Annotated in this window: 202 protein-coding genes, 4 tRNA genes and 8 pseudogenes (2 of these 214 only partly in view); 135 read left to right on the forward strand and 79 right to left on the reverse strand. The window is 62.6% G+C overall.

Going from position 1 to position 230,686, the window contains the following annotated elements; translation table 11 throughout:
- From uxaC to sphantq_RS16250, 4 genes are all read left to right on the forward strand, one after another.
- Positions 1-186, forward strand: partial view of a glucuronate isomerase gene (uxaC, locus tag sphantq_RS16235; RefSeq protein WP_066601303.1) — the 3' end only. 1,230 nt of this gene lie to the left of the window's left edge; 186 of the gene's 1,416 nt are visible here — the last part of the coding sequence; its start codon lies off the left edge, out of view; the stop codon is at positions 184-186.
- Entirely contained in the window at positions 183-1,658 is a 1,476-nt protein-coding gene (locus sphantq_RS16240; protein ID WP_272798994.1) for a mannitol dehydrogenase family protein, read from the forward strand. The genes uxaC and sphantq_RS16240 overlap by 4 nt, the downstream gene beginning before the upstream one ends.
- 138 nt (positions 1,659-1,796) lie before the next feature.
- Positions 1,797-4,706 (forward strand): TonB-dependent receptor, encoded by a 2,910-nt coding sequence (locus tag sphantq_RS16245; RefSeq protein ID WP_272798995.1) that lies wholly within the window; start codon positions 1,797-1,799, stop codon positions 4,704-4,706.
- A 385-nt stretch (positions 4,707-5,091) separates the two neighbouring features.
- Positions 5,092-6,321 carry an SGNH/GDSL hydrolase family protein gene (locus tag sphantq_RS16250; protein ID WP_443021496.1) on the forward strand — a complete coding sequence of 410 codons (1,230 nt, stop codon included), beginning with the start codon at positions 5,092-5,094 and terminating at the stop codon, positions 6,319-6,321.
- Here the strand turns inward: sphantq_RS16250 and sphantq_RS16255 are convergent.
- Positions 6,305-6,796 (reverse strand): Lrp/AsnC family transcriptional regulator, encoded by a 492-nt coding sequence (locus tag sphantq_RS16255; RefSeq protein WP_129926562.1) that lies wholly within the window; start codon positions 6,794-6,796, stop codon positions 6,305-6,307. The two genes, sphantq_RS16250 and sphantq_RS16255, sit on opposite strands and share 17 nt — an antisense overlap.
- 98 nt (positions 6,797-6,894) lie before the next feature.
- Between sphantq_RS16255 and putA the strand changes: the two genes are divergently transcribed.
- The 3 genes from putA (at position 6,895) to sphantq_RS16270 (ending at position 12,636) form a co-directional block, all read left to right on the forward strand.
- Positions 6,895-10,494: a trifunctional transcriptional regulator/proline dehydrogenase/L-glutamate gamma-semialdehyde dehydrogenase gene (putA, locus tag sphantq_RS16260; protein WP_272798996.1), complete on the forward strand. Its 3,600-nt coding sequence runs from the start codon at positions 6,895-6,897 to the stop codon at positions 10,492-10,494.
- Between the two features lie 85 nt (positions 10,495-10,579).
- Positions 10,580-11,314: a FadR/GntR family transcriptional regulator gene (locus sphantq_RS16265; protein WP_272798997.1), complete on the forward strand. Its 735-nt coding sequence runs from the start codon at positions 10,580-10,582 to the stop codon at positions 11,312-11,314.
- 134 nt (positions 11,315-11,448) lie between these two features.
- Entirely contained in the window at positions 11,449-12,636 is a 1,188-nt protein-coding gene (locus sphantq_RS16270) for a CaiB/BaiF CoA transferase family protein (RefSeq protein WP_272798998.1), read from the forward strand.
- A gap of 5 nt (positions 12,637-12,641) precedes the next feature.
- Here sphantq_RS16270 and sphantq_RS16275 read toward each other — a convergent pair whose 3' ends face one another.
- Both sphantq_RS16275 and sphantq_RS16280 read right to left on the reverse strand, forming a co-directional pair.
- Positions 12,642-13,001 (reverse strand): YciI family protein, encoded by a 360-nt coding sequence (locus tag sphantq_RS16275; protein WP_066601317.1) that lies wholly within the window; start codon positions 12,999-13,001, stop codon positions 12,642-12,644.
- A 121-nt stretch (positions 13,002-13,122) separates the two neighbouring features.
- Positions 13,123-14,262 (reverse strand): acyl-CoA dehydrogenase family protein, encoded by a 1,140-nt coding sequence (locus sphantq_RS16280; RefSeq protein WP_272798999.1) that lies wholly within the window; start codon positions 14,260-14,262, stop codon positions 13,123-13,125.
- A 204-nt stretch (positions 14,263-14,466) separates the two neighbouring features.
- On the opposite strand from sphantq_RS16280, the gene sphantq_RS16285 reads away from it, so the two are divergent.
- On the forward strand, positions 14,467-15,714 hold the full coding sequence (locus sphantq_RS16285; RefSeq protein ID WP_066601322.1) for a LysR family transcriptional regulator: 1,248 nt from the start codon (positions 14,467-14,469) through the stop codon (positions 15,712-15,714).
- Positions 15,715-15,724: 10 nt separating this feature from the next.
- Here sphantq_RS16285 and sphantq_RS16290 read toward each other — a convergent pair whose 3' ends face one another.
- The 6 genes from sphantq_RS16290 to sphantq_RS16315 all read right to left on the reverse strand — a co-directional run bounded on the left by sphantq_RS16290 (position 15,725) and on the right by sphantq_RS16315 (position 22,919).
- Positions 15,725-15,946, reverse strand: coding sequence for a DDE transposase family protein (locus sphantq_RS16290; RefSeq protein WP_066601324.1), 222 nt, complete (start codon positions 15,944-15,946; stop codon positions 15,725-15,727).
- Between the two features lie 10 nt (positions 15,947-15,956).
- The gene (locus sphantq_RS16295; RefSeq protein ID WP_272799000.1) at positions 15,957-17,444 is read right to left on the reverse strand and encodes an aldehyde dehydrogenase family protein; all 1,488 of its coding nucleotides are present in this window, start codon (positions 17,442-17,444) and stop codon (positions 15,957-15,959) included.
- 20 nt (positions 17,445-17,464) lie between these two features.
- The gene (locus sphantq_RS16300) at positions 17,465-19,093 is read right to left on the reverse strand and encodes a GMC family oxidoreductase (protein ID WP_272799001.1); all 1,629 of its coding nucleotides are present in this window, start codon (positions 19,091-19,093) and stop codon (positions 17,465-17,467) included.
- Positions 19,090-20,445 carry an MFS transporter gene (locus sphantq_RS16305; protein ID WP_242496018.1) on the reverse strand — a complete coding sequence of 452 codons (1,356 nt, stop codon included), beginning with the start codon at positions 20,443-20,445 and terminating at the stop codon, positions 19,090-19,092. Before sphantq_RS16305 ends, sphantq_RS16300 begins: the two co-directional genes overlap by 4 nt.
- 80 nt (positions 20,446-20,525) lie before the next feature.
- Positions 20,526-21,458 (reverse strand): PDR/VanB family oxidoreductase, encoded by a 933-nt coding sequence (locus sphantq_RS16310; RefSeq protein ID WP_066601330.1) that lies wholly within the window; start codon positions 21,456-21,458, stop codon positions 20,526-20,528.
- 147 nt (positions 21,459-21,605) lie between these two features.
- Positions 21,606-22,919, reverse strand: a complete 1,314-nt coding sequence (locus sphantq_RS16315; protein ID WP_242496017.1) for a Rieske 2Fe-2S domain-containing protein — start codon at positions 22,917-22,919, stop codon at positions 21,606-21,608.
- Positions 22,920-23,140: 221 nt separating this feature from the next.
- On the opposite strand from sphantq_RS16315, the gene sphantq_RS16320 reads away from it, so the two are divergent.
- From sphantq_RS16320 to sphantq_RS16390, 15 genes are all read left to right on the forward strand, one after another.
- The gene (locus sphantq_RS16320; protein WP_272799002.1) at positions 23,141-25,393 is read left to right on the forward strand and encodes a TonB-dependent receptor; all 2,253 of its coding nucleotides are present in this window, start codon (positions 23,141-23,143) and stop codon (positions 25,391-25,393) included.
- A gap of 64 nt (positions 25,394-25,457) precedes the next feature.
- On the forward strand, positions 25,458-26,237 hold the full coding sequence (locus tag sphantq_RS16325; protein ID WP_129926557.1) for an SDR family NAD(P)-dependent oxidoreductase: 780 nt from the start codon (positions 25,458-25,460) through the stop codon (positions 26,235-26,237).
- A 145-nt stretch (positions 26,238-26,382) separates the two neighbouring features.
- Positions 26,383-27,426, forward strand: coding sequence for an aromatic ring-hydroxylating dioxygenase subunit alpha (locus sphantq_RS16330; RefSeq protein ID WP_066601337.1), 1,044 nt, complete (start codon positions 26,383-26,385; stop codon positions 27,424-27,426).
- 115 nt (positions 27,427-27,541) lie between these two features.
- Positions 27,542-28,285, forward strand: a complete 744-nt coding sequence (locus tag sphantq_RS16335; RefSeq protein WP_066601339.1) for a MerR family transcriptional regulator — start codon at positions 27,542-27,544, stop codon at positions 28,283-28,285.
- Positions 28,286-28,589: 304 nt separating this feature from the next.
- Entirely contained in the window at positions 28,590-29,891 is a 1,302-nt protein-coding gene (locus sphantq_RS16340; RefSeq protein ID WP_066601341.1) for a cytochrome P450, read from the forward strand.
- A gap of 147 nt (positions 29,892-30,038) precedes the next feature.
- A complete protein-coding gene (locus sphantq_RS16345) occupies positions 30,039-31,472 on the forward strand; it encodes an aldehyde dehydrogenase family protein (protein WP_443021561.1) in 1,434 nt (477 codons plus the stop codon).
- 62 nt (positions 31,473-31,534) lie between these two features.
- Complete coding sequence (locus sphantq_RS16350; protein WP_272799004.1) at positions 31,535-33,919, forward strand: TonB-dependent receptor; 2,385 nt, start codon at positions 31,535-31,537, stop codon at positions 33,917-33,919.
- 63 nt (positions 33,920-33,982) lie between these two features.
- Positions 33,983-34,906: a DUF7064 domain-containing protein gene (locus tag sphantq_RS16355; protein ID WP_066601345.1), complete on the forward strand. Its 924-nt coding sequence runs from the start codon at positions 33,983-33,985 to the stop codon at positions 34,904-34,906.
- A gap of 1 nt (position 34,907) precedes the next feature.
- Positions 34,908-36,089 carry a phosphotransferase family protein gene (locus tag sphantq_RS16360; RefSeq protein WP_242496015.1) on the forward strand — a complete coding sequence of 394 codons (1,182 nt, stop codon included), beginning with the start codon at positions 34,908-34,910 and terminating at the stop codon, positions 36,087-36,089.
- Between the two features lie 3 nt (positions 36,090-36,092).
- Positions 36,093-36,605 carry a hypothetical protein gene (locus sphantq_RS16365; protein ID WP_066601348.1) on the forward strand — a complete coding sequence of 171 codons (513 nt, stop codon included), beginning with the start codon at positions 36,093-36,095 and terminating at the stop codon, positions 36,603-36,605.
- Between the two features lie 41 nt (positions 36,606-36,646).
- On the forward strand, positions 36,647-37,576 hold the full coding sequence (locus tag sphantq_RS16370) for a DUF7064 domain-containing protein (RefSeq protein ID WP_066601349.1): 930 nt from the start codon (positions 36,647-36,649) through the stop codon (positions 37,574-37,576).
- Positions 37,577-37,590: 14 nt separating this feature from the next.
- Complete coding sequence (locus sphantq_RS16375; RefSeq protein WP_272799005.1) at positions 37,591-38,763, forward strand: phosphotransferase family protein; 1,173 nt, start codon at positions 37,591-37,593, stop codon at positions 38,761-38,763.
- A gap of 3 nt (positions 38,764-38,766) precedes the next feature.
- Positions 38,767-39,273, forward strand: coding sequence for a hypothetical protein (locus sphantq_RS16380; RefSeq protein WP_272799006.1), 507 nt, complete (start codon positions 38,767-38,769; stop codon positions 39,271-39,273).
- Complete coding sequence (locus tag sphantq_RS16385) at positions 39,270-40,685, forward strand: MmgE/PrpD family protein (protein ID WP_272799007.1); 1,416 nt, start codon at positions 39,270-39,272, stop codon at positions 40,683-40,685. Before sphantq_RS16380 ends, sphantq_RS16385 begins: the two co-directional genes overlap by 4 nt.
- 33 nt (positions 40,686-40,718) lie before the next feature.
- Positions 40,719-41,813 carry an alcohol dehydrogenase catalytic domain-containing protein gene (locus tag sphantq_RS16390; RefSeq protein WP_066601353.1) on the forward strand — a complete coding sequence of 365 codons (1,095 nt, stop codon included), beginning with the start codon at positions 40,719-40,721 and terminating at the stop codon, positions 41,811-41,813.
- Between the two features lie 304 nt (positions 41,814-42,117).
- On the opposite strand, the gene sphantq_RS16395 is transcribed toward sphantq_RS16390, so the two are convergent.
- Genes sphantq_RS16395 through sphantq_RS16410 form a run of 4 tightly spaced genes read right to left on the reverse strand, consistent with a single transcriptional unit; the run spans position 42,118 to position 46,793 of the window.
- On the reverse strand, positions 42,118-43,320 hold the full coding sequence (locus tag sphantq_RS16395) for an acetyl-CoA C-acyltransferase (protein ID WP_129926553.1): 1,203 nt from the start codon (positions 43,318-43,320) through the stop codon (positions 42,118-42,120).
- Positions 43,321-43,333: 13 nt separating this feature from the next.
- On the reverse strand, positions 43,334-44,206 hold the full coding sequence (locus sphantq_RS16400; RefSeq protein WP_201785478.1) for an alpha/beta fold hydrolase: 873 nt from the start codon (positions 44,204-44,206) through the stop codon (positions 43,334-43,336).
- 3 nt (positions 44,207-44,209) lie between these two features.
- Positions 44,210-45,736, reverse strand: a complete 1,527-nt coding sequence (locus tag sphantq_RS16405; protein ID WP_272799008.1) for a class I adenylate-forming enzyme family protein — start codon at positions 45,734-45,736, stop codon at positions 44,210-44,212.
- Positions 45,729-46,793, reverse strand: a complete 1,065-nt coding sequence (locus sphantq_RS16410; protein ID WP_272799009.1) for an amidohydrolase family protein — start codon at positions 46,791-46,793, stop codon at positions 45,729-45,731. Before sphantq_RS16410 ends, sphantq_RS16405 begins: the two co-directional genes overlap by 8 nt.
- A 240-nt stretch (positions 46,794-47,033) precedes the next feature.
- Here sphantq_RS16410 and sphantq_RS16415 point away from each other — a divergent pair, with 240 nt between their 5' ends.
- From sphantq_RS16415 to sphantq_RS16460, 10 genes are all read left to right on the forward strand, one after another.
- Positions 47,034-48,152 (forward strand): thiolase C-terminal domain-containing protein, encoded by a 1,119-nt coding sequence (locus sphantq_RS16415; RefSeq protein ID WP_272799010.1) that lies wholly within the window; start codon positions 47,034-47,036, stop codon positions 48,150-48,152.
- A 2-nt stretch (positions 48,153-48,154) separates the two neighbouring features.
- A complete protein-coding gene (locus sphantq_RS16420; RefSeq protein WP_272799011.1) occupies positions 48,155-49,306 on the forward strand; it encodes a thiolase C-terminal domain-containing protein in 1,152 nt (383 codons plus the stop codon).
- An 11-nt stretch (positions 49,307-49,317) separates the two neighbouring features.
- Positions 49,318-50,244 carry an OB-fold nucleic acid binding domain-containing protein gene (locus tag sphantq_RS16425; protein WP_066601365.1) on the forward strand — a complete coding sequence of 309 codons (927 nt, stop codon included), beginning with the start codon at positions 49,318-49,320 and terminating at the stop codon, positions 50,242-50,244.
- Positions 50,241-51,074 carry an N-acyl homoserine lactonase family protein gene (locus sphantq_RS16430; RefSeq protein ID WP_129926548.1) on the forward strand — a complete coding sequence of 278 codons (834 nt, stop codon included), beginning with the start codon at positions 50,241-50,243 and terminating at the stop codon, positions 51,072-51,074. Before sphantq_RS16425 ends, sphantq_RS16430 begins: the two co-directional genes overlap by 4 nt.
- Before the next feature lie 9 nt (positions 51,075-51,083).
- Complete coding sequence (locus sphantq_RS16435) at positions 51,084-51,881, forward strand: enoyl-CoA hydratase/isomerase family protein (protein ID WP_272799012.1); 798 nt, start codon at positions 51,084-51,086, stop codon at positions 51,879-51,881.
- Positions 51,882-51,885: 4 nt separating this feature from the next.
- The gene (locus sphantq_RS16440; RefSeq protein ID WP_066601370.1) at positions 51,886-53,076 is read left to right on the forward strand and encodes an acyl-CoA dehydrogenase; all 1,191 of its coding nucleotides are present in this window, start codon (positions 51,886-51,888) and stop codon (positions 53,074-53,076) included.
- A gap of 12 nt (positions 53,077-53,088) precedes the next feature.
- Entirely contained in the window at positions 53,089-54,213 is a 1,125-nt protein-coding gene (locus tag sphantq_RS16445) for an acyl-CoA dehydrogenase family protein (RefSeq protein WP_066601374.1), read from the forward strand.
- A gap of 32 nt (positions 54,214-54,245) precedes the next feature.
- Positions 54,246-54,734, forward strand: coding sequence for an acetyl-CoA carboxylase biotin carboxyl carrier protein (locus sphantq_RS16450; RefSeq protein ID WP_082679104.1), 489 nt, complete (start codon positions 54,246-54,248; stop codon positions 54,732-54,734).
- A gap of 45 nt (positions 54,735-54,779) precedes the next feature.
- Complete coding sequence (locus sphantq_RS16455) at positions 54,780-56,240, forward strand: pyruvate carboxylase (protein ID WP_272799013.1); 1,461 nt, start codon at positions 54,780-54,782, stop codon at positions 56,238-56,240.
- A gap of 64 nt (positions 56,241-56,304) precedes the next feature.
- Positions 56,305-56,823, forward strand: coding sequence for a nitroreductase family deazaflavin-dependent oxidoreductase (locus tag sphantq_RS16460; RefSeq protein WP_165363607.1), 519 nt, complete (start codon positions 56,305-56,307; stop codon positions 56,821-56,823).
- 12 nt (positions 56,824-56,835) lie between these two features.
- Here the strand turns inward: sphantq_RS16460 and sphantq_RS16465 are convergent, their stop codons facing one another.
- The 10 genes from sphantq_RS16465 to sphantq_RS16510 form a co-directional block, all read right to left on the reverse strand.
- Positions 56,836-57,582, reverse strand: a complete 747-nt coding sequence (locus sphantq_RS16465; protein WP_066601382.1) for an SDR family NAD(P)-dependent oxidoreductase — start codon at positions 57,580-57,582, stop codon at positions 56,836-56,838.
- Positions 57,579-58,397, reverse strand: coding sequence for an alpha/beta fold hydrolase (locus sphantq_RS16470; RefSeq protein ID WP_272799014.1), 819 nt, complete (start codon positions 58,395-58,397; stop codon positions 57,579-57,581). The genes sphantq_RS16465 and sphantq_RS16470 overlap by 4 nt, the downstream gene beginning before the upstream one ends.
- 20 nt (positions 58,398-58,417) lie before the next feature.
- Positions 58,418-59,176: an SDR family NAD(P)-dependent oxidoreductase gene (locus sphantq_RS16475; RefSeq protein ID WP_129926544.1), complete on the reverse strand. Its 759-nt coding sequence runs from the start codon at positions 59,174-59,176 to the stop codon at positions 58,418-58,420.
- The gene (locus tag sphantq_RS16480; protein WP_066601387.1) at positions 59,173-60,393 is read right to left on the reverse strand and encodes an NADH:flavin oxidoreductase/NADH oxidase family protein; all 1,221 of its coding nucleotides are present in this window, start codon (positions 60,391-60,393) and stop codon (positions 59,173-59,175) included. The genes sphantq_RS16475 and sphantq_RS16480 overlap by 4 nt, the downstream gene beginning before the upstream one ends.
- Positions 60,394-60,406: 13 nt before the next feature.
- The gene (locus sphantq_RS16485; protein WP_066601389.1) at positions 60,407-60,895 is read right to left on the reverse strand and encodes a 2,4'-dihydroxyacetophenone dioxygenase family protein; all 489 of its coding nucleotides are present in this window, start codon (positions 60,893-60,895) and stop codon (positions 60,407-60,409) included.
- A complete protein-coding gene (locus sphantq_RS16490; protein WP_272799015.1) occupies positions 60,892-63,237 on the reverse strand; it encodes a membrane-bound PQQ-dependent dehydrogenase, glucose/quinate/shikimate family in 2,346 nt (781 codons plus the stop codon). Before sphantq_RS16490 ends, sphantq_RS16485 begins: the two co-directional genes overlap by 4 nt.
- 34 nt (positions 63,238-63,271) lie before the next feature.
- The gene (locus sphantq_RS16495; protein WP_272799016.1) at positions 63,272-64,078 is read right to left on the reverse strand and encodes an SDR family NAD(P)-dependent oxidoreductase; all 807 of its coding nucleotides are present in this window, start codon (positions 64,076-64,078) and stop codon (positions 63,272-63,274) included.
- Between the two features lie 30 nt (positions 64,079-64,108).
- On the reverse strand, positions 64,109-64,432 hold the full coding sequence (locus sphantq_RS16500; protein ID WP_272799017.1) for a hypothetical protein: 324 nt from the start codon (positions 64,430-64,432) through the stop codon (positions 64,109-64,111).
- Positions 64,429-64,878, reverse strand: coding sequence for a nuclear transport factor 2 family protein (locus sphantq_RS16505; protein WP_165363605.1), 450 nt, complete (start codon positions 64,876-64,878; stop codon positions 64,429-64,431). Before sphantq_RS16505 ends, sphantq_RS16500 begins: the two co-directional genes overlap by 4 nt.
- Before the next feature lie 75 nt (positions 64,879-64,953).
- Positions 64,954-66,111, reverse strand: a complete 1,158-nt coding sequence (locus sphantq_RS16510; RefSeq protein WP_129926540.1) for an LLM class flavin-dependent oxidoreductase — start codon at positions 66,109-66,111, stop codon at positions 64,954-64,956.
- 385 nt (positions 66,112-66,496) lie between these two features.
- On the opposite strand from sphantq_RS16510, the gene sphantq_RS16515 reads away from it, so the two are divergent.
- Positions 66,497-67,258 carry an SDR family NAD(P)-dependent oxidoreductase gene (locus sphantq_RS16515; RefSeq protein WP_272799018.1) on the forward strand — a complete coding sequence of 254 codons (762 nt, stop codon included), beginning with the start codon at positions 66,497-66,499 and terminating at the stop codon, positions 67,256-67,258.
- A gap of 18 nt (positions 67,259-67,276) precedes the next feature.
- On the opposite strand, the gene sphantq_RS16520 is transcribed toward sphantq_RS16515, so the two are convergent.
- Both sphantq_RS16520 and sphantq_RS16525 read right to left on the reverse strand, forming a co-directional pair.
- Entirely contained in the window at positions 67,277-69,679 is a 2,403-nt protein-coding gene (locus tag sphantq_RS16520) for a membrane-bound PQQ-dependent dehydrogenase, glucose/quinate/shikimate family (protein WP_272799019.1), read from the reverse strand.
- 135 nt (positions 69,680-69,814) lie between these two features.
- On the reverse strand, positions 69,815-70,015 hold the full coding sequence (locus sphantq_RS16525) for a hypothetical protein (RefSeq protein ID WP_148648328.1): 201 nt from the start codon (positions 70,013-70,015) through the stop codon (positions 69,815-69,817).
- Between the two features lie 196 nt (positions 70,016-70,211).
- Here sphantq_RS16525 and sphantq_RS16530 point away from each other — a divergent pair, with 196 nt between their 5' ends.
- The 3 genes from sphantq_RS16530 (at position 70,212) to sphantq_RS16540 (ending at position 74,835) form a co-directional block, all read left to right on the forward strand.
- Positions 70,212-72,641: a TonB-dependent receptor gene (locus tag sphantq_RS16530; protein ID WP_272799020.1), complete on the forward strand. Its 2,430-nt coding sequence runs from the start codon at positions 70,212-70,214 to the stop codon at positions 72,639-72,641.
- A gap of 176 nt (positions 72,642-72,817) precedes the next feature.
- Positions 72,818-73,915 (forward strand): LLM class flavin-dependent oxidoreductase, encoded by a 1,098-nt coding sequence (locus sphantq_RS16535; RefSeq protein WP_272799021.1) that lies wholly within the window; start codon positions 72,818-72,820, stop codon positions 73,913-73,915.
- An 8-nt stretch (positions 73,916-73,923) separates the two neighbouring features.
- Positions 73,924-74,835, forward strand: coding sequence for an alpha/beta hydrolase (locus tag sphantq_RS16540; RefSeq protein ID WP_066601403.1), 912 nt, complete (start codon positions 73,924-73,926; stop codon positions 74,833-74,835).
- Positions 74,836-74,864: 29 nt separating this feature from the next.
- Here the strand turns inward: sphantq_RS16540 and sphantq_RS16545 are convergent, their stop codons facing one another.
- Complete coding sequence (locus sphantq_RS16545) at positions 74,865-75,578, reverse strand: TetR/AcrR family transcriptional regulator (protein WP_272799022.1); 714 nt, start codon at positions 75,576-75,578, stop codon at positions 74,865-74,867.
- A 411-nt stretch (positions 75,579-75,989) separates the two neighbouring features.
- Positions 75,990-76,700, reverse strand: a complete 711-nt coding sequence (locus sphantq_RS16550) for a TetR/AcrR family transcriptional regulator (protein WP_272799023.1) — start codon at positions 76,698-76,700, stop codon at positions 75,990-75,992.
- Positions 76,701-77,018: 318 nt separating this feature from the next.
- On the opposite strand from sphantq_RS16550, the gene sphantq_RS16555 reads away from it, so the two are divergent.
- The 7 genes from sphantq_RS16555 to bioB (sphantq_RS16585) all read left to right on the forward strand — a co-directional run bounded on the left by sphantq_RS16555 (position 77,019) and on the right by bioB (sphantq_RS16585) (position 82,793).
- Positions 77,019-77,249, forward strand: coding sequence for a hypothetical protein (locus sphantq_RS16555; RefSeq protein ID WP_272799024.1), 231 nt, complete (start codon positions 77,019-77,021; stop codon positions 77,247-77,249).
- Between the two features lie 62 nt (positions 77,250-77,311).
- A complete protein-coding gene (gene accB / locus sphantq_RS16560) occupies positions 77,312-77,797 on the forward strand; it encodes an acetyl-CoA carboxylase biotin carboxyl carrier protein (RefSeq protein ID WP_272799025.1) in 486 nt (161 codons plus the stop codon).
- Positions 77,797-79,164: an acetyl-CoA carboxylase biotin carboxylase subunit gene (locus tag sphantq_RS16565; RefSeq protein ID WP_066601412.1), complete on the forward strand. Its 1,368-nt coding sequence runs from the start codon at positions 77,797-77,799 to the stop codon at positions 79,162-79,164. Before accB ends, sphantq_RS16565 begins: the two co-directional genes overlap by 1 nt.
- Positions 79,161-79,586: a biotin/lipoyl-containing protein gene (locus tag sphantq_RS16570; protein ID WP_129926533.1), complete on the forward strand. Its 426-nt coding sequence runs from the start codon at positions 79,161-79,163 to the stop codon at positions 79,584-79,586. Before sphantq_RS16565 ends, sphantq_RS16570 begins: the two co-directional genes overlap by 4 nt.
- On the forward strand, positions 79,586-81,007 hold the full coding sequence (locus sphantq_RS16575) for a 3-hydroxyacyl-CoA dehydrogenase NAD-binding domain-containing protein (protein WP_272799026.1): 1,422 nt from the start codon (positions 79,586-79,588) through the stop codon (positions 81,005-81,007). The genes sphantq_RS16570 and sphantq_RS16575 overlap by 1 nt, the downstream gene beginning before the upstream one ends.
- Complete coding sequence (locus sphantq_RS16580; RefSeq protein ID WP_272799027.1) at positions 81,004-81,786, forward strand: enoyl-CoA hydratase-related protein; 783 nt, start codon at positions 81,004-81,006, stop codon at positions 81,784-81,786. Before sphantq_RS16575 ends, sphantq_RS16580 begins: the two co-directional genes overlap by 4 nt.
- A complete protein-coding gene (gene bioB / locus sphantq_RS16585; RefSeq protein WP_272799028.1) occupies positions 81,783-82,793 on the forward strand; it encodes a biotin synthase BioB in 1,011 nt (336 codons plus the stop codon). The genes sphantq_RS16580 and bioB (sphantq_RS16585) overlap by 4 nt, the downstream gene beginning before the upstream one ends.
- Before the next feature lie 80 nt (positions 82,794-82,873).
- Here the strand turns inward: bioB (sphantq_RS16585) and sphantq_RS16590 are convergent, their stop codons facing one another.
- The 4 genes from sphantq_RS16590 to sphantq_RS16605 all read right to left on the reverse strand — a co-directional run bounded on the left by sphantq_RS16590 (position 82,874) and on the right by sphantq_RS16605 (position 85,419).
- Positions 82,874-83,665, reverse strand: coding sequence for an enoyl-CoA hydratase/isomerase family protein (locus sphantq_RS16590; protein WP_066601424.1), 792 nt, complete (start codon positions 83,663-83,665; stop codon positions 82,874-82,876).
- Between the two features lie 14 nt (positions 83,666-83,679).
- A complete protein-coding gene (locus sphantq_RS16595) occupies positions 83,680-84,330 on the reverse strand; it encodes a 3-oxoacid CoA-transferase subunit B (protein WP_066605148.1) in 651 nt (216 codons plus the stop codon).
- Positions 84,331-84,344: 14 nt separating this feature from the next.
- Positions 84,345-85,031 carry a 3-oxoacid CoA-transferase subunit A gene (locus sphantq_RS16600; RefSeq protein WP_066601425.1) on the reverse strand — a complete coding sequence of 229 codons (687 nt, stop codon included), beginning with the start codon at positions 85,029-85,031 and terminating at the stop codon, positions 84,345-84,347.
- A gap of 61 nt (positions 85,032-85,092) precedes the next feature.
- Entirely contained in the window at positions 85,093-85,419 is a 327-nt protein-coding gene (locus tag sphantq_RS16605; protein WP_148648329.1) for a flavin reductase family protein, read from the reverse strand.
- Positions 85,420-85,845: 426 nt separating this feature from the next.
- On the opposite strand from sphantq_RS16605, the gene sphantq_RS16610 reads away from it, so the two are divergent.
- The 7 genes from sphantq_RS16610 to sphantq_RS16640 all read left to right on the forward strand — a co-directional run bounded on the left by sphantq_RS16610 (position 85,846) and on the right by sphantq_RS16640 (position 91,624).
- On the forward strand, positions 85,846-86,202 hold the full coding sequence (locus tag sphantq_RS16610; RefSeq protein WP_443021497.1) for an ArsR/SmtB family transcription factor: 357 nt from the start codon (positions 85,846-85,848) through the stop codon (positions 86,200-86,202).
- Positions 86,199-86,720, forward strand: a complete 522-nt coding sequence (locus sphantq_RS16615; RefSeq protein ID WP_066601431.1) for an arsenate reductase ArsC — start codon at positions 86,199-86,201, stop codon at positions 86,718-86,720. Before sphantq_RS16610 ends, sphantq_RS16615 begins: the two co-directional genes overlap by 4 nt.
- Positions 86,717-87,148 carry an arsenate reductase (glutaredoxin) gene (gene arsC / locus sphantq_RS16620; RefSeq protein ID WP_066601432.1) on the forward strand — a complete coding sequence of 144 codons (432 nt, stop codon included), beginning with the start codon at positions 86,717-86,719 and terminating at the stop codon, positions 87,146-87,148. Before sphantq_RS16615 ends, arsC begins: the two co-directional genes overlap by 4 nt.
- Positions 87,145-88,431 (forward strand): arsenic transporter, encoded by a 1,287-nt coding sequence (locus sphantq_RS16625; RefSeq protein ID WP_272799029.1) that lies wholly within the window; start codon positions 87,145-87,147, stop codon positions 88,429-88,431. The genes arsC and sphantq_RS16625 overlap by 4 nt, the downstream gene beginning before the upstream one ends.
- Before the next feature lie 732 nt (positions 88,432-89,163).
- A complete protein-coding gene (locus tag sphantq_RS16630) occupies positions 89,164-90,339 on the forward strand; it encodes a Fic family protein (protein ID WP_272799030.1) in 1,176 nt (391 codons plus the stop codon).
- A gap of 248 nt (positions 90,340-90,587) precedes the next feature.
- Complete coding sequence (locus sphantq_RS16635; RefSeq protein ID WP_272799031.1) at positions 90,588-90,752, forward strand: hypothetical protein; 165 nt, start codon at positions 90,588-90,590, stop codon at positions 90,750-90,752.
- Positions 90,749-91,624 (forward strand): tyrosine-type recombinase/integrase, encoded by an 876-nt coding sequence (locus sphantq_RS16640; protein ID WP_272799032.1) that lies wholly within the window; start codon positions 90,749-90,751, stop codon positions 91,622-91,624. Before sphantq_RS16635 ends, sphantq_RS16640 begins: the two co-directional genes overlap by 4 nt.
- An 83-nt stretch (positions 91,625-91,707) precedes the next feature.
- Here sphantq_RS16640 and istB (sphantq_RS16645) read toward each other — a convergent pair whose 3' ends face one another.
- On the reverse strand, positions 91,708-92,487 hold the full coding sequence (istB, locus tag sphantq_RS16645; RefSeq protein ID WP_017183252.1) for an IS21-like element ISRsp3 family helper ATPase IstB: 780 nt from the start codon (positions 92,485-92,487) through the stop codon (positions 91,708-91,710).
- Positions 92,477-93,748, reverse strand: a pseudogene (gene istA, locus sphantq_RS16650) (IS21 family transposase); the annotation flags it as partial. The pseudogene istA (sphantq_RS16650) and the gene istB (sphantq_RS16645), both read right to left, overlap by 11 nt.
- 83 nt (positions 93,749-93,831) lie before the next feature.
- Here istA (sphantq_RS16650) and istA (sphantq_RS16655) point away from each other — a divergent pair.
- From istA (sphantq_RS16655) to sphantq_RS16665, 3 genes and pseudogenes are all read left to right on the forward strand, one after another.
- On the forward strand, positions 93,832-95,346 hold the full coding sequence (gene istA, locus sphantq_RS16655; protein ID WP_125999130.1) for an IS21 family transposase: 1,515 nt from the start codon (positions 93,832-93,834) through the stop codon (positions 95,344-95,346).
- Positions 95,333-96,061, forward strand: coding sequence for an IS21-like element helper ATPase IstB (istB, locus tag sphantq_RS16660; protein WP_272798407.1), 729 nt, complete (start codon positions 95,333-95,335; stop codon positions 96,059-96,061). The genes istA (sphantq_RS16655) and istB (sphantq_RS16660) overlap by 14 nt, the downstream gene beginning before the upstream one ends.
- A 176-nt stretch (positions 96,062-96,237) precedes the next feature.
- Positions 96,238-96,438 (forward strand): annotated as a pseudogene (locus sphantq_RS16665) (NADH-quinone oxidoreductase subunit D); the annotation flags it as partial.
- Positions 96,439-97,334: 896 nt separating this feature from the next.
- Here sphantq_RS16665 and sphantq_RS16670 read toward each other — a convergent pair.
- The 4 genes and pseudogenes from sphantq_RS16670 to sphantq_RS16685 all read right to left on the reverse strand — a co-directional run.
- Positions 97,335-97,737, reverse strand: a pseudogene (locus sphantq_RS16670) (DDE-type integrase/transposase/recombinase); the annotation flags it as partial.
- A gap of 34 nt (positions 97,738-97,771) precedes the next feature.
- Positions 97,772-98,677 (reverse strand): alpha/beta fold hydrolase, encoded by a 906-nt coding sequence (locus sphantq_RS16675; protein WP_272799033.1) that lies wholly within the window; start codon positions 98,675-98,677, stop codon positions 97,772-97,774.
- Between the two features lie 85 nt (positions 98,678-98,762).
- Positions 98,763-100,799, reverse strand: a complete 2,037-nt coding sequence (locus sphantq_RS16680) for an FAD-binding monooxygenase (RefSeq protein WP_336314434.1) — start codon at positions 100,797-100,799, stop codon at positions 98,763-98,765.
- Positions 100,771-102,099: an MFS transporter gene (locus sphantq_RS16685; RefSeq protein ID WP_272799034.1), complete on the reverse strand. Its 1,329-nt coding sequence runs from the start codon at positions 102,097-102,099 to the stop codon at positions 100,771-100,773. Before sphantq_RS16685 ends, sphantq_RS16680 begins: the two co-directional genes overlap by 29 nt.
- A 280-nt stretch (positions 102,100-102,379) precedes the next feature.
- On the opposite strand from sphantq_RS16685, the gene sphantq_RS16690 reads away from it, so the two are divergent.
- From sphantq_RS16690 to sphantq_RS16725, 8 genes are all read left to right on the forward strand, one after another.
- Positions 102,380-104,722, forward strand: coding sequence for a TonB-dependent receptor (locus sphantq_RS16690; RefSeq protein WP_272799035.1), 2,343 nt, complete (start codon positions 102,380-102,382; stop codon positions 104,720-104,722).
- Positions 104,723-104,811: 89 nt separating this feature from the next.
- Complete coding sequence (locus sphantq_RS16695) at positions 104,812-106,209, forward strand: aldehyde dehydrogenase family protein (RefSeq protein ID WP_244884349.1); 1,398 nt, start codon at positions 104,812-104,814, stop codon at positions 106,207-106,209.
- A 16-nt stretch (positions 106,210-106,225) separates the two neighbouring features.
- Entirely contained in the window at positions 106,226-107,914 is a 1,689-nt protein-coding gene (locus tag sphantq_RS16700; RefSeq protein WP_201785487.1) for a thiamine pyrophosphate-binding protein, read from the forward strand.
- A 40-nt stretch (positions 107,915-107,954) separates the two neighbouring features.
- Positions 107,955-108,509: a VOC family protein gene (locus sphantq_RS16705; protein WP_272799036.1), complete on the forward strand. Its 555-nt coding sequence runs from the start codon at positions 107,955-107,957 to the stop codon at positions 108,507-108,509.
- Positions 108,510-108,514: 5 nt separating this feature from the next.
- A complete protein-coding gene (locus sphantq_RS16710) occupies positions 108,515-109,276 on the forward strand; it encodes an SDR family oxidoreductase (RefSeq protein WP_272800253.1) in 762 nt (253 codons plus the stop codon).
- Positions 109,277-109,289: 13 nt separating this feature from the next.
- Positions 109,290-110,042: a glucose 1-dehydrogenase gene (locus tag sphantq_RS16715; RefSeq protein WP_272799037.1), complete on the forward strand. Its 753-nt coding sequence runs from the start codon at positions 109,290-109,292 to the stop codon at positions 110,040-110,042.
- 25 nt (positions 110,043-110,067) lie between these two features.
- Positions 110,068-111,036, forward strand: coding sequence for a Rieske (2Fe-2S) protein (locus tag sphantq_RS16720; protein ID WP_272799038.1), 969 nt, complete (start codon positions 110,068-110,070; stop codon positions 111,034-111,036).
- A 207-nt stretch (positions 111,037-111,243) separates the two neighbouring features.
- Positions 111,244-112,020, forward strand: coding sequence for an IclR family transcriptional regulator (locus tag sphantq_RS16725; protein WP_272799039.1), 777 nt, complete (start codon positions 111,244-111,246; stop codon positions 112,018-112,020).
- Between the two features lie 35 nt (positions 112,021-112,055).
- Here the strand turns inward: sphantq_RS16725 and sphantq_RS16730 are convergent, their stop codons facing one another.
- The gene (locus sphantq_RS16730) at positions 112,056-112,979 is read right to left on the reverse strand and encodes a LysR family transcriptional regulator (RefSeq protein ID WP_272800254.1); all 924 of its coding nucleotides are present in this window, start codon (positions 112,977-112,979) and stop codon (positions 112,056-112,058) included.
- A gap of 126 nt (positions 112,980-113,105) precedes the next feature.
- On the opposite strand from sphantq_RS16730, the gene sphantq_RS16735 reads away from it, so the two are divergent.
- Genes sphantq_RS16735 through sphantq_RS16790 form a run of 12 tightly spaced genes read left to right on the forward strand, consistent with a single transcriptional unit; the run spans position 113,106 to position 122,629 of the window.
- Positions 113,106-114,263 (forward strand): muconate/chloromuconate family cycloisomerase, encoded by a 1,158-nt coding sequence (locus sphantq_RS16735; RefSeq protein WP_272799040.1) that lies wholly within the window; start codon positions 113,106-113,108, stop codon positions 114,261-114,263.
- A 5-nt stretch (positions 114,264-114,268) separates the two neighbouring features.
- Positions 114,269-114,559, forward strand: coding sequence for a muconolactone Delta-isomerase (gene catC, locus sphantq_RS16740; RefSeq protein ID WP_037511893.1), 291 nt, complete (start codon positions 114,269-114,271; stop codon positions 114,557-114,559).
- Positions 114,560-114,597: 38 nt separating this feature from the next.
- Complete coding sequence (locus tag sphantq_RS16745; protein ID WP_129926988.1) at positions 114,598-115,524, forward strand: dioxygenase family protein; 927 nt, start codon at positions 114,598-114,600, stop codon at positions 115,522-115,524.
- A 26-nt stretch (positions 115,525-115,550) separates the two neighbouring features.
- Entirely contained in the window at positions 115,551-116,903 is a 1,353-nt protein-coding gene (locus tag sphantq_RS16750) for a Rieske 2Fe-2S domain-containing protein (RefSeq protein ID WP_272800255.1), read from the forward strand.
- Positions 116,900-117,415 carry a benzoate 1,2-dioxygenase small subunit gene (gene benB, locus sphantq_RS16755; protein ID WP_272799041.1) on the forward strand — a complete coding sequence of 172 codons (516 nt, stop codon included), beginning with the start codon at positions 116,900-116,902 and terminating at the stop codon, positions 117,413-117,415. Before sphantq_RS16750 ends, benB begins: the two co-directional genes overlap by 4 nt.
- 10 nt (positions 117,416-117,425) lie before the next feature.
- The gene (gene benD / locus sphantq_RS16760) at positions 117,426-118,211 is read left to right on the forward strand and encodes a benzoate diol dehydrogenase BenD (protein ID WP_066602524.1); all 786 of its coding nucleotides are present in this window, start codon (positions 117,426-117,428) and stop codon (positions 118,209-118,211) included.
- A 39-nt stretch (positions 118,212-118,250) separates the two neighbouring features.
- Entirely contained in the window at positions 118,251-118,958 is a 708-nt protein-coding gene (locus sphantq_RS16765; protein ID WP_129926986.1) for a CoA transferase subunit A, read from the forward strand.
- Positions 118,958-119,605 carry a 3-oxoacid CoA-transferase subunit B gene (locus tag sphantq_RS16770; protein ID WP_272799042.1) on the forward strand — a complete coding sequence of 216 codons (648 nt, stop codon included), beginning with the start codon at positions 118,958-118,960 and terminating at the stop codon, positions 119,603-119,605. The genes sphantq_RS16765 and sphantq_RS16770 overlap by 1 nt, the downstream gene beginning before the upstream one ends.
- A gap of 15 nt (positions 119,606-119,620) precedes the next feature.
- Positions 119,621-119,938 carry a 2Fe-2S iron-sulfur cluster-binding protein gene (locus sphantq_RS16775; RefSeq protein WP_066602518.1) on the forward strand — a complete coding sequence of 106 codons (318 nt, stop codon included), beginning with the start codon at positions 119,621-119,623 and terminating at the stop codon, positions 119,936-119,938.
- Positions 119,939-119,940: 2 nt separating this feature from the next.
- Positions 119,941-120,711: a 3-oxoadipate enol-lactonase gene (pcaD, locus tag sphantq_RS16780; protein ID WP_129926984.1), complete on the forward strand. Its 771-nt coding sequence runs from the start codon at positions 119,941-119,943 to the stop codon at positions 120,709-120,711.
- A 5-nt stretch (positions 120,712-120,716) separates the two neighbouring features.
- Positions 120,717-121,922, forward strand: coding sequence for a 3-oxoadipyl-CoA thiolase (gene pcaF / locus sphantq_RS16785; RefSeq protein ID WP_272799043.1), 1,206 nt, complete (start codon positions 120,717-120,719; stop codon positions 121,920-121,922).
- Between the two features lie 5 nt (positions 121,923-121,927).
- The gene (locus sphantq_RS16790) at positions 121,928-122,629 is read left to right on the forward strand and encodes an alpha/beta fold hydrolase (RefSeq protein WP_272799044.1); all 702 of its coding nucleotides are present in this window, start codon (positions 121,928-121,930) and stop codon (positions 122,627-122,629) included.
- Positions 122,630-122,891: 262 nt separating this feature from the next.
- Here sphantq_RS16790 and sphantq_RS16795 read toward each other — a convergent pair whose 3' ends face one another.
- Positions 122,892-124,307: a helix-turn-helix domain-containing protein gene (locus tag sphantq_RS16795; protein ID WP_272799045.1), complete on the reverse strand. Its 1,416-nt coding sequence runs from the start codon at positions 124,305-124,307 to the stop codon at positions 122,892-122,894.
- 125 nt (positions 124,308-124,432) lie between these two features.
- Here sphantq_RS16795 and sphantq_RS16800 point away from each other — a divergent pair, with 125 nt between their 5' ends.
- The 7 genes from sphantq_RS16800 (at position 124,433) to sphantq_RS16830 (ending at position 134,173) form a co-directional block, all read left to right on the forward strand.
- Positions 124,433-125,965, forward strand: a complete 1,533-nt coding sequence (locus tag sphantq_RS16800) for an acyl-CoA carboxylase subunit beta (RefSeq protein ID WP_272799046.1) — start codon at positions 124,433-124,435, stop codon at positions 125,963-125,965.
- 114 nt (positions 125,966-126,079) lie between these two features.
- Positions 126,080-126,517 (forward strand): methylmalonyl-CoA epimerase, encoded by a 438-nt coding sequence (gene mce / locus sphantq_RS16805; RefSeq protein ID WP_066602502.1) that lies wholly within the window; start codon positions 126,080-126,082, stop codon positions 126,515-126,517.
- A gap of 157 nt (positions 126,518-126,674) precedes the next feature.
- A complete protein-coding gene (gene scpA / locus sphantq_RS16810) occupies positions 126,675-128,828 on the forward strand; it encodes a methylmalonyl-CoA mutase (protein WP_272799047.1) in 2,154 nt (717 codons plus the stop codon).
- Positions 128,828-129,841, forward strand: a complete 1,014-nt coding sequence (gene bioB, locus sphantq_RS16815) for a biotin synthase BioB (RefSeq protein WP_066602496.1) — start codon at positions 128,828-128,830, stop codon at positions 129,839-129,841. The genes scpA and bioB (sphantq_RS16815) overlap by 1 nt, the downstream gene beginning before the upstream one ends.
- Positions 129,842-130,034: 193 nt before the next feature.
- Positions 130,035-132,035 (forward strand): acetyl-CoA carboxylase biotin carboxylase subunit, encoded by a 2,001-nt coding sequence (locus sphantq_RS16820; protein WP_272799048.1) that lies wholly within the window; start codon positions 130,035-130,037, stop codon positions 132,033-132,035.
- 96 nt (positions 132,036-132,131) lie between these two features.
- Positions 132,132-132,503, forward strand: coding sequence for a tRNA-binding protein (locus tag sphantq_RS16825; RefSeq protein WP_066602490.1), 372 nt, complete (start codon positions 132,132-132,134; stop codon positions 132,501-132,503).
- An 80-nt stretch (positions 132,504-132,583) separates the two neighbouring features.
- Positions 132,584-134,173 carry an MFS transporter gene (locus tag sphantq_RS16830; RefSeq protein ID WP_272800256.1) on the forward strand — a complete coding sequence of 530 codons (1,590 nt, stop codon included), beginning with the start codon at positions 132,584-132,586 and terminating at the stop codon, positions 134,171-134,173.
- Between the two features lie 16 nt (positions 134,174-134,189).
- Here the strand turns inward: sphantq_RS16830 and sphantq_RS16835 are convergent.
- Positions 134,190-134,342: pseudogene (locus sphantq_RS16835) on the reverse strand (IS5-like element IS711 family transposase); the annotation flags it as partial.
- Between the two features lie 97 nt (positions 134,343-134,439).
- Between sphantq_RS16835 and tnpA the strand changes: the two are divergent.
- Positions 134,440-134,831: pseudogene (tnpA, locus tag sphantq_RS16840) on the forward strand (IS200/IS605 family transposase).
- Positions 134,832-134,854: 23 nt separating this feature from the next.
- Here the strand turns inward: tnpA and sphantq_RS16845 are convergent.
- Positions 134,855-135,067, reverse strand: a pseudogene (locus sphantq_RS16845) (integrase core domain-containing protein); the annotation flags it as partial.
- Here sphantq_RS16845 and sphantq_RS16850 point away from each other — a divergent pair.
- The gene (locus sphantq_RS16850) at positions 134,981-135,451 is read left to right on the forward strand and encodes a hypothetical protein (protein ID WP_443021499.1); all 471 of its coding nucleotides are present in this window, start codon (positions 134,981-134,983) and stop codon (positions 135,449-135,451) included. The pseudogene sphantq_RS16845 and the gene sphantq_RS16850 sit on opposite strands and share 87 nt — an antisense overlap.
- 424 nt (positions 135,452-135,875) lie before the next feature.
- On the opposite strand, the gene sphantq_RS16855 is transcribed toward sphantq_RS16850, so the two are convergent.
- A complete protein-coding gene (locus sphantq_RS16855) occupies positions 135,876-136,919 on the reverse strand; it encodes an IS110 family transposase (RefSeq protein WP_272798613.1) in 1,044 nt (347 codons plus the stop codon).
- A 459-nt stretch (positions 136,920-137,378) separates the two neighbouring features.
- Here sphantq_RS16855 and sphantq_RS16860 point away from each other — a divergent pair, with 459 nt between their 5' ends.
- From sphantq_RS16860 to sphantq_RS16890, 7 genes and pseudogenes are all read left to right on the forward strand, one after another.
- Complete coding sequence (locus sphantq_RS16860) at positions 137,379-138,161, forward strand: SDR family NAD(P)-dependent oxidoreductase (RefSeq protein ID WP_272799051.1); 783 nt, start codon at positions 137,379-137,381, stop codon at positions 138,159-138,161.
- A gap of 12 nt (positions 138,162-138,173) precedes the next feature.
- Positions 138,174-139,376, forward strand: a pseudogene (locus tag sphantq_RS16865) (acetyl-CoA C-acetyltransferase).
- Between the two features lie 13 nt (positions 139,377-139,389).
- The gene (locus sphantq_RS16870; protein ID WP_272799052.1) at positions 139,390-139,812 is read left to right on the forward strand and encodes an enoyl-CoA hydratase-related protein; all 423 of its coding nucleotides are present in this window, start codon (positions 139,390-139,392) and stop codon (positions 139,810-139,812) included.
- A 447-nt stretch (positions 139,813-140,259) separates the two neighbouring features.
- Complete coding sequence (locus tag sphantq_RS16875; RefSeq protein WP_129927418.1) at positions 140,260-141,285, forward strand: AraC family transcriptional regulator; 1,026 nt, start codon at positions 140,260-140,262, stop codon at positions 141,283-141,285.
- 78 nt (positions 141,286-141,363) lie between these two features.
- Positions 141,364-142,215: a hypothetical protein gene (locus sphantq_RS16880; protein WP_066602455.1), complete on the forward strand. Its 852-nt coding sequence runs from the start codon at positions 141,364-141,366 to the stop codon at positions 142,213-142,215.
- Complete coding sequence (locus sphantq_RS16885; RefSeq protein WP_272799053.1) at positions 142,208-142,783, forward strand: cytochrome c oxidase subunit 3; 576 nt, start codon at positions 142,208-142,210, stop codon at positions 142,781-142,783. The genes sphantq_RS16880 and sphantq_RS16885 overlap by 8 nt, the downstream gene beginning before the upstream one ends.
- Positions 142,780-143,028: a cytochrome C oxidase subunit IV family protein gene (locus sphantq_RS16890; protein ID WP_129927415.1), complete on the forward strand. Its 249-nt coding sequence runs from the start codon at positions 142,780-142,782 to the stop codon at positions 143,026-143,028. Before sphantq_RS16885 ends, sphantq_RS16890 begins: the two co-directional genes overlap by 4 nt.
- An 84-nt stretch (positions 143,029-143,112) precedes the next feature.
- Here the strand turns inward: sphantq_RS16890 and sphantq_RS16895 are convergent, their stop codons facing one another.
- The 3 genes from sphantq_RS16895 to sphantq_RS16905 all read right to left on the reverse strand — a co-directional run bounded on the left by sphantq_RS16895 (position 143,113) and on the right by sphantq_RS16905 (position 146,637).
- Entirely contained in the window at positions 143,113-143,880 is a 768-nt protein-coding gene (locus tag sphantq_RS16895; protein ID WP_066602449.1) for an SDR family NAD(P)-dependent oxidoreductase, read from the reverse strand.
- The gene (locus tag sphantq_RS16900; protein WP_272799054.1) at positions 143,880-144,311 is read right to left on the reverse strand and encodes an ester cyclase; all 432 of its coding nucleotides are present in this window, start codon (positions 144,309-144,311) and stop codon (positions 143,880-143,882) included. The genes sphantq_RS16895 and sphantq_RS16900 overlap by 1 nt, the downstream gene beginning before the upstream one ends.
- Before the next feature lie 61 nt (positions 144,312-144,372).
- Positions 144,373-146,637 carry a TonB-dependent receptor gene (locus tag sphantq_RS16905; RefSeq protein ID WP_272799055.1) on the reverse strand — a complete coding sequence of 755 codons (2,265 nt, stop codon included), beginning with the start codon at positions 146,635-146,637 and terminating at the stop codon, positions 144,373-144,375.
- Between the two features lie 356 nt (positions 146,638-146,993).
- Here sphantq_RS16905 and sphantq_RS16910 point away from each other — a divergent pair, with 356 nt between their 5' ends.
- The 10 genes from sphantq_RS16910 (at position 146,994) to msrA (ending at position 158,687) form a co-directional block, all read left to right on the forward strand.
- Positions 146,994-147,428 (forward strand): ester cyclase, encoded by a 435-nt coding sequence (locus sphantq_RS16910; protein ID WP_165363656.1) that lies wholly within the window; start codon positions 146,994-146,996, stop codon positions 147,426-147,428.
- 6 nt (positions 147,429-147,434) lie between these two features.
- On the forward strand, positions 147,435-148,631 hold the full coding sequence (locus sphantq_RS16915; protein WP_129927411.1) for a cytochrome P450: 1,197 nt from the start codon (positions 147,435-147,437) through the stop codon (positions 148,629-148,631).
- Positions 148,628-150,040: an FAD-binding oxidoreductase gene (locus sphantq_RS16920; RefSeq protein ID WP_272799056.1), complete on the forward strand. Its 1,413-nt coding sequence runs from the start codon at positions 148,628-148,630 to the stop codon at positions 150,038-150,040. The genes sphantq_RS16915 and sphantq_RS16920 overlap by 4 nt, the downstream gene beginning before the upstream one ends.
- Positions 150,041-150,179: 139 nt before the next feature.
- Positions 150,180-150,485: a Rieske (2Fe-2S) protein gene (locus sphantq_RS16925; protein WP_082679013.1), complete on the forward strand. Its 306-nt coding sequence runs from the start codon at positions 150,180-150,182 to the stop codon at positions 150,483-150,485.
- Position 150,486: 1 nt separating this feature from the next.
- A complete protein-coding gene (locus tag sphantq_RS16930) occupies positions 150,487-151,212 on the forward strand; it encodes a glutathione S-transferase family protein (protein ID WP_272799057.1) in 726 nt (241 codons plus the stop codon).
- Positions 151,205-154,690, forward strand: coding sequence for an indolepyruvate ferredoxin oxidoreductase family protein (locus sphantq_RS16935; protein WP_272799058.1), 3,486 nt, complete (start codon positions 151,205-151,207; stop codon positions 154,688-154,690). Before sphantq_RS16930 ends, sphantq_RS16935 begins: the two co-directional genes overlap by 8 nt.
- Positions 154,691-154,719: 29 nt before the next feature.
- Positions 154,720-156,132 carry an aldehyde dehydrogenase family protein gene (locus sphantq_RS16940; RefSeq protein WP_272799059.1) on the forward strand — a complete coding sequence of 471 codons (1,413 nt, stop codon included), beginning with the start codon at positions 154,720-154,722 and terminating at the stop codon, positions 156,130-156,132.
- Positions 156,129-156,917: an SDR family oxidoreductase gene (locus sphantq_RS16945; RefSeq protein ID WP_066602423.1), complete on the forward strand. Its 789-nt coding sequence runs from the start codon at positions 156,129-156,131 to the stop codon at positions 156,915-156,917. Before sphantq_RS16940 ends, sphantq_RS16945 begins: the two co-directional genes overlap by 4 nt.
- On the forward strand, positions 156,905-157,678 hold the full coding sequence (locus sphantq_RS16950) for an EthD domain-containing protein (RefSeq protein ID WP_272799060.1): 774 nt from the start codon (positions 156,905-156,907) through the stop codon (positions 157,676-157,678). Before sphantq_RS16945 ends, sphantq_RS16950 begins: the two co-directional genes overlap by 13 nt.
- 340 nt (positions 157,679-158,018) lie before the next feature.
- Positions 158,019-158,687, forward strand: coding sequence for a peptide-methionine (S)-S-oxide reductase MsrA (msrA, locus tag sphantq_RS16955; RefSeq protein ID WP_066602415.1), 669 nt, complete (start codon positions 158,019-158,021; stop codon positions 158,685-158,687).
- Positions 158,688-158,695: 8 nt separating this feature from the next.
- Here msrA and sphantq_RS16960 read toward each other — a convergent pair whose 3' ends face one another.
- Genes sphantq_RS16960 through sphantq_RS16980 form a run of 5 tightly spaced genes read right to left on the reverse strand, consistent with a single transcriptional unit; the run spans position 158,696 to position 163,179 of the window.
- Positions 158,696-159,550, reverse strand: coding sequence for an alpha/beta hydrolase (locus tag sphantq_RS16960; RefSeq protein WP_242496111.1), 855 nt, complete (start codon positions 159,548-159,550; stop codon positions 158,696-158,698).
- 57 nt (positions 159,551-159,607) lie between these two features.
- Positions 159,608-159,817: a hypothetical protein gene (locus tag sphantq_RS16965; protein WP_129927404.1), complete on the reverse strand. Its 210-nt coding sequence runs from the start codon at positions 159,815-159,817 to the stop codon at positions 159,608-159,610.
- Positions 159,818-159,831: 14 nt separating this feature from the next.
- Positions 159,832-161,178 (reverse strand): Nramp family divalent metal transporter, encoded by a 1,347-nt coding sequence (locus tag sphantq_RS16970; RefSeq protein WP_272799061.1) that lies wholly within the window; start codon positions 161,176-161,178, stop codon positions 159,832-159,834.
- 37 nt (positions 161,179-161,215) lie between these two features.
- The gene (locus sphantq_RS16975; RefSeq protein WP_066602401.1) at positions 161,216-162,205 is read right to left on the reverse strand and encodes a ferritin-like domain-containing protein; all 990 of its coding nucleotides are present in this window, start codon (positions 162,203-162,205) and stop codon (positions 161,216-161,218) included.
- A gap of 26 nt (positions 162,206-162,231) precedes the next feature.
- Positions 162,232-163,179 (reverse strand): ferritin-like domain-containing protein, encoded by a 948-nt coding sequence (locus sphantq_RS16980; RefSeq protein ID WP_066602398.1) that lies wholly within the window; start codon positions 163,177-163,179, stop codon positions 162,232-162,234.
- A 312-nt stretch (positions 163,180-163,491) separates the two neighbouring features.
- Here sphantq_RS16980 and sphantq_RS16985 point away from each other — a divergent pair, with 312 nt between their 5' ends.
- On the forward strand, positions 163,492-164,100 hold the full coding sequence (locus tag sphantq_RS16985) for a Crp/Fnr family transcriptional regulator (RefSeq protein ID WP_272799062.1): 609 nt from the start codon (positions 163,492-163,494) through the stop codon (positions 164,098-164,100).
- Positions 164,101-164,190: 90 nt separating this feature from the next.
- Here the strand turns inward: sphantq_RS16985 and sphantq_RS16990 are convergent, their stop codons facing one another.
- From sphantq_RS16990 to amyA, 4 genes are all read right to left on the reverse strand, one after another.
- On the reverse strand, positions 164,191-164,688 hold the full coding sequence (locus tag sphantq_RS16990) for a fasciclin domain-containing protein (RefSeq protein WP_408021508.1): 498 nt from the start codon (positions 164,686-164,688) through the stop codon (positions 164,191-164,193).
- A gap of 154 nt (positions 164,689-164,842) precedes the next feature.
- Positions 164,843-165,550, reverse strand: coding sequence for an anti-sigma factor (locus sphantq_RS16995; protein ID WP_272799063.1), 708 nt, complete (start codon positions 165,548-165,550; stop codon positions 164,843-164,845).
- On the reverse strand, positions 165,543-166,073 hold the full coding sequence (locus sphantq_RS17000) for a sigma-70 family RNA polymerase sigma factor (protein WP_272799064.1): 531 nt from the start codon (positions 166,071-166,073) through the stop codon (positions 165,543-165,545). The genes sphantq_RS16995 and sphantq_RS17000 overlap by 8 nt, the downstream gene beginning before the upstream one ends.
- 106 nt (positions 166,074-166,179) lie before the next feature.
- Complete coding sequence (gene amyA / locus sphantq_RS17005; protein WP_272799065.1) at positions 166,180-167,667, reverse strand: alpha-amylase; 1,488 nt, start codon at positions 167,665-167,667, stop codon at positions 166,180-166,182.
- A gap of 385 nt (positions 167,668-168,052) precedes the next feature.
- Between amyA and rsgA the strand changes: the two genes are divergently transcribed.
- Positions 168,053-169,078, forward strand: a complete 1,026-nt coding sequence (rsgA, locus tag sphantq_RS17010; RefSeq protein ID WP_272799066.1) for a ribosome small subunit-dependent GTPase A — start codon at positions 168,053-168,055, stop codon at positions 169,076-169,078.
- Between the two features lie 31 nt (positions 169,079-169,109).
- Here the strand turns inward: rsgA and sphantq_RS17015 are convergent, their stop codons facing one another.
- Complete coding sequence (locus sphantq_RS17015) at positions 169,110-170,405, reverse strand: PQQ-dependent sugar dehydrogenase (RefSeq protein WP_272799067.1); 1,296 nt, start codon at positions 170,403-170,405, stop codon at positions 169,110-169,112.
- A complete protein-coding gene (locus sphantq_RS17020; protein WP_066602388.1) occupies positions 170,402-170,830 on the reverse strand; it encodes a DUF2231 domain-containing protein in 429 nt (142 codons plus the stop codon). Before sphantq_RS17020 ends, sphantq_RS17015 begins: the two co-directional genes overlap by 4 nt.
- 173 nt (positions 170,831-171,003) lie before the next feature.
- Between sphantq_RS17020 and coxB the strand changes: the two genes are divergently transcribed.
- From coxB to sphantq_RS17045, 5 genes are read left to right on the forward strand one after another with little or no spacing between them, the layout of a single operon-like run.
- Entirely contained in the window at positions 171,004-171,966 is a 963-nt protein-coding gene (gene coxB, locus sphantq_RS17025) for a cytochrome c oxidase subunit II (protein WP_272799068.1), read from the forward strand.
- Positions 171,963-174,485, forward strand: a complete 2,523-nt coding sequence (gene ctaD, locus sphantq_RS17030) for a cytochrome c oxidase subunit I (protein ID WP_272799069.1) — start codon at positions 171,963-171,965, stop codon at positions 174,483-174,485. The genes coxB and ctaD overlap by 4 nt, the downstream gene beginning before the upstream one ends.
- The gene (locus tag sphantq_RS17035; protein ID WP_066602381.1) at positions 174,482-174,859 is read left to right on the forward strand and encodes a hypothetical protein; all 378 of its coding nucleotides are present in this window, start codon (positions 174,482-174,484) and stop codon (positions 174,857-174,859) included. Before ctaD ends, sphantq_RS17035 begins: the two co-directional genes overlap by 4 nt.
- The gene (locus sphantq_RS17040; RefSeq protein ID WP_272799070.1) at positions 174,856-175,458 is read left to right on the forward strand and encodes a cytochrome c oxidase assembly protein; all 603 of its coding nucleotides are present in this window, start codon (positions 174,856-174,858) and stop codon (positions 175,456-175,458) included. Before sphantq_RS17035 ends, sphantq_RS17040 begins: the two co-directional genes overlap by 4 nt.
- Positions 175,455-176,510 (forward strand): c-type cytochrome, encoded by a 1,056-nt coding sequence (locus sphantq_RS17045; protein ID WP_272799071.1) that lies wholly within the window; start codon positions 175,455-175,457, stop codon positions 176,508-176,510. The genes sphantq_RS17040 and sphantq_RS17045 overlap by 4 nt, the downstream gene beginning before the upstream one ends.
- A gap of 51 nt (positions 176,511-176,561) precedes the next feature.
- On the opposite strand, the gene sphantq_RS17050 is transcribed toward sphantq_RS17045, so the two are convergent.
- The 4 genes from sphantq_RS17050 to sphantq_RS17065 form a co-directional block, all read right to left on the reverse strand.
- A complete protein-coding gene (locus sphantq_RS17050) occupies positions 176,562-178,646 on the reverse strand; it encodes a catalase (RefSeq protein WP_272799072.1) in 2,085 nt (694 codons plus the stop codon).
- 68 nt (positions 178,647-178,714) lie between these two features.
- Positions 178,715-179,557 (reverse strand): transglutaminase-like domain-containing protein, encoded by an 843-nt coding sequence (locus tag sphantq_RS17055; protein WP_272799073.1) that lies wholly within the window; start codon positions 179,555-179,557, stop codon positions 178,715-178,717.
- Positions 179,558-179,944: 387 nt separating this feature from the next.
- A complete protein-coding gene (locus sphantq_RS17060; RefSeq protein ID WP_272799074.1) occupies positions 179,945-180,655 on the reverse strand; it encodes a Crp/Fnr family transcriptional regulator in 711 nt (236 codons plus the stop codon).
- A 182-nt stretch (positions 180,656-180,837) separates the two neighbouring features.
- Complete coding sequence (locus sphantq_RS17065) at positions 180,838-181,839, reverse strand: rod shape-determining protein (protein WP_272799075.1); 1,002 nt, start codon at positions 181,837-181,839, stop codon at positions 180,838-180,840.
- Between the two features lie 288 nt (positions 181,840-182,127).
- Here sphantq_RS17065 and sphantq_RS17070 point away from each other — a divergent pair, with 288 nt between their 5' ends.
- The 4 genes from sphantq_RS17070 to sphantq_RS17085 all read left to right on the forward strand — a co-directional run bounded on the left by sphantq_RS17070 (position 182,128) and on the right by sphantq_RS17085 (position 187,237).
- Complete coding sequence (locus sphantq_RS17070) at positions 182,128-183,624, forward strand: ATPase domain-containing protein (RefSeq protein ID WP_129926215.1); 1,497 nt, start codon at positions 182,128-182,130, stop codon at positions 183,622-183,624.
- On the forward strand, positions 183,621-185,633 hold the full coding sequence (locus sphantq_RS17075) for a hybrid sensor histidine kinase/response regulator (protein WP_272799076.1): 2,013 nt from the start codon (positions 183,621-183,623) through the stop codon (positions 185,631-185,633). Before sphantq_RS17070 ends, sphantq_RS17075 begins: the two co-directional genes overlap by 4 nt.
- Before the next feature lie 144 nt (positions 185,634-185,777).
- Positions 185,778-186,530 (forward strand): peroxide stress protein YaaA, encoded by a 753-nt coding sequence (gene yaaA, locus sphantq_RS17080; protein ID WP_272799077.1) that lies wholly within the window; start codon positions 185,778-185,780, stop codon positions 186,528-186,530.
- A complete protein-coding gene (locus sphantq_RS17085; RefSeq protein ID WP_066602353.1) occupies positions 186,527-187,237 on the forward strand; it encodes an SDR family NAD(P)-dependent oxidoreductase in 711 nt (236 codons plus the stop codon). Before yaaA ends, sphantq_RS17085 begins: the two co-directional genes overlap by 4 nt.
- Before the next feature lie 137 nt (positions 187,238-187,374).
- On the opposite strand, the gene sphantq_RS17090 is transcribed toward sphantq_RS17085, so the two are convergent.
- Entirely contained in the window at positions 187,375-190,149 is a 2,775-nt protein-coding gene (locus tag sphantq_RS17090) for a TonB-dependent receptor (RefSeq protein ID WP_272799078.1), read from the reverse strand.
- 367 nt (positions 190,150-190,516) lie between these two features.
- Here sphantq_RS17090 and sphantq_RS17095 point away from each other — a divergent pair, with 367 nt between their 5' ends.
- From sphantq_RS17095 to sphantq_RS17110, 4 genes and pseudogenes are all read left to right on the forward strand, one after another.
- Positions 190,517-191,260, forward strand: a complete 744-nt coding sequence (locus sphantq_RS17095) for an ImuA family protein (RefSeq protein ID WP_129926210.1) — start codon at positions 190,517-190,519, stop codon at positions 191,258-191,260.
- Entirely contained in the window at positions 191,160-192,692 is a 1,533-nt protein-coding gene (locus sphantq_RS17100; protein WP_272799079.1) for a Y-family DNA polymerase, read from the forward strand. The genes sphantq_RS17095 and sphantq_RS17100 overlap by 101 nt, the downstream gene beginning before the upstream one ends.
- Positions 192,689-195,898: an error-prone DNA polymerase gene (locus sphantq_RS17105; RefSeq protein ID WP_272799080.1), complete on the forward strand. Its 3,210-nt coding sequence runs from the start codon at positions 192,689-192,691 to the stop codon at positions 195,896-195,898. Before sphantq_RS17100 ends, sphantq_RS17105 begins: the two co-directional genes overlap by 4 nt.
- Positions 195,899-196,011: 113 nt before the next feature.
- Positions 196,012-196,763: pseudogene (locus tag sphantq_RS17110) on the forward strand (IS5 family transposase).
- 27 nt (positions 196,764-196,790) lie between these two features.
- Here sphantq_RS17110 and sphantq_RS17115 read toward each other — a convergent pair.
- Positions 196,791-197,462 carry a spermidine synthase gene (locus tag sphantq_RS17115; RefSeq protein WP_066605318.1) on the reverse strand — a complete coding sequence of 224 codons (672 nt, stop codon included), beginning with the start codon at positions 197,460-197,462 and terminating at the stop codon, positions 196,791-196,793.
- Between the two features lie 154 nt (positions 197,463-197,616).
- Between sphantq_RS17115 and sphantq_RS17120 the strand changes: the two genes are divergently transcribed.
- Positions 197,617-198,066: a hypothetical protein gene (locus tag sphantq_RS17120; protein WP_066605314.1), complete on the forward strand. Its 450-nt coding sequence runs from the start codon at positions 197,617-197,619 to the stop codon at positions 198,064-198,066.
- A 9-nt stretch (positions 198,067-198,075) separates the two neighbouring features.
- On the opposite strand, the gene sphantq_RS17125 is transcribed toward sphantq_RS17120, so the two are convergent.
- The 10 genes from sphantq_RS17125 to sphantq_RS17170 form a co-directional block, all read right to left on the reverse strand.
- Complete coding sequence (locus tag sphantq_RS17125; protein WP_272799081.1) at positions 198,076-199,887, reverse strand: carboxypeptidase regulatory-like domain-containing protein; 1,812 nt, start codon at positions 199,885-199,887, stop codon at positions 198,076-198,078.
- The gene (locus sphantq_RS17130; protein WP_272799082.1) at positions 199,884-201,992 is read right to left on the reverse strand and encodes a DUF4175 family protein; all 2,109 of its coding nucleotides are present in this window, start codon (positions 201,990-201,992) and stop codon (positions 199,884-199,886) included. The genes sphantq_RS17125 and sphantq_RS17130 overlap by 4 nt, the downstream gene beginning before the upstream one ends.
- A complete protein-coding gene (locus tag sphantq_RS17135; RefSeq protein ID WP_272799083.1) occupies positions 201,989-203,134 on the reverse strand; it encodes a BatA domain-containing protein in 1,146 nt (381 codons plus the stop codon). The genes sphantq_RS17130 and sphantq_RS17135 overlap by 4 nt, the downstream gene beginning before the upstream one ends.
- Positions 203,131-204,024 (reverse strand): DUF58 domain-containing protein, encoded by an 894-nt coding sequence (locus sphantq_RS17140; RefSeq protein WP_066602338.1) that lies wholly within the window; start codon positions 204,022-204,024, stop codon positions 203,131-203,133. The genes sphantq_RS17135 and sphantq_RS17140 overlap by 4 nt, the downstream gene beginning before the upstream one ends.
- 13 nt (positions 204,025-204,037) lie before the next feature.
- The gene (locus sphantq_RS17145) at positions 204,038-205,027 is read right to left on the reverse strand and encodes an AAA family ATPase (RefSeq protein WP_272799084.1); all 990 of its coding nucleotides are present in this window, start codon (positions 205,025-205,027) and stop codon (positions 204,038-204,040) included.
- Positions 205,028-205,075: 48 nt separating this feature from the next.
- Positions 205,076-205,780 (reverse strand): DUF4159 domain-containing protein, encoded by a 705-nt coding sequence (locus sphantq_RS17150; RefSeq protein WP_272799085.1) that lies wholly within the window; start codon positions 205,778-205,780, stop codon positions 205,076-205,078.
- 16 nt (positions 205,781-205,796) lie between these two features.
- Positions 205,797-207,134 carry a TldD/PmbA family protein gene (locus tag sphantq_RS17155; protein ID WP_261934502.1) on the reverse strand — a complete coding sequence of 446 codons (1,338 nt, stop codon included), beginning with the start codon at positions 207,132-207,134 and terminating at the stop codon, positions 205,797-205,799.
- 20 nt (positions 207,135-207,154) lie between these two features.
- Positions 207,155-208,789 (reverse strand): TldD/PmbA family protein, encoded by a 1,635-nt coding sequence (locus tag sphantq_RS17160; protein WP_272799086.1) that lies wholly within the window; start codon positions 208,787-208,789, stop codon positions 207,155-207,157.
- Positions 208,790-209,062: 273 nt separating this feature from the next.
- A tRNA-Pro gene (locus sphantq_RS17165) sits at positions 209,063-209,139 on the reverse strand.
- 117 nt (positions 209,140-209,256) lie between these two features.
- Positions 209,257-209,550 (reverse strand): JAB domain-containing protein, encoded by a 294-nt coding sequence (locus sphantq_RS17170; protein WP_272799087.1) that lies wholly within the window; start codon positions 209,548-209,550, stop codon positions 209,257-209,259.
- 198 nt (positions 209,551-209,748) lie between these two features.
- Between sphantq_RS17170 and thyA the strand changes: the two genes are divergently transcribed.
- The 4 genes from thyA to sphantq_RS17190 all read left to right on the forward strand — a co-directional run bounded on the left by thyA (position 209,749) and on the right by sphantq_RS17190 (position 214,469).
- Positions 209,749-210,639 carry a thymidylate synthase gene (gene thyA / locus sphantq_RS17175; RefSeq protein WP_242495981.1) on the forward strand — a complete coding sequence of 297 codons (891 nt, stop codon included), beginning with the start codon at positions 209,749-209,751 and terminating at the stop codon, positions 210,637-210,639.
- Between the two features lie 120 nt (positions 210,640-210,759).
- Positions 210,760-212,055 (forward strand): 3-methyl-2-oxobutanoate dehydrogenase (2-methylpropanoyl-transferring) subunit alpha, encoded by a 1,296-nt coding sequence (locus tag sphantq_RS17180; RefSeq protein WP_272799088.1) that lies wholly within the window; start codon positions 210,760-210,762, stop codon positions 212,053-212,055.
- A 68-nt stretch (positions 212,056-212,123) separates the two neighbouring features.
- Entirely contained in the window at positions 212,124-213,128 is a 1,005-nt protein-coding gene (locus sphantq_RS17185; RefSeq protein WP_066605310.1) for an alpha-ketoacid dehydrogenase subunit beta, read from the forward strand.
- A 6-nt stretch (positions 213,129-213,134) separates the two neighbouring features.
- Positions 213,135-214,469 (forward strand): dihydrolipoamide acetyltransferase family protein, encoded by a 1,335-nt coding sequence (locus tag sphantq_RS17190; protein ID WP_129926197.1) that lies wholly within the window; start codon positions 213,135-213,137, stop codon positions 214,467-214,469.
- A gap of 36 nt (positions 214,470-214,505) precedes the next feature.
- Here sphantq_RS17190 and sphantq_RS17195 read toward each other — a convergent pair whose 3' ends face one another.
- Complete coding sequence (locus tag sphantq_RS17195) at positions 214,506-215,249, reverse strand: class I SAM-dependent methyltransferase (RefSeq protein WP_066602317.1); 744 nt, start codon at positions 215,247-215,249, stop codon at positions 214,506-214,508.
- 97 nt (positions 215,250-215,346) lie between these two features.
- Positions 215,347-215,832 (reverse strand): hypothetical protein, encoded by a 486-nt coding sequence (locus tag sphantq_RS17200; protein WP_066602311.1) that lies wholly within the window; start codon positions 215,830-215,832, stop codon positions 215,347-215,349.
- A gap of 169 nt (positions 215,833-216,001) precedes the next feature.
- On the opposite strand from sphantq_RS17200, the gene sphantq_RS17205 reads away from it, so the two are divergent.
- The 4 genes from sphantq_RS17205 (at position 216,002) to sphantq_RS17220 (ending at position 217,592) form a co-directional block, all read left to right on the forward strand.
- Entirely contained in the window at positions 216,002-217,156 is a 1,155-nt protein-coding gene (locus tag sphantq_RS17205; protein ID WP_066602308.1) for an AI-2E family transporter, read from the forward strand.
- 42 nt (positions 217,157-217,198) lie between these two features.
- Positions 217,199-217,275: transfer RNA gene (locus sphantq_RS17210), tRNA-Asp, on the forward strand.
- Positions 217,276-217,358: 83 nt separating this feature from the next.
- A tRNA-Asp gene (locus sphantq_RS17215) sits at positions 217,359-217,435 on the forward strand.
- Positions 217,436-217,515: 80 nt separating this feature from the next.
- Positions 217,516-217,592, forward strand: a tRNA-Asp gene (locus tag sphantq_RS17220).
- 91 nt (positions 217,593-217,683) lie between these two features.
- On the opposite strand, the gene sphantq_RS17225 is transcribed toward sphantq_RS17220, so the two are convergent.
- The 4 genes from sphantq_RS17225 to sphantq_RS17240 all read right to left on the reverse strand — a co-directional run bounded on the left by sphantq_RS17225 (position 217,684) and on the right by sphantq_RS17240 (position 219,286).
- Complete coding sequence (locus sphantq_RS17225) at positions 217,684-217,920, reverse strand: DUF2842 domain-containing protein (protein WP_272799089.1); 237 nt, start codon at positions 217,918-217,920, stop codon at positions 217,684-217,686.
- The gene (locus sphantq_RS17230; protein ID WP_272799090.1) at positions 217,917-218,498 is read right to left on the reverse strand and encodes a 5-formyltetrahydrofolate cyclo-ligase; all 582 of its coding nucleotides are present in this window, start codon (positions 218,496-218,498) and stop codon (positions 217,917-217,919) included. Before sphantq_RS17230 ends, sphantq_RS17225 begins: the two co-directional genes overlap by 4 nt.
- A gap of 280 nt (positions 218,499-218,778) precedes the next feature.
- Positions 218,779-219,114 (reverse strand): cell division protein ZapA, encoded by a 336-nt coding sequence (locus sphantq_RS17235; protein ID WP_066605304.1) that lies wholly within the window; start codon positions 219,112-219,114, stop codon positions 218,779-218,781.
- Complete coding sequence (locus sphantq_RS17240; RefSeq protein WP_066605308.1) at positions 219,107-219,286, reverse strand: hypothetical protein; 180 nt, start codon at positions 219,284-219,286, stop codon at positions 219,107-219,109. The genes sphantq_RS17235 and sphantq_RS17240 overlap by 8 nt, the downstream gene beginning before the upstream one ends.
- Before the next feature lie 208 nt (positions 219,287-219,494).
- Between sphantq_RS17240 and tkt the strand changes: the two genes are divergently transcribed.
- From tkt to sphantq_RS17255, 3 genes are all read left to right on the forward strand, one after another.
- Complete coding sequence (gene tkt / locus sphantq_RS17245) at positions 219,495-221,465, forward strand: transketolase (RefSeq protein WP_129926195.1); 1,971 nt, start codon at positions 219,495-219,497, stop codon at positions 221,463-221,465.
- 32 nt (positions 221,466-221,497) lie between these two features.
- Positions 221,498-222,508 (forward strand): type I glyceraldehyde-3-phosphate dehydrogenase, encoded by a 1,011-nt coding sequence (gene gap / locus sphantq_RS17250; RefSeq protein WP_066602296.1) that lies wholly within the window; start codon positions 221,498-221,500, stop codon positions 222,506-222,508.
- Between the two features lie 62 nt (positions 222,509-222,570).
- Positions 222,571-223,773: a phosphoglycerate kinase gene (locus sphantq_RS17255; protein WP_066605300.1), complete on the forward strand. Its 1,203-nt coding sequence runs from the start codon at positions 222,571-222,573 to the stop codon at positions 223,771-223,773.
- Between the two features lie 18 nt (positions 223,774-223,791).
- Here the strand turns inward: sphantq_RS17255 and sphantq_RS17260 are convergent, their stop codons facing one another.
- Positions 223,792-224,991 (reverse strand): MFS transporter, encoded by a 1,200-nt coding sequence (locus tag sphantq_RS17260; protein WP_272799091.1) that lies wholly within the window; start codon positions 224,989-224,991, stop codon positions 223,792-223,794.
- A gap of 103 nt (positions 224,992-225,094) precedes the next feature.
- On the opposite strand from sphantq_RS17260, the gene sphantq_RS17265 reads away from it, so the two are divergent.
- The 8 genes from sphantq_RS17265 to sphantq_RS17300 all read left to right on the forward strand — a co-directional run.
- Entirely contained in the window at positions 225,095-225,280 is a 186-nt protein-coding gene (locus tag sphantq_RS17265) for a hypothetical protein (protein WP_272799092.1), read from the forward strand.
- A gap of 98 nt (positions 225,281-225,378) precedes the next feature.
- Positions 225,379-226,284, forward strand: a complete 906-nt coding sequence (locus sphantq_RS17270) for a fructose bisphosphate aldolase (protein ID WP_066605298.1) — start codon at positions 225,379-225,381, stop codon at positions 226,282-226,284.
- Between the two features lie 200 nt (positions 226,285-226,484).
- Positions 226,485-227,192, forward strand: coding sequence for a thiamine phosphate synthase (gene thiE / locus sphantq_RS17275; protein ID WP_066602289.1), 708 nt, complete (start codon positions 226,485-226,487; stop codon positions 227,190-227,192).
- Between the two features lie 75 nt (positions 227,193-227,267).
- Positions 227,268-228,362, forward strand: a complete 1,095-nt coding sequence (locus sphantq_RS17280; protein WP_066602286.1) for a L,D-transpeptidase family protein — start codon at positions 227,268-227,270, stop codon at positions 228,360-228,362.
- Positions 228,359-228,934, forward strand: a complete 576-nt coding sequence (locus tag sphantq_RS17285) for a M23 family metallopeptidase (RefSeq protein ID WP_066602284.1) — start codon at positions 228,359-228,361, stop codon at positions 228,932-228,934. The genes sphantq_RS17280 and sphantq_RS17285 overlap by 4 nt, the downstream gene beginning before the upstream one ends.
- 220 nt (positions 228,935-229,154) lie before the next feature.
- The gene (gene efp / locus sphantq_RS17290) at positions 229,155-229,721 is read left to right on the forward strand and encodes an elongation factor P (RefSeq protein ID WP_272799093.1); all 567 of its coding nucleotides are present in this window, start codon (positions 229,155-229,157) and stop codon (positions 229,719-229,721) included.
- A complete protein-coding gene (locus tag sphantq_RS17295; RefSeq protein WP_066602280.1) occupies positions 229,721-230,107 on the forward strand; it encodes a hypothetical protein in 387 nt (128 codons plus the stop codon). The genes efp and sphantq_RS17295 overlap by 1 nt, the downstream gene beginning before the upstream one ends.
- Before the next feature lie 39 nt (positions 230,108-230,146).
- On the forward strand, positions 230,147-230,686 hold the 5' portion of the coding sequence (locus sphantq_RS17300) for an inositol monophosphatase family protein (protein ID WP_066602277.1). Its footprint extends 276 nt past the window's final position; 540 of the gene's 816 nt are visible here — the first part of the coding sequence; the start codon lies at positions 230,147-230,149; the stop codon falls past the right edge of the window.

Raw genomic sequence — 230,686 nt, forward strand, 5'->3', positions numbered from 1 at the left:
ATGGTCGGCTTCAACGACGATACCCGCGCCTTCCTTTCGATCCCGGCGCGGCATGACGTCGCCCGCCGCATGGACTGCGCCTGGCTGGCCCAACTGGTCGCCGAACATCGGCTGGAGGAGGATGAGGCGGTCGAAGTCGCCCGTGCGCTCGCCTATGATCTGGTCAAGGCGGCGTACAAGCTGTGAGCCGGCTCTCCTCTCAAACGCTGGCGCAATTGCCCGCCGATGTGATCCGCCCCGCCTATGACCGAGCCGCCGTCAAGTGCGGCGTGGTCCATATCGGCATCGGCGCCTTCCATCGCGCGCATCAGGCGGTCATATTCGACAATGCGCTTAACGCCGGCGACTTGCGCTGGGGGATCGTCGCCGCCTCGCTGCGGTCGCCGGGCGTGCGCGATCAGATGCAGCCGCAGGACGGCCTCTATACCATGCTGGTGCGCGATGGCGCAGCACAGCGGGCGCGGGTGATCGGCGCAGTCCAGCGCATCATCGTCGCGCCGGAGGAGCCGCAGGCTTTGCTCGCCGCGCTGGCTTCTCCCGACACCCATATCGTCACGCTAACCATCACCGAGAAGGGCTATAAGCTCGACCCGGCGACCGGCGCGCTGATCGAAGCCGATCCGCAACTGGCCGTCGACATGGTTTCGCTCGACGCGCCGCAAACCGCGCCCGGCTATCTGGTCGCCGCGCTGGCGCGTCGCCGTGCGGCCGGACTGTCCCCCTTCACCGCGATCAGCTGCGACAATCTGCCGCATAATGGCGCGCGGTTGCGGGGCGCAGTGCTGGAACTGGCGCGCCGCCATGACGCCGCCCTGGCCGACTGGATCGCGCAGCATGGCGCTTTCCCCGAAACCATGGTCGACCGCATCGTGCCGGCGACCACGGCCGAAGACATCGCCGCGCTCGCCACGCGCCTGGGCGTGGAGGATCAGGCGATGGTCAAGACCGAGCCATTCCTGCAATGGGTGATCGAGGATCGTTTCTGCGGCCCGCGACCGAATTTCGGCGCGGGCGTGCAACTGACCGCGGCAGTCGCCCCCTGGGAAGAGGCCAAGCTGCGCCTGCTGAATGGCGCGCATAGCGGAATCGCCTATCTGAGCGGCCTGGCGGGCATCGACCATGTCCATGAAGTGCTGGCCCTGCCCGAAGCACGCCATTTCGTGGAGGCGCTTTGGGACGAGGCGGAGAGGACTTTGTCTCCACCGCCCGAACTGGACGTCGCTGCCTATCGCCGCGACCTGATGGCGCGTTTCGACAATCCGACGCTGCGTCACCGCACGCGCCAGATCGCGATGGACGGATCGCAAAAGCTGCCCCAGCGGCTGCTCGCGCCGATCGCCGCGCGCCTCAAGGCAGGGGATGGGATCGATGCCCTGGCGCTCGCCGTCGCGGCCTGGATACGCTGGCAGGCCGGGCGGGACGATAGTGGCGCACCCCATCATGTGGACGATCCGCTGGCCGAAACGATGGCTGCGGCATTAGCCGACAAACAGGACACGGCCGATCGCGTCGCGGCGATTCTTGCGTTCGATGCCGTTGTGCCGCCGGCGCTGGCGCGCGACGACAGGCTGCGCACGTCGCTGAACCCGTGGCTCGCCATCCTCGAAACAAATGGCGCTCTGGCGGCGCTGGCCGCTTTTCGCGGAGTGATGGAATAGTCGCCTATATCGTTACCAGTCGCGTTGCTTGAGCGTCTTGACAAAGTCGCAGGCAGGTTTATTAAAGTGAAAGTGATAGCGCTACCAGTTTACGCTCACCGGAAGTTCGGGGGCCGCGCTCAGGAGAGGGGTTTGTTCATGTCTTCACGCACCCATATATTTCGTACCGCCCTGTTTGCGGCTTCCGCGGTCGGATCGCTGAGCCTGGCTCAGGCGGCAATAGCGCAGGCGGCCGCGCCGCAGGCCGATCCCGCCGCCGCTGCCGCGCCGCAGGATAGCGAAGTCGCCGACATCGTCGTGACCGGCATCCGCGCTTCGCTGGCGAGCGCTACCAACGCCAAGAGGGACGCCGTCGCCTTCGGCGACTCGATCTTCGCGGAGGATATCGGTAAGCTGCCCGCCACCAACCTGGCCGAAACCCTGAACCGGATGCCGGGCGTCCGCCTCAACCGCGACATTAACGGCGAAGGCACGCAGGTCGCGATCCGCGGCCTTGGTCCCAGCTTCACCCGCGTCCTGCTCAACGGGTCGCAGCTTCAGGTCGCGTCGGACGGCGGCACCAACGGCGGCAGCGCCAACCGCGAAGTCGATCTCGACTTCTTCCCGTCCGAACTGTTCACCCGCCTCGATCTGGCCAAAAGCCCATCGCCCTCCACGCTGGAAGGCGGCATCGCAGGCACCGTCAACCTGCGTAATGCGCGGCCTTTCGACAAGCCGGGTACGCATTTCACGGTTGTCGCGCAGGGCCAATATACCGACAGCAACGACAGGATTTCGCCCCGCGGCGCGATCGTCGCCAGCCACACCACCGATACGTTCGGCATCCTGCTGGGCGTGGCCGGGGTGAAGACCAAGACGCGCGTGGATGGCTTTGAATCGCTGGGCTATAGCGACGGCAATCTGGGCGTTGGCGATCCGGGCGGCAATAATTTTTCCTGGGCGTCGGTCGTTCCTGCCAATGCGGGGCATGGACTGGTCGCTGGCCAGCCGGTCGATGTGGTCGCGACGTCGGGACTGACCCGTGACCAACTCAGCACCGCGCTCATTCCGCGCCTCGGCCGTCAGGCCCTGACGCAGGGCGACCGCTCGCGCATCTCCGCGCTGGCCGCGCTCGAATGGCGCCCCAGCGACGAACTGCATTTCGCCCTTGATGGCCTGTGGGCCAAATCGAAACGCAACTATGATCGCCTGATCATGAACTGGCAGGTGCGTAATTCCGGTCCCGGCACCAGCGCCCAGTCGACCGGCGGCATGATCCCGATCGACTTGACCGTGGACGATAATGGCGTCGTCACCAGCGGCACCTTCGCCAACAGCTCTTTCTTCCTGGAAGCCAGCCAGTTCAAGCAGACGACCAAATTCTGGAACATCAACCCCAGCGTCGAATGGAAGCCGGCGGACAATCTGACCGTCAACCTGTCGGCCAACTGGTCCAAGAGCCGTTTCTTCCGCGAACAGCCGACCTGGGCGTTCCAGACTGCGCCAGGGTCTGGCGTCGATGTCTATTATGATAATACCGGCCAAGGCGATTACCCCGCGATCACCACCAATGTCGATCTGAACGATCCCAATAACGGCCTGTGGGAATGGTATCGCCAGAATATCGCGCTGGTGCGCCGCACCACCGAAACCAAGGGCGCGCATCTGGACCTGAGCTACGGCGACGCGATGTTCAACGTGAAGGTCGGCGCGGCCTATGACCGCGCGCAACGCACCATCCGCGCCTATGACAACAGCCCGGCCTATCAGTTGTCCGTATGCGGCGCCGGCTGCACCGGGGATAGCGGCTCAATCCCGACCAGCGCCATTCCGGGCTATCTCAGTCCCGGATCGACCACCAATTTCGGCCATCTCGCCAACGGCAATATCGGCTTTACCAGATATATCATGCCCGATTTCGATGCCATCAAGCAGGCGACCGATTATGTCAGCTATCGTGACAACGCGCCGGAAACGCGCGGCGCCGTCACCGGCGGCGCGACCGGCGACATGGATGAAGAAGTTTGGGGCGCTTATTTCGAACTGAACGGGGTCACGACGATCGCGGGTCGCGATCTGCATATCAACACCGGTATGCGTTACGCCCGCACCCGGCAGGAGGTGATCGGACCCAGCCAGATCGGATCGCAGATCATCGATATCACATCGCGGTCGACATATGAGAATTTCCTGCCGTCGATCAACCTGACCTATGACGTCATGGATAATGTGAAATTGCGTGCTTCGGCTTCGCGGACCATGACTCGCCCCGACGCCAGTCAGATTCTGCCAGGCATCACTTTCTCCGACCCGTCGGCTTTGGTCGCCAGTGCGGGCAACCCGGATCTCAAGCCCTACACGTCGGACAATTATGACATCGGCGGCGAAATCTACACCGGCGGCATCGGCTATGTCGGCGTGTCGATGTTCATGAAGAATATCACCGGCTTCACCGTCACCCAGTCGCAGGAAGTCAGCTTCGGTTCGCTCAACATTCCGTTCGCCAGTCTGATCGCAACCCAGCAAAATGCGTTGAATGACCGATCGCTCCAGACGGGGGTGCCGGTGTCCGATCTGCCGATCACCGTCAACCGCCCCATCAACCTGTCTGATCTCAAGATCAAGGGGCTGGAAGTCACCTGGGTTCAGCCGCTCGACTTCCTGGTGAAGGGTTTGGGCTTCTCGGCGAACGGCACCTATTTGGACCAGTCTTCCTCGTCCGGTCTGGTGGCGACCGGCGTTTCCAAATATTCATATAATCTCCAGGGCTTCTATGAAAATAACGGCCTGTCGCTCAGCCTGAATTATGTCTGGAACGACGATGCCATTGCGGTGAATCGTCCGCAAAACGGCATCCAGAATGCGTCGCTCCGGTCCGAAGCGCGTGGTCAGCTCGATATGTCGGCGGGCTATCAACTACCCTTCTTCAACAAGGCGCTGCGTCTGACGGTTGATGCGCTCAACATCACCAATGAGCCGATCCGCACCCTGTTCGAATATGATAATGCGCCCTATTCGGTCTATTATCCTGGTCGCACGATCATGGCCGGCATCCGGGCGAATTTCTGATCCTCCCCCAAGGACACCTCATAGGGTCGGTGGCGACGCCGACCCTTTTTCGTGAAGAGGCGGCGCTTCCAATGTTGGATTTTATCTGATCTCTTCTGTCCCATGAAGCCGCATCGCCACCGCCCACTCCGCATCCTGGACCGCCCGCCGCCCGCCGGGGCGTTCACCCTCGTCACGCATCGGACGGGCTGCTGTGACCCAGGTGGCGCGTCGCCGTCGCGTCGCGATGATCCGACGGAAGCGTCGTCGATAAGCGGGCATTGCGGCCGTGTCGCGTCGCAGCCGCTTTGGCAGCGCATCTCCGGCGCAAAAGCGCGCCAATGCGAAACCAGTGACGGTGTGAACTTCGCGGCCGTGACCCGGTCATGACCTTGCAAGGAAGGCGATGATGCGTCTCTCTCTCCTGTTATGCTTTCCGTTCGCCCTCCTTGCGACGCCGGCTCAGGCGAAGACCTGCACCCCCAATTGGGTCGCGGGCTGGGCGTCTTCGCAATTCCGCCCTACCGGCGACGCAGAACTGCCCGCCGGCACGCTGGCGAACCGGACGCTGCGCCAGATCGTCCGACCATCCGTGTCGGGCAACCGGATTCGCGTGCGCATCTCCAACCTTGCCGGGACCAGGCCGCTTATGCTGGCTGGCGCCAGTATCGCCCGCGCGCGCGATTCATCATCCGCTGCGATCGATCCCGCCACGCTGATCGCGCTGCGCTTTGACGGAAAGCCAGATGTCATCGTCCCGGCGGGCGCGGATTATCTATCCGACCCCGTGCCGCTGCCGACCAGGGCGCTCGACAGTATCGCGGTGTCGATCCACTATGCGGGTGATCCTGAACAGACGTCGCACCCCGGATCGCGCGCGACATCCTGGCATTTGCCCGGCGATCATCTGGGCGATAAGGCCATGGCCGGCGCCGACCATTTCGACCATTGGTTCAACCTGGCGGCGCTCGAAGTCGAACGCTGCGCGCCGGCGAAACTGATCGTCGCGCTGGGCGACTCCATCACCGACGGGAAGGGGGCGACGACCAACGGCAATGACCGCTGGACCGATCGGCTGGCGGAGCGGTTGCAAGCCGACCCGAAGCGCCGTCCTATCGCCATCGTCAACCAGGGGATCGGCGGCAACCGGTTGCTCGATGACGGGCTTGGCCCCAATGCGCTGGCGCGGCTGGACCGCGATGTGCTGGCCCAGCCCGGCGTCACCCATATGATACTGCTGGAGGGGATCAACGATCTGGGCACACTGACCCGCGACGCGCCCGTGAGCGTGGCGGCGCACCAGGCGCATGTCGCCCGCATCATCGGCGCCTATCGCCAGATCATCGCCCGCGCCCATGCCAAGGGGATCAAGGTGATCGGCGCGACCGTGATGCCCTTCGTCGGCAATGGCTATTATCATGCCGATGCCCGGAATGAGGCGGATCGGCAGGCGGTGAACGCCTGGATCAGGACGCCGGGCCATTTCGATGCGGTGATCGATTTCGACCGCGTGACCCGCGACCCGGCGCATCCCGACCGCCTGTTGCCCGCCTATGACGAAGGCGACGCGCTGCATCCCTCGCCAAAGGGGTATAAGGCGATGGGGGATGCGATCCCGCTCAGCCTTTTCGATTGATCCGCCTGTGCCCCGCCTCCAGCACCGTCTCCATCGCGACGAAGGTGGATGTGCTGGCGACATGGGGCAGGGCGCTGATCTTCTCGCCCAGCACCATGCGATAACGGCGGATATCGGCGGTGCGCACTTTAAGGAGATAGTCGAAATTGCTCGCCAGCATATGACATTCCTCGACCTCCGGGATGCGCCGCACCGCTGCATTGAATTCGCGCAGCGCCGCTTCCCGCGTGTCGCTCAACTTCACTTCGGTAAAGGCGATATGGTCCATGCCCAATTTCGCCGGATCGACGATCGCCCGAAAGCCGCGAATGACGCCCGCTTCCTGCAAGCGTTTCAGCCGCACCTGGCAGGGCGTCTTGGACAGGCCGACCTGCGCGGCAAGATCGGTGACGGTCATCCTCCCGTCTTCGACCAGGGCGGCGATGATCCGCCGGTCGAAATCGTCCAGATCGACCGCTTTGGGCATATTCTCCATCTTATCTGCCTAGCAAGGCCCTCTTAATAAGTCACTTCGACTTGTGGAGAGCCGTTGATAAGGCGGAACGAAAATTCGACCTGGGTTATTCTGGTTGCATGACAGATCAGCCCTTCGCCAACTTCGCACCCGCCATCCGCCAGCCCACCCCGCTGCGGGAAGCGATCACCGCCGCCTATCGCCGTGACGAGGCGGAGGCGCTGGCGCCGCTCATCGCGTCGGCAACCATGCCGGACGCAACGAAGGCTGCGATTGCCGACACCGCCCGCACTCTCGTCACCGCGCTGCGCGCCAATCACAAGGGCACCGGGGTCGAAGGGCTGGTGCAGGAATATGCGCTGTCCAGTCAGGAGGGCGTGGCGCTGATGTGCCTGGCCGAAGCGTTGCTCCGTATTCCCGACACCGCCACCCGCGACGCGCTGATCCGCGACAAGATCGCCGATGGCGACTGGGGTTCGCATCTGGGCGGGGACAAGTCGCTGTTCGTCAATGCCGCCACCTGGGGCCTGGTCGTCACCGGCAAGCTGGTCGGCAGCGTCGATGATCGCGGGCTGGGCGCAGCGCTGACCCGCCTTGTCGCCCGCGCCGGCGAGCCGGTCATCCGCCGCGGTGTGGACCTGGCGATGCGGATGATGGGCGAACAGTTCGTCACCGGCGAGACGATCAAGGAAGCATTGAAGCGCGCCAAGGAACTGGAGTCAAAGGGCTTCGCCTATAGCTATGACATGCTGGGCGAAGCGGCGACCACCGCTGCCGATGCGAAGCGCTATTATGCCGATTATGAACAGGCGATCCATGCCATCGGCAAGGCATCGGCCGGGCGCGGCATTTATGCCGGGCCGGGCATATCAATAAAGCTGTCGGCGCTGCATCCGCGCTATGTCCGGGCGCAGGCCGATCGCGTAATGGGCGAATTGCTGCCGGCGGTGAAGAAGCTGGCGCTGCTGTCGAAGAGCTACGACATCGGCCTCAACATCGACGCGGAGGAGGCCGATCGGCTCGAACTGTCGCTCGACCTGCTGGAAAGCCTGGCGATCGACCCGGACCTGACCGGCTGGAACGGGCTTGGCTTCGTGGTGCAGGGCTATGGCAAACGCTGCCCGTTCGTCATCGACTGGATCGTCGATCTGGCGCGCAGGGCCGACCGCCGGATCATGGTGCGGCTGGTCAAGGGCGCCTATTGGGATGCGGAGATCAAGCGGGCGCAGGTCGACGGTCTGCCGGACTTTCCGGTCTATACCCGCAAGGTCCATACCGATGTCGCCTATGTCGCCTGCGCGCAGAAGCTGCTGGCCGCGCCCGATGCGGTATTCCCCCAATTCGCGACCCATAATGCCCAGACGCTCGCGACCATCTATCAACTGGCAGGGTCGGACTTTAAGATCGGCCAATATGAGTTCCAGTGTCTTCACGGCATGGGCGAGCCGCTCTACGAACAGGTGGTCGGCGCCGGAAAACTGGACCGCCCCTGCCGCATCTATGCGCCGGTCGGCACGCATGAGACGCTGCTCGCTTATCTCGTCCGCCGTCTGCTGGAAAACGGCGCGAACAGCAGCTTCGTCAATCGCATCGCCGATCCCAACGTCTCGATCGAGGAGATGATCGCCGATCCGGCCGATGTCGTGCGCGCCATGGCGCATCCCGGCCATCATCATGACCAGATCGCATTGCCGGCCGATCTCTATCCCGACCGCCGCAATTCGGATGGGCTGGACCTTAGCAACGAAGCCACGCTCGCCAGCCTGGGCGATGTTCTGCGCCACAGCGCGTCGCTCGGCTGGACGGCTGCGCCCGACGATGCGGCTGGCCCCTCGCGCACGGTGTTCAACCCCGCCGATCATCGCGATGTGGTGGGCCGCGTCACCGAAGCATCGGTAAAAGAGGCGCGCGCCGCCGCCATCTGCGCAGCCGCGTCGCGCTGGTCCGATAGCCCGGTCGCCGATCGCGCCGCTGTGCTGGACCGCGCCGCCGATGCGATGCAGGCGCGGATGCCGATCCTGCTGGGCCTGATCGTGCGGGAGGCGGGCAAGTCTTTGCCCAACGCCATTGCCGAAGTGCGCGAGGCGATCGACTTTTTGCGCTATTATGCCGCGCAGGCGCGCACGACCTTCGGCCCGGCGCAGGCCGCGCTGGGTCCGGTCACCTGCATCAGTCCTTGGAACTTCCCGCTCGCCATCTTCACGGGACAAGTGGCCGCGGCTCTGGTCGCGGGCAATCCGGTGCTGGCAAAGCCAGCCGAGGAAACCCCGCTGATCGCGGCCGAGGCGGTCCGCCTGCTCCATGAGGCGGGCGTGCCTGCCGATGCGCTGCAACTGCTGCCCGGCGACGGCCGCATCGGCGCGGCGCTGGTCGCGGCGCCCGAAACCGCCGCGGTCATTTTCACCGGATCGACCGAGGTCGCCCGCCTGATCCAGCGCCAGCTTTCCACGCGCCTGTCCGCAGATGGCAAGCCCATCCCGCTCATTGCAGAGACCGGCGGCCAGAATGCGATGATTGTGGACAGCAGCGCGCTCGCCGAACAGGTGGTGGCCGATGTTATCGCCTCCGCCTTCGACAGCGCGGGCCAGCGCTGTTCGGCGCTGCGCATCCTGTGCCTGCAGGAAGACGTCGCCGACCGGACGCTGACGATGCTCAAGGGGGCGCTCGCCGAATTGCGGATTGGCCGCACCGACGCGCTGAAGGTTGACATCGGCCCGGTCATCAGCGCGGAGGCGCGTGACGGCATCAACGCCCATATCGACGCGATGCAGGCGCTGGGCCGCAAGGTCGAACAAAGCCCGCTGCCGCCGGAAGCGACCCACGGCACCTTCGTGCCGCCGACGATCATCGAGATCGAGTCCATCGCCGATCTCAACCGCGAAGTCTTCGGCCCCGTTCTGCACGTGCTGCGGTTTCGGCGCGACCGGCTGGACGCGCTGGTCGACCAGATCAACGCCACCGGCTACGGCCTGACCTTTGGCCTGCATACCCGGCTGGACGAGACGGTGGCGCGGGTCACGGCGCGGGTGAAGGTCGGCAATATCTACGTGAACCGCAACGTCATCGGTGCGATCGTGGGCGTGCAGCCCTTTGGCGGTTGCGGCCTGTCGGGCACCGGCCCCAAGGCTGGCGGGCCGCTCTATCTGGGGCGGCTGGTCACGACGCCGCCGGTGTTCGCGGCGCGGGTCAGTCATTTGCGCTCGCCGCTGCACGCCTTCGCCGACTGGCTCGACGCGCAGGGCGATGGCGACGCGGCGACACAGGCGCGCCGCGCCGGCGACGCCTCTGCGCTGGGCGTCGAATTGGCGCTGCCGGGGCCGGTGGGCGAGCGCAACATCTACGCCCTGCATCCGCGCGGTCGCATCCTGATGCGCCCGGCGACGCGGCAGGGGCTGTTCCGCCAGATGGCGGCGGTGCTGGCGACCGGCAATCATGGCGTGGTGCAGGGGATGACGATCCCGGCCGGCCTGCCCGCCGACGTCGCCGCCTGCTTCAGCACCGACGCCACCGGCCATTATGCCGCCGCGCTGGTGGAAGGGGACGCCGCCAAGGTCGCCGCGACCGCCCAGTGCGTCGCCGATCTGCCCGGCCCGATCGTGTCGGTCCATGCCGACGATCATGGTCATGGCTATTGCCTGGACTGGTTGCTGGAAGAGCAGTCAACCTCCATCAACACCACGGCGGCGGGGGGCAATGCCAGCCTGATGATGATCGGATAAAGGGCGCGCGCGTCTTTTCGGTCCGGCCATTGCGCCTTTGGTCGCGGCGGCTATAGATTTGTCGCTCTGTTCCGGAGCGCACCCCATGGCATCTACCTCTTCTGCAAAGCCCAGCTTCGCGCCCATCAAGACGCGGCGGGCGTTCGAGATCATCTGCGAGCAGATCCGCGCGCAATTGGCCGCGGGCACGCTCAAGGCCGGGGACAAGCTGCCGGCCGAGCGCGAGTTGGCGGTCGAGTTCCAGGTCAGCCGCAGCGCGCTGCGCGAGGCGCTGCGCAGCCTGGAGGTCGCCGGGATCATCCGAAATGTGAAGGGGGCGAAGGGCGGGGCATTCGTGCAGACGGCAGAACCCGACCGGATCGTGCAGGCGATGCAGGATTATGTCCACCTGGGCGATATCTCGCTGAATGAACTGACCGAGGCGCGGCTGGCGTTGCAGGACATCATCGTGCGGCTGGCCTGCGAGCGGGCGACCGAGACGGACCTGACCGACCTGGAGGCGATCGCCGAGCGGACGAGGCGGGAAACGAGTGTCGAGGCGCGTTACCAATGCGCCGTCGAATATTATGCCGTGCTGGCGCGGGCGACCAAGAACCGCATCTTCGGCATCTTCGTCGATTCCCTTTCGGCGATCCTGCATGAATTCGTGCAAGGACCGGATTATGAGACGTTGCAGCAGTCATTGATCGAATCCCGATTCCGGCTGGTGCGGCAGTTGCGGGCGAAGGACAGCGAGGCTGCGGTGGCGGAGATGCGCAAGCATCTGGAGCGGGTGCATCGCCATGTCCGCAAGAACAGCAAGGCGGCGGCCAAGGGCTGACCTTCGCGCCTGGCCGGGCGTCTGACAGGGGCGTTTGAAACAGCGAGTTGGACAGTTGTACGCGATTGACGCCCCACGACCGCCGTGCAATAGGTAGGACCATTGAATAATTGGTTCGACAGGCGAGTGAGGCTATGGCGGAAGAGAGCAAGGCGGCGACGGTTGGCGCCCTGGATGGCGTGCGGGTGCTGGATTTCACCAGCGTCATGGCCGGGCCGTTCGCGACGCGGATGCTGGCCGACCTGGGCGCCGAAGTCATCAAGGTGGAATCGCTGGATGGCGACCAGGTCCGCGCGCGGCCGCCCAAGCGGGATGGCTTCAGCGCCTATTTCGGCAATTTGAACGCGGGCAAGCAGAGCATCGCCTGCAACCTTAAATCCCCCGAAATCATCGCCCTCATCAAGGATTTGATTGCGACCTGCGACATATTGGTGGAAAATTTCCGGCCCGGCGTCATGGCGCGGTTCGGGCTGGACTTCGCCGCGCTGCGCGAGGCCAATCCGCGTCTCATCTACTGCTCGATCTCCGGCTATGGCCAGACCGGGCCGAAGGCGCTGTCCCCGGCCTATGCGCCCGTGATCCATGCGGCCAGCGGCTTCGACATGGTCAATCTGCGCTATCAGGACGGGGCTGACCGGCCGGCGACCAGCGGCGTCTTCATCGCCGACGTGCTGGGCGGCACCCATGCCTTTGGCGCAATCCAGGCGGCGCTGTATCAGCGTGAAAAGACGGGCGCAGGCCAGCATATCGACCTGTCGATGCTGGAGGCGATGGTGGGGATGCTGGTGTTCGAAACGCAGGAGGCGCAGTTCCCCGGCGACGCCCGGCGGCCGCTCTACACCCCGCTCAAGACCAATGACGGCTTCATCATGGTCGCGCCGACATCCCCTCGCAATTTCGAGCAATTGACAGACGCGGTCGGCCATCCCGAATGGCGCGACGATCCGCGCTTCCTGACCAATGCCGATCGCAACGCCAATTGGGCGACGCTGCTGGCGCTGACGGAGACGTGGACGCGCGAGCGCAGCGCGGAGGAGGCCGAGGCGATCCTCTCGCGCCATGGCGTGCCGTGCGGGCGCTATCGCGAAATCGATGAATTGCTGGACGATCCGCAACTGGCGTCGCGTGGCGCCTTCGCGGAAATCAGCGACGGGGCCGGCAGCTTCAAGGTGCCCAACCCGCCGTTCCGCATGAGCGGATCGCGGGTCGAGGCGCGCAACCATGTCGCCCGACTGGGTGAAGAGGGCGCGACCATATTGGGCAGGCTGGGCGTGGACGAGGCGGCGGTGGCCGCACTACAGGCGCGAGGCGACCTGCTCTAACACCCTCATTCCAGGTCGTGAAAGGGCCGGATTTCGATCTCGCTCGGTCCTGGCATGGGATTGGGGCAGCGCTTCACCCAGGCGACCGCCTCGTCCATATCCTTGACCTCCCACAGCCAGAAACCCGCGACCAATTCGCGTGGTTGGGAGAATGGGCCGTTAATGACGGTGCGTTCGGCGCCATCGAAGGCGACGCGCTTGCCTTGTGAAGAGGGGGTGAGGCCATCGGCCATCACCAGGATGCCAGCGTCGCGCAGTTCATCGTTGAAGCGGCCCATCGCGGCCATCATCGCGTCCGTTTCGGGCGAGGGCCGATAGCCTTTCTCGCTGTCTTCGGTCGCCTTCACCAGCACCATCACGCGCACCGCCTGTCTCCTTGCCGGGCGTTGGAACGATGGCGCGATTGTTCGGGAATTAGCGTCCCGGCGCAATATATTTCATGAAGATGAGGGGGCGGGATGCCTGCACGCATCCCGCCCGCGCCCTTTATCGCAGCAGTTCGCGCGCGATCGTGTTCTTCTGGATTTCCGACGACCCTTCATAGATGCGGGTGATGCGGATATCGCGATAGAGGCGTTCGATCGCAAAGCCCCGGCAATAGCCCGAACCGCCGAAAATCTGGACCGCCGTGTCGACGGTGCGGCTGCCTGCTTCGGTCGCGAACAGTTTCGCCATGGAGGCGAGTTCGCGGCGCTTTTCGCCCTGGTCATAACGCCAGCAGGCGTCGAGCAGGATCAGGCGGGCAGCGCGCATGTCGGTCGCCATCGTCGCGATATAGTGGCGGATCGCCTGGAAATCGGAGATGACGCCGCCAAAGGCCGGGCGCTGCTTGGATTCCTCGATCGCCAGTTCCAGCGCATATTCGCCCATGCCGACCGCCGTCGCGCCGACATTCATGCGGCCCTCGTTCAGTCCTTCGAGCGCATAATGGAAGCCACGGCCGAGTTCGCCGATCAGCGCGTCGGGGCCGACCTGACATTCGTCGAAGGTCAGTTCATAGACGCCGGGCGTCGCCGTCCCCATCAGTTCGATCGTGCCGGTGACGGCGAAGCCGGGCGTGTCGGCGGGCATCAGGAAGGCGGAAATGCCGCCGCGCGGCCCCGCGGCCTTGTCAGTATAGGCATAGACGATCACATATTTCGCGTTCTTGCCGTTCGAAATATAGGTCTTGCTGCCGGTGATGACCCAGCCGTCGGCGTTGCGGGTCGCGGTGGTGCGCATCGAACCCGGATCGGAACCGCTATTGGGTTCGGTCAGGGCAAAGGCGATGCCGATTTCGCCCGAACACATGCCGGGCAGCAGCGCTTCGCGCTGGGCTTCCGAGGCATGATACATGATGTTCTTGGCGCCCGGCCCCATGAGCGGGCGCAGTTCGGTCCAGAATTGGGGGGGAAGGCGGGCGAGTTCGATCTGCACGGCTGCCTGCGCAAGGGCGCCCAGGCCCAGGCCGCCATATTGTTCGGGCAGCGCCATGCCGAAATAGCCATTGTCGATCAGTGTCTTGCGCACGATCGGCGGCACTTTGCCGGTCGCCTGAAATTCGATTTCATGCGGCAGCAGGTCGCGCACGATATCGCGGGTGACGTCGCAAAATTCCTTGATGTCGTCGGGCAGTTCAAAGTCCACGGGGCAGCCTCCTTATGGTTCGACTCTGATGCGCGGATCACCGCGTTGTTCAATATTGGTCCTACCATTGGAATAATGGTCAGTCCATTAAATTTTCCGGTTTATGGAAGGGCTGCGGCTGTCCTTTGGGACAGTTGTCCTTTAGAGGTGGGGCAGCCCGATGACGCAAAAGCGCGCGGGCGCAGGGTAACAAGAGTAAGCGGCATGGCGACCGATCCGTTCGACCTCAATCTGCGCCACCTGCGCGCGCTGCTGGCGATCCGCGAACATGGCAGCATCACCGCCGCGGCCGACGTGGTGAGCTTGTCGCAACCGGCGTTGACGCAGGGGCTGGCGAAGCTGGAGCGGCAGTTCGGATACACGTTTTTCGAACGGCGGTCGGGTGGCATGGTGCCGACGCCGATGGGCGAGATCGTGATCGAGCGCGCCCGTGCGGCGCTGGATCATCTGTCGCAGGCAGCCAAGGGGCTGTCGGGCGTGTTTCAATATCCCGAACGGCTGATGACGATGACGCAGCTGCGCGCCTTCCTGGCGCTGGCGGAGGCGGGTAGCTTCGCGGCGGCGGCGCATGGCAGCACCTTGTCGCAGACGGCGGTGCATCGCGCGGTCGGCGACCTGGAGCAGATGATCGGCGGCAAGCTGGTCGAGCGGCGGGGGCGGGCGGTGTGGCTCAACCCGGCGGGGAAAAGGCTGGCGCGCGGCACGCGGCTCGCGGTGGCGGAGATCGTCGCGGCGCTGGCCGATATGGGGCTGGACAGCGGCAGCGGCAGCGAGGTCATCGCGTTCGGCGCGCTGCCATTGGCGCGGCCCTATCTGGTGCCGGCCGCGATGGCGCGGATGGCGCGGAGCGATCCGCGTGCGGCGTTCAAGGTGCTGGAGGGAAGCTGGCGCGAATTGGTGGAGCCGTTGCGCGATGGCGTGATCGACATGATCGTCGGCGCGCTGCGGCCCTATGAGATTGCCGACCTGTATCAATTGCCGTTGTCGGAGGATCGGTTGGTGATCGCGGCGGGGAGCCAGCATCCGCTGGCGGCCGAGGCGAGACCGACGATGGCGCAACTGGCGCGCTATCCCTGGATCGTGGCGCCGGCCAATTCGCCGCTGCGCGAACAGTGGGAGAAATTGTTTGGGGAGGGCGTGGCGCCGGCGGTCGCGCCGCCTGCGACCCCGATCGAGTGCGGGTCGGTCATGATCATCGGGCGGCTGCTGACCGAAGGCCATTTCCTGACCCTGTTGTCGCCCGACCAGGTGGCGTTGCAGATCCGCAGCGGGTTGCTGACCCAGATCGGTCCGCCGCTGGAGGACAGCAAGCGGGTGGTGGGGATCACCACGCGGCGCAGCTGGCGGCCGACTGCGACGCAGCGGCGCTTCCTGGAAATGGTGAGCGAGGCGGCCAAGGGCGAGCGGGTCGAAGGCGCGCCGCCCGATTTGCGGGAATCGGGCTGGGTGTGATGCCGCCCGCCTATGGCCGATCGATGGCCTGAAGCGCGGCGATCCGGCCCTTCAGCCGATTGGCGAGCGAGGGCCGGATCGGCTGTCCGGCGAGCAATTTGCGCCATGTATTGTAACTGATGCCGAAGCGGGCGTTGAGCGCTTCGTCGGTGCGGCCGGTGGCCAGCCTCTGCATCTGGAGGATCATCTCCTCCTCCAGATGCACGCCATTGCTGTTGCTGCTCTGCTGCACGGTGCGCGCCTCAGTCCAGATTGATCCAGACCGCCTTCGTCTCCAGATAATCCTCGATATGGTGCGGGCCGGATTCGCGGCCGAAACCGCTCATCTTGTAGCCGCCAAAGGGGACGGCGGGGTCGAGCATCTGGTAGCAATTGACCCAGACGGAGCCTGCGCGGATGCCGCGCGCCATGCGATGGGCGGTGCCAAGGTCGCGGGTCCATACGCCGCTGCCCAGGCCGAATTCGGTGGCGTTCGCGCGGGCCAGAACTTCATCCACCGTATCGAAGGTGAAGGCGGAGAGGACGGGGCCGAAAATCTCTTCCCGCGCGATCGTCATGTCGTCGGCGACATGGGTGAAGATCGTCGGTTCGATGAAATAGCCCGCATCATAGCCCGCGCCGCTCATGCGGCCGCCGCCGGTCAGGGGGCGGGCGCCCTCCGTGTTGGCGCCTGCGATGAAGGCGAGGATCTTGTCCATCTGAGGGGCGGAGACGACCGGTCCCATCTGGGTGGTGGGGTCGAGCGGGTCGCCGACCTTGATCGTCTTTGTGAAGGCGGCCAGCCGCTCCATAAATTCGTCGTGGATCGCGTTTTGCACGAACAGGCGGGTGCCCGCGCTGCAAATCTGGCCGGCATTGGCGAAGACCGCCATGGCGGCGGCCGGCACCGCCTTGTCCAGGTCGGCGTCGGCGAAGACGATGTTGGGCGACTTGCCGCCCAGTTCCACCGTAACGCGCTTCATCGACGCGGCGGCGGCGTGCAGGATCTTCTCGCCAACGCCGGTGGAGCCGGTGAAGGCGATCTTGTCGACGTCGGGATGGCTGGAGAGCGCCGCGCCCGCATCGCCCAGGCCGGTGACGATGTTGATGACGCCTTCGGGGACGCCGGCCTCAAGGCAAAGCTCGCCGAAACGGAGCGCGGAGAGGGGCGTCTGTTCGGCGGGCTTCATGACCAGGGTGCAGCCGGTGGCGAGGACCGGGCCGGCTTTCCAAACCGACATGCCGATCGGGCCGTTCCAGGGATTGATCGCCGCGACGACGCCGATCGGTTCCTTGAGCGTGTGCGAGAGGACGTCGCCGGGGGCGTTATTGTCTATCGTGTTGCCGGTGATGAGCATCGCCTGGCCGGCGTAATAGCGCAGCAGCGCGCCCGCGCGCGCCTTGCCCATGATGGTGCGGCTATAGGGCGCGCCAAGGTCGAGCGTGTCGAGCATCGCCAGTTCTTCGAAATGCGCCTCCACCAGATCGGCGAGGCGGAGCATGATGCGCTGCCGCTCGACCGGCTTCATCCGGCGCCATGGCCCCTCAAACGCGGCGCGGGCGGCCTTGACGGCGCGGTCCACATCTTCGGCGCCGCCCTGCGCGATCGTAGCGAGCAACTCGCCGGTGGCGGGGTTGCGGGTTTCGAAACGCTTGCCGGACAAAGCGGGGACGCGCTGGCCGTCGATCAGCATGTCCTGATCCGGCGTGTCGAGCAGGGCGGGGCGGGGGGGGATGGTCATCATGTTCATGGGGGCTCTCCGGGCCGCGATCAGGCGGCGATATTCGATGTGACGGCGTCTTCCAGGATGAAGCGGGCGGCGCGCTCGGCAATCATCATGGTGGGGGCGGAGGTGTTGCCGCTGATGATGTCCGGCATGACCGAGGCATCGACCACGCGCAGGCCGGACACGCCGCGCACGCGCAGGCGGCCGTCGACCACCGCCATGCGATCGCCATCCGGCCCCATTTTGCAGGTGCCGGTCGGGTGATAGGCGGTGTTGACGATCTTGCGCAGGGCGGCGTCGATCTCCGCGTCGCTCTGATGCTGGGCGCCCGGTTCGATTTCCGCGCCGGTCATGGCGGCCAGCGCGGGCTGGGCGAAGATGTGACGACATGCGCGGAAGCCGGCGATCAAGGTTTTCATGTCATAAGGATCGGCGAAGAAATTGGGGTCGATGACCGGCTTGTCCTCCGGCCGGTTGCTGGCCAGACGCACCGAGCCGGCGCTTTTGGGGCGCAGCAACTGGATCAGGCCCATATAGCCGTGGCGACGGGGGACGGATCGTGCGTCAAGCTTCAGCCCGGCAAGGAAGGTGATCTGAATGTCCGGGCGGCCGGTGCCGTCGGTGCAGAGGAAGCCGCCGGCCTCCGCCACATTGGACGCCAGCATCCCTTCCCGCTTGAACAGATATTTCAATGGGCTGGCGAGGATGCGGGGCAGCACCCTGGCCGAGACGGCGTAGGATTCGGCCGACGGGTTTTCCATCGCGACATGGACGGTCGGATGATCCTGCAAATGCTGGCCGACGCCGGGCAGGTGGTGGACGACATCGATGCCCATATCGTGCAGATGATCCTGCGGCCCAATCCCGGAGAGCATCAGCAATTGCGGCGAGTTGGTCGCCCCGGCGCACAGGATGATTTCACGCCGCGCGGAGATGGTGCTGCGCGCGCCGTCCTTTTCTATCTCCAGGCCGACGGCCTGGCCGCGATCGAACAGGATGCGGCGGACCATGGTTTCATCAAGGACGGTGAGGTTGGCGCGCTTGAGGGCGGGGTGGAGGAAGGCGCGGGCGCTCGACAGGCGGGTGCCGTTGCGCTGGTTAAGGTCATAGCGGCCGAAGCCATCCTGCCGTTCGCCAGCAAAATCGTCATTGCGCTGATGTCCTGCCTCTGCCGCCGCGTCGACGATGGCGGCGCTGACCGGGTTCCAGCTTTTGGGCTTCTGCACATCCAGTTCGCCGCCCTTGCCGTGCCAGCCTTTTTCGGGACCGGCATAATTTTCGACCGCCTTGAACGCGGGGAGGACGTCGTCATAGGCCCAGCCGTCATTGCCCGCCTTCGCCCAGGCGTCATAGTCGGCCTTTTGCCCGCGAATATAGACGCCGCCATTGATGGCGCTGCATCCGCCAAACAGCTTGCCGCGCGGAAAGTTGATTGTGCGGTTGTTGACAGCGGCGTTGCCAGTAAGCGCCTGTTTCCAATTATATTTTTCGTGCGGCAGCAGAAAGATATTGCCGACCGGCATGGCGGTCTTGAGGTTGACCGGCCATTTTTTGTCGGATGGTCCCGCTTCGATCAAGGCGACGCGGTTGGCGGGGTCAGCGGACAGACGATTGGCCATCAGGCTGCCCGCCGAACCCGATCCGATCACGATATAGTCGAAGCTGTCGCTCATGATAGTGCGTCCTTGCGGCCGAGCGCGGGCACATGGCCCCGCACGGCAATGAAACCCAGGGCGTTTACCAGCATCAGGGCGGCGAGCGCGCCGAAGAAGCCGAGATTGCCCCAGTCGATGAGCAGCGCGCCCGCCACCGCGCTGACGATCGCGCCGACCCGGCCGGCCGCGCCCATCAAGCCCAGGCCGCGGGCGCGCAGGCCGGTGGGAAAGGCATGGGCGCCGACCGCAAACATGGCGGACTGGGCGGCGCTGGCGAACAGGCCGAGCGCGCCGAGGCACGCGAGGACGGCGGCTTCGTTACGGCCGCCGCTGATGGGGAGCAGGGCGAGCGTGGCGCAGACGGCGGCGCCGACCAACGCCATCAGGATCAGCACCGGTCGGGAGCCGAAGCGGATGATGGCGAGCGACGCGATCATCGCGCCGATCGTGCCGCCCATGTTGAAGCTGGTGAGGCCCAGGCTGGCGGTCTGGAGGCCGAAGCCTGCGCTGTTGAGCATCGTGGGCGCCCAGTTGAACATCAGATAGATCATGAACATGCCGGAGAACATAGCGACAGAGAGCGCCAGCGTGTCGCGTAGCAGCGCGGCGCCGAACAGGTTGCGCATCGGTTCGAAGCGGGGCGCTTCCCCGGCGGCGAGCGGGACATGGGCGGCGGACGCGGGATTGGGATGGCCGATGCGGCGCAATATGCGGTCCAGTTCGGCGGCGCGATCGGGCCGTTCGGCAAGGTAGCGAGGGGATTCGGGCAGCACGAACCAGAGCCAGGCGACAAAGATCATCGTCACGGTGCCGCCGATATAGAAAAGCCAGCGCCAGCCAAGGCCCGGCAGGATCAGCGCGGCGGCGACCCCGCCCAATATGCCGCCGATGGAGACGCACACCACGCCGAAGGTGACGGCGACGCTGCGCCAGCGAACGGGGGTGAATTCCGCAATCATGGCGCTGGCGGTGCCGGGTACGCCGCCGAGGCCCACGCCTGCCAGCGTCTTCAAGGCTGCGACCTGCCACAGCGCGCCGGAAAAGCCGGTGAGCAGGGTTGCGACGCCAAAGATGGCGACGCCGATGATGAGCGCGCCACGGCGGCCGAAACGATCGCCGACCCAGCCCGACGTCAGCGTGCCGATGGCCATGCCGACGAAGCCGAGCGCGAAAACGGAGCCAAGCGCCGTTCGGTCGATTCCCCATTCCTTGAGCAGCGACGGCGCGGCGAGGCCGAGCATCTGGTTATCGAGGCCGTCGAGAATGACGGTCGCGGCGATCATCAGCACAGACCAGATCTGGTAGGACGACATGGGTATGTCGTCCAGCATCCCTTTTGTGCTGCTGCCTTCTATCGTGGCGACCGCCAAGACCTTCTCCTTACCCTTGGGCCGTTTGCGGCCGCTTCATTCATTTGCCGGTATGAAATTGGAAAACCGGAATATCGCTTTTACAGGTCCAGCACTAGGTTGGCGCTTTTCGATCCCGAACAGCAGACCATGATTGATCTGTTCGCAGCCTTGTCGTCATCGGAGAGGAAATGGTCGCGATGGTCGGGAATGCCGTCCAGAACCTTGACCTCGCAGGTGCCGCAAATCCCTTCGGAACAGGCGAAGCCGACATTGACGCCGGCGCTCAGCAGCGCGTCGAGCATCGTTTCGCCTTCTTCGACCGCGATAGTCTTGCCGCTCTTGGCCAGTTCCAGCGTATAGCCGCCTTCGGTCGCCATCTCGGTTTCGGCTGAGAAATATTCGATATGGGCGTGACCCTTGGGCCGGTCGCAATTGGTGGCCAGGAAGGCGTCAAGCATCCCGCCCGGACCGCAGCAATAGAGATGCGCGTCGGCAGGCGCCGCGGCGCAGATGGCCTTCAGGTCGAGGCGGCGACCGCCGGGAATGCCGTCATAGGCGATCTCGACCTGGTCGTAATCGGACAGGCGATCGACATAGGCGGCGCGTTCCGGGGAGGCGGCGACATAATGCAACTCCCAGCTCTTGCCGAGCTTCTCCAGCCGCGCGATCATCGGCAGCATTGGCGTGATGCCGATGCCGCCGCCGATCATCACGGTGTGGTTGGCATCTTCCACCATCGGGAAGTTGTTTTTCGGTTCGGAGATTTCGAGAATCTGGCCGACCTGCCATTTTTCATGGATGTGGCGCGACCCGCCGCGGCCATCGATCGCATGATGGACGGCGATTTCATAATAGCTCCGGATCGCGGGATCATTGACCAGCGAATAGCTGCGCGCCAGCCCCGGCGAGAGCTGGACGTCGACATGGGCGCCGGGATCAAAGGCCGGCATCAGCCCGCCATCGACGGGTTCGAGGATGTAGCTGTTGATGCCTTCGGCTTCCCAGCGGATATTCTTCAATCGTGCGCGCATCACCCTCTCCGTCCGGTGCGATGCGTCTCTTGGCAGGGCCGGGACGCCATGGATCGGCGAACCGGACAAACCGCAATGCGTTTCGTCACCTTTATCATCCTTGTCTGAGGCGCCGGGGCATGGATCGCCCCGGTCCTTATATATGCCTTATTCAGCCGCTTCGACCTTGTCGGGCCAGCGCACCGCCTTGGCCAGCGCCGATTCATAGGCATTGGCCAGCGTGTCGCTGGGGTCGTGCAGGAACGACCCTGCGCGCGCGCGGTAGAAGATGCTGGGATCCTCGATCCCCGGCGGCAAGGTGCCCTTGTTGGCGAGCGCACGGGCGGCAAGCAGCACGCGGCGGCGGACGCGGGCGATCATCTGGTCGGTGGGGGCCAGATTTTCGAAGCTATGGTCGGTGATCGGTCCCATGCTTTCGGTCACCGCCTGATCCTGCATCGTGATGTTGGGGATGCCGGTGAACTGGGTGCCGTTGCGTTGGGAATCGCGGTCGATCGCCCAGTCGTTCGCCTGACTGTCAGGCGAGCGCCAGCGGCCATACCAGTCGGTGGTGGTCGGCGCATATTCGAGCGGCGCGAACAACGGCGTGCCGTCCTTGAGCGTGGAGGTATAGGCTGGATTGCCCGCATCCACGCCGCAGGTGATGTCGAACAGCATCGAATGTTCGTCGTCCATCGGCACCCAGGCGCGGGCGATGGCGCGGGTCGCGAAACGGTTGTTGGGCGTCTGCGTCCAGAAGGGGAACATATAATGGGCGACGCGCCAGCTCATCTGGCCATCGTCGTTCGGGCGATAGCCGCCATACATGACGCCCCAGTCAGCCTGCGCCACTTCATAGTCGGGCGCGCGGTTGAGGACGGTCGGGCGCATCGGATGATCCTCGTCCAGGTCGTCCGCCTCGATCGAGCCGACATGGAGGAAGCCGACATGGCTGGTGTCGATGTCGCCTTCCAGCGCCTGGAGCCAGTTGCAATCGCGTTGCAGGCACCAGATTTCGGCGTCCGGGTGCATCGTCGCTTCGATTTCGGGCAGCGGCGGCGGGGCGGACTGGTTTTCGCCCATATAGACCCAGATCAGACCATTGGCTTCATGCGTCTTATACGCCTTGGCATGGACTTTCTCCTTGAAGTCCATGCGGGCGGGGACGGACGGCATGTCGACGCATTTGCCGTCCACGTCGAACTTCCAGCCATGATAGACGCAGCGTATGCCGTTTTCTTCATTGCGGCCGATGAACAGCGACGCGCAGCGGTGCGGGCAGCGGTGGTCCATGATGCCGACCCGGCCGCTGCTGTCGCGGAAGGCGATCAGCTTTTCGCACAGGATCATCAGACGCAGCGGATCGCCATCGGCCTTCACTTCGGATGACAGGCAAGCGGGCATCCAATATTGGCGCATCATTGTGCCCATGACCGTGCCCGGTCCAACCCTGGTCATGTCGGCGCTATCAGTGGACTGCATGAGTTTTTCAGCCTCTTCCTTGCTTGTCGTTATTGGCGCGGCCTGAATCAAAGCCGGCGCCATTCCCTGGTCCCTGAATAGAGGGTCGCAGTCACACGCCCCAATCGGAATGTGGTCGGACCATTCAATAATCGGGACGATACTATTGCACCTCTTTCTTTTTTGCTGCTTCACGCTTCCCAGGCGGCGTCAAGCCGTGTCGTTAAGGGAGAGTCCGGGCCATGCCTTTCAGTTTCAAAACATCCTCAGCACTCAGCGCGATCGCCGCTATGATCGTGGCCGCGCCGGCCTTTGCGCAGGCCGATCAGGCCGCGCCTCAGCGGGTTGCGCCGCAGGATAATCTGTTCCCCGAAGATATCGTCGTGACCGCAGAGCGGCGCGAATCGACGGTGCGCGAAGTGCCTTTCTCGATCGCGGCATTCGGCGGCGAGTTGCTGCGTGAGGCGCAGGTATACAGCCCCGCCGCGCTGACGCAGCAGATGCCGGGCATCACCGTCAACACCGCCGACAAGTCGCTGTCGATCGTCGCGATCCGCGGCAATGTGTCGACCTTCCGCACCGCCACGCTGGACACGCCGGTCGCCTATTTCATGGACGACGTCTATTATGTGTTCAACAACGACCTGAACGCCAATTTCTACGACACCGATCGCGTCGAGGTGCTGCGCGGGCCGCAGGGCACGTTGTTCGGGCGCAATGTGGTGGGCGGCGCTATCGCCGTCATCACCAAGAATCCCGACTTCAAGGATGATTATTACGCCCAGATCACCGGCGGCAATGGCGGCTATGTGCGGACCGAGGGCATGGTCAACGGCACGCTGGTCGATGACAAGATCGCCGGCCGCTTCGCGTTCAGCACCGAACATAATGACGGTCTGATCGACACGCCGAACCAGTCGGGCAGCTATGGCAAGTCGGACAGCTATTCGGCCCGCGGCAAATTGCTGTTCCAGCCGACGGACACGCTCAAGATCGTCCTGTCGGGCGATTACAGCTATACCAAAGGCAATGGCGGCGCGATCCAGCTCGGCATCGGCGGCAATCAAGTCATTCCCGATACGTTCGGCGATTTCAGCGACGACAAGTGGACGAATAACGACTTCGTGTCCTCGCCCTATCGCCAGCGTCTGCGCGGCGGCTATTTGCGCGGCGACCTGGACCTGCTGGGCGGCACGCTGACGTCGATCACCGGCTATCGCATGAATGACAGCCGCGCGATCAACGACGACGTGCCGGTTGGCACCGAAGTCCCCGTGTTCGACCGCCGCCAGGTGGTGAAAAACCGCAGCTTCACGCAGGAAGTCCGCTTCGCCTCCGCGCCGGGCCGCTTCTCCTATGTGGTCGGGGCCTATTTCCTGTCGGCCGATGTTTCGACCACCAACATCTTCTTCTACAGCCCGCTGCCCGGTTCGGCGGTCAACGCCAGCGTGCGCCGCAACCCGGAGGTGACCAATATCACCCGCGTTCAGGAAGGCAATGTCCGCAGCCTGGCCGTGTTCGGCGAAGCGACCTTCGAGATCACCGACAAGCTGGCCGTCGTGGCCGGCGGCCGTTACACGTCGGACCGCAAGAAGATCGACTATCACGCCTTCTCGACCACGGACGCGGGCGCCATTCCCGGCTTCGGTTTCCCCGGCGAAGTCTTCGCGTCGGGCGGCAAGACCTGGGACGCCTTCACCCCGCGCTTCACGATCAAGTTCGAACCGATGGACAAGGTCAACATGTATGCGACCTATGCCAAGGGCTTCAAGTCGGGCGGCTTCGTCGACAATGCCTATCGCAACCCGACCATCCCGCTGGAGCCGGAGAAGGCGGAGAATTACGAAATCGGCGCCAAGTCGCGCCTGTTCGACAACAAGCTGGACCTGAACGTCGCGCTGTTCCGCCAGACGACGAAGAATCTCCAGAATTTCTCCGGCGCAGGCGGCATCGCCCATACCTATAATGGTACGCTCAAGATGAAGGGGCTGGAGGTCGAATCCGTGATTCGTCCGGTCGAAGATCTGCGCCTGACCGCCAATTACACGCATCTGGTGGGCAAATATACCGACCTGCGCGATCCGCTGGTGAACCTGGATTATTCGGGCAATCCGGCCAAGTTCGCGCCGCGCGACAGCTTCACTGTGGGTGCGGCCTATACCGGACGCCTGAGCAATGGCGCGACGCTGACGCCGCAGGCCGACTTCAACTTCTCTACCCGCATCTCGACCGATGATGCGAACACGCTGCGCCTCTACGACAATCTGCACGAGGATACCCGCGGGCGGACGCTCAATGCGCGGTTGAATTACGAGACAGCGGACGGGCGGTTCCAGATCGGCTTGTGGGGCAAGAATCTCACCAACAACTATCAGATCGTCAATGCGGACGACATCACCGCCTTCCTGGCTGTGCCCGGTAACGGCACCACCTATTGGAAGATCTTCACCAACACGCCGCGGACCTATGGCCTGACGCTGTCGTTCCGCCACTAATATCCTGGGGCGGGGAAGGTGATGCCTTCCCCGCCTTTTCTTTCGCCAGTTTCAGGACGGACATATGACCGAACAATTCACCCTTCCCGCCAATGGCAGTTTTTCCTTTGCCGGGCGCACCGCGCTGGTGACCGGCGGCGGGCGCGGCGTGGGGGAGGCGGTGGCGCGCGAAATCCATGCAGGTGGCGGGCGCGTGGCGGTGAGCGACGTCGATATCGATGTCGCGCAGGCGGTGGCGGCTTCGCTGGACCCGTCGGGCGAAACGGCGATCGCCCTGACGCTGGACGTGCGGGAAAAGGATCATTTCCTGGCCGCGCGGGACAAGATGGCGGCCCTTTGGGGCAAGGTCGATATTGTGGTGAACAACGCAGGCTTCGCCAAGCGGACGCCGACGCAGGATATTTCACCCGAAGAGTTCGACGCGATCGTCCAGATCAACATGCGCAGCGTGTTCCTGAGCTGCCAGATATTCTCCGAACATATGCGTGAGAATGGCTATGGCCGGATCGTTAACATCACCTCGCTCGCCGGGCAGAATGGCGGGACGGTGGCATCGCCCCATTATGCCGCGTCGAAGGCCGGGGCGATCATGCTGACCAAATATTTCGCGCGCTATCTGGCCGGGACGGGCGTGACCGTAAACGCCATCGCGCCCGGCCCGATCGACACCGCCAAGGCGCGGCTGTCGGCCGAGCAGATCGCGCGGGTCGAGGGCGAAGTGCCGGTCGGCCGCTTCATGGCCGTGGGCGAGATCGCGGCGGCGACGGCGCTGCTGGCGTCGGACCGGGGCGGTTTTTTTGTAGGTGCGACGCTGGATATGAACGGGGGGCTGTATTTGCGGTGATCCCGCTTTGCCATGTTCATTTCCCGCTTTTCTTATGGCTTTATGGGATTGCGATTGGCGCTGGCGCACGGCCCATCCATAATCATGCCCAACAATAGGGTAGCGCCGGAGCAGTGAACCGCCCGGCCGAATACTGGAGAGTAGCATGTTCATTTACAACGCATGGTATGTGGCCGCCTTTGCCGCCGATATCGAACCGGGCAAGACGCTAGGGCGCAAATATCTGAACAAGGCGGTCGTGCTGTTCCGCACCGAAGCTGGTGAGATCGCCGCGCTGGAGGACAGGTGCAGCCACCGCGCCATGCCGCTGTCCGCCGGGCATGTCGACGGCGACGTCCTGCGCTGCTGCTATCATGGCGTCGAGTTCAACGGCAAGGGCGCCTGCACCCGCATCCCTAACCAGGCGCGCATCCCCGCGTCCGCCAACGTTCGCCATTATCCCGTGGTGGAGAAGGATCATCTGATCTGGATCTGGATGGGCGAACCGGCGCTGGCCGATCCCTCGATCATCGTAGATAGCCCCGAACATAATGATCCGGCCTGGACCTGGAGGCCTTATAACTTCCCGGTGAAGGCCAATTGGCAGCTGATCATCGACAATATCATGGACCTGACCCATGTGCCCTATATCCATGCGCGCACGATCGGCGGGAACCCGGAACAACATTATAATGCCGACACCAAGGTCGAGTTTGACGGCCGCAAGGTGACATTGCTGCGCAAGATGCCCAATTCGATCCCGCCCAAATCCTATATCGACGCGGGCGGCTTCAAGGGTCGGGTGGATCGCTGGCAGGAAGTGCGGTTCGAACCGGGCATTGGCATGACCTGCCGCGTCAATGCGGGCGGGTGCGATGTCGGCACCGGCGCCTATGAAGGCAAGCGCGACAATGGCTTCATGCTGGCGAACAATCATTTCATCACGCCAGAAACCGAAACGACCAGCCATTATCTGTGGACCATCTGCACCACAGCGCCCAAGGAAAGCGGCGTGCCCGATGTGCTGTTCGACCAGTTTTTCGACACCATCACGGAAGACGAGGTCACATTGCAGGCGCAGCAGGCCCGGATCGACGACGAACCCGAACGGCCCTTCATCGGTATTGCCAGCGATGGCGCGGTCAACCAGGCACGGCGTCTGTTGAGCGCGATGCAGGAAGCGGAGGAAGGCGGCAAGGTCGCCGCCTGATCCCAGCGCATATGCCCCGTAGCGGCCTGACATCATGCCGAACGTGCGGGGCATATTGCGTATTCCGATAATATAACGGCTTGCCCGGCCCGGCGCGTCATGCTGTAGCGGGCCTATGAAGATGCGCGAACTGGAGGACCGGACCGGAGTCCATCGGGAAACCATCCGCGTCTATCTGCGCGAAGGACTAATCCCGGAACCAGCGCGTCCGCGCAAGACCGTCGCCGACTATGGCGAGGAGCATGTGCAGGCGATTCTCGCCGTGCGGCGACTCCAGCGCGAAAACAGGCTGACGCTGGCGCAGATCAAAGCGATCATCGGCGGCGAGGGGACCGAGGGGCGGGTCGAGGCCAGCGCCTTCGACCAGTTGGAGCAGTTGGTCGCGCATCGCGTCGGCGTGGATGGGCCGCCTGTCATGATCGCTTCGCTGCTGGAGCGCTATCCGCACGCGGCCCAAGACGCCCGGACATTGGCGACGATCGGCATCCTGGACATCATCGAGACGGAGCAGGGCGATGCGCTGAGCATCACTTGCGCGCAACTGGTCCGCATCTGGGGAGACATGCGGCGGGCCGGGTTCGACCAGCGGCTTAATTACACCCCGGAGATTCTGGGCTTTTACCGCCAGGCCGCCGATTTCGTCGGGCGATGGGAAGCGGCCACTTTCCTGGCGCGCGTAGACGGCCATATCGCCGTGGACGATGCCGCGACCATGGTCGAACATGCGCTGCCGTTGATGCTCGATTTTTTCGGCCTGCTGCGTCAGCGCGCTTTCTTTGCCCATGTCGACGCAATCCGCGCTGGTGCGCAAACCGATCGCCCCGACGACATGGCCATGACCTTGCCACCCTTGCCCTGAACATCGTGCCGTGACTGGCGGCCTGGCGGATCGTCCGCCGGGCGGCCGCGGTTTATAGCTGGCGAAAAAAAATCCCGGCGCCGAATAGGCAGCTCTATTCAAACTTTGGGTCATCATTCAGTTTCGAGGATGGCGAACGCGCATTTAGACCCAAAAAAGCCCGAAAATAGGCGGCTTAGGCGAAAAATAACGCTGAATGGTCCGACCGATATTAACGATTGACGAATCTCGTCCCTCAGTTACGTAATGAACCTACGCAATACGTATATCGCCGTAAGGCAGCGTATCAGGAGAGGGTAGTTTCATGGCGACTTCGCTGGATGCCGACGTGCGTCCGATCATCCCCGACGACATAGCCCGGATCGTTATCGCGCCCAAAAGCTATACCGACGACGCGACCATTTATGGCGCGTTCAAGTGGCTGCGCGACAATATGCCGCTGGGGATCGCGCAGGTTCCGGGCTACGACCCGATCTGGGTCGTCACCAAACATGCCGACATCAAGGAAGTGGAGCGCAACGGCAAGCTGTTCCACAATGCCGATCACAACCCGATTCTGGTCGATCAGGCGTCCGACGCCTTCACGCGGGAAATCAACGGCGGGTCGATCCGCATCCTGTCGTCGCTGACCTATATGGACCCGCCCGAACATGCGTCCTACCGCACGTTGACATCCAACTGGTTCCTGCCCGGCCGGATCAGCAAGCTGGAGGAACAGATCCGCGTCCTGGCGCGCAAGTCGGTCGACAATCTGCTGAGTTTCGACGGCGAATGTGATTTCGTCCGCGATTTCGCGCTGCATTATCCGCTGCGCGTCATCATGACGCTATTTGGCGTGCCGCCTGAAGACGAGCCGCGTATGCTCAAGCTGACGCAGGAATTTTTCGGCGTCCATGATCCCGAAGAACAGCGGCCCGAAATGGCGACAGACCCTGTGGTGGCGGCGAAGCAATGGGCTGCCTCGATCGAGGATTTCTACACCTATTTCGACAAGCTGAGTGCTGATCGTCGTGAAAATCCGACCGACGACCTGTTGTCGTTGATCGCCAATTCCCGGATCAACGGCGCGCCGATCCCGCGTAACGAGGCGAACGGCTATTATGTCGCGATCGCTACCGCAGGGCATGACACCACGTCGTCGTCCACCGCAGGCGGGCTGCACGGCATGATGCTCTATCCCGAAAATTGGGCGAAGGTGAAGGCGGACCCGTCGCTGATCCCCGGCCTGGTCGACGAAGCGATCCGCTGGACCAGCCCGGTCAAGCATTTCATGCGCAACGCGACGGCCGACACGCAGGTGCGCGGCATGGACATTCGCGCGATGGAACGACTGATGATCTGCTATCCGTCGGGCAACCGCGACGAGGCGGTCTTTGCCGACGCGGACCGTTTCGACATCACCCGGTCGCCCAACCCGCACATCGCCTTTGGTTTCGGCCCGCATATGTGCCTGGGGCAACATCTGGCCAAGCTGGAGATGCGCATCCTGTTCGAGGAACTGCTGCCGCATCTGGAATCCGTCGAATTGGCGGGCGACCCGCGCATGGTCGAGACCAATTTCGTCGGCGGGTACAAGGCGCTGCCGATCCGCTTCAAGCGAAGCTGAACCCTCTCCCCCTGGGCCGCGCCCTGAAAGGCGGGCGCGGCTCCTTCTTTTTCACGCCCGGAGACTGTTTCCATGAACGCACCAACGACCATCGCCGCCGGACTGCATGGCGAACCGGGATTTGAAGTTCGTCTGCCATCGCAAAAGATGCTGATCGGCGGTGCGTGGGAAGATGCCGGGGACGGCCGCACCATCGCGGTGGAGGATCCCGCCACCGGCCAGGCTTTCGCGACCGTTCCCGCGGGCACGGCGGCCGATGTGGACCGGGCGGTGACGAAGGCGCGGGCTGCGTTCGAATCCGCCGCATGGAGCCGGATGCGCCCGCTCGATCGTGGCAAGATCATCGAGGCGATCGCCCGCAAGATCGAGGATCATGCGCAGGAACTGGCGCTGCTCGAAAGCTATGACAATGGCAAGGCGGTGCATCATGCGCTGGCCGTGGATGTGCCGGCCGCCGTCGACATTTTTCGCTACATGGCGGGCTGGGCGTCCAAAATCTATGGGCAGGTAAACCCGATTTCGGGGGATGGCCGTCAATATCACAGCTATTCCGTGCGCGAACCGATCGGCGTCGTGGGACAGATCGTGCCTTGGAACTATCCGCTCGCCATGGCCGCGTGGAAGATCGCGTCGGCCCTGGCCGCAGGGTGCACCATCGTGCTCAAGCCGTCGGAGGTCACGCCGCTGACTGCGCTGCGTCTGGCCGAACTGGCGCTGGAGGCGGGGCTGCCCGAAGGCGTGCTGAACATCGTCACCGGCTATGGCCATGAAGCGGGGCAGGCGCTGGTCGAGCATCCCGGCATCGACAAGATCGCCTTCACCGGGTCGACCCGCGTAGGCAAGCAGATCGTCCAGACCTGCGCCAAGGATCTCAAGCGCGTCACGCTGGAACTGGGCGGCAAGTCGCCTTCGCTGATCTTCGCCGACGCGGACCTCGACAAGGCGGCGATCGGCGCGGCGCTGGCCATCTTCTTCAACAGCGGGCAGGTCTGCCTTGCCGCATCGCGCCTCTATGTCGAACGGTCGGTGTTCGACAAGGTGGTCGACGGCGTGGCCCAGGTCGCCAAGACGTTCAAGCTGGGCCATGGGCGCGACCCCGACACGATGCTGGGACCGCTGGTGTCCAAAGTGCAGCAGGGCCGGGTGCTCGATTATATCGAACAGGGCAAGGCGAGCGGTGCGGACCTGGTCACCGGCGGCGGCACCGGCGATCGCGAAGGCTATTTCGTGGAGCCGACCATCTTCGCCAATCCCGACGTCGACGCCAGCATCGTGCGGGAGGAAATTTTCGGCCCGGTGCTGGTCGCCACGCCATTCGACGATGTCGAGGAAGTGGTCCGCCAAGCCAACGACACCCGTTATGGCCTGGCCGCGAATATCTGGACCCGCGACCTGTCGCGCGCGCATCTGACAGCGCGCAAATTGCAGGCCGGTACGGTGTGGATCAACACCCACGGCATGAACGATCCGTCGGCGCCCTTTGGCGGCGTGAAGGAATCGGGCTGGGGCCGCGAAGTCGGCGAGGAAGGCGTGCTGCATTATACCGAAACCAAGACGGTCACGGCGCTGCTGGACGACTGAGCCGATATTTACCTGAAAATACGCAAAAATTATCAACGAAAATCACAATTGGAGGGGAAGAAATGAAACGCAATTTTTCACGATTGATGCGTTCGGCGGGCGTGGTCGGGCTGGTGGCGGCCAGCCCTGCCTTCGCGCAGGATCAGGCGGCGCCCCAATCGGCCGCCGCATCGACATCGCAACCATCGCCCGACGGTGAAATCATCGTGACCGCCAACAAGCGGTCGGAAAATATCAACAAGGTCGGCCTGTCCATCACGGCCGTATCGGGCGAAGCGCTCGAAAGCCGCAAGGTCACTTCGCTGGAGGATATCGCCAGCGTCGTGCCGGGTCTTGCCTTTGCATCGAGCACCGCCAACACACCCATCTTCACCCTGCGTGGCGTGGGTTTCAACGAAAGTTCGCTGGGCGTCTATCCGGCGGTCAGCGTCTATCTCGACCAGACCCCGCTGCCTTTCCCGGTGATGGCCAGCCATACCGCATTCGACCTGGAACGGGTGGAAGTGCTCAAGGGACCGCAGGGCACGCTGTTTGGCCAGAATTCGACGGGCGGCGCGATCAATTATATCGCCGCCAAGCCGACATCCGCGTTCGAAGCGGGCGGCGACATCAGCTATGGCCGTTTCAACCAGGTGGACGGCAATGCCTTCATAAGCGGACCGATCACGCAAAATCTGCGCTTTCGTCTCGCGGGGACGGCGTTGCACGCCGACGACTGGCAGAAAAGCTACACCCGCAACGACAAGCTGGGCGAGCAGGAATATTATGCCGGACGCTTCCTGCTGGACTGGACGCCAGCCGATACGGTGCGTTTTGCGCTGAACATCAATGGCTGGCGCGACAAGTCCGATCCGCAGGCGCAGCAGTTGGTGCTCAAATTCGGTCAGATTCCCGCCTTTGCCAAGCCTGAATTGCTGAACTATCCCTTCGCGCCGGACAATGCGCGCGCAGCCGACTGGTCGACCGGCGCGCTTCGTCCGCGTGCGGATCGCAAATTCTTCCAGGCGGCGCTGCGCAGCGACATCGACCTGAGCGACGATCTGACGCTGACGTCACTGACATCCTATGATGATTACAAGCAGGATCAGGTCACCGACGGCGACGGCATGAACCTCATCGTGTTCGATCTGGAACGCAATGACGGCTATATTCATTCCTTCAATCAGGAACTGCGTCTGGCCAACGATCAGTCCGGGACCTTCCGCTGGATATTGGGCGCGAATTACGAAAAGAGCACAACCTTCGAAAATCAGGTTCTGCGCTATATCGACAGCACCAACTATAATCCCAACAACCTGTTCATCAACGCCAGTGGCGTAACCAACAAGCAGAAGATCGAGAATTACGCCTTCTTCGGTAATGCGGAATATAAGCTGACCGAAGAACTGACGCTCAAGGGCGCGGCGCGCTACACCAAGAGCCGCAACAACGCCAATATCTGCGGCTATGCGGCCGGTGACGGCAATGTCGCCGATCTGTTCAACCTGCTCGGAACGCTGCTGGGCAGCGTGCCGTTCACCCCGATCGGCAACACCGACTGTTATTCGCTGAACGAGAATAACGTCCCCGGCGAGCCCTATATCCGCACGCTCAAGGAGGATAATGTCTCATGGCGTGTCGGCCTGGATTATCAGGTGACGCCGCAGACGCTGGTCTATGCCAACGCTTCGCGCGGGTACAAGGCCGGCTCCTATCCCAGCCTGGCCGCCGCGACCTACACCGCGCTTTCGCCCGTGACGCAGGAATCGGTCACGGCCTATGAGGCGGGGGTAAAGACGCAATTGTTCGATCGCATGGTCTCGCTCAACTTCGCGGCCTTCTATTATGATTATCGCGACAAGCAGATCCGCGGCAAGACGCCCGACCCGATCTTCGGTATTCTCGACGTGCTGGTCAACGTGCCCAAATCGCGCATTCAGGGCGCGGAGGCCGATGTCACCTTCCGTCCGGTCGAAGGGCTGACGATCGCTGCGGCGGGCACCTATCTGGACTCCAAGGTGAAGCGCTATACCGGCGTGAACGTGATTGGCGTGAACAATGATTTCAGCGGCGATCCGTTGCCGTTCACGCCTAAATGGTCGGGTTCGCTGAACGTCGATTACAAGGTCGAAATGCCCGATGGCGGCGCCCCCTTCGTTGGCTTCACCATCGCCGGTCGCAGCGCGTCGGATGCGACGCTGGGCGGTCGCCGGATCACCTTCCCGGCATCGCCCGCGACGATCCTCAAGCCCGGTGTCGACTATATCTACAAGATTGACGGCTATACGACGGTCGATGGTCGCATCGGCTATGTCGCGCGCGACGAACGCTGGCGAGTCAGCCTGTGGGCCAAGAATATCTTTAACCGCTATTATTGGACCAACGTCATTCCCGCCAATGACAATTCCGCCCGGTTCGCCGGCCGGCCTGCGACCTATGGCGTGACGGTCGGTTTCAACTTCAGATAACAGCCGACGCGGCCGCTGACCGGCGGCCGCGTCCTTCTCGCGTCCGTGCATTGAGGAAAGATTATGGAACTCACCACCGCCTATATGACCGAAAATTGTGAGCGCCACATTTCCAATCCCGCTATCCCGAAATGGAGCCAGAGCTACTATTTCAACTTTTATGACCGGCAGGCGAAATTGGGCGGGTTCATTCGCTTCGGCTTCATGGAGAATATGGGCGAAACCAACGGCTTCGCGATTTTCTTCATGGACGGAAAGCCGCTCTTCACCCGCGTCAACATGAATCTGCCTTACACCCAGGATCGTCCGGTAGGCGGGGTGACCGTGGCGGGTGTGCGCGTCGAGGCGGTGCGGCCGTCGCAGACCTGCCGGATTACCATCGATACCGAGGATTTCGGCGTCGACCTCTGCTGGGATCAACGCTTTCCGATGGGCGACAGCATCGTGCCGGGCAATGAGGACGACGCGATCGCGCGGGAACTGGCCTATATCCATCTGGAAGGGGCCTGCGACGTCACCGGCACGGTGCGCCTGCGCACTGGACAGACCATCACGATCAAGGATGCGGGCTTTCGCGACGTCAGCTGCGGCCCGCGCAACTGGGCCGGGGTGCAGCATTACCGGCTGGCATGGCCGATCTTCGACAATGGCATGTCCTGCGTCGCGGTCCACGCCATCACCGAGCAGGGTGAGGGCTATCAGAAGATCCTGCACGACGGGCAGCGCTGGCATCATATCGGTCGTGTCGAGGAGGTGATCGAATACGAGCCCGACGAGATGGGCTTCAAACATGTCCACTGGAAGGTGTGGGACGAGGATGACCGCTTGTGGGAGTTTACCGCCAAGCCGTTGTTCCGCTGGCAGTTTCCCTTCGACAGTTTCGTGATGGTCGAACAAATGATGGAATATCGGCTGAGCGACGGGACGGTTGGCTACGGCATGGGCGAAGGCGGCTTCCGCTTTCCCTGGGAAGGCAATGGCAATTGACATGAGCGAGATCATCGACGCGCCGCCGATCGACAGGATCGATATTTGGAACCGCGACGACATGGAGCCGCGCATCCGGGAGATACTCGACCGGACCGTGCGGGACCGGGTGAAAGGCCCCTATGCGGCGAAGACCGATAGCGAGGTCATCGCCATGCTGGAGCGCTATTTCGCCAGGACCGAAGGGCTGGAAGCGATCGGCATTTCCGACGTGGCGCGCATGGCGGGCGGCGCTTCGAAGGAGCAGTTCGCCTTCACCTTGCGGCATAAGGGCGACGGGGTGGGGGAGCGGCTGGTGCTGCGCATGGACCCGCTGGAGGCGATTTCGCAAACCTGTCGCGGTCGCGAGGCGCAGGTGCATGTGGCGTTTGCGGGCATATTGCCGGTCGCATCGGTCCGCAGCGTCGATGCGGACGGCGAGATAATGGGCCAGCCGGCGATCATACTGGGCTTCGTCAATGGCGTGACCGAACCGAGCGAAGGCACGGGGCATGGCGTGTCGGGCATCGGCACGCGCTATGACGATTGGGCCGCCAAGCTGGCGCCGCAATTTATCGACGCGCTGGCGCAGGTGCATCGGTTCGACTGGCGCTCCGCCGACCTGTCCTATTATGCGGCGCCCGAAGCGGGGACGCGACAGGCGGCGATCTGGCAGGTCAACTGGTGGTCGCAGGTCTGGTGGGACGGCGTCGTCCAGCCGGTCGCGATGGTGACCTATGCCGAACGCTGGCTGCGCGAACATGCGCCGATCTGCGACGCGCCCGTCATGTGCCACAGCGATCTGCGGCTGGGCAATTTTATGTTCGAGGAGCCAAGCGGCAAGTTCACCGCCGTACTGGACTGGGAACTGGCGCATATCGGGGATTTCCACGAGGATATCGCTTGGGCTATCCAGCGCCTTTTTGGCACTTGGACGGACGATGGCACCTTCCTGGTGTGCGGGCTGATCGCGCGGGACGAGTTCCTGCGCGCCTATGAAGCCGCGTCCGGCAATCGCATCGATCCGGTGAAGCTGCGCTATTATGAGGTGCTCAACGCCTATAAATGCGCGGTGATCGACCTGGGCCAGGCGATGCGCGCCGCGACGCAGAGCAATAATCACCAGGATATCATCCTCACCTGGCTCGGCTCCGCCGGCGCCGTGTTCCTGGAACAACTCGTCATGCTCATTCGGGAGGCCTGATCCATGCTGCCCAATATCGACCTGCGCATCGCGAACATGATCAAGGCGCTGGAGCAGGTAGTCCTGCCCGCGCTGCCGCGCGACCAGCGCCTGGCCCGCGATCAGGCCATGCTGGTGGCCGGTCACTTGCGCATGATGGGCGAACAATGGAAGTCCGCGCTCCGTTACGAGCAGGTGGCGCTTGACGATTTGCAGGGACTCGCCCGGCAATTGCTGCCCGCTGCGTCGGCCTTGCTGGCGGACGATCTGAAAGCCGCGCTGGCCATGGCGCAGGCGTGCGATCGCGCCAGCGTGACCGCGATCGAACGGGCCAATATCGACCTTGGCCACGCCGTCGATGCGGTCATTCTGGGCGGAACGGATCATGCGCCGCTGCCGCCCGCCTCGATCGACGCGCTGCTCGACTATGCGCTGCGCCATGCCCGGCGGGAGCGAAGCTGGTTCAAGGCTAACCGGCTCGACCCCGACCAGAACGACCTGCCTGACCTGGAGACGATGCTGGCTGACGCTGACTGAAGGCGCAGCCGAAGAACAGAAAATACAAGGAGAAGCCGAAGATGCCTGAAACCACAGAGCCGTTCGCCGACTATCCCGTCAAAAACGCTTATCGCCATAAAATGGCGGACGATGGCCGGGAATCCGCGACCCACCAGTTCGTCTTGCCGCAATATGGCATTGCCGGCTTCTATTATCCCACGGTGCGCGCCAACGGCCATGCCAAGGGACGCCTTCACCTGTTCGGTCCCGGCCTAAGCGCGCCGATCGAGGAGGAAGTCGAGCAGATGGTGTCGGACGACATGGACTTTGACGATTGGCGCTTTGGTCCCTTGCTGATGGCTGTGCGCGAGCCGTTCAAAACGATCGATCTGGGCTGGGTGGGCGATCGCATCCAGTTCGAAGGGCAATGGAGCGCGATTCATCCGCCCTATGCCTTCAGTATGCATCCCAAAGGCAACCCGCCCTATTATGGTGATGATCGCACCGAGCAGCATGGCAGGATCAAGGGCAATCTGCGTATCGACGGAAAGGATTTCGCGCTCAACGATTTCATGATCCGCGATCATAGCTGGGGGCCGCGCGTCTGGGGCCTCAACCAGCATTATAAATGGTTTCACGCCACCACGCCGAGCGTGTCGGTGCATTTCTTCGAGATGATGTCGTTCGGCAAGGTCGAAACGCGCGGATATCTGTTCAAGGACGGCGTCATGCAGCATGTCCAGAACATCGACTATGACATCGATTATGACGACGACATGATGCAGGAGCGCTTCCGCGTCACCGTCACTGACAGCGACGGGCGGTCGGTCTTCGTCGATTGCCGGGCTTTCGCGAAATATCAGCTCGACCTGGACCCGGCCGTACTGTTGAACGAAGCCGTGGTTACGGCCACGGTCGACGGAGAACAGGGCACCGGCTGGTGCGAATTCTGCTGGAACCGCGACTATCTCACATTCGCCAGGCCCTATGTTCGGCGCTTCGCCTGGTGAAGGAGGATATCGCCATGCCGATGACGCTTGCCGGCCGCGAGGACGTGGACGTCTGGGACAGGTCCGAGATGGAACCGCGCATCCGCCACATATTGGAACGAACGGTTCGCTTGCGCGATACCGGTCCTTATCGACCCAAGTCCGACGCCGAGGTGATGGCGATGCTCACCGGATTCTTCGCGGCCAAGGGGCTGGAGGAAATTGCGATCAGCGACGTCGAACGCATGTCGGGCGGCGCATCGAAGGAGCAGTTCGCCTTCACGCTGAACCATCGCGAAGACCCGCAAGGCGAGCGGCTGGTGCTGCGGATGGACCCGCTTGAGGCGATCGCCCAGACCTGTCGCGGCCGGGAAGGGGAAATCCAGGCGATCATGGGCAACCACATGCCGGTCGCGCCGGTTCGGTGGTTCGATGCAGATGGCGATCTGTTGGGGCAGCCGGCCGTCATTCTGGGCTTTGTGCGCGGCGTGACGCAACCCAGCGAGGGCGGAAGCGGCGGTGTGTCCGGCATGGGGGGGCGGCTGGGCAGCCTGATCGACCGGTTGGCGCCGCAATATATCGACGCGCTCGCCACCACCCATCGTTTCGACTGGTCGCGGGCGCGGCTGCGCTTCTTCGACGCGCCGCGCGGTGGTGGCAATCAGGCGGCGATCTGGCAGGTCAACTGGTGGTCGCAGGTCTGGTGGGATTGTCTGGTGGAACCCGTGCCGGTCGTCGCGCTCGCCGAGCGGTGGCTGCGCGAAAATGCCCCGGTGTGCGATCGGCCGATGCTGGTGCATGGCGACCTGCGCATGGGCAATTTCATGTTTGAGGAACCGAGCGGCAAATTCACCGCCGTCCTCGACTGGGAACTCGCCCACATCGGCGATTTTCATGAGGATATCGCCTGGACCATGCAGAAACTGTTCGGCGCTTGGGGCGACGACGGCGTCTTTCTGGTCAGCGGCCTTCTGCCCCGTGACGATTTCGTCACGCAATATGAGGCTGCTTCCGGCAATCGGATCGACCCGGTCAGGTTGCATTATTATGAAGTGCTCAACGCCTATAAATGCGCGGTGATGGATCTGGGGCAGGCCATGCGCGCCTCGATCGCCAGCAACAATCACCAGGAAGTCGTGCTGACTTGGCTTGGCTCCGCTGGCGCCGTTTTCCTGAGCCATATCGTCCAACTCATTCGGAAGGGCTGACCCATGCTGCCGAGTATCGATTTGCGCATCTCGAACATCATCAAGGCGCTGGAACAGGTGGTCCTCCCGGCGCTGACCGGGCGCGAGCGACTCGCCAGGGACCAGGTCAATCTGTGCATCGGTCATTTGCGGATGATCGCGCAGCAATGGCGATGGGCGGCAGCATTCGAAGCCGGTTCCTTTCAAGCCATGATCGCGTTGGCGGAGGAGATGGAGCCTTCCGTCGATAGCAGCTATGCCGAGGAACTGACGCAGGCGATCGCGTCGGCGAAGGCGGTGGACGGGCAGGATCTGGCGGCCGTGGAACATGCCATCGTCGCGCTGGGCGGCCTGATCGACCGCATCATCCTGGGCGAAGATGGCAAGGTGGCGCTGGCCCCCGCCGTCTGGGAAGCCGTGCTGGACTATGGCGAAAAACAGGCGTTGCGCGAACGCACATGGTTCGCCGCCACCGGCCTGGACCCCGACCGGCAGGAATTGCCGAGCATCGCGGGGATGATGGCGGGATGAAGCACGAAAACCCCGTCCTGCCAGAGCATGATCCCGCCGGCGCGCTGGCGCAGATGGTCGCGGATACGCGCTACGCCGACTTGCCGGCTGGCGTGATCGATCTCGCCAAGCGGGCAATCCTGGACACGCTGGCGGTGACGATCGCGGGTTCGGGCTGGGAGGTCAGCCCCGCCATCGCCGATCAGGTGGCGGAATGGGGCGGGGCGCCGCAGGCGACCGTGCTGGTCCACGGGCACAAGGTGCCCGCGCCCATGGCGGCGTTCGCCAACGGGGTGATGGCCCGCGCCATCGACATGGGCGACGTGCATGAGACGGGCGGTCATGTCACCGAATGGAATGTGCCGGCCATGCTGTCCGTGCTGGGCATCGCCGCAGGGCCAGTCAGCGGCCGGGATTTTCTGACCGCTTACATCACCGGCGCGGAAGTGGGCGTGCGCGCCAGCGCGGCGCTGAACCTTGTCCGCTATCATACGACCTGGGGTATGCCGGGCGAATGGAACGGGCCGCTATGCGCCGCCGCATCGGTCGCGCGCATCCTGGGTCTGAACGCCGACGAGACATGGAACGCGATGGGCATGGCCTATACCGTTCATGGCATGTCGGAATATAATAAATATTCCGAAGGCACGCAGATGGCTCGCGTGCAGCACAGCTTCGCCGGCGATACGGCGGTCAAGGCGGCGCTGTTGACGCGGCGCGGCGTGACGGCGCCGCGCGGCATATTTCAGGGCGTGCCGAGCGGCATATTGCGACATGTCGCCTGGGACGACGTGCGGCCCGAATTGCTGACCGACGGTCTGGGCGCCCGCTGGCAGCTGGCCGAAGGGCTGTCGATGAAGCCCTATTCCGCGTGCAAATTCACCCACAGCTTCATCGCCAGCACGGTCGCCATTATGCAGGGCGAGGGGCTGGACTGGCGCGACATCGAGCGGATCGACTGCGTCGGCAGCAACAGCGCGCGCATGACATTCGAGCCAGCGGCGGCGAAATGGAACCCGCGCAGCGTTCCCGAAGCGATGTTCAGCGCGCCCTATACGATCGCGACGGCGGCGATCACCGGCGGCTTTTTCCTGCAGGATCTGCATGTCGACCGGATCATGGACGAGGAGCGGCGCGCATTGATGCAGCGCGTCCACATCATCGCCGACCCCGCCCATGTCGATCAGTTTGAGGGCTTTTCCGTCACGATCGTGCTGACGGACGGCCGCCGTTTCACCCATGTCACCCCCTATGTGAAGGGCCATAGCCGCAATCCCATGGACTGGGACGATCTGGCCGACAAGCTGGGTCGGTGCGCGCCCTTCGCCGCCGTCGCGCTGCCGCAGGCGAAGCTCGACCGGCTGGTCGCGCTTTGCCGCGCCATGGAAGAGGTGGAGGATATGCGCGACGTCCTGACCTTGATGACCGCCTGACATTCCGACCTTTTCGCAACATTGGAGAACATCATGAAGGCCGCCATTCTCAATAGCCTCGACGGCTCATTCCAGATCGAGGAGATCGACATCGATGCGCCGCGCGGCCGCGAGGTGCTGGTGGAGGTGAAGGCGTCGGGGCTGTGCCATTCCGACCTGCATTTTGCCGAGCAGGACTTCGGCGTACCCTTGCCGGCTGTTCTGGGACATGAGCTGGCGGGCGTCGTCCTGGCGATCGGCCCGGAAGTGCGCGAGTTCGTGGTCGGCGATCATGTGGTGGGATCGCTGATCCAGTTTTGTGGTCATTGCCGCGCCTGCATCGGTGGGCGGACCTATCAATGCACCCATCCGGAAGAGACGCTGCGCGACGATCCCGACCATGCGCATCGCCTGACCCGCAATGGCGAGGGGGTCGCGCAGGTGTTCGGCACGGGCGCCTTTGCGGAACGCGCGCTGGTGCATGAAAACCAGCTTGCCAAGGTGCCCAAGGAACTGCCCTTCGCCCAGGCATCGCTGCTGGGTTGCGGGACGATCACCGGCGCCGGCGCGGCGATCAATACGGCGTCGGTCCGGCCGGGCGATACGGTCGCGGTGATCGGCATCGGCGGGGTCGGGCTGAACGTGATTTCCGGCGCGCAACTGGCGGGCGCGGCGCGGATCGTCGCGATCGACATGCAGCCGAAGAAGGAAGAGCTGGCGCGCAAGTTCGGCGCGACCGACTTCATCGATGCATCCGCAGGCGACAGCGTGGCCGCGGTGCAAGCGTTGATCGAGGGCGGCGTCGATCACGCATTCGAGGTGGTGGGCATCAAGGCGACGTCGGAACAGGCGATCAAGATGGTCCGCAAGGGCGGCGGCGCCTATCTGATCGGGGTGCATTCGCCTGCCAATACGATCGACGTCAATGTCACGATCGACCTGCTGACCAATCAGGTCGACCTGCGCGGCGTCTATATGGGGTCGTCCAACATCAAGCATGACATACCGATGTATGCCCAACTATATCTGGAGGGTAAGCTCAATCTGGACGACCTGATTTCGCGCGAGATTAACCTGGCCGACATCAACGACGCCTATAAGGAATTGAAGGGCGGCGCGATCGCGCGCAGCGTCATCACATCCTTTTAAAGCCTGCATGTTGGCGAGGCAAAGCGCGTAAAGTGACAAAGTCGCCGCAAATCGCACCGGACTATGTCACCTTATGTCGCCTTTGACGGCCGCCGCAGCCTTTGGCGTTACGAGAAGGACGTTGGGAATCGTCCTGACGCGAGGCGCAGTGTCGAGGCTGACGATGTCAAAGAAGCCGCGTTGGCTTCATTGCATAAGGGAGAGGCTGTAGGACAGCGGGAATTTGATCCGATTCGATCCCGCTCAAGAGGGACGATGGCGTTGACGACATTCGCATCGCAGCGCTGCTCGTTCATGGGCCGCCTCAGCCCGGAATTTCGAACAGGCCGGCGGACCCCATGCCGCCGGCCACGCACATGGACACGATCGCCCAACGCACGCCGCGCCGCCGCGCCTCGATCAGGGCATGGCCCGCGATGCGGCTGCCGGTCATGCCGAAGGGATGGCCGAGCGCGATGCCGCCGCCATTGACGTTGATCTTTTCTGGATCGATGCCCAGGAAATCGCGGCAATAGAGATATTGGCTGGCGAAAGCCTCGTTGATTTCCCACAGGCCGATATCCTCGACCTTGAGGCAGGCGCGATCCAGCAGCTTGGGTATGGCGAAGATCGGGCCGATGCCCATCTCCTCCGGGGGGCAACCGGCCGACTGGAAGCCGCGATAGAGGCCGAGAATCTCGCGTCCCTCCGCCTTGGCCGTCGCATGGTCCATCACGATCTGGGCGGAGGCGCCGTCGGACAGCTGGCTGGCGTTGCCCGCGGTCACGAACCTGCCTTCCTTCACGATCTGGCCGTCGCGCCAGACCGGCTTCAGCCGGGCCAGCCCTTCCGCCGTGGTGTCGGCGCGGATGCCTTCGTCCACCGACAGCGTCAGCGTTTCGGTGCCCGACATGCTGCCGTCTTTCTCGACGATATTCTTGGTGACGGTGATCGGCGCGATCTCTTCCGTGAAGCGCCCGGCCGCAACGGCGGCGGCGGCGCGCTGATGGCTGATGGCGGCGATCTCGTCCTGCGCCTGGCGGCTGATGCCGTAGCGTTCGGCGACGATCTCCGCCGTTTCGATCATCGCCATATAGGCGTGCGGCTTGTGGTCCAGCACGGCCGCCGGGCGGGCGCGATGGGTGGGCGCATAGTCGCGCGTGTGGGTGATCGATTCGACGCCGCCAGCGACCGCGACATCCATGTCGCCCGCGATGATGCCGCGTGCGGCGAAGGCGAGCGCGGTGAGGCCGCCGGCGCATTTGCGATCGACCGACGCGCCGGGGATCGAATCCGGCAGGCCGGCGGCGAACACGGTGGTGCGGCCGATGTTGAAGCCCTGATCGCCCCATTGCGAGCCCGCGCCGAAGATGACGTCGTCGATCCGGGCGGGGTCGATGCCCGCGCGGGCGATGGCGGCGTTGACCGCATGACCGGCCAGCGCCGGGGCGTCGGTATCGTTGAAAGCGCCGCGCGCCGCCTTGGCGATGGGCGTGCGGGCGGTGGAGACGATGGCAGCTTCGCGCATGGACATTCTCTTTTCAGCGGATGGTTTCGAAGAAATCGGTGAGCGCGGTCAGGAAGGCGGCGCGCGATTGATGGTGCAGCCAGTGACTGGCGCCGGGGAAACGGATCAGCCGGTGATCGGCGATGCGGGCGAGCCGGTCGGCCGAGGGTTCGGGAATCCAACTGTCCCCGCCATAGGCCAGCAAGGTGGGGCAGGCGATGGCCGCCAATATCTCGTCCAGATCGACGCCATGGGCGTCTTCGGGCGCGCGATTGCGGCAGGCGTCGTCATATTTCCAGCGCCAGCCGCCTTCGACGGTCCGGGTGACGCCATGTCGGGCGAGATGGGCGATGGTTTCTGCGTCCACACCCGGATTATGCGCCGCCATGCGCGCCGCCGCCTCTGCGACATCGGCATAGATGCGGGGCGTGCGTCGCCGGTCGCGGCGCTGGCCATCGATCCATTCGCGCAGGCGGACGGGGTAGGGTTTGGGCGCTTTCGCCTGATCGCGGATGATCGGCAATTCGACGCCCTCGATGCTGCAGAGCGATCGTACGTGTTCGGGGAAAGTAGCCGCGAAGCGCAGGGCGATGTGGCCGCCCATCGAATGGCCGACGAGATGGAGACGATCGAGGCCAAGCGCATGGACGCAGTCGGCCAGGTCGATCACATGGTTGGACAGGGCGTAGGAGCCGCGCCCGGTCCAGTCGCTGTCGCCATGGCCGCGCAGGTCGATGGCGACGACATGATGGCGGTCGGTCAAGGCGCTGGCGATCCAGTCCCAATTATATGCGTGGTCCAGCAGGCCATGCACCATGAGCACTGGAGCCGCCGCCGGATCGCCCCATGTCAGGACATGGCGGCGCGATCCGCGGATATCGACGAAGGCGGAACGGGGCGCGATCATGGGTCAGCCCGCGACCGGCTGGGGTCGCAGCGCGCGGCGCAGTATCTTGCCCGTCGGCCCCTTGGGCAGTTCGTCCAGAACGGTGACCGTGGCGGGCACCTTGTAGGCGGCCAGGTGGGTGCGGCAATGGGCGAGCATTTGATCGGGCGTCGGGTGGCGGCCGGGCTGAAACGCGACAAAGGCGACCGGGACTTCGCCCAGCATCGCGTCCTCGCGCGCGATCACCGCCGCTTCCGCGACGCCGGGCACCTGATAGAGTATCTCCTCTATGTCGGCGGGGTAGATATTCTGGCCGCCGCGAATGATGACGTCCTTCTTGCGATCCACGATAAAGGCGTAGCCGTCCGCGTCGAGATGGCCGATGTCGCCGGTTCGCAGCCATCCGTCGCGCAGCGCCATCGCGCTGTCGATCGGCGCCCGATAATAGCCCGCCATCAGGTTCGGCCCGCGCACGATGATTTCGCCGTTGACGCCGGTGGGGCAAGGGGCGCCGCCATCGTCCATGATGACCAGATCCATGCCGTCCAGCACGCGGCCGATGGTGCGTTCCCGCTCCATCGCGCCGTCGGCGCCGAGCCGGACCTCAGTCAGGGTGACGAGCGCGGTCGCTTCGGTGAGGCCATAGCCGGTGAGCAGTCGAGCGTCCGGCGCGACTGCCAGCAGCCGTTGCAGCAGGGCGGACGGCACCGGCGCGCCGCCAGTCATGATCGTGCGGAGCGAACCGAGCGAATCACGGTTGGCGGAGGGATGATCGAGGATTTTCTGCAGCATCGTCGGCACGGCGGGCAGGAAGGTGCAGCGGTGCGCCGCGATGGCGTCGATGCAGGCGGTCGCGTCGAAGCGCGCGTGCAGGACCAGCGTGCAGCCGGTCACCAGCATTGCGTTGATGCACTGGTTAAGGCCAAACGTGTTGTAGAGCGGCAAGGCGCACAGGATGACGCTGTCTCCGTCCAGGCCCAGCCAGCCCGGCGTGCTGTCATAATTGGCGGCGAGATTGGCGGCGGACAGCATGACGCCTTTCGCCTTGCCCGTGGTGGCGCTGGTGAGAAGGAGCATGGCCATCTCCTCCGGCTGGAGCGGAACGGGCGCAGGAAGGGGTGTGGCCTGCTCGATCGCGCGCGGTAGCGACCGGCGGTTCGCGTGGTCCCCCGGCGCGTCCAGCAGGATCAGCGGGCAATCCATGTCGGCGTCCAGCGCGTCGGCGAGGTCGCGGGTGGTGACGATATGGCCGAGCGCGCAGCAAGTTACGGCGTGGCGCACCTCGCCCGCGCGATAGAGGATGTTGATGGGAGTCACCACCGCGCCGAGCGCGAACAGCGCCTGTTGAGCCAGAATGAAGTCGGGCGAGGCGCGCAGCAGTAGCCCGACATGGTCGCCATGGCCAATACCCAGCGCGGCAAGGCCGCCGGCCATCGCCTGCACACCTTGCGCCAGCCTGGCGAAGCTGTGCGTCGCGCCCTCGAACACCAGTGCCGTCCGGTCGGGCGACTCGGCCGCGAGGCGAAAGAGGCGGGTGGCGCGATTAGCCATTGTGCGCATCGGCCAGAGCGGGCAGCGACAGGCCATAGCTGGCGGTCGCCGTGCCGGCGAACAGGGCGTGCTTTTCCGTGGCGCTGGCGCCGGCGGCCAGCCGCTTGAAGGCGTTCCAGAGCGTGGCGTAGGAATACATCGCCTTGTCGACGGGGAAATTGCTTTCGAACATGCAGCGGTCCGCGCCGAACAGGGCGATGCCGCGATCGACATAGGGGCGCCATGCGTCGGCCAGTTCGATCGAAGATGGCGGCGCGTCGCGTTCATGCCAGCGCGCCCCGCAGATGATCATGCCGAAGCCGCCGATCTTGACGCGAACATTGGGGCAGCGGGCAAGATCGGCCATGTCCTGCGACCAGCGCTGGAAATTCTCGTCCGCGCGTCCTTCATAGGGGCCGACGCCGATGATGCAGCCGATATGGTCGAGGATGATGGTCAGGTCGGGCATGGCCCGCGCCAGCGCTATCAGTTCGGGGATCTGCCGGTGATAGAGCATCGCGTCATAGACGAGGCCCGCCGCCTGCACCCGCGCGAGTCCGGCGCGGTAGGCCGGGTCGGCCAGCATCCCTGCGGGAGAGGGGCGCAGCACGATGCCGTCGGGGAAGAGTTCGTCGCGGGACACCGAATGGCGGATGCCGCGCAGTCGGCCGTCGGCGGCGTCCATATGGGCGGCCAGCACCTCCTCCACCGCATCGCCCAGCATCAGGTCGGCATGGGCGACGATGCCCGCGGCGACCGCGGTGGCCGCGCCGCGTCGCGCCGCCTCCGCAGCGATGGCGGCGACCGCTTCGGTCTCGCCCACCGGCGCCAGATGGCGCGGCCCGCCTGCGCGATAGGCATAATGGGCCTGGACGAAGACGGTCGCATCGATCCGGTGGGCTTCGCCCAGATCGGCCAGCAATTGGTCGAGCAAATAGGGGATGCCCGCTTCCACCCACAGATGATGATGCGGGTCGATGATCGGCAGGTCGGGATCGATGGCCTCTTCGCGGGCGTGGGCCAGCCACGCCGGATTCGGCGCCGGATAGCGATAGCGGCCCGTTACGTCCAAACCCATATCCTACCTCTCCATTTTGCTTTGCCCGATAATGTTTCGGATAAAAGTAAAAAGCAATCTCCTTATTCCATCATCATAATCGCCAATTTCGCCGGGGAATAGACCATTTTCATTCCTATCAGTAAAATCCGACTAATCGTCGAATTATCTTGACTAGGGCATGGAGGGCGGCATAACCAGGGCTACAACGCCGTTCACCGCTTCAAGCATGGGAATGGTGCTGGGATGAGGAATGCACTGATGGCGCTAAGCAAGGTGGGGGTCGTGGCGACCGCCCAGACAGAATTTCGACCTGCCTGGAACAATGCCCAGCATATCGATCTGATCTCTTCGGTGGTCACGTCGGTATTCAAGGGTTCAGGCCTGACGATCGATGATGTGGACTTCATCATCGATTCCGGCAGCGACGTGCTCGATGGCCGGTCCATTTCCAACTGCGGTTTTCTCGGCGCGCTCGGCGCGCACCACAAGGAAGAAGCGCGCGTCGAGGAAGACGGTCTTTGGGCGGCGCTCTACGGCGTTAACAAAATCCGCTCCGGCTCGTCCTCGGTCGGTCTGATCGTGGCCTATAGCAAGCCGTCGGAATCCAATGTCGACCTCTATTGGAACGCGCAGGTGGAGCCCTTCTACCAGCGTCCCGTCGGCTTCGGCCAGCGCGCCGCCAACGGCATATTGGCGCAGCGTTATCTGGCAGAAAGCGGGCTTTCGCGCCGCGATCTGGCTGACCTCGTCGCCGAACGCTGGGCCGCTGCCGCAACGTCGGGCAAGGTGGCGATCGACGACCTGCCTGACGCAGATGCGGTGCTCGCCGCCGAGGAAGGCGCCGCCCCGCTCACCGAACTGATGTTCGCCCGGCCCGTAGACGGCGCGGTCGCCGTGCTGATCGCGCGGGAAGATATTGCCCGGCGGGTCAGCCGCAATCCCGCCTTCATCACTGGTATGGGCACGTCGATGGACACGCACAGCCTCGCTGCGCGCGAGGCCGGCCGACTGTCGTCCGCCGCCACGGCCGCCGCCATGGCCTACCGCAATGCCGGCTGGGCGTCGGCGGATGCGGACATTGCCGAAATCAGCGGATCGTCGGTGATCGGCGAATTGCTGGCGATCGAGGCGCTGGGCCTGGCGGAAGCGGGCAAGGGCCTGTCGGCAGCGCGCGACGGCAAGGTCGCGATCAACCGGTCGGGCGGCGCTTTGCCGGCCGATCCGATCATGGCGACCGGCCTCGTCCGACTGGCGGAAGCCAGCCGGCAACTGAGCCAGCCTGAAACGTCCAGCGGCGGCGCTCCGCGCCGCGCCATCGTCCACGGCGCCGGCGGCGTCGGCATGCAGAACAACTGCGTCTTCACTCTCGAGGTTTGATCATGGGCCGTCATGTTGGAATAATAGGGGTCGGACAGACCCATCATGCACGCCGCCGGACCGATGTCAGCCAGGCGGGCCTCGTCCGCGAGGCGGTGGACCGCGCGCTCGCGGACGCCAAGCTGAGCATGGAGGATATCGACACCGTCGTCGTCGCCACCGGTCCGGTGCTGTTCGCCGCGGTCAATCAGCCGGAAAAATGGGTGGTCGATGCGATCGGCGCGCAGGGCAAGTCGGTGGTCCGCCTGACCAGCGGCGGCGGTGCGGGCTTCGCCGGGGCGCTGGCCGGCTATTATCAGGTTGCGGGCGGCTTCTCCGAACGCACTTTGGTGGTCGCCTATGACAAGCTGTCCGAAGGGCAACTGCAATATTCGATCTCCACCCTCTACGATCCCTTCTGGGGCCGGGAGTTCGCAGTCGGCATCATGGGCTTTTCCGCCGCCTACTGGCGCGCCCGCATGGATGTGCTGGGCCATACGGAGGAAGCCGCCGCCATGGTCGCGGCCAAAAACCGCAAAAATGCGATCGCCAACCCCTATGCGCATGTGAAGAAGGAGGTGTCGGTCCAGGACGTCCTCAATTCCAAGCCGCTCTGCTGGCCGATCAAACTGCTCGACGTGCCGCCCATTTCGGATGGCGCCGCTGCGATCGTGCTGTCGTCGGAAAAGATGGCGCATCATTCGACCAGCCGCCCGGCCTGGATCAGGGGCATGGCCTATTGTTGCGAAGCGGATAATGCGCCCGAACGGTCGCTGATGCTGTCGGAGCCGTTGGCGATCGCCAGCCGCCAGGTCTATCGCGCCGCCGGCATCACCAATCCGCGCCGCCAATTCGACGTGGTCGAGGTGCAGGAGCCATATAGCTGCTTCGAACTCAATTATTATGAGAGCCTGGGGCTTTGCCCGCCCGGACAGGCGGCCGAGCTGATGGCGTCCGGCGCGACGCAACTGGACGGCGACATACCCGTGAATCCGTCGGGCGGCTGCATGGGCGCGAACCCCATCGGCGCGGTCGGCGTGATCCGCCTGATCGAGGCGGCGACGCAGGTCATGGGCAAGAATGAAAGCCACCAGATCAAGGACGCCAAGACCGCGCTTGTCCAATCGGGCGGCGGTTGGGCCAATCTGCGCGGTTGCGCCGTTCTGAGCGCATAAGGAGAGACACGATGTTTTCCGCACCGGACAGTTATCCGATCGACCTGCCGACTTTCCACAGCGAGATCAACCTGCCCTATACGCTGACGCCAGGCCGCGCGGCGGGCACTTTCCTGGCGGAGGTCAAGAACCGCAGGATCGTGGCGTCGCGCTTCGCGTCGGGGCAGGTCGTCGCACCCGCGCAGGATTTCTCCTCCACCGGCGGCGAAGAACCCGAAGCCTTTGTCGAAGCGCCCCATACAGGCGTGCTGACCGCCTTTACCCGCGTCGATGGCCAGGTGATCGGCTTCATCCGGCTCGATGGCTGCGACAATGATTTCCCGCACCGCATCCTCGCCGAACTGGACGACCTGTCGATCGGCCAGCGGGTCGAGGCGGCATGGGACGACAGCGTCGAACAGTCGATCCTGGCAGTCAAGGGTTTCAAACCCGCACCCGACGCCCCGCTCGGTACGGTCAAGCCGCTGGAGACGATGGAAGAGCCGCTGGGCGTCATCCCCTATGCTATGAAGCTGGACTATGAACATGCCTATGGTCCCTATTATGGCCGCATGTTCGATGAAATCCGGGAGAATGGCCGCTTCATGGGCGTGCGATCGCCCGGCAGCGACGTCGCTTTGCTGCCCCCGCGCGAGATTGACGATGTCGCGCACAGTCGCACCGGCACCTGGAAGGCGTGTGAGGACACCGGGACAATCCGCGGCTGTTCCATCATCAACATGGAAGTCTATGGCCAGACCCGCAAGGTGCCCTATGTCTATGCGGAGATCGTGCTGGACGGCGCATCGACCCGCATGATCCATGTGATCGAGATCGACAGCCTGGAAGAGGCCAAGGAGAAGATCAAGCCGGGCACCCGTGTCCGCGCCGTGTGGACGCAGGGCGAGCGCAAGGGCCGCGTGTCCGACATCGAACGCTTCGAGGTTATCGAGGAGTGAGCCACTATCGCATCACTTCCCTCCGGCTGGGCGAGCTGTATCTGCCGCATGGCGGATCGGTTATGCGCGATCCGGTGCATTGCTGGCTGGTCCGGGGGGAGGGCCGCACTATCCTGGTGGATAGCGGGATGGCGGACATCCCGACCATCCACAAGCGGTTGCGAGTGCAGGGCACAGGCGGCGGTCATCCGGCGCTGATCGCGGCGCTCGCGGCGGAGGGGCTGACGCCGACCGACATCAGCCATGTCGTCCTGACCCATATGCATTTCGATCATGCCGACAATCTCGACCTGTTCCCCGATGCTTGCGTCGTCGTGCAGCGGGCCGAGTTGCTGGCGGCGGTCGATCCGGTGCCATCGCAGCGGATATTCTATTGGAAATCGACGCTCGACAATCTGATGGCGCGCAAACGCCCGGCGCAATTGATGCTGCTGGACGGCGACCATCAGTTGTTTCCCGGCATCCGCCTGCTGTCCCTGCCCAGCCATACCGAAGGGATGCAGGTCGTCATCGTCGATACGGCGAAGGGCAGGGCGGCGATCGTATCGGACCTTGGCGACCATTATCGCTACTGGTTCCCCGCCGACGCCCGCGCCACCAGCCATCCGCAACGGTCGCTGACCGGCGCCTATCTGACCGGCAACATCCGCAGCGAGAGCGAGCGCGACTGGCAGCGAGCGATGCGCCGCGTGCAGGACAATAGCGACATCGTCATTCCCGCCCATGATTTCCGTATTCCGCGCAACATTCCCGAACAATGGTTCGCGATCCCCGATTCCACCGACGGCGACCTGGCGCATGAACCGCCTGAGCCGGCCGCTTCCGCATGAGGATGCCCCATGGTCTATAATAATCTGCTCTACGACGTCAGCGACCGGATCGCGACGATCACGCTGAACCGGCCCGACGCGATGAATGCGACGACCGACGAACTCTATCAGGAATTGCAGGATTTGCTGGGCAAGGTCGCGGCCGACCGGGACGTTGGCTGCATCATCCTGACCGGCGCGGGGCGCGGTTTCTGCGCCGGCGCGGACCTCAAGGCGCGCAAGGACGACATGACGCCGCTGCAACGGCGGACCCGGCATCGCTGGATATTGAAGGATATATTGGAGCCGCTGTTCCGCATCGAAAAGCCGGTGATCGCGGCGGTCAACGGTGCGGCGGCCGGGGCGGGGTTCAACATCGCGCTCGCCTGCGACTTCATCGTGGCGAGCGAGAATGCGAGCTTCATCCAGGTCTTCGCCCGCGTTGGGCTGGTCCCGGACCTGGGCGGGCTCTACCTGCTGGGCCGGGTGATCGGCATCAACAAGGCCAAGGAGCTTTGCTATACCGCCCGCAAGGTGTCGGCGCAGGAAGCGGCGGCGCTGGGCATCGTCAATCATGTGGTGCCGCATGACGAACTGCTGGAGCGCGCCCGCGCCATCGCGGCCAAGATCACCGCCGGATCGCCGACTGCGATCGGCATGACCAAGACGCTGCTGAACAAGGCCAGCAACGCCACGCTCGATCAGATGCTGGAATATGAAAGCTATGCCCAGACAGTCGCCTATCTGACGCCGGAATATGAGGAAGGCGTGCAGGCGTTCCGTGAAAAGCGCGCGCCCGATTTCGCCGCGGCCGCCTTGAGGGGCTAGAATCATGGATTTCAGCTATAGCCCGCAGGAAGAGGGGTTCCGCGCAGACCTGCGCGCCTGGCTGGCCGATGCGCTGCCGTCGGGCTGGGGCGAGACGGTGTTCGAACCGGAGGATGAGGACGAACGGGCGATGTTCCGCCTCGCCTGGGAGAAAAAGCTCCATGCGGGCGGGTGGAGCGGGATCAACTGGCCAGTGGAATATGGCGGGCGCGGCGCCACGCTGGTCGAGCGCGCGATCTTTGCCGAGGAGATGGCGCGGGTAGGCGCGCCCGAAGGGCTGAACATCATCGGCCATAATCTTGCCGGGTCCACCATCCTGCGGCACGGCACCGAAGCGCAGAAGCAATATTTCCTGCCCCGCATCCTGTCGTCGGACGATGTATGGTGCCAGGGTTTTTCGGAACCCAATGCCGGGTCCGACCTGGCGTCGGTGCGCACGCGGGCCGAGCGGAGGGGCGACAGGTTCATCGTCAACGGCCAGAAAATCTGGACCAGCTTTGCGCAATATTCGCAATGGTGCTTTGCGCTGGTGCGCACGGACCCCGACGCGCCCAAGCATAAGGGGCTGAGCTTCCTGCTGATCGACATGAAAAGCCCTGGCGTCTCGATCCGCCCCTTGCGCCAGATTTCGGGCGAATGCGAATTCAACGAAACCTTTTTCGACGATGTCGAAGTGCCGGTCGCCAATATTGTTGGCGACATCAACGACGGGTGGCGCATCGCGATGACGACGCTGGCCTATGAACGCGGCCCGGAAGATGCGCTGGGGCGTCAAATTCGGTTCAGCCAGGAACTGGACAAGCTGATCGGCACGGTCGCCGCGACGCCAAGGGGCGACGCCATGCTGATCGACGATCCGATCGTGCGGCAGAAACTGGCGCGTGCGGTGACACAGGTCGAAGTCATGCGCCTGAATGCGGTGCGGACATTCAGCAAATATCTGAACGGCGATGATCGCGGGCCGGACGCCTCCGTCATCAAACTCTATTGGAGCCATGCGGCGCAGAATATGTATGAGGCCGCGATGGACATATTGGGACCGACGGCCCCCATCGCCGCGCCCGATCCGCTGAGCGCGGGCGGCGGGCGGTTCCAGCTGAGCTATCTCCAGTCCAAAGCCTTCACCATCTATTCCGGCTCCTCGGAAATCCAGCGTAACATCATCGGCGAGCGTATGCTCGGCCTGCCGCGTTAGGGGGACGGCGCCATGAATTTTGGCTTCAACGAAGAACAGAAGAGCTTGGGCGAAACCGTCGCCGCGCTGCTTGCTGACTTCCCCGCGCTGACCGGGCCTGACCCGGCGCAGGCGCGCGATCCGGCGGTCTGGCGGGCGCTTGCCGACCTTGGCCTGTTCGCGCTGCTGGTGCCCGAAGCGCAGGGCGGCGTAGGGCTGACGCTGGTCGATGTTGCGTTGGCGATCGAGGCGCTGGGCGCGGGGCTTGCGCCACCGATCGCGGCGTCCACGCTGATCGCGACCGACATCATCGCGCGCGAAGGCACGGCGGCGCAGCGCGAAACGCTCTTGCCGCGCATCGCGACCGGAGACGTGCGGATCGCGCTGGCCGTGATGGAGGACGGGCAGGGGTACGACCCGGCGCAGGTGCGCACCATGATGGGCGGCAATGGCGTGACCGGTGTCAAGATATTGGTGCCGGACGCCGACATTGCCGACATGATCCTGGTCGTGGCGCGCGTCGATGACCGTGTCGGGCTGATCATGCTTTCGCGCGATGCGCGGGGAGTGGCCATCCGCCATCATGCTGACATTGATCCGTCCAGCGGCCTGTGCGAAGTGACGCTGAACGGCGCGGCGGTAATGGACGGGGCGTTGATCGGCCATGCTGGGTCGGGCGATGTCATATCCCGACTGATGGACGCCGCCGCGATCGTCTATGCCGGCATGGCGATGGGCATCGCCGCGCGGATGCTGGACGCATCGGTCGACTATGCGAAGACGCGGGTGCAGTTCGGCCAGCCGATCGGCGCGTTCCAGTCGATCAAGCATCGCTGCGCCGACATGGCCGTGGCGGTAGAGGCGGGGCGTTCGGCGGCCTATTACGCTTTCTGGACCGCAGCGGAAAATGATCCCGATCGCAGCCGCGCCGCATCCATGGCCAAGGCCTATTGCGGGGAAATCGCGCGCGACGTCTGCAACGAAACGGTGCAGATCCATGGCGGCATGGGTTTCACATGGGAATTGGGGCTGCACCGCTTCCTGCGCCGGGCCAAGGTGATGGAGCATGGCTTTGGCAACCATGTCTGGCATTATGAGCGCATCATGGCGCAAACGCTGGCCGCGCGTGCCGTCGTTGCGGATGCGCGTGCGGCCTGACGATGGACCTTTCATCAAATGGTGCCGACCCGATGAGCGAACAATTGCTGCGTGACATTGAGATATTGGCCGACCTGTTCAAGGCCGGTGGATGGACCGAATTGCGGGTCGAAAGCGACGCGATCAGCCTGCTGCTGTCGCAGGACAGGGCAGCGCCGTCGCTGGATGGCGCGCAACCGGCGAGCGTGCCCGTCGCCGCCCCGCCGCTTGCCGGCGCACAATCGCAGATCATGACAGATGCGCCTGGCGCGCAAGCCAGCGCAGGCCCGATCGATCCGGCATGGACAGCGGTAAAGGCGCCCAATCTGGGGACTTTCTATCGCGCGCCCAAGCCCGGATCGCCGCCCTTCGTGGAGGTCGGGCAGCGGGTCGAGGCGCACAGCGAACTGTGCCTGATCGAGGTGATGAAGCTCTTTACGTCGGTGAAGGCAGGCATCGCCGGGACGGTTCGGCACGTCGCGGTCGCCGACGCCGATCTGGTCGAGGGTGGACAGCCGCTCTTCTACATCGCGTGCGATTGAACCTTCAGAAAAAAGCGCCTTGTGGCCGCGGGAGAGTATAGGCAAATGGCTCATATCGAATTTCTCGACGAAACGATGCGCGACGGACAGCAAAGCCTGTGGGGTTTGCGGATGCGCGCGGGCATGGCGCTGCCGGTGTCGTCGCTGATCGACAGGACCGGGTTCAAGACCATCGACCTGACCGGCGGCGGGATGCTCGACGTGCTGACGCGCTATTGTCAGGAAAATTACTGGGAAGGGCTGGACCTGCTGGTCGCCTCCATGCCCAATACGCCGCTGCGCGCGGGCCTGCGCGCCAACGCCAACGTCACGTTCAGCGTCAGCCCGCGCGCATTGATGGACCTGTGGGTCCGCCGCCTCTGTGCGCATGGCGTGCGGTCCTTCTGGATATATGACGTGTTGTTCGGCTTCGACAACATGCTGCGCCTGGCCAAGGTCGCCAAGGAAAGCGACGCCTGGGTGGCGGCCGCCGTCATGTTCGCGCTCTCGCCCGTTCACACCGATGCCTATTATGCGGAAAAGGTGCGTGTGCTGGCGGCCAGCCCGGATGTGGACAGCATCCTGCTGTACGACACGGCCGGCGTGCTGGAGAAGGAGCGGCTCCAGACCCTGATGCCTGGCATCGTCGCGGCAGCCAATGGCAAGCCGATCGAATTCCACGCCAACAATCTGCTGGGCCAGACCGCCAAGGCCTATCTGGATGCGGTGGACCTGGGCGTGTCCGTCCTCCACACCGCCAGCAAGCCGATGGCGAACGGCCCGTCCGTGCCCGCGACCGAGACGATGGTGCGCAATATCGAGTTGAAGGGCCATACGCATAATCTGGACACCAGCCTGTTTCAGCCAGTTGCCGATCATTTCCGCGCCGTCGGCAAGGCGGCGGGATTCCTGGTCGACCAATATGCCGAATATGATATTTTCTCGATCGAGCATCAGATCCCCGGCGGGATGATGGGCACGTTCAAGGCGCAACTGGCCATGCACAATATGACCGACCGGATCGGCGATGTGCTGGCGGAGGTCGCGGCGGTGCGCCGGGAACTGGGCTATCCCGGCATGGCGACGCCGTTCAGCCAACTGGTCGGCATCCAGGCAGTGCTCAATATCGTCACCGGCCAGCGTTATGGCACGGTGCCGGACGAAGTCGTGCAATATGCCGCCGGCTTCTATGGCGACACAGTCGCGCCGATCGACGCCAATGTGCTGGACCGGATCATGGGCAGCGCACGGGCGAAGGAAGTGCTCGACAATCCCCCGCCAGATCCCGACCTGGCCGAATTGATGAAACAATATGGCACGCAGGACGAGGATGAACTGATCCTGCGCGCGACCGTGCCGCAGACGGACATCGACAAGATGCGCGCAGCAGGACCAGTACGCCGCGACTATCCTTTGCTGTCGTCGCCGGAGTTGGAACAGATGCGCAAGCTGATGCAGGTCGCCACCATGCCGGTGGTGGAACTGAAGTCTGCGGGGCTGACCCTCAGCCTGCGGAGGGACGGCTGATGCGGCACAGACGTCGCTGACGCGCCTTTTCAATCCCCTTGGCATGTTCGGTAAGGAGCAGGAAATGACCTCCGAAAAAATGGATGACATTCGCGACAGGAACCTGTCCAAGGACGAGTTGAAGGCACTGCCCGATCTCGTGAAAGAGGAACTGGAAAAGCATCGGCAACTCTATTTGTCCGATCCGGTCGCCGCGCATTATTGGGATCCCATCGTCATTGGGACGCCGGGAGGTCCGGTATCCTGTCTCTTGCTGCATCATATGGGGCGCAAAAGCGGGAATTGGCTCAGCACGGCGTTGCAATATTATCGGTTCAACGGCGACATATTGATCGTTGCATCACGCGGCGGGACCGAAGAGCCGCCAAGCTGGTATCTCAACCTGATGGCCAATCCCCAATGTCGCGTGCAAGTCGGCGGAAACGGCGCAACCGCCCACGCCCGCGTGATTACGGGCGAGGGCCGTGGCGCCTATTGGGATCATATCACGCGCGAACAACCTGCCCAGATCGAGTATCAGCAGCGTTGCCGACGGGAAATACCGATCATCGCCCTTGATGTTGCGGCAGGCGTCATTTTGTGAGTTTCTGGCGCTTCATCGCGCCAGATAACCCCCATCGACCGGATGATAGGCGCCGGTCATGAAGCTGGCGAGCGGGGACACCAGAAAGCAGACGGCAGCGGCGATTTCCTCTGGCTGGGCGATGCGGCCCAGCGCGTGCAGGGCGGCAATCTCTCCCATCTTTTCGCGCGTGGCTTGCTGGAGCAGCGGCGTTTCGACATAGCCCGGCCCAACCGCATTGACGCGAATACCCATCGGCGCGCCCTCCAGTGCGGCCGCCTTGGTCAGGCCGACGATGGCGTGCTTGCAGGTCGTATAGGCCGATGCGCCCGGCGCCGCCACGGCGGACATGACCGACCCGATGTTGACGACCGCACCGCCGCCCGCATCGCGCATCGCCGGAATTTCGGCTTTCAGGCTCAGGAACACGCCATCCATGTTCACCGCCGCCACCCGCCGCCATTCGGCAAAGGACAGTTCGCTGATCGGCGTGTGGGTGCTGGTGACGCCGGCATTGTTGATCGCGATGTGGAGTGCGCCGAACTGCGCTTTCGCAAAGGCCACCATGGCGAAGCAGGACGCCTCGTCGGTCGTGTCCGCCGCCGTGCCCGCCGCATTGGGGCCGAGTGTGGCGGCCAGCGCCCGCGCCGCATCGCCGTTCAGGTCAGCGATGACCACCTTGGCGCCGGCGGCCAGCAGCGCTTCGACACAGGCCTTGCCGATGCCCGATGCGCCGCCCGTGACCAGGGCTATCTTGTTCGTCAGGTCGATTGCGGTCATGTCTTTTGCCTTATCGTTGGATCTTCGCTTGCCAGTTCGAGGATGAAGTCCTCGATCGCCCGGTTCACCCGGCGCGGATTGCTGATGTTCACGGCATGGGGACCGCCCGGCACCAATGTCACCACACGCGGATCGGGAACGCCCTGCGCCGTCAACAGCCCCAGTTCGTGCGAGGTGGCGACGTCGGCAAGGCCATGGATGACCGCCACCGGCATCGTGACTTCGTGGAGCCTGTGGAACAGCGGGTCGATCGAGCCAAGCGCGCCGGTAGCGTCGCGCACCTGCGCCTTCGTCACGCGCGCCCAGGCGTCGTGCCAGTGGCGGTGGTCGACACCTGGTCCCAGGATGAAGCTGCTCAAAAACCCCAGCTTTTCCGGGTCAGGGCCGTTGGCGATCCAGTCGCTGATGTGGCGCGCGAAACTGTTATCGTCGCTCTTGGGCGCTTCGCCCGCCTGGGTCGAAAGCTGGACGAGGCCATGAAAACGCTCTGGCGCGAGCAGCGCCGCGCGCATACCGACCAGCCCGCCCTGGCTCATGCCGACATGGATCACTTTGTCGAGGCCCAGCGCGTCCATCATCGCCAGCATGTCGCGCGCCGAATCCCAATAATCGAACGGCCCTTCCCAGACCGTATCGCCATGCGCCCGCGCGTCCCACGCGATGCAGCGCCAGCGGTCGGCGAAATGGGCGATCTGCGGGGCGAACATCGATCGGTTCATCATATAGCCATGGCTGAACAGGATCGCCGTCCCCCCGTCGCCGCCGCTATCGTCCAGCGCGATCGTCGCGCCGGTGGGCAGGGATATGCTCTGCAAGTCGCGTCCTCCCGTTCGCATCATATTGCCGATATGCCGCCATCGACCATGTGGCAGGCTCCGTTGACATAGGCCGACGCATCCGACAGCAGATAGGCCGCCGCCTGCGCCACCTCCGCCATCGCGCCGAAGCGACGGCTGGGGATTGCCGCCATGCGCGCCTTCGCGCGGTCGGACGGTTCGCCGGGGCGGCTGCCCATGATCGCATCGATCATCCGGCCTTCCAGCGGGCCGGGGCACAGCGCATTGACGCGCAGACCCACCGGGCCATAATCAATCGCCGCGCAGCGGGTCAGGCCGATGACCGCATGTTTGCTCGCGACATAGGCGCTCATGCCCGCCGCGCCCTTGACCCCCGCAGTGCTGGCGATGTTGACGATCGATCCGCCGGGCCTGCGCATCCTGGGCACGCCATATTTCATGCCCAGGAACATGCCGGTCACATTGACGTCCATCACCCGGCGAAACAGCGTGGTGTCGAGCGCGTCTAGCAGGGTCGCCGCATTTTCGATCCCCGCGCCGTTGACCAACCCGTCGAGCGGGGCGTCCAGTCCGTCAAAGGCGCGCGCCATCGCCGCTTCGTCCACGACATCGGCGACGATGGCACGCAGCCGCGACGGACCGGCCATGGCGTCCAGCGCGGCTGCATCCCGGTCGATCGCCAGCACATGCGCGCCAAGGTCCAGCAACAGCGCCGTCATGGCCGCGCCCAGTTCACCCGCCGCGCCGACAATCGCGACATGGCGTCCGTCCATGTCGATCAAGGGGCGGGCGCTCATGCGGCAAAGCTCGCCAGATAGCGCCGGGTCAGCGCCGCGTCATAGGCGCTGTGCTGATCCAGTTGCGCCTGCCAGTCTATGTCCATTTCAATCGGTTCTCCAGCCGCCAGATGGCGAATCTGGTTGAAATAATAGGCGATGGTCGCCTGCGCCTGCGTCCCCGGTTGGTCGTCGGGCGATGGCAGTCGGTCGATCCGCCGATCGAGCAGCGCGTCGATCAACCCTGCGTCCAGGCAGAGCGGGCGGGCGATGCCGACGGCGTCGAGCGCGCCCGCTTCCAGCGCCTGCGCCATGGCGGCGCGGCTGCGAAAGCCGCCCGTAACCGCGAGCGGGACGGAAACATGCGGGCGCAGCCGTGCCGCAAAATCCAGGAAATAGGCCTCGCGCGCAACGGTGGAGGCCTTTTTTAACAGCGTGCCATCCTGTTCGCGGCCCACCATGACCTGCGATTCATAGCTGCCGCCGGAAATTTCCAGCAGGTCGATGCCCGCCGCGCAGAGCCAGTGGACGACCTGGATCGATTCCTCCTCGGTCAGGCCACCTTTCTGGAAATCGGCGCTGTTGAGCTTGACGGAAATCGGAAAATCCGCGCCTGTGGCCGAACGGATGGCTCCGACCACGTCCAGCAGCAATCGCGCCCGATTTTCCAGGCTGCCGCCCCAGTCGTCGTCGCGCTTGTTGGTCAGGGGGCTGAGGAACTGGGACAGCAGATAGCCGTGCGCCGCATGGACCTGTACGCCGGTAAAACCGGCGTCGCGCGCGGTAACGGCGACATGGACGAACCGGCGCAGAATATCGTGAATTTCCGCAGCGGTGAGCGCGCGACACATGCCCGCGCCGCCGACCAGCGGCATGGCCGAAGGCGCGACGAAGATTTCGGGTGACGCGCCCGCCTGACGGCCCGGATGATTGATCTGCATCCAGATATGTGCATCATTTTCGCGCCCCGCGGCGGCGTAGGCGGCCAGTTGCTCCAGTCCGCCATTCCCGTCGATCGCGACATTGCCCGGTCGCTCAACGAAGCGGCGATCTATCTGGACATTGCCGGTCAGCAACAGCCCCGCGCCGCCCCGCGCCCAACGGCCATAAAGCGCAGCATGATCGGCGGTCGCGCGATTGTCGGGCGTGGCGATGCCTTCGGTCATCGCGCCTTTGACGATGCGGTTCTTGAGCGTCGCGCCGCACGGCAGCGTCAACGGATCGGTCAGGGCGGTCATTACGGATTGTCCCCTAGCGGATATAGCGACGGACATAGTCGCGGCCCAGGCCGACTTTCTCGAAATGGGCGGCGCTCTGTTCGATACGGGTGAAGACGTTGGACTGGCCGACGGGCCGGTCGTCATCATCCAGTTCGATCAGCGATCCTGCGATCCAGAATAATGTTTCCGATCCGCCGGGCAGGCCGATCAGCGTGTGAGTGTCGCCCGCCGGCTCCAGCAGATACTGGCCGGCGGTGGCGATCCAGTCGCGCTCGCGATAGCGCCACTGGCCCGACAGCACATAGGCCTGGACCGGGCAGGCATGGGCGTGGCGGCTGATCTTGCCTTCGCTACGGATGCGGGTGACATTCACCCAGGCGCCCGACACGGTGTCGAACATCAGCGGGCGCATCCATACGCCCTCCATCGCGGCAGGCACCCATTCGCGTTCGTCATGGCTGCTGGTTTCCAGCAGCAATTCGCTGTGCCGGAACGATCCGGCGGCATGGTCATGCGTCATTTGCCCTCCTGTGGCAGTGCATAGGCGTGGAAGGTGCGGCCCAGCGGAAAGGATTGCGACGTGACATGGCCGGTGGCGGCGATGACCACGAACTGCCGTTCGCTGCGCGGCCCCAAATAGGTCATGGGATTGGCGTTGCCGCTGGCGGGCATCCGCACCGACCAAAGCATCTTGCCCGTATCCGTCGCAAAGGCCCGGAAGGCGCGTTCCTTCACGCCCCCGAAGAAGGTGAGGCCGCTGCGCGTGACCAGCGTGCCGCCGAAACCGGGCATCCCCATGCGGATCGGCAGGCCGACCTTCAGCCCCAACGGGCCGCTGTCGCGCACGGTGCCGACGGGGCGCTGCCAGGCGATTTTGCGCGTCGTCATGTCGATCGCGGTCATACGGCCATAGGGCGGCGCGAGGCAGAGCGTGCCGAGCGGGCTGGTGAAGCCGCGCAGCCGCGCGCCATAGGGAGTGCCCGCCATGGGCAGCGGCGCGGCGAAATCGGTGGCGTTATGGCTCGCCCCCGGCCCCTTGCCGCCGCCTGCGGCAGCGCGCGGGACCAGCTGCATCAGCGTGGGATAAGAGATGCTGTTGACCATCAGCAGCCGTCGTTCGGGATCATAGGACACCCCGCTCCAGTTCATGCCCCCGCCCAGGCTGGGGTAGAGCAGGGATTCGGTGAGTCCCGGCGGCGTGTTCGGACCGTCATAGCGCAGCTTGCGGAACTGGATGCGGCACCACAATTGGTCGATCGGGGTAATGCCCCACATATCGCGTTCCGTGATCCGCCCGCCCGCCAATGACGGCATCCCAATGGAAAAGGGCTGAGTGGGGGAAAGCCGTTCTTCGGGCGCCTTGCCTTCCTGCGGCGCGGCTTGTTCGCGGACTTGGGCCAAGGGTTTGCCGGTGCGGCGATCGAGCAGGAACAATTCGCCGCGCTTGGTCGGCTGGACCAGCGCAGGGATTGTGCCGCCGGAAGCGGGCAAGTCGATCAGGGTCGGCTGCGACGCGACGTCATAGTCCCACAGGTCGTGATGCGCCGTCTGGAACGACCAGCGCACCGCGCCGGTCGCGGCATCCAGGGCGACGACGGAGCTGCCATATTTCTCCGACTGGGGGGAGCGATAGGCGCCGAAATGATCCGGCGTCGCATTGCCTGTGGGAACGAATACCAGGCCGAGCTTCGTGTCAGCGCTCATCGGCGCCCAGCTGTTCGGTGTGGATCGGGTATAGGCTTCGCCCGGCGCCGGGCCGTGCGCATTGTTCGGATTGCCCATATCCCACGCCCAGCGCAACGCGCCGGTCGTGACGTCGAACCCGCGTATCACGCCCGACGGTTCGTCGGTGCTGACATTGTCGGCAACCCATCCGCCCAGCACGATCACGTCGCCAACGATCACCGGCGCGGAACTGATATAATAGAGGCCGGGCGCGGTGCGGCCCATCCCGGCGTTCAGATCGACGAAACCGCTCTTGCCAAAGCCGGGGCAGGGGCGTCCGCTGGCGCTGTCCAGCGCGATCAGTTGCGCGCCATAGGTTGCGGTGATGACGCGGCGCGGGCAGGCTGTGGAGGCTGCCGCACCATTGTCATGATAGGCGACGCCGCGACAGGTGCGCACCGCCGATCCGCCCTTGGGATCGACCTTCGGATCGAAACGCCAGAGCGGCTTGCCGTTTTCGGGATCGAGCGCGAAGACGATATTGGTCTGGGTGCAGAGCAGCAGCTTGCCGTCCACCATCAGCGGCGTGGATTGCAGCGGGCTTGGGACGGGTGCGTTCATGGGCTCGTGACCAGTGTCGAAGGTCCAGGCCAGTTGGAGCTTCTCGACATTTGTCGGCGTGATTTGCGTTAGCGGTGAAAAACGGGTGCCCGCTTCGTCGCGGCCCCATACGGGCCATAGTCCCGGATCGCCGGGGATGGCGATCTGGGTGGCGGTTCGGCCGGGGATCGCCGCAATCTCCATCGGCGACCGGAGCGCGCAGCCAAGGATCAGCAGCAAGCCCGCCATGCCCGCCAGCCCTGCCGCCACCGCGCCCTTGCCGATCCGGCGGCGGATGTAGGGCAGCAGGAAAGGAACGCCGAACAGCGCCGGGCCGACGATCCGCGCGGTCAGTTGCCAGCCATCGAAACCGACTTCGCACAGCGCCCAGACGATCGTGATCGTCAGGAACAGCGCATAAAGCCATCCCGCCCGGCGGTCGCCGCGCCACAGCCACCAGCCGCTCAAGGCCACAACGATACCGCCCGGCAGATAATAGGGCGATCCGCCCAGCCAGATCAGATAAGCCCCGCCCACGGCGACGGCCAGCCCGACGAGCAGCAACAGCGCGGCGACAAGGCGGGTCAGCCGGATCATGACCTGGGCGATCGCTCCGAAATGGCCGCCGCCCTCATGCGTTGAAGCCTTTTTGCAATATCTCCATGAACGGCGCGAGATCGGGGAAGCCGGACGTGGCGGTGATGCCGCCATCGACCGGGACCACCGCGCCGGTCATATAGGACGCCTTGTCCGACGCCAGGAAGGCGACGACCTCGGCTATTTCCTCGGCCTGGCCGATCCGCGCCATCGGCACCGCGCGAATGAAATTATCAAACACGCTTTGGGCGGCCTTCAGCCCCGCAAATAGCGGCGTGTCGACGCAACCGGGGCAAACGGCGTTCACGCGGATGCCCGACTTGGCCATGTCCATCGCCAGCGCGCGGGTGTAGTTGACCACGCCGCCCTTGGCCGTGTTGTAGGCGGTCATGCCGAAATCGCCCAGCATCCCGGCGATGGAGGCATTGTTGACGATCGCCCCCGATCCGTTGCGCAACATGTGCGGTAACGCGGCCTTGCATCCGTAGAATACCGAAAAGAGATCGACCTCTATCACCCGGCGAAAAGTCTCTGCGTCCAGGTCCAGCGTGGTGCCCATGCCGCCGATGCCGGCATTGTTGAACAATATGTCGATCCGCCCGAAATGCACCGCCGCCCCGTCGACAAAGGCGATGACATCCTCCTGCCGCGATACGTCGGTGCGGGTGAAGCTGGCCTTGTCGGCGCCCAGTTCGGCCACCAGCGCCTGCCCCATATCCTCGTTGAGATCGGCGATCGCGATCCGGCCGCCATCGCGCACGATGGTGCGCGCGAACGCCGCGCCGATGCCAGAAGCGCCGCCGGTCACCAACGCGACCTTGCCGTCAAATATCCGTGTCATATGCCTCTCCCTTGTCGTTGCGGCTGTGGCTCAGGCGGTGAAGGACAGGCCCATGCAGACCACCGCCCCGGCCAGCCAGGCGAGCTTCATCGACGACGGGCTGTCGCCATAGACGGTGATGCCAACGACAACCGATCCGATGATGATCGCGAGCGTGATGATCGGGATCAGCAGGCTCAGGTTCACCCCCGACACGACCAGTCGCGCCATGCAGACCAGACCGATCGCATAGCAGGCGAACACGGCGAAGCTGGGCAGCGGCGCGGTCATTCCACGGGTTGCTGGCAGGATCGACGCGCCGGCAAGTTGGAAGAGGGTGGCGGCGATGAACAGCGCCAGCGTTCCGGCGGTCATGCCGCCTGTTCCTGCGTGCGGGCAATGCCTGTCATCGCCGCATCGGCGGGGCGTATGGCGATGCCCAACCCTTCCTCCGCCGTGCGCAGGTCCAGATAGTCGCGCCAGGCCACGATCTTGCCATCGCGCACTTCCATGACGCCGGTGACCGGCAGCGGCACGACGACGGACGGGTCGGCATTGGATTGCAGATAATCCACCCGTTCGGTGAAGATGACAGAGTCGCGCGAAGCGATGTTGAGCGTTTCGATCCGTACCGAAAAGGCGGAAAATACGGTATCCAGATAAATGCGGATCTGGTCCTTTCCGTGGCGCGGCGGCAGGGGCATGTCGATATAGCTGGCGCCTTCCGCGAAATAGCCGAGCAGGACGTCGATATTGCAGCCTTCCCAATGGTCCAGAAACTCCAGCACCATGGTTTCGTCGTCGCTATAGGCTATCGGCATGTCGCTCATCCTCTCTTGCGCGCCGGGCCGATCGTGCGGCCAGCATTCTGCTGTCGGTCGCGATAACGCGCGTCTTCAGACCGATCCGCGTTTATATTTCTGGATCATGGACGCCTGCGCTTCGGCGGTCAGTTGCGCCCCGGCATAGCCGGTCGCCATGACCTCCTCGAAACTCTTGCGCAGCGGATCGCCCAGCCCGTTGAAATAGGGCATCACTTCCTCGGCGAACAGTTGATGGCTGCGCACCGTCGCGGGATAGCGCGCCCAATCGACCCCCATCAGCAGATAGGTGCCGAAACCGCCGGACTTTTCGATCAGGCGATTGATCTGCGCCCGCGCCATTTCAGGCGTGCCGATGACGGCTGCGCCGCTTTCGTTCAGCATGTCGACGATCTTGTCGATGTCCCACCAGTCGATGTCGGGCGCGGGATTGATATGCGCGCGATAATCTTCCAGCAGCGACAGGCCGTAACGGACATCTTCCTTGGCCTGCTCCATGGTTTCGGCCAGGTGCATCGGTCCCATCAGGCGCCAATCCTTGCGCGACGGCTTTGGCTGGCCGTGGCTTGCGGCCTCCTGCTCCATGATCTCCCAATGGCCCAGCAGCTTTTCGATCCCGTCCGGGTCGGTCGCCGCGACCGACAGCATCCCCATGCCGTGCCGCCCGGCGAGCAGCGGGCCGGATGGGGACAGGACGCTGACCGTCGCCATGTCGAAATTGGAGTAGGGCAGCATCTGGAGCCGCGCATCCTGCAAGTCGAACCAGTCGGTCTTGCGCGTCACCCGTTCGCCCTTGAACAGCGGGATGATGACTTCCAGCGCTTCCTGCAACCGCTGGCGGTTCTGCGAGGGGTGCAGGCCCATCATCTGCGCGTCCTGCACCAACTGGCCCGGCGCGACGCCGAACATCATCCGGCCGCGCGTCTGATAGTCGAGCTGCACGATCCGGTCGGCGACCCATAAAGGGTTGTGATAGGGCAGGGTGATCGCGCCGGTGCCCAGCTTGATGCGCTTGGTCCGTTCCGCCGCGGCGGCTATGAACAGTTCGGGGCTGCCGATCGTCTCGATCCCGCCCGAATGATGCTCGCCGATCCACGCTTCGTCGAACCCCAGTTCGTCCAGGTTGATGACGGTCTGCATATCCTGCTGGAAGGCCACGAGCGGATTGAGCGTGGGCCGGTGATATGGTCCCATGAAAATCCCGAACCGCATCCTGTCTTCAAAAAATTTCATCTCTCTCTCCGGCGATATGGGCGGCGGGGCTGATCGACATGCCGCCCCGGCTTCTGGCTATCAGGGAATTACGGCGTTCCGGGTCGGCATGGCCATGCGGGGCAGGCGTGACGAAGGGACCCAGGACATGCGCGGCGGAGGGGCTTGTTATCTGACGGCATATGCGGCTTTCCTCTCCCCGCTCCGATATGTCGGATGCTTCGTGCCTATGGCCGTTTCTGCCGATCAATCTGTCTATTGTCAATCCGACATATTATCGGAAAATATTGACGAGATTGGCGGGAAATCTCTATATCCGGACAGTATAACGGAAAAATCCAGAAAATTTCCGATAAAAATGACAGTTTTTCTGGCGTTTGGCTTAGAAGTTGAGGAGAGGACTGACATGCTCAAGGACAAGATCATCATCGTGACCGGCGGAGCTTCCGGCATCGGCCGGGCCGCAGCGAACCTGTTTGCCCAGGATGGCGCGCGGGTCATGATCGCCGACCGCAGCGCCGATGCGGGGGCTGCGGCTGCCGAAGCGATCTGCGCCGATGGCGGGGAAGCGGCTTTTGTCGCGTGCGACGTCGCCGACGACGAATCGGTCGCCGCCATGGTCGCGGCGACGGTGGCGCACTTTGGCGGGCTGGACGGCGCGTTCAACAATGCCGGCATCGAATTCGCCAGCAAGATCGTGCCGGACCTTAGCTATGCCGAATGGCGCCGCGTGATCGACATCAACCTGAACGGCGTATTCCTGTGCATGAAGCATGAAATCGCGCAGATGCGGCGGACTGGCGGCGGCACCATCGTCAACACCGCGTCCGGCGCGGCGGTGGCGGCATCACCCAACATGGCCGAATATGCCACGTCCAAAGCGGGCGTGACCGGCCTGACCCGCGCGGCGTCGTGCGAATTTGGGGAAACGCAGGTGCGCGTCAACGCGGTATTGCCGGGCCTGATCCTCACGCCGATGACGGAAGAACGGCTGTTCAACGATGCGGGGTTCGCCGCCGCGCTCGAACCGCTGCTGGTGCGCCATTCCGTCGGTCGCTTCGGCCAGCCCGACGATGTGGCGCAGGCGGCGCGCTGGCTGCTGTCAGACCTTTGCCCCTTCGTCAACGGGATCAGCCTGCCCGTAGATGGCGGCCTGCTCGCCCGTTAAATGCCGCGCTGTCGCGGGTCAGCGTCGGCTGACCTGCGGCAGGGCATATGCGACCAGCACATTGCGTTCGTTGCTCGCCAATGCGGCGCTGCCACCCGCCGCGATCACCAGATATTGCCGCCCGTCATCCCCCACATAGGTCATCGGAGTCGCGTTGGCGCTGGCGGGCAGGCGGGTCTGCCACAACAGCCGCCCGGTCGCCGTCTCTACCGCGCGCAGCCGATGGTCTGGTGTCGATGCGATGAAGGTCAAGCCGCTGGCCGTCGTGATTGATCCGCCCAGCGTCGGCAGCCCGATGGTGAAGGGCAGGCGCGAGGGTATGCCCATTGGTCCCATGCTGTCGGCCATGCCAATCGGCTGGCTCCACAATAATTTTCGACTGTCCAGATCGACTGCGCTCAATGTCCCGAAGGGCGGCTGGATGCACGGCACCCCAAGCGGCGAGAGGAACATATGGTTCTGCGCGCCATAGGGCGCGCCCGTCTGCGGCACGCCCAGGCGAAATCGCTCCAGCGACGGCTTTTGTCCGGGCGTCCCCATCGGCGCCAGCCCCAGCGCCTGCACCTCCTTCGCGCTGATGAGATGATTGAGCGAGGGCATATTGGTACTGTTGACGATCATGATGCGCCGTTGCCGGTCGATCGATATGCTGCCCCAGTTCACGCCGCCGGCCGATCCCGGATATTGGATCGACCAGTCCTGCCGCGGCGGCGTGAACGGGCCGTCATAGCGCATCTTGCGAAAGGCGATGCGGCACCATAGCTGGTCGATCGGAGTGAGGCCCCACATCGTCGCTTCGGTCAGCGGCGGCGCACCAAAGGCGGGCATGGCGACGGAAAAAGGTTGCGTCGGCGCGGTCCAGTCACCTGGCGCTGCGCCTTGCGGCACGGGCTTTTCCACCACCGGGGACAGGGGCTGGCCGGTCGCACGGTCCAGAATGAAGCTTTGCCCGGTCTTGCTGACGCTGACCAGCGCAGGAACCAACCTATTGCCGACGCGAATGTCGGTCAGCACCGGCTGCGCCGCGACATCATAATCCCACAGGTCGTGATGCACCGTCTGGAACGTCCAGCGCGGTCGACCGGTACGGTTGTCGACAGCGACGATCGCGTTGGAGAAGCGCTCCGCGCCGGGCGAACGGTGTCCGCCGAAGAAATCCGGCGTGGCGACGCCGAACGGCAGGTATATCAGGCCCAACTTCTCGTCGCTGCTTGCCACGCTCCACATATTCGGGGTGCCGGGCACATAGCGGGCCTTGGGCGTGCCCCGTTCCGGGTCGGCCGGGTCGAACGCCCAGACCGGCTTGCCGCTAGCCAGGTCATAGCCCCGCACGACGCCGGACGGCTGGTCCATCTTCTGCCCGTCCAGCCCATAGGAGCCAGTGACCACGACATTGCCGGACACGACTGGGGTCGAGGTCACATAATAGAGGACGGAGGCATAATTGCCGATCCCGTCGGCCAGTGCCACTTCGCCACCGCGTCCGAAATCGCGACAGGGCGCGCCGGTGCGGGCGTCGATCGCGATCAGCCGGGCGTCGATCGTCGCGCTGTATATGCGCTCGCCGCAGGGTGCGGCGGCGTCGGCGAAGGCATGATAGGCGACGCCCCGGCAATTGGCGAAGGCATGGCCCATATCCTTCGTCCGCGGGTCAAACCGCCAGAGTTGACGCCCTGTCGTCGCGTCGAGCGCGAAGATGACATTATGCGGCGAACATAGGAACAGCCGGTTGCCGACCTTGACCGGCGTCGCCTCGAACGCGAGCGCGCCTGCGCCGCCGGGACGCGGCTTCGCGCCGGTTTCGAAAGACCAGGCGGGTTGGAGTCGGGCGACATTGGCAGGGGAAATCTGCGTGGCGGCGGCGAAGCGGTCGCCCCCTGCGCCATTGCCCCATTGTCGCCATTCGCTGGCCGGGGCGGCGGCGGGCCAGGCGGCGGCATGGTCGGTCGCGACCGGTTGTGACAGCCAGGCGCCGCCGGCGAACAGCAGGAGCATCAGCACGCCGCCGCCTAGGAACCATCCCCTATGGATCGGCGGCGCGCCATAACCCCTGCGGACGGCAGGCAATAGCAGCAGCAGACCGACGACCGCCGGGCCGATGATGCGCGGCGCGAGCGCCCAGGGATCGCCGCCTGTTTCCCAACACGCCCAGACCAGCGTCGCCGCCAGCATCGCGCTATAGACCCAGGCGCCCCGTCGGTCGCCGCGCCACAAGAATATGGCGGCGGCGGCTATCATCAGGCCGGCCAAGAGATAATAGGCCGAGCCGCCCAGAAGGACGAGCAGGCCGCCGCCGATCGTCAATATAAGAGCGATGGGCGCGATCAGGCCCGCGACGATGCGGACGGCGAGGCGGGACAGGCGAACGCCATCGTTTCGATCGCTGTTCGCCACAACAGGGCCAAGCAAGTGCTGGGGCATGGTCGTCCTCTCCCTATCATGTCGATTTTCGCGCACATGTTTTTGCGACTCGATAATAACCGAAAATAATTCGGATTGAAGCAGCTTCTTGGTGCGAGCGGGGGTCGCCGTTCGGTAGCGCCCAAAAGCGTTTCGTCATCCGATCGCAGGGTGAATGCGCTGGATCAAAAGCCTTGCGGGTTGAATGGCTTGGACGACTCCACGCAGAAGTCCGGCAGAATGTTGTTCCTGCGAAAATGGAGGCGTTGCGGAAGATTTTTGTTGGTAAGGGGCTTTGTCTTCCGTCATCGCGGAAAGCTGTATCATCAAGAATAATCGATCCATATAGCGAGTCATTCATCGATCATGTGTCGGATTTGTCGCATCAGCTGCGGGACGCGGCGACCGCGCCCGGATATGCCGACTTAAATAACTGAAATATAACCAATATTAAATTGGTAGGACCATATCTCATTTTGGTTGACAGAATGCCGTCTAAAACCCGATACTAATTCGGCTTCGTAAAAAGCGAAGTACATGGGAGGATGCCGAAATGAACGCTGCAAAGGCGCTTTTATTGTCGGGTGTTGCGGGGCTGGTCATGGGAACCGCCGCGCAGGCTCAGGAAGCACAGGACTCAACTGCGCAACCCTCGCAATATGCGGATATCATCGTGACCGCGAACAAGCGGCAGGAGAATATAAACAAGGTCGGGCTGACCATCACCGCCCTGAGCGCGGAACAGTTGCAAGATCGCAAGATCGTATCCCTTTCCGACGTTGCGTCCGCCGTTCCGGGCCTGACCTTCACGCCATCGGTCACCAACACGCCCATCTTCACGCTGCGCGGCGTCGGCTTCAACGAAAGCTCGCTGGGCGTCTATCCCGCCGTGTCGGTCTATATCGACCAGGCGCCATTGCCTTTCCCGGTCATGGCGTCCCATGCCGCCTTCGATTTGCAGCGGATCGAAGTGCTGAAAGGCCCGCAGGGCACCTTGTTCGGTCAGAATGCGACCGGCGGCGCGATCAACTATATCGCCGCCAAGCCGACCGACACGTTCGAGGCCGGCGGCGACATCACCTATGGTCGCTTCAACCAGATCGATGGCAATGCCTATGTCAGCGGGCCGCTGACGGAAAATCTCAATGGCCGCATCGCCATGACGGCGCACCATCTCAACGACTGGCAATATAGCCTCACGCGCCCGACCGACACCAACGGATCGCAAGACTATATCGCCGGCCGCATCCTGTTGGACTGGCAGGCGTCGGAGCGGTTGAAGTTGGCGTTCAACCTGAACGGGTCGCGCGACACGTCCGATCCGCAGGCGATCCAATATGTGGCGATGAGTCCTACCGACTTTACCAATGTAAAGCCCATCTACGCCAACCAACCCTTTGCTTTCGGCAATGCGCGCGTCGCCGACTGGACCCATTTCTCGGTCGATCCCTATGGCGGTCCGGCCGGCACGCCGACGGACGAACTCGCCGATTTTTCGCCCAAGTCGAAGCGCACCTTCATCCAGGCTTCGGTCCGGGCGGATTATGACCTGACCGACGACATGACCCTGACGTCGATCACCACCTATGATCATTTCAAGCAAAATCAGCGCACGGATGGCGAAGGCGTGGTCGCGGTCGGTTTCGATCTCCAAAAGTCGGACGGCAAGCTGACGTCGTTCAATCAGGAATTGCGGATCGCCAATGCCAGCACGTCGGCGCTACGCTATATCATTGGCGGCAATTATGAGCGCAGCACGACGAGTGAGCTTCAGCACCTGCGCTATTATGACAATGACACCAACAATGCCGGGTTGATGTTCATCAATTTCAGCGGCGATTTGATGAAGCAGAAGATCACCAATTATGCCGCGTTCGGTAATCTCGAATTTGATATCAGCTCACAACTGACGCTCAAGGGCGGCATTCGCTACACCCAGTCCAAGAACAAAGCCTATAATTGCGGTTTCACGGACGCTAATGGCTATGTCAACGACCTGTTCAATTTCCTGGGCGGTCTGCTGGGCACTGTGCCGTTCACGCCGATCGGGCCGGAGGGCTGTTATACGCTCAACGACAATAATGTGCCGGGCGAACCCTTCCGCAAGACGCTGAAGGAGGACAATGTCTCCTGGCGGGTGGGCGTCGATTACAAGGTGACCGACACGACGCTGCTCTATGCGAACGTCTCGCGCGGCTACAAGGCGGGCAGCTTCCCGGCGCTCGCCGCATCGGGCTATGTCGGCCTGCAGCCGGTCGTGCAGGAATCCGTGACGGCCTATGAAGCAGGTTTGAAGGCCCAGTTGTTCGACCGTGCGGTGCAGTTCAACGCGGCCGGCTTCTATTATGATTACCGGAACAAGCAGATCCGCGGCAAGCTGCTTGATCCGCTCTTCGGCGTGCTCGACATCCTCATCAACATCCCCAAGTCGCGCATCTATGGCGGCGAAGCGGATGTCACGATCCGTCCGGCCGCGGGCCTGACACTGTCGGGCGGCGTCACCTATCTGAACTCCAAGCTGCAGAAAGGGCCGGTGTCGCCACGCGATTACAATATCATTGGCGAGGTCAACGACTTCGGCGCCTTCGGCGATGCGCTGCCCTACACACCCGAATGGTCGGGCACGGCGTCGATCGATTATCGCGCACCGGGCGATGGTGGTCCCTTCGTCGGGGTGTCGACCAATTTCCGCAGTTCGCAGGACGCTGCGCTGGGCGGCAGCCGGATCGTGTGGCCCGACAATCCCGCCGAGTTCCGCAAGCAGGCCCCGATCGGACTGGTCTACAAGATTCCCGGCTATGCGACCGTGGACGCACGGCTTGGCTATGAGGCGCCCGGCGGCGCCTGGAAGGTCATGCTGTGGGGCAAGAATGTCTTCAACAAATATTACATCGCCGCAGTCGTGCCGGCGAGCGCATCGGCAGGCCGTTTGGCGGGGATGCCGGCGACCTATGGCGTGACCATGTCGTTCAAGATCAAATAAGGGGGGCGACTGGCGCCGTTCCCGCGTCGGGAGCGGCGCCGTTTTTGCGTCCGGTCGCACCAGGCGCGCGCTCGAACAGGGTCGATGAAGGCTATAAATCCGATAATATATCGGATATTATAATGAACGATATTGGCGGCTCATGCAGCGGCCCGGCGAAAACGAGGGAGAGGTTCATGGACATTATCTACACGCCCGTTTGGCAGAATCCCGGCAATATCCGCAGCCCGCTCCAGTTCGTCCAGGACGAATTGTCCTTGATGGAAAAGGTGGAGGGATTGGGCTTCGATATCTGCTGCTCTCCCGAACATCATTTCGACATCGACTATTCCGCCTGTCCCGACAATTTCCTGCCGCTCAGCTATCTCGCGGCGAAGACGACGACGCTTAAACTCTGTCTGGGCGCGGTGATCCTGCCGTGGAACGACCCGCTTCGCGTGGTCGAGAAACTGGCGTTTCTAGACCATCTGAGCGACGGGCGCTGCATCGCCGGGTTCGGCCGCGGCCTCGCCAAGATGGAATATAGCCATATGGGCATCCCCATGGATGAATCGCGCGAACGGTTCGACGAAGCGCTCGAAATGGTGCTCAGCGCGCTGCGCAGCGGCGTGATCGAAGGCACGGGCAAATATTATCCGCAGACCCCGACCCCGGTGCATCCCGCCCCGCGCGCGTCGTTGGCGGACAGTTTCTGCGCCGTCGGCATGTCGCCCGAATCCTCCCGCACCGCCGGTGAGATTGGCGGTCGCCTGCTGACTTTCGTCACCAAGCCGCTGGACGGCATGTTGCCGCTGCTGAACGAATATCGCGATGCTTTCCGCGCCCATCATCCCGATCGCCAGCCGCATATCATCATGGATGACTTCTATCTGATCCGCGAGGATGCCGACGAAGCGCGCGAACTGGCCTACACCTACGCCGGCAATTATTATCAGACGGTCGTCCGCCACTATGAGATGACCGGCGACCATTTCGCCAAATCATCCGCTTATCAATCCTATGCCGAAGGCGCCGCCGCGCTGCGCGAAATGGGCGTGGACGCGGCGGCCAGGGCCTATGTCGATGCGCAGGTGGGCGTGGGCACGCCGGCGCAGGTGCTGGCCCGCGTCGAGGAGCGCCTGCGCGTTCTGGGACCGGAAATCAGCCTGGCCGGCTGTTTCTTCTATGGCGGGATGAGCCGTGACGAGGCGATGGTGTCGCTCCAGCTATTCGGCGACAACGTCATCCCGGACGCCAAGGCGATGGCGCGGGATTACGCGACGGCCGCGGTCTGACGCGCGCCATGGCCGGGGTGTCCACCCGCGCTGACCACCAGCGCGCGATCGATCTGTTTCGGGCCGCGACGCCTGAACCGACCGCGCCGATCGGTGCGTGGCGGGACGGTTTCGAAGCGCTCTGCGCGAACTTTCCGATCCCGAACGACGCCCGGATCGAGGCGATCGATTTGGACGGGGTCGCCGCGCTCAAGGTGACGGCGGCCGGCGTGGGCGACGTCGATGGCCGCGCCGTGCTGCATTTCCACAGCGGCGGCTATGTCATGGGCAGCGCCAGGGCCTATCGCAACTTCGCCGAGCGGCTGTCGCGCGTCTGCGGCGCGCCGGTGGTCGTGCCCGACTACCGGCTGGCGCCCGACCACGTCTATCCGGCTGCGGTGAACGATGCGATGACCGCCTATCGCGCCATGCTCGACCATCACGGCGCCGATCGAATGGTCGTGAGCGGCGATTCTGCTGGCGGAGGATTGGCGATCGCGGTCCTGATGGCGGCGCGGGACGCGGGCCTGCCGATGCCGCTGGCGGCATTCGCGATATCGCCGCTGCTCGACCTGGCGGGGGAAGGGGAGTCGGCCGTCACGCTGGATGGCGTTGATCCCCTGATCAACCGGATGATGATCGTGGAAATGGGCAAGGTCTATATCGAGGATCGCGATCCGCGCGCTCATGTTCTGGCATCCCCCGTCTGGGGCCAGCATCATGGTTTGCCGCCGCTCTTCCTGACCGCCAGCGATGCCGAAGCGCTACGCGATGACGCCGTGCGACTGGCGGCCGGCGTACGGAAAGAGGGCGGAGAAGTCGAACTGGTGCTGGCTGAAGGCATGGTGCATATCTGGACGCTCTTTCCCTTTTTGGCGGAAGCGGATCGATCGCTGGACCAGATCGGCCGGTTCGTGCGCGGGCATTTCGGCGCGGCCTGACGAGCCGATTGCGCCGCCGTCGGTCCGCCTTATCGCGTCGCCCCCGCCTCTATCTCCAGCATGGTGATCAGTCGTTCGGCCATTTCGGTGCCGGCCTTGGTCAGGTTTCTGGGCTTGCGATAGAGGAGCCAGGTAATGATGATCTGGTTGATGCCGCCGGTCAGCAGCGCGACGGTTTCATAAAGGTTGCGATCGCGCGCGATCCACCCTTCCGCAATCGCGTCATTGACCAGGAACAGCAGGACGCGCGTGAAATCATTGATGCTATGGCGCAGGTCCGTATCAGTCACGAATATGCTGGGCCAGATTTCCAGATAGAAAAGGCGCGCCCATTCGGCATGTTCGCGCGCATAGTCAGCGGACATGACGAGGTAGAGCAACAGCCGTTCGCGGGTCGTCTTGTTTGCGGCCGCCGCATGATAGCCTTCGAAAAATTCGGCGAGGTGGGATAGCGGCACGTCATAGGCCAAATCCTCCTTGCTCTTATAATATTCGTAGAGGGTCGAGGCGGAAATGCCGGCCTCCGCCGCGATGTCGGCGATGCGCGATCGCGAGATGCCATCGCGTGCGAACACGCGCAATGCGCCGGTCAATATCTGTTGTTCCGTCCGCTTGCTGCGATCCTGCTTGCGCTCAGTGGCGCGTTTGGGCCGGTGCGATATTTCCTGCAACAAGCTGTCCCAGCCATTGTCGGACTGCGGCGCCGCCGACGGCTGGGCCGTAATCACGTCTTTTGCTGGCACTATGATCTCCATGATGATGCCGTGGGGCAGGGAAGCCGATCGAATAGGCAGCAATGCCCTTATATTCCATGCAGCATATGAGCGTTTATGGGAATATTCACGAAGAAATTTCGGTTTGGATCTATTGGCGGCGCCGCGATCAGGCCGCTTTTGCATCGACGGGATCGCGCCGATGGCGGCCGAGCAGCCGCGTGGACAGGCCGAAAGCGACAATCGCGACTGCGTAAAAGGCCATACGGCACGCTATATTTACAACCAGGCCGCCGATCGTCGGAAGCGACGGCGCGGTGGGCGTGCGCCCCCGATGTATAATTTGGGCATTGCGCATCCTTCCATTCTTGGGATGATGCACCATCAAATGCCGGGACTAAACATCTTGTGGTCCGACAAGATTCTGACGTTTGAGCATCCTTATCGGCGGACTTCATTTTCCAGCATCGCGATCAGCCGTTCGGCCATTTCGGTGCCCGCGCGCGTCAGATTTTTCGGCTTGCGATAGAGCAGCCAGGTGATGATGAGCTGGTTGACGCCGCCGATCAGCAGCGCCACCGTCTCATAGGGATTGCGGTCTGGCGCGACCCAACCCTCGGCGACGCCTTCCTTCACCAAGAACAGGATCACGCGGGTAAAATCGTCGATGCTGTGGCGCAACTCGGTATCGCTGACGAAGACGCTGGGCCAGATTTCCAGATAGAGCAATCGCGCCCATTCGGCATGTTCGCGCGCATAATCGGCCGACATCACCAGATAGAGCAGCAATCGCTCGCGCGCAGACGTGCGGCTGGCCGCATTCGCATGATAGCTTTCGAAAAAATCGGCGAGGTGGGACAATGGCACGTCATAGGCCAAATCCTCCTTGCTCTTATAATATTCGTAGAGGGTGGAGGTGGAGATGCCGGCCTCCGCCGCGATGTCCGCGATCCGCGATCGTGAAATGCCGTCGCGCGCGAACACTCGCAACGCTGCGTTCAATATTTGCTGTTCGGTACGCTTGGCGCGATCCTGCTTGCGCTCCGTCGCCCGTTTGGGCCGGTGGGCGATTTCCTCCAGCAGGCTGTCCCATGCGCTCGCGGTGTCCGATGCGATCTGCTCCGATTCTACCACGACCTCTTTTGTCGCCACGAAGGCCTCCAAGTCCATGCGGCGCCCGGACCATGAACGCCGCCCAATATATGCTTCTGTCTACACTCTACTGCCTTGGCTTGGCATACTCCGCAACCCCAAAGCCTGACAGGTGCGGGAAATAAGCCCGAAGGGCAATCGCGGTGTGCAGCGAAAATGGCGAAAAGCGGGGATTTGCGACCGTTTGACTTTCAAATATTCTATATTTTCCGATAAAACGTCGATTTTATAATTGACGTGGCGGAGGGCGGGATATAGCTAGATCGGCATAAGAGATCAGATCGCTGAGCCGGATGGCGCAGAATGAAGGAGAGGAAGATGGGTCATTATCCCTTTATTTCCCTATACCTTTCCAGAATTGAAGGCCGATCGCCATGTGTTTCCGCGTGCGGCGTGAATGGCAGCGGCAGGCGCGGGCGCGCGAGCATCTATGGGCGTGATGTCACGAACCAATCCTATGTGACCGCCTTTTCGACCTGTCTCGACATGCTTGTTCGCCATCGCGGCAAGCCGACCGTTCATCGTCTCTCGCTTTCCTGCAAATATTAAACGCTCCTGCTGGGCGCGGCGGCCGATCCGGTCGCAGCGCTCTTCTTTTTCGGAAGGTGCCGATGACCGGACATGATTTTCCTGATGCGCTGAAACAGTTGCTCGACGAGTTTTCGCGATCGGGAATAAGAGAATTGCATATCCGCAAGCCGGATTTCGAACTCTATCTATCGACCGACGCTTCGGCTGCGCGTCCGCAGGCGGCGACGCCCGTCGCTGCGCCGGCATCTGTGCCGATCGCCCAGCCCGCCGCGCCTTCCAGACCGATCGTGGCGCCTCCTGCGCCCATATCGTCGCTGCCCGACGACGCTGTCATCATCAAGGCGCCGAACCTGGGCACCTTCTACCGCGCGCCCAAGCCCGGCGCCGCCAACTATGTCGAGGTCGGATCGACAGTGCAGGCCGGCGATGAACTATGCCTGATCGAGGTGATGAAGCTCTTCACCGCCGTCCGCGCGGGCGCGTCGGGGACGGTCCATGCCGTGCTGGTAGAAGACGGCGCCATGGTCGAGGGCGGCGAACCCCTGTTTGCGCTGGTGAGGGACTGATGCCGATCAACAGATTATTCGTGGCGAACCGGGGCGAAATCGCGCTGCGCATCGTCCGCGCGGCGCAGGCGCTCAATATCGAAACGGTGGTCGCCGTGTCGGATGCCGACCGCGACAGTGCTGCCGCGCGGGTGGCCGACCGATCGATCGTGCTGGGTCCGGCCGCCGCCGCCAAATCCTATCTCGACCCGCGTCTGATCGTCCATGCCGCTAGGGAAAGCGGCTGCGACGGCCTGCATCCGGGCTATGGTTTCCTGTCCGAACGCGCCATCCTGCCGCGCCTGTGCGCGCAGCATGGCATCGCCTTCGTCGGGCCGGAACCCGATGTCATCGACGCGCTGGGCGACAAATTGCGCGCACGCGCGATGGCGGGGGCGGCTGGCGTGCCGCTGGTGCCGGGCAGCGAATGTGTTGCCTCCGCCGCCGATGCGCGGCGGGAAGGGGACCGGATCGGCTATCCTGTATTGCTCAAGGCATCGGCAGGCGGCGGCGGGCGCGGCATGGTGATCGCCCATAATGGCGACGAGGCGGAGGCCGGTTTTCACAAGGCCAGCGCGGAGGCGGTCGCCGCCTTTGGCGACGGCACTCTGTTCATGGAACGCTTCGTGCCCGAAGCGCGCCATGTCGAGGTGCAGTTGATGGGCGATGGCAGGGGCAATGTGCTGCATTTTGGCGAGCGCGACTGTTCGGTCCAGCGCCGCTACCAGAAATTGATCGAGGAAGCGCCCTGCGCCGCGATGCCCGATCATCTGCGCCGCCAATTGCATGAATCCGCCGTCGCGCTGGCCGCCAGCGTCCATTATCGCAATGCCGGAACCGCCGAATTTCTGTTCGACGTCCAGCGGCAGGAATTCTACTTCATCGAAGTCAACGCCCGCATCCAGGTGGAACATCCGGTGTCCGAAGCGATCACCGGCTTCGACCTGGTGCAGGAACAGATCCGTATCGCGGGCGGCGCGGGCCTGTCCGTCAGCCAGCAGGACGTCGAGATCAGCGGCCACGCCATAGAATGTCGCATCAATGCGGAGGATGCGGCGCGCGACTTCCTGCCCAGCCCCGGCCGTATCACCCGCTGGGAACCGCCGCAGGGACAGGGCATCCGGCTGGACAGCCATATGTCCGCCGGCGCGATGATCCCGCCCTTTTACGACAGCATGGTGGGCAAGCTGATCGTCCATGGGCGCGACCGGGCGGACGCGATCGCCCGGCTGGCCGACGCGATCGACAATTTCGTGGTCGAAGGCGTACCGACCACGCTGCCGCTTCACCGCGCGATCATCGCCCACCCCGATTTTATCGAAAACCGCATCCACACCCGCTGGCTCGAACAGACCCTCCTCCCCGGCTATGGAAAGAAAGCGGCATGACGGCGGGTAAGAATCCGGCAATCGCGGCGATCGACGACGCCCGCGCGCTGCTCGACACGCTGCTGACGCATGGCTGGCAGCAATTGCATGTCGTGTCCGGCGATACGGAGATTTTCCTGGCGCGCGACGGAGGCTGCGCCAACCCGATGCGGGTTGCTGCGCTGCCCGATGCCGTTGTCATCCCGACACCGCAGGCCGGTCCCGAAACGCTGGTTTCCGCTCCCCATGTCGCGACGCTGGAACAGGCGCTTGCCGCCGGTACGCAAGTAACCGTTGGTCAGACCGTCGCGACCGTGCGTGTGCTGGACGAGCAGGAGGACATAGCCGCGCCGGTTTCGGGCACGATCGTCCGGGTGGACGCGGCGCCGGGCGCGTTGCTGGAATATGGCGCTCCCCTGCTGTCGATCGCGGGCTTGGCGTGATGGTCGCCCCTGTTGGAAAAGTCGCGGTTTGCGGCGCAGGTGCAATGGGATCGGGCATCGCCCAGGTTGCGGCGCAGGCGGGCGCATCGGTCCTCATCTTCGACGTGAACGCGCAGGCGCTGGAAACGAGCGAAAGGCGCACGCGCGCGGACCTGGACAAGCTGGCCGCGCGCGGCAAGCTGACGGCGGACGATGCGCGGGCGATCGGCGACCGGATGCAATGGGTGTCGACGCTCGACGCGCTGGCCGACCGCGAACTGGTGATCGAAGCGATCATCGAGGATGCGGGCATCAAGGAACAGTTGTTCGAACGGATCGAAACGATCGTCGCCCCGGACGCGATCATCGCCACCAACACGTCTTCGCTCCCGATCTCCCGGCTGGCGCGGGGGTTGAAGCAGCCCGAACGGTTCGTGGGAATGCACTTCTTCAATCCCGCCACAGTCATGAAGCTGGTCGAGGTGATTTCCGGCGCGGCGACCGACCCGGCAGTGGCCGCGCGGATCGTGGCGACGGCGGAAAGCTGGGGCAAGGTCGCCATCCCCGTCGCCGACGTGCCGGGCTTCATCGTCAATCGCGTGGCGCGCCCCTTCTATGGCGAGGCCTTCACCGCGCTGAACGAGGGCGCGGCGGACGCTCCGGCCATCGACGCCCTGTTCCGCGCGGCGGGCTTCCGCATGGGACCGCTGGAACTGACCGACCTGATCGGCCAGGACGTAAACTTCGCTGTCGCTCGTTCAGTGTTCGATTCCTATTTCGGGCGCACCCGCTTCGTGCCGCAACTGCGCCAAGCGGCGCTGGTCGATGCCGGCTGGTACGGGCGCAAGACGGGCCGGGGGGTTTATGACTATCGCGACGGCGCGCAGAAGGCCGCCGATCCGCAGGTGCCCGACGCCATGATTGCCGATGCGCATCGCCAGGCGGCGCAGGCGCTCAGGGATGCCGCGCCCGGCACCTTCACCCGCTGTGGCGGACTGTTCGTCGGCATGACCCAGGGGCGGACCGCGCGGCAGGAAAGCGACAGCATGGGTGCGCCGGTCATCCTGTTCGATTGGTCCCCGGCGGACGCCATCGGCCCGGTCGGCTTCACCCTCTCCGACCAAAGCGCCCGGCCCGACGCGCTCGGCCTGCTTGCGGCGCAATCGCGCGCTGGCGTCGAAATCGCCGACCGACCGGGCATGATCGTCGCACGGACGCTGGCGCAACTCGCCAACGCCGCCGCCGACGCCGTGCTGGAACAGGTGGCCGACGAACAGGGCGTCGACGCGGCGCTGCGTTATGGCGCCAACTATCCCTATGGGCCGTTCGCCTGGGCCGACCGCTACGGACGCGGGGCGCTTGTCCGCCTGCTCGATGGCATTGCGGATGGTACTGGCGAGGCACTCTACCGGCCATCCCATTATCTAAGGAACCGCGCATGAGCGAAGCGCAGAATATCTTGCTGGTCGAACCGCTGGGCGCTCACATCCTGCTCCTGCGCCTCAACCGGCCCGAAAAGCGCAACGCGCTGGCCACCGACCTGCTCGGCCGGATCGCCGATGCGCTGGACGCTGCTGCCGGCGATCCCGCGATCCGCGCGGTGGTCATCACCGGCGCGGACCGTTTCTTTGCGGCCGGCGCGGACATAGCCGAACTGGCGTCCCGCGACACCGGCGGCGCGCTCGCCGATCCCCGCCCGGCGATCTGGACACGGATCCGCGGCTTTGCCAAGCCGCTGATCGCGGCGGTGGAAGGCTGGTCGCTGGGCGCCGGGAATGAACTGGTGATGTGCTGCGATCTGGTCGTGGCGGGGGAAAGCGCGAAATTCGGCCAGCCCGAAACCAATCTGGGTATCATACCGGGGGCCGGAGGGACGGCAATCCTGCCCCGGCTGGTCGGGCGCAGCCGGGCGATGCGGATGGTGCTGCTGGGCGATCCGCTGTCCGCCGCCGAAGCGCTACAAGCGGGCCTGATCGCGCAGATGGTCGAAGACGGGCAGGCATTGTCCGTCGCGACTGAACTCGCCACCCGCATCGCCGCGCGCGCGCCGCTGGCGATGCAGCAGGGCAAGGCGATGGTCCGCGCGACCTTCGAAACGCACCAGTCCGCGCATCTTCTGCTGGAACGTCAGGCTTTTTCCGCCCTGTTCGGCACCGCCGACAAGCGGGAAGGCACCAGTGCCTTCTTCGAGAAGCGCGACCCGCAATGGAGCGGCACATGAACCATCTGTCTCCGTTCGACGCCGCGTCTGCGCGGTCCGTGCCTGACCCTGTCCTGTCCGACATATCGCGCGAATCCATTGCCGCGCTGTTCGATCTGCCATTCCTCGATCTGGTGGCGCGTGCCCAGGCGGTGCATATCCGGCACCATCCCCGCAACGCGGTTCAATTGTCCACCTTGCTGTCCATCAAGACGGGGGGCTGCGCGGAAGATTGCGGCTATTGCAGCCAGTCCGCCTTCGCCAAGAGCGGGGTGAAGGCGCAAAAGCTGATCGACGCCGACACGGTGGTCGCTGCCGCGCGACAGGCGAAGGCGGACGGTTCCAGCCGTTTCTGCATGGGCGCGGCCTGGCGCGAACCCAAAGCGCGCGACATGCCCGCGCTGCTCGACATGGTGCGGCAGGTGAAGGCGCTGGGCCTGGAAACCTGCATGACGCTGGGTATGTTGAACAGCGATCAGGCCGAAGCGCTGGCACAGGCCGGTCTCGACTATTACAATCATAATATCGACACCAGTCCCGAATATTATGCCAATGTCATCACCACGCGCAGCTTTCAGGACCGGCTCGATACGCTGGACCATGTGCGCCGGGCGGGCATGGCGGTGTGCTGCGGTGGCATATTGGGGATGGGCGAAACCCGCGACGATCGCATCGGTTTTCTTCACGCGCTCGCCACCCTGCCCGAACCGCCCGACAGCGTGCCGCTGAACGCGCTGGTGCCCATTCCCGGCACAGTGTTGGGCGACATGCTGGCCGACACGCCGCTGGCGCGGATTGATGAGATCGAATTTGTGCGCACCGTCGCGGCGGCGCGGATCATCATGCCGCGCAGCGTCGTGCGCCTGTCGGCCGGTCGCGAAAGCATGAGTGAAGCAGGGCAGGCGCTTTGCTTCATGGCCGGCGCCAATTCCATCTTCACGGGCGATCGTCTGCTGACGACCGGCAATAATGGTGGCGATGCAGACACGGCGCTGTTTGCGAAACTGGGTCTGCAACCATTGGCCTGACGGCGTAGCCCCGGTGCGCAGGGTGCGACCGTTGGAGCGCGACCCTGCCACAAACGGCAAAGCATGTCACAATGGCGCGTTCAGCGCTGCGTGCGCCGCCGGCCCCGTTCGAGCGCGGCCAGCACCGCCGCCTCGCTTTCAGGATTTTCCACCAGCGCCGACGATACCTCCTGCGCTTCCAGATAGGCGTCCATCCATTCGGACCCTTCCCAGGTCAGTGACGCCAGCTTGCGTGCGCGCAGGGTCGACATGCTCTTGCGCGCCATCTGGTTGGCCAGGTCCATCGCGATCGGCAGCACCGCAGGTGCGGGGACGACATAGTTGAAGAAGCCGGTCGATTCCAACTCCCGCGCGGTAAAGGTGCGCCCGGTATACAGCATTTCGCGGACCTTGGCTTCGGGCATCCGCAGGCTGGCGAACAGCCCTGCGCTACCGCCCACCAGTCCATAATCCACTTCGGGGCAGGCAAAGCGTGCATCCTCCGCCGCGATGCGCAGGTCGCACATCCCGGCCAGCATCACGCCCACGCCCACCGTCGCGCCCCGGATCGCGGCGATCATCGGTCGGTCGATATGGTGGAACCGGGGCAGTTGCGCGTTGATGAACTGATAGCGTTCCTTGCGCTTTTCGGCCGTCATCCCCTTGAATTCATGCAGGTCCGCACCCCCGCACCAGGCGCGCGCATCGTCTGGCGCGGTGATGACGATGACGCGGATCGTCCGGTCAGCCGCGACATGATCGGCAAAGCGGCCTATCTCCTCATAGACGGAGAGAGACACCGCATTGACCGGCGGGCGGGAGAAGGTGAGCAACCCCACGCCATTGTCCTGCACGTCCAGCGTGAAGGCGCCGAAAACATGACTGACGCGCATGATGCTCTCCCCGCTCAAACGCCTTCCAGCGCCAGTTGCAGGTCCACCCCGGTCATGTCGCGCAACTGGTCGATCGTCATGCCCGGCACCATTTCGACGACATGCGCGCCTGCCGGGCCGACGTCGAACACCGCCACATCGGTATAGACGCGCGATACGCATGACAGGCCGGTCAGCGGATAGCTGCACTGCGCCACCAGCTTGCTCTGCCCGCGTTTGGTCATCAGGTCCATCATCACGAACACCTGCTTGGCGCCCACCGCCAGGTCCATCGCCCCACCCACGGCGGGAATGGCATCGGGCGCGCCGGTATGCCAATTGGCCAGGTCGCCGTTGACCGACACCTGAAATGCGCCCAGCACGCAAATGTCGATGTGCCCGCCGCGCATCATCGAAAATGAATCGCCATGGTGGAAGAAGGAGCCGCCCGCCAGCAGCGTCACCGGCTGCTTGCCCGCGTTGATCAGTTCCCAGTCGACATCCTCCTCGGCCGGCGCCGGTCCCATGCCCAGCAGGCCGTTTTCGCTTTGCAGGAATATGTCGCGCTCCTGCGGCAGGAAATTGGCCACCATTGTGGGCAGGCCGATGCCCAGATTGACATAGGCGCCTTCGGGAATGTCCCGCGCCACCCGCGCGGCCATTTCTTCACGGTTCATCCGCTGCATGATGCTTGTCTCCTTCATGCCGCAGCCGCGACGGATAGCGGGGCGACCTGCACCACCCGATTGACGAAGATGCCGGGCGTCACGACCGTTTCGGGATCGAGCGCGCCTAGTTCCACGACCTCCGCTACCTGAGCGATCGTGGTCTTGGCCGCCATCGCCATGATTGGACCGAAATTGCGCGCCACCTTGCGATAGACCAGATTGCCCCAGCGATCGCCCGCGCGCGCTTTTATCAAGGCGAAATCGGCATGAATGGGATATTCCAGCACATAGTTGCGCCCGTCGATCTCGCGCGTTTCCTTGCCCTGCGCCAACAGCGTGCCATAGCCGGTCGGCGTGAAGATCGCGCCCAGCCCGGATCCCGCAGCCTGGATGCGCGCGGCCAGATTGCCCTGCGGCACCAGTTCCAGTTCAACTTCGCCCGCGCGATAACGCGCATCAAAATGGTGGGACGCTGCCTGTCGCGGGAAGGAGCAGATGACCTTGCGCACGCGATTGGCCTTGATGAGCGCAGCGATGCCGCTCTCGCCAGCGCCGGCATTATTGCTGATGATCGTCAGGTCGCTCGCGCCATGTGCGATCACGGCCTCCATCAGTTCATGGGGTGCGCCGGCGTCGCCAAAGCCGCTGATCATGATGGATGCACCATCATGGAGATCGGCGACCGCCTGTCGCAGGGACGGACTGATCTTGTCTATCATGCAAAAAGCCTCTCAATCTCATATCATATCTGCTTATATCCGATAATATTTCGGATATTGCTTAATCACGTCTCGTAGACTTGTTCGGCTTCCAAGGCATTTGAACGCCGCAGCGGTGGTGGGCGGAACATAAGGCGACGATTTTGGCAACGCTGGCAGTTACGACATTCACGCTAAAGACGGCCATCTGCACGATCAATGCATCGGCGCACGCCGTGCGGTTGACGCAGGCCAGGAGTATGAGCGGGTCTGCGGTCGATGCGTCATCGGCGATCGTGGCCAGGCCGGTCCTGTCATCGCGCTGCGCGCGCGCGACGATGGCCACGGTGCCGGTCATATGGCGCATGACCTGAACAAAGTCGGCGCGATAAGTGGAAGGCTGCATCAAATTGCAATCCGATTAAACGTCGGATATTGATAGAGGCGATATGCGATGGTGGCAAGCGTCAATTGAAGAGACTGGCAGGGTATCGGCTCAAGCTGCAAATGGCGCATCCCTCGACGCCTTCATGGCTGCATATCGGCTTCAGGGCCATCTATGTGCGGCGGGCGAACAGGCCCGCCAATGAACGCGAAGATATGGCGGCGATCGGCCTAACCAGTATGAACATATCCGTGCTTCTCCCGGCTTCCCAACTGAGTGATCCGGCACGGGGCATATCGGCCAGCGAGAGCGCGCCGCCTCCGTCCTTCGCCCGATCTATCCGGTTTAACGCATCAACGCGACAGCAATTCGATATTTTTGCAATTGTAGAAATATAATTGACGCTGGGTGATTGACGCCATAATTCGACCGTCATCGAAGCGAGGATGGATGATGGAGCAAACCAAGGCTGTAGCGGCGCTCGCCGCGCTCGCACAGGATACAAGACTGTCGGTATTCAGGCTGCTGATGCAGGCTGGTCCTGATGGTATGATCGCCGGCGCCGTCGCTGAGGCAATGGACGTTCCACCCTCCACCATGTCGCATCATCTGGCGAAACTGGAACAGGCTGGTCTCGTAATGTCGTGGCGGACAAGCCGCCTCATTCATTATGCCGCCGATTATGCCGGGATTCATGCGCTGCTCAACTTCCTCATGGCCGATTGCTGCCGGGGCGACCCGAACGCCTGCGCCGACCTTCTATCCGCCATCACTTGCAGTGCCAGTCCTGAGGGAGCCGGAGTGTGACCGATAAAATCTATAACGTCCTGTTCCTGTGCACGGGAAACAGCGCACGCTCGATCCTGGGTGAGGCGATAATGAACAAGCTGGGCGAAGGTCGTTTCAAGGCTTACAGCGCCGGAAGTCAGCCAAAGGGCCAAGTCCATCCGATGGCGCTTTCGGTGCTGAACAACCTTAGCTTTGACACCGCCGACATGCGGTCCAAAAGCTGGGACGAATTCGCCACCCCCGACGCCCCCAGTTTCGATTTCATCTTTACCGTATGCGACAATGCCGCAGGCGAGACATGCCCCGTGTGGATCGGCCATCCAATGACCGCGCATTGGGGTATCGAAGATCCAGCGGCGATCGAAGGGGAGGGCCAGCGGGACGCCTTTCTTCAGGCGTTGCGCTATCTCCAGAACCGTATCGCCCTGTTTCTGGCGCTGCCGCTGACCAGCCTCGATGAAATGGCCACCCGCCGTAAACTCAAGGAAATCGGCCAAGGCGAAGGCGCCAGCGGCAAGGCGGGAGAAGCCCCATGACCTTGGACATCATCATCTACCATAATCCTGAATGCGGCACGTCGCGCAATACGCTTGCCATGATCCGCAATGCGGGCATCGAGCCGCACGTTGTCGAATATTTGAAGACGCCGCCATCGCGCGCGCTGCTCGTCCAGCTTGTCGATCGGGCAGATATTACGCCGCGCGATCTGCTGCGCGAGAAAGGCGCCCCCTACGCCGAATTGGGCTTAGGTGACACATCGATGGCCGACGAAGCGCTGTTCGACGCCATGATGGCTCATCCCATCCTCATCAACCGTCCACTGGTCGTTTCGCCGCTAGGGGTAAAGCTGTGCCGCCCCTCCGAAGCCGTCCTTGATCTGCTGCCCGATACTCAACTAGGTGCGTTCACCAAGGAAGATGGCGACAAGGTGGTGGACGCATCCGGTCAGCGCATCGCTTCATGATTCTCGCGCTCTCCATCTTCGTCGCCACGATTGCGCTCGTCATATGGCAACCCAGGGGGCTTGGCATCGGTTGGAGCGCCCTGGGTGGCGCGGCCGTCGCGCTGCTTGTCGGGGTGGTGTCTTTCTCCGACATTCCGGTGGTGTGGAGCATCGTCTGGAATGCGACGGCGACATTCGTGGCGATCATCATCGTCAGCCTGTTGCTGGACGAAGCCGGGTTCTTTGAATGGGCGGCGTTGCATGTCGCCCGCTGGGGCCGGGGCCATGGCCACAGGCTGTTCGTCCTGATCGTGCTTCTGGGTGCAGCCGTGTCGGCGTTGTTCGCCAATGATGGAGCCGCTCTGATCCTGACGCCGATCGTCATCGCCATGCTGCGCGCGCTGGGATACCGCGACAAGGCGACGCTGGCGTTCGTCATGGCAGCGGGGTTCATCGCCGATACCGCCAGCCTGCCGCTGATCGTCTCCAACCTCGTCAACATCGTGTCGGCTGACTTTTTCGGGATCGGTTTTGCCGACTATGCCTCGGTAATGGTGCCGGTCGATCTGGCGTCGATCGCGGCGACATTGATCGTGCTACTGCTGTTCTTCCGGCGCGAGATACCGGCCAGCTATGATGTGGCCCATCTCCGCGCGCCTGGCGAGGCCATCCGCGATTCCGCTACCTTCAGGGCAGGCTGGGTCGTTCTTGCCCTGCTGCTGGCGGGCTTCTTCCTGCTCGAACCTGTCGGCGTGCCGGTCAGCGTCGTCGCCGCTGCCGGTGCGGCTCTGCTGCTCGTCATCGCCGCGCGGGGTCATGCAATCGAAACACGCAAGGTTTTGCGCGGCGCGCCGTGGCAGGTCGTGATTTTCTCACTCGGCATGTATCTGGTCGTCTATGGACTGCGAAATGCGGGGCTGATCGATCATCTCGCCAGCCTGCTCGATCGCACGGCGCAAGGCGGCGTTTGGGGCGCGGCGTTCGGCGCCGGGATCATCGCTGCGTTGCTATCGTCGGTGATGAACAATATGCCGACCGTGCTGGTGGGCGCGCTGTCGATCGATGCCACCCACGCCACGGGGGCGGTCAAGGAAGCCATGATCTACGCCAATGTGATTGGCTGCGACCTTGGCCCGAAAATCACGCCGATCGGGTCGCTTGCGACGCTGCTCTGGCTGCACGTCCTTGGACAAAAGGGCATTCGCATCGGCTGGGGCTATTATTTCAAGCTGGGTGCAACCCTGACTGTCCCGGTCTTGTTGGTGACGCTCGCCGCGCTTGCAATCAGGATCGGGGCGGGGTGATCCAACCGCTTTCGGCCCCCTGTCTCAATCGGACACCTGGCCTGCTGTCGTCGCCGCGCATTTCATCGTGGCCGGCAAAGCTAAAGGTGTTGTGGTCGAAGGTCTTCACTCGCTGCTCCTGTGTTCAATCGCCTCCTATACAAGGTGCGTCGCGCCCAATGTGGAGCGCATGAAGTGAACAAACGCGCACCGCGCTACAATTTACGATCTGCCTACGAAAAAAAACCGTAAGCAGTTTCAGAGCGCATTGCGCTCTGTGTAACTAATTGCTTTTACTATGAAATATGGTGGACGCACTTGGGCTCGAACCAAGGACCCGCTGATTAAGAGCTGGCTTAAGCTCTTGTTATAGCTTGTCATTCTGCGTCATATCGCGTCTTGGGGAACACGAAGCCGTATCTTCGACCCGCTGATTCCAAGGCGTATTGCTTCAGGTCCATTCATGCAAGTTCGGGCGCCCGGGACCCCCTTGATACCCACACGGAAGATCGTCGATTTTCTGGGTATCAGAGCGATGGAGGGTAAAGGCGGCGTGATCCATCCGCTGGCCTAGCCGCAGCGTGATATCGATCGCAGTTGCGTGCGTCAGGAAAAATCCCACCTCGTCGCCATAACCCCATCGGCGTTAATAACGGATAGTTGACTTTTATACGCAATAAGTCACGATATCGTTATTAGTGATTGGGGATAGGCCCAGTGTCGTTCCTATCTCCATACCGAATTGCGGGTGCCATGACCAAACGAACGACGGGTGAATATGAGAACGTGATAGCGGGCGGGGAGGATGTCCCGGCCTTTTTGCCATACTCATTGCCGCCACGCGATCCTGCTTTTGCCATTTCCGATCCCCTCAGCAGGCGTTTACGTGCTGCGGAGCAGGCCTTGGTGCGGCTCGATCTGGCAACAGAGATGGTGCCGTCGCTTGACTGGTTTCTCTATGGGTTCGTCCGCAAGGAAGCCGTGATCTCGTCACAGATAGAAGGGACCCAGGCAACGCTTCTCGATCTGCTGAGCTTCGAGGCAGATGACGTAAATGCGCCGGACGCCGACGTAGAAGAGGTCTGCAATTATCTGGACGCCCTCAACCACGTTCAACAGGAATTGGCGAACCCCTCGGGTATCCCGATTTCCATGCGCCTCCTGAACGATGCACATCGCAGATTGATGGACGGCGTGAGGGGGGCAACGAAGCAGCCCGGCGAAATCCGGCGCAGTCAAAACTGGATCGGGGGCAGCAGGCCCGGCAACGCCGTGTTCGTGCCGCCACCGCCCACACGCTTGCCGGAATTGCTGAGCGCGCTCGAAAAATACATCCACGCCAATGATGACTTGCCCGCGCTCGTTCGTGCCGGACTTGTCCATGTGCAGTTCGAGACCATTCACCCCTATCTCGACGGCAATGGACGCATAGGCCGCTTGCTGATCTCGTTGCTGCTCCAGCACTGGGGGCTGCTCCGCGCGCCGTCGCTTTACCTCAGCCTGTTTTTCAAGCGTCATCGTGCCGAATATTACCGGCGCCTCGACGCCGTGCGAACGCAAGGCGATTGGGAAGGCTGGACCGACTTCTTTCTCGATGGGGTCGCGACGATCGCCGACGAGGCGGTGACATCAGCACGCGACATCTTCGCTATTGTCGGCCAAGATCGCGCTCGGCTGTTGGCGAGTGATGCCGCTTCCGTGTCCGCTGTCAGACTGTTTGAGGAACTGCCCAACCATCCGATCGTCACGGTCGCGTCCGCCATGACGTTGCTTGGGATCAGCAAGCCAACTGCGATCCGGGCGATCGAAGCGCTAGTTTCGGCTGGGGTTTTGACAGAAACAACCGGCAGGCGTCGGGATCGCAGCTTTGCATATGCAGCTTATGTCGATCTGCTTCGGATCGGTACGGAACTTGGAGATGATCGATAGGAAGCCGGTTTATCGATCACCGCCGCGCCAGCCGTAATCACGTGAGGCTGCAAAACCCAGAATCAGTGTCGCGGCACTTGGTCCGAAGATCGTCATGACGGCTTGGTCTAAAGCACCCCCCGGTCATGTGCGGTATGGTCAAATCGCGTCACGCTGAACTTTCCCAATTCAGGTTCTTCGGGCGCTGGGAATTTCTTTGAGATTGGCTGATTTCCGTGATTATTGAAGTGTCATCGAAAGGATGACACATGCAGAAGGCTCTGACCAACAAGACGCTCGAAGCCCTGAAACCGCAGGCGAAACGCTATGAAGTGCATGATCTTCATTGCCCCGGCATGAGTGTTCGGGTGTCGGCGAAGGGCAAAAGGTCTTTTCGGTCAAGTTCCGTTACGGGCTCGATCAGAAGCGGATGAAGCTGGGCGTTTTCCCGCGCATCACATTGGCCACGGCCCGCGAGAAGGCGATGGATATCCTACGCCAGGTCGATGAGGGCATTGACCCGACTAAGCGCCGCCGCACTCCCAATATGAAGGTCGAAGCCGTTTGCCGGGAATTTATCCGCCTGCACGCGCAAGCCCGCAATAAAAGCTGGCGCGAAGCCGAGCGCATCTTGGAACGCGAATTCGTCGGCACCTTCGGGCAGCGCGATATCCGCGAGATCAAGCGGTTCGACGTGCTGGAAATCATGGACGCCGCCGTCGCGCGCGGTTCGACTTATCAGGCCAATCGCATTCTTTCGAACATCCGCAAACTATTCAATTGGTGCGTCGAGCGTGGCATCGTCGATGCTAGCCCAATCACCGGCCTCAAGGCACCGACCAAGGAGGAGTCGCGCGAGCGGGTGTTGGGGGACGACGAAATCGTCCGGCTGCTGCGCGCGTGCCGCAACGATGTCTATCCCTTCCGCCAATTCGTGCCGATCCTGCTCGCGACCGCACAGCGCCGAGGTGAATTGGCCGAAATGCGCTGGAGCGAGGTTGATCTTGACGCCAAGCAATGGGTCATCCCCGCCGAACGGTCGAAGAACGGCAAGCCGCATGTCGTGCCGCTCAGCCCGTATGCGCTCGAAGCTCTCAATGAGGTGCCGTGCTTCCTCGACTGCGACTTTGTATTCACGACCACCCGCAATTCACCAGTCAGCGGGTTTTCGAAGATGCTGCGCCGACTGTCCGAAGGCTCACAGACGTCCGATTGGCGATTGCATGATCTCCGCCGAACTGCCGCTTCGGGCATGGCAAGGGCCGGTATCGCACCGCATGTCGTCGAAAAGGTGCTGAACTGTTGAGTTGCACTGAGAAGTGACCCGGGATTTTCATTGAGAAGTGACCCGGGTGGGCGTGGATGATGTGCTGCCTGTGACGCGCAGGGTCAAGCGGGCGATTTGTCCTTTCTGGATTTTGGTGCGGCGGAACTGGCCCTGAAGCGGAAGCTGTCATTGCCGGTTTCAAGGATGTGGCAATGATGCGTGAGGCGATCCAGCAGGGCGGTGGTCATTTTCGCATCGCCAAAGATACTGGACCACTCGCTGAAGCTCAGGTTGGTGGTGATAACAACGCTTGTCCGCTCATAGAGTTTGCTGAGCAGATGGAACAGCATGGCCCCGCCTGAAGGGCTGAAGGGTAGATATCCCAGCTCATCAAGGATGACGAGGTCGAGGCGCAACAGACGCTCGGCCAACTGGCCCGCCCTGTTTGCGGCCTTTTCCTGCTCCAACGCATTGACCAGATCGACGGTAGAGAAGAAGCGGATCTTTTTGCGGTGATGCTCAACCGCCTGGACGCCCAAAGCCGTCGCGATGTGGCTTTTGCCTGTACCTGGTCCGCCGATCAGTACGACGTTGTCGGCGCTATCTGTAAAGTCACCGCGGTGAAGTTGACGCACGAGCGCCTCGTTGACCTCACTGACGGCAAAGTCGAAGCCTGCCAGATCCTTGTAGGCCGGGAACCGGGCTGCCTTGATCTGGTAAGCAATGGACCTGACCTCCCGCTCGGACATCTCCGCCTTGAGAAGCTGTGAGAGGATCGGAACGGCGGCGTCAAAGGCTGGCGCGCCCTGCTCGATCAGATCACCAGCGGCTTGCGCCATGCCATACATTTTGAGGCCACGTAGCATGACAACCACAGCGGCGCTGGCCGGATCATGACGCATGGCGTAACGTCCTCAGCGTGTCGTAGCGTTCGACATCGGCAACAGGCTCCTGGGCAAGGCGCAGGGCCTGCGGGGCATCGATTGGAGACGCCGGTGGAGCCTTGCCGTCGATCAGGCGGTGCAGAACATTGAGGATGTGGGTTTTGGTCGGCACCCCGGCTTCAAGGGCCAGTTCGACGGCGCTGAGTACAGCCTGCTCGTTATGCTGTAGAACGAGGGCAAGGATTTCGACCATCTCCCTGTCACCACCAAGCCGCTTGAGCAGATGCCCCTGCAGTTGCCGGAAGGCTTCGGGCATTTCCAGGAATGGCGCTCCATTGCGCAAAGCGCCAGGCTTGCGCTGAACAACTGCCAGATAGTGCCGCCAGTCATAGATCGTCTGCCCCGGCTTCTGGTGAGAGCGGTCGATAATTCGGTTGTGCTCGCACAAGATTTGCCCCTCGGCCGCGATGACCAACCGATCAGGATAGACCCGCAGGCTCACTGGCCGGTTCGCAAAGGAAGCAGGAACGCTATAGCGATTGCGCTCGAACGCGATCAGGCAGGTGGGCGACACGCGCTTGGTATGCTCGACAAAGCCATCGAAGGCCCGTCCCATCGGCATCAGGCTGATAATCTCAGCGGCATGCACATCGGCAACTGTGCCGGGCAGGACGCCATGCTGGATTTCTCCCCACTGTGCGATGCACCGCTCTTCCAACCAGGCATTGAGGGCATCAAGATCCGGGAAGCTGGGCATTGGCTGCCATAACCGTCGACGCGCATCCTGAACGTTTTTCTCGACCTGGCCTTTCTCCCAGCCTGAGGCCGGATTGCAAAAATCCGTCTCGAACAGGTAGTGACTGGCCATGGCAGCGAACCGCGCATTGACCTGTCGGACTTTACCCTGGCCGATCCGGTCTACAGCCGTCTTCATATTGTCGAATATACCACGCTGCGGCACGCCGCCCAGCACCCGGAATGCATGCGTCAGCGCATCGAACAACATCTCGTGGGTTTGAAGCAGGTAGGCTCGCGTGATGAACGCCCGACTGTGGGAAAGCTTGGTATGGGCCACCTGTAGCTTGATAGGTCGGCCATTAAGAAGGGCGTAATCTTCACTCCAATCGAACTGAAAGGCCTCACCGGGCTGGAAGATCAGCGGTACGAATGTGCCGCGCCCACTGGTTTGCTTTTCATATTGGCGTTCGGCCTTCCACGCTCGAGCAAAGGCGGCAACACGGCCGTAGGATTGTGGATCGGCGTGCAAAAAGGACCCCGTTAGCGGGGTGATCGGCGTCTAAAAGGGACCCCTCATTTCGATGGTTTAAGCAGCCGGCTGGATTTTCAGGCGGCGAGATCGGGATGTTGGTTTTGGAGACAGTTTTACGGATCCGGCGCGAGTATGCCGGAGGCAAGGCGATCAAGGCGATCGCACGGGATCTGCATGTGTCGCGGAAGGTCATCCGCAAAGCGGTCCGAGCGCCGGAGGGCGCCTTTGATTATCAGCGCAAGGTTCAGCCGCTGCCCAGGATCGGTCCGTTTCAGGAGCGCCTGAACACGCTGCTGGAAGAGAACGAGCTGCGCGGCAGGCGTGACCGGCTGCGGATGACGCGGATCCATGACCTGCTGGTGCGCGAAGGCTTTGAGGGTTCTTACGATGCGGTGCGGCGCTATACGACGCGCTGGAAGATCGAGCGGCGCAAAGATGCCGGCGATGGTGTCACGGCCTTCATCCCGCTGATGTTCAGGCCAGGCGAGGCCTACCAGTTCGACTGGAGCCATGAAGATGTTGAGATCGCCGGGGCACCGATGCGGGTGAAGGTCGCGCATATGCGACTGTGTGCCTCACGCGCGGTCTATGTCCGGGCTTATCCTCGTGAGAGCCAGGAGATGCTGTTCGACGCGCATGCGCGCGGCTTTGCTTTCTTCGGCGGCGTGCCAGGGCGCGGCATCTACGATAATATGAAGACGGCTGTGACGAGCGTGTTCACCGGCAAGGAACGCGTCTTCAACCGGCGGTTCCTGATCATGACCGACCATTATATGGTCGAGCCCACGGCCTGCTCGCCTGCGGCGGGATGGGAGAAGGGTCAGGTCGAGAACCAGGTGCAGACGATCCGGGGTCGCTTCTTCCAGCCCCGGTTGCGGTTCGCCAGTCTCGAAGAGCTCAATGGCTGGCTGGAGGCCGAGTGTCGGCGCTGGGCGGAACGGCAGCCCCATCCCGAACAGGGAGAGCTGACCGTGGCGCAGATGCTGGAGATCGAACGATCTGCGCTGCAGCCGATGCTGGGACCGTTCGACGGCTTCAATGAGAGCGAGCATGCTGTGACCGGCACCTGCCTGATCAGCTTCGACCGCAATCGCTACTCGGTGCTATCGACGGTGGCACGACGCACGGTGCAGGTCCGCGCCTATGCCGATCGCATCGTCGTTCGCTGCGGCGAAGAGGTTGTCGCTGAACATCCTCGCTACTTTGGGCGCAACCGCACGATCTATGACCCCTGGCATTATCTGCCAGTGCTGGCCCGCAAGCCTGGCGCGCTGCGGAACGGTGCCCCCTTCCAGGACTGGGATCTGCCACCGGCGCTTGCCCGCCTGCGCCGCAAGCTGGGTAATGGCGACGATGCCGATCGCCGGTTCGTCCGTGTGTTGTCGGCCGTACTGACCGATGGCCTGGAGCCTGTCGAAGCCGCTGTGCGTGAGGCACTGGCGACGGGCACGGCAAGCGACGACCTGATCCTCAACATCCTGGCACGACGCCGGGAACCGCCGCGTCCTCTGACGATCATCACCTCCGAGGATAGCGCTCTGCGCCATCCCCCGATCGCCGACTGTGCCCGTTACGACCAGCTGAGGACCTTCGATGCAGCGGCATGATATGATCGAGGCCATGCGCGGGCTTGGACTCAAGGGCATGGCGGGCGCGTTCGACGATGCCGTCACCACCGGCCTTCAGCGCCAGCGCACCACCATGGAGATACTGACCGATCTCCTGCGAGCGGAGGCGACGCATCGTCATGCCGCGTCGATCCGATACCGGATGGCCGCTGCCAGGCTGCCAGTCGTAAAGGACATCGATGCCTTCCGGTTCGAGGGTACCCCGATCAACGAGGGGCTTGTGCGTTCATTGCACAGCGGCGCGTTCCTGCCCGCACGGCGCAATATCGTCCTGGTCGGCGGCACAGGCACAGGAAAGACCCATCTGGCCATCGCCATCACCGCCAATGTAGTGCGCTCCGGCGCCCGAGGCCGCTACTTCAACACGGTCGATCTGGTGACCCGCCTCGAAGAGGAGGCCAGGATCGGCAAGAGTGGCGCTCTCGCCGCCCAGCTATCCCGCCTCGATCTGATCGTGCTCGATGAACTGGGCTATCTGCCGTTCGCCCGATCAGGCGGCCAGCTGCTGTTCCACCTGATCAGCAAACTCTATGAGCAGACCAGCGTCATCATCACCACCAACCTCGCCTTTGGCGAGTGGCCCACCGTGTTCGGCGATCCCAAGATGACCACCGCGCTCCTCGACCGCGTCACCCATCATTGCGACATCGTCGAGACCGGCAATGACAGCTGGCGCTTCAAAAACCGCAGCTGATCCCCCCCAGCACCGATCAATTAGAAGATGTTTTGCGCTGCGCGCGCCTCCGGTCGGGCTACGCCCTCCCTACGCCGCGCGCAGCGCAAGGAAGCCCGTCACATCAACGCTCCGCCATCCTGACAGGGGGTCCCTTTTGCGCGCCGATAAGGGGTCCCGTTTGCACGCCGATTGACATCGCTACGGAAAGCCCGAAAGTTGAGTTTGGTGTCCTCCTCGTGAGCGATGGATCAAACAAGCCGTATCGGTGCAAAATCCGCCGAACAGCATTCTCTCACCTGCAATGCATCGATTCGCTTCTGCGAGGCCACATGCTTGCGGATGCGACGGCCGTCCTGGGCTCCCTCGATATCGTGTTCGGCGAATGTGACCGCTAAGCGAGTGTGGCTGCACTACATTCTGCCCTTGGGTCTTTCGGCAAGCAGGCTCGTTACCTGGCTCGGGGACAATTCTTTGGCCCGGCACAAGGGCCGTCTAGTTCTCCACTCTTTCTGTCCGTCAGAGATGGAGGGGGCTATCGGCGCTGTCGCCGAATCTGCGGAGGGTCTCAGGTCGACGTCCAGGGTCGTATTGCGCCCGCCTTAGTCAATCGGAGCCCGGCATGGGGGCGTCGATAACAATCAGTATTCGGCAATCGAACAATCGGGGTTGTGGGACGCGGGAAGCTTTGAGCGGAGGCGGCTTGCTTTGCGATTCGATCTGCGTAATGCTCTCGGGCACAGCATGAACAAAAATCGAACATTGCTGGATCTGACCCACCGAATTCACACCCTAGCTGAAACCAGTCGGCCGGAAGGGGAGGGTGGTGAGGAGTTTGATTTAATTTGTTGAATCTAAAGGAGAAAATTTCCCAAAATCGCAGCTCAACGATAAGTGGGGTAGATTTTGGGGTAGAAACAACGAGCAGGCTGAGATTCCTATTAAAATCAGGTGTTTAGCACCACTTTTTAGGAGCTGCCGGGCCCACCAAAACTACCATCCAGCACTATTCCATGCTATCAATAATCTTGTAAAACAAAGGATTATACCGCCATGAGCGTTCAGAATAGTCCGTAGCAGTTTGAAACTGTTCACGAATGGGGGGTAGATTTGGGGGTGTCGGAGCTCCGATTTTGGGGTATTTTCCCGATGGCACTCACACATAATCAGATTGCAAACGCCAAGCCCGCATCACTGGATTATAAATTGTTTGATTCGCAAGGCTTGTTCCTGATCGTCTCGCCGGCGGGATACTGGCCTGCTGCCGGTTTGGCGGACACCAAGATAGGCTCATTCAAGCTACACCAGCTTGTGTTTCGAAGTCGATGGGGCTGAGATACCCCAAGGTCGAGTGTCGGCGTGTCGGATTGTAAAATCTCTCGATATAATCGAACATATCGGCTCTGGCCCGATCTCGCGGCCGGTAGACCTTCCTCCTGATCCGCCCGGTTTGAGAGAGAAGAAGCTTTCCATCGCGGCATTGTCCTTCATCAAGCGCTGGAACTGCTCGCTGGTATATTGGCTACCCTGGTCCGAGTGGTGCAGCAGGGTATCGGCTTACCACGGCGCCAGATCGCCATGATCAGGACATCCGTCACCAACTGGGCCGTCATGGTGGCGCTCATCGTCCAGCCCACCACCCGGCGGGAGAACAGGTCGATGACGGCGGCGACATAGAGACAGCCTTCGGCCGTCCAGCTCCGGCATATATTTCGGTGGCTCCATGCCGCGTCAATCGCTGGTTCCTGCGCATGGATGATTGCGTCCAAGAAACGAAGCGATCAAGTCGGCGACTTGTCCAGGGCGCTCCATTTGGACGAAATGCCCTACGCCTTCCAATATGACCGGCGGCGCAGCTTGAGGGAGCATCGAGGTCATTTGTTCGACCATCGATTTCATTCCGGGGAAATGGAGGACTATGTCGCGATCACCGCTGATATAGAGCGCTGGAACATCAACCGCGATGTCCGCCCATCCGGCGAGCAGTTCCCAGTTGCGATGTAGGCTGCGATAGGTATTGAGCGCGCCACGAAAGCCCGTCCTGGCAAAGGATGACGCATAGATATCCAGTTCCTGCTCGGTCAGCAGATTGGCCGATGTCGGGGGTTCTTCCAAGCCGTCGATCAGGCGTCCGTTCGCCCCCAGCCGCATGATGGGAACATCCGTGCCGGGCCGTCCGCCCCAATTGGTATAGAACAGCCTGCGTAGAAAGGCTTTCGGATCGCTATCCAGCTCCCGCTCGGCGACGCCCTCCTGCAGAAAGTAGAGCATATAAAAGTCGGGCGGCGCATTGGCCGCGAGTAACTGAGGCAGGCTTGCGTCACCGCGCGGCGTAAAGGGGATGGACAGCGAAACGATAGCGCCAAACCGATCCGGGCGCAGCCGCACGATCGTCCAGCCGACTTCAGCACCCCAGTCATGCCCGACCACCGCCACCTGCACATGGCCAAGATGATCGAGCAACGCGATCAGATCGCCCAAAAGGTCGAACCCACTCGCTTGGTCTGGGCCTGGGGCGGCCTGGCTGTCGCCAAAACCGCGCAGATCGGGTGCTATGACGCTGTAGCCTGCGGCCACCAAATGCTCCATCACCGGGCGCCAACCGATCCAAAGGTCGGGAAATCCGTGCAGCAGCAATATCGCCGGCCCTTGGCCAGCGGTGACGAAATGATAGCTGAGACCGTTAAGTTCAGCTTTATGGTGGACAAATTCGACCATGATTTCAACGCGCCGACAGAAAGGCGTTGAAAAATTCTGTTAGTTCGCCGCGCGCTGTCAACGGCAGCACATTGGCGACATATTGGTCCGGCCTGACGATCACCATGCAACCGCTATCCCGATCAATCCCGCGCATGGCGTAAATATCTTCGCCTGATTCAATGTCGGGGCAGAAGATCTTTTCCCGATCCCTGAGAGCGAATTTCCCTTTTTCAGGCAACAGGAAGGCATGGATGGATTCCAGGGCGAGATCGTGATGCGGCTGCTGGAAAACCGCCCTGACATCGATAACATTGTCCTTGTCCGCCTGCGTCGGCGTGAAGCGGCGGATCGGCGAGGGATCGGTTTCGAGGAAATTGCAAAGTTGCCATAAGGCCGAATTGCGATCCGTCGGAGCTGCACGATCGGCAAAGAGGAATATCCGCCATCGGCCGTCCGCCAGGATGGTGTGCCCAAGATGCATCGGTTTGGCATCCGCCAGACGAATGACAGGCGCAGAATGAAAGCGCATACCGATCGGAAATCCGGTTGCAAGCGGTTGGTACGTGGGCGCGCCGGTCAAGAGCGAGGGTGCGTAGCGGGTCGCCGTGCCCGCAGTGTAACAGCCCTGCCGGACGAAATAATCCTGTATGTCCTCTGGTGCAACGCCATCCCCGTGTGGATCGTCGGGATTTTTGAGCGGCGCACTGAGCATCCCAGCCCATTCCCGGTCGAAATCGATCAGTTCCTTGGCGATCGCCCGGCGTTCGGCCGAATAGGTCGTAAGGATGTGGCCGGGCGACTGGCCACGCAATACGGCGGCAAGTTTCCAGCCAAGATTAAAGGCATCCTGCATGGATACATTCATGCCCTGTCCTGCCTTTGGGCTATGTGTATGGCAGGCATCGCCAGCGATGAAAACGCGCGGTATCCGCTCTTCACCGTCTTCCGTTGCGACATCGTCGAAGCGGGCGCACAGACGCTGGCCGATTTCGTAGATCGACCACCAGGGCGTGTTCCTGACTTCGAAAGAGTAGGGATGCAATATCTGACGTGCTGCGTCGATCATCTGGTCAAGCCCGATATTGCGGTGTGCCGCACGCTCGTCCGCCTCCAGCTTGTCAAGTTCGACGTAGAAGCGCGACAAATAGCCCCCCTCACGGGGTATGAGGACAATGCTGCCGCCCCCCGGCGAACGAACCAGTGCCTTCTTGCGCAAATCGGGAAAGTTGGTTTCCACCAGCACGTCCATGACGCCCCATGCCTGATTCGCCGAATCCCCCTCCAGCGACAGGCCAAGGGAGCGCCTCACTTCGCTTCGTGCGCCATCGCACCCGACGGCGAAGCGGGCCTTTACGATATGCTTCTCGCTATCTTCGCCGCTAGTGCGCACAAAGGTTGCCGACACCGGATGGGACGCAGTTTCGTCCTTGTCGATATGAAGATCGGCAAGGCGCCAGCCATAGCAAGGCTCCAGTCGATTGGCGGATTTCCGCATATTTTCAAGATAGAAGCCATGCACGCGCGCCTGGTTCAATATGACGTGGGGAAATTCCGAAAGGCCTGGCTCGGTATCCTTCACCCAGCCTCCACGCACGATACCCTGCGATGGATCGGTCGCCGGTCGCCAGAATGTCGTTTCATTGACCCAGTGCGCTTCGCGCAAAACCTGTTCGGCAAAGCCGAATGCGTTGAACATTTCTACCGTTCGACAGGCGATGCCGTCGGCCTGGCCTAATTCGAGGGGACCGTCCTTTTGATCGACGATGCAGGTGTTGATTTCCGGGAAGGCCGCCAGTTGCGCCGCCAGGGTCAGGCCCGCGGGGCCGCAGCCGACGATCAGAACATCGACCTGGGCCGGAAGGGCGTGACCCTCGCCTTCCTTCGCTGCGCCGGCAGGCGATAGGGGCATCAGGTCAGGGTCGCCCACTTTGAAACCGTCATAATGAAATTGCATGATTTTTGGCTCCTGAATATTCTGAGTTTGTGAATCTGGGGCGCCTTGGGCGCGTTGAAGGCAGCGATGGGTGCTGTTATTCCGGGTGAGTGGGCGCGCAATCATGCCGGTGCGGAGGCTTGGTTTCCCGGACGAAAGGCGCGATGCCGGTCGCGATCAGCGCCAGCCCCGCCGCCAGCATAAGCGGCGTATCGTCACCGATTCGGTCGGCAAGCCAGCCTGCCAGGATGGGGCCGATGGCCCCTCCGCCCAGCTGCGCTACTGCAATCACCAGTCCCGTGGCCGTCGCAGCGTCGGCAGGCTGGACGCTTTCTTGCGGCACAGTCGCCATTATCAACGGAAATGTGCCCAGCATCAGGCAACCAATCAGCAGCGTGGCGCCGATGACCCAGGGATTTGCGCCCGCATAAAGCGCGCCCAGCGGGGCAATCGCGCCGATGGCGCTGAAGATCATGATCGCCGTGCGTCGACCATGACGGTCCGAAATAGCGGGAACGATGACGGCGGATATGACGCCAGCTACGCCGATCAGGCTCATGACAAGGCTCATCTGGCTCGACGAAAACTGCAGATTTCGTATCAGGTAGAGCGGCAAAAAGGTAAGCATGACGAAGAACCAAGCGACCGCCGCCAACGCAATAAGCGTGCACAGAACAAGGTTGCGATTACCCAGCAAATGACGCCAGGCATGTGCGCCGTTTCGTTGCGATTGACCATTTTCTGAAGGTGGTGAAGGCGCGGCCTGCGCTGCGATGGCAGGCTCGCGAATGAACCGCAGGATCAGCAAAGCGATGATGAGGCCGGGAATACCGGCGACCAGAAACGCCCAGCGCCACCCAGCGTTTTGAGCGACCGCGATCAGGATGATCGGTCCCAGTAGCGTGCCCAGCAATTGTGCGCCGAAATTCTGCACGATCCCCATGTTGAAACCGCGCCGCGACGGGGTGGACTCGACCATGACGATGGCCTGCTTGATCGGAATGACCGGACCTTCCGCAAGGCCGATGAGAATCCGCGCGATCAGCAAGGTCGCAAAGCCCATTGCCGCTGCACTCAAACCGGAAAGCAGGGCGAAACAGGCAAAAGCGGCTACCAGGAAAGGTTTGCGCTTTCCCAGACGATCGGATGCGCGCGCCATCAGAAGGCCGCCAATGGCCCAGCCGACCAGTACCGCCGAACCGATCATGCCGATCTGGCTGCTGCCCAGCGCAAAGTCCGTCGCGATAAAAGGCATGAGGTAAAAGACTGCCTGGGCATCCAGTGCCGCCACGCCGCCTGCCGCAGTCAATATCATAACCATTTTATCTTCGTACCGTAACGACCGACCGCCTGATGACTCCGGTTCTCGGCGGCGATGTTCCTCCCCGAACAGTACAGTTTCATTCTCTCGATACCGATCCTGCACCGATTCGTCCCTCCCACATGCGCTGTCATATCCGTGACGCTTAAACCTTATATAGCAGATAATAGTCGTAATATGAGAAAAATGATAATCTATTTATCCCGTAAAACGAAAAATAATTGACCTTCATGTTGGATTGGCCTAACTCAAGTGTGACACGCCGACAGGGCGGGAACATTGAGGAGGGGAAGATATGATCCGGGCTAAATCGCATTTGGGCGCAGGCGCGTGCGGGCGGCTGCATAGGGCGACGCTGGTTTGCACTACGGCTCTTGCGCTATCTATGACATCGGCGGCCTTCGCGCAGGATGCTGCGCCCGCCGCGCAGGCCCAGCGCCCGGAATCTTCGGACCAAGGCGATGCGAGCGGGCAATCGCCAAGCGCCGACATCGTCGTTACTGCGCGTTTCCGATCGGAGACCGTGCAGCAGACGCCAATTTCCATCACCGCGCTGAGCGGTGATGCTCTAACGCAGCGCGGGGTTCAGGGGGTTGAAGGCATCGCCAGGTCCGCGCCTAATGTCACCCTGGAAAAAAACACGGCCGGCTATGGCAAGTCGGTGATCGCCTATATTCGCGGCGTGGGGCAAAGTGATTTCCTGCCCGCATTTGAACCGGGCGTCGGCATCTATATTGATGATGTCTATCAGGGCACGCTCTTTGGTTCCTTGTTTGATTTTGCCGATGTGGCGCAAGTCGAAGTGTTGCGCGGTCCGCAAGGAACATTGTTCGGCAAGAATAACGAAGGTGGTGCGATCCGCGTCAGCACGCGCAAGGCGCGCGGCGACAATAGCGGTTATATCGAAGCCGGCCTGGGCAGCTACAACCGGATGACGATGAAGGGGGCGTTCGACTTCTCGATCGTTCCGGACAAGATGTTCCTGCGCATCGCGGGGGGCTTCAGCAAGGTCGATGGTTATATGGACACGATTGATTTCGCGTGCGCCAACCCGACCCTTGCGGGCGCCATTCCGCGCCAGGTTCCGCAAAATGCGGAAGGCAACTGCAAAACCGGGACTTTGGGTGGGCAGCAGACCTATGTCCTGCGCGGCAATTTACGTATCCTTCCCACCGATGATCTTGAAATCAACATCAACGGCGATTTGCTGGAAGATACCGGCGAGCCTGCGGCAGAAAAGCTGATCGACGTGAATACGGAGGGCACCTCTCCTCTCGCGCTTTATCAGAATGGATCACCCCTCGGCCCCAATCCGACCGGCTATGGCATACCGTTCGACAAGCGCTTCATCACGGCCGACAAATATAGCAGCTATGTCAATTTTACGGATACGCGCAACAATCTCGCTTTTCCACGAGTCAGCAATGTTCGGTCATGGGGCGTGTCCGGCAAAGTCGATTGGTCGATCAACCCGGATCTGAAACTAACCAGCATATCGGCCTATCGCGCTTACAAGGGCGAATATGTGGAAAATTGGGCCGGCGCCCCGATCCATATCAACACCAATTATTTCAAGCCGACGCATTGGCAGTTCAGCCAGGAATTGCGGCTGAGCGGCAAAGTGTCCGACATCGCCGAATGGACAGTCGGGGGATATTATTATGACGCCAAGACGGAATTGAACGACTATATTTACATCCCGCTCGTCAATTTTGCTTTTTATGGTGTCGATCCGGTCAAGGACCGCGACAAATCGGCCTTTGCCCATGTCGTCCTTCACCCGATCGAAAAGCTGGCGATCGAGGGTGGTCTTCGCTATTCCGACGTGACCAAGACATATACGTTCAATCGCTACGTCCCCAATTCAGGTAACCCGCCCGCAACGCTGCCGGGGTTTGAAAATAACCCCAGCGTGCGATCCGGCACCAAGCGTGTCGATTATCGACTGTCGGCGCAATATACGATCAGCCGCGATGTGATGGCGTTTGCCGTGTTTTCGACCGGCTTCAAGGGACCTGGCGTCAATCCGCGCCCATCGAGCGCCGCTGAACTTCTGCCCTTTGGCGAGGAAGACCTCAAATCCTATGAAATCGGGCTGAAGACCGAATTGTTCGACCGGCGGGTGCGCGCGAATATCGGCGCCTATCGCAGCGACTACAAAAATCTGCAGTTGACGGTTACGCGTATATTGCCCAGCGGCGTGCCAGGTTCCATCACCGCCAACGCCGGCAGTGCTCGTATTCAGGGGCTGGAGGGCGAATTCACGATCGAACCCGTCGATGGTCTCAACATCAATGCATCTGTCGGCTATCTCGACTTCAAATATCTCGACCTTGGGGATGCCGCCAATCAGGTCGGGGGTCCGTGCGCCACGTGCACGACGCCCTTCGTCCCCAAATGGTCCATAGGCGCGGGCGCGCAATATCAGTTCGATTTGGGCGGCCATGGCACGTTGACGCCCCGGATCGACTATTCCTACAAATCCAAGACCTATAATGACGTATCCAACTTCGAGCCTGGCGCTATTCCGGGATATGGATTGTGGAATGGCAGGATCAGCTACGTTTCCCAGGACAAGGGATGGGAAGTTGCGCTGCAGATATATAATGCTGCCGATAAACATTATTTCGTGAACAAGTTTCACGGATATAATGCCTTGGGCACTTTGCTCGGCCAGCCTGGACTGCCCAGAACATATCTTCTGTCGCTGAAACACAATTTCCAGTGATCATGCTTTGCCCCGGTGTCAGCATCGTAGCTGCGCCGGGGTGAACACTACGCACACATTCGACTTTACTCATGCGGAGAGGTGACAAGATGCACAGGCTTTTGATCGACGGCAAGCTCGTCGATGGCGCCCGGACGATGGAGGTTGTCAACCCGGCGACCGGCAAGGCCTTCGCATCCTGCGCCCGCGCGGATGCGCAACAACTTGATGACGCTGTAGCGGCGGCGAAGGCGGCCTTTCCCGCATGGGCGGCGCGGCCTTTCGCCGAACGCAGACAATTGCTGGAAAGCTATGCTGATGCGATCGACGCGCGGAAGGATGAATTTGCACGCCTGCTGACGCGCGAACAGGGCAAGCCTCTGCCGCAGGCTGCCTACGAGATGGAAGGGGCTATCGCTCTGTTGCGGACATTTGCGGCGATGGAACTGGGTCTGGAGGAGATCCGCGACGATGGCGCGACGAGATTGATCCGGCAATGGTCGCCACTGGGCGTCGTCGCGGCCATCACTCCCTGGAACTTTCCCATGCTGCTGCTGATGATGAAGCTGGCGCCTGCGCTTTCGGCAGGTAATACGATGGTCGCCAAGCCTGCGCCCACTACGCCGCTCACCACGTTGTTGCTGGGCGAAGTCGCCGCGACCATTTTGCCGCCTGGCGTCCTGAACATCATTGTCGATGATAATGATCTGGGTGGTCAACTGACGACGCACCCGGACGTTGCCAAAGTGTCGTTCACAGGATCGACGGCCACAGGCAAGAAGGTGATGCACAGCGTTGCAGACACGCTCAAACGCCTCACCTTGGAACTTGGCGGCAATGATGCCGCCATCGTGCTGGACGATGCCGACGTCGATGTCGTCGCCCCGGCGATCTTCCAGGCGGCCACGCTCAATGCAGGACAAATCTGTCTGGCCGCCAAGCGCGTCTATGCGCCAGCGTCGCTGTACGACGCATTATGTGATGCGCTGGCCAAACTTGCAGCGGACGCCGTCGTTGATGATGGTGACAAGCAAGGGACGCAGATCGGCCCCATCCAGAACCGCGCGCAGTTTGAAAAGCTCAAGGGATTTCTCGATGACGCCCATAGCAGCGGGTCGGTGATCGCAGGCGGCGCCCCGCTCGATCGCGACGGATATTTCATTGCGCCGACGATTGTGAAGGACATAGGCGACGATGCCCGGCTGGTGCGCGACGAACAGTTCGGGCCGATCCTGCCGATCCTGGCCTATGACACAATAGAGGATGCGATCGCCCGCGCCAACGACAGTGAATATGGCCTGGGCGGCACGATATGGACGTCCAATCCCGAACGCGCCATCGCCGTCGCCTTGCAGATCGACAGCGGAACCGTCTGGATCAACAAGCATCTGGACTTGCCCTTCGACGTCCCCTTTGGTGGCGCAAAACAGTCCGGTTTCGGGGCAGAGCTTGGCCGTGAAGGGCTGGAGGAGTTCACGCAATCCAAGATCGTGAATGTCGCGCTTTGAAGATGGAGCAGCTCCAATGGCAATGATAACCGGGGGCGAACTGGTCGTTCGCACGCTCCGCAAGGCCGGGGTCGAAACGATGTTTGGGCTGCATGGCGCACATATCGATACGGTCTTTCAGGCCTGTCTCGATCATGACCTGCCGATCGTCGACACGCGACATGAAGCGGCGGCCGGTCACGCGGCTGAGGGTTATGCCCGCGCCAGCGGACGCCTTGGCGTTGCGCTTGTGACCGCAGGCGGCGGATTTACCAATGTCGTCACGCCGATCGCCAACGCGCATCTCGATCGCACGCCCTTGCTCGTCATCACAGGATCAGGCGCCTTGCGGGACGATGAGACGAATACGCTACAGGCCGGCATCGATCAGGTCGCCATCGCGTCGCCCATCACGAAATGGGCGCATCGGGTCATGGCCACCGAGCATATTCCGCGCCTGATGATGCAGGCGATCCATATCGCCATGACGGGACCGCGTGGTCCGGTGCTGATCGACATTCCCTGGGACATTCTCATGAACCAGGTCGATGAAGATAGCGTGGCGATCCCGCCTCTCGTCCTGCCGGTACAGGGGGCAAGGCCCCATCCGGCGGATGTTGAACAGGCGCTGGATATTCTCGAAATGGCCGAGCGGCCGATCATCATAGTCGGCTCCGAAGTTTCCCGCACAGGGCGCAGCGCGGCGCTGGCGGCGCTGGCGCAGGCAACCGCTGTTCCCGTGTTCGCCGACTATGAAGGGTTCAATCAACTGGCGGATCTGCCCGATGCCCTGCGCGGCGGGCTGATCCAGAATCTCTATGGCTTCGCCAAGCAGGACAGCGCGCCCGACGCTGTGCTGATGCTCGGCACACGCTTCGGCCTCAACACGGTGCATGGGTCGGGCCAGCTAATCCCCCAATCGGCCAAAATCGTGCAGATTGACCCCGATGCGCGTGAACTCGGCCGGCTGCAAGCCATCGTACAGGGAATGGTCGCCGATGTGGGCGGTGCGATAGATGCATTGGCCGAGGCGGCTGCAAGCCGTGAAGCGCGCGATCGATCCTCTTGGACATCGCGCGTCCGGCAACTGACCGATAAACGCTATGACAGCATCGACCGGCAATCGAGCGAGGGTCATCTGTTTCACCCGTTCCGCGCTTCGCAAGTGATTGCGCGTCATGTTGATCGCAATGTAACGGTGGTAGCGGACGGGGCGTTGACCTATCTTTGGTTGTCGGAAGTCATGAGCCGGGTCACACCGGGCGGTTTCCTGTGCCATGGCTATCTGGGATCGATGGGGGTGGGCTTTGGCATGGCGCTGGGCGCGCAGGCCGCCGACCTCAAGGCTGGCAAACGCACCATACTCGTCACGGGTGATGGATCGGTTGGTTATAGCATCGGCGAATTCGATACGCTGGTTCGCAAGCAACTGCCGTTGATCGTCATCATCATGAACAATCAGAGTTGGGGGGCGACGCTCCATTTTCAGCAGCTTGCCGTCGGGCCCAACCGGGTTACGGGCACCCGGTTGGAAAACGGCGCCTATGAAAGCGTGGCGTCAGCTTTTGGAGCGGATGCTTACAGGGCCGATAGCGCGGAAAGCCTCGATGCGGCCTTGACGCAAGCATTGTCCAGCGCGCGCCCGGCCTGCATCAACGTGACTGTCGCGCTGGATCCCATCCCGCCCGAAGAATTGATCCTGATCGGCATGGATCCTTTTGCATGAGCGGCGCCATATTCCGCGCCACCGATCAAAGGAGGCCCGCTTGACCTTGCTGACGTTCGGACAGCCCGATGATGGCATTATCCAGATGGCCTATACCGTGCCGGACCTGGACGCCGCGATGCAATCTTTCACCGCGGATCTTCGCGTGGGTCCATGGTTCGTTTTTCGGCAGCTTTCAGGGCCAAATCCGCTCTATCGCGGTGTCCAGTCGCACGCGCGCAACGATATCGCCTTGGGTTTTGCAGGACATATGCAGATCGAGCTGATCCAGCCGCTCGATGACCAGCCATCGGTCTATAAGGAGACGATCGCGGTCAAGGGCCATGGCTTTCACCATTTCGGCGTTGCGACCCGAACATTCGACCGGGCCTGCGCGGCGCACAGCGCCAAGGGATATGATCTCGCCTTCACCGATGCCGTGGAGGGTGTAGGCCGCATCGCTTATTTCGACACCAGAGGCGTGTTACCCGGTATGCTCGAACTTATCGAGGCGTCGAGCGAACTCGAAGCGCTGTTCGGAATGATCCACGCAGCGTCGGTAGACTGGGACGGGTGCTGCCCGGTCCGCGAAATACCGTCTGGAGACAGGATATGACAGCTATGCTCGAAGGAAAAGTCGTTGCCGTGACCGGCGGCGCAAGCGGGATCGGTCGGGGAATTGCGCTGGCTGCTGCCCGGCATGGGGCAAAGGCCGTCATCATCGGCGATCTTCACGATCAGCCGCGCGAAGGCGGTGAGACAACCCACGCCTTGATTGCGTCATCGGGTGGCACAGCGTCGTTCCGCAAGGCCGATGTCACTTCGCGCGCCGACATGGACGCCCTCGTCGCCGAGGCCGAGGCATTTGGCGGCATTGACCTGATGGTCTGCAATGCCGGTATAGCCGTTCCGGACGACGGGCCGGAAATTGCGCCGGACGTGTTTCGCAAGCTCATTGCCATCAATCAGGAAGGCGCGCTGCTGAGCGCGCAGGCAGCCATTGCCGCGATGATCGCGCGCGGCAAAGGCGGTAGCGTGGTGATGATTTCCAGCATGGGCGGTTTGCGCGGGGCCGGCTTTACGACCGGGTACAGCGCGACCAAAGGCGCGGTGAATATGATGACGGCGGCTTTGGCCGATGCCCATGGTCCCCAGAATATCCGCGTGAACGCTGTTTGTCCCGGCCTCATCCACACGGCGCTGATTGAATCGTCTCCCGCTGTCGCCGCTGCGATCGAACCCATGTGCCAGCGGATGCCGTTGCGACGCCTGGGTCAGCCTTCGGAAGTCGGTGATGTGGTCGCCTGGTTAGGTTCACCATTCTCGTCCTTCGTCACCGGGGTCACTTTGCCGGTGGATGGTGGGCAGACGGCGATATTGTAGGGAAGGAACGACCATGGATGCGTTGGCAAACAAGGCGGCGATCGTCACCGGGGCCGGTTCGGGCATAGGCCGGGCCAGCGCCTGTGCAATGGCGCGATCGGGTGCGCATGTCATGGTGTCCGACATCGACGAACGGTCGGCAATGGAAACCGTGCAGATCATTCGGGACGCCGGTGGCATTGCGCAGGCCTGCTGTGGCGATGTGACGCAGGCGGAATTTGCCGAACGGCTGGTGGCGGCGACCATCGCAGCGTTCGGAACTCTGGACATCGCGCACAATAATGCGGGCGTTGAAGCCGCGATGGCTCCGGTTGGGGATGCGCTGGAAGCTGATTTCGACCGGGTCATCGCAGTAAACCTAAAAGGGGTTTGGCTGTGCATGCGTGCTCAAATTCGGCAGATGTCCGTTCGGGGCAAGGGGGCCATCGTCAACACAGCTTCCGTTGGGGGGCTTGTGGGTGTTCCGGGCAATGCCGCCTATAGCGCGGCCAAGCATGGCGTGGTTGGATTGTCTAAATCGGCGGCGGTGGAATATGCAACGGCGGGTATTCGGATAAACGCCCTTTGCCCTGGTCTGACCAGGTCGGGCATGACTGACCGCCTGTTTGCCGCCCGTCCAGAATTGAAGCAGCAAATCATGCCGCCGATGCAGCGTTTGGCAGATCCGGCCGAAATAGCGGCGACCGTCGTCTTCCTGCTGTCCGACGTGGCGTCGTACATGACTGGACAGGCGATCGCGGTCGATGGGGCCGCCACAGCGATCTAAACATAGTGATTACAGGAGCATGGCAATGCGAGCATATATTGACATGAAGCCAGGCAGCGAACCGCTTTATTGGGAAGATGGCGCACATTTTCAGGCATGGTATCCGGTATCCGAAGCAAAGGCGCTTCAGGCAGGCAAGATCATCGGCCGCCAGTTTCTCGGCTCCAAAATCATCCTTTACCGCGATGCGCAGGGACGCCCGGTGGCGCAGACGGCCTATTGCGCACATCTGGGCGCGGATCTGTCGGACGGCGATATGGTCGATGGACAGGTGCGTTGCCCCTATCATCATTGGCGCTATGGTCCTGATGGTCATTGCACTCACATCGCGTCCGGCCACCGCCCGCCGCGTTCGGCACGCCTGTTCAACTATCCTGTCGCGGAAAAATGGGGGCTTATCTGGGTTTTCAACGGGACAGAGCCGCTTTACGAAGTGCCCAGTTTCGACGGTGACGAGAGCGATTATCTGTTCACTGCGCGTGAGCGGCCCGATGTCATCCTGACCGATAGCTGGATACAGGGAACCAACGGGCTTGACTTTCAACACCTCACCGCCGTTCACAATATGCCTGAAACGGCAAAGCCGGGCGAAGTCACCTTTAACGAATTCACGATCGAATATCCGCTGACATTCATGTCGCCTGACGGGTTTAATCGCATGTATGCCGCCAATTGCCTGGTGTCACACTGGACATTGCCGCTGCCCACCAATTGCTATGTCATTTTCTGCACAAACGCACCGGAGCCGGGCCGTTCGGAATCCTTTTGGGTTGCCGCGGTAAAGCAAATGCCCGATGAAACCCGCGCGCAGGCAGAGGAACGGCTCGCCGCACTCGACCAGTTTCTCTTCGGATTTTTCGGGGAGGACGAATATGTCCTCAACGGGCTGCGACTGCGGCTGCCGGGCAAGGCGAAGTTGATAAAAGACGATTTCTATCTAGGAAAATTCTTTACCTGGCTGGATCGCTTTCCAAGAGCGGCTCCGCTGGACTGACGAGCGCAAGGCCCGGTGCGCCGTCCCCACCAGCGTCCTGGACCGCGTTCTACCCATGACAACCTTACTGGAAAGCCAACGGATTTGGCCGACATCATGCACCACTCCATTGCCTGATGTCGGCAGTTGCGGCATGGTCGTTCGGATGATTGGAGAGAAAGTCGATATGGCTTGGATCGCGAAGGCCATGATGCGGGGCATGGCATAATGGCGGCGACTGCCGATCGAGTCTTGGGCGTGCTCGACCTTTTCAGCGGCGATCAGGCGGAATGGACGGTGGAAGAGGCGGCAGATGCTTTGCAACTCCCGGTCAGTACCGCCTATCGTTATTTTCGCAGCCTGTCGAAGTCCGAACTCATCGTCGCCTATGCTGCTGGCCGATACGTCCTTGGGCCGGCCATTATCCAGCTGGATCGCCAGTTGCGACTGAACGATCCCTTCATTACGGCTGCTCAGCCGGAAATGGCGCGGCTGGCCGCCGTTATCGGTGGCAACGCAGTCGTCATGCTCGCTCGGCTCTACCATGATAAGGTCATCTGCGTTCACCAGGAAGAAGTCGGGACATTGGGTGGCGTCAGTTATCAAAGGGGCCGCCCCATGCCTCTGGATCGCGGCGCCGCATCGAAAGTGATCCTGGCCAACATCAATGCGAAAATGATGCGGGGGCTTCCCGGTTTGACGCAGGGGCAGGCCAGCTCGGATCAGCGACCTGTGGACCCGGATCTTCGCGCCAGATTGCGTCAAATCCGCCAGCAGGGCTTCGCCGTCACGGAAGGCGAGATTGACGAAGGGAAAAGAGGTATCGCCGTGCCGGTATTTCGCGCCGATCAGTCGCTTGAAGGCAGCCTGTCCCTTGTCATGGAACAGTCGCGGCCTGATCAGGCGGCAACAATCGAAGCGCTGATAAATGCGCGTAAAGCGATCGAGGCTACTATCGCGATCCGGGCGACGATCATTCCGGCAGACACATGCGAATATGAGTAGGGTTCCTGAATAATCGGGTCTGCAACCTATTGTAATCAATCAAAATCATGTATCGCTGTGGGGCGCGCATATCCCCACTCCGCATATTTCCTGGCGACGACTTCCGTCAGAACGGCAATTTCTGGTGAGTGGTCGCCAAAGCGATGGCTCATGATAATGGGCGATGTGACGGGCTCGACCAATTCTCGATAGGCGACATCGTGGCTGCGCGCGCGGCGGACGGACTCCGGCACGATTGCCATTCCTTCCTCGGCGGCGACGAGACCGATCGCAATCTGCAACTCGCGCGCTTCATGCGCGATCCGGGGTTCGACGGCATGGTCGCGGAACAGCGAGATCACCTGGTCTGCATAACTGGGCCTTGGTTGGCGCGGATAGATGATTTGCGGTTCGCGGGCCAGTTCGCGAATGGATACCGGGCCGCTCTGCCTGGCAAGCGGATGGTCGATCGGAAAGGCGGCGATCAATTGCTCATTGCGCAAGACGATCCGTCGGACGGCAGGATCGTCAAAGCGAATTCGCCCGAACCCTACGTCGATCCGCCCTTCCTTCAATGCTGTAATCTGTTCCAGCGTCGTGCTTTCCACCATGACCAGCTCGACATTTTCGGCTGCCTTGCGATATTCGCGGATCAGTTCGGGCAGGCGGGCATAGATGGTCGATGCCACGAAGCCGATAACAAGTTGTCGGCGCTTGCTCGTCGCAGCAGCCTTCATCATCATTTCCATGTCGTCCATCCGGGACAGCATCTGCAATGCCTGGACATAAAGCAGTTTGCCCGCGGCGGTCAGCCGCAAGGGCCGGGTTGATCGGTCCAGTAGGGTGGATCCCAAATGGCTTTCCAGTTGCTGAATGGCGCGGGAAAGGGGTGGCTGCGCGATATGGAGCCGGGCCGCAGCACGGTTGAAATTTCCTTCATCCGCGATGGCGACAAAATAACGAAGAAGGCGCAAATCCAGCATCGATCATACCTCCAGGGTATGAACATAGTACCGCATTGATCTTTGAACTTGCAAGGCGAAAGCGGTAGGCAAAGTGTCGGAAACCCAGACAAGCGGGTCTGAATATGCGGGAGAGTGACCGTCATGGCGATGCTGGATCATGCCGATACCTTCATTGTTGATGTACCGACGATCCGACCACATGTGCTGGCGATGGCGACCATGCACGCACAGACGATGGTGATTGTGCGCCTGGTGGACGCCGATGGGGTCGACGGCGTAGGCGAAGGCACAACGATCGGCGGTCTGAGCTATGGCGAAGAAAGCCCGGAAAGTATCAAGTCCGCGATAGACACCTATATCCTGCCTATCTTGAGACGCTGCGACATCGCCTGCGTCGCCGCAACGATGGCCAAGGTCGAAAAATCGGTGAGGGGTAACCATTTCGCCAAATGCGCGGTCGAAACGGCACTGCTCGACATGGCCGGCAAACGGCTGGGCGTTCCCGTGTCAGAGTTGATCGGTGGTGGCCGGGTGCGCGACAGCCTGCCCGTCGCCTGGACACTGGCCAGCGGCGACACCGCGCGCGACATTGCCGAGGGCGAGGAGATGCTCGATCGCCGGCGCCATCGCATCTTCAAGCTGAAGATCGGAAAGCGCGAAGTGCGCGACGACGTCGCCCATGTTGGCGCCATCTGCAAGGCGCTGGGCGACCGCGCCAGCGTGCGCGTCGATGTCAACCAGAACTGGACGGAGGCGCAGGCCAGGATCGGCATGGCCATGCTGCATGATGTCGGCTGCGATCTGGTCGAACAGCCTATCGCTGGCGACGCGATCGCCGCCATGGCGCGCCTGTCCAAAGGGCAGCCGATACCGCTGATGGCGGACGAGGCATTGAATGGCCCGCGCAGTGCGATGCGGATCGCTTCTGCCCATGCCGCCAGCGTCTTCGCGCTCAAGATCGCCCAGTCGGGAGGCCTGTTCGCTACGGCCGACGTAGCCGCGATCGGTACGGCGGCGGGTATCGGTCTTTATGGCGGTACGATGCTGGAGGGCGGGGTCGGCACGGTCGCGTCGGCGCATGTCTTTGCGACGCTGCCCGACCTGGCATGGGGCACCGAATTATTCGGCCCGCTGCTCCAGACCGAGGACATATTGCGCGAACCGCTTGGCTATGCCGATTTCTCGCTCGCGGTTCCGACCGGGGCGGGTCTGGGCATCGCATTTGACGAGGACAAGCTCGCCTTCTTCCGGCGCGACCGCACGTCGCCCATTCTGCACGCCGTTACCGCAGGAGCCTGAAACCCATGCTGTTCATGGTCGAAATGGACGTCAATATCCCGCTGGATTTCGATGCGGCGGAAGCCGCCCGGATCAAGGCGGCGGAAAAGGCCTATTTTCAGACGCTGCAGGCCGCCGGCACCTGGCGCCATATCTGGCGCAAGGTCGGCCTCTATTCCAACGTCTCGATCTTCGATGTCGAGAGCAATGCCGCCCTGCACGACACGCTGATGGCGCTGCCGCTCTACCCCTTCATGACGATGAAGATCACGCCGCTCTGCCGCCATCCTTCCTCGATCCATGAGGATGATCGCTGATCGTCCGACACAGACCGCATAGCTTAGGAGAGAAGAATATGGGTATCAGCTTCGTAAAAACACCGGAAATCCAGAACCTGCTCGACCGTGTCGCGGGCCTGGAGTCGGACAGCGGCGACGCCCGCATGAAAGGCATCATGCGCGATCTGATCGAATCCTGCATGACTATCATCGCCCGCTATGATGTCAGCGAGGACGAGGTGTGGAACGCTGTCAGCTTCCTGCAGGGCGCGGCCGGCGCTGGCGAACTGGGCCTGTTGATGCCTGGCGTTGGCCTGGAGCATTTCATCGATCTCTACATGGACGCCAAGGATGCCGAAGCGGGCAAGTCGGGTGGCACGCCGCGCACGATCGAAGGGCCACTCTATGTCGAGGGTGCGCCGATCGTCGAGAGCGGCGCTTATCTGACCGATGATGCCGACGATACTGATACGCTCTACATGACCGGCCGCATCATCGGCCCGGATGGCGAGGCGGTGACCGACGGGCTGGTTCATGTCTGGCATGCGGACTCGCACGGCTTCTATTCGCATTTCGACCCGACCCACATGCAGACGCCGTTCAACAACCGGCGCCGGTTGAAGATCGCGGCTGACGGCACCTATGCCTTCTCGTCGAAGATGCCGAGCGGCTATTCGGTGCCGCCGGGCGGCGCATCCGACACGCTGATGAAGGCGCTCGGCCGGCACGGCAATCGCCCCGCCCATGTGCATTTCTTCATCGAGGCACCGGGCTATCGCCGCCTGACCACGCAGATCAATTTCGGCGATGATCCATTCGCCGCCGACGATTTCGCCTTCGGCACCCGCGAAGGGCTGCTGCCGGTGCCCAACCGTCAGGGCGACAGCGCGCATATCGCCTTCGATTTCCATCTGCAGCGTGCGGACGATGACGGCGATGAGGCCTTCTCGACCCGCAAGCGCCTGGTGGTGGATAGTGTCGAACCTGTCGCAGAACCGGCCTGAGAGGAGAGAGGATGATGACCAGCCCCATGGCGTTCCTGCGCGACCGTGTTGAAACCGCGGTCGTGGACGATCCGGAAACCGGCATTTTCCGCTGCCGCCGCGACGTTTTCACCGACCCCGAACTGTTCGATCTTGAGATGAAATATATCTTCGAGAGCAATTGGGTCTATCTGGCCCATGAAAGCCAGGTCGAGAAGAAGAACGACTATTTCACCACCTGGATCGGTCACACCCCGGTGATCCTGACGCGGGCCAAGGATGGCGGCCTCAATTGCGTGGTCAACGCCTGCGCGCATCGCGGGGCAAAGCTGTGCCGCCGGAAGCGGGGCAACCAGCCCCTGTTCGTGTGCCCCTTCCACGGCTGGAGCTTCAAGACCAACGGTAAGCTGCTCAAGGCCAAGGACGCCAGCACCGGGGCTTATCCTGACAGTTTCGACCATGAGGGGTCGCACGACCTGACCATGGTGCGGGTGGAAAGCTATCGCGGCTTCATCTTCGGGTCGCTCAATCATGATGTCCTGCCGCTGGAGGATCATCTGGGCGAGGCGAAGGTCATCATCGACCAGATGGTCGATCAGGCGCCCGAAGGGCTGGAGGTGCTGACCGGCAATTCGACCTACACCTTCCATGGCAACTGGAAGATGCAGATGGAAAATGGCTGCGACGGCTATCATGTCAGCTCGGTCCATGAAAATTACCAGTCGACCATGGGCCGCCGCGCCGAAGGCGGTACCAAGGCGGTCGACGCGAATGGCTGGTCGAAGGCGCCGGCGAGTGGTGTCTATGGCTTCGAACATGGACATATCCTGCTATGGACGCAGGTGCTGAACCCTGAAGTACGCCCGGTCTGGGATCTCAAGGACGATCTCGTCGATCGCCTGGGCGCGGACAAGGCGAAATTCATTCTGGAACAGACGCGCAATCTGGCGCTCTATCCCAATGTGTTCCTGATGGACCAGTTTTCCACGCAGATCCGCGTGGTGCGGCCGATCGACGTACATACCACCGAAGTCACCATCTATTGCTACGCGCCCAAGGGTGAAAGCGCGCAGGTGCGGGCGCATCGCATCCGCCAATATGAGGATTTCTTCAACGTCACCGGCATGGGCACGCCCGACGATCTGGAGGAATTTCGCAGCTGTCAGTCGGCCTATGAGGGCGCGGGCGAATTGTGGAACGACCTGAGCCGCGGCGCGACCCGCTGGATCGCGGGGCCGGACGCCAATGCGACCGCGATGGGCATGAACCCGCTGCTGTCGAGCGAACGCAGCGAAGATGAAGGCCTGTTCGTGCGCCAGCATGAATTCTGGGCGCAGATCATGCTCGACGGCATGGCCAAGGATGAAGGTGCGGCACCGATGATGGAGGCAGCGGAATGACACTGGTTCTCGACAAGGAGCGCGCTGCGCTGTCCTATCAGGACATCTGCGCCTTCCTGTATCGCGAGGCACGATTGCTCGACGATCGCGAGCTTGATGAATGGCTGGACTGCTATTCGGAGCAGTGCGAATATTGGATGCCTGCCTGGACCGACGACGATACGCTGACCACCGACCCGCACAGCGAAATATCGCTGATCTATTATGGCAATCGCAAGGGACTGGAAGACCGCGTATATCGGTTGAAGACCGAGCGGTCGTCGGCCAGCACGCCCGAAGCGCGCACTTCGCATTTCATCGCCAATATCGAGGTCATGGAAACGCCCGCGGATGCGATCGACCTGCGCTACAACTGGCATACGTTGAGCCACCGCTACCAGCAGACGCAGCAGTTTTTCGGGACGACGTTCGTAACGCTCGATACCGCTGCCGGAACGCTGAAAATCCTGAAGAAAAAGATCGTCTTGAAGGATGATTATATTCACCAGGTGATCGACGTCTATCATGTCTGAGGGCCGATCGATGATTTTCCACGGACGTTTCGCGAACAAGGTGATGGTCGTGACCGGCGCGGCGCAGGGCATCGGCGCGGGCGTGGCGACCCGCGCGGCGGCGGAAGGCGCCCATGTCGTGCTGGCCGACCGGGCCGAATTCGTGACCGAGGTCGCCCAGGCCATCGTCGTTGGGGGTGGCAAGGCGGTTGCGGTTCAATGCGACCTTGAAACCTATGCGGGTGCGGCGCAGGCCATGGTGGGTGCGATCGACGCTTTCGGGCGCATCGACATACTGATCAACAATGTCGGCGGGGCGATCCGTATGCGGCCCTATGCCGCTTTCGCGCCGGAACAAATTGACGCGGAAATTCGCCGGTCGCTGATGCCTACGCTCTATTGCTGTCATGCGGCATTACCTACCATGCTGGATCAGGGCGCCGGCACCATCGTCAACCTCTCCTCCAACGCCACGCGCGGCATTCGCCGGGTGCCCTATTCGGCGGCGAAGGGCGGCATTAATGGCCTGACCCAGGCGCTGGCGATGGAATATGCGCAAAGCGGGATCCGCGTCGTCGCCACGGCGCCGGGCGGGACGCAGGCGCCGCCGCGTCGCGTGCCGCGCAATGCGCAGGGCGACACCGCGCAGGAGCAGGCGTGGATGGCCGAGGCGGTGGATCAGGTGACGGCGTCGGCGTTCATGAAGCGCTACGGCACGCTGGACGAGCAGATCGCACCCATCCTGTTCCTCGCATCGGCCGAGGCCAGCTACATCACCGGATCGGTTCTGCCCGTCGCCGGAGGCGACATAGGGTAAAAATCCGCGGGTGGGGATATCGGTTGAAGGACCAGTAACATGCAGAAAATATATGACAGCCCCATGGCGGCCCTGGACGGCCTGCTGTTCGACGGCATGACGATCATGTCGGGGGGCTTTGGCCTGTCGGGCAATCCCGAAAGCCTGATCCCGGAAATCCGCGCCAGCGGCGTGAAGGGCCTGACCGTCATTTCCAACAATGCGGGCGCGGACGGATTTGGTCTGTGGATGCTGCTGGAAAGCCGCCAGGTTAAAAAGATGATCTCCTCCTATGTGGGGGAGAATAAGCTGTTCGAAAGCCAGTATCTGTCGGGCGAACTGGACCTGGAATTGAACCCGCAGGGCACGCTGGCCGAGCGTATCCGGGCGGGCGGCGCAGGCATCCCGGCCTTCTACACCAAGACCGGCGTGGGCACGGTCGTCGCAGAGGGGAAGCCGGTCGAGACTTTCGAGGGCGAGGATTATGTGCGCGAAACCTGGCTGCGCGCGGATCTTTCGATTATCAAGGCATGGCGGGCCGACCCGGCGGGGAACCTGATGTTCCGCAAGACCGCGCGCAATTTCAACCCGAACATGGCGACCGCTGGCAAGGTGACGGTGGTCGAGGTCGAGGAAATCGTGCCCGCTGGCAGCTTCGATCCAGACGCCGTCCACACGCCCGGCATCTATGTGGACCGTATCGTGCTGAGCACGATCAACGAGAAGCGGATCGAGAAGCTTACCCTGCGCGAAAGGGAGGCTGCATAATGGGCTGGACCCGCGACCAGATGGCGGCGCGCGCGGCGCAGGAACTGCGCGACGGCTATTATGTCAACCTGGGCATCGGAATCCCTACGCTCGTGGCCAACCATGTGCCCAATGGCGTCAACGTCACGCTGCAGAGCGAGAATGGCATGTTGGGGATCGGGCCGTTTCCCTATGCGGATGAGGCCGATCCCGACCTGATCAATGCGGGCAAGCAGACCATTACCGCGCTGCCGACATCCAGCTTCTTCTCCTCCGCCGACAGTTTCGCGATGATCCGCGGCGGCCATATCGACATGGCGGTGCTGGGCGCGATGGAAGTGGCCGCCAATGGTGACCTGGCCAACTGGACCATACCGGGCAAGATGGTGAAGGGCATGGGCGGTGCGATGGATCTTGTCGCGGGGGTCAAGCGCGTGGTCGTGGTGATGGACCATGTGTCGAAAAATGGCAGCCCCAAGATCCTGCCGGCCTGCTCGTTGCCGCTGACCGGCAAGGCGGTGGTCGACCTGATCATCACCGACCTTGCCGTGATCGCGGTCGATCGTGCGCGGGGCGGGCTGACGCTTGTCGAACTCGCGCCTGGCGTCAGCGAAGCCGAAGTGATCGCAAAGACCGGCGCCCCGCTCGTGGCGCTTGAAGCCGCCTAAGACAGGATTTTTGACGTGCCAAAGCTGATCGTCGTCGACCGTTCGGGAGACGAAAAGACTATCGATGCGGGCGAGGGCATTTCCGTAATGGAAGCCATCCGCGACAATGGTGTCGATGAATTGCTTGCTCTGTGCGGGGGCTGTTGTTCCTGCGCGACCTGCCATGTTTTCGTGGAGGAGGACTGGCGCGGCCCGGTCGGCGCGGCGATCGGGGACGAGGATGACCTGCTCGATTCCTCCGACCATCGTGCGGCAGGGTCGCGCCTGTCCTGCCAGATCATGATGACCGCCAACCTCGACGGCCTGCGCGTCGCCATCGCGCCGGAGGATTGACTATGGCATTCACCCAGCGTCCCGGCGCCAGTCTCTACTGGAAGCGCGACGGGCGGGATGATGCCCCCGCGCTGGTCCTGCTCAATTCCATCGGCACCGGCATGGATTTGTGGGACGCGCTGCTGCCCCGCCTGCGCGCACATTTCGCCGTGTTGCGCCTCGACACGCGCGGTCATGGCGCCTCGACCGCCGATCCGGGCGACTATGCGATGGCGATGCTGGCCGACGATGTGCTGGCGGTCGCGGACGCCGCCGGGATCGAGCGATTCTCGATCGCTGGCGTCTCGCTGGGCGGGATGATCGGCATGGAAGCGGCGTTGCGTGCACCCGCGCGGGTCGAAAGGCTGCTACCCATCTGCACCTCCGCGACGATGGACGCAGCGTCGTGGAACGACCGCATCGCCAAGGTGCGGACTGAGGGTATGGCGGCCATTGCCGACCTCGCCATGGGACGTTTCCTGTCCGACGCCGCCGAACCCGCCATCTATGACGCCGTTCGCCGCCAGCTTTTGACCATGAACGCGCAGGGCTATGCCGGTTGCGGCGCGGCGATCCGCGACATGGACCTGGCCGACCGGATCGGCGGTATCACCTGCCCGACATTGATCGTCACGGGCGCCCGCGACACATCGACGCCCTTTACGGGGCATGGCGAGCATCTGCTCGCACGCATCCCCGGCGCGACGCATGTCGCGCTGGAAGCCGCACATCTGGCCCCGCTCGAAGCGCCTGACGCGCTGGCGGGCGCCATCCTCTCTTTCCTGGAAAGCTGACATATATGGCCCACGCCTTCATCTGCGACGCCATCCGCACGCCGATCGGCAAGCTCAATGGATCGCTCGCCACCGTGCGGGCCGACGATCTGGCCGCGCTGCCGCTTAAGGCGTTGATGGAGCGCAATGCCGGGGCCGACTGGTCGGCGCTCGACGACGTCATTCTGGGCTGCGCCAATCAGGCGGGCGAGGATAATCGCAACGTCGCGCGCATGGCGGTCTTGCTGGCGGGAATGCCCGATGGCGCGCCGGCCGTTACCGTCAACCGCCTGTGCAGTTCCGGCCTCAATGCCCTGGGCATGGCGGCGCAGGCGATCCGCAGCGGCGACGCCGACTTCATGATTGCCGGCGGGGTGGAGAGCATGACGCGCGCACCCTATGTTCTGGGCAAGGCCGGCAGCGCCTTTGGCCGCGACCAGAAGATCGAGGATACGACGCTGGGCTGGCGCTTCGTCAATCCCGCGATGAAGGCCGCCTATGGTGTCGACACCATGCCGCAGACGGGCGAAAATGTCGCCGAACAATGGCAGGTGAGCCGCGAGGAGCAGGATCGTTTCGCGCTGGCCAGCCAGGAAAAGGCGGCGCGCGCGCAGGCGAGCGGCCGCTTCAGCGCTGAAATCGTCTCGGTTTCCATTCCCCAGCGCAAGGGTGATCCGCTCCTGTTCGACGCGGACGAGCATTTGCGCGCGACCAGCCTGGAGGCGCTGGCGAAGCTCAAGCCGGTGGTGAAGCCGGACGGTACGGTGACGGCGGGCAATGCGTCGGGCCTGAACGACGGCGCTGCGGCGATGCTGGTCGCATCGGAAGCGGCAGCGGCTGCGCACGGACTGACGCCGCGCGCCCGCGTCATCGGCATGGCGGCGGCCGGTATCGCGCCCCGGATCATGGGCGCTGGCCCGATCGAGGCGGCGCGCAAGCTGCTGACGCGCACCGGCCTTGCCATCGACCAGATCGACGTGATCGAACTCAACGAAGCCTTCGCCAGCCAGGCGATCGCCACGCTGCGCGACCTGGGCGTCGATCCATTCGACCCGCGCGTCAATCCCAATGGCGGCGCCATCGCGCTCGGTCATCCGCTGGGCATGTCGGGCGCGCGCATCGCTCTGTCGGCGGTGGAGGAATTGCAGCGGACCGGCGGGCGCTATGCCCTGGCCTTCATGTGCATCGGCGTGGGGCAGGGCCTCGCGCTGTTGGTTGAAAATATGAGGTGAACGACATGGTCGATTTTGAACGTCTCACTTTCTTGCCTGGCCTCCTGTGCGATGGCCGGATATTTTCGCCGCAACAGGCCCGTTTCGACGGCGCGCTGGTGATCGATGGATTTGGCGCGCGGCGCTCGATCGAGGAAATGGCCAGGCACGTCATCGACGTTGCGCCACCGCGCATGGCGCTACTTGGTCATTCGATGGGGGCGCGGGTCGCGCTGGAAGTCTATCGCGCCGTGCCTGAACGGGTGGAACGGCTCGCGTTGGTCAGCACGGGTATTCACGGGGTGCAGCCGGGCGAAGCAGCCAAGCGTCATGCCTTGCTTGAGCTGGGGCGAAGTGCGGGAATGGCAGCGTTGGTGGATCGCTGGCTCCCACCGATGGTAGCGTCGGGGCGCGTCACCGATCAGGCATTTATGACGCCACTTCGTACGATGGCGATCGACCAGGGCGTGCCGGTTTTCGATGCCCAGATCCAGGCGCTGCTCGCACGCCCGGAGGTCGAATCTCTCCTGCCAACGATACACTGCCCGGTGCTCGTTGCGGTCGGCAGGGACGATGTGTGGAGCCCGCCCACCCAACATCGCGATATTGCAGGCAAGATATCGGGATCGACTCTCCGCATTGTCGCGGGCGCAGGCCATATGCTTCCCGTGGAGGCTGGGGACGCGCTGAACCTGGCTATCGAGGAATGGCTCGCATTGCCTATGTGAATCCTGCCGCTAACGCGATCGTGAACGATTGGAAAACTGATGGTGCATATTTTGGAAAATGGGCGGGGCTATGGCGCTGACGATCTGCGCGATATTCCGGGAACGCAACATTTTCTGGCAACTCGCGAGGATTTGGCATTTTGAATGTCGAGCCTGCCGTTATGCTTGGTCCGCAATTTCACATGCGCCAGTCTTTGATCCCTCATCGTGGGGGGCTACAAAGGATATTCTATTTGGGATATGCAGTTAGATAATTACCTTCTCACCCGATCCAATAAGGCACGATCTGGCGGTTGTCCGGGTCCACATGGATCGGTCGGTCCGCAGGCGGGAAGGCGCGCTGGTCGCAGCTTTGGCGGGGGCAGAGGCGGCAGGTGATGCCGATGGGGGTGGCGGCGCCTTCCTCCTGTAAATGCAGGCCGTCGGCATAGACGAAGTTGGCGGCGTGGGCGACTTCGCAGCCCAGCACCACGGCGTAGCGGCGCGGGGTGCGCTTGTAGCTACCCGAAGGCTTCACCAGCCCCTTCGCCATCGATACGTAGCGCACGCCGTCCGGGGTCTCGCCCAGTTGCACGTTGATGCGATCCGGCACGGCCACGGCTTCATGCACGTTCCATAGGGGGCAGGCGCCGCCGAAGCGGGCGAATTGCAGGCGGGTGGCGCTGTGCCGTTTGGTGATGTTGCCAGCCATGTCGACGCGGCAGAAGAAGAAGGGGATGCCGCGCAGGCCGGGTCGTTGCAGGGTGGACAGGCGATGGCAGGCCTGTTCGAAGCTGACGCCGAAGGTGCGGGCGAGCCGATCTATATCGTGGCGCATCGTCCGCGCCGCTTCCCGAAAGGGGGCGTAGGGCATGAGCAGCGCGCCCGCAGCGTAATTGCCCAGGCCGATCGCCAGCAGGCGGTCGGCGCCGGGAACAGGCAGCGCGGCCTTGTTGACGACATCGGCGATCACCGCCTGCCCCTCCAGCATCAGCAACTGGTGGGAGAGCATGAATTTGCGGCTTTCGGTCGGCAGCGCGGCGTTGACGAATAGGCGCTTGTCTGCGCGGGTGTAGCTGCGCAACGAGGAGCCGGGAGTGTCGGCGATCAGCGTTTCGATGCCGTGGCGGCGGGCCAGCGCCTCCACCAACATGCCTTCGTCCAGGGATTGCCCGGCGGTGAAGCTTTCGGCCATGTCTTCGGCCAGGCAGTCGATGCTGTGGACATAGTTTCCGGCTTCGTGAAACCAGTCGCGCGCGGCTTCCCAGGGGAGGCGGGCCTGCACCTCGTGATCGTTGGCGATCGCCTCCTCGATCATGTTGATGCGTTCGTTGGCGCGCATATGGGCATTGTAGAGATCGACGTAGCGGGCGGCGAATTCGGGGAATTGCAGGTGCAGCTTCTCGATCCGCTCCGGCTCCATCTGGTTGCCGGGCAGTTCGGGATGGGCGAGCGCATATGTGAATGCGCCCAAGAGCTGCTCATCCTCGCGGCTGTCGAAACTGGCCCAGTCGGTGGGGAAGGCGCTGGCGAGCGCGGCTTTGACCTTGGCGGTCAGGGGGCGATCGTCATTTTCCATCTGCGAAAGATAGGATACGGATATGCCCAGCGCCTGCGCCATCATCGCCTGGTCCATCCGATGGTCTAGGCGCAGTTGGCGCAGGCGCGGGCCTGCGAAGATACGGTTGCCGCGTGCCATAAACCGCACCGTAATTTGCGAAGTCGTGATTTGCAATTTAGCAAATTTGCATTTGCGAAAAAAGGGAAAGCCCGCTTAGGGGTGGTTCAAGGCGGTTATTGCCGCAAATCTGGAGAGATGCCCGCATGTCGAAGCTCGCCATTATCGAACAGTTGGAAGCCAAGCGCGAAGGCGCGCGCATGGGCGGCGGCCAGCGCCGCATCGACGCGCAGCATGGGAAAGGCAAGCTGACCGCGCGCGAACGGCTGGACGTGCTGCTGGACGAGGACAGCTTCGAAGAGCTGGACATGTATGTCGAGCATAATTGCGTCGATTTCGGCATGAACGAACAGCATATTCCGGGCGATGGCGTCGTCACTGGATCGGGCACGATCAACGGCCGGCTGGTGTTTGTGTTCAGCCAGGACTTCACCGTCTATGGCGGCGCGGTGTCCGAACGGCACGCGATGAAAATCTGCAAGATCATGGACATGGCGCTAAAGGTCGGCGCGCCGGTGATTGGCCTGAACGACAGCGGCGGCGCGCGGATTCAGGAAGGCGTCGCTTCGCTCGCCGGTTATGCCGAGATTTTTCAGCGCAATGTGCTGGCCAGCGGCGTGGTGCCGCAGATCAGCGTCATTATGGGGCCATGCGCGGGCGGGGCGGTCTATTCGCCCGCGATGACCGACTTCATCTTCATGGTGAAGGACAGCAGCTTCATGTTCGTGACCGGACCCGATGTGGTCAAGACGGTGACGAACGAAGTCGTGACGCAGGAGGAGTTGGGCGGCGCGGTGACGCATACGACCAAGTCCGGCGTGGCGGACGTGGCGTTCGAGAATGATATCGAGGCGCTGCTGGCGGTGCGCGATTTCGTGGACTTCCTGCCCGCGTCCAATCGCGAGCCAGTGCCGGAGCGGCCGAGCGCGGACGCATGGGACCGGATCGAGCCGAGCCTGGATACGCTGATCCCGGCCAACGCCAACCAGCCCTATGACATGCACGAGTTGATCCGCAAGGTGGTGGACGAGGGTGATTTCTTCGAAGTGCAACCCGCGCATGCCGGGAATATCCTGTGCGGGTTCGGCCGGGTCGAGGGCAAGACGGTGGGCATCATCGCCAACCAGCCGATGGTGCTGGCGGGCGTGCTGGACATTAATTCATCGAAGAAGGCGGCGCGTTTCGTGCGCTTCTGCGATGCGTTCGAAATTCCGATCGTGACCTTTGTCGATGTGCCAGGCTTCCTGCCGGGCACCGCGCAGGAACATAGCGGCATCATCAAGCATGGCGCGAAACTGCTGTTCGCCTATGCCGAGGCGACGGTGCCCAAGATCACGCTGATTACCCGCAAGGCCTATGGCGGGGCCTATGACGTCATGTCGTCCAAGCATCTGCGCGGCGATTTGAACTATGCCTGGCCGACAGCCGAGATCGCGGTGATGGGCGCGAAGGGGGCAGTGGAAATCATCTTTCGGGGCAAAACCGCGGACGAGATCGCCGAGCGGACGGCGGAATATGAAGGGCGTTTCGCCAACCCGTTCGTGGCGGCGAGCAAGGGCTTCATCGATGAGGTGATCCAGCCGCATTCGACGCGGAAGAGGATTGCGCTGGGCCTGCGGAAGCTCAAGAACAAGAGCCTGGAGAATCCGTGGAAGAAGCATGACAATATTCCGCTTTAACTAAGATCCGTTATTCCCGCGAAGGCGGGGATTCATATCCGGGCCTCGCGTCTTGGGATGGGGCGGGAGATAGATTCCTGCCTTCGCGGGAATGACGAAGTTTAGGAACGCTAGATGAAACTCGGTCGTCTCAATCATATCGGTGTCGCCACGCCGTCGCTTGAAAAGAGCATCGCTTATTATCGTGACGTGATGGGCGCGACGATCGCGCATGAACCGTTCGATTTGCCCGCGCAGGGGGTGAAGGTGTGTTTTGTCGATACGCCGGGTGAGAATGGGACCGCGGGGACGCAGATCGAGTTGATCGAGCCGTTCGACGCAAGCTCTCCGATCACCGCCTTCATCGCCAAGAACCCGGCCGGGGGGCAGCATCATATGTGCTATGAAGTGGCCGATATCCATGAGGCAAAGGCGTGGTTCGAAGGCCTGGGTAAACGGGTGCTGGGCGAGCCGCGCATCGGGGCGCACGGCACGCCGATCTTCTTCGTGCATCCCAAGGATATGAACGGGGTGCTGACCGAGATTATGGAGACGCCCAAGGAGGCGCATTAGTCGTCTCGCCCCTTTGTGGGGATGCAGCAAGACTGGGGGCTGCGCAGCAGATCCTTAGTCGCAGCGGAGAGAGAGGCTCTCCAACTTCGGCTAGGCGGACAAGCCGCCAAGCCTGCGTATCCTCTCCCCCCACGGGGGGAGACAGTTGGGATGGAATATGACCGAGAAGCCGACGCTGGACCAATGGACCGCCGCTGCCGAGAAGGAAGTGAAGGGCAAGGATTTGACATGGGCGACGCCGGAAGGGATCGCCGTCAAGCCGCTCTATACCGCCGAGGACGTGACGGTCGATCCTGGCCTTCCCGGTTTTGCGCCATTCACGCGCGGGGTGAAGGCGAGCATGTATGCGGGGCGCCCCTGGACCATCCGCCAATATGCGGGCTTTTCGACGGCGGAAGCCTCCAACGCCTTTTACCATCGCAATCTGAAAGCGGGGCAGAAGGGGCTGTCGGTCGCGTTCGACCTGGCGACCCATCGCGGTTATGACAGCGACCATCCGCGCGTGACCGGCGACGTCGGCAAGGCGGGCGTGGCGATCGACACGCTGGACGACATGAAAATCCTGTTCGACGGCATTCCGCTCGATAAGATGAGCGTGTCGATGACGATGAATGGTGCGGTGATCCCGATTCTGGCCTTCTTCATCGTCGCGGGCGAGGAGCAAGGCGTCGATCGCAAGTTGCTCGACGGGACCATCCAGAACGACATCCTCAAGGAGTTCATGGTCCGCAACACCTATATCTACCCGCCCGAACCCTCAATGCGGATCATCAGCGACATTTTCGGCTATACCAGTCGCGAGATGCCCAAATTCAACAGTATCTCCATTTCCGGCTATCATATGCAGGAAGCAGGCGCGACGCAGGTGCAGGAATTGGCCTTCACCATCGCCGACGGCATGGAATATGTGAAATATGGCGTGGCGTCGGGCCTCGACATCGATAAGTTCGCAGGCCGCCTGAGCTTCTTCTTCGCGATCGGCATGAACTTCTTCATGGAGATCGCCAAACTGCGCGCCGCGCGCGTGCTGTGGCACCGGGCGATGACGGCGTTGGGCGCGAAGGACGAGCGGTCCAAGATGCTGCGCACCCATTGCCAGACGTCAGGCGTGTCGCTGACCGAGCAAGACCCGTATAATAACGTCATGCGCACCACGATCGAGGCGATGGCCGCGATGCTGGGCGGCACACAATCGTTGCACACCAACGCGCTGGATGAAGCCATTGCGCTGCCGACCGATTTTTCCGCCCGGATCGCGCGCAACACGCAGATCGTGATCCAGGAAGAAACCGGCATGACCAAGGTGGTCGATCCGCTGGGCGGCTCCTATTATGTCGAGGCGCTGACGCAGCAGTTGGTCGATGAAGCCTGGGCGATCATCGAGAAGGTCCAGGCCGATGGCGGCATGGCCAAGGCGGTCGCGGCCGGTTGGCCTAAGGCGATGATCGAGACGGCGGCGGCGGCGCGGCAGGCGCGGGTCGATCGCGGTGACGATGTGATCGTGGGCGTGAACAAATATCGCCTAGCCGCCGAAGACCTGCTCGAAACGCTCGACATCGACAATGCGGCGGTGCGCGAGGGGCAGATCGCGCGGATCAACAAGGTGAAGGCGGAGCGCGACAGCGCCCAATGCGAGGCGGCGTTGCAGGCGCTGCGCGATGGGGCAGTGGCGCCCGCGAGCCTGGAGAACAATCTCCTCGCGCTCGCCGTGGAATGCGCCCGCGCCCGCGCGACGCTGGGCGAAATTTCCGCCGCGATGGAAGAAAGCTTCCAGCGCTATGGCACGCAGCCGACGCCGGTGAAGGGCGTCTATGCCGCGCCTTACGAAGGCGACAGCCGCTGGCAACAGGTACTTGATGGCGTGCAGGCCGTCGAGCGGCGCCTCGGTCGCAAGCCCAAGCTCCTCGTCGCCAAGATGGGGCAGGATGGGCACGACCGGGGCGCCAACGTCATTGCGTCGGCCTTTGGCGATCTGGGGTTCGACGTGGTGTCCGGGCCGTTGTTCCAGACGCCCGACGAAACCGTGGTGCTGGCGTTGCAGAGCGATGTCGATGTGGTGGGCGCATCGTCGCTGGCGGCGGGCCACAAGACGCTGATCCCCGAACTGATCGGCAAGCTGCGTGAGCAGGGGCGCAGCGACATCAAGGTGATCGCGGGCGGGGTCATCCCGCCGCAGGATTATGACTTCCTTCGTGACGCGGGCGTCCAGGGCATTTATGGGCCGGGTTCCAACGTCGTGGAGTGCGCGGCCGACGTGCTGCGCCTGCTCGGCCATAACATGCCCCCTGCGGGGATCGAGGAAGCCGCGTAATGAACACCCCCTCTACCCTTACTGCCCGCACCGACTGGACTCGCGCCGAAATCGCCGCGCTGTTCGACCTGCCGTTCAACGATTTGATGTTCGAGGCGCAGGCGATCCATCGCGCGAATTTTCCGCGTAACGAGGTGCAGCTTTCGACTCTGCTGTCGATCAAGACCGGCGGTTGCCCGGAGGATTGCGGCTATTGTAACCAGTCGGCGTCGGCGGAAAGCGGTTTGAAGGCCGAAAAGCTGATGAGCGTGCAGGCGGTGATGCAGGCGGCGGCGCAGGCGAAGGATGCGGGCAGCTCGCGCTTTTGCATGGGCGCTGCCTGGCGCAACCCCAAGGAGCGGGACATGCCCGCCATCGTCCAGATGGTGCAGGGCGTGCGCCAGATGGGCATGGAAACCTGCATGACGCTGGGGATGCTCAGCGAAGGGCAGGCGAAGGTGCTGGCCGACGCTGGCCTGGATTATTACAACCACAATATCGACACGTCGCCTGAACATTATGAGAAGGTGATTACCACGCGGACGTTCGATGACCGGCTGGAAACGCTGGAAAATGTCCGCAATTCGGGAATCAACGTCTGTTCCGGCGGGATCGTTGGCATGGGCGAGACGCGCGAGGACCGCGTCGGCTTCCTCCACGCGCTGGCGGTGCTGCCGGCCCATCCGCAGAGCGTGCCTATCAACGCGCTGGTGCCGGTCAAGGGCACGGTGTTGGGCGACATGCTGGCCGACACGCCGCTCGCCAAGATTGATGAGATCGAGTTTGTGCGGACGGTGGCGGTCGCGCGGATCGTGATGCCGGAGAGCATGGTGCGCCTGTCGGCTGGGCGTGAGAGCATGTCCGATAGCTGTCAGGCGCTCTGTTTCATGGCCGGCGCGAACAGCATCTTCACCGGCGACAAGCTGCTGACCACTGCCAATGCTGGCGACAATGCCGACGCGGCGCTGTTCGCCAAGCTGGGCGTCGTACCGATGCAGGCTGAAATGAAGGTCGACTTGGAGGCGGCTGAATAAGTTGATCCGCTATTTGGGGTGTTTGGCGATCGCCATCGCAATTCTGGCAGCGGTTTTTTGGATCATCGTCGAAACGGGCATGTTCATGCACGGCGACTGAAATCATCTGTTCGCTTCGAGCAAAGTCGAGAAGAAGTTCTCGACGCGATCGAACCGAACGGAGTTTAGAACTAGGACTGGGACAGGGAATAAAATGGCAATCACCAAGATCCTGATCGCGAACCGTGGCGAAATTGCGTGTCGTGTCATGCGTACGGCCAAGAAGATGGGCATCAAGACCGTCGCGGTCTATTCCGATGCCGATGCGCGCGCGCCGCATGTGCTGATGGCAGATGAAGCCGTGCATATCGGCCCGTCGCCCGCCGCGCAGTCTTATCTGATCGCCGACAAGATCATCGCGGCGTGCAAGGCGACTGGCGCGGACGCGGTCCACCCCGGCTACGGCTTCCTCTCGGAGCGCGAGAGCTTCCGCAAGGCGCTGGACGCGGAAGGCATCATCTTCGTCGGGCCGCCCGCCAATGCGATCGCGGCGATGGGCGACAAGATCGAGTCCAAGAAGCTCGCGCTTGAAGCGGGCGTGAATGTCGTTCCCGGCTACGTCGGCGTGATCGACGATACCGAACATGCCGTGCGCATCTCCAACGAGATCGGCTATCCAGTGATGATGAAGGCATCGGCTGGCGGCGGCGGCAAGGGGATGCGGCTGGCCTATAGCGAACAGGACGTGCGCGAAGGCTTTGAAGCGACCAAGCGCGAGGGGCTGAACAGCTTTGGCGACGATCGCGTGTTCATCGAAAAATTCATCGAAAGCCCGCGCCATATCGAAATTCAGGTGCTGGGCGACCAGCATGGCAATATCGTCTATCTGAACGAGCGCGAATGTTCGATCCAGCGCCGCCATCAGAAGGTGGTCGAGGAAGCGCCTTCGCCCTTCGTCAGCCCCGAAATGCGCAGGAAGATGGGCGAACAGTGCGTCGCGCTGGCCCGCGCGGTTGGCTATTTCAGCGCGGGGACGGTCGAACTGATCGTCAGCGGTGAGGACAAGACCGGGGACGGCTTCTACTTCCTGGAAATGAACACCCGGTTGCAGGTCGAGCATCCCGTTACCGAGGAGATCACCGGCGTCGATCTGGTCGAGCAGATGATCCGCGTCGCCAATGGCGAGGCGCTGTCGTTCGGGCAGGCGGACGTCAAGATCAACGGCTGGGCAATCGAGAACCGCGTCTATGCCGAAGATCCCTATCGCGGCTTCCTCCCGTCTACCGGTCGTCTGATCCGTTATAATCCGCCCGAAACCGGCGCGGACGAGAGTGGCGCGCTGATCCGTGTCGATGACGGCGTGGAGGAGGGCGGCGAAGTCTCCATGTTCTACGATCCCATGATCGCCAAGCTGATCACCTGGGCGCCGACACGGCTGGAGGCGATCGACAAGCAGATCGAGGCGCTCGACAAGTTCGAGATCGAGGGGCCAGGGCATAATATCGATTTCGTGTCGGCGTTGATGCAGCATGAGCGATTCCGGTCGGGCAATATCACCACCGGTTTCATCGCGGAGGAATATCCCGACGGATTCCAGGGCGCGCCCGCGTCGCCCGAATTGCTGATGCGGTTGTCGGCGATCGGCGCCTTCGCGGCGATGGCGCAGGCGGATCGGGCGCGGCGGATCGACGGGCAGTTGGGCAAGCGGCTCAGCCCGCCGACCGGATGGCAAGTCAAGATCGGGGACGCGATCCATGACGTCATGATCGACGGCGACGAGGTCAGTGTGGATGGCGAAGAAATCGACATGGCGCTGGAATATACGCCTGGCGACCGGCTAATCGAGGCGGAGTTTGGCGAAGACGATCTGGCGGTGCGGATCGCGCCGGTGCGGTCTGGCTTTATGCTCACCGCGCACGGGGCCAGTCATAAGCTGCGCATCCTCCCCGCCCATGCTGCGCCCCATGCTAGCCATATGATCGAAAAGATTCCGCCAGACCTGTCGCGCTTCCTGATCTGCCCGATGCCGGGCCTGCTGGTCGCGCTCCATGTGGGGGCGGGCGACAAGGTCGAGGCCGGGCAGCCGCTCGCCGTGATTGAGGCGATGAAGATGGAGAATATCCTGCGCGCGCAGAAGGCGGGGACGGTCAAGAGCGTGTCGGCCGCGCAGGGCGAAAGCCTGGCGGTGGACGCGGTGATATTGGAGATGGAATAAGGGCGCTGCGTTTTCCCGCGAAGGCGGGAATCCAGTTAACCTTTCGGACTGGATTCCCGGCTTCGCGGGAACAAGTGGCTCTGTTATGCAGCGGTCATGCATCTAACCCATGATCCCGCCGCGCCCGCCGCCGATATGATCAACTTCGAGGATTTCCTGAAGGTCGATATCCGGGTCGGCACGATCGTTTCGGCGGAGCCTTATCCCGAAGCGCGCAAGCCCGCCTTCAAGCTGTTGATCGATTTCGGTCCGGCGATCGGGCAAAAGCGGTCCAGCGCGCAGATCACCGAAAACCACGCATGGGAGGATTTGCCGGGACGGCAGGTCGCGGCCGTGGTCAACTTCCTACCGCGCCAGATCGGCAAGTTCATGTCGGAAGTGCTGACGCTGGGCTTTGCCGACGAAGCAGGCGCGGTCATGCTGTTCGCGCCGGACAGGACGGTGCCGAACGGATCGCGGCTGTTTTAATTTTCGCCGCTGGTCATACTGCGCTTGTCGAGCGGCCACACCTTTCCGCATAGAGGAGACGAATGGCGGGCGAGGGCGGGATGAGCGAAGCGGTCAGTAGCGATTATGTGATGGATGCCAAACGGGATCGGCTGGTCATTACCGCGTCTGCGCTGGGCACCGTGTTCGAATGGTATGATTTCTATATCTACGGCGTGCTGGCGCCGATCATCGGGCGGACCTTCTTTCCCACCGACAATCCCACCGTCGAATTGCTCTATACGCTCGCGGGGTTCGCGATCGGTTTCGCCTTCCGGCCGATCGGGGCGGTGCTGTTTGGCTATCTGGGCGACCGACTGGGACGGAAATATACGTTTCTGGCGACCATCGTCCTGATGGGCCTGGCGACCGCCGGGGTCGGTTTGACGCCGTCCGCCGCGAGTATCGGCATAGCGGCGCCCATCATTCTCATTGGTTTGCGGATCGCGCAGGGGCTGGCGCTGGGCGGCGAATATGGCGGGGCGGCCATCTATGTCGCGGAACATGCGCCGCCGGGGAAGCGCGGTTTTTACACCAGCTTCATCCAGGCGGGGGTGATCGGCGGGTTCATCCTGTCGCTGATCGTCGTGGTGGGGACGCAGGCGATCGTGGGCGAGGCGGTGTGGGAGGCATGGGGCTGGCGCATTCCCTTCATCCTGTCGCTGGCGCTGCTGGCGATTTCGCTCTGGATGCGGCTGATGCTGCGCGAAAGCCCGGTGTTCCTGGCGATGAAGCAGGCGGGCGCGCAGGCGAAGAACCCGGTCAAGGAGGCCTTCACCGCGCCGGGGAACAAGAAACGGATGTTCGTCGCGATGATCGGCATCGCGGCGGGCTTTACCGTCATCGCCTATACGGTGATGTTCCAGGCGCTATATTTCCTGCAGAACGGCCTGCATGTAGCGGCGGGGGTGGCGCAATTGCTGGTGGGCGGCAGCGCCTTCACCGGCATGGGCGCGTTCATCTTCTTCGGCTGGCTGTCCGACCGGATCGGGCGGAAGAAGCCGATCGTGATCGGCTATGCGCTGGTGCTGCTGCTGGCGCTGCCGCTCTATCAGTTCATGGGCGCTACCGCGAACCCGGCGCTTACGCAGGCGGCGCAGCGCGCGCCGGTGGTGGTGAGCGGTCCCGATTGCCGGTTCGATCCCTTTGCCAAGGTGCAGCCGACCGCGTGCGGCAAGCTGCTCGACCATTTTTCCAAACGCGGCATTCCCTATGACAAGCGGGATGGCGCGACGCCCGCGGTGGCGATCGGCGGCGTGGCGGTGGCCGACCTGAGCGCTGAAGGGCTGGACGCGGCGCTGGGCGCGCGGGGCTATGATTTCGGCGCGGTGACGCCGGACTGGCCGCGCGCGACGACGGTGTTCGCGGCGTTGCTGCTGCTGTGGACGCTGTCGGGAGCGACCTATGGGCCGGTGGCGGCTTTGCTGTCGGAATATTTTCCGGCTCGCATACGCTATAGTTCGTTGTCGATCCCCTATCATATCGGGACCGGCTATTTCGGCGGCTTCCTGCCGCTGGTCAGCCAATATATCGTCGCGCGGACTGGGAATCCCTATGCCGGGCTATGGTATACGCTGGCTATCGTGGCGCTGGCGCTGGTGACTTGTCTGGTCGCCTTGCCGGAGACGAAGGGTCGATCGCTCGACGCTTAGGCGCTGTCTGCATTGAGCGTATCCAGATCATGGCGCATGTGAGATGGACGAAGCCCATGATGCGGCGATGGTTTTTCTCGCATCGCAGGGCGGTCCTGCGTTCGAGTTTGTTGAAGAAGCATTCGAGTTGATGGCGCTCCTTGCAGAGCTTCCAATCGATGGGCGGCACACGTCTCCACGATCTCTGCGCCTCCGCGCGAGAGTCCTCCATAATGATAAACTCCTCCGACTTCAGTCGGATACAGACTTCAGCCCTGGACTCGGCTATGGGCTATAGCAGCGTTTGTCACACAATATTGGATCATCGCTATCATCTCTTCTGGGTACCGAAATATCGGTTCAATGTGCTGCATGGCGAGGTGCGTCTGCGGGTTCGCGAGATTATCCGACAGGTCTGTGCCGAAATGGGCGTGACGATCGTCCACGGCGCGCTTTCGCGCGATCACGTCCACATGTGCGTCGAGATACCCTCGCATGTCTCGGTCAGCGACTTCATGCGCCGGGCCAAGGGGCGGTCATCGCGTAAAATCCACCAGGAGTTCGAGCATATTCGCAAGCGCTACTGGGGCCAACGCTTCTGGCAACGCGGCCACTTCTCGACCACATCCGCACCATCACAGATGACACTATCCTGCGCACCTCGACAAACGCATGGTGACCTGCCCCCCGTCAGTCCCTCGATCATAACGAGAGTCTTGCGGTTAAATACGATGGCCCCTGCGCCTGCACAAGCGCGTCGGGCGTGATGCTCTCGTCCTGCTCGAACGCCCGACGCGCTTGTGCAGGCGTTCGATTTCCCAACGACGAGTGGGGCCGGACATTGTTGTAATCATAGCGCCAGATGGCCAGCTTCCGGCGGGCATCGGCCAGGCTGTCGAACAACTCCTCGTTGAGCTATTCGCCAATGGTGGTTTTGCTACCCATAATCATACCATAATATTGGGCAGCAGACCCATCGCGGCGGCGCATTTTCCCCGGAGCTTCGACTATCAGGCGGATGCTGACGCCCATCGCGGCGAAGCGCCGGCGCTGGTTGAAACTTATGTGGGACCAGCGGCGATCGAAACTTACACCGTACTTTATAACAGAGATGGGTCAATCAAACATGGCGTTGTCGTTGCGATCACGGTCGATGGTCGACGGACTTTAGCCAAAGTCCCGGCTGAGGAGAGCGCAACTCTTGATCTCCTTATCAGCGGAGATGTCGAACCTGTCGGGATGACGGGCGAGATAGCCGGAAACGCAAATGGGGATCAGATTTGGTTGCGAACAGGGTGATCACAGGTGAATGATATCTGACGGCAGGATGGCATTTCACGACTACCCGCTTCCTGCGATTATGGATATAAAGCGGACGCCAGCGACACGGCCCGTCCTGTTGTCACTTGAAGCGGTCATTTGGCCGTCCAAGCATGAATCATATGTGGACGACCCCCACTTACAAGAACCCTGAACAGATATTTTGAACGGATCGCTTGCGATCATATGTCCGGCCTCGGTGTGCGGTCGCACATGACCGCGGGCCAAGATGGTTTCCGCCACGCGAGTTCCAAACACAATCGCGACCTGTGAAGGCCAGTGATTCATGCGGAGTGTCACGCGTTTCGGATCGATCGATCACACCATCTGCTCGTTCTCTTGCAAGTTCCAGCCCCAACTCAGCACGGTAGCGTTAGCTGTACTCCCCGTGCAGCGATGAGCTCTATGCCGCGACCCCTAGTGCAGGCACTGCAGATCGGGATTTGTAGGGTTCGCCTGTCATCATCATTTTCCAGGCAATACGGGCGACCTTGTTCGCCAGCGCCACAGCGACAAGCTTGGGCGGCTTGCGCTTGAGCAACTCCATGAGCCAGGAAGATGCATTTTTACTTCGCCCCATCCGCACCTGTCGGAGGAGAGCGGTTGCACCCTGTATCAAGGTACTTCGCAAGGCCTCGTCACCGGCGCGGGTGATGACGCCAAGTCTGGTCTTCCCGGCTGTCGAATGATCTCTGGGTGTCAGGCCAAGCCACGCGGCAAAATCGCGGCCAGATCCAAACAGTTCAGGCGCCGGCGTCTTCATCATCAAAAGCGAAGCTCCGATTGGACCAACGCCCGGTATTTGCGCAAGGCGACGACTGCATTCGTCAGCACGGTGCCATGTCATCAGCCGGCTCTCAACCCTTTCGATTTCCTTCTGTAACTGCGCATATTCGTGGGCGTGAAGTGCGAACAGATCGCGCGCCATTTCCGGCAGCGTCTCATCCGTCGCGATCCGGTCGAGCAATGGCGTGATATGCCGCATCCCTTTGGCAGCCGTCAGTCCCAATTCGGCCGCGTAACCACGGATCGCATTGGTCAGCTGCGTGCGATTGCGAACCAAGCGGTCCCGCGTACCGACCAACATCAGTGCCGCTTGCTGCTCGGCAGTCTTCACCGGCACGCAGCGCATCGTCGGGCGGCTCATCGCTTCGCACAACGCCTCGGCATCGGCGGCGTCATTCTTGCCACGCTTTACATATGGTTTCACATATTGCGGCGGCAGCATCTTCACCTCATGCCCCAACGATTGCAGCTCCCGCGCCCAGTGATGCGAGCCGCCGCACGCTTCGATTGCCACTACCGTCGGCGGCAGTTTACCGAAAAACTCGACCATCTCTTTGCGCCGAAGCTTCTTGCGCAATACCGGCTCCTCGGCCGCATTCACGCCATGCAGCTGAAAGACATGCTTTGACGTATCCATTCCAACTCGGATAAACTGTTCCACGGACGGCCTCCTCGGTTGAGATCTACAACGACCTCATTCTGGCACACTTTGATGCCGTTCGGGGGTCGTCCACCCCAACACAGTGATCTCTCGCTACAGATAATATTATATATTATTTTGCTTAAGTCTTCGAACATCGTCCGGGTGGGTTGGCGGGCTTTGGCCCATCGTCTTGGCAATATCCAGATGACCACGGGGCTGCCCTATCGTTCAAGCACTCCCACATCTTGGCCTTGTCCTCATTGACCGCACCATCTGAATAACGGGGATACCACAGGGCGCGACCTATTTCACGGAAGGGCTGCAATCTCGTTGTCTACAGGCTGGCAATTTCGATTGGTTCTGAACGAGGAGAAAGGTTGTCGTGAAAGGTCATTCCTTGTCACTCCTGGCCGTTTCCGGTTCGCCGATACGGTGCAAAAAATCGCGCTCGAAATATTCCATAAATCGGGGGCGGAAATGCAGATCAACGGTGAAGTCGTTGCAGTCGTTACGGGCGGAGCATCGGGGCTGGGCGAGGCAACGGCGAGAGCTCTGGCCGCAGCGGGCGCCAAAATAGCCATTTTCGACATGAGCGACGCCTCTGGTTCTGCTCTGGCATCGGAAATCGGGGGAATTTTCTGCAAGGTAGATGTGACGTCGGACGATCAGGTCGACGCGGGCTTCGCCAAAGCCCGCGCGGCCTTTGGGCAGGAGCGTATCCTGGTCAACTGCGCAGGGATCGCCAACGGCTTCAAGACAGCATCCCGCAACAAGCTGGACGAGGGAATCTCCCGTTTTCCGATGCGAGATTTTGAGCGGGTCGTTCAGATCAACCTGCTTGGCACGTTTCGCTGCATCGCCGCTTCGGCGCAGGGCATGTTGGACCTCGATCCGCTTGAGGACGGAGAACGCGGTGCGATCATCTGCACCGCAAGCGTGGCCGCGCAGGACGGGCAGATGGGGCAAGCCGCCTATTCCGCATCAAAGGCTGGCGTGCTGGGTATGACGCTGCCGATCGCACGCGATCTAAAGGGGGAAGGCATTCGGATCAATAGCATTCTGCCGGGCTTGTTCCTCACACCCATGATGCGTGGCCTGCCGGAAAATGTGCAGGCGTCGCTCGGTGCGTCGGTCCCATTTCCCAAGCGTCTTGGCGCGCCGGAGGAATATGCCTCGCTTGCCCTGCACATGATCGGCAACCGCTATCTGAATGGCGAATCCGTTCGCCTTGATGGCGCGATCCGCCTCGGCCCCCGCTAAACAGTTGATCTCATGACCGATGTTTTTATCTATGACGCGGTTCGCACGCCGCGCGGTAAGGGGCGGCCTGACGGCCCTGCACTAGATTACCGCGCTGTCGCTCGCCGCGCAGGTGCTCCAAGCCGTCCGTGATCGCAACGGGCTTGACACCGGGTTGGTCGACGACGTGATTTTGGGATGCGTGATGCCGGTTGCCGAGCAGGGTAGTGACATCGCCCGCATCGCTGCGCTGGTCGCAGGATATGATCCGCGCGTTCCTGGAGTGCAGATTAATCGGTTTTGCGCGTCGGGGCTGGAGGCGTGCAACATGGCGGCGGCCAAAGTAGCGCTGGGCGAAGCGCGATTTGCGATTGTCGGCGGTGTCGAATCCATTTCGCGTGTGGCTCTGGCGGCTGATGGTGGCGCCATGATGGTCGATCCCAGCTTTGCCTTCGATCATTATTATGCCCCAGGGGTATTGGTGCGGATATGATCGCGACTATCCATGGCTTCAGTCGCGATGACGTCGATGCCTATGCCATGCAGAGCCAGCAACGCGCGGCGCGTGCGTGGGAGGAGGGGCGTTTTGGCCGTTCCATCGTCCCGGTGCTCGATCAGGCCGGTATCGTCATACTCGACCATGACGAACTTATGCGCCCGCAAACCGACATGCAGTCGCTTGCAGCGCTCAAGCTTGCCTTCGTGAAGATGGGCGAGGCAGGCTATGATGCAGTAGCGCGCGCCCGATATCCTGCGATGGGACCGATCGACCATGTCCATCATGGCGGGAACGCATCGGGCATCGTTGATGACGCATCTGCAGTGCTGATCGGCTCCAGGGAGGCCGGAGAAGCCGCCGGGTTGAAACCACGCGCGAAAATATTGGGAACGGCAGCCATCGGTTCTGATCCGACAATCATGCTTACTGGACCGGAGTTCGTGACCCGCAAACTGCTCGAACGGCTCGGCATGACGCGCGACGACATCGACCTGTTCGAATTGAACGAGGCCTTTGCGGCGGTCGTGCTGCGCTACATCCAGGCGCTGGACATCGATCCGGCGAAGATCAACGTGAATGGAGGCTCCATCGCCATGGGGCATCCGCTTGGCGCGACCGGGGGCATGATCCTGGGCACCATGGTCGATGAACTGGAGCGATCGGGCAAAGAGACGGCGCCCATCAATCTGTGCGTGGGCGCGGGGATGGGCACCGCTACGATCATAGCGCGCGTCTGAGGAAGGGACGGACATGGAAAACTTCACCTTGGAAGTTGGCGCGGACGGTGTCGCGATCGTTACTTTCGCCATGCCAAATCGATCGATGAACATCATCAGCCATGCGGTTCAGGACGATCTGGGCCTGTTAGCGCAGCGGTTGCATCAGGACGACGCGATCGTCGGGGCCATATTATGTTCGGGCAAGGCGAGCGGATTTTGCGCCGGCGCCGATCTTGTCGAATTGCAGGTCGATATCGAGCGGTGGCGCGAAGCCGCGACCCAAGAGGATTTGCGGGCTGGATTGGGGGAGGCGGGCGGTTTCAGCCGCCGCATCCGCAATCTGGAGACGGTCGGCAAACCGCTCGTCGCCGTGATCGGCGGGGTTGTTCTTGGCGGGGGACTTGAACTTGCGCTGGGATGTCATCACCGAATTGCGAGGCGTAGCGCGCTATGATTATGCCGACGCCCCGCTGACGGATGAGAAAGCCTTCAACTCCGGCCAGTTCTGGCCCGCGTTACTGGGCGAATATGATCCGGTGCCCGAAGAGGCGCCGATGATATCCATGGACCCGCCTGCGCGCCGGCGTCAAAGCGCTGGACGATCGCTGGAGCTTCAGCCTTTTGGGGCCGCAACGTCACAATCAGCTATTATCGGACCAACCAGTTCGTCATCCAGGACGTCGTGGTGCGCCATGTCGCCCGGCCCGTCAACTATGGCGCGACCCTCACGTTCAAGTTCGACTGATCCCTTCTCTTCGGGACGGTCGCGGGCCGCAGTCGGGGAGCACCGGGGGCGGCCTTTTTCTGCATAAAAAGGCCTGAGCCGTTTGCCTTTGGCCATGGTCCCAGCCATCATCGCCCGGAGGTGAAAAAATCCGGGTGACGGGGGGAGACAGAGAGCGTGCAGACCGGCCTGTCGGCATGGATATTGGCGATCGTAAAGGCGCTGGAGGATGCGGGGATCGATCCGCCCGCCCTGATGCGCGACATCGACATGGACGCCAGCCGCGTCGGCGATCTGGGCCATCGCTATTCGCAGGATCAGGTGACCAGCCTGTGGATCGCGGCTGTCGAGGCGACTGGCGACCCCAATTTCGGCCTGAAGGTCGCGCGCCATATCCGCCCGTCGACCTTTCATGTCGTGGGTTACGCCATGTCGTGCAGCGCCACATTGCGCCGGGCGGCCGAACGCTTTTCCCATTCCGCCCGGTTGATCTCCGATTCTGCTGCGGTATCCTTCCAGCGTGAAGAAGAAGGTTATCGCCTGACGGTTGATCTCAACACCGGCGGGCGTCAGCCCATCTACCAGACGATCGACACCATGCTCGCGGGCTTCTTCCTGCTGTGCGAATGGATATTGTCCACCTCGATCACGCCGGTCGAGGTCAGTTTCCGCCACCGCAAACCTGCCGATGACCAGGCCTATCGCGACGTCTTTCGCTGTCCTATCCGCTACGGCCAGCCGATCAACAGCATTCTCTTCCCGGTCGAGATACTCGAACGGCCGGTCCCGTCCGCCAACGAGGAACTGGCGACGATGCTGGACGAGATGGCGGCTAAATATCTCGCCTTTCGCTTTGCCAGCCGCTTCTCGCGCAAGGTCCGCGACGCGCTGATCGGGCAATTGCCCAATGGCGAACCGAGCAAGCAGGAAACTGCGCGCCTGCTCGCCATGACCGAACGCACTCTGCTACGCCGCCTGCGCGAGGAGAATACGACCTTTCAGGAGGTGCTCGATCGGCTGCGCGAGGAGCTGGCCTATGACTATCTGCGCCGCCCGGACCTGACGGTCGAAAATATCGCCTATCTGCTGGGCTTTTCCAGCAGCAGCACCTTCTCCCGTGCCTTCATGCGCTGGACCGCGCAGCGGCCGAGCGTGTGGCGGGAGGCGCGGTCGTTGGCCGACCGCAGCCTGGCCGACGACTGACGACCAGAGATCATGACTTTGGCACGATAAGGCGTGTGATGGCGCCCAGGGATATCGCTCTTTGCCCCGCATGGGTTCATGGTGGCGCCAGTCGGCACGGCGACCGATGGACAGGAACGGGGACTGGGCATGACATCCTTGGCCGACGATGCGCGTGCGGATCAGTCATTGACGAATGTCGCGATAGCGGGAGTCTGTCGGGTTGCACCGACTTCCAACCCTTTGCGCTATGTGCGTTTCTGTTTGTGGATGGGACCGACGCTGCTGATCCTGCTAATCCTCTTCTTCGCGCTTTTGGGGCACAATATCCCGCCTTATTCGGCGGCGCTGTCGGCAGACGATATCGCTCGGCATTTCCGCGAGCATACCACCGCCGCGCTGATCGGCATGACGGGCATGATGGTTTCGGGCGTTCTCTATCTGGTATGGGGCATGGGTATCACCAAGGTGATGGAGGCGGCCGAACGTGACAATGATCTGCTATCGCGTCTGCAACTCTGGGGTGCGGGCTTCACGACCCTGGTGCTGGTGTTTCCGCCCGCCTTCTGGCTGACCGCCGCCTTCCGGCCGGAGGCTGATCCGGCGATCCTGATGATGCTCTACGACACGGGATGGATCATGTTCGACATGGCCTTCTCGCTCACCATGCTTCAGGTCACGGCCTTTGCCCTCTGCTTCCTCAACGACTGGCGCGCCGAGCCGCTCATCCCCAGGCCGGTATGCTGGTTCGCGATCTGGGTCGCGGTCGCCTTCATGGGCTTCTGCTTCCTGCCCTTCTTCCGCGACGGGCCTTTTTCGCGCAGCGGCTTCTTCAACTATTGGGTGGAATTTTCACTCTTTTTCTGGGCGATGCTAATCCTCTCGATCTTCACTCTGCGCGCGCTGACCCGGCTGCAACGCGACACCCCGGCGCCCGCGCCGCATGGTTGAAGCCGCCCCGGATCGATCCGGCCCGGTTCCCGGCATATTGACCTTCATTGCCGCCGATATCGCCAACTTCATCCTGTTTTTCGGCTATTTCATGGTCGAACGCATGGCCCAGCCTGCGCTGTTCGCCCGATCGGCGGCGTTGCTCGACATCCGGCTGGGGCTGCTCAACACGCTCATCCTCATCACCAGCGGCTGGCAGGTGACGCTGGCGGTGGAAGGCGCGCGGACCGGGCATATGCCCAAAGTGCGTCGCCATCTGCTGTGCGCCATCGCCGTCGGCCTGTGCTTCGGCGTCGTCAAGGGCATCGAATATGCGACCAAGATCGCACAGGGCCTGACACCCCGGACCGACGCCTTCTTCACCTTCTACTATGTTTTTACCGGCATCCACCTGCTCCATTATGCCATCGGCATCGCCTTGCTGGTGGCGACTTTCGTGCGGGCGCGGGCGGACCGGGCCGACCCCGGCTTCATCGACTGGACCATATCTTGCGCGCTGTTCTGGCACATGGTCGACCTGCTGTGGATATTTCTGTTCGCGATGCTTTATTTGCAGGGCGCGCGATGACGTGCCCGAACGGACCGACGGCTATCTGGGTCTTGCTGTTGCTGGCGACGCTTGCCGGATTCGGGGGCGCGGGTGCGGCGGGGTGGGGCTTTGCCGCCGTGATGCTGGCCGCCACCGTCAAGGCGCATCTGGTCGTGCGCTATTATATGGAATTGCGCGCCGCCCCGATGGCCTGGCGGCTTCTGTTCGATGGTCTTGTCGGGCTGAGCGGTGCGCTCATCACGGCGCTGCATTTCCTCGACTGACACGTCCGCCTATCCTACAGGCTGGCCGGTGATAAATGGGGGCGGCAGCTGCTTCTACCGTCCATGCCTTTCCCGACCCATTTTTCAGCCGGTCGTCGACAGCGCCAGTTCGATCCCCTTGATCGACGTGCCCGTACTCCACCCGCCATCGACCAGCAGCGTCTGTCCGGTGATATAGCTTGCATCGTCGCTCGCCATGAAATGAACGGCGGCCGCCAGTTCTTCCGGCCGACCGATCCGGCCCAGCAGGGTAAAGACATTGGCGTTGCGGCTCACCATGTCGGGCGCCTCGTCCATCGCCATCGGCGTGTCGATGATGCCGGGCGCGATACAGTTCACGCGGATGCCGCGCGGCCCATATTCGACCGCCGCCGTCTGGGTCAGCGATATGATCCCCGCCTTGGTCGCGGCATATTCGCCCCATTGCAGGAAGCCGCGCATGGCCGTGATTGATGAGATATTGACGATCGACCCACCCGCTGTCATCCGCGCGGCGGCCTCTTTGATGCCCATCTGCACGCCCAATATATGCACCCGCCAGAAACGCTGCGATCGCGCTTCGTCCGCCTCCGCGATGGGTGCCGATGCGGCGATCCCGGCATTGTTGACCAAAATATCGAGCTTGCCGAAGCGGGCGGCTGCATCCTCGCACAATGCCGCCATCTCGTCCGGCTGGCCGACATCGGTGCGGCGGAAAGCGCAGCCCCATTGCAAAGCCAGCACTTCGGCCTGCGGGCTGATATCCGCCACCAGCACATCGGCGCCCGCCGCCCGAAAGCGCTGCGCGATCGCCGCGCCGATCCCCGATCCGGCGCCAGTGACGATCGCGACTTTCCCCGTCAGATCGAACATCAATGAAACTCCACTTCGACGGGCGCCTGCAAACCCAGTTGCCGCATCAGCGCCGCGGTATCCCACAGGCTGCGTTCCAGCACGATCTTGCCATCCTTGAAGGCATGGATGGTCATGCCCTGCACCAGCGTCGTCTTGCCGGTGGCAGGCAGGCCGAGAAAGTCGGACATATGGTGAATTCCCCACGTCCATTCCAGGCAACCGCCTGTTTCATCGCCATGATAGCGGGTGGCGTTGAAATAATGTTTCGACTTGTCGGGATCGGCATTCTCGAATGTCATGAACCAGCGGCGCAGCTTATCGCGATCATTGTCGATGCGGACGCCGAAATTCAGATCCTCATATTCGAACTCTGCCGGATAATTGGCCATCAGTTCTTCCAGCCGATTGTCGAACTGTTCCAGCCAGTCCTGCTCCCATTCCAGATTCATGTGTTCCCTCCACATCATGGAAAAAATGGACCCGGGGCAACGCCGGGTCCAAGGAGAGGTCTCAGAAATCGATGCGGGCTTCCAGGCCATAGCTCCGGGTCGGGCCACGATAGTTGACGGTGAAGACCGACAGCAATGGCACGACTTCCTGGAAATATTTCTCGTTGGTCAGATTGTCGCCATAAGCCGAGATTTCCCAGCCATTGGCGCTCTTGAGCGAAAGTCGCGCCTTGAGCAGCGTCAGCGGATCGCGCTTGGTGCCCGCGAAATTGTCGACGTCCCACCAGATCGCGCCATAGCGGTTGACCTCGACCCGCGGTACCAAAGTGAGCTTGTCGGTCAGGTCGATATTCTGGCTGGCGCCCAGGTTCAGCGTATATTTGAACGCACCCGGCGCGACATTGCCGTTGGCCAGCAGGTTGCCGGCAAATTGCGCGACCCGGCCATGGGTATAGCCGTAGCCGCCGAACAGATGCAGACCCATGGGCAGCATTGCGTCGAAATCCACGTCGAAACCCTTGAGCTTCACCTTGTCGATGCTGATCGTGGTTTGCAGGCCGGCCGACGGCTGGAATTGAAACTGTTGCGCCCCGGAAATGTCGGTCTTGAACACCGCCGCATTGATCGACAGGCGACGATTGAAGAAACGCGCTTTCGCGCCAACCTCGTAGGAGGTCGAGACTTCCTTGTTATAGCCGTCCTGCACATAGATGTTGGCCGCATTGCCGCCGGCCGCATCGATCAGCGCCTGACGCGACCCGATCGGGTTGAACCCGCCCGACTTGAAGCCCTTGCCATAGCTGGCATAGACGCTGGCGGTAGATGCGATGTCGTAGGAGATGCTGGCTTTTGGTTCGAACTGCTTGAAGGTTCGCGACAATTTGCAATCGGCGATCGCCGTGCCTTGCGCCACGCAATTATTATAGCTGACGCCGGTCAGCGGATTGATCGCGGCGGAGGCATTTTCGCGGATCGACCGCTTCTCCGTATCGTAACGCCCGGCCAGGTTGATGTGAAACTGGTCGGTCACATCGAACTGCACGCTGGCGAAGGGCGCATAGCTGGTCGTCCGATAAAGCGGATTGCTGTAGGATACCGTGGTCGCCGGATCGATCGTGTCGCGATCGGCGGGCAGCGACCCATTGGTGTCCAGGCCGATCTTGCTCGTCTGATCCCGCTCGAACCGCAGGATATAGAAGCCGACCTGCCAGCGGAAGCGATTGGCGCTGTCCGACGTCAGCCGCACTTCCTGCGAATAGTTTGTGTCGTCATAGGTATATTGCTGCACGGTGCCGCCGCCCGCCAGCCCGGTGTCCTGCGGAATATAGGGCGGGCTGTCGCTGCCGAAATATTGCTTCAGATGATTATAGCTGGAAATGGACGTAATCTTGGCCCAGCCCATGTCATATTCCGCCTTGAACGTGGCGTCGATGAACTTCTCGGCAAAGGCCCCGTTGACGTTGGAGACGAACGGCATATCGGTGTTGTTCGCGTCCAGTGCGGTGCCGGGAAAGCCGCCGATCGGCAGGCCGACAAACTGCGCATTATAGGCGCTGCCGCCGCCTTTGGACCGATGCGCCGTCAGCTTGAAGTCGGCGGTGAACGGCCCGTCATTGTCATAGACCAGCCGCGCCCGGCCGCTGCTGTTCTGGAACCGCTGCACCTTCTCGCCGGTGGTGATGTTGGTGAAGGGACCGTCGGTGTCGCGGAAGGCGCCCGCCACGCTGAAGCCCAAGCCCGGTGCGAGCGGGCCGCTGACCGATGCGCTGGCGCGCGCCGTGTTGAAATTGCCATAGGCGGCGACGACGTTGCCCTCGAATGTGTCGCCCGGCTTCTTGGTGGTGATGACGATCGCGCCGGCGGCGGCGTTGCGGCCATAAAGCGCGCTCTGCGGCCCTTTGAGCACTTCGATCTGCTGGATGCCGAACAGATCCTGGTTGAACGGCTTGACGCTCGACAGGGTGACGCCGTCGATCACGATCGCGACGTTCGGGTCGGAATTGCGCACCGATGTCTGGCCGCGAATATTGATGTAGGCCTCGCCCGCATTATCCTCGACGAAGGTTACGTTAGGTGTCGATGACAGGAAATCGGCAGGCCGGGTGATACCCCTTTCCGCGATCGCCGCTTCGGTGACGACACTGACCGAGATCGGTACCTTGACCAGATTCTCGTTTCGCTTGGTCGCGGTGACGACGATATCCTCCAGCATGTTGGTGCGGCTCTGCGCCGATTGCGCTGACGCTGCGTCCTGCGCCGTCGCCGGCAGGGCAATGCCCGCTGACAGGATAAGGCCGATTAGCGGCAGATTGTTGATGGCCTTCATAACATCTCTCCTTCCCTGATTATGTGACGCCGATTGATCCGGCGCTTCTGTCGAACGTGATTTCAGAGTTGCCTTTTGCAGACAGGTTTATGGGTCCGAAGAGAATGCCCCAGCGTGACAGAGGATGACCTAGCGGGACAATAGATGAAAAAGCATAACGACCGTTTTCTGCCATTTTGCAACGCAACATAAAAGGCTCATCGTGGAAATTTGCCTAGATTTTGGCACGAAAAGCAAATCGACTGCGCGCTTGGCCATGGCTGCATCGTGGCGCAACACTATCAATCAGGCCACGGGCACGCCGGAAAAGTTGCCCACAGATACGCGACATGGGCGTGCCACATAGGAGAGAGCAGATGAACAAGGATTGGGCGCAATATTGGATCGGCCTGTTCGCCGACGGCACCGATGAGCTGATGACGCTCTACAATCCGCACTTCCAGTTCGAGGACGTCAATTTCGACCTTCGGATCAACAATGATCTCCCGGCGCTGCGCACATTTTTCGAAGGCTTCATCATCGCCGACCCGACCCAGAGCTACAACAGGTTCGATGTGTTCGATTATGTCGGCGACAATCGGCTCGGCTCCTTCCAGTGGACCTGGGAAACCAAACATGCCGGCGATTTTCTGGGCGTGCCCGCCAAGGGCAAGATCACCAAGACCCGCGGCGTCACCGTCATGGGCTGGGACGAGCATGGCAAGATCGTGCTGGAGCGCAGCATTTGGGATGCGATTCCGGTCTTCCAGCAGCTTGGCGTCGTCCCGGCATTCGACACGGTTCAGGCCTGAAGCACGATGTCCTATAACCCCCTGGACCCTGCGGTCACATCCAACCCCTATCCCCATTATGCGCAATTGCGCGCCAACGAGCCGGTAAAGTGGCTCGACATGATGCAGGGCTTCGCCGTCTCCCGCTGGGACGATGTCGAAGCAGTTCTGAGCGACGGCAAAACCTTCTCCTCTGCGCAATTCTGGCCAGCGCTGCTGGGCGAATATGACCCTGTGCCCGAAGTGCAGCCGATGATCTCGCTCGACCCGCCGGGCCATGTCCGCATCCGCAAGCTCGCCAACAAGGCGTTCGTGCCCAGCCGGGTCGGCGCGCTCAGTGATCGTATCCGCAGCGTCACGCACGAGCTGATCGACGATATCTTCGCCAAGCATGGCGGGGAAGGCGAGTTCGATTTCGTATGGGAATTTTCCGGCTTGTTCCCGGTCAGCGTCATCGCCGAAGTGCTGGGCGTCGACATCGCCCGGCGCGTCGACTTCAAGAATTGGGTGGACGATCTGCTCGCCGCCGGCAATCGCGCGGCCTATGGTCCTGAGCGGCTGGCCGAAATCGACAAAAGTTCGCAAGCGATCCGCGCTTATTTCGAGCAGGTCTATGACGAACGGTCGGCCAACCCAGGCGACGATCTGATCAGCGGTTTCATCCAGGCGGAGGTCAATGGCGAGCGCCTGACCCGCAGCGAAGTGCTGAACATGGCGATATTGCTGTTGATTGGCGGGGTGGAGACGACGACCAATCTGCTCGGCATCACCTTCGCCCATCTGAAGACCCATCCTGACATCGCCGCCGCCATCTGGGCCGATCCGACCCGAATTCCTGCGCTGCTGGAGGAAATGCTGCGCTTTGACGGGCCGGTACAGATGCTGTTTCGGCATACAACCTGCGACACCGAACTGGCGGGGATCGCTGTCCCCAAGGGGTCGCTGGTGCTACCGTTGCTGGGTTCGGCCAATCATGACGAGCGCAAGTTCGACCGATCCGAAGAGCTGGTGCTGGACCGCAATCCCAAGGAGATTATGTCCTTCGGACAGGGACCGCATTTCTGCCTTGGTTCCTATCTTTCCCGCATGGAGGCGAAAAGCGCGCTGGAGATATTGACCGCGCGGTTCGAGAGCATCGAAGCGATCGGCGACACGGTGAAATGGTCCGACAGCTATTTCGCACGCGGGCCCAAGTCGCTGCCGGTCAGGTTCAAGGCACGATGAGCAGCGATCCTCTGGCAGTCGGTCCCGCATCGTCGCTGATCGACCAGTTTCGCGCCATTCTGGACGAGGGCGGCGTGATGACCGGCGATGATGTTTCGAATCGCTACCCCGGCTATTTCATGACACGGGTCGAGGCGGATGTGCTGCTGCGTCCCGAAACCACCGATCAGCTATCGCAGGTCATGGCCCTATGTCATGCCGCCGGTCAGCCGGTGGTGATCCAAGGCGGCATGTCCGGCTGGGTGCGCGCCACCCAAACGCGGCCTGGCGACGTCATATTGTCGCTGGAACGGATGAACCGGATAGAGAGCATCGATCCGGCCAATCGTACCGCCATCGTCCAGGCAGGCGTCATTCTGGAGCAGTTTCAGGATCATCTCGAAGCCCATGGCCTCAGCTTCCCGCTCGATCTGGGTGGGCGGGGATCGTGTCAGTTGGGCGGCAATGCCGCGACCAATGCGGGCGGAATGCGCGTCATCCGTTACGGCATGATGCGTGAACAGGTGCTGGGCATGGAGGTGGTGCTGGCCGACGGCCGGGTGCTGTCGTCGATGAACCAGATGATCAAGAATAATACGGGCTATGACCTCAAGCAGCTGTTCATCGGCAGCGAGGGGACGTTGGGGGTCATCACCCGGCTGGTCCTGCGCTTGCGGGAACGGCCGGTCAGCAGCAATACCGCGCTCGTATGCGCCGACAGTTTCGATCGCATCGCAAAATTGCTGCGCCATGTCGACGGCGCGCTGGGCGGACTGCTGAGCGCCTTCGAGTTGGTCGACAATAATTTCTACCGCGTCAACACCGGGGCAGGGCGCCATCCTGCACCGTTGGGGTCGGACAAGCCCTATTATGCGATGATCGAGGCGCTGGGTTCCGACCATGAGCGCGACCGCGATCTGTTCGAGGCGGTGTTGGCGGATGCGGCGGAAAAGGGACTCTTCGATGATGCGATCATCGCGCGGTCGGAAAAGGATCGCGCCGCGATCTGGGGGATAAGGGAGGATTTGGAGCATATCGTCCATGACTTCCAGCCCTTCTACGCTTTCGACGTCAGCCTGCCCGTCGGCGCAATGGAAGCCTATATGGGCGAAGTCACCCAAAGGCTGAAGGCGATCTGGCCCGATGGCGGCATCGCTTTCCTTGGCCATGTCGGCGACGGCAATCTGCACATCGCTATCGGCGCAGGCACGCCCCAGGACCGCGAGCAGGTGGAAGCGTGCGTTTACGAGCCGCTCCGCCCGATCGGTGGATCGGTGTCGGCCGAGCATGGCATCGGTCTGGAAAAAAAGCCCTGGCTGTCGATCACGCGCAGCCCCCTGGAGCGCGGCCTGATGCGTGAGATCAAGCAGATGTTCGATCCCAAGAATATTCTCAATCCAGGCAAGATTTTCGCTGAGGATGCGGCATGACCAGGTCGGCGAACGCGCAAAATATTTCTGGTTGTCACCTTCGGCCCGGATATGGCGTCGCTCGCCCTGCTGCCTTGGGGCAGGCTGCGCTAGAACAGTATGAACAGGCGCCGATGGATGACGGGGCGGGGGAGCGGATATGATGAAAGTGGGAGAAATGTCCGAGTTGACGGCGGAAAAGCCGCTTCGCGCGTCATTGGGATCGGAAAAAATCCTGATCTTCCTGGTAAATGGATCGCCCGTCGCGACCCAGGCGCGCTGCCCCCATGCGCAGGGGCCGCTGCACCAGGGCGAGGTGTGCGGCACGGTGCTGACCTGCCCTTGGCACGGCTGGAGTTTCGACCTTGTCACGGGAGAATGCGAGGAAGACCCCGACCTTCTGATCAAACGCTATGATGTGGCGGTCGACGGCAACGACATCCTCGTTTCCCAGCTGTCGGCGTGACATGACCGATATCTCGTTCGATCCTGCGTCCGGCGCCCTGGCCTTGCACGGCTATCCGGTCAGTAATTATTTCAACGCGGCGCGCGCGGCGTTGATCGAAAAGGGCGCCGCCTTCACGATCGTCCCGACCCGCGCGGCGCAGGATGAAGCCTTTCTGGCGCACAGCGCGATGGGCAAAATCCCTTATTTGCGGACGGGGCAGGGCTGCATCGCCGAAACCGTCGCGATCCTGGAATATATCGAGGAGGTCGTTCCTGGTGTTCCGCTTTACCCGACCGGCGCCTTCGCGCGCGCGCGCGCGCGGCAGATCATCAACATCGTCCAGCTCTATGTCGAAACGCCGCTGCGCTCGTTATACCCCGGCGCGTTCATGGGCGGCGTCAACGCGCCGGAGACGATCGCCGCCGTCCGGCCGGTGGTCGATCGGGGGATGCGCGCATTGTCGCAACTGGTGACGCCGGCGCCTTTCCTGCTGGGCGGGCAGCTAACCTATGCCGACATCTTCGCCTTCTATCATTTTGACCTGGGGGAGCGCGCCATGCGCTTCACTTACGGGGCTTCGCTGGTCGATGCCGTTCCGGGCTTGCACGACTGGTTCGACATCATGGCGGCGCGCCCATCCACCCACACTGTCCTTGCCGATTTCCATCCAGCCTTTGCCGCCTATCTGCGCGACAAGGGCGCCGCCTGGCTTGAGCCAGAGCTGAAAGAAACAACCCATGCGTGACGTGAAACTGGACGACAAATATACGGTCGACGACGGCCGCGTGATCATGAGCGGAACCCATGCCCTGATCCGCGTGCCGCTGCTGCAGAAGGAGATCGACCAGCGCAACGGCCTCGACACCGGTGGCTTCATATCAGGCTATCGAGGGTCGCCGCTGGGCAGCTACGACATGGAATTGTGGCGGGCCAAGAAGCTGCTTGAAAGCCACGACATAATATTCCAGTCGGGCGTGAACGAGGATCTCGCGGCAACGGCGGTTTGGGGCACGCAGATGCTGGCGACCACGCCCGGCGCCAACAAGGACGGGGTCTTCGCCATCTGGTATGGCAAGGGACCAGGTGTCGATCGTTCTGGCGATCCGTTCAAACATGGCAATATCGCGGGCACCCATCCCCATGGCGGCGTGCTGATCGTCGCGGGGGACGATCATTCGGGCAAATCCTCGACCGTCGCGCATCAGAGCGAGGTCGCCCTGATGCACGCCGGGATGCCGATCCTGGCGCCCTCCAATGTGCAGGATGTGATCGATCTTGGCCTGCTGGGCTTCGCCATGTCGCGCTATACCGGCCTTTATACCGGCTTCAAGCTGACCAACGAGACGCTGGAACAGACCATGACGGTCGACATCCGGGTCGGCGACAATGGCCCGGTCACGCCCGATCGCGGCCCAGCGCCCGCCAATGGCTTTCACAATTATCCAACCCATCTGGATCGCACCGCGTCGGAGATCGTGGTCAAGCGTTATCGCTGGCCGCTGGTCGAGAAGTTCGTGCGGGCCAACGGAATCGATCGGGTGTTGATCGACACGCCCGCGCGCATGCTGGGCATCGTGACGACCGGCAAGGCCGTACAGGACGTGCGCCAGGCGCTGAAGCTGCTGGGCCTCGACGATGCTGCCGCCGCTGCAGTGGGGCTTGGCGTCTACAAGCTGGGCTGCATGTATCCGGTCGAGCGCGAAGGCCTGGCCGAATTCGCCGCCGGCCAGTCCGAACTTCTCTTTATCGAAGAAAAAGATCCGCTCACCGAGAACCAGGCCAAGGCGATCCTCTATGGCCGCCTGGCCATGCCACGCATCGTCGGCAAGGTGGACGAGGATGGCGTCTTCATGATTCCGTCCGACGAACAGCTTGAACCTGTGCAACTCGCGCTCGTCATCGTCGAGCGGCTGCGGCGTCTGGGCATCGCCGACGAAGCATTGGCGGCGCGCGCCGAACGCCTGTCGCGCCAGATGGAGACGGTAAAGGGATTGAAGCCCTCCGATGCGGCGCGCTCGCCTTATTTCTGCTCCGGCTGCCCGCACAACACCGGCACCCGCTTCCCGGAAGGATCGATTGCGGCGGGTGGCATCGGCTGTCATGCCATGGCGATGTATTCCGGCCCGGACATGCTGCCCAACGCGCAGATGGGCGGCGAGGGCGCGCATTGGTACAGCCTCGCCTATTTCAGCGACATGAACCACATTTTCCAGAATATGGGTGATGGCACTTATTATCATAGCGGCCTGCTTGCGGTGCGCGGTGCGGTGGCCGCGAAGGTCAACATCACCTTCAAAATCCTTTTCAACGATGCCGTGGCGATGACGGGCGGCCAGCCTGTCGACGGCCCGCTGACGCCGGGCGACATCACCCGGCAGGTGCTGGCCGAGGGCGCGGTGCGGTGCATCGTCGTCACCGACCGGCCTGATCTCTACGGCGCGCATAGCGGGCTGGGGGAGGGCGTCACCGTCCATCATCGCGATACCTATGACGCGGTGCAGAAGGAATTGCGGGATGTCCCCGGCGTCACCGTCATCGTCTATGAACAGACCTGCGCCGCGGAAAAGCGTCGTCGCCGCAAGCGCGGTAAATTTCCCGATCCGGCCAAGCGCATGTTCGTCAACGCGGCTGTGTGCGAGGGCTGCGGCGACTGTTCGGTCCAATCCAACTGCGTCAGCGTCTGGCCCAAGGAAACCGAACTGGGGCGCAAGCGCCAGATCGACCAGTCCAACTGCAACAAGGATTATAGCTGCGTGAAGGGCTTTTGCCCCAGCTTCGTGACCGTCCTCGACGCTGAACCGCGTAAGCCCAAGAAGGCGCAGCTGGACGGCGAAGCCGACATGGCGCTGCCCGATCCCGCGATCGTGCCGCTCCACCACGGCGCCTATAATATCATGATATCCGGCATCGGCGGCACTGGCGTCGTCACCATTGGCGCCCTGCTTGCCATGGCGGCGCATCTGGAGGGCAAGTCGACATCGGTATTTGATATGACCGGCCTCAGCCAGAAAAACGGCGCGGTGTTCAGCCATTTGCGGATCGCTGCCCATAATGACGATCTGGGGGCGCAGAAGCTGGGCATTGCCGAGGCCGACCTGGCGCTGGCGTTCGACGCGGTCGCGGGCCTTGCCAAGGAACCGGCGATGACGCTGTCGACGGAGCGTACGAAAGTGGTCGTGAACGCCCGCGTCACCCCGACCCCGGCATTTCAGCGCAACCCCGACCTGACGTTGGACCAAGGGCTGCTCGTCCGTCGCCTCAAGACCATGTCGGCCGACCTGCACGGCGTCGATGCGACCGGTCTTGGCCTCGCGCTGCTGGGCGATACGATCGCGGCGAATCTCTTCATGCTGGGCTATGCCTGTCAGTTGGGTCTGTTGCCGGTCTCACCCGACTCCATCGAGCGCGCCGTGGAGATTAACGGTGTCGCCATTCCGTTCAACAAGGCGGCCTTTGCGCTGGGCCGTTTGCAGGCGGTCGATCCCGCCCGGATCGAAAAGGCGGTGGTGAGCCATGTGCAGGAACTGGACTTCACCCCGTTGACGGCGCTTGTGGACATCGTCGCCCACCGCACCCAATTGCTGACCGATTATCAGAACGTCGCCTGGGCGCAGCGCTATCGCGATCTGGTCGATAGCGTGGCGAGGGCGGAGGTGCGCGCGACGCCGGGCAGGGACATGCTGTCTGTCATGGTCGCGCGCAACTTCGCCAAACTGATGGCCTATAAGGACGAGTATGAAGTTGCCCGGTTGCACGCCGATCCGGCCTTCAGGCAGCAGTTGAAGGACGCATTCGAGGACGGCGCGAAGCTGCGCTACAATCTGGCGCCGCCGCTCTTTTCGAAGAAGGACGCGGATGGGCGCCTCATCAAACGGGAGTTCGGGCCGTGGATGGGCAAGGCCTTCGCCTTTCTCACGCGGTTCAAGGGACTGCGCGGCACGGCTTTCGATATTTTCGGCTATACCCAAGAGCGCAGGATGGAACGCGGCCTCATCGACCATTATGAAGCGCAGATGCGCATGGTCGCCGACAAGCTGACAGCGGCCAATCACGCTGCTGCGGTCGAACTGGCCTCGCTGCCGGCGCAGATCCGTGGCTACGGCCATGTGAAGGAGGCCAATGTCGAGAAGGTCCGTGCGCTCGAACCGCTGATCCTGAAGAAATTCGAAGATGCCGCCATCTCAGCCTTGGGCGCGCCCGCGCCTTTGGTCCAGAACGCCTGACAGAATAACAAAATATCGGAGAGTGGAAGATGGTCAAGATGCTGATCGACGGGGCGCTGGTTGATACCGCGCGCCACATGGACGTCATCGATCCGAGCGACGAGAGCAGGGTGGCGCAGGTGCCGGATGCCGGCACGGCGGAGGTCGATCAAGCGGTGGCCGCCGCGAAAAAGGCTTATCCCGCCTGGCGCGATGCCACGCCCGAAGCGCGCGGCGCCGTGCTCGTCGCGATGGCGCAGGTCGTGACCGACAATCTGGACGAACTTTGCCAGCTTCTGGTGCAGGAAACAGGCCGCCCTCTCGGCCTCGCCCAGTTCGAGATCGCGCATCTCGCGGCGGGCTATCTGAACTATTATGCGGGCCTGCGGATCGCACCTGAAATCCTGGTCGAGGATGATACGCGCCGGGTCGAGCAGCATCGCAAGCCTTTGGGCGTTGTCGCAGCGGTCGTGCCTTGGAATGCGCCGGTCTATATCGCCTGCAACAAGATCGCGCCTGCGTTGGCGGCGGGCAACACGATCGTTGTCAAGACGGCCCCCTCTACCCCGCTGACGACATTGCGGCTGGGTGAATTGTGGCAGGATGTCGTCCCCGCAGGCGTCGTTAACATCCTGTCGGGCGGCAACGAAGCGGGCGCGCATCTGGTGTCGCATCCCGATGTCGCGAAGATCACCTTCACCGGATCGACCGGCACTGGCCGCAAGATCATGGAAGCGGCCTCCCCGACGCTCAAGCGCGTCACGCTGGAACTGGGCGGCAATGATGCGGCGATCGTGCTGCCCGACGCCGACGTCAAGGCGATCGCGCCGGCCATCTTCGCCTTCGCCTTCTTCAACAGCGGGCAGGTTTGCGCGATCATCAAGCGGCTCTATGTGCATGACAGCCTGTACGACGCCATGTGCGCGGAAATCGCTGCTTATGCCACCGGCTCCAAGGTGGCGGGCGGCCGCGATCCCGAAGCGCAGTTCGGTCCGGTCCAGAACAAGGCGCAATATGACAAGGTGCTCGACTATCTGGCGAGCGCCAAGGCCAGCGGCACGATCATCGCGGGCGGCGAACTGCCCGATGGCCGCGGCTATTTCGTGCCGTTGACGGTCGTGCGCGATGTGAAGGAAGGCGATGTGATCGTGGATGAGGAACCGTTCGGCCCGATCCTGCCGATCATCCGCTATACCGATATCGATGACGTCGTCGCGCGCGCCAATGCGTCGCCCTATGCGCTGGGCGGATCGATCTGGTCGAACGATGCGGAGGCGGCCGCGAAGATCGCGCTGCGCCTGGAAAGCGGTAGCGTCTGGGTCAATCAGCATTGCGCGCTCGATCCCGCCGTGCCCTTTCCGGCGAACAAGCAGTCCGGGTCCGGCGTAGAGGGCGGGCTTGAAGGCCTTTATCCCTACACGGCGCTTCAGATCCTCAACATCGCCAAGCCGCAAGCGGCATGAGCATCCTTGAAACCCTCTTCTCCGTCGCAGGGAAGACTGCCGTGGTGACGGGCGGCGCCAAGGGCGTCGGCGCGATGATCAGCCGGACGTTGGTGGCGGCCGGGGCGGACATAGTGATCGTCGGACGCGGAGCGGAAGCGGGCAAGGCATTTGCAGACGGACTGGAGGGGCCGGGCAAGGCGATCTTCCTTGCCCATGATCTGGGCACGGGCGCAGGCGTGGAAGCCGCCGCCGCCGACATCGCTGCCCGCGTGCCCGCGCTCAACATCCTCGTCAACAACGCCGGCATGTTCAGCGCCGGGGCGATCGAGGAGGCGAGCATCGACCAGTGGGATCGCGAACTGGGCCTCAACCTGCGCGCGCCCTTCTTCCTGGCGCAAAAGCTGTTGCCCCAACTCAAGGCGGCCTCAGCCCCCGGCGATCCCGCCCGCATCATCTCGATCGGCTCGATCGGCGCGCTTTGGGGCCGCAGCAGCAACGGCGCCTATGCCTATGGCGCCAGCAAGGCGGCGATCCATCAGTTGACCCGCATGATGGCGTCGGATCTCACCGCACAGGGCATAACCGTCAACGCTATCGCACCGGGCTTCTTTCCCAGCGACATGACCGACGGCTTTTTTGCCGCCGTGCCAGGTCTTAAGGAGCAGGTCGTGGACGGCATTCCTGCTGGCCGTCTTGGATCGGTCGAGGATGTCGGCGGCGCGGTGCTGTTCCTTTCGTCGCGGGCGGGCGCCTATGTGTCCGGGACAGTGCTGCCAGTCGAGGGCGCGCTATGGCAAGCCTGACGACGATCGCCCTGCTGGAACGCAAGCCAGGCATCTCGCGCGACCTCTTCTCGCGCTATTGGCGCGATGTGCATGGCGTCATGGCCGCGCGTATTCCGGGCTTTGAAACCTATACCCAGCACCATATCACGCCGCTTGCTGATATCGGTTCGCTCGTTGTCGAACCGTTTGAGGGTATCGCCGTCGTTACATTTGCAGCGGTGGGAGATCGCGACGGCCTGATCCACAGCGATGTCACCAAGCATATCCATCGCGACGAGCAGAACTTGTTTCGCCGTGCCCTTTTGTACAATCTGGAGGCTGGCGCGACGATAGTGACGGGCGACATCCGACATTGTGAGGCCGACAGTTATTTCGTCGTCGTGCCGGTCGGCTTGGATGCGATTGCGATCGCGGCAGCGTTGATCGACGCGGGCGCCGAAAGAATCGCACGACACGATCTTTCGGGCGCCGACCCCGCAGGGTGGAACAATACCGATGTCAACGAGTGCGGGGCAAGTCGTCTGTTCGGCGCCGTCATGCAAAGCTGGTGGTCGGGTCCTGCGCAGGCGGATGCCGCACTTGCCGATGCGGTGCGGTCCAGCGGCGGGCGGATTGTCTGTTACCGCACGGATGCGCGCTATGCGATGGTGGAGCAGGGGCGTGCGACGCTGATCGGCCTGCGCGGTCTGGACGCTGTGCGCACCATCGAAGAAGCGAATGCCGGTAACCAACGCGAGCTTTCATTGCTCCGCGCGATCTACGGACCCATTGCGGGTTGAGGCAAACAATCGGGTCAGGCTATGTCGTCGGAAACAATTCCGGCCGAGCGCGGGCCGATACTACCTCCCACTCTGTCGCCTCGACTCCTTCCTCGCAAACTGCCCCTCTGCATGATGATGGTCGGGCTAAACCAGGCGCAGTCTTAGGGCTGACCTGCTCGCGTGAATGGGAAGCGCCGCATGATTCTCGCCCTCAGCCGCGTCTTGGAAAATATTTAGGCGGATGCCCGTGTCTTCCATTGGCGGGTAGTGGCATCGGAGGTTTAAAAAAACGGGTGACATTGTAACTGCGCGGCGATTTGCATCGTATCTCTGTCATTATCCTTTGACGGAGCGTGTTATGTCTCGCATCTTCCCGGTTGCCGCAGTCCTTTTTGCCGGATCGACTCTGATCGCCTTCACCAGCCCTGGTGACGCCGCCGAGCGGGCTATTTTGGCGCCGGCCGCTGCGATGATCGAACCCGTCGTGGGGCATCTCGAAACCGCAACCTTTGCCGGGGGCTGTTTTTGGGGCGTGGAAGGGGTTTTCTCCCATGTCAAAGGCGTGATCAGCGCGACGTCCGGCTACGCCGGGGGCGAAGCGGCAACCGCCGACTATGAAAGTGTGTCCAAAGGCACCACTGGCCATGCCGAATCCGTCAGGGTCGTGTTCGATCCGACGGAAGTGAACTATGCGGACCTGCTGCGGATTTACTTTTCCGTCGTGACTGACCCTACCCTGCTCAATCGGCAAGGGCCGGACCGGGGCACCCAATATCGATCGGCCCTGTTTCCCGCTTCGCCTGCGCAGGAAAAGGTAGCGCGCGCCTATATCGCGCAATTGTCGACCGCTCACATCTATACCCGGCCGATCGTGACGCGGGTTGAAAGCAATCGGCGGTTTTTTGCGGCTGAAGCCCATCATCAGGACTTCATGGCTCGCAACCCGACCTATCCCTACATCGTCTTGAACGACCGGCCCAAGGTCGCTGCGTTGAAGCGGCTATTTCCGGCACGCTGGAAAGCATGAATCGCCCGTCAGCGGGCGGGGGCGACGCTGCTCACGAAATCGGTGATATCGGCGACGATGCTTGCCCGATAGCGAAAGGGCCGGGCGATCGCCGTCACCATTCCGATATGGCCTATGCCGGAATAACATTTGATTCGCACCGGAACGCCAGCCGCGCCTAATTTGGCGGCCAGTGCTTGGCTGTTGCGGGCGTGTACGGTCTGGTCCGCATCGCCGACCAGCAACAGGGACGGGGGATCGCCTGCGCCAGCCCAGTGCACCGGCTGCGTCTCCGCCGGGTTAGGCCATGTCCCGAACGCGTTTTTGCTCGCCGCGACGTCGAAAGGCGCGAAATCATAGGGGCCGGCGATGCCGACCAGACCCTTGATCGCCGCCCGATCTGCGCCCAGCCATCGCTCGTCAACCGCCAGCATCGCCGCAATATAGGCTCCAGCCGAATGGCCGCTCACGATGATGGCATGGGGCGCTCCACCATAAACCTGCCCATGCTCGACCGTCCATCTGACTGCGCTGGCGCCATCCTGCACAAAATCGGGATACAGATTGTCGGGGCCGATCCGATAATCGGGAATAACGACCAGGAAACCTTGCGCGGCCAACGCCCGGCCCACAAATGCATATCCTGCCCGCGTGCCGCTGGCCCATGAGCCGCCGTAAAAGAAAATGATGACGGGAAGCATCGCATCGGCATGTGTGTCACGCGGCGCATAGATGTCCAATTTCTGGCGCGGGCCATCGCCATAGGGAATATCCTTTGCGATCCTGACGCCATCGCCATCCTTGGGCACCAGCGTGTCGAATGTCAGGAGGGGCGCGCAAGCAACACAGGCGACCGCCGCCAGCCCACAAGCGCTCGCTGCCAACCATTTCCATCGTCTACCCATCGCCTTCTCTACCATGAAGAGCGGCGATGACCAGCTTCAAGCCGATGGCGCGGCCTGGATGTCATAATTATGCCGGATCGCGTTGCTGGCGACATGGAAAAGCGCTTCATAGGCCAGCGCGGCGGCCATTATACCGATCGCATAGGGCAGGTCCGCACGATCAAACAGGATGGCGCGCAGGAGCAGGCCGATGGCCGCGGCCATCAACGTCAGTCGCATGAAGGTGGAACGCAGGGTGGCTTTCATGTCAGTCCTCCTTTTCAAAGGAAAAATTCGAGCAGCAGTTTGAGATTGAGGGTGATGATGATCGCGGAGATCGCCCAGGCCGCGAATTTGAGCCAATGCGGGTTCACGAAGCTGCCCATCAAAGCGCGGTCGCTCGTGAATTTGACGAGGGGAATGACGGCGAAGGGCAGTTGCAGGCTCAGGATCACCTGGCTCAGGACCAGCAACCGGGTCGTCCCTTCCGATCCATAGAGAGCCGCCACGATCACGGCGGGGACGATGGCGAGCATCCGGGTGACGACCCGGCGCAGCCAGGCAGGCACGCGCAGGTTGACGAAGCCCTCCATCACGATCTGCCCCGCCAGCGTCGCGGTGATCGTTGAATTCTGTCCCGATGCCAGCAGGGCCACGGCGAACAGGGTGCTGGCTATGCCGGCGCCCAGCATGGGCGCGAGCAGGCGGTGCGCATCCTGGATTTCGGCCACGCCAGTCATGCCCGCGACATGGAAAGAGGATGCCGCCAGGATCAGAATCGCGCCATTGACGAACATGGCGAGCATCAGCGCGATGGTGCTGTCCACGGTGGCGAACAGCACCGCTTCGCGCTTGCCCCTTTCGCTCCGCTCGAAGCTGCGGGTCTGGACGATCGAGGAATGAAGATAGAGATTATGGGGCATCACGGTCGCGCCGATGATGCCGATCGCGATGTAGAGCATCGCCGGGTTGGTGACGACGCTGGCGCTGGGAACAAGGCCCATGCCGATCGCGGCAAGGTCGGGCTTCGACAGGAACAGTTCGACAGCAAAACAGCCGGCTATCACGATCAGCAGCGCAACGATGAAGGCTTCGAGTTGGCGAAAGCCGCGCTGTTGCAGGAACAGGATGAGCATGACGTCGGCGGCAGTCAGGCACACGCCCATGATCAGCGGAATGTCGAACAGCAATTGCAGCGCGATGGCCGTGCCGACCACTTCGGCAAGGTCGCAGGCGATGATCGCCAGTTCGCACATGACCCACAGGATAATGCGGACCGGCGTGCTATATTGGGCGCGGCAGGCCTGGGCCAGATCCATGCCGGTGACGATGCCGAGTTTGGCCGCGAGCGATTGCAACACCATCGCCATGATGCTGGACAGCAGGATAACTGACAGCAAGGTGTAGCCAAAGGCCGACCCGCCCGCCAGGTCGGTCGCCCAGTTGCCGGGGTCCATATAGCCCACAGCGACGATATAGCCGGGACCGGCGAAGGCGCCCATTTTCTTCCAGACGCTGCCGCCAGCCCGCGGCACCGCGATAGTCCGATAGGAACCGGGCAGGCTGGGCCTGATGTCCGGCATGTCCATGGACGGCATCGCAATGTCGGCGGGTGGCGGAGGTGTCATCGGCTATCCCCTTTCAAATGGCAGTCCAGATCCAGCGCTATTGTGCAGTGCTGGTGTTGAGGCTGCCGTTGAGGCCATTGGGGAAGAAGCCGCCTTTCTGTGCGGCCAGCTTCGTCAGATAGACGATGTTGAGCACTTCGCCTGTCGTGCGGCTGTACGCGATGCCGTCATTGTCGGTGGGGACGATGTTGGATGCGCCGTCCTTGGGACTGATACCCTGATCCTTGTCCGCCGACCCGTCCAGACTGTCGCGGGCGTCGGATATCTTGTCCGCCGATGTGCGCAACGACGGCGTTTCCACGCCCTTGCCATAGAGAACGGTCCGCACCAGAGCGGCATGATAGGCCTCAGCCGCCAGAATACCGGCCGCCGCTTCCAGGAAGGTCTTGTTGGAAATGAGCGGCGAGGCTCCCTTATAGGCCGTAACCCCCACATCCTCGAAAATATAGGCGCCCAGCAGGAAATTCTCGTCGCTGGCATAGGGGTCGAAGCTTTGCCCCGCGGAGATCAGGCCAGCCGCCTGCGCTGCCGAGGAGAAAGCGCCGGTCGCGCTCGATCCGATGTCGATGGCGGGCTGCGCCACCGCTGTCGTGCCGATAGCGCCGCGCAGAAATTCGACATGCGCCCGTTCGTCGGCGGCAATTTCGCGCGCATAGCGAGCGATCAACGGATCGACGAAGGCGACCTGACGGCCGCCGGTGACCGCGCCCTGTGTTCCCGCTCCGCCTAATAGGCTGCTGGGCAGACCCGATCCGAAGGCGGCGAAATAATAGAATTGCGCCTCCAGATACTCCAGGTTGAGCGCGAAGTTCAGCACATCGCCATCGGTCACGGTCGGCGTGGGTGTCGGGGTTGGCGTGGGTGTTGGCGTTGGTACGGCCGTGGCTTCATCGTCGCCGCAGCCTGACAACAGGCTCGCGCCAGCCGCCACTACCGCCATAGACCCTGCTGCACGCAGGAAGCCGCGCCTCTGATCGCGGCGCCGTGCGCGCGCTTCAAATGCTTCGAGCATCAGATCGTCTTTCATGGGATCAACTCCGTTTCGAAAGGGGCTCAGTTGGCCGCGCTCATGTTGATGGTGCCGTTGACGCCATTGGGGAAAAATCCGCCCCGCGCCGTCGCCATGTTGGTCAGATAGGCGATGTTGAGCACCTGTCCGGTCGTTCGACTGTAGGCAAGGCCGTTGGCGTCGAGCGGCACTATGTTGGATGCGTCGCCGACATTGGCGATGCCCTGATCGAGGTCGCTGGACCCGTCCAAGCTATCGCGCGCTTTGGAAATCGCCTCGGTCGCGTCGATCAGCGATGGGGTGGCGATGCCCTTGCGATAGAGCGAGGTGCGGACCAGGCCCGCATGATAGGCTTCCACCGCCAAGATGCCGGCCGCGGCTTCCAGATAGGCCTTGCTGGTGATGAGCGGCGCCGCGCCCTTATAGGCGGTGACCCCCACATCCTCGAAGATGAACGCGCCCAGCAGGAAGTTTTCGTCGCTGGAATATGGGTCGAAGCTGGCGCCGCCGCCGATCAGGCCGGCTGCGCGCGCCGCGGACGAAAAAGCGCCATTGGGATCAGTGCCGACATCGATCGCGGGCTGGGCGACCACGGCCCCGCCCAGATTTTTGCGCAGGAAATCGACATGGGCGATTTCGTCCTGTGCGATCTCCTTGGCATATTGGGCCACGACCGGGTCGGTGAAATTGACCTTTCGGCCGCCTGTGGCAGTGCCGGCATTGCCGCTGCCGCTGGTATATTTGGTGTCGATCGGCGTGCCGAACACTGCATAGGAATAGAAATTCGCCTCCAGATATTCCAGGTTGAGGGCGAAGTTCAGTATGTCGCCGTCCGATGGCGCGCTCTGCGCCATGGCCGACTGGCTGCTCGCGGCGAAACCTGCGCTGCCAAAGGCGGCCATGGCCCCCAGCGTTCGAAAGAAATCCCGACGTTCCTCTCGCCGTTTGGCCCTGCGTTCTAAAGTCTCGATTGCCAGAATATCATCGGTCATAGCTCGATCCTCGCTGCCTGGTGGTCATGATGCGCGGGGGCGCGTCATCGGCGGGCAAAGATGTGATTGATCGACGAAGTTCCGGTTTTTACGCCAAAAAAATAATTTGCGTACGCGGACGTACCAGGGTGCATCCCTTGGCCTGTTGCGGCCGTATCTCTTGGTTCGATACCCATGAATTGCGAGGGCGTTTTGGTTGCCGGCATTCAAAAAGACACGTCGAATATCTTTCTGCGGTCCTTGTCACCGCCTGACTATGCCAGCATCAGCCGGCATTTTACTGGCGTCGTTCTGGCGCCTAAAGATATCATCGTGCGTACAGGTCAGCCCATAGAATTTCTGGATTTCCCCGAAAGCGGGATATTGGCCTTGAACTGCGATGCGGGCGCCCGTTCGGCATGTCTGACCGCGCTGGTCGGACGGGAAGGCTATATCGGCTGGTCAGCATTGATGGAGGTGCGCCTGTCGTCCCATCATATCCGCGCAGGCGGGGAGGGGGCGCGGCTTCTTCGCATAGAGATAGGAAGGATGCTTCGCCTGATGCACGAAAGGCCAAGCCTGCGCGTCAGCCTCATGCGCTTCGTGCATAGCGTGATGATCCAGATGAACGCCACGATCGTGTCGAGCAAGACTGACCCTGTCGAGCGGCGGCTGGCACGGTTGATCCTGATGCATCATGATCGCGCCAATGACGGCGACATCTGTGTCACGCATCAGGATCTGGCGGACATGCTCGTCGTTCGCCGGGCCAGCATTACGGACGCCCTGCATGTGATGGAGGGCAATCAATTGATCGCCAGCAGCCGCAACAGGCTGGTGATGCGCAACCGCCCCGGTCTTTGCCTTGTGGCAGGCGACGGTTATGGCGTGGCCGAAGAACATTATAGCCAATATGTCGCCCCCCTGTTCGCTATCCGCTAATCAGCGCGGCGTTGGAAAGGCAGGGGAAGCCCGCCAATCAGGGGGGGATTGGCGGGCTTCCGCAGTCCGGCGTTTACAGGATCGATCGGGTCAGGGCATCAGAACCGTGTCGACCACATGGATAACGCCATTGGACTGCATCACATTGGCGATGCTGATCTTCGACATGCCGCCTTTGGCATCGGTCAGATACCAGGCGCCGTCTTTTTCCCATGCGGTCAGGCTTTCGCCTTGCACGGTGGTCAGCACCGCCTTGCCGCCGTTCATCTTCGCCTTGGCCGCAATATCATTGGCGGTCATCCGCCCGGCCACGACATGATAGGTCAATATCTTGGTCAGCATCGCCTTGTTCTCAGGCTTCACCAGCGTGTCGACCGTGCCGGCGGGCAACTTGGCAAAGGCCGCGTTGGTCGGCGCGAAGACGGTGAACGGACCCGCGCCCTTGAGTGTGTCGACCAGGCCGGCGGCCTTTACCGCGGCGACCAGTGTGCTGTGGTCCCTGGAATTGACGGCATTGTCGATGATGTCCTTGGTCGGATACATCGCTGCGCCACCGACCATCGGGTTCTTGCCCATGTCCTTGGCCATGGCGGGCGCGCCGCTGGCGAGGATCAGGGCGCCCGCAAATGTCAGCGAGAGCTTCGTCAAGATAGTCGTCATGGAGGCTTCCTTCCTATGTCGCGCGTCCTGTCAGAGCGGGCGTGCAGATCAGTTACGGTAGGAAGCCGTCAGGAGATGCAGATCAGAACAGGGATATTTTCCCAGCGGCGATCGGGGTAGAACTGGGGGCGTCGTGGGGCGCGCCGTCGATGGTTTCCATGGTGACCGCCAAGGTCGCGCCCTCTGTCATGAAGGGGCGGTAAGACGGGTCGATCGCTACGCGACTTTCGGCGCCACCAGCAATCAGACCAAGCGATCGCGGTCTGCCGTCGGCCGGAATGATCCATAGTTCGGGGGCCAGACGATCCGGTGCGACGCCTTTCGGCCGCAGGATCAGTTTGCCCGACGCCGGATTGTACCGCGCCAATATCATCGGCCCATCTGGGGCGCCGACCATCTGCGCCACCGCCACTTGCGCTGGTGGTGCAGCCGGAACGGTCGGCGTCGGGCGCAACAGAATGACGAGCGCCAGCGACGCGGCGACCGCTGCGGATGCGAATGCACCCGCGCGCCACCAGCGCAATTGCCGTAAGGCAGGATGTGCTTGTAATCCGTCCGCAATGCGACGTTCTATGCTTGGCCATAGCGTTTCCGGCGGCGCGACCGGCGTATAATCGTTATAGAGCACAGCAAATCGCCGGTCCCATGCACCGATCATGTCAGGCGAGAAGTTCGGATTGGCCATCAAGCTGCGCAGCGCGTCAGAACGCGCCGCGCCGTCAAGCACGCCCAGCGCCAGTTCGGCGGCAAGCGAATCGCGTTCTTCGGGCGTCAGGTGCGCGTCAGCCATCGCTCATGCATGCCTTGAGTTGCTGCAGGCCGCGACGGATCCAGCTTTTCATGGTTCCCAGCGGCACCGCCATGCGATCGGCTAATTGAGCGTATGTGAGGCCATCCAGAAATGCCGAACGGATCGCCAGACCATGCCGGTCTTCAAGTTCATCCAGGCAAGCGAAAAGACGCGCGCTATGTTGGTCGCGGTCGATCGCCATGTCGGCCAGAGGGGTTGCGTCGGCAATTTGCGCCGCGGCTTCATCCGTCGCCATGCCGGGACGTCGCGATGCGCGGCACCAGTCTATGGCTGTATTCCGCGCGATCGCACACAACCAGGTAATGGGACTGGCGCGTCCCGCGTCGAACCGTTCGGCCCGATTCCAAATCTTGATATACACGTCTTGCAAAATATCCTCGGCTGCGTCGCGGTCAGCAGAGATACGGAGGCAAACGCCAAAAAGTTTCGCAGACGTCATGGTGTAAACTTGCCGGAGCGCCGACCGATCACGCTGCGCGACCTGCGCCAGCGCGGTGATCAATCTGTCGCGTTCGGTGTCTATGTCTCCCACCTGATCACCCTAGCAAGCTTATCTGTTGTTTCAATCCGGGAAATCGACGTCCCATCCGCCGCCGGGGACGCACGGATCAGATCGCGTCGCTTGGAACCCACACGCTAACGCTGCCTCCATTGACTCTGACGACGATCCGGCCGGCATCGTCGGCTATGACTTCTTCCTGGCAATAGCCCAGAAAATCGCGAAATCCGTCTCCCGCACGGTCGGGACCAAGGTCGATGCTTTTTTCGCGACCTTCGCCATTGGCGACGATGACGATGCAGCCTGGCGCTTGCGCGGTGCCGTGGCGGACAAAGGCTATGCACCCCGGATCGTCGAACATTTCGGTTTGTGGACCATGGCCGAAACGCTGGCGGGCTTCGATGAGCTTGGGGAGGCTCTCGATCGCGGGCATCTCGACCTCATGATCTTCCCCATCTTCGCCCTGGTCGCTATAGCGAGCGCCATAAAGATCGGGGTAGAATATACATGGTACGCCCTGTTCGCGCAGCAGGATGAGCGCATAGGCCAGCGGCCTGAACCAAGTTTCGACCGACGCCTCCATCGCCTGGAGCGACTGGGTGTCGTGGTTGGCGACCAAAGTCACCGCGTGATGGGGCGAAACGCTGACAAGGGTGTCGTCGAATATCGTGCGCAAATCATAGTCGCCGCCGGATTTCGATGCGTCGAAAAATCGATGGTGCAATGCGACATCAAACAGCATTAACTGCTCGTCGACCTGCTCCAGATATCGGTGCAGCACATCTATATCTGGATGCCAATATTCCGCCACCACGAACAATGTCTTGTCCACCGTTTCGCGCACATGGCCAACCCAATCGCGGAAAAACCATGCTGGAATATGCTTAGCTGCGTCAAGCCGGAACCCATGACAGGGCAGTTGCTGCGGAAGCCAACGGCCCCAATATTTAAGCTCCTCGTAAACCGCCTTGTTTCGAAACTCGACATCGGACCCCATGAGATAGTCGAAATTGCCCTTTTCACTATCTACCTCGTCGCTCCACTCTCCGTCGCCATATTCGTTGACGAGGCGGAATATACCGTCCTCGGTGGGATCTTCGATATGGTCGACACCGCTGAAGCATTTCATGTCCCACATGAATTTCGAATATTCGCCTTGCCGACCAGGAAAGGTGAATTTCGTATAGGCAGATGCTTCGAACGCTATGTCCTCAATGTCTGTTCTATTCTCTGGTTCAGCCCTGCGCACTTGTACCCGTTCGGTTTCGTCAGCGCCCATTTTGTGGTTGAAAACCACATCATGGATGACGCGAATTCCGGCTTCCTCAAGGCTGTGGCAGGCTTGCTCCAATTGCGCCCGGTCTCCATATTTGGTGGCGATTGATCCTTTTTGGTCGAATTCGCCCAAGTCGAAAAGATCGTAACTATCATATCCTACCGAATAGCCGCCTGCTGCACCTTTGTATGCGGGCGGCAACCAGATGTCCGTAATCCCCAATTTGGCCAGGCTGTCAGCCTTCTGGGAAGCCTCACGCCAAAGTGTTCCGCCGCTGGGCGTATACCAATGGAAAAACTGCAATAGTGTACGCGCTGCCATCGAATGTCCTTGATGTTGCTCGACTTGAGCGATTGTCGTTCATTGTCATGTCCGTCCGATAGGACGCCAACCGGCGGATATTGTTTTGCAAGCGCGGGGGTATCGCATGGGCTTTCGGGCCAAGGCGGCTGCCATCGCAATTCGAAGCTGATTCTAACGACAGATGACAGCATTCGTTCCTGCGCCGAAACAGATAGATTTCACTAGGAAACCGGCAGACGGTGTCACATCTGAGCATTCTGCGCGAAGGGCGCATCCGGCAAATGCGCTTGGTCAGAGGATGGAATAATGTGATGCCTGCCATCACTGGAGAAGCACAGCGCGTCTGATTGTGACGGCGATACGGCGAACAGAGGCGGGCTGCGAGCGGCACAATGGATATGGAATGAATCAGACGTTGGAAGAGCTGGGGTGGCGGCCTTTTTTTAGTACGCAACTTTCGGGTGATCAGGATCCGGGATGCCATCCAGCGCGCGTGATGGCTGTTCATCGTGGCAAGATTGCGGTCGCGGGTGCGGGCGCGACGCGCCTGATCCCACCCTATATCCCTGACGCCTCCGTTCCCGAAGATCACCCGACGGTGGGCGACTGGTTGCTGATTGATGATGCCACGCTTGCGGTTCGGCGCGTTCTCCAGCGAGAAAATCTGTTCAAGCGACGTGCGCCGGGGAATGAGCAAAAGACGCAATTGATCGCTGCAAATGTGGATACGCTTTTCATCGTGGCCTCCTGCAACAAGGATTTCAGCGCCGCACGCCTGGAACGCTATCTGGTGCTGGCGCAGGAGGTCGGCGTGCAGCCGGTCGTCATTCTTACCAAGACGGACCTGACGAATAGGCCAGATATTTTCGCGGCAGAGGCGCGGGATCTTCGACCGGGGCTGCTGGTCGAAGCCGTCAACGGGCGCGATTCTGGCAGTGTCGCGCCACTTGCCATCTGGTGCGGCCGGGGGCAGACTGTCGCCTTGGTAGGCTCCTCCGGAGTTGGTAAATCGACGCTGGTCAATAGTTTGCGCGGCTCTGACAGCATAATGACGCAGGCGATACGAAAGGGCGACGACACCGGTCGGCACACGACCACGGTGCGCGAGATGCACCGGCTGGCAGGAGGCGGCTGGTTGCTCGACACCCCCGGTATGCGCGAATTGCAACTGAGGGACGCGGGATCGGGCATTGCCGAGATATTCGACGACTTCGTCGAAGTTGCCGAACATTGCCGGTTTTCCAACTGCACGCATGAACTTGAACCGGGCTGTGCCGTTCGGACGGCTATCGCCGACGGAAGGCTGTCATCCGCTCGCCTGGATCGCTGGCGCCGGTTGGCGAGCGAGGAAATCTATAATAGATCAAGCCTGACGGAACGCCGCGCTCTTGATCGCATCGCGAAGAGAAATCCGGCCAAGAAGAAATAAGCCGCTGGCCGTGAAAAGGGGATTTTCTACGCTAACGCTCGCGTCGGTTTATGCGCCAGACCGTGTTCGACAGGTCGTCCGCCACCAGCAGCGCGCCGCTGATCGGGTCATAGGTCACCCCAACCGGGCGGCCACGCGCATGGTCACCCTTGATGAAGCCAGTCAGAAAATCCTGCGGCTTGCCCGCCGGGCGTCCGTTGGCGAACGGAATCCATACAACCTTGTAACCTGCCAGATCCTGCCGGTTCCAACTGCCATGCTGGCCGACGAACACGCCATCGATAAAACCCCGTCCCAGCCCCTGGCCGGCAGGGAAACTGATGCCGAGCGCGCCGACATGCGATCCCAGCGCGTAATCGGGACGGATGGCGCGACGCACCATATCTGGCTTTTGCGGATGGACCCGCGGATCGATATTCTGCCCCCAATAGCTGTAAGGCCAGCCGTAAAATGCGCCGGGCCTGACTGCGGTCATATAATCGGGCACAAGCAACGGCCCAAGTTCGTCGCGCTCGTTGACAACTGCCCAAAGCGCGCGTGTCTGCGGATGGATTGCAAGCGCGGTCGGATTGCGAATACCCGATGCATAGATGCGGTGCGCGCCGGTCTGGCGGTCCACCTCCCATATGACGGCGCGGTCCTCCTCGATCGCCAGGCCACGTTCGCCAACGTTGCTGTTGGACCCGATGCCCACATAGAGTTTGCTGCCATCCGGGCCGGCAGTCAGCGCCTTCGTCCAATGATGATTGACGCGACCCGGCAGCTTGGTGATCTCCTGCCCCCGCAGCGTGATCCGCGTCATGCCGTCGCGATAGGGGAAGCGCAGCAGCGCATCCTGCGCGGCGACATAGATGTTCCCATCGACATAGGCTAGGCCATAGGGGGCGTTGAGGCCGGTGATGAAGGCGGTACGCAGTTCGGCCTTGCCGTCCCCGTCAGCATCGCGCAACAGGGTGATCTGGTTACCACCCTTCACGGGCGTTTTTCCAAGGCCCTTGATATAGCCTGCGATCACATCCTTGGGCCGCAGTGTCGGGGCCGATCCGCCCGATCCTTCGGCAACCAATATGTCGCCATTGGGCAGCACAAGAAGTTGGCGTGGCACCTTGAGGTCGGTGGCGAGCGCGGTGACCGTGAAGCCCGCTGGAGCAATCGGCTCTTCTCCATTCCACCCCTCCGGAGTGGCGATCTTCATTGGCGGCAGCAGCGTCTGGCGCTGATCGGGTAAATCAGGCCGCGCCCCTGTCTGGTCGATGTCGGCCCGGCTGCCGCCGCACGCGGCGAGCGCCAAGGTGGCAGCAGTGGCGAAAAGAAGGCGAATGGTCACGGCCTGTACTCCCGATAGCCGCCATGGGCGATCCAGCCGGCCGCCAAAGCCAGGGCGGCGCTCAGGCTCGACAGGGTCAGACCGGTCGTGCCGACCGAACTCCACCCATCGCTGCTATGCTGCAAGGCGTTGACGAACCCGATGATCCACATCGGCGCCAGCAGAAGCAGATACAGGCGATGACGACGGCGCGCTCCGATATGTCGGGCGCGTAGAGCATCGACGATGGCCCAGAGCAGTACGGGCGCGCCCATCATAAGCGCGCCGGTGATGAGCCAGGCGGAAAAGTTCGTCCACTGGATTTCCGCCGTTTGCAGATAGGTGATATCGGACAGCAGCGCTGCAGGGAACAACGCGACCGGCCATGCCAGCAGAACCCCGTGCAGGGGGTGAAGAAGCCGTGCAGGCGGCGGCGCAATCGGCAAATCATATCTCCTGCGGACGGATAAGGATATGGACGCCAATGCCTGACCATCCATTTGGTTTCGTGGTTCACCGATTGCGCCCCTTGTTACGAAACAGAAATCATTGAACCCTCCAGCCCCTGACGGGTTTGAGCTTCATGTGTCACACGGCGTCGGGGGGACAGATCGAAATCATGCGACGAGCCTGGGTCTGCACGCCGTTGTTGTTGGCGACCGGCGGCTGCAACGCGACGCAATCGACCCTGGACGTCTTTGGAGCGGAAGCACGGGAAATCCGGCATATCGCTATGATCCTGACCGTTGGGGCAATTGTCATTCTCGCGATTGTCGTTGCGCTCTATGTACGCGCGGTGCGTGCTCCGGAAGGGCGGCTCAGCCATGAAGCGGGAATGCGCATGGTCTTATGGGTCGGCGCGATCGGTCCGGCCGTTATCCTGGCGGCGCTATTGGTCTACGCGCTGCCTGCCATGCGCCCGCGACCGACCAGTCCTGTTGACATGGTGATCCGGGTGGAGGGCGAACAATTCTGGTGGCGGGTGGCCTATGTCCCGCCTGGCGCGACGCCCATGCTGTCCGCCAATGAAGTGCGCGTGCCAGTGGGCCGCACGGTGGCGTTCGAACTGACGGCGCAGGATGTACTGCACAGTTTCTGGATACCGGGACTGGCTGGAAAGATGGACATGATCCCCGGCCGCACCAACCGGTTGGTCGTGCGCGCCGAAAAGGCGGGGCGGTATCGCGGGGTGTGCGCCGAATTTTGCGGCCTGAGCCATGCGCTGATGGCGTTCGATGTGATCGCGATGCCTGCGGATGCATTCGACGCGTGGCTGGCGCGCGATAGTGTTAGCATCGCCCGGAGCGCGGGCAGAGGCGCAGCCTTGTTCGACGCGCAAGGATGCGGCGGATGCCATGCGATAAGGGGAACGTCCCATGTTGCGACAATCGGGCCGGACCTCAGCCATTTTGGCGAGCGTCTGACAGTGGGAGCGGGGATATTGCCGCCGTCGGTGGAGGCGACCGCAGCATTTATCCGCGCGCCACAGGCGGCCAAGCCGGGCGTGCGTATGCCCGCCTATCCACAATTGAGCGATGCCGATGCGCGGATGATCGCGACATATCTGAAAGGCCTGCGATGAGCCTGCACGATCAGGATGATCCGGCCGTGCGCGCCGCGCAGGAAGAGCGTCTGCGGAAGGTCTGGACCCCGCCCAAAGGCTTGTTCCTGCGTTGGACTGACGTCAACAACAACCGGGTGGGCGTGTGGTACACGCTGACCGCCTTCTGCTTCATGCTGTTCGCGGGCGTCCTGGCGCTCATCATCCGCACGCAGCTTGCGGTGCCGGATAATAATCTGATCGGGGCGAATACTTTCAACCAACTCTTCACCCTGCATGGGTCGATGATGATGTTCCTCTTCGCCGTGCCGATGTTCGAAGCGGTGTCGATCATCCTGTTGCCCCAGTTGCTGGGCGCGCGCGACCTGCCCTTTCCGCGCCTGTCGGCCTTCGGCTACTGGTCCTTCCTGCTGGGCGGCGTCTTCGTCGGCGGCTCGATCTTCTTCAACGCTGCGCCCGATGGCGGCTGGTTCATGTATCCGCCACTCACCACCCGTACGGACCTGTCCGGGCTGGGCGCCGACATCTGGATGCTGGGCCTTTCCTTCATCGAAGTGTCGTCGGTCGCCGCCGCCGTCGAACTGATTGTCGGCGTGCTAAAATGTCGGCCGCCGGGGATGCGCCTCAACCTCATGCCGCTCTACGCCTGGTATATATTGGTCGTGGCGGTGATGATCCTCTTCGCCTTTCCGCCGCTGATCGCGGGCGACATCTTGTTCGAGATGGAAAGGCTGCTGAACTGGCCCTTTTTCGACGCGACGCGGGGCGGCGACCCTTTGCTGTGGCAGCATCTCTTCTGGATATTCGGCCATCCCGAAGTCTATATCATCTTCCTCCCGTCCATCGCTCTGTTCGCGATGCTGGTGCCGACTTTCTCGCGGCGGCATCTGCTGGGCTATCCATGGATCGTGCTGGCGGCAGTGGGAACGGCATTCCTGTCGTTCGGCCTGTGGGTCCATCATATGTTCACGACCGGCCTGCCCAAGATCAGCCTGGCTTTCTTCTCGGCCGCGTCGGAGGCGGTGGCGATCCCGACGGGCGTACAGATTTTCGTCTTTATCGCGACATTATGGGCCGGGCGCGTCACCTGGTCGACGCCGCTCCTTTATGCGACCGGCAGCCTCGCCATCTTCGTCATCGGCGGGCTCACCGGGGTGATGGTGGCGGTCGCGCCGTTCGACTGGCAGGCGCATGACAGCTATTTCATCGTCGCCCACCTCCATTATGTGCTAATCGGCGGGACATTGATGCCGCTATTTGCCGGCCTTTATTATTATTGGCCGTTGGTGACGGGCAAGAAATTATCCGACCGGCTGGGGCGTATCGCCTTCTGGCTGCTGTTCATCGGCGCCAATATCGCCTTCTTCCCGATGCACCTGTCCGGCCTGATGGGGATGCCGCGAAGGGTCTTCACCTATCCCGCCGAACTGGGACTGGGCGGGATGAACATGGCGTCCACTATCGGCGCCTATCTCTTCGCGGCGGGCGTGGCGGTGATCTGCGTCGATCTGTGCCTCTCGCCCCATCGCGCCAAATCGCCGCGCAATCCCTGGGACGCCGGCACGCTGGAATGGCTGGCGCACCCGGACGACGAAGATTGGGGCATAAGGTCGGTGCCGCTGATCGAAAGCCGCTATCCTATCTGGGACCAGAAGGATTTCGTCGCGAAGGTCGATGAAGGCCGCTTCTTCCTGGCGGATGCGGAGGAAGGACGGCGCGAAACGATCGTCACCACCGTCCTGGACGCCCGGCCCTTGGCGGTGATCCGGCTGGGCGAACCCAGCGTCAAGCCGATGCTGACCGCGATTGCGCTCGGAGGGGTGTTCATCCTGACCACCTATCATCTTTACTGGGCGGCCCTGGCCTGCGGTGTCGCGACGCTGGCCTGTGCGCTCTGGTGGCTGTGGACAGGGACCGCGGAAATTCCCGAAAAGCCGAGCAAGCCGATCGGTCATGGCATCGTATTGCCGCTCTACATCGCCGGGCCTGCCGCGCCGGGATGGTGGGCGATGTTTATCACCATGATGGCCGACGCCACCGCCTTTTCCGGCCTGATCTTCGGCTATTTCTTCTTTTGGACGCGCCATGCGGAATTCCCGCCCATGGCGATGGCGGACGGACCCGGCATCGCCTGGCCAATGATCGCGCTGGCGCTCGGCCTGGCCAGTTGGTTGCTGACGGTCAGCGCACGGCAAGTCCATGCGCGTGGCGCCGTGGGCCTCGCGCGGGTCGCGCTGATGATCGGCATTCTCGCCAGCGTGGCCGGGATCGGCGCGGGGCTGGCGGGACCGTGGGAAAGCGGCATGGACCCGCAGACGCACAGCTACCCCGCAATCGTGTGGACGTTGGTCGTGTGGACCACGGCCCATGCTGGCGTTGCGGCGATCATGCAGGGCTATGTGTTGGCGCGCAGCATCGCCGGACGCATGGACCCGCAGCATGACGCAGATCTGCGCAACATCACCGTCTATATGCATTTCTTCGCACTAACCGTCCTGGTCACCTATGCGACCATCGGCTTGTTCCCGGAGGTCGCATGACGGACAGGGGCAAATGGCATGAACGGCTCAAGGTCACGCTCTGGACGCTGATCGTCCCGCCCATCTTGTGGGCGGGGCATTTCCTCTTTTCCTATCTCTGGGCCGCGATCTCCTGCGCGAAGGCTGGCGCATTCATGACGTTTCCGATAGTGTTCGTGGCCGGCACCCTGTTGGCGCTGGCGCTGATCGGCCTGTCCGGGTGGATCGCTTGGCGGCAGGGCGGCACGCCCGGTAGTTCCGCCCCGCACGAGGATGGGACTGATATCGACCGGCTGCGCTTCATCGCCAAATCGACGCTGCTCCTGGCGGGATTGAGCTTCGTCGGCGTGCTGTTCACGGTATTGCCGGTCATCTTCTTGCGGGATTGCATGTGAAGCGCGCCGCGTTCATCCTAGGCGGATCGTTCCTGCCCGTCGGCTGGATGCTGGCGGCAGGCGGGCTTGGCATGGTCGGCCATATGGCGGGGCATATGATCGCCGTCGCGCTGGCGGCGCCGTTGCTGGCCTATGGCCTGTCGGGCGGGCGCTATGATTTGGCCGGGCGCTGGCCTGGGCTACTATCGCCGATGGCGATGATGCTGGTCGAACTGTTCACCGTCTGGGCGTGGCATCTGCCGGCGTTGCGCGCGCTGGCGGACCGCAACATGGCCGCTATGGTTGTGGAGCAAGGTTGCTTTCTGATGGCAGGATGGATGCTCTGGGGCGTGGTCTTCCATGCGCCGCAGCGAGCGGCGGGGATTGGCGCATTATTATTGACGTCCATGCACATGACCTTGCTCGGCGCGCTGATCGGCCTCGCGCCAAGGCCGCTCTACGCCCATATGCAGCATAGCGGCGGGCTGAGCCTCGACGCGCTCGCCGATCAGCAATTGGGTGGCGTCATCATGCTGATGGTCGGCGCGTCCAGCTATTTTCTGGGCGGGCTGCTGCTGCTGGCCAGTCTGCTGCGCGATAAGAGAGTAGGCGCGGCATGACGATCCGCCTGACATGGAAACGGGTGATGTCGGCCGGACTGCTGCTCGCCGGTGCAGGGCTGCTCTTCGCCTGGTCGGGGCTGATGCAAGTCTCCGCGTCATCCGGGCATTGGCGTGTCACCGACTGGTTCCTGCACTGGGCGATGCGTAATTCGGTGCGCACCTATGCCGCCGTGCAGGCGCCAAGGGATGTGACAACGGATGCGGGCTTGGTCAGCGCCGCCGGCCATTTCCGGCAAGCGTGCCAGGTTTGCCACGGCGCCCCCGGCGTGCGCCCGTCGCCGGTAATGCAGGCGGCGACGCCGTCCGCGCCCGATCTGGCCAGAACGGCTGATGAATGGAGCGATCGCGAACTGTTCTGGATCATCCGCCATGGCGTCAAGTTCACCGCAATGCCGGCCTGGCCAGCGGCCGATCGCAATGACGAGGTGCGTCGCATGGTCGCTTTCGTGCGCCTATTGCCCCGCATGACCGCCGCGCAATATCGGACGCTGACGCAAGTGGACGAAGAGACGGCCGTGGCAGATGTTCGGCCGGGCCTGCTATCGACCTGCGCGACCTGTCATGGCGCCGACGGGCGCGGGCGTGGCCAGCCGGATATTCCAGTGATTGCAGGCCAGAAGCCTGGCTATCTGCTGGCCGCCCTGCGCGACTATGCGGATGGCTCTCGATCAGGTGCCGTCATGCAGGCGGCGGCGGCTGCGCTGACGATCCGTGAAATGAAGGCGCTGGCCGATCATTATGCCGCCTTGCCCGGCTTGTCGGAAAAGGCGCTGTCGGACCGTAGTTTGCCCGGAACAGGCATTGCATCGCGACAGTTGCCGGCCTGCCTCAGTTGCCACGCGCCAGGCAAGGCGGCGCCGATCTTGACTGGGCAAAAACCGGAGTATGTGGCCGCAAGGTTGCGCCAATGGCAAGGGGAGCCAACGATAATCGACGCTCGCAAATCGAGCGCCACGATGGCAGTCATCGCCCGGCGCATTCCCGCTGAAGAAATAGACGGTCTTTCAGCAACATTTCGGGCCGCCGGCGATGCGCCGACAGCCCGATGAGCCCATGCTTTCCTAACCTGTTACCGGCCGCGAGCACGACAGCACATTTGATTAGGCCAGCATCCGCACAGACGGTTCGCGTGAGTAGAAACGCTGGCTGGCCGCGCCGACAAAGGCATCATCAAGTCCGGTGACGCCGTCGTCTGCGATGATGCCGGCCTTGTCCAACAAAGGCTGAGCCGCTTCGCTGGTGCCGATCGCCTTGAGGTGACTAAATGCGTTCATCGCAAACTCCACCGCCGCGGCTTCCCTCATCAGCGCCGTGCAACCCTCTGCGGAAAGGATGATCGCGATCGCGTCGAACATCTGGCTAGGTGATCCGGCGAGTTGGCCATCGGCCTTGCGCTGTGATCCATCGGACAGCTTGGCGCCGCCGACCTTGGGCGCGACAACCATCGGCTTGCCCTTTGCCTTTTCCACGTTCGCGATCACCGCGTCCAATTGTTTTGCGTCCGTGCCGTCTGCGATCAGGATGCCGACCGTGCGGCCCTCTAGCATAGCCTTCATATTCTTGTGGATCGACAGCGCGTCCGATGGTGCCATGTCGACCGGCTCCTTAGCGGCCTTGGCGCTCTTGGGCAAAGCGATGCCAAGTCCCGCCGCAACGCGCTTGGCTAGGTCTTCGTCCACATTGCGCAGATTGGAGACCATGCGCGGCGGCACCTGGTCGAGCAGAGCGACCTTCGAAAGTTCGAACACGAAGGACGAGGCGATATGCGCCTGCTCGCTCTGGGTCTGCGAACGATAGAAGAGCCGCGCCTGGCTGTAGTGATCCGCGAAACTCTCCGGGCGAATACGCAGCTTCTCGCCGCTTTCCTCCTCGCCGCTCAGCCCCGTCGAACTGGTAAAACCACGCGCAGGGCTTTCGCGCGGGCCGCCTTCCTCGCCATGCGCGGCCAAGCTGTTGGGTTCGTAATTGGCCCGCCCTTTGGGCACCGCCATTTGCATCTGTCCATCGCGCTGGAAATTCTGGAAGGGGCAGCGCGGGGCATTCACCGGGATCTGGTGGAAATTGGCCGTGCCAAGGCGCGACTTCTGCGTATCGAGATAGGAGAAGAGCCGCCCTTGCAGCAATGGGTCATTCGAGAAATCGACGCCAGGCACGATATTGGCCGGGCAGAAGGCGACCTGTTCCGTTTCGGCAAAGAAATTGTCAACATTGCGGTCCAGCACCATCCGGCCGATGATGCGGACCGGCACATCCTCCTCCGGGATCAGCTTGGTCGCGTCTAGCACGTCATAGGGCTGGGCGTCGGCGAACGCCTTGTCGAAGACTTGAATGCCCAGTTCCCATTCGGGGAAATTGCCGGCATCGATCGCCTCGAACAGGTCGCGGCGATGATAGTCATTGTCGGCCGCCTGGAGCTTGAGCGCCTCGTCCCAAATGGTCGATTGCAGGCCGAGCTTGGGCTTCCAATGGAACTTCACGAAATGGGATTCGCCCGCTTCGTTGACTAGCAGGAAGGTGTGGACGCCGAACCCCTCGATCATGCGCAGGCTGCGCGGCAAGGTGCGGTCCGACATCGCCCACATCAGCATATGCGTGGTTTCGGGCATGAGAGAGGCCCAGTCCCAGAAAGTGTCATGGGCGCTGCCCGCCTGTGGGTAGCCGCGATCGGCCTCCATCTTCACCGCATGGACCAGATCGGGGAATTTCATCGCATCCTGGATGAAGAACACCGGGATATTGTTGCCCACCAGATCCCAATTGCCTTCGCTGGTGTAGAATTTGACGGCAAAGCCGCGCACGTCGCGCGGGGTATCGACGGAGCCGGCGCCGCCCGCCACTGTGGAGAAGCGCACGAACACCTCCGTCCGCTCGCCCTTGCGGAAAAGAGCTGCCTTGCTCAGGTCCGAAATATCGTCGGTCGCCTCGAAATAACCGTGCGCGCCGGTGCCGCGAGCATGGACGATCCGTTCAGGGATGCGCTCATGATCGAAATGGAAGATTTTTTCGCGCAGCACGAAATCTTCGAGCAGCGTCGGGCCGCGGACGCCGGATTTCAGGCTGTTCTGGTTGTCGGAGACTGCGATACCCTGATTGGTCGTAAGGATGGTGCCAGAATCGCCCGATTCCGCAGTCTGATGCGTTTCACCACCGTTGGAAGGCATATTGCTCTTGTGCGTTCGGGCCATCACATTTTCCTCGTTGCTGCTCAGGATGTGGGTGGATATCGTTCGTGCAGGCGCGATTGGTGGCTGGGTCAGGCAGCCATTTTTTCTCCGACACGCTCGATCACGGACGCGACTTCATCGGTATGGACCTTGAACCCGGCCAGGCGCACGGGGCCGAATGCGGTGGTCAACGCCGTATCCGCGGCGTCGCGGCCGCACGCCATCAGGATGCGGCCGATCCGGGGCACGCGGTGCCGCGCATCGAAACTATGCCACTCTCCGCTAAGATAGACTTCGAACCAGGCATGAAAATCCATTGCGACATCGACAGGATCGACCCCGATATCGCCCAGATATCCGCTGCAATAGCGAGCCGGGATATTCATGCATCGACATAGGGCGACGGCCAGATGCGCGAAATCGCGGCACACGCCGACCCGCTCCTGATACGCTTCCCACGCCGTTCTGGTCGATCGCGCGTGGCAATAGCCATAGGTCAGGTGATGATGCACGAAATCGACGATCGCCTGGGCGCGCTGCCAGCCTGGCGGGACATGACCAAATAATCCCCAGGCGACGCCAGACAGAAGATCGGTTTCGCAATAGCGGCTGCCTGCCAGGAAGGTCAGCGCCTCGGCCGGCAGATCATGGATGTCATGCTGATGCGCCTGCAGAGTTTGTCGATCAACTTCTCCGCTGTCGGCGATGATGAAGTCGCACGATAGGTGGGTCATGCCCGGCTGCAAAAGAAAGCGCGTGCAGATATTGCCATAAGCGTCATGGCTGTCGATAAGCTCAATGCCGCGATCGTTGACGATGCGATGGTCTGTTCTCAGATCGGAAAACCGTGAAGGCCTGACGCTCAGCATCGTGACCATTTGTGTTGGCGCATAGGCTTCGAAAGCAAGATCAAACCCGGCACGGATGAGCATGTGTGAATTCCATATCGTGAGAATCATGCCGCCATTCGTGAGGAGCGAATGAACCGTTCCATATAATGGCGTCAGCGGAGCGCTCGTTCGACGTGAAGGTTCCGCAACTTGATCGAGATTATGGCGATTAGACCCATGGAGGTGGGTGGTGGCGTCAGCCTGGTTCCGACCGTTGGCGTCGTGCCTCTACTGCAGCGCGAACCAAAGCCGGCCGTGCCTCCCGCGGCGTCGGCCGTCATAGCGGCTGCCACGCCATCCAGACCATCGAGAAGGACTACGCCGTTTTCGGCAATAGCTTGGCTCGCCATGTCCTGAATATCTGGGGTTGGCAAATTATCTCCTGTCGCTGATTCTTAGACGGAGAACAATCGACAGAAGTTCCTGAACTTATTTATCGATGAACAGATAAGACGGATCGAATTCGCTGAGCCGTGCAAGCGCTGGTCGGTCGAGCATCTGCACCCGACTGGCCCGCATTTCGAGCAAACCCTGTTCCTTCAGCATCCGCAACATGCGGTTCATGTGCACAGATGTTATACCGCAGGCCTCGCCCAGATCATTCTGGGTCATGGCGAGTTCGAAGCTGACGCCATCGCTCAGCCCTACCGCCCGCAGCTTCGCCTCTATTTCGCAGAAAAAATGCCCGACGCGCGCCACGGCATCCAGCCGGCCCAGGCGGAAAATCCATTCGCGATGCATGGCCGCGTCAAGAAGCGTGCTGAACCACAAAAGCTTGACCAGCCCCGGTCGGTCGCTCATCAGAATGTCAAGATTTTTGTGCGGCACCGTCGCGATTTTGCAGGCCGTCAGAGTTGCCAGGTCATGGTCGAGATGCTTGAGCGGATAGGCATGGAGATCGACGAAGTCGCCCGGCACATGTACTGCGACAAGTTGCCGCAGGCCTTCCCGGTCATCCATGTAGCGGCAGATTAGTCCCTCGACGAGGTAGGTGCTGAAATGCACCGGCTCCCCTTTGCGCACGAGGGTCATCCGCGCAGGCAAAGACCGGACTTCACCGACCGACGATTCGAGCGCCGCCCGATCCTCTGGAAGGATCTGTTCCCCCCGACGGTGGCGCAGGAAATCGTCGAATATCATAAGGCCCCCTATGCTTTAGTTGATCGAACGCATGATCGACTATGTCTTCGCCAATTTGCAAGGGCACGCGACTATGCCTGCGCCGACCGCGCATGGACGTCAAGCGGTGGCATATACAGACGCCTTGCCTCTCCGCTCGCGCTTTCCTGTCCTCCGCTTGCATCGCGGACGACAGGATCAGCTTAGGCGGTGGTCAGCACGCCTCTATAGGCCGAATCCTCCAGGGCCTTGCCGGCGCCCATGGCCACGCAGATCAGCGCGTCGTCCGCGACCCTTACGGGCAGGCCGGTCTGCTCCGACAGGGCCTGGTCTAAATGCCCCAGCAGGGCGCCGCCTCCGGTCAAGGTAATGCCTTCCTCTATGATGTCGGCGGATAATTCGGGCGCCGTCTGCTCCAGCGCGGCCATGACGGCCTGCTTGATCTGACCTACGCCTTCGATCAGCGCTTCTGCAATCTCCAACTCGCTGATCGTGATTTCGGCCGGACGACCATTGACAAGATCACGTCCCTTGACTTGCATTGTGCGTCCTTGGTCGACCGGCAGCACCGCGGACCCGATCGCATGTTTGACGCGCTCCGCCGTCATCTCGCCGATCATCAGATTGTGATGACGCCGCACATGGGACGTGATCGCATCGTCCAGTTTGTCGCCACCCATGCGGACGGAATTGCTGTACGCAATCCCTTGCAGCGACAGGACGGCGACCTCTGTGGTCCCGCCGCCTATATCCACCACCATGGCGCCGCGCGGCTCAGTCACGGGCAGGCCGGCGCCGATCGCAGCGGCCATCGGTTCATCGATCAACTGCACGCGGGTCGCGCCCGCCTGCATCGTCGCAACCTGGATGGCGCGCCGTTCCACCATAGTCGAACCGGAAGGGACGCAGATGACGACCTCGTGACGTCGGCTGAATCGTCCCGACAATCCGACCGCCTTCGTCATGAAATGCTTGATCATCTGTTCGGCGACGTCGATGTCGGCAATGACGCCGTCGCGTAGAGGGCGAATCGCCTGGATGTTGGAGGGTGTCTTCCCCATCATCGGCTTAGCCTCATTGCCTACCACTTTGACTCGCCGCACTCCGGCGATGGTCTCGATCGCGATAACGGACGGTTCGTTGAGGACGATGCCGCGATCACGAACGTGGATGACCGTATTCACGGTGCCCAAGTCGATCGCCATATCATGAGCGGAAGAACCGAATAATCGCCTAAACATCTAATCCTCAGGGAATGGCAGTCCGGCCGCTATGCGGTGCTCTGGTCGGGATACAATCGCGGCACGGCGGATTGCCTGATTGTCGGGGCCACCGGAGTTGACAGGAGGGGAAGTTTTTTAGGGACGCTTTGGCGAGGCAGGAAATAATCGGGATTTGCTTGGTTCTTGATGTGAATCAGGCTGAGATCGATTTTGCCGGAAGGGCAGCTATGTTAGCCCGATGAGCCTATAGAAATAGCAAGGAAGTCGAGCATGACCCACGCCGCCGCTGAACCTGCCCTCGTCGGCATTGGGGGCTTGGACGATATCTTGGCGGGTGGGTTAACGCGGGGACGTGTTTTCCTGCTGGAAGGCAGCCCAGGGACCGGCAAGACGACGATCGCCACCCAATTCCTGATGGAGGGCGCGGAGCGGGGCGAAAAATGCCTGCATGTGACGCTATCGGAGACAGAGGAGGAGATGCGCGAGAGCGCGCAATCGCATGGATGGGATCTTTCCGGCATCGACCTGTTCGAACTGGTCCCGCCCGAAAGCTTGCTGGACGAGGACCAGCAACAGAGCCTGCTTTATTCGTCCGACCTGGAATTGGGCGAAACCACCCGGCGCATCTTCGAAATGTTCCAGAAGGTGAAGCCCGACCGGGTAGTGCTGGACAGCCTGTCGGAAATCCGCCTGCTTGCGCAAAGTTCGCTGCGCTATCGCCGCCAGATACTGGCGCTCAAGCATTTCTTTTCGACGCAGAACGCGACCGTTCTGATGCTCGACGACCTGACCGCCGACGTCGCGGACAAGACGGTGCATAGCGTCGCGCACGGCGTGATTCGCCTGGAGGAATTGTCGCCCGGTTATGGGCCGGAGCGGCGGCGATTGCGCGTCATCAAATATCGTGGCCGCCGATTCCGCGGCGGCTTCCACGATTTCATCATCGATACAGGCGGCGTGCGGGTCTTCCCTCGATTGGTGTCGGCAGAGCATAAGACGGAATTCACACGCGACCTGCTTTGCAGCGACTCGCCCGCGCTGGACGCGCTGCTGGGCGGGGGCATCCAGCGCGGATCCAGCGTTCTGGTCCTGGGGCCAGCCGGAACCGGCAAGTCGCTATTGGGCTTGACCTTTGTCGCCGCGGCGATCGCGCGCGGCGAACGGGCGGCAATGTTCGTGTTTGACGAGGAAATCGGCCTTTTGTTCAACCGCGCGATCGGGCTGGGCATCGACATGCAGGCTATGGTCGCCAACGGCAATCTCGTCATCGAACAGGTCGATGCGGCCGAATTGTCTCCTGGCGAGTTCTCTCAAAGAGTGCGCACTTGTGTCGAACAACATAAGGTCCGCACGATCATCATTGACAGCCTGAACGGATATCAGGCGGCTATGCCGGAAGAAAATGCTTTGGTCCTGCACATGCACGAATTGCTGCAATATCTGAACCGACAGGGCGCGACGACCTTCTTGACCGTGGCGCAACATGGCCTGGTGGGCGACATGAAGGCGCCGGTGGACGTCACCTATCTGGCCGATACCGTTGTGCTGCTGCGCTATTTCGAGGCATCGGGGCGCGTGCGGCGCGCCATCTCGATCATCAAGAAGCGCACGGGCGCGCATGAAGACACGATCCGCGAGTTCCGCATCGGCAGCTATGGCATCCGTCTGGGCGAACCGCTGGTCGGGTTTCAGGGGGTTTTGCGGGGCGTGCCCAATTTCGTCGGCGGGCAGGGCGCGCCTCCCCTGCTGGAGGACGAGGCGCGGTGATCCCGCATTTCTCCGAACGCGGGATCATCCTTGCGCCGCACGGGCGCGACGCCGCCATCGCCGGGTCGATCTTGACCGATGCGGGGCTGCGATCGACGATCGCCGCCTCGTTACGCGACATGGTCGGCGAACTGGAACGGGGCGCGGGTTTCGCGCTGCTCACCGAAGAGGGGCTGCGGACGGCGAATCTCAATCCGCTCGCGCTTTGGCTGGATGCGCAGCCGGAATGGTCCGATTTCCCATTCGTGCTGCTGACGCAAAAGGGCGGCGGTCTTGAACGCAATCCAGCCGCGAAGCGGTTTCTGGACATGCTCGGCAACGTCACCTTCCTGGAACGGCCCTTCCACCCCACCACTCTGGTCAGCCTCGTCCAGTCGGCGCTGCGGGGACGTCGGCGCCAATATGAGGCGCGGGCGCGATTGGAGGAACTGCATCGTGGCGCGGATAGATATCGATCGCTGTTCGAATCGATTGATGCGGGATTCTGCATCATCGACATGGTCTTCGACGCGAACGGAAGCCCGATCGATTACAGGTTCGTTGAGGCCAATCCCGCCTTTGAACGCCAGACCGGTTTGCAGGGTGCTGTGGGACAATCCATGCGGACGATGGTGCCTGGACATGAGCAGCATTGGTTCGACGTCTATGGCGCGGTTGCCCAGAACGGCGAGCGCGTGCGTTTCGAACAACATGCCGAGGCGCTGGGGAACATCTGGTACGATGTCTATGCGTTTCGGGTCGGCGATCCGAACGCGCGGCGGGTCGCCATCCTGTTCAACGATATTTCCGACCGTCGGCAGATGGAACTGGCTCTGCGTGAGAGCGAAGAACGGCTGAGGCGTCTCAATGAAACGCTTGAAGAGCGCGTCGTGGAGCGCACCCAGGCGCTCGAACTCGCGCAGGAAGCGCTGCGCCAGTCGCAGAAGCTGGAAGCGATGGGGCAACTCACGGGGGGCGTCGCGCATGATTTCAATAATCTCCTCACCCCGATCGTTGGCAGTCTCGACCTGTTGCTCCGGCGCGGAATCGGCACTGATCGGGAGCGCAAGCTGATCGAGGGCGCGGTCCAGTCGGCCGATCGGGCGCGCACTCTCGTTCAACGTCTGCTCGCCTTCGCCCGGCGACAGCCATTGCAGGCGACCGCGATCAACATCAGCGATCTCATTGAAAATCTTTTTGATCTGGTCGCCAGCACTTGCGGTCCGCGGATCAAGGTGGCGATCGACGTCGCCGATGCGTTGCCGCCGGCCAAGGCGGATGCGAACCAGATCGAAATGGCGCTCCTCAACTTGGCGGTGAACGCGCGCGATGCGATGCCCGATGGCGGCGCCCTGACGATCGGCGCGGCGCTGGACCAGGTGAAAGCCGACAATCCGGCCCGATTGCGACCGGGCGCCTATGTCCGGCTGAGCGTGATCGATACCGGGTCGGGGATGGACGCGGACACGATAGCCAAGGCCGTAGAGCCGTTTTTCACGACCAAGGGTGTCGGGCAGGGGACCGGGCTTGGCCTCTCTATGGTCCATGGCCTCGCCGCGCAATTGGGCGGCGGTCTGTTCATCGACAGCCTGGTCGGACGGGGTACGCGCATCGACCTGTGGCTGCCGGCGACGGATGCGTGCCCCGAACAGGCGCCCGCGCCGATGGAGATCGACTGCGCGCAGCGCGATTGCGGTGTTGCGTTGGTGGTGGACGATGAGGATCTGGTGCGCGCCAGTACGGCCCATATGCTCAGCGAACTGGGCTATACGGTCGTAGAAGCGCATTCGGGGGAGGAAGCGCTAAGGATGTTGTGCATCTCCAACGAGATAGATTTGCTCGTCACCGATCATCTAATGCCGGGCATAACGGGCACGGACCTCGCCACGCAACTGCGCGAATCTCGACCGGGAATGCGGGTGCTGGTGGTGTCGGGTTATGCCGAGGGAAAGGGCATTTCACCCGACCTTCCGCGCCTGACCAAGCCTTTCAAGCAAAGCGATCTCGCGAATTGTCTGGCCCAGTTATGATGGCGCAGATATTACTCGCGGAGCAGCGGGCGCCTTGCGGCGACGGTTGCGGGTTTTTGCACGGGCAAACCGCAGAGGCGGGTGTTGCGCGCCATGTCATCCGATCGTTTGACGCACGCGCCGCAGCGTTCTACCCGCGCAGCCATGATCGCCCTTTTGTCCCCCGCCAAGACGCTTGATTTTGAGCGCACCCTGCCGCCGCTTGATGTTTCGACTCCGCATTTCGCGCAGGAGGCGCATAGCCTCGCCAAATCGGCGGCGAACCTGACGCAGAAACGATTGTCGGAATTGATGCATATCTCTCCGCGTCTCGCCAAGCTCAATGCCGATCGGTTCCGCGACTTTGCGGATCTGCCCGAACGACCGGCGCTGTTCGCCTTTGCCGGCGACGTCTATACCGGTTTTGAAGTGGATACGCTGGAGGCGGCCGGCGTCGCCTTCGCCCAAAACCATGTCCGCATTTTGTCCGGCCTCTATGGCCTATTGCGGCCGCTGGACGCTATCCGACCCTATAGGCTGGAAATGGGCACGCGCTGGGCGCCACGACATAAAAGCCTGACCGACTGGTGGGGCGATCGGATCGCCCAATTGCTCCTCGCCCAGATTGCCGAAGAAGGGTCGGGGATTGTGCTCAACCTCGCCAGCCAGGAATATTTTGCGGCGATCAAGGGGCGGCTTGGCAATGTCCGGGTGATCGAAGTCGAGTTTCGTGAGCCAGGCCCGAACGGCCCGCGCTTCATCAGCTTCAATGCCAAGCGTGCGCGCGGCATGATGGCGCGCTGGTTGTGCGAGCATCATGTCGCCGATGTGGATGCGATGCGCGGGTTCGACAGCGACGGCTATCGCTTCGATGCCGATAAGAGCGATGCGGATCGCTGGCGTTTCACCCGGACATGACGACGGGCGGCAAGGCTTCCGCCGTGATCATCGGTGCATCGGGCGGGATTGGCGGCGCTTTGGAAGCAGCGCTGATCGAGGAAGGCGCATTTGCGGTCGTCCACGGTTTCGCTCGCTCCCGAAGCGAGGCTCAGCATATCGATCTGCGCGATGAAGCCAGCATCGCCTCGGCCGCGGCGCATGTTGCGGGCGGCCCTGTGCCCACCTTGGTCATCGTCGCGACGGGTTTGCTGCATGATGGCGATAGCGGGCCGGAAAAGGCTCTGCGCGATCTCGATCCGGAATGGCTTGCGCAACTCTATGCGATCAACGCGATCGGCCCCGCGCTGGTAGCCAAGCATTTCTTGCCGATCATGCCTCGGACAGGGCGCACGCTGTTCGCGGCGTTATCGGCGCGGGTGGGATCGATCGACGATAATCGCCTTGGCGGGTGGCATGGCTATCGGGCATCCAAAGCCGCGCTCAATATGTTGATCCGCACTCTTGCGATCGAGGAGCGTCGCCGCAACGATCGGGGCATAGTCGTGTCGTTGCACCCCGGCACGGTCGATACATTCTTGTCACGCCCTTTCCAGGGCAATGTTCCCGCCGGGCGCCTGTTCGACCCGGAACGCGCCGCGCTGCAACTGCTGGACGTGATAGAGGGTCTGAAGGTGCCCGACAGTGGCAAGCTGTTCGATTTTCAAGGCGAAGAAATCCCGTTCTGAACGGCGAAAGGCGTTTGATGTCAACCTCTTCAGGTCTTCGATCTGAGTGCGACCATCGCCGACGCGATCTTCACCCATGCCGCTACGATCGTTCAGCGCCGGGCTTTCTACGCCGACTTGAAAGGCCGTCCGTCCAATCAGAACTTCACCGACGCATTGACGAAGAAGGCACGGCCATAAACGTCATAGGTCGAAGGATAGGTGTTCGACTGTTCCTGGTTGTCGCCCAGGATTGGCGGCTTCTTGTTGAAGATATTGTTCATGCCGATGGTCCAGCCGAAATTCTTCGTCACTTCTATCTGCGCGCCCAGATCGAACAAATTATAGGCCTTGATCTTCTCAACGCTATATTGGGTCGTATCGTCGTCATCCTTGACGCTCGACAAGTGGCGATGGGTCAGCGACAGGGTCAGCGGACCGCTGCTGTATGTGACGCGGTTGCTTAGGCGCAGCTTGGAATAGGGGTTGCCGCAATAGATGCCGAATTTGCCTGCGCATTTCTGCGTCAGTTCGGGGATCGCCGCCAGCGGATTGAGATCATATTGGATCAGCCGCGTGCCGGAAATGCGGAAATCCAGCTTGCCTGTCTTTGCGCCCAATATTCCGAAATTGAGCGGCACGCTGTAGCGCGCCTCGAAATCGACGCCCCGCGTCTTGAGCCCGCCGGTATTGGCCAGCAGGTTTTGCGCCCCCTCGATCGCATAGCTGTTGGCGTTGCGCGGCAGCAGCGAACAGGCGCTGCTGTCATAGGGCGTCCAGCCATTGGCCGCCGTGCCATAGCAGGCCGCGATCAGGTTGGCGGTGCCGGGCGTGGAGATATAGTCGGCGATCTTGATCTGGTAATAGTCGACCGTCATCGTGAGCCGTGGCAGAAGGCGCGGTTGCAGGATCACGCCCCCGGTCCAGGTGTCCGACGTCTCCACGCCCAGGTCGCTATTGCCACCGCTATAGGACTGGATCTGCGTGCTGCCGCCATTGAGCGAGGTGCCCAGCAGCGAGGACGGCACACCAGCGGCAACGCAGCTTGACGTCAGGTTGGCGTTAGTCAGTGCAGCCGCGTTTTCGCACGGGTCGTTCGCGGTCGGATAATCCTCCGACTGGCCAGAATAGAGATCCGCGACAGTGGGCGCGCGCACCGCCCGGCTATATTGGCCGCGCAGCGTGATGTCCTGGATCGGCGCATAAACCAGGCCCGCTGAATAGGTGCTGACCGACTTGGCGGCGGTGGAATAGCGCGAAAAGCGATAGGCGCCGTTGAACTCCAGCTTGTGGACCAGCGGCATGTCTGCCAGCAGCGGCACGTCGATTTCGGCGAACAACTCCTTCACATTATAGCCTCCCGACAGGCCCTCGCCCGCGTTGAAGCCGACGACGTCGCCCGATGAAAGCGCATAGTCGGGATCATAGCTGCCATGTTCGCTGCGATATTCCGCGCCGATCGCGATTCCGGCCGGGCCAGCACCCAGGTCGAACAGATTGCCGTTGGTGATCGACAAGTTGGCGACCTGTTCAGTGATGGTGCTGACATTTTTCGCCGGGATGGCGATGAATGCCGCCGCCGCGTCGCTGATGTTGCCCGCGCCAAAAATGTTGAGCGGGACGCAGCCGTTGCTGGTGTCGGAACAGACCAGGTTGCCGTCGCTGTCATAGGTGGTCGCCAGCGCTTGCTCGACCCGGCTGCGCGACACGTTGCCGGTCTGGGTTTCCACCGACTTGGTGCGGGCATAGCTGTAATAGCCGTCATAATTCCAGTGGTCGGCAATCGCCCCCTGTGCACCGATGACAGTGCGATAGGCGGTATTGTCGACCGACGAGATGCGCGGCCCGACTTCGTTCATGCGGCGATAGATGGACGCGGTGGTGTAGCCGTCGCCATCACTGTCCAGCCCCTGAAGCAGCACCTGCGAAGAGGTGGACAGGAAACTGCTGTCATTGTCCAGTTCCACCGTGCCGGTGAAGGGGGTGGAGGCCAGCCGGTTCTTGACCCGGTTGTTGATGAACTGCCCTTCGGCATAAACGGTCAGGTGGTCGCTGACCTCGTAGTGGGTCTGTGTGCTCAACAGGATGCGCTTCTGGGGCACCTGCAGATAATTGTCCGGCGCATAATTATAGGCGTCGGTGCTGGAGGTATAGGCCGAATAGCTGCCGTCGCTCTCAAACTTGCGCTGCACGCCGCCGATCGCGAAACGGGTGCCGGGGATGGAGCCGGAACCGCCCGCCGCCAGGCCGCCGTCGCCATCGTCGGTATAGGCCTGCTTGGTATAGCTGCGCCCTGCCTGCAACACGCCGTCGCGCTTGGTATAGTCGATGTAGAAGGTCGCATTTCCGCGCTCATCGGCGAAATTCCCGCCCAGCAACAGGTTGGTGTTGAATGTGCCGCCATCGCCCGCCTGGTTGATGCGGTAATTGGCATTGGCTTCCACACCTTCGAAATTCTGCTTCATGACGAAGTTGATGACGCCGGCGATGGCATCGGACCCATAGATCGCCGACCGGCCCCCGGTGACGACCTGAACCTGATCGATCAGGCTGGCGGGGATGGTATTGAGGTCGACGACCTGGTTAGAGTCATAGGAAACATAGCGGCGGCCATTGACCAGTACGAGCGTGCGAGTGGAACCCAGGCCGCGGAGGTCGGCCGTCGATACGCCACCACCTGGGTTGTTGGATGCGGCGGTCGTGCTGGGGATCAGTTGCGGCAGATCGTTGATGATCGCCTCGACATTGATCTTGCCGCTCAGCTTGAGTTCCTGGCTGCCGATGACCGCGATGGGCGATGCCTGCTGCAGGTCAGGACGGGCGATACGCGATCCGGTCACGACGATCGTCTCGGCGGGCGCGGCGCTGCCTTCCGGTGCGCCGCTCTGGGCAAGGGCCGGGCTCGACAGGCCGAGCAGGACCGTCGACGCCAAGAGGCGCCTGCAAAATTCAGCCGATGTCATGATATGATCCCTTCGATGCGGTATAGGCGACCCGTGCAGTTTTTATCGTGTCTGCATCGAGTTGATGGAAGGGATGTGCCTTGTCGTGACGCAAGTCGTCAATATTGTGATTTTGTTAAACAGCGGCTTTTCAGGCAATGTGTCTTTTGAGAAACGATAATTTCACAATATTACTACGTATTTGGTAATATTACGATAATTTCATTTTGTTTCAAAATGATGCAATCTATCTATCATTGTCGGATAGATAAGACATCGTCCTTCCCTCGCATTCTTTCGATGCTGGACGAACGCGCACATATAGAACATAAGAAGAACATAGTGAGTGATTCTAGATATGACAGCCCATGGTCCCATCAGCAGCGCGCGTCCGGCAGGGCGGCATGCGTCAGAAGTGCAAGCGTCCTGCCGGGCGCTTGAGCGGGGACATCTGCATGAAATTCACAGCCAGGCTGAGGACCGGGCGGCCGCCTTGGCCTTTGCCCTGACGCAAGGCCCACTGGCCGGGGCAGGCGCGATCTTTGCCCTGCGTACACCGCGTCGCCAGCGCCTGCCAACGCTGTTTTCGGGTGACGGACTGGCGTTGCTGGGTATCCAGCCCGGCCGCCTGACGATCGTAGAGACAAGGACTGAGGTGGATATGCTGCGCGCCGGGCTGGAAGCGGCGCGCTGTCCGGGCGTGGCGGGAGTGCTGATGGAGAGCGAGGGGCGGTTCGCCGACTATGACCTGACCGCCAGCCGCCGTCTGGTGTTGGCGGCGGAAGCCTCCGGCGCCTGCATAATATTGCTGCGGAGCGATGCCGAACCGCGATCGAGTGGCGCGCAGACCCGCTGGACCATCAAAAGCGCGCCCTCCGTAGCGCTGGAGGCGAACGCTCCCGGATACCCGGCGATCGAGGCCCAATTGCTCCGCTGTCGTGGCGGTCCGGCGGGCGGACGCTGGCGGCTGACATGGGATAGTGAAGGTGGATGTTTCAGGGATGCAGACGGACGAGCGCCTTTGCCTGGCGCTGTGGTTCCCTTTTCTCGCCTGCGAACGGATGCAGGCGACGATGGAGCCGATCAGCGACAGGTCGCCTGAAGCCGGCGCACCCGAACCCTTCGCGCTGGTGGCGCGGGTCGGCAATGCGCTGCGATTGGCGGCGGTGGACATGTTGGCGGTCAAACAGGGACTGACGACGGGCATGACGCTGGCCGATGCGCGGGCGCGTTGCCCGACGCTCGTCACGCGCCCGGCCGATCCGGTCGCCGATGCGCAGGCGCTCGATCGCCTTCTGGAGGCGATGCGGCACTTTACCCCCATGGTGGCGCTGGATGCGCCGGATGGCCTCATCCTCGACATCAGCGGTTGCGGCCATCTGTTCGGCGGTCCCAAGGCGCTTGCGCAACAGGCGCGGGCGATGGCTGGCTATGCCAGCCGCCATGCCTTTGGTCCCAACGCCATGGCGGCCCGTGCGTTGGCCCGGCATGGCGGCGGCGATGTAGCCGCGTTGCCGGTCGCGGCGCTCGAACTGGACGATGGCGCACTGGCCGCCCTTCGCCGGGCCGGCCTGCGTAGCATCGGCGACCTGTCCCAGCGGCCCATGGGCATGATCGCCGCCCGCTTCGGCGAGCAGGCGGTCACCCGGCTGCGCCAGATATTGGGCGAAGCGCCCAGCCCGATCGCGCCGCGCCGTCCATCGGCTCCGATCCGCGCCGAGGCGCGCTTTCCCGAACCGATCGCCCGGACCGAGGATGTCATGGACGTGATCGAGGATTTGCTGAATCAGGCCGCGCGGCAGATGGAGGCGCGCAAGCTGGGCGGCCGCCGCTTCGTCATCCGTTTGTTGCGCAGCGATGGCGCGCGACAGGGGCTGGCGATCGAAACCGGACAGCCGGTGCGCGATCCCGCCGTCGTGCTGCGCTTGCTGCGGGAACGGATCGACACGATGGCCGATCCACTCGACCCCGGCTTTGGCTTCGACGCCATGTTGCTGGCGGTGCCGCGCGTGGATCCTCTGGCCGAACGGCAGCAGGCTATGGACGGGGAAGCACAGGCGGCGGAGGACGGCATCGTCGCGCTGGTCGATCGTCTGGGCATCCGCCTCGGCCCGGACAATGTCCGCCGCCTCCAGCCCTGCGACAGGCATCTGCCCGAAGGGGCGCAACGGCTGATCCCTGCGACGCAGTCCCGGCAGCAGCCTTGGCCGACAGCGCAGGATCGCCCGCCCCGACCGCTGCTGCTGTTCGACCCGCCCCAGCCGGTGGCGGTGATCGCCGGCGTGCCCGATGGCCCACCCCAGCGCTTCCGCTGGCGCGACCGCTTGCATGAAGTGCGGCTGGCCGAAGGGCCGGAGCGGATCGCGGCGGAATGGTGGCGCAGACGAGATGGGCATCAGCCGGGTGGCGCAGGCAAGACGCGCGACTATTACCGGATCGAGGATAGCGACGGACGCCGTTACTGGATGTTCCGCCATGGCCTGTTCGGCGAGGAAACCGACATTGTCTGGTATCTGCACGGCCTGTTCGCATGAGCGACTTTGCAGAAGTGGTGGCCGCCACCAATTTCAGTTTCCTGCGCGGGGCATCCCATCCCCAGAAGATGGTGCAGCAGGCTGCGCATCTGGGCATGACCGGCATCGGCATTGCCGATCGCAATACGGTGGCGGGCGTAGTGCGCGCGCATCAGGCGCTCAAGGATCTAAAGCCGCTGGGCGTCACCATGCGCCTGATCGTCGGTGCGCGGCTGGTCTTTGCCGACGGCACGCCCGACATCATCGCCTATCCGCGCACGCGCTTCGGCTGGGGCCGGCTGACCCGGCTGCTGACCGAGGGGAATCGCCGCACGATCAAGGGCGCGTGCGAACTCAGCTTATCGGACCTGATCGATCATGCGCAGGACATGGCGTTGATCGCGATGGATGACGACGCGGCGCTGCTGGCGCAATTGCGGGCGCTCAGCCCGCATCTCTGGCTCGCCGCGACTATGGGGCGATCCGGGCGTGATGCGCGGATGCTGGCCCGGCGGCAGGCGCTCGCGGCGCAATGCGGCGTGCCGTTGATCGCTACTAATGATGCGCTTTATGCGGGAGCGGAGGATCGACAGATGCAGGATGTGCTGACCTGTATCCGCGAAGGGCTGACGATCCAGACCGCCGGCCGCCGCCTTGCCCCCAATGCGGAACGCCACCTGAAAGCCCCCGCAGAAATGGCGCGCCTGTTCGCCGCCTGCCCGCAGGCGATCGCCGCGACGCAGGATTTGTTGGGCTGCATCGACTTTAATCTAGACCAGTTGGTCTATGAATATCCGCATGAGCCGGTGCCGGAAGGCTGGGCGCCGCAGGACTGGCTCGAACATCTGGTTGAGGAAAATGCGAAGGCGCGCTTCCCCGACGGATTGCCGCCCGCCTATCGGAACGTACTGAATGACGAGTTCCGTCTGATCCGTTTCAAAAACTACGCTTATTATTTCCTGACCGTCCACGACATTGTCGCCTATGCCCGCAGCCTTGATCCACCGATTCTGTGTCAGGGGCGCGGGTCAGCGGCCAATTCGCTAGTCTGCTTTCTGCTGGGCGTCACGCCGATCGACCCGGTGGAACAGAAGCTGCTTTTCTCCCGCTTTCTGACCGAGGCGCGGGACGAGCCGCCCGATATCGACGTGGATTTCGAACATGAGCGGCGCGAGGAGGTGATGCAATATATCTACCGCCGTTATACGCGCGAGCGAGCGGGCATCGCCGCGACCGTTATCCGTTACCGCCAGCGCAGCGCGCTACGCGAAGTCGGCAAGGCGCTGGGCCTGACCGAGGATGTGACGGCGCGCTTGTCCGGCACCGTCTGGGGCAGTTGGAGCGGAGATCAGGAAGTGCCCGAAGCCCGGCTGACCCAAGCCGGCTTCGATCCCGCCAATCCCGAACTCGCCCGGCTGCGCGACATGGCGAGCAGCCTGCTCGAATTTCCCCGGCATTTGTCGCAGCATGTCGGCGGCTTCGTCCTGAGCCAGGGGCGGCTCGACGAACTGGTACCGGTTCACAATGCCGCCATGCCCGATCGCACCTTCATCGAATGGGACAAGGATGACCTGGAAACGCTGAAACTGATGAAGGTCGATGTGCTGGCGCTCGGCATGTTGACCGCGATCCGCAAGAGCTTCGACCTGATGCGCCTGCATGGCCTGGACGACCTGAAGCTGGAAACGGTGTCGCGCGAAGATCCGGAAACCTACGCCATGCTGCAAAAGGGCGACAGCATCGGCACCTTCCAGGTTGAAAGCCGCGCCCAGATTTCCATGCTGCCCCGCATGAAGCCCAAGAAGTTGTACGACCTCGTCATCCAGGTCGCGATCGTGCGGCCCGGCCCGATCCAGGGTGGTATGGTCCATCCCTATCTTCGACGGCGCAACAAGGAAGAAACGCCGGACTATCCGGGGCCACCAGACAATCCCGACGAATTGAAGGACGTGCTGGAAAAGACGCTTGGTGTTCCGCTGTTTCAGGAACAGGCGATGCGGCTGGCGATCGTGGCCGCCAAATTCACGCCGGAAGATGCGGACGGTCTGCGTCGATCCATGGCCACCTTCCGCAATCGCGGGACGATGGGCTATTGGCAGGACAAGTTCATTGGTGGCATGACGGCGCGCGGCTATCCGCTCGATTTCGCCGAACGCTGTTTTGAACAGATTAAGGGCTTCGGTGAATATGGCTTTCCCGAAAGCCATGCTCAGGCGTTCGGCTGGCTCGCCTATGTCTCCTCCTGGCTGAAATGCCATTATCCCGCGGTCTTCACCTGTGCCTTGCTCAACAGCCAGCCGATGGGCTTCTACGCGCCCGCGCAACTGGTCCGCGACGCGCAGCAACATGGCGTGGAGGTGCGGCCGATCGATGTGCAGGCGAGCGACTGGTATAGCAGCCTGGAAGGGGAGCGCATCCTGCGCCTTGGCCTCAAGCAGATTGATGGATTCCGCGAGGAATGGGCCAAGGCGCTGATCGCGGCGCGGCAGGAAAGCGCCCTGCGTGACATGGAGGATATCGCCCGCCGCGCCGGGGTGCCCGCGCGCGCGCTGCATCTGCTGACGGACGCCGACGCGCTCCAATCGATCGGCCGAAGCAGGCGCGAGGCGGGGTGGGACGCGCGCCGCGTGCCGCCGGCCCAACTGCCGCTTTTCGCTACGCAGGATCTGCCCGAACTCGGACGGGAAGCCGATCCGATGCTGCCGGCCATGCCGTTGGCCGAAGAAGTCGCGATCGATTATCAGACCCATCGTTTGTCGTTGAAGGGCCATCCGATGCAGTTTCTGCGCGCCCATTTCGCCCGACGCGGCGCCATCGACTGCGCATCGGTCAATGCCGCCAAAGACGGCGCGAAAGTGAAGGTGGCTGGCGTGGTCCTGATCCGCCAGCGGCCGGGCAAAGGCAATGCGGTCTTCATCACGATCGAGGATGAAAGCGGCATCGTCAACGCCTTGCTATGGGCGCGTGAGATGGAGAAACAGCGGCGCGCGGTTATGGCGGCGCGGCTGATGCTGATCGAAGGTGAAGTCCAGCGCAGCAAGGAAAATGTCGTCCATCTGATGGTCGATCGCGTTACCGACGCCAGCCAGGCGCTGGACTGGTTGCAGGAACAGCCGATGATGCGCGGAGATGAGGTGACTCATCCCGTCCATGCGCGCGCCGCCCCATCGCCGCGCAGACATCCCAGGGATGTGCGGATATTGCCGCGATCACGCGATTTCCATTGAATGTGTATAACAATATGGGTTCCCGCGAAGGCGGTAACCTAAGGCCTGTGGACATTTAGGGGATTCCCTTTTTCGCGTGGATCGGATTCAAGACTGGCGAAGGGAGCGTCATTTTGGATCGACACGGAATAAGCGACGAGCAGTGGGAACGGGTTCGTCCTGCGCTTCCCGGTAAAATCGGGGACCGAGGCCGTTCTGCCGCAGACAATCGGAGATTTGTCGATGCGGTCTTATGGATCGCTGCGACAGGAGCGCCGTGGCGGGACTTGCCGGAGAGCTTCGGCAACTGGAACTCCAATTTCCGTCGCTTCCGCAGATGGGCGGTGAAAGGGATCTTCGACCTTCTATTTGAGCAGCTATCCGGCGACCGCGACTTTGAATATGCCATGATCGACGGCACGATCGTCCGGGTCCATCAGCAGGGCACCGGCGCAAGGGGGGGACTCATCGTCAGGCGATCGGACGGTCGCGCGGAGGGCTGACCACAAAGATCGTGGCGTTGGTAGATGCGCTGGGAAACCTAGCCCGTTTCGTACTGGTGCCTGGCCAGAGCCACGACCTCGTCGGAGTGAAACCGCTAATCCAGGACGTCGAATTCGATATGTTCCTCGGAGACAAGGCTTTCGACGCAGACTGGTTGCGAACCGAGTTGAACGAACGAGGCGCTGTAGCGGTGATCCCTCCCAAATCGAACCGAAAGCAAAAGATCGAATGCGACTTTCACGCTTATCGCTGGAGGCACCTCGTCGAGAACTTCTTCTGCAGCCTCAAAACATTCCGGCGGATCGCCACCCGATACGAGAAAACCGATCAAAGCTACCGAGCTATGATCAACCTCGCAGCTTTGAAGATCGCCATGCGATAAATGTCCACAGGACTTAGTTCAAAAAAATCACCGCTTCCGCGCGAACCAGATGACGTGGCGCGGCCCTTTACCATTGTCGCGCGCCTTGACCGCCACCTCGTCCACTTCGAAGCCTGCATTGCGCAGGCGGCGGGTGAAGGGATCGTCCGATCCCGCCGACCACACCGCCAATATCCCGCCGGGTTTCAGCGCCGCCTTGGCTACCGCCAGCCCGCTGGTCGAATAGAGCCGATCATTCGCCGCAGCGGTCAGTCCATCCGGGCCATTGTCGACATCCAGCAGGATCGCGTCATAGTTCCCCTGGCCCGCCGCGATCACCGGCACGACATCCTCGATCAGCAACTCAACGCGAGGATCGTCCAGGCATCCGGCCATCAGATCGGCCATCGGTCCGCGCGCCCATTCGATGATCTTGGGCACCAGTTCGGCCACGGTCACGCGCGCCGATCCGTCGAGCACGCCCAGGGCCGCGCGCAGGGTGAAACCCATGCCATAGCCACCAACCAGCAGATGCGGCGCCTTGCGCCCCTGCAATCGTTCGATCGTCATCAGCGCCAGTTGCTTTTCCGATCCACTCATCCGGCTGCTCATCAACTCGTTGCGGTCGAGCACGATCATATGATCGGCGCCGCGCCGATAGAGCTTCAATTCCTGCCCGCCCGGCACCTGCGCCGAATCCAGATATTCCCGCGGGATCATGATCGCTTCCTTCCATCTGCCGCACGCCATTCGTCCCATCGGCGCCACGCGCGATGCGCATGGCAGCTTGGCATCCGTCACGCAAATGCTACAGGCACCTGCAATCCTGCGTCCCCCCTTCGACGCCATCTCACAGGCAGGCAGTTTTCTTTCCATGCGGTATTTCCTCGACACCGAATTCAACGGCTTTGGCGGCACGCTGATCAGCGTCGCGCTGGTTCCCGAACATGGCGACCAGGAATTCTACGTCACTCTGCCGCTGCCAGAGGAAATCGAACCCTGGGTGGAAAAGCATGTCATTCCTTATTTGCGCCATGTCCCGCCCGGCATCGACCTGCAACTGGGCCGGGTGGAAGCGGCCGATCATGTCGCCGCCTATTTGGAAGGGGACAGTGATCCGATCATCATCGCCGACTGGCCGGAGGATCTGTCCCATTTCTGCGCGCTGCTGGTGACCGGGCCGGGCAGGATGGCGGGCGTGGACTTCGGGCTGCGGCTGGAACTGATCAACGCCGCCGGCTTCAGCGCCGCCGCCAACAGCCGCGTGCCGCACAACGCCCTGCACGATGCGCGTGCGCTGCGCGACTTCTACATGGCCGACTGATTGGGGTGTTCATGTCTCTGCGGACATAGACGAACCACCTTTGCGGCGACCGATGCCGAATCGCTCCAGCCACCATAGCAGCGCGCTCGTCGCCAGCCATGTGAGCCAGAAGGGCCAGGCCGATCCGGGCGTGCCGGCCGTCATCGCTGCTGCTGACGCATCCGGCGTGGCAGTTGACAACATGGCCATCGCCTGCCGATCGCGTGCGGCGCGCATTATGGGCAAAGCGTCGCGGGGTTGAACATGGAATAGGCGAAGTCCATCCTTCACGCGCAGGCTATGCCAGCCGGCTTTTGCGGGCCAGAAAGCGCCGCATCCCGCCACCGGAACCAACTTGGTCCGCGCGCCGTCGGCATGTTCTACTTGTCCGTCGTCGCCAATATCGCACAGCGCCATTCGTTCGCCCGCCCACACGACGCCGGGGATCATGCGGCTGGAGGGCGCAGGCCGCGCGACCGACGTAAGAAGGGCACTCCACCAGTCGCCATAGAGATCGCGGCGGCCGGTCAGGGTCAGGGCATAGCTGTCGACTCCGGTGAACAGCGCGACTCGCCCCATGCCGATCGCCCGCCACATACCCAGCGTTGCGCCGCCTTCATCCCGCAGCACCGGCACGGCTTCGCCGCCGCCGGGCGTCAGACCCAGGCGGCTAACATCGGGGGCCAAGTCTTCGGGCAGGGCCATGTCTACCGGCGATTCGTCGCTGCCGATGCCATGACGGGTGCGGGCAAGCGCTTCCTCGGACGCCTTTGGCAAGGCCAGAGGCGCCACCCCGCCCGGACCGGTCAGGCCAAAGCCCAAGGCCTGCCATTGCGACCGCGTTGGGCCGTCGATTGCACCGCCCGCGCGCAGCACCAGCCCCATGCCGCCGCGCACGGCGGCGATCAGCGGGCCGCGCAGTCCCGTCCATGCGCGATCGTCGACGATCGCCACGTCGAACCGGCGCAATCCGGCTGCATCCAGCGCTACCGGCGCGTCGCCAAGGGCGATCCCGGCCCCCGCGCTCATCTGCGTCGTCACGTCGAATCCTGCGTCGCTCGCCCAGCGTCGCAGATATTTGACCTCCGGCCCCGGCGCGCCTGCCAAAATCAATAATCGGGGGGGGGCGCTATCCGTTACCCAGACCGGGACGTCGGCCTGCTCGATCACGCGCTTGTCCTTGCGCACGCGCAGCGTGAAGCTGACGGCTCCCGCCGCCCGAGCAGTTCCGGCCAACAGGAAATGCCCATCCCGTTCGGCCGCAATGCTGTCGGTGACGCGGCCCGCCGGATCGATCAGTTCGATCGTTGCGCCGCTCAGCCGGGTCAGCGTTCCGCCCACGACAAACCGGCCGCCGGCCGCCACCGTTGGAGGCGGCGTCAGATTGAGTATGCCTGGCCGGAGCGGCGGCGGATCGAACCGCACCGCCACCTGCTGCGCAGCATCGATATCGCGCTGGCCAAGGCCGTCGCCCAGCACGGTGATCGTTCTGACGCCGGGATGTCGCCGGAATGCGGTGGCAAGATCGGGCGTCGCTTCACCGCCGGCCATCGCAGATGCTTCGGGTAGCAGGATGAGTGGGGAGCCATCGGCAGTGGTGGCAAGGCGCGACGTTCCGGCTGTCGCGATCCGCAGGTCGGTCGCGCCGCCCCCCTCCATCGGCGGGAACAAAGCGCAATAGAGCAGCGTCGACACCACCGGCTGGAGCAGCATGAGCAATGCCAGTCGGACAGGCGAAGCCTCGCCCCTCTTCCGCGCGCGACGATGCCATAATGACAGCCGGACCAAGGCAAGGAGCGTCGCAAGCCCCAGGGTCAGCGCCACCGCCCACTTTATTGTCATGGCGTTCCCTCGATAGCGCCCAGATAGCGTGCGCCAGCCGCATCTGAAGGGCGACGGCGGGCCGGTCGTGCGAGCGGACGCTCCATCGCTGTCCAGAGTTGCGCGCGCAATCGGGCGCGGCAGGCCGTGCAGGCCGGATCGCTGCGCACCGCGTCGATCGCGCCCATCAGCGCCAGCGCATCGGGCAACCGCCCGGCATTGACCCGCGTCCAATCCTGCAATGCGCCCAACGCGATTGGCCCGCGAATGGCATCCGGCCCGTCTCCCAACGCACGCCATGCGGCGGCGGCGGGGCCGTCGCTTCGCTCGACAGGAGCGACGGCCAGCGTACGGTTCGCCAGCCCCTCCCGCTTCCCGGTCATGCGCCGGGTCGCATCGATAGGCGGCAGTTCAGGGCCGACTCGCGACAGGAAGATACGCGTCGCCTGTTGCACTTCCTTGATAAAGCGCAGCGCCTTGTAAGCGAAGGGCAGGGCCAGGTCGGGACGGCCCTGGTGCAATTCCCGTTCGGATTGCCACATTTCGTCGACCGCCTGTTTCAGGATCGCGCGAGTTTCGGGATCGAGGCTGGAGGCGGGGCTATCGTCGTGCGGATGCCCGAAATCGCCCAGCACATCCTCCGGCGCGCCGAAGCCGGCGCTGGGTTGCTTGGGCGGCCCGCCATGATCGTGGCCGTCGCCTTCCTGATGCCCGTCCGCGGTCGGCAATTCCGGTTCGCCTTCCCCCTCGCCGCCCAGGAACTGGCTGTAGCGGCCGCGCAATATTTGCTGGTCGCCGCCGATCGACGCCGATCGCGTCATATAGCGGTCCGGCGCCAGCGCGCGCTTTTGCTTGATGAGCGCTTCGGCATCGATGATGATCTGCCGCTGGCTGCGGAAATAGGCGGGCAGGGTGGTGTTCACCATGCCCTCCATACCGCCGCTTTCGGGCTGTCTGGCCGATGGCCAGCGCAGGATCAGACTGGGGCCGTGAACCTCTTGCGGCACGGGCGCGCGGTTGTCGCGCACGATCAACTGCACCACCATGTCGCCGCCTGCCGCAAAGCCGAAGCTTGCAAAATCGAGCCGCGGCGCAAAACGGCGATCGCGCGCCGGGCCGCTGCCCGGCACCGCGATTTCCCGTTCGCTGAAGGTCACATTTTCGCCCTCGCCGATGGCCAGCGTCACGCGCAGCCGGGCGGTCGCGGCGACGCCATAATCGTCGGTCGCAGCAAAAACCGGGGTCCAACTGCGCTGATCGGATGTGACCATGGACAGGCTGGCGGTCGGCGATAGCGCCTTCACCAGGGGCGGGGCGTCGGCGATGGCGTCGATCCGGTGCAGCGGCGGGGTCGGGCCGCGTGCCGTGGCGGGATCGACCCGATAGAGGAAGGAGGCGTCGAGCGTCCGGCGGGCGATCCATATCTCGCCGTGGCGGCGCAGGGCCAGCGTCTGGCCAGCAAGCATCGCGAGACGGGGAGCGCTTGGCTGCGGATCGAACCGCAGCGTCCATTCCAGCCGCGACCCCTGCGGCGCGCGCGCATCAATCGAGGCGGAATCGCGCACCGGCAGGCCGGTATAAGCGGGCGGGATGATGCGCAGATTTTGCGCGATCAGGCGCGGGATGCCGGGCCGGGCGGGCAGGCCTTCCAGCGCGGGGGCCAGGGTTGACGGTCCTTCGCCGGGACGCGGCCACAGCAGGGCGACGACGAACACCGCTACGGCCACGAGACTGAACGCCAGCAGCGACCGGCGCGACCAGTCGGGCCTCAGATCCTCCGGCGTGCCATGATCGATCCGCGCCGCGATGCGATCGCGCTGAAGCACCTGCAACGGCGCAAGCGGGGCATGTTGGGCGAACAGCAGCGCGCTGCTGTCCTCCAGTTCCGGGCGATTATTGTCGAGGTTGCGGACCAGCCAGGCGCGATCGAAGCGGGCGGCGCGCCGACGCGCGATGAAAAATGCAATGGCGCTGCCGATCGCGACCAGCAACAGGGCGAAGGCCGGTCCCCCCAAGCGCCAGCCGACGGCGCCGGCAGCGACCAGTAACGGCAACGCCAGCGCCCACGTATCGGCCAATGCCCGCCAGCGTGCGGGCGCGATCCAACGCGCGAGCAGCGCGGTCATGGCGCGATGCTCCGGCTGCGGCGCGTCGCCATCCAGCGCTCGGCCAGCAGCGACAGCGCGATCAGCAGGGCCAGCCAGGGTCGCAAAGATTGCGGCGGCTGGTCATAACTGCGTTCACCCGTCAACGGCGCATACTCGGCGGAGGCGACTCGCGCAGGCGGCGCCGTTGGGGCCAATAACGCGCGCAACTGAACCGGGAAATCCGCGTCCAGCAAGATGGGCATCTGCGTCGGTATCATCGCGCGCGTGAAATGCAGCAGGCGTCCCTTGCCCATCGGCAGCGCCTCTGCCAGCGTTGCGCCGAGATCGTCGCGCCAGACGGGCAGGGCAGGGCGACCATCGGGCAAGCGTGCGTCGCTCGCCGTCAGCACCGTGCCGCCTTCGTTCACCCAGCGCAGGACGTCGTCCGGTAAGGTGCCGCCTGCAAACCAGACCAATATCCGTCGCCGATCTGGCAGCGGCGCATCGATGGCGGCGGTGTCGATATCCGCCTCCCGTCCGGCTGGTTGCCATGCCAATGCGGCGGCGCGGAGGTAGCGCAGCCGACCGCGATGATCGGCATCGGTGCGAACGGACAGCGGCGGCGGCGATGCAATCTTGGCCTCCGATGCCGCCATGGCCCCGCCCGTGATCCGCCATGTCACCTTGCGCGACAGGCGCAAGCGATCGGCGTCCGCGCCGTCGATGACAGTGGGCGTGATGATGGTGAGCGGCGTTCCAGTCGGCAATTCCGCGTCGATCTGCCGTATCAAACTGGCGATCGGCAGCGGCCCGGCCGGCCGGGGCGCGTCGATCGCCGGGAAGCCCGGCGCGATCCAGTGGAGGCGGCTATCCCCGAACGTCGCGGCGTTAAATTGCGCTCCCGGCACCACGGCGACATAGGGGCTGCGATCGGCCGCGCCGAACAGGATCGGTTGCGCCAGCCACAATGCCGCCAGCGCCAGCAACGCCATCCTTGCCAGCAACAAGGGCCATTCGTCGAAGCGCAGCCGGGAGCGCGGCTTCGGCTTCTGCCGCAGCCAGCGCAGCGCGGCGAAATCGGTCGGCCGTTGCTCGCTCTTGCGCGCGATATGGATGACCAGCGGCACGACCAGCGCCAAAAGTGCAGCCAGCGCCGCCGGGAAGAGCAATCCCATGCTCATGCATAGTCCGCCGCGCCATGGGCGGAAAAGAGGCGGCGCAGCGGCAGGTCGATCGGTTCGTCCAGCACATGCGCGGCATGGCGGATGCCCGCACCGTCCAGCCGGGCGTGCAGCGCGGCGCGGGCTTCCCCGAAGCGGGCGATGAATCCGGCCCGCAATGCCGCGCCGTCCCCCAGATATTCCTCGCCAGTCTCAGGATCGCGAAAGCGATAGCCGCCGTCGAAGGGGAAATCCCGTTCGGCGACGGTCAGCATCTCGATCACCAGCGTCTCGCGCCCGGCCGCCGCCAGTTTCTCCGTCAGCGCCACCGCGCCGTTATCGAAACAGTCGCTCAGCAGGATGACGAGGTCATGCGCGCCGATCCGCTCCCACAGCGGTCCCATTTGGGCGTCCGCCGCGAAGCCGCGCGCGGGATGGACGGTCAGCAGGTCGAGCAGCAGCCGGTCGCGCTGGCGCGCGCCGGTCGCGGGCGGCAGCAATGCCAGCCCATCGTCACCCAGCGCGATGAAGCCGAAACGGTCGCCCTGTTTCATCGCCAGTTCGGCGATGGCGGCGGTGATGCTTTTGGCCGCGTCGAGACGGCAATAGTCAGGACGCGCGGCGTCGGCCTGGCCCATCGAGGCGCTGGCATCGATCAAAATCCACACCGCGACCGGGCTTTCGCGCTCAGCCTCGCGCACGAAGAATTTGTCCGACCGGGCGTAGAGTTTCCAGTCGATCTGGCGCAGCTCGTCGCCCGGTTCGTAAGCGCGATATTGAGCGAATTCCAGACCCGCCCCCCGGCTGTGGCTCTGGTGAAGGCCCAGTCCATGCGATCCTACGGCCCGGCGCGTGATGAGCCGCAGGCCGCGAAGGCGACTGCGCACGTCAGGAGGGATGAGGTCGACCATTGGCAGAGAAGGTTCAGGCGAGCGGAACGGCGCGGATCAGGGCGGCGACCACATCATCGGCGCTGCGTCCTTCGGCCTCGGCGGCGAAGGACAGCAACAGGCGATGGCGCATCACCGGGGCGGCCAGCGCGGCGATATCCTCGCGCGTGGCGGCCAGGCGGCCATGCAGCAGCGCGCGCGCCTTGGCGCACAGGATCAGCGACTGGCCTGCGCGCGGCCCTGCGCCCCATTTCACATATTTGCGGATATCTTCCGGTGCGCCGTCGCCGGGGCGGCTCGCCCGTACGATCCGCGTCACCCAATGGAGCAACTCGTCGCTGAAATGCACGTCGCGCACCAGCCGCTGGAGCGCCAGCACCTCCTCGCCCTCCATCACCATCGGCACGACGCCGGCTTTGGCCCCCGTGGTCTGGGCCAGGATCGCGCGTTCTTCCTCCTCTGTCGGGTAATCGACCCGGACATGGAGCAGAAAGCGATCGAGTTGGGCTTCGGGCAGGGGGTAGGTGCCCGCCTGCTCCAGCGGATTCTGCGTCGCCAGCACGAAGAAGGGGGCGGGCAGCTTATGCGTCACGCCGCCATAGCTGACCGTCTTTTCCTGCATCGCCTCCAGCAGCGCCGCCTGCGTCTTGGGCGGGGTGCGGTTGAGTTCGTCGGCCAGCAGCAGGTTGGTGAACACCGGGCCTTGCTGGAAGCGGAAGCTGCGATGGCCGGTGCCATGGTCCTCTTCCAATAATTCGGTGCCCAATATGTCGCTGGGCATCAGGTCGGGGGTGAACTGGACGCGGCGAAAATCGAGCTTCAGCGCTTCACCCAGCGACCGCACCAGCAGCGTCTTGCCCAGGCCCGGCACGCCTTCCAGCAGGCAATGGCCGGCCGCCAGCAGGCCGATCAGCAACTGCTCCACCACATCGGCCTGACCGACGATCGCCTGCCCGATCGCCGCGCGCAATTGGATCAGTCGCGCAAGACGGGCCTGGATTTCGGCTTCGGTGATTTCGGTCATGTTATGTCCCTTGCTGGGCAATAGGCAGGAAATGGGGAGGGGCGTTCGTCACACCGACAGCGCGTACATCACGATATTGACCGCGAACTTGGTATTGTCCTCGGCCAAAAAGCGCTTGTTGCGCCAGTCATAATCCCACTCGCAACCATAATCCTTGTTGCTGTAGAGAACGCCCAGTCGGCCGTTAACCTCTATCCCCTTGAGATAGTCGTGGACCAGGTCGTCGCCCCAGCCGTTGAGTTCCAGCCCGGTATTGGGTGGGCCGTCATCGAACTTGAAGAAGCTGCGGTATAGGCCATGGCTCTTGGGCAAGGTCTTCAACGCTTTTGGGCCGAAGATCTTCGCCATCTGCGCTTCGAACGATCGGGCGAACAGGCCGTCTATGTCATGGTTGCAATCATCCACCATGACGAACCCGCCATTGCGCACATAGCGTTCGAAATTGCGTCGTTCGGCCGCCGAAAACTCCACCAGCTTGTGCCCTGCCATGTAGCAGAAGGGCGCCGTCAGCATTTTCGGGTCCGACAGGGCGATGACATGCTCCTTCGGGTCCACCCGCAGGGTCGTGTAATCGATCAGCGACGTGACGATGTTTGACGGCGTGCGCTGGTCTACGTCCCAGTCGCCGCTGTCGTAGCGCAGCCGGGTGAACCAGAAATCATAGCCCCCGGCCGCGGTGACGGCGAGCGGCCGGGCCAGCAAAGCGCTGGCCAGACCACCCGCCAGCAACCGGAGAAAGTCGCTGCGCGTCATGCCGTGCAGGTCAGCCTCACACCGCGTCCGACAGCGAGGTGAAGGTGAAGTCGCGCAGCTTCATCGGCGGGATCACCATGACCATGTCCGATTCGTCGCTCTTCACCCGCACAGGCTTGCCGAACTCCTCGACATTGTTGAGCATGATGACGGGGCTTTCGTTGAAGCGGAAATTCTTCACCGGATATTTGATCTGGCCATTTTCGATGTAGAAAGTGCCGTCGCGGGTCAGGCCGGTCAGCAGCACCGTCTGCGGATCGACCATGCGGATATACCAGGTGCGCGACACCAATATGCCGCGTTCGGTGGTGCGGATCAGGTCGGCGGTCGACTTGGTGCCGCCTTCCATGATGACGTTGCCGAACTGCGCCTGTTCCGGCTTGCCCTGTTTCTGCGACCAGAAACGGCTGTAATTCATGTTCACCAGCTTGCCGTTCTGGATGATCGGCAGCTTCTTGCGCGGCAGGTTGTCGCCATCGTCCCAGGGCAGCACCGCCGCGCCGGGATAGGCGGGGTCGGTGAACATCGTGACCTGCGGGCCATAGACCTGCTCGCCCAGCTTGTTGCCGCCGCCCTTTTTCGACAGGAAGCTGCGGCCTTCATCGGCCGATCGCGCGTCGAAGAAGAACATCATGAAGGCGACCAGCCCGGCCGCCGCCGCCGGCTCCAGGATCACGGTATATTTGCCCGGTTCCAATGCCTTGGCCTCGGCCGACGCGCTCGCCTTGCGCATGGCGACGCGAATATCCTCGCCCGCGTTGAAGGTGGCGACGTCCTGCACATTATGCCCGACCCAGCCGGACCCGCGCCCATCCTCGGTGCGGACGGTGCAGGTATAGTCGGAACTGGTCGACGTCTGGTATCCGTAATTGCCCTTGCTGTTCAGGAAGGCGACGAAGCCCGCCTGATCCTCCAGATAGCCTGCCGCGATCAGCTTCTCGGCGCGGCAGGGGCCGATCGAATCGGTCGCTACCTTGGCGCGATAGGCCGCGTCGATACCCGCCGTCGATGCGCTGAACGTATCGGTCTTCATATAGGTCTGCTTGGGCAGCGCCGGCATGAATTCCGGATTTTCCGGGGCCAGCTTGGCCAGCTCCTCGGCGCGGCGCACCACGCGCTCCAGCGCGGCGTCGTCGAACTGGTTGATCGTCGCGGTGCCGACGCGCTTGCCGAACGCGACCTGCACGGACAGTTCGATATTGTCGGTGATGCCCGCGGTGGACACGTCATTGCGCGCGAAGCGAACATTGCCGCGGATCGCGCCGATCAGTTGGGCGGTGCATTCGTCCGCCTTGGAAAAGCCCACGACCTTGGTCAGGATCGTCTTGGCCTGCGCTTCGGAAAGGATGCTCATATCTTTGTCTCCCTAACCGATCAGCCGAGCGAACGGGCGGTGTTGATGACGTTGATGCCGTTGAAGCGCGCGGTCGACGACCCGTGCGACACGGCCGAAACCTGTGCCGGCTGGCCCTTGCCGTCGAAGAAGGAGCCGCCCAGGCGATAGTCGCTGGCGTCGCACACCCCGGCGCACCCGTTCCAGAATTCGGGCGTGCGGATCTGGTAGGCGACATCCTCGATCTGCTGGGTGATCTTGCCCTGCTTGATCTCGTAGAAAAGCTGGCCGCCGAACTGGGCGTTATAGCGTTGCTGGTCGATCGAAAAGCTGCCGTCGCCGATGATGTAGATGCCGTCCTCGACATTGGAAATCATGTCGGCGACGCTTAGCTTGGCCTTGCCCGGCTCCAGCGACACGTTGGCCATGCGCTGGAACTGGACGTTGGACCAGCTGTCGGCATAGGCGCAGCCGTCCGACGCGGCCTTGCCCTCGATATGGGCCTGGTCGCGGACCGCCTGGTATCCGACCAGCTTGCCGTCGCGGATCAGATCCCACTTCTTGGTCTTCACGCCTTCGTCGTCATAGGAAACGGCGCCCAGGCTGCCCGGCTGGGTCTTGTCGGCGACGATGTTCACCTTGTCGCTGCCATAGTGGAAATTGGCCTTGAGCTTGTCCATCGTGGCGAAGCTGGTGCCGGCATAATTGGCTTCGTAACCGAGCACGCGGTCGAGTTCGAGCGGATGGCCGACCGATTCGTGGATCGTCAGCCAGGTATGCGACGGGTCGAGCACCAGATCATATTTGCCGGGCTTGACCGAAGGCGCCTTGATCTTTGCCATCGCCTGCTTGGCGGCGGCGACGGCGTCTTCCTTCATGTCATAGGACTGGCCATAGACGGTGACGCCATTGGGCAGCACGGTCTTGCCGCTGGCCGCGCCGTCCAGATATTCATAGCCCAGCCCCATCGGCGCCGACAGGCCTTCGCGCACGCGGAACTTGCCGCTCGCCTTGTCGACCGCGGTGACTTCCATCGGCGCCCAGATGCGATGCACGTCCTGGTCGATATAGCTGCCGTCGGTGCTGGCGAAATATTTCTGCTCGTTCACCAGGAACAGGATGGAACGGATGAAGCTGGCTCCGGCGTCCAGCGCCGCGGCATTCACGCCCATCAGCAGATCGACCTTGTCCTTGATCGGCACGGTCATGCTGTTCTTGACGATCGGCGTGCGCCAGCTGACCTCGCCCACGCCCGTCACCGGGGCGAGCTGGACCGGCGCGCTCTGGCCCGGCGCATTGGCCTTGGCGATGGCGACGGCTTGGCCCGCGGCCTTGGCGACGGCTTCCTTGGTCATCTCGTTGGTGGCGGCAAAGCCCCAGGCGCCGTTGGCGATTACGCGGATGCCCACGCCGGTCGATTCGGTGTTCACCACATTTTCGACGTTGCGCTCGCGGGTGATGACGAACTGGCGCAGATAGCGACCGACCCGCACGTCGCAATAGGATGCGCCCGCGCTCTTGGCCGCGTTCATCGCCGCGTCGGCCAGCGGCTTCTTCACCGCCACGTCGATGGCGCTGTTCAGTTCCTCGGCGGCAATCACCTTGCCGAACATCGAGGGGAGGACGAGTCCTCCTACGCCCGCGGCCCCAAAGGCCAGAAAATCGCGTCTGTGCAAGGCTTGTCTCCCGCCTGACTATGCCCGCAGGACGCGGGTCGGATTATATGTGGATCACGGTTTGCGGCCGTATCGGCTTGATAAGGTGGATCATCGCCGTCCGGACCGACGGGGTCAAACATCTTTTACGAATGCGCAAGAAGGCGGGCTATGCTTTCGACAGATGTCATCTGTCGAAAAATACTCGTTGCCAAAAGCCGCACAGGCACGACCAATCGGCGGAGAAGGCTATGCCATCCCGCTGATATATCGTCATATCTGACTATGAAAATGTGGTCGGGGAAAGAGGATTCGAACCTCCGGCCCCTGCCTCCCGAAGACAGTGCTCTACCAGGCTGAGCTATTCCCCGACCGATGCCGAAACCGCTTTGTGGGCGGCCCCGTAAGGCAGGAGTGGGCCTATAGAGGGGGCTTTCCGGACTGGCAAGCGGGCAATGACGCTTTTTTTGCAGTCTCCATAGCGGTGGTTATAGAAGCCCGGCCGCGCGGAAGCTGAAGCGGGTTTCGCCCGCATGGATGACATGGTCGGCCAGCATCATCTCCAGCGGACGCAGGCTGCGCGCGATGGTTCGCGTCAGGGCGACATCATGCCAGCAGGGCATGGGCGATGCGTGGATGCCGCGTCTTTGGATCAGCGCGACCCAACCGCCTTCGTCTCTCAGCAGATGATATAGCAAGCCATGCCAGTCCTGCCGCAGCGTCAGCAGGCGTTGCGGTCGCCAGGCGCCATCCAGAATCGCGATCGCCAGTTCGTCCTCCATGCGTGCAGGATGCCGCGATCGCCATCCGGCGGGCAGCGGAACAAGAACCCTTTCGGACGGTGATTGCGTATCTCGGTCCGATTGGCGCGGCCGTCATCCTGGGCTAGAGCGTCAGGCCAGATCCATTCGCAGGAACCCGCCTTGACCGATACGCTCTCTTCGTCCTCGCCCCATTATGAGCAGCAATATCTGGACCTGATGCGACATATCTGGCGGCATGGCGACGAACGGGTCGATCGCACCGGGGTCGGCACCCGCTCGATCCTGGGTGCGACGATGCGATTCTCGCTGGCCAATGATGCGGTGCCGCTGTTGACGACCAAGCGGGTCTATTGGAAGGTCGCGGCGCGCGAGATGTTGTGGTTTCTGACCGGCGACACCAATATCCGCGAACTGGTGCGGCAGGGCGTGCATATCTGGACCGACTGGCCGCTCGACGCCTATCGCAGGGCGACCGGCGAGGATATCGACCGCGACACGTTCGAAATGCGGATCGTCGGCGACGATGATTTCGCCCGGCAGTGGGGCGATCTGGGTCCGGTCTATGGCGCGCAATGGGTGAACTGGCCGCGCTACGAACCGGCGGGCGACGGGCTGTATCGCAAGGCGGACGAGGGACATAACCAGATCGCCGATCTGGTGCAGGCGATCCGCACGACGCCCGGCTCGCGCCGCCTATTGTTCACCGGCTGGAATGTGGCGGAAGTGGCGCAAATGGCGCTGCCGCCCTGTCACATGACCTATCAGTTCCAGGTATCGAACGGAAAGCTGAACGGCCTGCTGTTCCAGCGCAGTTGCGACCTTGGGCTTGGTTTCGCCTTCAACATTTTCGGCCTGTCGATGATCACCCGGATGCTGGCGCAACAGTGCGATCTGGAGCCGGGCGAGGTGGTCTGGCAGGGCGGTGACGTGCATCTTTACCTGAACCATGCGGCGCTGGTGGAGGCGCAGATGAACCGAATTCCGTCCGGCACACCCAAATTACGGATCAATCGGCGGCCTTCGAGTATTTTCGATTATCGAATCGAAGATTTCGACGTCCTCGATTATGCGCCGCAAGCCCATATTTCCGCGCCGGTCGCCGTCTGAAGAGACAGCGAACTGGACAGTTGAAACGGAAAATTTGGGTCAGCAAGGCTTGCCTTTTGCGGCGTTGAAATATAATATCTGTTTTAAGCAATATTATTGCAATGCACCATAGGAGGCAGGATGAGCGATCCGACCGGATCAGGCGGCATGGATGGGCAGACAGGGCGCAATCTGCCGCCGCTGCGCCTGCATGTGCCAGAGCCGCCCGCGCGGCCCGGCGAAAGCGCCGACTTCACCCATTTCGATATTCCGGCCGCTGATGCCGCGCCGCGTCCCGACGAGGCCGCGCAGCCCGGCGACATGCGCGACATGGCCTATGGCCTGATCCGCGTGCTGAATGAGGAGGACGCGGCGGTTGGCGCCTGGAACCCCAGGCTGCCGCCTGAAACGCTGCTGCGGATGCTCCGTTACATGGCGCTGACCCGCGCGTTCGACGCGCGCATGTTCCGCGCACAGCGGCAGGGCAAAACCAGCTTCTACATGAAATCGACGGGCGAGGAGGCGGTGTCGATCGGCGCCGCGCTGGCCCTGTCGCGCGACGACATGTGTTTCCCCAGCTATCGCCAGCAAGGCATATTGCTCGCGCGCGACTGGCCGCTGGTCGACATGATGAACCAGATTTATTCGAACACAGGCGACCGGCTGAAGGGCCGCCAGCTGCCGATCATGTATTCGGCGCGGGAGGCGGGCTTCTTCTCCATCTCCGGCAACCTGACCACCCAATATCCCCAGGCGGTGGGCTGGGCGATGGCGAGCGCGGCGCGCGGCGACACGCGCATCGCCGCGACATGGTGCGGCGAAGGGTCGACGGCGGAGGGCGACTTCCACAGCGCCTGCACCTTCGCCAGCGTCTATCGTGCGCCTGTCATCATGAATGTCGTCAATAATCAGTGGGCTATCAGCAGCTTTTCAGGTTTTGCTGGAGCGGAGGCAACCACCTTCGCCGCGCGTGCCGTGGGCTATGGCATCGCAGGTCTGCGGGTGGATGGCAACGATATCCTCGCCGTCTACGCCGCGACCCGCTGGGCCGCGGACCGGGCGCGGTCCAATGCCGGGCCGACCCTGATCGAACATTTCACCTATCGCGTCGAAGGGCATAGCACGTCGGACGATCCGACCGCCTATCGCTCTGCCGAGGAAGGCAGCCTCTGGCCGCTGGGCGACCCGATTGCGCGGTTGAAGGCCCATTGCATTACGCTTGGCATATGGGACGAGGATCGCCACGCCGCGATGGACAAGGAACTGGCCGAACTGGTCCGCGACGCCGCGCGCGAAGCGGAGAAGAACGGTATCCTGGGCCACGGTCTCCATCATCCGATGGAAAGCATGTTCGAGGATGTGTTCGAGGAGATGCCCCGGCACCTTCATGAACAGCAGCAGCAGATGCTGGACGAATGGAAGGCGGCGGGCCTGTGAGCGAAGCGATTGAAACAGAGGTTGTGCGCGAGGGCATGACGCAGGAAGCCACCGTCGACACCATTCACATGAACATGATCCAGGCGATCAACAGCGCCATGGACGTGATGATGGAGCGCGATCCGACCGTGGTCGTGATGGGCGAGGATGTCGGCTTTTTCGGCGGCGTATTCCGTGCGACAGCGGGTCTGCAACAAAAATATGGCAAGAACCGGGTGTTCGACACGCCGATCACCGAATGCGGGATCATCGGCGTGGCGGTGGGCATGGGCGCCTATGGCCTGCGCCCGGTGCCGGAAATCCAGTTCGCCGACTATATTTATCCCGCGCTCGACCAGCTTGTGTCCGAAGCGGCGCGGTTGCGTTACCGGTCGGCGGGCGAGTTCATCGCGCCGATGACGGTGCGGTCGCCCTTTGGCGGCGGCATTTTCGGTGGCCAGACGCACAGCCAGTCGCCGGAGGGCATCTTCACCCATTGTTCGGGGATCAAAACGGTGATTCCGTCCACCCCCTATGACGCCAAGGGTCTGCTGATCGCCGCGATCGAGGATAATGATCCGACGCTTTTCTTCGAACCCAAGCGCATCTACAACGGCCCGTTCGACGGCCATTATGATACGCCGGCAACCAGTTGGGCCGGCCACCCGCACGCGCAGGTGCCGACCGGCTATTACCGCATCCCGCTGGGTAAGGCGCGGATCGCGCGGGCGGGCGGGGCGCTGACTATCTTGTGCTACGGCACGATGGTCCATGTCGTCGAGGATACGGTCAAGACGCTGGGGATCGACGCGGAAATCGTGGATCTGCGCAGCCTGGTGCCGCTCGACATCGACACGATCGAAGCGTCGGTGAAAAAGACCGGCCGCTGCCTGATCGTGCATGAGGCGACCCGGACCAGCGGCTTTGGCGCGGAACTGTCCGCCCAGGTGCAGGAACGCTGCTTCTATCATCTGGAAGCACCGATCGCGCGCGTCACCGGCTTCGACACGCCCTATCCGCACAGCCTGGAATGGGCCTATTTCCCCGGCCCCGTGCGTATCCGCGAAGCCATCAACAAGATCATGAAGGACTAAAGGGTCATGGCTCTTTTCACGTTCAAGCTGCCCGACATCGGTGAGGGCATCGCGCAGGCGGAGATCGTCGGCTGGCATGTCAAGGTTGGCGACCGGGTGGAGGAAGACCAGCCGATCGCGGACATGATGACCGACAAGGCGACCGTCGAGATGGAAAGCCCGGTTTCGGGCACGGTGGCACGCCTGGCGGGCGAGCCGGGCGATCAGGTGTCGATCGGCGCGATGCTGGTGGAGATCGAAATGGAAGGCGAGACTGTCGTCGCGCCGGCGCCTTCGGTGGAGACGATCGACGCGGAAACGCCGGGCGAGGCGGTGATTGAAGCGGTGTCTCCCGCCCCCGTTCACCCTAAGCCTGTCGAGCCGCAGGCGAGCGAAGGGCAACGGCCGTCCTTTTCTTCCGGGCAAGGCGCAAAAGAAGAAGGGAAAGAGTTCGACAGACTCAGACCGAACGGCATTGGGGAGGACAGCCTCGATAGGGCCGGACCTATCCTCGCATCCCCCGCCGTTCGCGCGCGCGCCAGGGAACTAGGCGTCGATCTGGCCCAGGTGAAGCCTTCCGGCGACCATATTCGTCATTCCGACCTCGACGCCTATCTACTCTACGGCCAGGGGCATGGCTATCGTCCCGCAGGGCGATCCGCGAAACGCGCCGACGAACAGGTCAAGGTGATCGGGATGCGCCGCCGCATCGCGGAGAATATGGCCGCGTCCAAGCGCGCCATTCCCCATTTCACCTATGTCGAGGAAATCGACGTCACCGCGCTGGAGGATCTGCGCGAGCAGCTCAACGCCGGGCGCGGGGATCGGCCCAAGCTGACCATGTTGCCGCTGCTGATCGTCGCGCTGTGCAAGGCGCTGCCCGACTTCCCGATGCTCAACGCCCGTTATGACGACGAGGCGGGCGTGGTGACGCGCCATGGATCGGTGCATCTGGGACTGGCGACGCAAACCGATGCGGGCCTGATGGTGCCGGTGATCCGCGATGCGCAGGAGCGCAATGTATGGCAGCTGGCGACCGAAATCCGCCGCCTGGCCGACGCGGCGCGCAGCGGCAAGGCGAAGTCGGAAGAGCTGTCTGGCTCCACCCTGACGCTGACCTCGCTCGGCCCGCTCGGCGGGATCGCCACCACGCCGGTCATCAACCGGCCCGAAGTCGCAATCATCGGTCCTAATCGCGTGATCGAGCGTCCGGTTTTCCGGGGCAAGGAGATCGTCGCGGCGAAGCTGATGAACCTGTCGATCAGTTGCGACCATCGCGTGGTCGATGGCTGGGACGCCGCCAGCTTCGTACAGGCTGTGCGCAAGCTGCTGGAGGCACCCGCCTTCCTGTTTGTGGATTAAACCATTTGCGGGGCAAACCGGCCGGTTTGCCCCGTCCTATTTGGTCATTATGACGATGGCGCCGGCGCCGGGATCGGGATCGAACAGCAGTTTCAGCACCCGCTTGGTCATGGTCCAGCGACGCTTGCTCCACAGCCGCTTGGGATAGGTGCGCGGTTCGTAGAAAAGATAGTGGAGATATTGGGGCAGGGGGACGACCCGGAAATCCTTGAAGCCGACCTCCGCTCCGCGCTGCATGATGAGGCGCGGCGGCATGTCCCGCTCGGTGACGCCATAGACTTGCATTGCCGCGATCGAATCAGGACTGGTGGCGTGGCCGTCGCCCGGTTCATGGGTGATCAGCACCCCGCCGGGTTTGAGCGCGCGCCAGGCCGAACGGATCGCCAGCAATTCATCCTCGGCATGGTGCAGGGAATCGAAGAAGATCGCGGCGTCGAACTGGTTGTCCATGTCCAGCGCCTCGAAATCGCTGCATGTGAAGGACAGGCGCTGTTCCAGGCCATGGCGGGCGCAATTTTCGCGCGCGACCTCGATCATGTCGGGCGCGATATCCTGTCCTATCACATCATAGCCGCGTTTGGCAAAGAAGGTGCTGGTCCAGCCCCCGCCGCATCCCAGGTCCAATATTCGCGCCGGGGGTTGCGGCAACAGCGTCATCATGAAACCGATGGACGCCAGGTTAATGCCGCAGGATGGATCGGAAAAAGGCTTTTCCAATGAATGTTCGCGGCCGCCGTCGCCTAGATTGGCGAGATAGGCCAGTTCACCCGCTTTGGGCATAAGATGCGTCTCCGTAGCTCCATCCTGCTCTATGGAGACGAGGGGGCGAACTCAAGCGCGACGTTGCCTGCTGCGATGAACGCAGCGCATATCGGGCTTAGCGCATCACCGCGCGATAGCTCAGTCGTCCGGCCCGACCGGGCTGCACCGCTTCGGGCAGTCGCCAGCGTATATGGGTCACATCCTCCGCCACCGCCCGGCGTACCCCGCCCAGCGGTGTTGGCAACCATAATTGATCGAGCCGTCCCCAATGGCCGCCGCCATCGACCGACACCTGCATATGGGGGTCGCTGATGTCCGGGAGTATGCCGGGGGGCACCGCGCGGGTGACGGCGAAGTCGCGAACCGGCTGGGCGCCGTCATTGCGCCAATGGACGATCACGATCAGCGTGTCGCCGGGGCCGACCCTTTCGGCGCTCGCCAATGTCCGGCGCGGGCGGCCGTTAATGTCGGTCGATACGCGCTCTACGAACGTCTGCGTGCCAAGTCGCATCGCCGGCTGCGCGACGGCAGGCTGCGTAGCCGTCAGGCTCGCCGCCAGAGCCAGCGACGTCGGGGCCGAGGCCCAAAGCGTCCGCGTCATTGTCTTCCCCGTTTTTGCGTCCCCTGCGCCCGTCCTTAGCGAAGCTGCGCAAATATTTGGTTAAGCCGGTCTTTTTCCTGACCGGCTGCCGCTATGACACCCTTTGTAAATTGACGCTGCACCGCAGGCGGCGCACATCGGATAGGAACGAAAAGGGAATCGATCGCGCGTGACCATGAATGAGCAGCAAGAGGTCAACCGGCGCCGCGACCGGCTGCTCGCATCGATCGCGCTGACGTCGGGCATCGGCCTGATGCTGGCGCTGCCCTTCGCCTTGCGCGCGGGGGCGGAGTTTTTCCTGCCGCTGACCGCCGCGCTGGTGATCGCCATTGCGCTGGTGCCTTTGCTGGAGTGGATGGAACGGCGCGGGCTGCCTTCAGGGCTGGCGGCGCTGATCGCGATGATCGGCTTTCTGGTCGTCGCCAACACCGCGCTGGTGCTGATCGTGGTGCCTGCGACCGACTGGTTCCGCATCCTGCCCCAACGCCTGCCGCAGATTCAGGCGAACCTGGCCCCATTAATCGACTTTTACGCCAATCTTCAGCGCTTCGTGGACGAAACCGTGCGGATGATCGCGACCGGCCCGGTCGCGGCGGCGCAAACGGCGGCGGTCGATGCGCCGCGCTCGCTGCTCCAGTTCGCCGCCACATCGGCCCCGTCGGCGATCATCCAGATGGTGTTCGCGCTGCTCATCATCTATTTCTTTCTGGCTGGTTGGACCCGGCTGCGGCGGCGCACGATCAACAGCCGCGGCAGTTTCGACGGCGCCATGGCGGTGGCGCGGGTGATCCAGAATATGGTCGACGCGACGTCGGCCTATGTCATCACCATAGCGACCATCAACCTGTGTCTGGGCGGCGCTGTCGCCTTCGCACTATGGCTGATCGGGATGCCGTCTCCGCTGATGTGGGGCGGTATCGTCGCGCTATTGAACTTCATTCCCTATTTCGGGCCGATGCTGGCCGCGGTGCTGCTGGGGCTGGGCGGCCTTATGGTGTTCGACGACGTCTATGTCGCGTTGCTGCCGGCGGGCTTGCAGGTGGGCTTCCATCTGGTGGAGGCCAATGTCGTCACGCCGATGCTGCTGGGCCGGCGGCTGACGATGAACCCGCTGTTGATTCTCGTCTCGCTCGCCTTTTGGGGCTGGGTCTGGGGCACGCCCGGCGCATTGCTGGGCGTGCCGCTGCTGATCATCATCCAGACCGTCGTGCAGGCGGCGGGAACGCCCGATATCGCCGGTTTCCTGTTCGAGCAGGGGACGCTGACGGTAGCCCCACGTAAAGAAAATGACGAGAAAGAGGAAAGTCCCGTTGCGGACGGTTGACAGCATCGCAGGACGCTCATAGACGGCGCTTCCACACCAAACGCGGGTGTAGCTCAGTTGGTTAGAGTGCCGGCCTGTCACGCCGGAGGTCGCGGGTTCGAGCCCCGTCACTCGCGCCACTTTCCCTGACAGGAAGGTGGAAATGGTGTTCCAGGCCGTATCGTCTGGTGATCTGAAGGGTCACGAAAAGATGCCACCCTGCGCGGGTGTAGCTCAGTTGGTTAGAGTGCCGGCCTGTCACGCCGGAGGTCGCGGGTTCGAGCCCCGTCACTCGCGCCACTCTCCTTGACCGGAGAGTGATTTCTCCCAGATTTGCATCATCTGGCGGCTTTCGGGCCGATAAGGATGCAGCGCCTTACGCGGGTGTAGCTCAGTTGGTTAGAGTGCCGGCCTGTCACGCCGGAGGTCGCGGGTTCGAGCCCCGTCACTCGCGCCACCGCTCAATATTATTGTTTTACGCGATTTCCGAGTCATCAGATGATGCCATCTGATTAGAAATCGCTCAGGACAAGCGGTGGGAAGAAGGTTCAGCGCCAGCGCCCGGTTTCCATCCAGGCAAGCAGTCGCCGAAGCGGCAGCACCCAGATCCACACGATCCCCAGCACGACATAGATGGGCGCCTGCGCCCACATCGGCAACGCGCCGATCAGGCCAGACAGGCTGCCCACCATGACGGCCCAGAGCGCGATCAGTCCGACGATCGCGAACATGCCCATCGGCTTGCGCCAGCTTGGCTGGTGATAATGGCGCGGGTCAATGCTCACAGGTCCGGTCCTTCGATCAGTTCGACTTCGGTCATGACGATGTCCAGCGGCAAATCCCAGGGATCGGCTGGCACGGCATCGATCTCCTGCGCGGACCAGGCGATGCCGACGCGCAACGCATCGGGAAAGCGGGCGAAGGCGCGGTCATAATAGCCGCCGCCCTGGCCAAGACGATTCATCGCCCGGTCGAATCCGACCAGCGGCGCAATGATGACGTCGGGCGTCACTGGTCCGACGCCCGGTTCGGGATGGCTGGTGCGGAACAGACCGGGAACCAATTGATCTTCGGGCTGCCAGGCCAGGAAATCCATGCTGCCCAACCGATCGAGCACGCGCGGCAGCGCCACGGTCTTGCCCAGCGCCTGCAACTGCGCCGCCATGCGTTGGGCCGGCGCCTCGTCATCCACCGCCATATAGAGCGCGACGACCTGCGCATCGGCGATCCGGCGCGCGAGCGGTGAGGGAACCGCCTTGAACGCCAGTCGATGCGCCAGCGGATCGAGCGTAGCGACGAAATTGGATCGCCTCTGCCGCGCAATGCCGCGCAGGCTGGTCTTGTCGGAAAGTTCGCCGTTCATCGAACGCCTGCCAAATTCAAGTTTGTGCTCCCGCGCAGGCGGGAGTCCAGTCCCGCGGTTTGAACTGGGCTCCCGCCTGCGCGGGAGCACGCCGCTCTATGATGAAAAGGGTGACGGGACCACCTTGGCCGTGTGCTGGAATATCCTCTGACGCCTCAACGTCAGGTGGGGACCATGTAGAACGGGCCTGAACCCGCCCAGGGACAGCCCCCTTGGATGTGATTATCGCCTCAGGGATGTTCGCTAAAGCTCGTACCAGGCAGAACCCGTCGCCGCCAATCTAGGCTTTCGCGGTCCGGGCGGCAAGTCGTTCGCGCAGCTTTTCTATACGGCCGGCCAGCGCCTCGATCGCACGGGCGCTCGCTTCGTCGTCGCCGTCCAGCGGCAGGCTCGTCTGCCGCCCTGCGACTTCGCGTTTCAGGTCGTTCAGTTCGTCCGCCAGGAACAGTGCGGCGAACAGCAAAGTGCGCACCTCCGTCAGGCCCGGCGTGCTCTGCTGCGCGACGCGGGCCTTGTCCTCGATCAGCGTCGCGAGATGGCCCAGATGCGCCTCTTCCCCGTCACGGCAGCGGATCGCATAATGGCGTCCGGCGATCACCAGCGTCGTTTCAGCCATGGGCATGCCCTTTCAGCGTAGCGATCAGGTCGTCGAGGGATCGCAGTGCGACGCGCGCGGCGCCCTGATCCAAAGCGGGGAAGGGGCTGGCCGGGGCGGCATCCGCCAAACCCGCCACATCCTGTTCAAGCCGGCTCACAGCACGCTCCAACGTGCCGATCGCCTGCATCATGCGGTCGCTTGCCATCATCCATGCATAGCGAAAGTCGGGGCCATGCAAAAGCAGTCTTTCTGGCCGATTACAGCGGGCTTCTCATGATTCGTGCCGCCGCTGCGGTTGACGCATGGGGCTTGACGCGACAAAGGGGGCGCGATCTCGACTCGCCTGCACGTTCGCGGGCGCCGTCCTTATGCTTGCTTCAGAAAGACGCCTGTTCGCCATGACCGTTTCCGACAAGTCGCTCGCCAACGCCATTCGGGCGCTGTCCATGGACGCCGTGCAGGCCGCCAATAGCGGTCATCCGGGGATGCCGATGGGCATGGCGGATGTGGCGACGGTGCTGTTCGGCGACTTTTTGAAATTCGATCCGACCCAGCCCAAATGGGCCGACCGCGACCGCTTCGTCCTGTCTGCGGGCCATGGCTCGATGCTGATCTATTCATTGTTGCACCTCACCGGCTATGCGCGTCCGACGATGGAGGACATCGCCAGCTTCCGCCAACTGCACAGCCCCTGCGCCGGCCATCCTGAGAATTTCGAGCTGGCGGGCGTCGAAGCGACGACCGGTCCGCTGGGGTCGGGCCTGGCCACCGCCGTCGGCATGGCGATTGCCGAACGCCATCTGAACGCCCAGTTCGGCGACGATCTGGTCGATCACCGCACCTGGGTGATCGCGGGCGACGGCTGTCTGATGGAAGGCGTCAACCATGAGGCGATCGGCTTGGCTGGTCACCTGAACCTGGGCCGCCTGATCGTCCTGTGGGACGACAACAAGATCACCATCGACGGCGCCGTCGATCTGTCGAGCAGCGAGGATGTGCTGGCGCGTTACGCCGCCACCGGCTGGCATGTCGTGTCATGCGACGGCCATGACGTCGCCGACGTACGCCGCGCGCTGGCCGAAGCGGTCGCCGACAGCCGCCCATCGATCGTCGCGTGCGCCACCAAGATCGGCTATGGCGCGCCGAACAAGGCCGGCACTTCGGGCGTGCACGGCTCGGCGCTCGGCACCGACGAAGTCGCTGCCGCTCGTGAGTTCCTCGACTGGACTGCCGAACCCTTCGTCATCCCGGCGGACATCGCCGACGCCTGGAAGGCGATTGGCGCCAAGGGCCGAGATGTTCGCGCTGCGTGGGAAGGCCGCCTTGCAAGTGACGAGAAGGCTGCGGAATTCACCCGCCGCATGGCTGGTGACCTGCCCGCCGACTTCTCGCTCGAAGCCTATATCGACACGCTGATCGCCAATCCGCAGAAGGTCGCGACCCGCAAGGCGAGCGAACTGGCGCTGGGCGCCATCAATGATCTCTTGCCCGAAACGCTGGGCGGCTCGGCCGATCTTACCGGCTCCAACAACACAAAGACCAAATCGACCGGTCCGCTGACGAAGGACGATTATAGCGGCCGTTACGTCTATTATGGCATCCGCGAATTCGGCATGGCCTGCGCGATGAACGGCATGGCGCTGCATGGCGGCGTGATCCCCTATGGCGGCACGTTCCTGGTCTTTTCCGACTATATGCGTGGCGGCATCCGCCTGGCTGCGCTCCAGCAGCAGCGCGTCATCCATGTTCTGACCCATGACAGCATCGGCCTTGGCGAAGATGGGCCGACCCATCAGCCGATCGAGCATGTCATGTCGATGCGGATGATCCCGAACCTGGACGTCTATCGCCCGGCCGACATCGTCGAGACGGCGGAATGTTGGGAACTGGCATTGAAGGATGCGACCGGCCCGTCGGTGCTGGCGCTGACCCGCCAGAACCTGCCGCAGTTGCGCACCGAAAAATCCGAAAATTTGTCGGCCAGGGGCGGTTATCGCCTGCGCTCCGCTGGCGCCGAGCGCAAGGTTGTGCTGATCGCCACGGGTTCCGAGGTCGAGATTGCCGTCGATACCGCCAAGATGCTGGAAGAACAGGGCATTGGCGCGGACGTCGTGTCGATGCCCAGCTGGGCGCATTTCGAGGCGCAGCCCAAATCCTACAAGGACGACCTGTTGCCGCATCATGTGCTGCGCGTGTCGATCGAGGCGGGAACGACCTTTGGCTGGGAACGCCATACCGGCATTGCGGGCCTGCGCTTTGGCATCGACAGCTTCGGCGCGTCGGCCCCGGCGGAAGCGCTCTACGATCATTTCGGCCTGACCGCCGCAAAGATCGCACCACAGATCGTGGCCGCGCTCAATAATAATTAACCGAACAACAACACCTTAAGGAGGCTAGTGCAGTGGCAACGAAGGTAGCAATTAACGGTTTCGGACGTATCGGCCGCCTGGTGGCGCGCGCCATCCTCTCGCGCACCGACCATGACCTTGAACTGGTCAGCATCAACGACCTGGGCGACGTCAAGTCCAACGCCCTGCTGTTCAAGCGCGACTCCGTGCATGGCAACTGGAAGGGTGACGTCAGCGTCGACGGCGATTTCCTGGTCGTGGACGGCAAGAAGATCAAGGTGACCGCAGAGCGTGATCCGGCCAACCTGCCGCACGCCGCCCTGGGCGTCGAAATCGCGCTGGAATGCACCGGCATCTTCACCACCAAGGACAAGGCGAGCGCGCATCTGACCGCCGGCGCCAAGCGGGTCATCATTTCCGCGCCCGGCACCAATGTCGACCGCACCGTCGTGTTCGGCGTCAACCATGACGCGCTGACCGCCGACGACATCGTCATTTCCAACGCCAGCTGCACCACCAACTGTCTGGCTCCGCTCGCCAAGGTGCTGAACGATGCGATCGGCATCGAAAGCGGCTTCATGACGACCATCCACAGCTACACCAACGACCAGAATACGCTGGACCAGTTGCACAGCGATATGCGCCGCGCCCGCGCGGCCGCCCTCTCGCAGATCCCGACTTCCACCGGCGCCGCCCGCGCGGTGGGTGAGGTTCTCCCCGAACTGAAGGGCAAGCTGGACGGGTCTTCGATTCGCGTGCCCACGCCCAACGTGTCGGTCGTTGACCTGAAGTTCATTCCGAGCCGCCCGACCACCAAGGACGAGGTCAACGCCTTGCTCAAGGCGGCGTCGGAAGACGGTCCGCTCAAAGGCGTGCTGGGCTATTCGGACGAACCTTTGGTGTCGATCGACTATAATGGCGATCCGCGCAGTTCGACCGTCGACAGCCTGGAGACCGCCGTGGTCGACGGCAAGCTGGTCCGCGTGCTGAGCTGGTATGACAATGAATGGGGCTTCTCCAACCGCATGATCGACACCACCGGCGTGGTGGCGAGCTTCCTGTAAGGGACATTGGGGGACAGGGCGACCTGTCCCCCTTTTCATTGGAAAAGCAGCAGGGAAAAGACATGACAAAGCCGTTCAAGACACTCGACGATATGGGCGACATCACGGGCAAGGCCGTGCTGGTGCGCGAAGATCTGAACGTGCCGATGCAGGACGGATCGGTCAGCGACGATACCCGGCTGCGCGCGGCGATGCCGACCGTTCTGGAACTGGCCGATCGCGGCGCGAAGGTGCTGATCCTCGCCCATTTCGGTCGCCCCAAGGGTCAGAAGAACCCCGAATTCTCCCTGTCGAAGATCACACGCCCGCTGAGTCAGGTTCTGGGCCGCGAGGTGCAGTTCATCCCGGATTGCCAGGGTGAAGCCGCGGTCGACGGCATCGCTGTGATGCGCCCCGGAGACATTGCGATCCTGGAAAACACCCGCTTCCATGCCGGCGAGGAAAAGAACGATCCGGCGTTGATCGAGGCAATGGCGGCGATTGCCGACCTGTATGTGAACGACGCCTTTTCCGCCGCGCATCGCGCCCATGCCTCGACCGAGGGGCTGGCGCACAAGCTGCCCGCCTTTGCCGGTCGGTCGATGGAAAAGGAATTGGACGCCTTGCAGGCCGCGCTCGGCACGCCGGTCAAGCCCGTTGCCGCCGTGGTCGGTGGCGCTAAAGTGTCGACCAAGCTCGACGTGCTCAATAATCTGGTGAAACAGGTCGATCACCTCATCATCGGCGGCGGCATGGCCAACACCTTCCTCCACGCCCGCGGCGTCGATGTCGGCAAGTCGCTGTGCGAGAAGGATCTGAGCGATACGGCCGAAGCGATTTTCGAGGCCGCCGAAGCCGCCGGTTGCACCATTCATCTGCCCTATGACGTGGTGGTGGCGAAGGAATTTGCTGCCAACCCGGCGTCCCTGCGCACCTGCAACGTCCATGAGGTCGCGGCGGACGAGATGATCCTGGACGTCGGCCCCGCCGCCGTCGAGGCGCTGGGCGATGCCCTCAAAAACTGCCGCACCCTGGTCTGGAACGGTCCGCTCGGCGCGTTCGAGATCGCGCCTTTCGACGCGGCGACCGTGGCGTTGGCCCGAACGGCGGCGGCGCTAACCAAGGAAGGCCAATTGACGTCGGTGGCCGGCGGTGGCGATACGGTCGCCGCGCTCAACCATGCGGGCGCAGCGGGCGACTTCACCTTCGTCTCGACCGCTGGCGGTGCTTTCCTGGAATGGATGGAAGGCAAGGAATTGCCCGGCGTCAAGGCGCTGACGACCTGATCCTGTAGCGGCCGGGGGTCAGCGCGCGATGCTGGCGCCCCGGTCGAACAGCAGGAAGGCCAGGGTTGCGACCCCGCCAATGGCCGCACCGGCCAGCGCGCTGGCGGTCCAGCCGCCCGCCTCATAGGTGACCGATCCGATCACCGACCCCAATGCCCCCACCAGGAACATGACGGTCACATAGGCCGCATTGATGCGCCCGCGCGCATGGGGATCGAGCGAGAAGATCAGCTTCTGCCCCGTGATCTGGCTCATCTGCACCGCGCCGTCGATCAGCACCGCCATGATGGTGAAGCCGATCAGGCTACCCGCCGCCACTGTCCAGTCGGCGAGCAGGAAACCGGCCGTCAGTCCGATCATGCCGATGAGCGAGGCGGGGCGGGTCAGGCGGCGATCGGCCATCCATCCCGCGATCGGCGCGACCAGCGCGCCGCCCGCGCCAGCCAGCGCAAAAGCGCCAATGCCGGCATGGCCGAGGTGAAATTCATGGATCAGCGCCAGCGGCGCGGCGGTCCAGAACAGGTTGAACGCCGCGAACATGGCGGCCTGATAAAAAGCGCGCATCCGCACGACGCGATGCTTGACCAGTTGATCGAAGGTCGACGCCAGCACGTCGCGATACCGCATCCCACCCTTGGGCTTGCGTTGTGGACAGGCGGCGAGCAGCGCCACGCCCAACATGGCCATTACGACTGCAGAGACGATGAAGGTGGCGCGCCAGCCGACCGACCCAGCCAGGAAATTGGCGATCGGGCGCGATAGCATGATGCCGAACAACAGTCCGCTCATCACCGTGCCGACCACGCGGCCCTGCTTTTCCGAGGCGGCCAGGTGCGAGGCGAGGGGAACCAACACCTGCGCGCCGGTGGCGCCGACGCCAGTCAGGACGGAGGCGACGAGGAAGCTGGTCGGACCGTTGGACAGGGCGATGGCGATGCAACCGAACATGGTGGCCGCAATCGAGGTCAGTACGATCCGCCGATTTTCGAATAGATCCGCCAGCGGCACGATCAGGAACAGGCCTGCGCCATAGCCTAGCTGGGTCAGCGTGGTTATCAGCCCTGCGACGCTGGGAGAAAGGCCGATTTCCGGCCCGATCACATCGATCAGCGTCTGAGCATAATAAAGGTTGGCGACGATGACTCCGCAGGCGACCGCCATCAGGAGGATCATGACGGGGGAAATGTCGACGGGGCTTTCGGCGGCGGTGCTGGTCATGCCTGCCCTATGGGTCGCAAGACGCAACCTTTCAACCCGCCGATCATGATTCATTATGGGGTTTTCCGCCGCGCGGGCGGGAGAGACACTCCCCGGAAGAAGCATGGCCACCGCCATTCTGCCTATGCGTCCGATCGTCATCACGAAACGAGTACCGCTCGGTCCCAGCGTCCTCGATAGCATCGGCGTGCGGAAACGCAGCTATAACAGGCTCTTCGCGTGGCGTTTACGGGCGATGCGCCTTGCGGTGCGGCATGGGACTGGCTACCAGCCGGAATACCGGCGATAACAACAGGAAGTCGCACCCGGCCGGCAGATGGTGGAGCGTCTGTCGTTAATCTATTTTCGTGCCGCCAGGGGGCGGCGCCCAAGGGAAGGTATGTGCAGATGCTGGATCAGGATATGAAGCAGAAGATCGCTACGGGTGAGGGCTTTATCGCCGCGCTCGACCAGAGCGGCGGATCGACGCCCAAGGCGCTCAAGGGCTATGGCGTGGAGGAAGACGCCTGGTCCAGCGAAGAGGAAATGTTCGGCCTGATCCACGCCATGCGCAGCCGCGTCATCACCTCTCCCGCCTTCACTGGCGACAAGGTGCTGGGCGCGATCCTGTTCGAGCGCACCATGGACGGCACCGTCGACGGCAAGCCGACCCCGCAGGCGTTGCTGGAGCGTGGCGTGGTGCCCTTCATCAAGATCGACAAGGGTCTGGAGGATGAGGCGAACGGCGTGCAGTTGATGAAGCCCAATCCCGATCTCGACATCCTGCTGCACCGGTCGAAGGCGCTGGGCGTGTTCGGCACCAAGGAACGCTCGGTCGTGAACCTCGCCAACCGCGAAGGTATCGCCGCCGTGGTCGCGCAGCAGTTCGAAGTCGGCCAGCAGGTTCTCGCCGCCGGTCTGATGCCGATCATCGAGCCGGAAGTGAACATCAAGTCGCCCGAACGCGCGGAAGCCGACCAGATATTGCTGGAGGAAATCCTCAAGAATCTCGATGCCTTGCCCGATGGCGTTCAGGTGATGTTGAAACTGTCGCTGCCCGCCAAGGCCGGCCTGTTCGACCCGCTGGTCGATCACCCCGCCGTGCTGCGCGTCGTGGCGCTGTCGGGTGGCTTCGCCCGTCCCGAAGCCTGTGTCGAACTGGCCAAGAATCGCGGCATCATCGCCAGCTTCAGCCGCGCGCTGCTCAACGATCTGCGTCACCAGATGAGCGATGACGAGTTCAACGCGTCGCTGGGCGAAGCGATTGACGAAATCCACGGCGCCTCGACCGCCAAGCAGCCGGTCGCGGCCTGAATTTGTGAAGGCCGGGCGGCGCATGTCCGCCCGGCCATTTCATTGATAGTCCAGAGCTTGTCGAGCTGTGTCGTGAGCGCCTTCCCTTGCAGGCAGTCGAAGGGGGCTTCGGGAGGTTCAGCCCGAACGGATGAAAGGCTGGACATTGCATTCCAGCATAGCGCCCTTGGCCTCGCCTCCTGAATGGCTATAAAGCGCCCATGACCGATTTCACCGATGAAGAGCTGGCGCTCGACCCACATTTCGCCGACCAGTTCGAACCGGGCTTCCGCCCCGCCTGCCAGCTTTACCTGATCTCCCCGCCGGCCATCGACGACGGCTTCCTCGATCAACTCGCCGCCGCGTTCGACGGCGGCAGCGTCGCGGCGTTTCAATTGCGGCTCAAGGGGATCGACGATCACGCCATCGCCGCGCTCGCCCCGCCGATCCAGGCGCTGTGCGCGGAGCGGGATGTCGCCTTCATCGTCAATGACAGCATCGGCCTCGCCAAGCGCCTCGGCGCAGACGGCGTCCATTTGGGGCAGGAGGATGGCGACCCGCGCGACGCACGCGAACAATTGGGGCCGAAGGTGCAGATCGGCGTGACCTGCCATGACAGCCGCCATCTGGCGATGGAAGCGGGCGAGGCGGGGGCCGACTATGTCGCGTTCGGCGCATTCTACCCTACCACTACCAAGGAAACGCTCCACCGCGCCGAGCCGTCGATCCTGGGATGGTGGACGACCCTGTTCGAACTGCCGTGCGTCGCGATCGGAGGCGTGACCGCGGAGAATGCCGCACCTTTGGTCGCCGCGGGCGCGGACTTTCTGGCGGTCAGCAGCGCGGTGTGGAACCACCCGGACGGTCCGAAGGCGGGCGTCGCCGCCTTTGCGCAAGTGCTGGCCAGCAAGCCGCCGCCGCCACGTTAAGCGGGGCGGTTTCGGCTGATCGCAGCTTTCCGCCTCTTCGCGCGTTCTCTCTTCGTCTGATCGGAGAGAATCGCCTTGAAAAACCATCTGTTGCTCGTCGCCCTGCTGTGCAGCGCCTGCAATGTCAGCGTTACCGACGCCAATAGCAGCGCGCCTGCCGGCAATGCCGTCCAGCCCGCCAACGCGGCCAATGCCGCCGCTGCGGTCACGAGCGACGCCTACGCCTTCCAGGTCGTGCAGGAACAAAATCCCCAACAACCCAATCGCTTTCTCATGGCGCAGGTCGCGCTCGATCGCTGGGGTTTCTCGCCCGGCGTGCTCGACGGCAAGGATGGCATGAGCTTCAAGGCGGCGTTGCGCGGTTTCCAGGAGGCGCATGACCTGCCCATCACCGGCAGTTTCGATCAGAAGACCAGCGCCGCCCTGCTGGAAGGGGAATCGCGACCGACGACCTATCTGGTGAAAATTCCAGACGATTTCGCGCGTGGCCCCTTTTTCGACGTCCCGCGCGGCGACCTCAATGAGCAGGCGAAGCTACCCGCGCTTACCTATCGCAATCTGCTGGAAAAAGTCGCCGAACGCTTCCACACCACGCCCGAAGCGTTGATCGCGCTCAATCCGCCCAATACGAAGGTCGGCGCTGGCACGACCATCCGCGTGCCTGCGATCGACAATCAGCCGGTCGCTATGATCGAGGGTGATGAGCGTGGTTGGGGCGAAACGCTCGCCAGTCTTGGCGTGGCCAAGGATCAGCCGCAGGCCGATCATCTGGTGGTCGACAAGTCCGAAGGGCTGCTCAAGGTCTATAACGCGGAAAACCGCCTGATCGCGCAATTTCCGGTGACGACGGGATCGCAGCATGACCCGTTGCCGCTGGGCGAATGGACGATCAAGGGCGTGAGCCGCAATCCCGATTTCCATTATAATCCCAAACTTTTCTGGGACGCCTCTTCAAAGGATGAGAAGGCGGTGCTGAAACCCGGCCCCAACGGCCCGGTCGGCGTGGTGTGGATCGACCTGTCGAAGGATCATTATGGCATCCACGGCACGCCCGAACCGCAGACGATCGGGCGTACCGAAAGCCATGGCTGCATCCGCCTGACCAACTGGGACGCGGCGCGTCTGGCCCAGATGGTCAAGAGCGGGATCAAGGCCAAGTTCCAGGCATGAGGCGGCCGCGACTGTGGGGCAGCATCGCTGTGGCGCTGCTGTTCTGCGTTGCTTTCGCGCATTTCTGCGTTCGGATCGTGCCGGCGGACGGGCCGTCCGTGCTCGCGCCTGTGCCCCGCGCCGCCAGGTCTGCGGACGCTGGCCCGTTGCTGATTCCCGTCGAGGGCGTGCCGGCGTCGGCCCTGGCCGACACCTTCACCCAGGCCCGCGCCCATGGCGCGCGGCCGCATGATGCGATCGACATCATGGCGGCGCGGGGCAGGGCGGTGCTGGCCGCCGCCGACGGCAGGGTCGAAAAAATCTTCTGGAGCCACGACGGCGGCCGCACTCTCTACCAGCGCTCGGCTGACGGGCGACTGCTCTATTATTACGCCCATCTCGACGGCTATGCGCCGGGCCTGCGCGAAGGGCAGGGGCTGCGCCGCGGCCAGCGCATCGCCATGGTGGGCAGCACGGGCAACGCCGATCCGAGCGCGCCGCATCTTCATTTCGCGGTCCATGCGATGACGCCCGGCGAACCCTGGTATGGCGGGCGCGCGATCAATCCCTATCCGCTGCTGGCGCGCCGCTGACCTGTCCTACAGACCGCCGAAATGCTATGACGGGCGTCTGCGCTCTTCCCATCGTCGGGTTTCTCCACGACTTGCCCCTGAAAAATTCGCCATGCGTCATATGCGAGAAGTTCCGGAACTTCCGGCCCCTTGCCCTTCGGCCCGTCCCGCTGTAAAGGCGCGCCCAGCCTCCAAGAGGCCGGCTCTTTTCCACCTTCAGACATATAGGCAGGCTCTTCCCATGGCGAAGATCAGCGGCGTGGACATTCGTCCCGGCAATAATATCGAATATGAGGGCGGCCTGTGGCGCGCCGTCAAGATCCAGCACACCCAGCCCGGCAAGGGCGGCGCCTATATGCAGGTCGAACTCAAGAACCTGATCGACGGCCGCAAGAACAATGTCCGTTTCCGCTCCGCCGAAAGCGTCGAGCGCATCCGCCTCGACACCAAGGATTTCCAGTATCTCTATGCCGAAGGCGACATGCTCGTCTTCATGGACAATGAGAATTACGAGCAGATCAACCTGCCCGCCGAACTGCTGGGCGATGCCGCGGATTTCCTGCAAGACGGCATGGAAGTGACGCTGGAAATGTACGAAGATCGTCCGATTTCGGTCCAGTTGCCCGACACGATCGAAGCGACCGTGGTCGAAGCCGACGCCGTGGTGAAGGGGCAGACCGCCTCCGCCAGCTACAAGCCCGCGATCCTCGACAATGGCGTGCGCGTCATGGTCCCGCCGCACATCGTCAGCGGCACCCGCATCGTCGTGGACGTCTATGCCCGCGAATATGTGAAGCGCGCCGACTGATGCCTATGGACCGCAGCACGGCATGGGCCGCTCGGTTGGCGCTTGGCCTCGCGATCGCCGTCATGCCGGCCGCGGTCCCCACCCAGGCTATGGCGCAGGCGCAAGCCGCGCCGACCAAGGCGCAACTCGACAGCGCGGCTTATGTGCTGCGCATCGTCACAAGCGCGCTCCAGTCGAACGAGGTCGAAGCGCCGGTCAAGAGTGCGCTGTTCGACTGCCTCTATTCCAATGCGGTCTCCAAGGTCAGCGAGGCGACGGACAAGGTCATCGCCGCCAATGCCGGCAAGGTCGACCGGAAAGACCCGTCGCAGATGCTGGCCGTGATCGCCGGCGTATGCGGCTATCGCCCCGCCGCCCCGGCCGCCAGGCCCGCCCCGAAGAAATAATCCAGCAGGCCGTCCCACCGGGGACGGCGGAGACATAATATGGTATCGCACTCCGGCCTTCTCACCGTCATGGAACGCGCCGCGCGCAAGGCGGGATCGAAGCTCCGCCGCGATTTCGGCGAAGTCGAACATCTTCAGGTGTCCCGCAAGGGCCCGGCGGACTTCGTGTCCAAGGCCGATCAGCAGGCGGAAAAGACGCTGGTCGAGGAATTGCAGAAGGCGCGCCCCGACTGGGGCTTCCTGCTGGAAGAAGGCGGCGTGATCGAGGGCGATCCGACCAAGCCGCGCTGGATCATCGATCCGTTGGACGGCACCACCAACTTCCTGCACGGCATCCCGCATTTTGCCATCTCGATCGCGGTCGAAGAACCGCAATATGGCAGCGGCAAGCGCGAGATCACGACTGGCCTGATCTACCAGCCGGTCACTGACGAGAGCTATTGGGCGGAAAAGAGCCGCGGCGCCTGGCGCCACGACCAGCGCCTGCGAGTCTCGGCGCGCCGCGACCTGGCCGACTGCGTCATTGCCACCGGCATTCCTTTCATGGGCCATGGCGACATGGCGCAATGGACCCGCATC

It is taken from the genome of Sphingobium sp. AntQ-1 (genome assembly GCF_028538045.1).
Lineage (GTDB): Bacteria > Pseudomonadota > Alphaproteobacteria > Sphingomonadales > Sphingomonadaceae > Sphingobium > Sphingobium cupriresistens.

Bases quoted from the DNA above. Each gene is read 5' to 3' on its own strand.
- sphantq_RS16575 (WP_272799026.1), top strand. From the start codon at position 79,586: ATGGTCGCCCCTGTTGGAAAAGTCGCGGTTTGCGGCGCAGGTGCAATG.
- sphantq_RS16285 (WP_066601322.1), top strand. From the start codon at position 14,467: ATGGCGACCGATCCGTTCGACCTCAATCTGCGCCACCTGCGCGCGCTG.
- benB (WP_272799041.1), top strand. From the start codon at position 116,900: ATGACACTGGTTCTCGACAAGGAGCGCGCTGCGCTGTCCTATCAGGAC.
- sphantq_RS16700 (WP_201785487.1), top strand. From the start codon at position 106,226: ATGGCAATGATAACCGGGGGCGAACTGGTCGTTCGCACGCTCCGCAAG.
- sphantq_RS17105 (WP_272799080.1), top strand. From the start codon at position 192,689: ATGAGCGACTTTGCAGAAGTGGTGGCCGCCACCAATTTCAGTTTCCTG.
- putA (WP_272798996.1), top strand. From the start codon at position 6,895: ATGACAGATCAGCCCTTCGCCAACTTCGCACCCGCCATCCGCCAGCCC.
- sphantq_RS16720 (WP_272799038.1), top strand. From the start codon at position 110,068: ATGCGAGCATATATTGACATGAAGCCAGGCAGCGAACCGCTTTATTGG.
- sphantq_RS16570 (WP_129926533.1), top strand. From the start codon at position 79,161: ATGACGGCGGGTAAGAATCCGGCAATCGCGGCGATCGACGACGCCCGC.
- sphantq_RS16440 (WP_066601370.1), top strand. From the start codon at position 51,886: ATGGATTTCAGCTATAGCCCGCAGGAAGAGGGGTTCCGCGCAGACCTG.
- sphantq_RS16905 (WP_272799055.1), bottom strand. From the start codon at position 146,637: ATGAAGGCCATCAACAATCTGCCGCTAATCGGCCTTATCCTGTCAGCG.
- sphantq_RS16445 (WP_066601374.1), top strand. From the start codon at position 53,089: ATGAATTTTGGCTTCAACGAAGAACAGAAGAGCTTGGGCGAAACCGTC.
- sphantq_RS16330 (WP_066601337.1), top strand. From the start codon at position 26,383: ATGTTCATTTACAACGCATGGTATGTGGCCGCCTTTGCCGCCGATATC.
- sphantq_RS17055 (WP_272799073.1), bottom strand. From the start codon at position 179,557: ATGCTCATCCGTGCCGGGTTTGATCTTGCTTTCGAAGCCTATGCGCCA.
- sphantq_RS16500 (WP_272799017.1), bottom strand. From the start codon at position 64,432: ATGACCGCCGGAACGCTGGCGCTGTTCATCGCCGCCACCCTCTTCCAA.
- sphantq_RS16335 (WP_066601339.1), top strand. From the start codon at position 27,542: ATGAAGATGCGCGAACTGGAGGACCGGACCGGAGTCCATCGGGAAACC.
- sphantq_RS17140 (WP_066602338.1), bottom strand. From the start codon at position 204,024: ATGGTCGACCTCATCCCTCCTGACGTGCGCAGTCGCCTTCGCGGCCTG.
- sphantq_RS17050 (WP_272799072.1), bottom strand. From the start codon at position 178,646: ATGGCCCGAACGCACAAGAGCAATATGCCTTCCAACGGTGGTGAAACG.
- sphantq_RS17235 (WP_066605304.1), bottom strand. From the start codon at position 219,114: ATGGCTGAAACGACGCTGGTGATCGCCGGACGCCATTATGCGATCCGC.
- sphantq_RS16970 (WP_272799061.1), bottom strand. From the start codon at position 161,178: ATGACACCTCCGCCACCCGCCGACATTGCGATGCCGTCCATGGACATG.
- sphantq_RS16830 (WP_272800256.1), top strand. From the start codon at position 132,584: ATGAGCGAAGCGGTCAGTAGCGATTATGTGATGGATGCCAAACGGGAT.
- sphantq_RS16640 (WP_272799032.1), top strand. From the start codon at position 90,749: ATGAAGCTGGGCGTTTTCCCGCGCATCACATTGGCCACGGCCCGCGAG.
- sphantq_RS16715 (WP_272799037.1), top strand. From the start codon at position 109,290: ATGGATGCGTTGGCAAACAAGGCGGCGATCGTCACCGGGGCCGGTTCG.
- tkt (WP_129926195.1), top strand. From the start codon at position 219,495: ATGACCGTTTCCGACAAGTCGCTCGCCAACGCCATTCGGGCGCTGTCC.
- sphantq_RS16990 (WP_408021508.1), bottom strand. From the start codon at position 164,688: ATGGCCAAGGACATGGGCAAGAACCCGATGGTCGGTGGCGCAGCGATG.
- sphantq_RS16380 (WP_272799006.1), top strand. From the start codon at position 38,767: ATGCTGCCGAGTATCGATTTGCGCATCTCGAACATCATCAAGGCGCTG.
- sphantq_RS17095 (WP_129926210.1), top strand. From the start codon at position 190,517: ATGACAGCCCATGGTCCCATCAGCAGCGCGCGTCCGGCAGGGCGGCAT.
- sphantq_RS16690 (WP_272799035.1), top strand. From the start codon at position 102,380: ATGACATCGGCGGCCTTCGCGCAGGATGCTGCGCCCGCCGCGCAGGCC.
- sphantq_RS16475 (WP_129926544.1), bottom strand. From the start codon at position 59,176: ATGAGCGCCCGCCCCTTGATCGACATGGACGGACGCCATGTCGCGATT.
- sphantq_RS16540 (WP_066601403.1), top strand. From the start codon at position 73,924: ATGGCCGGGGTGTCCACCCGCGCTGACCACCAGCGCGCGATCGATCTG.
- rsgA (WP_272799066.1), top strand. From the start codon at position 168,053: ATGAATCAGACGTTGGAAGAGCTGGGGTGGCGGCCTTTTTTTAGTACG.
- sphantq_RS16310 (WP_066601330.1), bottom strand. From the start codon at position 21,458: ATGCGCGCACGATTGAAGAATATCCGCTGGGAAGCCGAAGGCATCAAC.
- sphantq_RS16315 (WP_242496017.1), bottom strand. From the start codon at position 22,919: ATGCAGTCCACTGATAGCGCCGACATGACCAGGGTTGGACCGGGCACG.
- bioB (WP_272799028.1), top strand. From the start codon at position 81,783: ATGAACCATCTGTCTCCGTTCGACGCCGCGTCTGCGCGGTCCGTGCCT.
- sphantq_RS16245 (WP_272798995.1), top strand. From the start codon at position 1,797: ATGTCTTCACGCACCCATATATTTCGTACCGCCCTGTTTGCGGCTTCC.
- sphantq_RS16900 (WP_272799054.1), bottom strand. From the start codon at position 144,311: ATGAATCTGGAATGGGAGCAGGACTGGCTGGAACAGTTCGACAATCGG.
- thyA (WP_242495981.1), top strand. From the start codon at position 209,749: ATGCGACATATCTGGCGGCATGGCGACGAACGGGTCGATCGCACCGGG.
- sphantq_RS16295 (WP_272799000.1), bottom strand. From the start codon at position 17,444: ATGAACATGATGACCATCCCCCCCCGCCCCGCCCTGCTCGACACGCCG.
- accB (WP_272799025.1), top strand. From the start codon at position 77,312: ATGACCGGACATGATTTTCCTGATGCGCTGAAACAGTTGCTCGACGAG.
- sphantq_RS16535 (WP_272799021.1), top strand. From the start codon at position 72,818: ATGGACATTATCTACACGCCCGTTTGGCAGAATCCCGGCAATATCCGC.
- sphantq_RS16505 (WP_165363605.1), bottom strand. From the start codon at position 64,878: ATGCCGATAGCCTATAGCGACGACGAAACCATGGTGCTGGAGTTTCTG.
- efp (WP_272799093.1), top strand. From the start codon at position 229,155: ATGGCGAAGATCAGCGGCGTGGACATTCGTCCCGGCAATAATATCGAA.
- sphantq_RS17190 (WP_129926197.1), top strand. From the start codon at position 213,135: ATGGCTCTTTTCACGTTCAAGCTGCCCGACATCGGTGAGGGCATCGCG.
- sphantq_RS17150 (WP_272799085.1), bottom strand. From the start codon at position 205,780: ATGACGCGCAGCGACTTTCTCCGGTTGCTGGCGGGTGGTCTGGCCAGC.
- sphantq_RS16255 (WP_129926562.1), bottom strand. From the start codon at position 6,796: ATGGAGAATATGCCCAAAGCGGTCGATCTGGACGATTTCGACCGGCGG.
- sphantq_RS16270 (WP_272798998.1), top strand. From the start codon at position 11,449: ATGGCGGAAGAGAGCAAGGCGGCGACGGTTGGCGCCCTGGATGGCGTG.
- sphantq_RS17155 (WP_261934502.1), bottom strand. From the start codon at position 207,134: ATGAGCATCCTTTCCGAAGCGCAGGCCAAGACGATCCTGACCAAGGTC.
- sphantq_RS16825 (WP_066602490.1), top strand. From the start codon at position 132,132: ATGCATCTAACCCATGATCCCGCCGCGCCCGCCGCCGATATGATCAAC.
- sphantq_RS16930 (WP_272799057.1), top strand. From the start codon at position 150,487: ATGACCGATATCTCGTTCGATCCTGCGTCCGGCGCCCTGGCCTTGCAC.
- sphantq_RS16770 (WP_272799042.1), top strand. From the start codon at position 118,958: ATGGGCTGGACCCGCGACCAGATGGCGGCGCGCGCGGCGCAGGAACTG.
- sphantq_RS17240 (WP_066605308.1), bottom strand. From the start codon at position 219,286: ATGATGCAGGCGATCGGCACGTTGGAGCGTGCTGTGAGCCGGCTTGAA.
- sphantq_RS16625 (WP_272799029.1), top strand. From the start codon at position 87,145: ATGATTCTCGCGCTCTCCATCTTCGTCGCCACGATTGCGCTCGTCATA.
- sphantq_RS17200 (WP_066602311.1), bottom strand. From the start codon at position 215,832: ATGACGCGGACGCTTTGGGCCTCGGCCCCGACGTCGCTGGCTCTGGCG.
- sphantq_RS17260 (WP_272799091.1), bottom strand. From the start codon at position 224,991: ATGACCAGCACCGCCGCCGAAAGCCCCGTCGACATTTCCCCCGTCATG.
- sphantq_RS16355 (WP_066601345.1), top strand. From the start codon at position 33,983: ATGGAACTCACCACCGCCTATATGACCGAAAATTGTGAGCGCCACATT.
- sphantq_RS17185 (WP_066605310.1), top strand. From the start codon at position 212,124: ATGAACATGATCCAGGCGATCAACAGCGCCATGGACGTGATGATGGAG.
- sphantq_RS16695 (WP_244884349.1), top strand. From the start codon at position 104,812: ATGCACAGGCTTTTGATCGACGGCAAGCTCGTCGATGGCGCCCGGACG.
- sphantq_RS16820 (WP_272799048.1), top strand. From the start codon at position 130,035: ATGGCAATCACCAAGATCCTGATCGCGAACCGTGGCGAAATTGCGTGT.
- sphantq_RS16420 (WP_272799011.1), top strand. From the start codon at position 48,155: ATGGGCCGTCATGTTGGAATAATAGGGGTCGGACAGACCCATCATGCA.
- sphantq_RS17270 (WP_066605298.1), top strand. From the start codon at position 225,379: ATGCTGGATCAGGATATGAAGCAGAAGATCGCTACGGGTGAGGGCTTT.
- thiE (WP_066602289.1), top strand. From the start codon at position 226,485: ATGACCGATTTCACCGATGAAGAGCTGGCGCTCGACCCACATTTCGCC.
- sphantq_RS17145 (WP_272799084.1), bottom strand. From the start codon at position 205,027: ATGACCGAAATCACCGAAGCCGAAATCCAGGCCCGTCTTGCGCGACTG.
- sphantq_RS16350 (WP_272799004.1), top strand. From the start codon at position 31,535: ATGAAACGCAATTTTTCACGATTGATGCGTTCGGCGGGCGTGGTCGGG.
- sphantq_RS16790 (WP_272799044.1), top strand. From the start codon at position 121,928: ATGGTCGATTTTGAACGTCTCACTTTCTTGCCTGGCCTCCTGTGCGAT.
- sphantq_RS16490 (WP_272799015.1), bottom strand. From the start codon at position 63,237: ATGATCCGGCTGACCCGCCTTGTCGCCGCGCTGTTGCTGCTCGTCGGG.
- sphantq_RS17125 (WP_272799081.1), bottom strand. From the start codon at position 199,887: ATGACAATAAAGTGGGCGGTGGCGCTGACCCTGGGGCTTGCGACGCTC.
- sphantq_RS16325 (WP_129926557.1), top strand. From the start codon at position 25,458: ATGACCGAACAATTCACCCTTCCCGCCAATGGCAGTTTTTCCTTTGCC.
- sphantq_RS16375 (WP_272799005.1), top strand. From the start codon at position 37,591: ATGCCGATGACGCTTGCCGGCCGCGAGGACGTGGACGTCTGGGACAGG.
- sphantq_RS16450 (WP_082679104.1), top strand. From the start codon at position 54,246: ATGAGCGAACAATTGCTGCGTGACATTGAGATATTGGCCGACCTGTTC.
- sphantq_RS17115 (WP_066605318.1), bottom strand. From the start codon at position 197,462: ATGATCCCGCGGGAATATCTGGATTCGGCGCAGGTGCCGGGCGGGCAG.
- sphantq_RS16765 (WP_129926986.1), top strand. From the start codon at position 118,251: ATGCAGAAAATATATGACAGCCCCATGGCGGCCCTGGACGGCCTGCTG.
- sphantq_RS16515 (WP_272799018.1), top strand. From the start codon at position 66,497: ATGCTCAAGGACAAGATCATCATCGTGACCGGCGGAGCTTCCGGCATC.
- sphantq_RS16950 (WP_272799060.1), top strand. From the start codon at position 156,905: ATGGCAAGCCTGACGACGATCGCCCTGCTGGAACGCAAGCCAGGCATC.
- sphantq_RS16600 (WP_066601425.1), bottom strand. From the start codon at position 85,031: ATGATAGACAAGATCAGTCCGTCCCTGCGACAGGCGGTCGCCGATCTC.
- sphantq_RS17035 (WP_066602381.1), top strand. From the start codon at position 174,482: ATGACGGACAGGGGCAAATGGCATGAACGGCTCAAGGTCACGCTCTGG.
- amyA (WP_272799065.1), bottom strand. From the start codon at position 167,667: ATGGCAGCGCGTACACTATTGCAGTTTTTCCATTGGTATACGCCCAGC.
- scpA (WP_272799047.1), top strand. From the start codon at position 126,675: ATGACCGAGAAGCCGACGCTGGACCAATGGACCGCCGCTGCCGAGAAG.
- arsC (WP_066601432.1), top strand. From the start codon at position 86,717: ATGACCTTGGACATCATCATCTACCATAATCCTGAATGCGGCACGTCG.
- sphantq_RS16860 (WP_272799051.1), top strand. From the start codon at position 137,379: ATGCAGATCAACGGTGAAGTCGTTGCAGTCGTTACGGGCGGAGCATCG.
- sphantq_RS16250 (WP_443021496.1), top strand. From the start codon at position 5,092: ATGATGCGTCTCTCTCTCCTGTTATGCTTTCCGTTCGCCCTCCTTGCG.
- sphantq_RS16345 (WP_443021561.1), top strand. From the start codon at position 30,039: ATGCTGATCGGCGGTGCGTGGGAAGATGCCGGGGACGGCCGCACCATC.
- sphantq_RS16975 (WP_066602401.1), bottom strand. From the start codon at position 162,205: ATGAAAGACGATCTGATGCTCGAAGCATTTGAAGCGCGCGCACGGCGC.
- sphantq_RS16530 (WP_272799020.1), top strand. From the start codon at position 70,212: ATGAACGCTGCAAAGGCGCTTTTATTGTCGGGTGTTGCGGGGCTGGTC.
- sphantq_RS16320 (WP_272799002.1), top strand. From the start codon at position 23,141: ATGCCTTTCAGTTTCAAAACATCCTCAGCACTCAGCGCGATCGCCGCT.
- sphantq_RS17195 (WP_066602317.1), bottom strand. From the start codon at position 215,249: ATGCCCAAAGCGGGTGAACTGGCCTATCTCGCCAATCTAGGCGACGGC.
- sphantq_RS16635 (WP_272799031.1), top strand. From the start codon at position 90,588: ATGCAGAAGGCTCTGACCAACAAGACGCTCGAAGCCCTGAAACCGCAG.
- sphantq_RS16460 (WP_165363607.1), top strand. From the start codon at position 56,305: ATGACCTCCGAAAAAATGGATGACATTCGCGACAGGAACCTGTCCAAG.
- sphantq_RS17135 (WP_272799083.1), bottom strand. From the start codon at position 203,134: ATGAGCATGGGATTGCTCTTCCCGGCGGCGCTGGCTGCACTTTTGGCG.
- sphantq_RS17170 (WP_272799087.1), bottom strand. From the start codon at position 209,550: ATGGAGGACGAACTGGCGATCGCGATTCTGGATGGCGCCTGGCGACCG.
- istB (WP_272798407.1), top strand. From the start codon at position 95,333: ATGCAGCGGCATGATATGATCGAGGCCATGCGCGGGCTTGGACTCAAG.
- sphantq_RS17065 (WP_272799075.1), bottom strand. From the start codon at position 181,839: ATGGCGATCGACTTGGGCACCGTGAATACGGTCATCCACGTTCGTGAT.
- sphantq_RS17230 (WP_272799090.1), bottom strand. From the start codon at position 218,498: ATGAACGGCGAACTTTCCGACAAGACCAGCCTGCGCGGCATTGCGCGG.
- sphantq_RS17255 (WP_066605300.1), top strand. From the start codon at position 222,571: ATGACAAAGCCGTTCAAGACACTCGACGATATGGGCGACATCACGGGC.
- sphantq_RS16735 (WP_272799040.1), top strand. From the start codon at position 113,106: ATGGCGATGCTGGATCATGCCGATACCTTCATTGTTGATGTACCGACG.
- sphantq_RS16880 (WP_066602455.1), top strand. From the start codon at position 141,364: ATGGTGGCGCCAGTCGGCACGGCGACCGATGGACAGGAACGGGGACTG.
- sphantq_RS16485 (WP_066601389.1), bottom strand. From the start codon at position 60,895: ATGACGCATGACCATGCCGCCGGATCGTTCCGGCACAGCGAATTGCTG.
- sphantq_RS16590 (WP_066601424.1), bottom strand. From the start codon at position 83,665: ATGCGCGTCAGTCATGTTTTCGGCGCCTTCACGCTGGACGTGCAGGAC.
- sphantq_RS16965 (WP_129927404.1), bottom strand. From the start codon at position 159,817: ATGAAAGCCACCCTGCGTTCCACCTTCATGCGACTGACGTTGATGGCC.
- sphantq_RS16525 (WP_148648328.1), bottom strand. From the start codon at position 70,015: ATGACTCGCTATATGGATCGATTATTCTTGATGATACAGCTTTCCGCG.
- istA (WP_125999130.1), top strand. From the start codon at position 93,832: ATGTTGGTTTTGGAGACAGTTTTACGGATCCGGCGCGAGTATGCCGGA.
- sphantq_RS16915 (WP_129927411.1), top strand. From the start codon at position 147,435: ATGTCCTATAACCCCCTGGACCCTGCGGTCACATCCAACCCCTATCCC.
- msrA (WP_066602415.1), top strand. From the start codon at position 158,019: ATGTCTCGCATCTTCCCGGTTGCCGCAGTCCTTTTTGCCGGATCGACT.
- benD (WP_066602524.1), top strand. From the start codon at position 117,426: ATGATTTTCCACGGACGTTTCGCGAACAAGGTGATGGTCGTGACCGGC.
- sphantq_RS16480 (WP_066601387.1), bottom strand. From the start codon at position 60,393: ATGACCGCCCTGACCGATCCGTTGACGCTGCCGTGCGGCGCGACGCTC.
- pcaD (WP_129926984.1), top strand. From the start codon at position 119,941: ATGGCATTCACCCAGCGTCCCGGCGCCAGTCTCTACTGGAAGCGCGAC.
- sphantq_RS16750 (WP_272800255.1), top strand. From the start codon at position 115,551: ATGGCGTTCCTGCGCGACCGTGTTGAAACCGCGGTCGTGGACGATCCG.
- sphantq_RS17045 (WP_272799071.1), top strand. From the start codon at position 175,455: ATGACGATCCGCCTGACATGGAAACGGGTGATGTCGGCCGGACTGCTG.
- sphantq_RS16920 (WP_272799056.1), top strand. From the start codon at position 148,628: ATGAGCAGCGATCCTCTGGCAGTCGGTCCCGCATCGTCGCTGATCGAC.
- sphantq_RS16425 (WP_066601365.1), top strand. From the start codon at position 49,318: ATGTTTTCCGCACCGGACAGTTATCCGATCGACCTGCCGACTTTCCAC.
- sphantq_RS17285 (WP_066602284.1), top strand. From the start codon at position 228,359: ATGAGGCGGCCGCGACTGTGGGGCAGCATCGCTGTGGCGCTGCTGTTC.
- sphantq_RS17060 (WP_272799074.1), bottom strand. From the start codon at position 180,655: ATGATATTCGACGATTTCCTGCGCCACCGTCGGGGGGAACAGATCCTT.
- sphantq_RS16580 (WP_272799027.1), top strand. From the start codon at position 81,004: ATGAGCGAAGCGCAGAATATCTTGCTGGTCGAACCGCTGGGCGCTCAC.
- istB (WP_017183252.1), bottom strand. From the start codon at position 92,487: ATGCGTCATGATCCGGCCAGCGCCGCTGTGGTTGTCATGCTACGTGGC.
- sphantq_RS16680 (WP_336314434.1), bottom strand. From the start codon at position 100,799: ATGATTGCGCGCCCACTCACCCGGAATAACAGCACCCATCGCTGCCTT.
- sphantq_RS16710 (WP_272800253.1), top strand. From the start codon at position 108,515: ATGCTCGAAGGAAAAGTCGTTGCCGTGACCGGCGGCGCAAGCGGGATC.
- sphantq_RS16925 (WP_082679013.1), top strand. From the start codon at position 150,180: ATGATGAAAGTGGGAGAAATGTCCGAGTTGACGGCGGAAAAGCCGCTT.
- sphantq_RS16795 (WP_272799045.1), bottom strand. From the start codon at position 124,307: ATGGCACGCGGCAACCGTATCTTCGCAGGCCCGCGCCTGCGCCAACTG.
- sphantq_RS16360 (WP_242496015.1), top strand. From the start codon at position 34,908: ATGAGCGAGATCATCGACGCGCCGCCGATCGACAGGATCGATATTTGG.
- sphantq_RS16415 (WP_272799010.1), top strand. From the start codon at position 47,034: ATGGCGCTAAGCAAGGTGGGGGTCGTGGCGACCGCCCAGACAGAATTT.
- sphantq_RS16910 (WP_165363656.1), top strand. From the start codon at position 146,994: ATGAACAAGGATTGGGCGCAATATTGGATCGGCCTGTTCGCCGACGGC.
- sphantq_RS16365 (WP_066601348.1), top strand. From the start codon at position 36,093: ATGCTGCCCAATATCGACCTGCGCATCGCGAACATGATCAAGGCGCTG.
- sphantq_RS16455 (WP_272799013.1), top strand. From the start codon at position 54,780: ATGGCTCATATCGAATTTCTCGACGAAACGATGCGCGACGGACAGCAA.
- sphantq_RS16725 (WP_272799039.1), top strand. From the start codon at position 111,244: ATGGCGGCGACTGCCGATCGAGTCTTGGGCGTGCTCGACCTTTTCAGC.
- sphantq_RS16265 (WP_272798997.1), top strand. From the start codon at position 10,580: ATGGCATCTACCTCTTCTGCAAAGCCCAGCTTCGCGCCCATCAAGACG.
- sphantq_RS16390 (WP_066601353.1), top strand. From the start codon at position 40,719: ATGAAGGCCGCCATTCTCAATAGCCTCGACGGCTCATTCCAGATCGAG.
- sphantq_RS16465 (WP_066601382.1), bottom strand. From the start codon at position 57,582: ATGACCGCAATCGACCTGACGAACAAGATAGCCCTGGTCACGGGCGGC.
- sphantq_RS16385 (WP_272799007.1), top strand. From the start codon at position 39,270: ATGAAGCACGAAAACCCCGTCCTGCCAGAGCATGATCCCGCCGGCGCG.
- sphantq_RS16610 (WP_443021497.1), top strand. From the start codon at position 85,846: ATGATGGAGCAAACCAAGGCTGTAGCGGCGCTCGCCGCGCTCGCACAG.
- sphantq_RS16945 (WP_066602423.1), top strand. From the start codon at position 156,129: ATGAGCATCCTTGAAACCCTCTTCTCCGTCGCAGGGAAGACTGCCGTG.
- sphantq_RS16435 (WP_272799012.1), top strand. From the start codon at position 51,084: ATGGTCTATAATAATCTGCTCTACGACGTCAGCGACCGGATCGCGACG.
- sphantq_RS16370 (WP_066601349.1), top strand. From the start codon at position 36,647: ATGCCTGAAACCACAGAGCCGTTCGCCGACTATCCCGTCAAAAACGCT.
- sphantq_RS16870 (WP_272799052.1), top strand. From the start codon at position 139,390: ATGGAAAACTTCACCTTGGAAGTTGGCGCGGACGGTGTCGCGATCGTT.
- sphantq_RS16520 (WP_272799019.1), bottom strand. From the start codon at position 69,679: ATGCCCCAGCACTTGCTTGGCCCTGTTGTGGCGAACAGCGATCGAAAC.
- sphantq_RS16980 (WP_066602398.1), bottom strand. From the start codon at position 163,179: ATGACCGATGATATTCTGGCAATCGAGACTTTAGAACGCAGGGCCAAA.
- sphantq_RS16405 (WP_272799008.1), bottom strand. From the start codon at position 45,736: ATGGCTAATCGCGCCACCCGCCTCTTTCGCCTCGCGGCCGAGTCGCCC.
- sphantq_RS16510 (WP_129926540.1), bottom strand. From the start codon at position 66,111: ATGAAATTTTTTGAAGACAGGATGCGGTTCGGGATTTTCATGGGACCA.
- pcaF (WP_272799043.1), top strand. From the start codon at position 120,717: ATGGCCCACGCCTTCATCTGCGACGCCATCCGCACGCCGATCGGCAAG.
- sphantq_RS17085 (WP_066602353.1), top strand. From the start codon at position 186,527: ATGACGACGGGCGGCAAGGCTTCCGCCGTGATCATCGGTGCATCGGGC.
- sphantq_RS17070 (WP_129926215.1), top strand. From the start codon at position 182,128: ATGACCCACGCCGCCGCTGAACCTGCCCTCGTCGGCATTGGGGGCTTG.
- sphantq_RS16555 (WP_272799024.1), top strand. From the start codon at position 77,019: ATGGGTCATTATCCCTTTATTTCCCTATACCTTTCCAGAATTGAAGGC.
- coxB (WP_272799068.1), top strand. From the start codon at position 171,004: ATGCGACGAGCCTGGGTCTGCACGCCGTTGTTGTTGGCGACCGGCGGC.
- mce (WP_066602502.1), top strand. From the start codon at position 126,080: ATGAAACTCGGTCGTCTCAATCATATCGGTGTCGCCACGCCGTCGCTT.
- bioB (WP_066602496.1), top strand. From the start codon at position 128,828: ATGAACACCCCCTCTACCCTTACTGCCCGCACCGACTGGACTCGCGCC.
- sphantq_RS17100 (WP_272799079.1), top strand. From the start codon at position 191,160: ATGCAGACGGACGAGCGCCTTTGCCTGGCGCTGTGGTTCCCTTTTCTC.
- sphantq_RS16400 (WP_201785478.1), bottom strand. From the start codon at position 44,206: ATGATCGCGCCCCGTTCCGCCTTCGTCGATATCCGCGGATCGCGCCGC.
- sphantq_RS16495 (WP_272799016.1), bottom strand. From the start codon at position 64,078: ATGACACGGATATTTGACGGCAAGGTCGCGTTGGTGACCGGCGGCGCT.
- sphantq_RS17265 (WP_272799092.1), top strand. From the start codon at position 225,095: ATGGCCACCGCCATTCTGCCTATGCGTCCGATCGTCATCACGAAACGA.
- sphantq_RS16800 (WP_272799046.1), top strand. From the start codon at position 124,433: ATGTCGAAGCTCGCCATTATCGAACAGTTGGAAGCCAAGCGCGAAGGC.
- sphantq_RS16565 (WP_066601412.1), top strand. From the start codon at position 77,797: ATGCCGATCAACAGATTATTCGTGGCGAACCGGGGCGAAATCGCGCTG.
- yaaA (WP_272799077.1), top strand. From the start codon at position 185,778: ATGATCGCCCTTTTGTCCCCCGCCAAGACGCTTGATTTTGAGCGCACC.
- sphantq_RS16395 (WP_129926553.1), bottom strand. From the start codon at position 43,320: ATGCGCGAAGCTGCCATCGTCTCCACCGCCCGCACGCCCATCGCCAAG.
- sphantq_RS16885 (WP_272799053.1), top strand. From the start codon at position 142,208: ATGGTTGAAGCCGCCCCGGATCGATCCGGCCCGGTTCCCGGCATATTG.
- sphantq_RS16935 (WP_272799058.1), top strand. From the start codon at position 151,205: ATGCGTGACGTGAAACTGGACGACAAATATACGGTCGACGACGGCCGC.
- sphantq_RS16895 (WP_066602449.1), bottom strand. From the start codon at position 143,880: ATGTTCGATCTGACGGGGAAAGTCGCGATCGTCACTGGCGCCGGATCG.
- sphantq_RS17120 (WP_066605314.1), top strand. From the start codon at position 197,617: ATGCGGTATTTCCTCGACACCGAATTCAACGGCTTTGGCGGCACGCTG.
- sphantq_RS16995 (WP_272799063.1), bottom strand. From the start codon at position 165,550: ATGGCTGACGCGCACCTGACGCCCGAAGAACGCGATTCGCTTGCCGCC.
- sphantq_RS17130 (WP_272799082.1), bottom strand. From the start codon at position 201,992: ATGACCGCGCTGCTCGCGCGTTGGATCGCGCCCGCACGCTGGCGGGCA.
- sphantq_RS17180 (WP_272799088.1), top strand. From the start codon at position 210,760: ATGAGCGATCCGACCGGATCAGGCGGCATGGATGGGCAGACAGGGCGC.
- catC (WP_037511893.1), top strand. From the start codon at position 114,269: ATGCTGTTCATGGTCGAAATGGACGTCAATATCCCGCTGGATTTCGAT.
- sphantq_RS16300 (WP_272799001.1), bottom strand. From the start codon at position 19,093: ATGAGCGACAGCTTCGACTATATCGTGATCGGATCGGGTTCGGCGGGC.
- sphantq_RS16745 (WP_129926988.1), top strand. From the start codon at position 114,598: ATGGGTATCAGCTTCGTAAAAACACCGGAAATCCAGAACCTGCTCGAC.
- sphantq_RS16630 (WP_272799030.1), top strand. From the start codon at position 89,164: ATGACCAAACGAACGACGGGTGAATATGAGAACGTGATAGCGGGCGGG.
- sphantq_RS16595 (WP_066605148.1), bottom strand. From the start codon at position 84,330: ATGCAGCGGATGAACCGTGAAGAAATGGCCGCGCGGGTGGCGCGGGAC.
- sphantq_RS16890 (WP_129927415.1), top strand. From the start codon at position 142,780: ATGACGTGCCCGAACGGACCGACGGCTATCTGGGTCTTGCTGTTGCTG.
- sphantq_RS16340 (WP_066601341.1), top strand. From the start codon at position 28,590: ATGGCGACTTCGCTGGATGCCGACGTGCGTCCGATCATCCCCGACGAC.
- sphantq_RS16410 (WP_272799009.1), bottom strand. From the start codon at position 46,793: ATGGGTTTGGACGTAACGGGCCGCTATCGCTATCCGGCGCCGAATCCG.
- sphantq_RS16940 (WP_272799059.1), top strand. From the start codon at position 154,720: ATGGTCAAGATGCTGATCGACGGGGCGCTGGTTGATACCGCGCGCCAC.
- sphantq_RS17295 (WP_066602280.1), top strand. From the start codon at position 229,721: ATGCCTATGGACCGCAGCACGGCATGGGCCGCTCGGTTGGCGCTTGGC.
- ctaD (WP_272799069.1), top strand. From the start codon at position 171,963: ATGAGCCTGCACGATCAGGATGATCCGGCCGTGCGCGCCGCGCAGGAA.